Origin of the sequence: Leptospira andrefontaineae (assembly GCF_004770105.1) — a bacterium.
Lineage (GTDB): Bacteria > Spirochaetota > Leptospiria > Leptospirales > Leptospiraceae > Leptospira_B > Leptospira_B andrefontaineae.
Window position 1 is genome coordinate 57,672 of the sequence record NZ_RQEY01000023.1, and the last position, 230,686, is coordinate 288,357.

The following is a 230,686-nucleotide window of genomic DNA, read 5'->3' on the forward strand; positions in this document are numbered from 1 at the left end:
GAGGAAATTCCTTCCTGTTGTATCCTTGGCCTAATAGCGGAAATATTTCTAAGATCCGGATGAGAATGTATTTTAGAAAGGATTTGCCAATCCAAGCTTTGGCCTGGACTACTCGGAGAAATTTTGAGATTAAAATCTCCCTTTAAGTATCCCATAGAAAAATCGATCAGAGATTTTTCTGCCTTGTTCGCGTTACTTGTAGTGGATAAGAATAAACCCACGCCCAAGGAAATTCCTAAAAGTGCGAATATGAATCTGGGGAGATGGGTCTTAAAATATTCGTATAAAAATAAGAAGTATAAATTCATACAAGACCAAAGGCAGGATTTTGTTCCGGTAAGATCAGTCCGTCTTTCATCTTAAGTCTGACTTTTCCTTTTTCTCCGATCTCTCTGTCATGGGTTACAATAAATAAGGAAAACTTTTCCTTCTCTTGCAACTCGAGTAGAAGTTCTAGAATTTTATGAGCATGGTATGTATCTAAATTTCCGGTAGGCTCATCCGCCAAAACGATACTTGGGCGTTTTGCAAGCGCTCTTGCGATTGCCACTCTCTGTTGTTCTCCGCCGGAAAGTTCATCCGGTTTATGTTTGAATCTATGAGTGAGATCGACCTTCTCCAATGCTTCTTTGGCGATATCTCTTGCTTTTGATTTTCCTAAACCTGAAATATAAAGAGGTAAGGCCACATTTTCCAAAGCGCTTAAGTAGGGAAGAAGATGAAAGAACTGGAAGATAATCCCAGTTTCATTCCTGCGATATTCGGTAAGTTCTTGTTCACTAAAATTACTTAGGTTTTTACCACCGATCCAAACTTCTCCTGAGTCTGCTTGGTCGATCCCGGAGAGGATATTCAAAAATGTGGATTTACCGGAACCGGATGGGCCCATCAAAGTTAAGAATGTGTCTGCAACGTCTAAGTTGATCCCTTTTAGGACCGGAACGTTTTGTTTTCCATTTATGTAGGACTTGGTTAAATTTCGGATGAGGATCTTGTTTGTCGGATTCGACATGATCCTATTTTGCATTCTCTAGGAGATCAGGCAAGGAAAAGAAGTGTGTTAGAGGCATAGAGGTAAAAGAGGCGCAGAGGAATTTTCACACAAAGACACAAAGTAACGGAGAGGGGAGTCAGTATTTGTTGGAGAATATAATAGTTATCTAGATTTAAAATAAGTTTGGGAGCAAAGTAGTTTCGGAATTGAACTATGAAATTTTTCTCACGCTAAGCCACAAAGAGCGCTAAGTAAAGAAACTCGGAATGTAGGAGTTCCTACATTCTATAATCTTTTTGCCCTTAGCATCTTTGCGTGAGAAATAAGCTCAGTGTTCTCCGTGATCTCTGTGCGAAAAATTACCTAGTAATTCTCGCGAATTCAATCCCTTGGTAGTAATGGCGGATGATCTCTGCATAGGTAAAATTCTGTTTCGCCATACCGAAACTTCCCCATTGGCTTAAGCCCACTCCGTGACCCGCTCCCATTCCCTTGATCAAAAATCCTTCACTTTCTCTTTTGATACCGAAACGTAGGGACTTCACTGAAGTTCCGAGTAAGTTACGGAATTCTTTACCTTTAATTTTTGAAGTGCCTTGTTTACCGATCACTTCCAAAAGATCCACTCTGCCGGAAGGAGTTCTGGAAAGGACTTGGACGGATTGAATAGAACCAACGCCTAAAGAAGAAAGAATATGGTCCATTTTATCTTGGTCTAAAATTTCTTTCCAAACGAAATTATCACCAGCCTCATCGAATCTGGAAGCGACGGATTCTAAGTAAGGAAGTCTTTTCCCTCCCCAAACTTGGTCTGGAGTTTCTGTTCTTCCTCCACTATTGGAATGAAAGAACATATGGATAGGATCATCTTCGTAAACTGCGAGAACACCTTCCGTATCGCGAACAGCTTGAGTGGTTCTTGGATTTTCTTTTGCCATACCAGAATACGCTTGTGAATTCACTGTGGATTCCACGTCATAAACGGTATCTTTTTTATTCAGTATCTCTCTGATTGCATAAGTTCTGGAACAGATCGCTTGTGCTTTTAAAGCTTCGGTCGGCCAACCTGCAGGAACTTCGGAAGGAACAACAGAATATAAATATTCTTCTAATGGAACTCGATTGATAAGAAGAACGTTACCATTTTTATCAGGTTGGAGTAAAATTTCTCCTCTGAACTTTCTTCCTTTATATTCCAAACCGGGATTATCCGCTACGAAACGGATAGGCGCCTTCAATTTTTTAGCGTCCAAAGAAACCGCATCGTAAGCACGTTTGATCAAAAGATCGTTCACATCATATACGAAAATTACTCCGTCCGCTTTGATCATCAGATCGGATTCAGCCTTTCCTAAAAAGACCCTGATCTTTTCAGAAGTTTTAAGAGCATTCGGAGCATTCCAAGGGCGGATAATGACGGTATTACAACCCCAGACCGCCAAAATTAAGAATGATAGAATGATAATAGAAAGTCGTTTCATGGGCACCTTCGGAATTCGTATACCTTTGGTACTTACTATCGAAGGAAAATCGGATTCCCTTCAGCGATTTTTAGGAGAGAAGATGGATACTGCTTCCAAATGAGGGGTCTGAGGGAATGGATCACAGAGTAGGAACTCCTCCATTTGATAGGATTCTTCCAAAATGCGGGCATCTCTCAGAAGATTTTCAGGATTACAGGAAATATAGATCAGCTGGGAAACAGGGTTCGAATTTAAGAAGGCGCATAATTCGGGGGAAAGTCCACTTCTGGGAGGATCGGCTATCACCACAGAATCCTTCCAAGGGAGATTTGCAGAATTCATTTTCTCCAAACCTTTTTTGTGAAATAAGTCAAATGCCAGAAATTCTATCTTTTTGTCCGGGAAAACTTCCTGTAGGAATTCCTCTCCCGCCGAAACGGAAGAAGATATTATATCAATCCCTAGGATCCTGGAAAATTTTTCTCCGAATAGAATAGAGAAAAATCCGCTCCCGCAGAAAAGGTCCGCAAGATTCTCCGCAGGTTTAATTTTGGATTTAATAAATTCTAAAATTTTAATGAACTCTTTTGGGTTCGGTTGGAAAAATCCATCAAATGGGATTTTGAATTTTTTGCCCCAGATCTCTTCTATCAGATAAACATTTCCTCTGATCGCAATAGCTTCTCCAGAGGCAGAAATTTCTCCTTTTTTGCGGTTAAAACAGAATACTATATTTTTCGCGCTTAGGATCTCTTTTGCTTTTTCGGCTACTTGCTTCATTAGATCTTCATTTTTGAAGTCTTCTGTGAATGTGAGAATACTCATCGAGTCATCGTTAAAAACAGATTTGCGAAGAGTGAGATATTTCAGGTAACCTGTTTCTTTTTTGCGATCATATTCCAATTCAGGAAAACATTCCAAAAGTTTTTGGAATAAAGGTATTTCAGAATTTGCCCAATCTGTTTGGATGGAACAGTTTTCTATTTGTACAATCCTTCTGAAATTTCCTGACATTCTTAAACCAACGACTCGTCCCGGAAATACGGCAAAGTCCATACGGTTTCTGTAAGAGTAGGAAGACTCCGCAGGAGATGTATCTTTGTTTATTGGATTAAAATTTTCTAATCCTCTTAGGATTGGTTCAGATGTTAATTTGAATTGATCAGGATAGGGTAGGTGTTGGCCGGAACATCCTCCACATTCTCCGAAACTTTGGCATTTGGGAGAAGAGACCCTTTGTTCTAAATGTGTAGGATTCCATTTATAGAAAACTTTTCTTTTTCCGAATTTGTATACTTCGTATACGTCTCCGGGTAGAGAATAAGGGATTTCTATTTTTCTTTTTCCTAATGTACCTTCTCCTCTTAAATTGGGTAGAAGGTTCTCAATTTCTAAAACTCCGAAAGGTTCCTGGTCAAACATGGATTAAGGACGAATGTCTATATTCTCCAGTCCTTGGTTCGTAAATATCTCTTCGTATTTACTTATATAAGGAGCTTCTTTTTCGATTCTTTCCTCTATCGCCATAGACGCCACACCTGTCTCTCCATACTCTTGGAGGAAATCTCTTCTGGCCATTCTGTGAATAAGCTCATCCCAGAATAATTCATTATCGTAATCAGAGATGATATCGAATATATCCGTTTGATCTTCGAATTTGCGAGTAGGGAAATACACATTGTCAGCAGCATCGTAATCCACGAATTCCTGCTTCCCAAAATCTTTTGCAAAGGAAAGTATGTATTGCTCGAGTTCGGCGTAGGAATTTAATTCCTCGTCACCTTCATTAAAAGCATTGATCATCCAACTGGAGATCGCGATGGATTTTAGTAAGGTTTCGTACTGCTCGGGTGTGAACTCAATTTTCATGCAAAATCCTCGAATTAAGGTCAATTTTAACCGGAGAGCCCAAGGAGCTACCAGATTTTTTCAAGATGCCGTCTACTTTAGAACCTTCTTATTTTGTATTTGTTTGGTTTCAGGGCTTGGATCCTGCGCAAGTCCCCAGAGATTCGACCAACTTAAAAAAGCTAAAGATGACAAAGCATTGGTGTATGTGCTTAGACCACAAAGAGAGGCTCAGTCTTTATTCGCCTTTAATATAGAATTGTATAAATATTCAGGATCTTTTAAAGAAGGTGGTCGTAGTTTATTCCAAAATTTCGGATTGGATTCGGGAGAATATAAAACTCTGGAGCTTAATCCCGGATTTTACGCTTTGAAATGTAGAGATTATGAAAAAGTATTTTTTGCGAAAGAAGGTAAGATTACTTTCTTATCTATAGAACTTTATAATACTGGGAACTTTTCCTTACCCGAATTATTCATACAAGAATCTAAACCGGAAGATGCGCTTAGATCTTTGTTAGAAGGTAAAAGAATGTATTGGACTTCTTCCGAAAACTAAGGATTCCAATGTGAGATCAGCTCTTCCAGGAATTTCAGGAAATTTTTGGCACCTTTAGATCTTCCCATTTCCATCCAATCTAAATGTCCTCCACCTTTGATCTCCCAGAAAATTTTAGGATCTTTTGCTTTTTGAAAAAGTTCCATTCCATTCGGATAAGAAACGACCTGGTCCTCTGTTCCGTGAACCACTAGTAATTTCACTGGAGAAATTTGATCCGCTACTTCTCCGGGACTTAAATGATCCGAGAAGAAGAACCCGACCAGCTGTCCTATCGGAAAGAAAAAAACTCTCTCTGCTACTGTTTTCGCCACATGAGAATAATACGCGAAAGTCCCGTCGCCAACAACCAAGAGCAGCCCGTCTTTGTTTTGCATTTCTCCTACTGCTCTTATTGCAAGGGCACCCCCCATACTTTGTCCGTAAAGAATCCAAGGGATTCCAAATTCTTTCGCTCTATTTTGTTGGAATTTCAAAATTTCTTTAGAATCTTCTAATATAGGTCCCTTCTCCGCTTCCCCTTCCGAATCTCCATAACCTCTATAATCCCAGATCACTAATTCGTAACCTTTTTCTACAAGCCAGAGAAGGCTGATATAGTGGCTAGACATATTTTCCCCATTTCCGTGGAACTGTAGGATACTTGCCTTAACTTTTATTTTAGAAGGTTTGAAGATCCAAACTTTAATGTTTGTTCCGTCTTTCATTTGAAGGGAAATTTTTTCAGGCTGAAATCCCATTTTTTCAGGAGGGATATACATTTCTTTCGTAGGATAAAATAACATGGAGGAACAGTTCCCCAAGAATAGAAACATAAGAATGGTATATAATAGATATTTAAAATTGATATACGTAGGAGAAGCTGGCTTCATTATAATTCCTTTGGGCTTTTGCCTCTAATCTTAATTCATGGTTGGCGTGGATCGCATAACGAAATCCTAATTGTGCCTTATAATCATCAGGGACCCCATAAATCGAAAACGTATAATAATGCAAAGATAATACCGCTTTGAAAGAATCGAAATTAGCGATCCAATAGGCTGCGATTTGAGGAGCTACAACTGCATTTGTATCATACTTGCCGTTATATCTTACTTTTGCTCCTGCTTGAGCGGAAAATAAAAAACGTTTTGGTCCTTCTGAAAACTGATCCTGGAAGCTATAACCGAAGGTAGTTTCTAAATTTGCATTTGTAACTCTTTCATATTTTTCCGATTTAGAAACTTCATCTAATCTATAGAGTGTATATGACAGATCTTCCGGCCGGAGTAATGCCTGCCATTCTAGATTCTTTTTATCTTCTTTATTTCCTTTTTTTTCATAGACGGAAGAATCCGCTCCGGAGTCTACAAAATACGAAACAGAACGACCTAACGAATTATAAGGAGTTAGAGAAAGCATTCGAATTATATGGAATTCTTCCAAATGTAGTTTTTTGGAATCTTGGTAATATCTCGCTTTGAGAGAAAAATAATCTACGGATGAATTCGGAATATAACCTTGATCCGTATTCAAAAGATCATGGACTGCCGCTCTGTAACCGAACCCTACAAAATTTCCTAAGATAGATGTTCCTACTTCGTTATACAAGGCGGAACTTCCGTGGCCTACATGCGGACTTTGGGTAACCGGAGAATATCCGGAGTCTTCATAGTCATTCGGAAGTTTACTCCTGTATAATAGTAATTGTTTATAGGTTTGGTCCCATTCTTTAGGAGAATCTCCTTCCGCTTTTTTATAACGAAAAGAATCCAGGATAGTGTCTGAAAGAAAAGAAGTCCTGATCTTAGGATCAGGCTCCTTGTTCGTCAAAAGAGAGATATTTCCGTTCTTCATTACATTTTCATAAAGATCTCTTTCGTCCTCGTTCATCTTTCTTAGTTTTTGTATAATTTTGCTATGTAACGAAGGCCTATATTTGATATCCTTTACTAAACCTTCCTGTTCAATATACTTTTTAACGGTATCTCCAGGGATTACAAAGGGAGCCTTATCTCTAAGGTGAAGACTTGGCCTTGCTACTTCTATCAAAGAAAATAGATGATACGAACAATTCTCGTCTAAAAAATAATAATCGAAGGAAGCATTTCCTAATTCCCAGAGATGTCTTGTCATTCTTCCGACTTCTTCCTGTTTCAGGTCCAACTCGTATTCCCAAAGATCTCTACTTTCTATATCATTATATTCAGCAATCTTAACATAGTATGGAAATAAGGAGAAGGTCCCCGGATATCCGCCGAATAAACCTAAAATAGAATACACGATCGCATTTGTAGATTCTGGATCGGCGTTCGCTGCATAGTTCACAGAATATTCTAAAATTTCTTTTCGATGGGGATCTCCCGAATCTATTTTTAAAAGAGTATGACCAAAGATAGAAGCGGGGGCATTCATATAATAAGAAGCGAATATGATCTTTGCACCTTTCGGATTCAGGGTCGCAAACCATTTTTCGAATCTACCACAATCTACTTTTGGGAAGTCTGAATCCGGAATAGAAAGTTTTTCTTGGATCCATCTTTTTCTTTCGGGGAATTTACATGCCGGGTGCATCCAGTTTTCTTCTCCCTGCGGAGCAGATGCGGGAGTCATAAAAGTTTGGATGGAAGAGAGAAGTTCTTGTTGGGGATCTTTTTTCCCTTCTCCGGATAGAAAAAAAGAAGATGAATCGGCCTCGCTTACCCACCCAAACGTAGCTTTAGTATAATGTAATAGAAGGATCCAGTATCTATCTTCCCATAGTTTTTTGGCTTCTGCCGATTTTTGGTATTCCAAGATCTTTTCTGTGCTTGTTGCATGAAGAGAGCTGAAGGTCCCGAAGATGGAGAATAGAATGAATATTATGAAAGGGAAATAGGACTTAACTGGCACTTAAAGTTTTAGATGGAACGAAATATTCCCTTCTCCTTTCGGAGAAGGGAATTAAACCTTACTTAAAAGGTATGATCAGATTTTGCAACTTCCAACTAGAGCGGAGTTGTTTGCTACTTCGAATCTCATTTTTTCCAAAAAGGAATCCGGAGTGTTTTGGTCGAAAAGGCTTCCGAATTTTTCTTTTCCTATTTTTCCAAAAGTTCCCGCATCGGAACAACCCATCAAAGAAGCGAAAGCTTCCATTTTTTCACCAGAACCTTTTGCAAATTCTTGCTCCAAAGATTGGAAGTTCATGTGAACAAAGATTTGTTGTTCGACTTGTTTTTGAGTGAAACCGCTTGTCTCACATCCCAAAGTTCCAGTGGAAATTCCGAAAGTTTGGTTTCCAAGAGTTCCGTTTACTGTAGCTGCGATCACTTGGTGAACTTTTTTGTTCTCGGTGATCACGAGGGCGCCTAAACCACATCCCGCTGCACCATGTTTAGCGGAAGCTACGTAAAGTGGAGAAGCTACTAAAGCGAGAAATAGAGATACTGCTAATATTCTTTTCATGAGTTATCTCCTTAAATTTTGCAGCTCTTAGAGAGGACTGCGTCTTTTCTAATTCCGTCTTTTACCGCGCTGAGTAAAGAAGAAGGAGTGGTTTCTTGGGTATACAGTACGTCGAAATTTGACTTAGTATATTCTCCTAATTGTGCAGTTCCATTTGTGGAACAGCCTAGAAGTCCTGAAAGTGCTTCTAATTTTTCTCCCTTTCCTTGAGCCATTTCAGCTTCCAAAGAATTGAAGTTAAGGGAAACGAATACTTCCTGCACTTTTTCTTTTTGGACTAATCCATCGGTAGCACATCCTAAAGTTCCGGTTGAGATCCCGAAAGTTTGGCTGCCCGAAGTGCCGTTTGTAGTAGCCGCTAAAATTTGGTGACCACCTTTGTTTTCTTTAAAAACCAGAGACCCGAATCCGCAACCGGCTACGCCATAGTCTGCGGCGGAGACTGAAATTCCCGAGGACAAGCAGAGTAAACCGACTAATCCTATCGATAGAAGTTCCTTTTTCATAAATGAACCTCTCCTTCCTTTTTTAATCGGAAAATATAAAATTCCCCGAAATGGGATATGTCAACAAGAATTAAAGAAAACGCAATGTTCGCCTTCGTGATAACGGAAAAGTTTCTCTCTTTGGAAAGAATTTTTTGCTTTGTGGTTTGGTTACTCGCAAAATCGCAGATAATCGGAAAAATTTTCCAAAACTTTTGTCCGTATTTGCAGAGAGTTCGGATAAATCTTTTTATATGATTTTTGTCTCCCATTTGGAATACTTTGTTTGTAGTTTTTTTGTTACTTTTCTTTTTTTAAATCTTGACTCGAATCTTCTTAAAAAGATGATCCTCTCTTGAGTTTTTACCTTCGGGAATTTTACAAAGAAGGTATGACGTTCCTTTCTTATGTTTTTATTTCTTGCCGAAAAATTTTCGGATCCCAAACATCACGCAAAACTAAGCGAAAATAAACAAAAAAGTAATATAGTCACGGAGATTGATTCGATGAGAAAAATCATGTTATTAGCTGCAGCGTTAGTTTTAGTTTCTGTATCCAATTGCCTTCCAATTGTTTACGGATCTCTTTATACCAACGTAACCGACAACGCAACCATCTTCAACAGAGACAACTCTCAAAAAGATGGAATCGGTGAAAAATCAGGAGAAGCTTGTGCATCTTCTGTTTTAGCATTGATCGCTACTGGTGATGCAGGTATCAAAGCTGCTGCTAAAAAAGGCGGAATCAAAGTGGTTAAATCCATTGATTTCAACAGATCCAACGTTCTTGGATCCCTTTACGTTTCCAACTGTACGATAGCTTACGGAGATTAATCATCTCTTAGTTCGTTTATAACGAACAAATCTATCGAATTGTTTCCAGTTTGATCCGTTCGGATCGGATGGGGAAACGGTTTTTAAGGGTCGCGTAAATTTTAATTTTATGCGGCCTTTTTTCTATTTCCTAAATTTTCTCCCTTCGTATTTCCTTCTTAGATGAAATCCCAAGATATGTTCCGTTGGTATTCTAAATTATCCTTATTATTTTCTATTTTTGTTTTTTCTAACTTTTGTAGCGGAAGAGCAGATGGTGATCTAAAAATTTCAGATGCGGGTCCTGAAATGAAAAAAGTTTCCTGCGATACTCCCGCATATCGTGTCAAAAATCTTTGCGAAGATGAAAAAGTTTACTTGGATTGGGCCTCCAAAGCATATCCTGAATTGAATTCATTGGATAAATTGACTGAGGAAAATCTTTTAAAAGTTTCAGAAGAGACTGAGGATATTGATAAAGGCGCTGCGATTTTTTATCATAGGATTATCAATGATCCAAAGAATAAAAAATTTCTAGAGTATTTGGATAAGAAGGAGAAGGAATTTTCCGAAAAACGTCCTGACTTCTCTTCTAAAAAGATCGTGCTCGTAATGGTGCCTGGAATGTTCTATGCGGACAATCCAAGTGTAGGAGCGGACGGCGCGTCTATTCGTAAGATGGTTGCTTCTGTAGGGATTCGCTCCGATCTGATCCCAATCGGGCAGGTTTCAGATGTACGTGAAAATGCAAAGATCATCTGTGAATACTTAGAAGTTTCAAATCCGGAAGAAACCGTAATAATCGCTTCTCCTAGTAAAGGTTCCTCTGATTTTAGGATGGCTATCGAAAGATGCGGGAATGAACCTTATTTTAAGAAAGTCAAGGGTTGGTATAGTATAGGTGGGATCTTAAAAGGTTCTAGAATGATAGAAGGAATATTGAACGATTTTTGGACCAAGCTGGAAGTCAGAAGTTATTTTTTCTTCAAGGGGTATGATTGGGATGGATTTTTATCTATTCGAAAAGGGCAGGATGCTCCTTTGGATAGAGATTGGAAACTTCCCCCCGGAATCAAGATGATCAATTTGGTGGGTGTTCCGTTGTTTAGACATGTTACGGAAAGGGCTCGTCCATATTATAATTTCTTAATGAATTATGGCCCAAATGATGGGATTATCCTATTATCAGATTCTATCCACCCAGGAAGTTTAGTATATCCTTCCTTTCGAAATGATCACTATTTTACAAGGCCAATGCCTTCGGAAAGAATACTTGCTATGATCGAATACCTTTTGGACCCCGAGGCCCCTGAGCTATAGGTTATAGTTTAGAAGAATATAGATCCGATTCGAATTGATCTATTACTGCCTGATACGCTTCCATTTCACTTGGATATATGTAGTTTAACCAAAGAAGCGGTAATGTAAGTATCCAAACGAATGCTTTTCTTGTGAGCTCATACTCGAAGGTTTTTACAACAGTATTATCCTTATATACGGTAAATATAATATTCGCCCCGTCCTTTCCGCTATATGAAGGAATAATTGTGAAAGTGGCATAGGATATATACAAAAAGATCATTGCACCTAGGGAAGGATCTTTTTGAGAAGATTTCATATCGATATAATATCCTTTTTCGGGAGGATAATTTTCTATTTCTTTCCAACCTTTTGCACTGAGTGCCTTTCTTACTTCAGGTTCTTGGCTGCTTAATCCTGGAAATCTACTAATCAAAAAATGGATACGATCTTTATTTTTTTGAGGAAAACGATCTAATTCTAATTCTTTCCATCCTCTTTTTAAGAATTCTTTTCTTCTTTCATTCCAATTTTTCGGATCTTCTACGCTAAAATAGATCTTTGGATTGGAAGTTTTTTCCTTTTTCGGGAAGTCACTGTAACTAATGATACATCCGTAAAAGAAATGAAGAAATAAGAATAGGAAAGGGAATTTTTTCATGCAAGTTATGTGTCTTTTTAGCTACGAAAATGATTGAAAATGGACCGGTTATAGAGGCAAGGATTTTATTAAAGGGACTTATTCTGTTTCTGCAAGAGAATAACCGGTTTCCAAATAGAATTGAAAAGTTTTGTCCAAGCTATAAGGTCCTGCATATCTGGAAAGGTCCTTCTCCAGTTCTCCCGCTTTTAGATTTTTATACATGTCTTTCCATTCTTTAGAAATGATAAGTGCAGATTCTTCCGGCTCCGTTTCCGCGACTGATCTAAGTGCGAATGCTAATACTTCCCAACTGAAAGATGAATGTTTGAGTAGTACGTTCCATTCTTCTATACTTGGGCTTTTTTTGTTGCGAATGATCTCTTCTAACAGTTCGGTTCCTAAAATCCCTGAATCAGATCCGATTTGTATATAATATCTTCTTAAAGGAAGAAGGTAGTCCTTGTCAGGGAAAAGATTTTTTCTGAGAGAAAGTAAGAGTGCTCTTCTCGCTAATGCCGAGGATTCTACAAATCTTCTCTGGTCCAAATATTCCATACTTAAGATATGATGAAAGATAGGTTCGTCCCTAAAGATATTCGCTCTTTCGAGTAATCCTTCTTCATACATGCCGGAATCTTTGGATTTATAAGATAAGATACAAAGTCTATGCAGGTTTTTATTTCTGGGAAAGAAGGGGAGGAATCTTTTACATCTTGCAATGGAGTCTTCTATTTTTCCCGATTTTTGGAAAACTGAGATCTCATCTAATAGAGCTTGTTCTTCCGCTAGGTATGGATTGGAAGATTCTAATTCTTTTAAAGTTGCTTTATAATATTCAATATCTCCGATACGAGATGCCCACAATAATGCCTTGTATCTGAGATTTCTATTTTCCGGATCTCTGGATAATATTACCCGAGCAGTGTTTAGTGCCTTGTCTGGAAATCTGAGTGAATCGTACAGATCCGTCATTTCTTCCAATAATTTGGTTTGGTCCGGATTTAATCTAAGGCTTGTTTCGTAAGATTTGAGGGCTTCTAATTCTTCTCCCTTTCCTTTTTGGGATTTTCCTAAAATCCAATAGTAACGGAAGTCTCTGGGTTCTCCAGTTTCGTCAGCGATCTGTAATTTTTCTAACGCTTGTTGGTATCTTCCCCTTAAAGCCTCTTCTGATGCCTGCTGGATCAGCTCTTCCCAAGAAAAGGTTGAACTCAAGGCCAGGACCGATTTTATAGTGCAAATAACTAAAAAGAACCAAATGGAAAGTGTACGTCTCATCAGTGGCAGCCCTCTGCGGTCTTCTCCTTAACTTTGGCAAACACAGTTCCCATCTTTTTAATCCATCGGAAATTTTAAAAAAAAACAAGAGGTTTCCCTGAATGAATTCGGTAACCATTATTCTGGCTTTTGCCTTCCTGGCTATTTTGACCGCCGTTGTTTACGCATTAAAGGTCACCAGGATCCAAATCGGAACTGAGGGCGGAAAAGACCAAGAATCCAAGAAATTGATCGAAATTTCTTCCGCAATCTCCGAAGGAGCTATGGCTTTTCTCATAAGAGAATACAAGACCATCTCTCTTTTTATCGCCTTTATGGCAGTTCTGATCTTCTTCCTTTTGGACAATCCGGAAACTCCGGATTTTAACGACGGGTTGTTTACTGCGATCGCTTTCGTATCAGGAGCACTGATCTCCTGTCTTTCCGGTTTTATCGGAATGAAGATCGCGACCATCGGAAACGTTCGTACTGCTCAAGCAGCTAAAACTTCCATGACCAAGGCATTCAGAGTCGCTTTTGATTCTGGCGCGGTAATGGGATTCGGGCTGGTTGGTCTTGCTGTTTCCGGTATGATCGGGCTTTTCCAACTTTATACTCATTTATTCCAAAACGTAGGAACTCTTTTCCTAATGGAAGCTTTGGCTGGTTTCGGTCTGGGTGGTTCTGCTGTGGCTCTTTTCGGAAGAGTGGGTGGCGGGATTTACACTAAGGCTGCTGACGTTGGTGCTGACTTAGTTGGTAAAGTAGAGAAGGGAATCCCTGAGGATGATCCTAGAAACCCTGCGACTATCGCTGATAACGTAGGAGATAACGTAGGTGACGTTGCCGGTATGGGTGCTGACCTTTTTGGTTCCTGTGCTGAGGCTACTTGTGCCGCTCTTGTGATCGGTGCGACTGCTACTGCTCTTTCCGGAAATACTGACGCTCTTTTATATCCACTTTTGATCTCTGCTTTCGGGATCCCAGCTTCTCTTTTAACTTCCTTCATTGCTTCTGTAAAAGAAGGAGGAAATGTGGAGAAGGTGTTAAAGATCCAACTTTGGGTTTCTACTCTAATCGTTGGTGCGATCATGTATTTTGTAACTGATAAATACATGGTGGATTCTTTCGAGATCGCAGGCAAAACAATCGGGAAATGGAATGTATACATTTCATTGATCGTGGGTCTGTTCTCCGGTATGTTCATCGGTTTGATCACTGAGTATTATACTTCTCATTCTTATAAACCTGTAAGAGAAGTTGTAGACGCTTCTAAAACTGGAGCTGCTACAAACATCATCTACGGACTTGCATTAGGTTACCAAAGTTCTGTGGTTCCTGTGATCCTACTTGTTATTACAATCGTTACTGCGAATATTTTGGCGGGGATGTACGGGATCGCAATTGCTGCTCTCGGGATGATTTCCACAATCGCTATCGGTTTGACTATCGATGCTTACGGTCCGGTTTCGGATAACGCGGGCGGTATCGCTGAGATGGCGGAACTCGGAAAAGAAGTTCGTAATCGTACAGATACCTTAGATGCAGCCGGTAATACCACTGCTGCTATCGGTAAAGGTTTTGCGATCGGTTCTGCTGCTCTGACTTCCTTGGCATTGTTTGCCGCATTTATCACCAGAACTAAAACTACCGGTCTGGACATCTTAGACGCAGAAGTTTTCGGTGGATTACTTTTCGGAGCAATGCTTCCATTCGTTTTCACTGCAATGACTATGAAATCAGTGGGTAAAGCTGCTGTAGACATGGTAGAAGAAGTTAGAAAACAATTCCGCGAGATCCCAGGGATCATGGAAGGAAAAGCAAAGCCTGATTACAAAAGATGTGTGGATATTTCCACCACTGCGGCTTTAAGAGAAATGATCCTTCCTGGACTTTTAGTTCTTTTAACTCCGATCGTAGTAGGTTACTTGTTCGGAATTAAGTCTTTGTCTGGTGTTTTAGCTGGAGCATTAGTAGCAGGTGTGGTTCTTGCAATCTCTTCTGCAAACTCCGGTGGCGGCTGGGACAATGCTAAAAAATATATCGAAAAAGCTGCCGGTGGAAAAGGTTCAGACCAACACAAGGCTGCAGTTGTGGGAGATACCGTAGGAGATCCTTTAAAAGATACTTCCGGTCCTTCTATCAATATTTTGATTAAATTGATGGCGATTACAAGCTTAGTGTTTGCAGAATTTTTCGTGCAACATGGCGGATTATTGCTTCGTTTGTTCCAATAAGAATTTTCTAAAATTCTAAAATAGAAAAAGGGATCCGAAAGGGTCCCTTTTTTATTTAAAGTGCGGCATGTTGGAATTCCTACATAGATTTGAAGAGTAGGATTTTATTGACAGAAGTCGGATTTTGTGATAAGGAGAACGCGCTCTCCCACGAGCCACTCCCCCCAATCCCTATGCAGGGTGGGGGTTGTCTTTATTTCTACGTTGGAGTTCCAACATCGCTAATATATTCTCCGTGTCTTTGTGCCTCTGTGTGAACTTAACTCTGGGTCTCTCTAAAACTCTGTGCCTATTCCACAGATTTCCTGAATCGTACATAAAAAGGATCGAATCCCATTTTCTTCCAAAATTCTACTGCTCCTTCATTCTCGGAAATCGCTCTTAATTCTATGGCTAAGATCCCTTTTTCTTTCGCGTAACGAAAGGTTTCGTCTACGAGAGGTTTCATATAACCGGACTTTCTTTTACCCTGTTTGGTAATGGCCAGGTCTATGAATAAGTTCTTCTCCTCAATGAGATATGGCTTTTCTTCCACTCTTGCGATCAGAAGTGAAACAAGTTCTTCGTCTATGAATCCGCCGATAAATAGTACTTTGTCCGTTGCTCTGAGTTTTAGATATATATCCACCATTTTGGCAGCGGCTCTAGGACGGATCTTGAAAATTCCATCTAAAGGGAGTTTATTGACCATTCTAAAAAATTGATTTACCAATTCAATGGCAGCCTCCCTATTTTGGGGGAGGATTGGTTTTATCTCCAAAAGTTTCTCAGGCATTAAAATAAAACTTTGCAAATGAGCGAAGTTTGTGGAGTATTTTTTATAAAAGAGAGGAGAAGTTTCTCTTCTTTTCATAAATAAATAAAAAAAGAAACGATTCCGTTTGTTATTAAATACGAAGGCAAAATGATCTTTCGAGCACTTATAATTCTTTCCTTCTTCTCATTTATCAATTGTGAAAACGGTAAATCAGAATTACCACCTGCGGTTTTGGGATATATCGCTTTGGATTATCTGATTCTAACGGATCCGGATCGTTCTTCCGTTTATTTTTCTACGGTCAGGTCGGTAGATCTGGAAGTTGCTTACGAAACAGATGCAGAACCTTTTACTGGGAATTATGCGATCGGCGGTTCCAATATTTGGAGTGTGACTGATAGTAATTTGCAGGATGTTTTTGCTGACAGAGGTTACTCGGTTGCAGTTACCGTGCCTACTGATCTTTCCGAGATGAATGAGATCCCAAATCAGAACAGATCAAGTTGGAGTGTGAACCAACTTTTAGGTCTCGTACCTAAATATAGAAAAAGAACTTCTGATTTTCAATCTACTAGTTTCTTTATTATGTATGTAAGAGGACAGTTGGCAGATGCGCCTGGCGTGATTGCGGTTACAGTTTCCGGAATTTTAGGAATTGGTCCTCCGGTGATTTTCGTATTCAAGGATATGATAGATCAATTTGATTCTATCTCACCGGATAAAGTGGAAAAGGCTGAACAAATAACTGTGACACATGAGCTTGGGCATGCACTTGGGCTTGTGAATGCGGGAATTCCATTATATTCATCTCACCAAGACAAAGAACATGGAAATCATTGCACTAATGAATCCTGTGGAATGTTTTGGGCTTTAAGCGGTACCAAAGTCGAAACTTTCAGCCCGGCAAGTCCTTTGATTTTCGGGCAAGAATGTAGAGACGATATTCGAAACTACAATCCTTGATCAAAGTATCTTATTCGCAAAATAAGACTTCAAAGAATCGATTGCGACTCTTTCTTGGGACATACTGTCTCTTTCTCTTACAGTAACCGATTTGTCCGTTAAAGAATCATAATCTACTGTGATACAATAAGGTGTTCCGATCTCGTCTTGCCTGCGGTATCTTTTTCCAATAGCACCGCCTTCATCATATTCTAAATTCCCTAAAGAAGATAGATTTGTATAAATCGATTTTGCAAGTTCAGGAAGTCCGTCTTTTTTCATAAGAGGAAAAATCCCGATCTTAACTGGAGCTACCTGAGGAGCAAAACGAAGAACTGTTCTTGTTTCTCCGTCTGCAAGTTTTTCTTCTGCGTAAGCATCCGAAACAACTGCTAAGAATAATCTGTTCAAACCGAGTGCAGGTTCTACAACATAAGGTACATACTTTTTGTTTGCAGCTTGGTCTTGGTATTTCAGATCTTCTCCGGAAAATTTTTCATGTTGGGAAAGATCATAATCCGTTCTGGAAGCGATTCCCCAAAGTTCTCCCCATCCGAATCCATATTTGTATTCGATATCGGAAGTGGCCTCGCTATAAAAGGAAAGTTCTTCTTTCTCATGTTCTCTGATCTTTAAGTTTTCTTTTTTTAAACCTACATGATCCGTTAAGAACTTAAGGCAATAATCCACCCAATGAGAGAACCATTCTTTTTGAGTTCCTGGCTCGCAGAAGAATTCCATCTCCATTTGTTCGAATTCTCTGGTACGGAAAACGAACTGCCTTGCCATAATCTCGTTACGGAAAGATTTTCCGATCTGAGCTATCCCAAACGGGATCTTATTTCTAGTAGTTGAAATAACGTTCTTAAAATTGATAAAAATACCTTGGGCAGTTTCCGGGCGAAGGTAAATATCCTGTGAATCTTCTGCGGAAGCTCCATGAGAAGTTTTGAACATTAGGTTGAAGTCTCTGGCTTCAGTGAATGTTCCTCTATTACCACAATTCGGACAGGCAAAGTTTCCTGCCTTGATGACCTCGTTCATTTTTTCCAGGGTCAATCCTGTGGCGGCACCTTCTCCTTTTTGGTCTTCCAAAAATTTGTCCGCTCTGATCCGAGTCTTACAATTTTTACAATCGATGAGTGGGTCGTTAAAATTAGAAACGTGTCCGGATGCTTCCCATACTTTTGGGTTGAGAAGGATAGAAGAATCCAGTCCGACAACGTCTTCTCTTAAGTGGACAAAATGTTTCCACCAGAGTCTTTTTAAGTTATGGAGAAGTTCGGCTCCGTAAGGGCCATAGTCGAAGGTATTGGAAAGTCCTCCGTAAATTTCAGATCCGGGATAAACAAATCCTCTTCTTTTACAAACGGATACAATATCCTTGAGAGAGGAATCTAGGGTTTCTTTTTTCTCCATAGGTCCAAGGATTCTCGAATAGGATTCATGATAAAGTATTAAATTCGTAGGAATTCCTTCAATTCTTGTTTGCTTCCGGAACAAGCTAGGGTCCAATGGACAAGGATATTCGGAATGAAAAAGGAAATTTCGCAGAAGGAAAAACTAGTCTTTTGGGGGATCAATTTTCTCTCTTGGACCTCTCCCATTTCCATGATTGGGTTCGGGATCTTTTTTCCTTTGGGAGTCATCTTCCTATTTCCTAAAGAGGATAGGGTCCTTAGGCCGGCATTCCATTCCGTTTTTCTACAAATCGTTCTGGGACTATTTTTATTCTCTTTAGAACTTCTATTTTTAATTTTTCCAAAAGCGGAAGAGATATTTTCAGTATTCGTTCTACTTAGTTCGGAAGATCCAAGTGCGTTCGGGTTCACAGTCCTCACTCTGATGTTTTTTATGGGCCTCGCGGTATTTTTTCTGCAGGCAAAACATATTCGGGAAAAATTAAAACCGGGAGATGCAAGACCTCTTATCTTAAATCCAGTCCTGGTTTTTCTAACAGTTTTCTGTTTAATTCTATTTACTCATTATTTAACATATTCTGATACCTTTCGGGCGAAGATGGCAACGTTTGCTGTCTTCTCGGAAAGTGTTTGGATCTTCTTTTTTACTGCAATTGGACTGGCAGAACTTCTATCTGGTAAAAGGCCATTTTTCTTATTCCGTAGACCTTGGGCCTGGTTTGTAAGACAGACCAGAGATTCATTTGCAGATGAAGAAGGTGATCTTCCTGCTTCATCTAGGAAACGTAAGAACGCAAAAGTAAGAGATGTGATCTTGGCAGGTTGGGGCCATATTTACACAGGACGGTTGTGGAAAGGATTTCCGATCCTTTTCGTGTATTTGCTCGGACTATTATTATTCGCAACATTCTTTTTTTCCTGGTGGGAGCCCGCTTTGGGGATCCGCTTTTTGGCAAGTTTAGGTTTGAAACCCGGGCTTTCTGATAAAAAGTTTTTTGAAGTAGCTTCTTCTTTCTGGATTTGGTCCGCGATCCTAACTACATTAGTTTTAATTAATGTGTTTTCCGGTTGGTTGCTCAGAAGATCCTTTCAATCCAAAACGCCTCTTTTGGGTTTGAGTCCTGGTTTTGAGAACAATCTTGGACTAAGCGTTTTAGTTCACTTGATAGTGATTTGCCTGATCCTACTTATGCCTACCACGATCGCTTTCCAAAAGGAGAGTAAATCCAGACCTACGGATCATTTTACACCCGAGAATCATGCCGAATTCTATTTTATTGATCCGAACCTTCCCGACGAAGTGAAAGGACTGAATGGTGGGGTAATCACCGGAACGGATACACCAAACAGTAATCAAGGTGAAAAAATCCCCGAGGAAAAACCTTCTGACGAGGGAAGAGTAAAGGGAGAAGTTAAGAAGATTAAGGGTAAGAAACTTCCTCCTACATATTCAAATTATATCTCTGCAAAGATGAGAACTTTTGAATCCTTTATGGATTATTGGAGAAGTGCTCCTCGAAATTATTCCTGCGTTGTAGCTTATACGATCACTCCGGATGGAGACGTTGTGGATGTGGAACTTGTACAAAATTCTCCTTATCCCGAGCAAGACCAAAGAACTTTAGAATTGATAGAGAATTTATCTCCTATGATGCCTCCTCCCGGAACCAAAGGTTATATCAGAGTGACTGAACTTTTCTGGAATGGACCTTTGGATGCTAAGGCGATGCCGACTCCTTTACAACAGGAACTTGTGAATATGTTCGACGGCCGTTATATGGAGGAATTATGAGTTTAGAAATAATTCTCCTTGCGATCGCAAGTATTTTTCCTTGGGGATTTTATCTCATCTATACCCAGCCTAATACTGGTAGAGAAAAACGTTTCTTTTTTATAATATTCTTTGCCTTACTTTTAGGTTGGATCTCTACTGAGCTGGTTCTAAGAGCGAGCGCTTGGATCTGGCCTGAAACTGAGATCAAGGCGAAAGTAGCAAAATCAATTCTTTCTCAAACCGCATTTTTAGCATTCGTAAAGGCGGGAATGATGGAAGAGTTATGTAAATCCATTCTGATTGTTTCTCTGTCTTTAGTCTTAGCTTATGATTGGAAGAAGAAGGAATTTCTTCCGGAAACTTTTTTAGTAGGTGGATTTGTAGCTTTAGGTTTTGCCGGGATAGAGAATTATCATTATATTCTAATCGCGAAAGAAGATGATAGGATCCATACTTTTATCTTAAGAACCTTGAAATCTTCGAATGCACATTTGCTTATTAATCTTTGTTTTGCACTTTGTCTGATCAAAAGTAATAAAAGACAATTCCCGGAAAAGTATTGGTACATTCTTGCGGGATTTTTACTTGCAGTAGTCCAACATGGACTATTCGACTTTTTTGTGATCCCAGTAGGGAGATTTGGACATTGGGCAGCGACTGCACTCTTCGTAGGTATCTGGGTCTGGATCGTGAAAGACAGAAGAGTCTTTATGAAAGAAGAAATTCATAAAATAGAAAAAGAAATAAGTTCCGAAGAAGAAGTTTATAAATTACCTAAAGAAAAACCTCGCAGGGAAAAAGCCTCCCAATCGGTTCCAGAGATAATCCGTTGAAATACAAAGAGATCAGAGTTTCCATTCCGAAAGATTTTGCGGAAGAATTTTCCGCGTACTTGGACGAGTGGCAGGTAGCAGGATATTACGAGATACTATTCGATAGAGAAGAACCCAGAAAACCTGGAGAAGAAATTATATCCGATAATACTCCTATAAGGGTGTATTTGGCAGAAGACGATGTTCAATCCGAAGCCAAAATTTGGATCTATCTGCAGACAGTTGCTCCGGAAGATTCTTTTGCAGAATCCAGATGGATAGAAACGAAAGAATACGAAGAAGCTTATAAAGAATTTTATAAACCATTTTCAGTCGGAGTTTTTTGGGTGGTGCCTACCTGGGAGAAAGAAGATTGGGAAAAAAATAAAAAATTAGAACAAAAAGATTCGCTCCCGGTATATATCAATCCTGGGCTTGCTTTCGGAACAGGACATCATGAAACCACTCGTTTGGTTTTATCTAGGTTAGGCGCCATCGATCTGAAAGGAAAAAAGGTCGCGGATATCGGCGCCGGATCGGGGATTTTATCCGTGGCAGCGGCAAAATTAGACGCTTCTAAAATTATCGCAGTGGATATAGATCCGAATGCCGTGCGTTCTTCATCATTTAATAGAGATGAGAACGGGATTTCTCCGGAAGTTTTAGTGGTGGAAGAGGGTGGATTCGATCATCCGCAAGTTTCTACCGAAAAATTCGATCTATGCGTGGCTAATATCACATTTGCAGTCTTAAAGGCGAATATGGAAAAGATCGCAGGACTTCATACGGATCATTTTTTATTCAGTGGAGTGATCACGGAAAGAAAAGAAGAATTCCTGGAACTTCTATCTTCCCAAGTAGGAGGTAGATCTTTATATGAGACCTCCTGGAACGGTTGGGAACTGATAGAATGGACTCGCAAATAGTATAACGTTTTATTAATATTTAATATCGGAGAAAAAATGAGACATTACGACGTATTCGGAATAGGGAATGCACTTGTGGATATTCTAATCCCTACCGAAGATTCTTTTTTACAAAAAATGGGTTGGAACAAAGGGATTATGACCTTGGTGGATGCGGAAGTGCAGGGTGGGGTTCTTACCGCTTTAGACGGACATAAAAAAGAATTAAGATCAGGTGGAAGCGCAGCAAATACCATGATCGCTCTCGCAAATTCAGGCGGAACTGGAACTTATACCGGAAAAGTAAGCGAGGACACTTACGGAGAATTTTACAAACAAGATATGGAGAAGGCTGGGATCTTATTCGAAGTTCCTCCTTCTAAAGATGGACATACAGGAACCTGCGTAATTCTCACCACTCCTGATGCAGAGAGAACGATGCTTACTCATCTTGGGATTTCTTCCACTTTGACCAAACAAGATTTGGATTTAGACAAACTGAAGGTTTCTTCTTATAGTTATGTAGAAGGATATCTTTGGGACGGACCTTCTACCAAGGAAGCTTGTCTACTTGCTATGGAAGAATCTAAAAAGGCTGGGGTAAAGGTAGCATTTACTTTTAGCGATCCATTCTGCGTGAATCGTTCCAGAGAAGATTTTCTAAAACTTACAAAAGAATATTGTGATTTAGTTTTTTGTAATGCAGAAGAAGCAAAAGCACTCGCTGCTACTGAATCTAAAGAAGATTCATTAAAATTTATCTCTTCCATTTGTAAAAATGTGATGATGACGGACGGTTCTAATGGGGCATTCGTTTCAGTAAATGGGACAATCGGCCATATCGGCGGATTTCCTGCTCAGAATTTATTGGATACTACCGGAGCAGGGGATTGTTTTGCTGCAGGAGTGCTCTACGGATTGACCCACGGATTTTCTCCTGAAAATGCAGCAAGATGGGGAAATTACGTTGCATCCAGGATCGTGCAGGAGATCGGACCTAGACTTTCTGTCAGACTTATGGGAAGACAGGAAGAGATATTAGGAAAAGTTTAAGGACAAGAGTAACTCAAAGGGATCGTGCTCATGTTTCCGTTCTCCGGAACGGAAAATGTGAGCGGAGTTCCTACTATCGTATCTGGAAAACCGTCCACATAGCTAGTGTCCGAAAGACAATATAGTTTATGAGTTCCAGGATTGATATATTTGATCGTTACTGTTCCGTTTCTTGCAGGAGTGGCAGCTAAAGGAAGTTTTGTTAGAATATCCGTTTCACCCGCTCTGAAAACTGCAAAGTAATGAGTTAAATTTCCGGAGCCACCTGTGATCGCCAAAGAAGACGCTCCACTTGGATAAATTGCCCTGGATCTGGTCAAAATTCCTCCACCCATATCGGTTTGACCGCCATGTTTTGTTTTCCAATCACTAATGGAGATTAAGGTCGCGGCAGTACTTCCGTCTGCAGCTTTAATTGAGTGAACCATTAAGTTTTCCTTAAGGTTCATTCTTACTTCAAAAATATAAGGTTCATATCCAGGTTTAAAATCCATATCCGCTTCTCCCGGTTGAACCGAATAAAGAAGAGGAAATATTAATGGATAACCTGATTTGTCGGTAGTTCCTGCCGCATAAGCTATCCTTGGAACTATATTAAATCCATACACACCATAGTTATCAAAGAAGGTTACCTTTGTGAGGTCCACACCTGGAGAATTTCCCCAACCGGTAACTAAAGAACGGATATAAGTTCCTGTATAATAATACTGGCTCGCGGCTCCGGTGCTAGTTCCGGAAGTAGGATCGTTGGAAGGGAATTCGGCTCCTTCTCCATTTAAGAACTGGACCATTTTGAATTCACCATTCAGAGATCGGCAGGTGTTTGCATTCAATGTATAAGGTTGGGTGCAATACACTTCTCTGTTCGGAGCAATATTATCCCAGAAAGCTTTTGCAGCCGCGACAGTTCTGATTTGAGAAAGATTGTTTAGACCATCTTGGTATTTGGAGGAAATACGGATCTCACCTATATCAATATAAATAGGAAGATTTGCCATTTTAGGAAGACCAGATAGATTGAATGCAGGATCTCCTGCAGGATCTTGATACACATTTCCGGTCCCGTTATTGTATTCAGAAAATTCTAAAGGGTTGTCTGTAGCGTAGGTACCTTTCATTAGAAGTAACATTCTATTATTGAATAAGGTGCTGATTACGGGATAGTCAGTTGCGTTTCCTTCCCAATGACCTACTTTACAATCTGAAAAGAAAGCCAGCAAAAAGGAAGAAAGACATAGAAACCGATTCGCTTTGGAAATCATAAGAATACACTCACCATTAAACCGAAATGGAAAAATTCTGTATCCACTTTATTATAGTAATACGGGTTACTTAATCGAGGATCTACACTAGGACCTACGTAAGGATATTTTGTTTCCGCAGGTGAATTTAAATCTGATTCATAAATTTTATTATAATCGAGTCGGATCCCGATCCGTAACTTCTTACCTGCTACGAAACTTGCCTCAAATCCTGCGAATAAAGTATCATTCCAGCGGGAAGTGTTTGCCGGCCTTGCAACCACATAGGTTTCTCCGAATCCGGCCTTTAGCATAAATGTGATCGGAAGTTCGAAAGGAAGTTTATAACAAAGTGCAGAATAAACCGGGATGGTGGTCAGAGCCCTTTCCGACCTGGATAAGTAGTTGGAATAAGAGGCCCCCACTTCTACATAAAAGATCCAAGGCCAAGGAACCCTATAAAAGAATCCACCGCCTAAAGTGGTATCTAAATATTTCTGAGCTTCAGATCCAGGAAATGGGTTAGAAGCTCCAACCCATGCTCCAATTTCAGGTTTTCTATTATCGTAGAATGTAGGAAGTTCTTCTTCTAATTCTTCATCTTCGCTGGTACTGTCTCTTTTTTCAGAACGAGTAAGTCCGGAAGAAGGTAGATTTCCGCCTGCTTGTGCAAGGATCAATTCTCCATTCTTAAAACTATTCCCAATCTTATTAAAATCCATAGGAGGAGAAACAGGGTTTCCTCCCATATATTTTACAGCCTTATTATCCACTTGGTCCGGATAAGAGAATGTCTGTGCCCAAGGAAAAAGTAAAAATGCGATCGGCAGAAGTTTTTTCATCTAGGAACCCCGCCGAATTCTTTTCTGCTTTGGTACATTCGATCTATCTCAGGATAAGAATCGTAGTACGCTTTTAGAAAATACAATCCGTAAGGGGGGAGAGTGATCCCTGCTATGGTTCTATCTTTGGAAGAAAGTATTTTCAATATATTCGTCTCTTTGCGCTTCTCTATCGCTATTTCAAAAAGTGTTCCAGTTAAGATCCGGACCATATTATGGAGGAAACCGTTTGCCTTGATCCGTAAACGAAGAAGTCCGGGCTCTTCTTCACTTTCTAAAAGGCTCGCATCATAAATGACCCGAGTAGTGCTCCTGCGGTTCCGCATCGAAGTGGCTTTTGCCAGACTTCTAAAGTCATGCTCTCCCTTTAGTAGTTCCAGTTCTTCTCTTAAGCGGGAAACGTCAATCCGATGTTGGTACCAAAATGCTCTGTTTTTCCAAACTGGTCTTGGGAACCTTGCGTTCACTAAAAGGTATTCGTATTCTCTTGCAGTACAGGAAAATTGAGAGTTAAAGTTTAGCGGAACTTCCGTAATCTCATGGATAGCCAGACCCCGGTCGGTGAGTGCATTCATTCCGAGTAGGAACTTCGACAGGTTCGGAATAGGGGAATTCGTCTTAAAATTTACGATCATTCCCCTGGCATGGACACCTGTGTCTGTTCTTCCGGCTCCCCAGATCCTGGTTTGTTTTTTCAGAAGGACTTCCAACGCTTTTTCTATTTCTTCCTGAACGGTAGGAGATTGTTTCTGGCTTTGGTATCCGAAAAAACATCCACCATCGAATTCGATCAATAGGGCATAGTTTCTAGGATCTTCTATCATAGTCTGGAACGAGATTGGAAAGGAATACCAACAGGAGGAGAAGGTAGAGACGTCTCTTATTTTTCTCCGCCCATTTCCTCTATGATCTTATTGTATTCGTCATAGAGTTCTTTGGCCATGTCAATGATGACGGAAGGTTTGGACTTGGAAGCCTTACCTGAACCGTACAATCTAGAAAGAGTTCTTTTGGCGCGAATGAGAAGGTTCAGTTTGGAAGCAGCATCCGACGCAAGTTCTTCCTTGAATTTCATTGTGAGATATGCGGAAAGATAAATGACTCCGTCAAATCCCCAGTTTTTGTCCGTATCAGGTCCGAGTAGATAAGAAGCGGCATCTACTGGTTCGGAACCGGACTGCATGATTTCCATTGTGTCCGTGTACCAGCCCGCGGATTTTTGGTAGAGAAGGTCTCGGATCTTGTCGTAGCCCATACCTGGAAACTCTGTGTTCACATCATCGAAGTACCAGGCACCACGGACCGCACAGACTGCTTTTTTAGGTGTAGGAGCTACTGTCACTTTTCTGGACTGGTAACATTCTATCGCTAGTAGGTAAGATGCAGCTCCCAGGATCAGGTTTCTTTCTTGGTAAAAATCAGTAGGTCCCATGATGGACTCTATGTTTTTACGGCGGACCTCTGCGGATTCTCTCAATTTTGCGAGTTCGTCAGCATCCAGACCTGACCAATCTTTAGGAAATGCAGTATAAAGACAGCGAGGGCATACGTTAAGAACGTAATCGTTCGGGGAAACCCTGCCAAATTTCTTGTTTTTTTCGTATAAGCGACGTAATTCCTGGGTGAGTTTGCCTGCAATCAGCCTTCCTCCCCCCTGGAACATACTTTCCCTTTGATGGACCTCGCTACAGATAGGGCAGACCGTATCTTCCTTATTCCTAAACGAGATTTTTTTGCCTTGGGCTAATGCAGTTGCTGTCATACGAAGAATTTCCGGAAAAATCGAGCCGGAAGCGTCAATTCTCACCGTATTCTAACCGATAGACTAAGAAGAAAAGCACGATTTTCGGGTTGAACCCGGTCTTCTCAGGAAGATACTAAGGAAAAGGTCCTCCAATGAAAAAACTTCTCGTTTTCATGATTGCGATGTTAGTCGCCCCAGTTCTATTACACGGCGAAGCCGTTTCTATGAAATCGTATAAGAAGAGGATAGAGCTCTTAACTTATTTGAGGGCGATAGAGCCTGTCGTAAAAAATTATCCGGGAGAGGTAAAATCCTCCGGAACGGGTCAGGCCCAGGCAGATGGGGAGAGACTCGCGAAGTATAAAGAGCTAAAAAGATTGTACCAAGAAGGTCTTCTGTATTTCTTTGAAGGGAATTTTGTAAATTCTTATCGCAGATTTTTGGAATCCCAACTTGGAATGGAACTTCTTCTGGAAGAACTTTCACAAGCGTATGTGGAAAGAACAGAAGAGATCCTAAAAACCGCGATCGAAAAGAAAAATCCAAACAATCCTATGGATAGAGCACTTGTGGATATTTCCGTGGAATACGGAAAAACAAGTTATATCCGTGCGGACATCAAGGAGAACAGAGAAGCTCCTTTTACCCGCAGAATGTACAACCCGAGAGAATTCCATTACGTGGTGAATAAATACACCATCGAAAAAAATATGGAGTTAGGTTATCAATTCTTGGGAGAAGCCAAGGAAGCTAGGAATAACGCACTTAAGATAGAAAAACATCTGGAGAAACACCAAAAACTCCAACCTGAACATAGAAAACATCGTATCGAAATGTATTTGGGTGCGATTAATCTTTGTAGGGATGCAAGATCCAATGCGATGAATATTTTCAAACTTAAGTATCCATACGATAATTATTATCTCCAAAGATCAGACGCAAAATCTGAAGAGACTCGTAACGAGATCGGAGAAGTCACTCCAGGTGAAGTTGTTTCCGTAGATGGAGTTACTTATGACTTCTCTACTAACCCACTGGTTCGTGCAGATAATAAAATGAGTCCTGTATTCGACAAAAGAATTCCGGATGATTATCGTAGAGATGCCGTAGATATTTTAGGTAGAGTTTATGATGACGAGATCGACAATAAACTATATCTTCGTTGGGATGCTGAGACTCGTAAAAAACTTCTGGGAGATAAAATTCCTCCAGGAGCTCAGAAGAGAAAACAAGCAGCAGCTGCAAGCCAACCTAATAAATAAGATCTTTCCATTCTTCTGAAAAAATAAAGAGGCCTGTTTCCGAAAGGGGACGGGTTTTTTTATTTATCACTCTCATTCTTCTTAAAGCGAACATCGTAAGTTATGTCCGAGAAGGATTGTTCTATTCGTGTTCCTCCTTTGACATATGTTAAGAATTTGCTTTCCTTGTTCATGGAGGTACTAAAGCATAGTTCGCATGAATCCACTCAAGTTTATGGAAAGCCGTTTGGGCAGGTTTTCCCCGAAGTATCGTAAACTGGTATTACGCACATATGTCGTAACCTTAAGATTGGTACTTACGGTAGCGTTTCCGAATATGGTCGCTGGGATTTTTTATGCGATCATTGGTAATCGAGAAAAGCAGTACGTCTCTTTCCTAAAGGGTTCTAAAACTTGGGGAACAGCAGTCATCAAAATGACCAAAACGGATCTAGCGATAAAGAATGAAATGCAGATCCCTGAAAAGGGTCATATGATCTTCTTGAATCACGTAAACGAAATAGATTTTCCTTATGATTGCCTAGTGGTTAACAAACCGTATCTGGCAAACCAAGTGATTAAAAAAACTTTAGTGGCCTATTGGTGGATGAAAGCAATGGGTTCTCAGGTTTTTGAAACTTCTAAAGCCGCTACCATTGCGGTCTCTGTTCGTAATTTGATCAAAGGACTTTCCACTACTTCTTATATAGTCTATCCCGAAGGTCATAATTCTTATTCAGAAATTATACAACCTATGCAAAAAGGGATGGTTAAACTCGCTTACGAGAATAAAATCCCTGTAGTGGTAGTCCTAAAATCAGGGATCACCACTTACCAAACGGAACCTATGTTTGCTAAAGTAGGATATAAATTTATAGGAAGATACGAACCTTGGACTCATGAGAGCTGGGAGAGTTTTAGGGATTTCTTATACGAAACTATGAGCAAGGAAAAGATCGCACTCGATTCCGAGATCGGAACAGTGCGGGAACCTGTCTCTTCTAAATCCAAGTGATCAAAAAGCTACTTATCGCAAACAGAGGAGAGATCTCTCTCCGCATCCAAAAAACCTGTAAAAGGTTGGGCATAGAGACCGTAGCCGTATATTCGGATGCGGATAAGGATGCACCATTCGTAAAGGCCGCAGATTTTTCTTTTTATTTAGGACAGTCGGAACCTTCTAAATCTTATTTAGTAATTTCTAATATGCTAAAAGCTATTAAAGAGACCGGAGCTGACGCAGTTCACCCTGGTTATGGTTTTTTATCCGAGAAGGCCGAGTTTGCGAGAGAACTTTCTAAAGCGGGGATTTCCTTTTTAGGACCTAAGGCAGAAACTGTGGACCTTATGGGAGACAAGATCCGTTCTCGTGCAGCCATGGAGAAGGCAGGAGTTCCTGTTGTTCCTGGATACGAAGGGGATTCCCAAGAACCTTCCGTTCTATCGAAAGAGGCTGAAAGGATCGGATTCCCGATCATGATCAAGGCGAGTGCAGGCGGCGGCGGAAAAGGGATGAAACGTGTCTTTTCCAAAGAAGAATTTTTACCCGCATTAGAATCCGCCCAAAGAGAAGCGGGGAATGCTTTTGGGGACGCAAGAGTATTCTTAGAAAAGTATATTATAAATCCTAGACATATAGAAGTTCAAGTTTTCGGAGATTCTTCCGGAAAAGTAATCCATCTATTCGAAAGAGAATGTTCCATCCAAAGAAGACACCAGAAGGTAGTTGAGGAATCACCCGCACCAAATCTGCCTTCTGAACTGAAACAAAAGATCTGCGAAGTAGCAGTTAAGGCCGCTTCTTCCATTGGTTATATCGGTGCAGGAACAGTTGAGTTCATTTTAGGAGAAGATGGCGCCTTCTACTTTTTGGAAATGAATACAAGATTGCAGGTAGAACATCCAGTTACTGAATCTGTAACAGGTTTCGATCTAGTGGAATGGCAGATCCGGATTGCTGAAGGTGTGAGTATCGAAAAACTCACCGGTGGAAAATCTCCATCTCAGAATGGACATGCAATAGAGGTCAGATTATACGCAGAAGATCCGGAGAATGAGTTCCTACCTTCTATCGGAAAGATAGAACTCGCGAAATTCCCGGAAGTCCAAAACCTAAGAGTGGATTCCGGAGTAGTGACCGGTTCCGAAGTTTCTCTTTATTATGATCCAATGCTTGCAAAAGTGATTGGGATCGGAAAAACGAGAGAAGAGGCTCGTAAAAACCTGATCGCCGGACTAGAGGAAATAATCGTATTCGGGCCGATCACAAATTTGAATTATCTAAAGGCAATCCTGGAACATTCTGAATTCGTAAAGGGACATACAGACACCCATTTTTTAGAAAAATATAATATAGTTTGGGAAGAATCCGGAGAAGAAAAAGAAGCACTCATGAGAACCGCTTCTTTTCTCGCGAATCGAACAGTGAAAACTTCCTCCGTATGGGAGGCCGTCGGGCCGAACGGAGTTTGGGGAGAAATATTTTGAACCGTTTGTTCCGACTCCAATGGAAAGAAAAAGAATATGTATTAGATCTGGGAGATTCTTCCTCCAGACTATTTGGTCCGGAAAAAAAATGGGAGTCACTTCTCACTCATTATTCTTGGACTGGGGAAGAAGACGGTTCTTATTCTTTGCCTGATGGAAGTGTAGCATTACTTAGAAGTGGGAAACTTTTCATTCACACCAAAGGAAAAACATTCCAGTTTGCGATCAAAGGAAGAGAAATTTCCGATGCACAAGCAGCTTCTTTAGAGATCAAAAGTCCCATGCCGGGAAAGATCATTAAGGTAGAAGTGAAGTCAGGAGATTCCGTGAAAAAAGGACAGACTCTCGCAGTTGTGGAAGCAATGAAGATGGAGCATGCCCTGAAGGCAGGTGCGGATGCTAAAGTCCAAGAAGTACTCGCTCATCCAGGTGATATAGTTTCCCAAGACCAGTTGCTTGTCAAACTCGCCGAATAATAAATTTCCAATCTCATTTAATACTGAAATGTTTTCTAAAACTGAAACATTTCAGTATTGTTAAAAATTAAATTCTTATTTCGAACAAGCGATATAATAATTTTAGAATACGGTTCGTTTGGAAGCCCATGACCCTGGATCAAAAGAAAAGGTTCCAGGAATAAATTTGACATTGGGTCAGACACTATTATACATTGCGAATTCCATAAAAAATTTCAGGTTACTGCATGAAGCATTTCCTTATTCGCATTGGCATAATTGCTATATTGGCCTTTGTTACGACTCAAAATATATCCGCTGATCCGGGGCTTTTGGATGGTTGTGAAAAACCTCCTGAAAGAACTGATCTACCATTCTATATCAGTCCTAAAAGACAACTTTGTAAAAAGGATCTAGAAAAGAAGAAAGAAGGTTGGTTTCCTACAGGACTACCTCTTTTAAATTCGGATCCGAATACAGGGATCGGTTATGGTATTCGTGTATTCGCATATAATAATGGAAAGAAAGAAGATCCGTTTTTCGAATATACACCTTACAAATTTAGGATTTACGCTCAATACTTCAATACCACAAAACAACGTCAGTATCAGGACGTAGCTTTCGATGCTCCTTACGTGTTCGGAACACAATGGCGTTTGCGAGGTGAAGGTGTTTATGATGCCAATCCGAATACGTTATTCTTCGGTTTAGGAGAATCTTCTCTACAAACTTTAAGTTATACGGATAGAAACCAGGATGGCGGACAGGTTCATACGAACGCAACCTTTGCAGACCAACAAAGGAACCTGGCTTATACTAGACCGGGTGGTCCTGGAGATCCGGTAGATATAAACGGGTCCGTATACAATGGATTTCCGGCTCAGAACGGATTTAGAGTGACAGACACTCAATATAACCGATATAATTTGATCTCTCCTACTGCAATGCTGAGTGGAGAAAGATCTTATGTCGGAGGAACTGTCCGACTTGTAGCAGGACTTCGTATGTCCCAGAATATCGTAAAGACGTTTGACGGAACTCTTGCGAATGGTACCGATCCTTACTTGGATGGATTCGGGATCAATTCCGGTGGAAAGGCGATTAACGGTACTACTAAGGTCACTGAAGATTATAATTCAGGAAAGATCTTAGGTTACCATGGCGGTATGGTGAACACACTTCGTTTAGGTGTGGTATATGATACTAGAGATTTGGAGCCCGATCCAAACCAAGGTGTATTCTTAGAAGCAACTTACGAAAGAGCTGCAAAAACTTTCGGATCTAATTTCGATTATTCTAAATATTTCACACAGGCAAAATTCTTCTGGAGTCCGTTTCCTAGGGTTTTCGATAAATTGGTTCTGGCAGGACGAGGCGGTTTCTCTATTACTGAAGGAGATGCTCCGTTCTTCGAATATAGAAACATGTGGGGAACAGAAGGTGTGATCTCCGGACTAGGTGGACGTACTACATTAAGAGGTTATAAACAAGACCGCTTCGTGGGACGTGCAATGGGTTGGGGTAATATCGAACTTCGTTGGAAGTTTGCTTCCCTTTCAGTTGCAGGACAACACTTTGCATTTAACTTAGTTCCATTCATGGACTTTGGACGGATCTGGGATGATGAACATAAGGTAGGGACCAAGGATTATAAATATTCTCGAGGTATCGGACTCAGGATTGCTTGGAACCAAACGACGATCATCATGTTCGATTACGCGGTTTCCAAAGAAGATAAACAATTATTCGTGAACTTCAACCATGCGTTCTAAGGAAAAAGAAATGAGAAAAGTATATTATATAATAAGATCCTTATTCACCTTATTCGCATTTAGCCTCCTGGCGATGGGTTGTGAAGAGAAATTAGATCGTAGTCCTTACGGGTTTAGAGAAGAAGATGAAAGTGATTTAATCGCGGGAGCCCTTTTCTTCCAGAGTTTCATCAATAATGGAGATGGAACCGTCACGGATGCGACAAGCGGTTTGATGTGGAAGACTTGTAGCCAAGGGCAAGAGTTCAGCGGAGATGCGAGTTCCTTCAATTGTAGGGGAGCTAGTGGAACTCTTGCTAATCCGAGTTCGTTTGGAGCTAAAGAACTCCAATATTGTAGTGTTGATCTGAGTTCTTGTAATACGATAGGTATTCCACAAACACTGACGAATGTATCCCCGATAGGTATAGGTGGCAGTTCGGAAGCATATGATTCTTGTGCTAGTGATAACACAGGAGGTCATACGGACTGGCGGGTAGCGAATTTCTTAGAGTTAAAATATTTAAGCTCTAATAGCCGTAACTTCATGTTATTGAAATTTCCGGATACGATAGAGTCTTTCTATTGGAGTTCGACAGCTAATGAACAAGATGTAGCAGGCAAAACAGCTAGAGCGGTATCTTTCACCAGAGATAGATTTGGAGAAGATGAAACCTTTAGCAAAACCAGTAGATACTTCGTTCGCTGCGTAAGATAATTTACAAATTTATAATGCCCTCGTTTGACTAAACGAGGGTTCACTTATATGTCCCTTATATCTGGGTCGAAAACGTGTTTTAGTAATGTACAACTGCATAATTTTTTCATAACTCTTGTGATGAAAGGGAACTTTTGCGTGATGAATGGGGTCACCAAAACCCTGATTCGAAATTTTCAATTGACATAAGCTCTTGTAACTTCAATAACTAACGAACTTAAAATCTTAAATCCGGAGTATACATGAGGATTAAAGAAATTAAATCGTTGGTGCTAACGATTTGTTTTGTAGCAAGTTTCAATATAGACGCCCAAGATTTTATCCCTGAACCGGGATGCGATAAGCCTCCAGCTCGCAAAAACATGCCGTTTCATATGGATTCTTCGAAACAGCTTTGTGCAAAAGACTTAGCCGTTAAACGGGAAGGCTGGTATCCTACCGGACTCCCTCTAATCAATTCTGATCCACTTGAAGGAGTCGGTTTTGGTGTTCGTGCGTATGCATATAATAACGGTTTAAAATCAGATCCGTTATTCGATTATACTCCTTATAGAGTAAGATTTTTCGCTCAGTATTTTAATACTAGTAAGAACGCGCAGTATCATCAGCTGAGTTTGGATATGCCGTTTATTGCGAATACACAATGGCGCCTTCGCGCGGATGCGTTTCTAACAATAACACCTACCACTCTCTATTTTGGTATAGGTGAAAGTTCCCTAAAAACTTTGAGTTATTTTGATCGAAACCAGCCAGGTGGAGATTACGTTAATAATGCAACGTATGCTGATCAAAGTAAAAACTTTAGCTATTATCGACCGGGAGGTCCTCAGGATCCGGTTTCCTTTGGTGGTAATACTTACTACGGAATTCCAAGCCAGCCAGGCTTCGTTGTTACTAATAAAATGTACAACGGATATATCATAGAAACTCCTATGATCAACCTAAGTACCGAGAGATCATTCTTTGGTGGAACAGTTCGTGTAGTCGCAGGTATCAAAGCTTCTGAAAATATTATCAGGACTTTTGATGGAAGAAAAGCGCCAGGTTACGATCCGGTTCTCGGTATGGATTATGGAGCAAACGTGCCTAACGCTAAAACTCGCCTGACTGAAGACGCACAAGCAGGAAAGATCTTAGGTTATCACGGTGGATATGTAAACGCGGTTCGTCTTGCATTAGTATATGATACTCGTGACTTTGAACCTGATCCGAACAGTGGTGTTTTCTTAGAGGGAACCTTCGAGAAAAACAGCAAATCATTCGGTTCAGATTTCAATTTCCAAAAATACTTTGCCCAAGGAAAATTTTTCTGGAGTCCGTTTCCTAAAGTTTTCGACAAACTTGTTATTGCTTCTCGTTTTGGAGCAGGCTTGTCCGAAGGTGACGTTCCATTCTTCGAATATAGAAATATGTGGGGAACAGAAGGTTTGATCGGTGGACTCGGAGGGATTCGTACCATCCGAGGTTACAAACAAGACCGTTTCGTAGGAAGAATGATGGGCTGGGGTAATATCGAAGTGAGATGGAAATTCGGATCTTTACGTGTAGGTGACGAATACTTCGCATTTAACTTAGTTCCTTTTATGGACTTCGGACGTGTTTGGGATGATGAACATAAGGCAGGACTTAAGGATTATAAATATTCGCATGGTCTCGGACTCAGGATCGCTTGGAACCAGGCTACAATCATTATGATCGACTGGGCAAAATCCAAAGAAGACGAACAATTATTCGTGAACTTCAGCCACGCGTTCTAAGGAAAAAGAAATGAGAAAAGTATATTATATAATAAGATCCTTATTCACCTTATTCGCGTTTAGTCTTCTTGCGATAGGTTGTGAAGAGAAATTAGACCGTAGTCCTTACGGCTTTAGTGAAGAAGATGAAAGTGATTTAATCGCGGGAGCCCTTTTCTTCCAGAGTTTCACGAATAATGGAGATGGAACCGTAACGGATGCGACAAGCGGTTTGATGTGGAAGACTTGTAGCCAAGGGCAAGAGTTCAGCGGAGACGCAAGTTCCTTCAATTGTAGGGGAGCTAGTGGGACGCTGGCTAATCCGAGTTCGTTTGGAGCTAAAGAACTACAATATTGTAGTGTTGATCTGAGTTCTTGTAATACGATAGGGATTCCTCAAACACTGACGAATGTATCACCGATAGGTATAGGTGGTAGTTCGGAAGCATATGATTCTTGTGCTAGTGATAACACAGGAGGTCATACGGACTGGCGAGTAGCGAATTTCTTAGAGTTAAAATATTTAAGCTCTAATAGCCGTAACTTCATGTTATTGAAATTTCCGGATACGATAGAGTCTTTCTATTGGAGTTCGACAGCTAATGAGCAAGATGTAGCAGGCAAAACAGCTAGAGCAGTATCTTTCACCAGAGATAGATTTGGAGAAGATGAAACCTTTAGCAAAACCAGCAGATACTTTGTTCGCTGCGTAAGATAGACTTATAGAGGTGCTTGCAGATCCCCATGGACCAGGTCATTGATCAGAATTGTATCATGTCTGGATGGGGATCTGTTCTCGGGATAATCCGTAGAATAATGTAATCCTCTGCTTTCATGTCTGGCAAGTGCGGAACGGATAATCAATTCAGCCACCAAAACCAAATTACGAAGTTCTAATAGAGGATTTGTGACTATAGTTCTGTTATAATAGTCTCTCACTTCTGCATAAATCAAATCCATTCTTCTTTTTGCTCTTTCTAAACGTAGATTAGAGCGAACAATTCCCACGTAATTAGACATTGTGTTTTTGATCTCTGAAAGATCATGGGAGATTAATACCCATTCTTCCGTATTCACCAAACCCTCTTTGTCCCAGGCGGGGATTTGTTCGTGTTCCGGTAAGAATTCCGGCGGATTTTTACGTATATCTTCTGCAATACGATTGGAGAATACAAGGCATTCTAATAGGCTATTGGATGCCAGACGGTTTCCACCGTGTACTCCTGTGCAGGAAGCTTCTCCCGCTGCGAATAAATTTTCTATTCTTGTTTTTCCCCAAAGGTCAGTTGCGATCCCTCCGCACATAAAATGGGCCGCGGGCACAACCGGGATCGGATCAGTGGTGATATCTATTCCGAGTTCTAAACATTTTGCATAAATGGAAGGGAAGGCTTCTTTGATCTCCGCTGCAGGTTTATGTGATATGTCCAACCAAACATGTGGATCTCCAGACTTCTTCATTTCTGCGTCAATAGCTCTTGCGACTATATCTCTAGTAGCAAGGTCAGCCATTGGATGGTACTTTTTCATGAACGGTTCTCCGTCCATTCCAAGTAATACTGCACCTTTTCCTCTGACCGCTTCCGAGATCAGGAATGAATCTCCTTTTTCATGATAGAGAGAAGTAGGGTGGAACTGATAAAATTCCATATTCCGGATCTCTGCACCTGCACGATACGCACAAGCGACTCCATCACCTGTTGCAATTTTAGGATTTGTAGTATGAGAATATACCTGCCCGGAACCACCGCTTGCGATGATCGTTTTTTTTGCAAGGATAGGGATTACTTCTCCTGTTTGGTTAGAAAGAACATAAGCACCAAAACAGATCAGCCCCTTCTTTTTAAGGTGGTGAGGAGTGATCAGATCTACCACAGTATGGTATTCTAATATTCTAATATTTGGGTTTTGTTTTACGATCTGTAGGAGAGTTTTTTCGATCTCGTGGCCGGTTCTGTCATGCGCATGAACGATCCGATTTGTACCATGTCCGCCTTCTCTGTGAAGATCGAATTCTCCCTCTTGGTTTAGGTTGAATGGAACACCGTATTCTAAAAGTTCTTTGACTAGAGGAGGGCCTTCTTCCACCAAAACCCGTACAGCTTCCGGGTCGCATAGTCCTGCTCCTGATTCCAAGGTGTCAGTTACATGGTCCTCGAATTTGTCTCCTTGGGCAAAAACAGAAGCGATCCCACCTTGTGCATAATTGGTATTAGACTCGTAATCGGATTTTTTGGTCACAATCAAAGTTTGACCAACATTAGAAAGTTTTAAAGCTTGGAAAAGACCGGTAATACCGCTCCCAATGACTAGAAAATCGGTTTTAATTCTTGGCATTTGTACAGGTCCGGCGGCTATCACACCGCCGAGATTATATTACTTACGTTTTGTGCCGGTGTTTAAAAGAGCATCTACGTAATCAATAGAACGGATCAACTGAAAGTCAGGTTTGATCGGATCGTTCTTATGTTCTTGGATAAACTTCTCCGCTTGTCCGTTTGATTTTACCCAGCCTTCTAGTTTTTTCACGTCGAAATGGCTTTTTTCCTCAGCAGAAGAAGGTAATTCAGGAAGGTGGTTCCACATATTCTCTTCGCGGTAATGGAATGGGAAAGTTCCATCTTCTTCGGAAGAAACATCCACATCAGGTTTAACTCCGACTACTTGGATCGTGTTCCCGGAAGGCGCATAATATCTGGACTGAGTAAGTTTGATATAATAAGCCCCGTTTCCTCTTAACTCTTGTAGTTTTTGAACGGTTGCTTTTCCGAAAGATCTCTCTCCCAGGATCAAACCGCGACCATGATGTTTGAGTGCAGAAGCAACAATCTCAGAAGCGGAAGCGGACTTTGCATTGATTAAAACTGCAACTGGAAGATCCGTTAGATCTTTTTTGCCTGCATTAGAATCTTCAGGACTTCTGTTCGGACTTTTTACGGAAACGATGAGTCCGTTAGTCACAAACATATCTGCAAGATCAATTGCAAGATCCAAATAACCTCCCGGGTTATTTCTAAGATCTAAAACCAATGCTTTTAGTTTGGTTCCCTTTGTGGTAGATTGTTTTTCTAATTCTTTGAAATGTTGAACGAATTCTTTATCAACGGAAGGATCCGATTTAACGAAACCAGTCAGCTTGATATATCCAATATAAGGATGATTGTCTATCAACTTGCTTGTGATATTTCGGATCTCGATCGTATCTCGGATCACCTCAATCGCCAGAGTTCCTGCCACTCCTTTTCTACGAATGGTTAGAACTACTTTGGATCCTTTTTTCCCTTTGATCCTTTCGACTACCTTGTCGAGTAACATTCCTTTCGTGGATTTTCCATCCACAGCAAGGATCACATCTCCAGCACGAACACCTGCAGTCACAGCAGGTCTTCCTTCTAATGGGTTTTCTACGATAACTTCTTTGTTACCGCCACCACTTAAGATTGCTCCGATCCCTTCGAAACTTCCGTCTTCGATTTTTGCCATAGATTCTTCCCAAGCAGCTTTTAGGAATACTTGGCTATGCGGATCTAAGGAAGAAAGATAACCGTTAGCCGCGGCTAGATATACATCCTTGATGCTGAACGGTTCTTTTTCTTTAGGGTCTTCTTCTCCAAACGGATCTTTGAGTGGAGGAGTAGTGTAGTTTTGAAGATTTTTTTCGAGATAAGCGAGAATTCTATCGAAGTCTTTTTTGGAAAAATTGGTCTGCTCCCATTTTGCGGTAAGCACTTTTTTACGGACCTTCTCCCTTTCTACTAGCTTAAGGACTTCGTCATTCGAAAGTTTAGGTTTATTAGACTCTTCTTTCAGTTTTCTGTCTCGGATCTTCTCCACTTCTTTATAATCCGGATCGAATAGAACAAATTTGTCTTCCGGAGAAAGTTTGAAAGGTTTACCTGGGAAAATTTCATCCGCTTCTTCGTATTTTTCTCGATCGGTAAAATAACTTTCCGGATACAGATAGAGGCCATGAGGCAAAGATAGAAGTGCAAAAACTGCTGCGTCCTTATAGGCGCGGTTTTTATCTATATTTTTATCTATATAGTTTCCCTCAACAGTCTTGACTACGCTGTCAAAATCTTTGAGAGTGAAATCTGCCGTGGTCTTGGAATTTCCGGAAGAGGGTTGGCAGAAGAAGATGCTCGTACATAAAATGACTGAAAGAAAGGATAAGGAGAGGGATCTCAAGCTTTTCAAATCGGGTCCTCTTTTTGCAAGGTTGATTTTCGATCATTTTCCATCCCGAACAAGCATTGTCAATCTATTCCCCCGAAATCTCTTATTCTATAAGGCTTTCGAAAAGTTCTGTATTCTTAGTTTTTTCTGCTTTGTGGGAACTTTTTACTGCACTTCTGTTTCCGTCCCAGGCGGTGGAAGGTTCGGGTCGGAACTCATACAAGAGCAAGCAATCCTAGATTTTTATGGAACGGAAGAAGAAAGAAAATCTTCTTTAGATTTATTAAAATCTTCCTGCAGATCCCTGAGAAAAGACAGGGGACTCGCTTGTTATAATTTATCCATTTTATACGATTCTCTGGGAGAAAATCAGTCCGCTTGGGAATACGCTGTTAGGGCAAAAAATTCTGATCCGAACGATCCACTTTATAAGGAGCTTGCATTCACTTCTTCTTTAAAATTGGAATCTGAAAAATCGGCTCTTGCAGACGAGGAAGAAGTTTTGTATAAAACTGCAATTTCCGCATGCAAAAAAGGGAATATTGCAGAAGCCTCGGAATCCGTTTCCAAACTGATCGAAATCCAGTCCATTTCCAAGGAATCCGTAACGAAGGGTGTATTTGCGGAATGTGGATTGGACAAGGAATTGATCTCAAAAGCAAAACCGAACACATTCAAACCTTCTTCCGAATATTATAAATTTCTGGAGAAGAACCATCCTTACAGAAAAGTCTGGGATTTGAGCGGAGAATTCGGAAGGACTCCTAAAGATTTAATTTCCGGAAATAAGGCCACACAATCCTGGAAAGAACTCAAAAAAGCAGTCTCCACAAAAGACCAGGTCTCCGCCAAAAAACATCTTTTAAGTTTTAAATCCAATTTGGAGGAACTCGCCAAAACAAACTCTGAGGCATCTTTGCTTTCCGCAAATTTAAAAAAGGCAGCTTTCTTACTGCTCTCAGAAGATTCGAATTACTCCTCTTTCAAAGAACTCGCAAAAGAACTATCGGAAACACCTGCCCAGACGAAATAAAGGTTCGCACGAAGCGCACAGAGATCACAAAGATCGCAGAGTTTATTTCTCACGCAAAGGCGCGAAGAAAAGAAGGTCTTTTATAAATCTCAGAAGAACTCTTTTCCCCTTAGCGGCTTCGCGTAAAAACTCTTTGTGCCCTCCGTGGGAAACAAATCAACTAAGAGCTTTTAAGTATTCCTTCACTGAGGCCCCCAAACCGACTTCGAGTGCGTAAGACATGAGTCTGTGGCCGATGGAGACTTCTTCCAAACCGGGGAGGCGAGAGAATAGAGGAAGATTAAAATGATCCAAATCGTGCCCTGCATTGATGCCGATCTTTTGAGCCTGTAGGAACTCCGCGGCTTTTCTGAAAGATTCGAAAGCTGATTTGCCTTCTTCCGGAGAATGATCGAAAGCGTGTGCAAAAGGACCTGTATAAAATTCTACACGATCCGCACCTGTTTCCTTCACTAATTTAAGATTCTCCAAATCCGTTTCCATAAATATGGAAACCCGGATACCTGCATTTTGGATCTTCCGGATATATGTTTTTAGTTCAGAAGAGTCCTTCTTCAGATCAAAACCGTGATCGGAAGTGATCTCTCCTGGAGTAACTGGAACTAACGTTGCCTGGTCGGGTTTTGCTTCCAGAACAAGATCTAAAAACCGGAGAGAAGGTTCCCCCTCCATATTATATTCTATCTTCTTCTTTTTATCCTGATTGTAGAGCGTGAGGAACTCCCTCAGGTCGAATACGTCCTTCTTCTTTATATGTCTTTCGTCTTCCCTGGGATGAACTGTGATTCCATGAGCGCCGGAATCCAAAATCAGTTTGGATAGATAGATCAGGTCCGGATGATTTCCACCTCTGGAATTTCTCAGAGTTGCAATTTTGTTTACATTTACGCTCAGATGGACCATAAACCTCGTATTCCGAATCCAATTCTTAGAAAATACAAATTAGCGGAAACTAGATTTCTGACTGCTTTTTCTGCTTGAATCGGAATAAGTGTCTTCCAGCATGGTCAATTCCGATGGCAACAGCTAAGAAAACGGCTAAGAAAAAAGCTGCACCGAAGTCCAAACCTCCGGTGAAAAAAAGTGCTCCTAAGAAAAAAACTCCTCCGGCAAAAAAGAAGGAAGTTGCTAGCACAAGCAAGCCTGCGGGGACTAAAAAGTCTTCTGCATCCAAATCTTCCCTCAATCCTCTGGGTAAAAAGTTTACCTGTCATACTTGTGGGACTAAGTTCTACGATCTAAACAAAGAAGTAAAAATCTGCCCTAAATGCGGAGCCGATCAAAGTAAACGTCCTCCTTCCAAATCTAGGACCCGCGCGGCCAGGGTGGAAGAAGAAGAGTTTCCAGAAGAAAACTTAGACTACGATGCCGAAGTAGGTTTCGAAGAAGAAGAAGGTATTGTGGAAGAACCTCTTGAAGAGGAAGAAGACGAGGAAGAGGAGGAGGAATAATTCCCCCTTTTCCTTCCATTCTGATCATCACCGCTCCCACTGGGGCCGGAAAAACGGCCTTGGTGAGAGAATTAGATCCTTCCCGTTTTGAAATTATCTCCTTCGATTCCAGACAGATCTATAAAGAGTTAAGTATCGGGACTGCGGCCCCAAGTTCCGAAGACTGCGAAAAAATCCCCCACCATCTGGTTTCATTTCTATCTCCTTCCGAATCCATAGACGCAGCTAAATTTGTGATAATGGCAGAAGAAGCCTTGGATGATATACATTCCAGAGGCAAAATCCCAGTTTTAACAGCCGGCACAGGGTTCTATTTGAATGCTTTTTTGTACGGAATGTTTCCTGTTCCGAAGATCAGTGATGAAATAAAACTGAAAGTGGAATCCTTAAGTATGGAAGAAAGGATCCAAGAACTCCAGAAGTTGGATCCTAAAGCTCTCCAAAAAATCTTTCCAAACGATAACTACAGATATGGAAGAGCCTTGGAAGTGAATTGGATGGGAACTCTTTGGTCCGAACTAAAAGTGGAAGAGGGGAGCGGCGCCCTAATTTCCAAAAATTTGAATATACTTGGGGCCTTCTTCTTAGATCTGGATCGAAAAGAATTGTATAAGCGGATCGATTCCAGGGCCCAAAAAATGATAGAATCCGGAATGGCTGAAGAAGCAAAAAGGGTCTCAGATAAATACGGCGAAGATTGTCCCGGTCTTCAGTCCTTAGGTTATAATTTCGCGCTTGAAAATATTAAAGGAACGTCCAATCTTGAGACATTCTTTGGGAATTTAAGCCAGTCCCATAGGAATTACGCCAAACGTCAGATTACTTGGTTTCGAAAGCAAAAGATATTGGAACCGATCCATCCGAATGAAGCGTATAAAAAGATAAAAAATATAAACGGATAAAAATCTATGTCTGCTAAAAATAATATACAGGACCAACTGCTCAATACGGCTAGAAAAGAAAAACTAGAATTGACCATCTATCTTCTAAACGGAGTTCCTTTAAAAGGGAAAGTGGTAAGTTTTGATAATTTTACTATAGTCCTTGAGCAGGAGAATAAGCAGAGTTTGGTGTACAAACACGCGATCTCCACGATCATTCCTTCCAAAGTAATTAAACTTTATACAGAAGAAGCAGCAAAAGAAGCTCCTTCCGCCTAAATGTTCCGAAAGATAGGCCGGGCACTTTTCATTCTATTTATATTAGCGGGGATCCTACTGGTATCCTATCCGCTTTTTTTTATAAAAGAAGGAGAAGCCCTGCTTGTCTGGGAACAAGATTCCAAGTTAGTTTCTTTTGTTCGTGGTCCGGGCTTTGCCTATGAACCGGCAGTGATCCAGTTCTGGGAAAAATCCGTTCGCAAGGAATCCTTAAACTCTTTGGCTTTAGAGCTGGAGATCCATCATGATCTTTCTTCCGGATTATTTTCAGAAAAATCGGAAGAAGGTAAGATCAGAGCAAAACTGGATCTATCCTTTCACTTAGAGGAAGAAGGATCCAAAAAGTTTTTTCTCTCCGGAGGAAAGACAGACCAAGGAAGAGCAAAATATCTCTCTAATATTTTCCAGTCCAAACTGAGGGCAGGGATAGAAGATGAGAAAAATATAAACTTAAACAAGGATTCTATCTCCGCTTTTCTAAGGAACGACATTGTGAGAATTCTCTCAAATGAACTTCCTTGGCTTAAGATAGAATCGGTTCGCATTATCAGTCTGGATATTCCGGATCCGATACTCATCGCGAATATTTTCCGTAATCCTAACTATATTTTGGCTAAAAAGTTAGAAAGAATAGAAGCCTTAAAAAAGGCGGAATCTTACTCTATACAAGAAGAAGCAAAACTTGCAATTTCCAAAAAGAAATGGGAACAATATAAGGATTTTCTAAAGAAGAATCCGGATATGAAAGAGTTCCTACTATACGATAATATCGGAGAGAATGTGGATATACTACTTCTTCCTTCCGATACCGTTTTTGGAGATCCTAAATCTTTGAGTAAGAAAAAGTCCGCCCCCAAACCCAAAGAGGTGGAATAAATGACACAAGACAAACCAGTCGTACTTATTATGGCGGGGGGAAAAGGAGAAAGATTCTGGCCAAGATCCAGAGTTTCCACTCCTAAACAACTCCAGAAAGTGTATTCTAAAAATACTCTTTTAAAAGAGACTTTGAATCGTGCTTATACGATTACAAGTCCTGATAGAGTGTTTATAGGAACAAACGCTACTTTAAAAAAAGCGATACTTGCTCAGGAAAGAAGTTTTCCAGAGAATAATTTTATCATCGAGCCTGAAGGAAAAAACACAGCACCAATCATAGCTCTTGCTTCTTTATATTTTAAGGAGAAGTTTGGTGATCCGGTCCAAGTTGTACTTTCTGCGGATGCATGGGTGAATTCAGACAAAGAATTTGCCAAGAGTATCCAAAAAGCTTTGAAAGAAGCTGACGAACATTTAGTTTTATTAGGAATCAAACCGAATCGTCCTGAAGTAGGTTACGGTTATATCGCTTCCGGAAAACCGACTAAACATGGATTCGAAGTAAAATCTTTCTTCGAAAAACCGGACGTAAAAACTGCGATCAAGTATATTAAAAAAGCAAACTTCTACTGGAACCCAGGGATCTTTCTTTGGAAGACAAGTTTGATCTTGGATGAGTTTGAAAAACATTCTCCTAAAATTTTAAAACCTCTTAAAGATAGATTTCCATTCAAGAAGATGGGAGATCTGGGAGAAGCATTCAAACTTCTTCCTTCCGAACCGGTTGATATTGCCATCATGGAAAAGAGTGCTCGTATCAGAATGGTAGAAGCAAGTTTCTCTTGGGACGATGTAGGCTCTTGGCTATCGTTGGAAAGAGTATTACCTGGAGATAACCAAGGCAATCGTCATATCGGTAAAGAAATTCTATTTTATAAATCCGGAAACAACGTCACTCAAACTAGAAAAGAATTCACTGCCTTACTTGGAGTACAGGATATCGTTGTAGTTGAAGAGGAAGATGTTCTTTTCATCGCTTCTAAAGAAGGAATAGGTGATATCAAGAATATGGTAGCCGAGATCCGTAAAAATAAAGGTTTACAAAAGTACACCGAATAATTTCCTGGCAGGTTAGGAACCTAACAGGAGAACCGAATGCCTTCCGGTAAAAAAAGAAAGCGAAGAAAGATCGCGACTCATAAGAGGAAGAAAAAGAGAAGACAGAATCGTCATAAGAAGAAAGGCAAATAAGATATCTTAATCTGAGGTCTTGAAAGACCGGGAATTCCAATCGAGGACCCGGTCTTTTTGCCTCACCTGCCTTGATCGGGAGCTCTCCCGAATCGAATTAGCAACCAGCAAAGCCTAAAGCAAAATCCGAAATTGGCCGATCATGTTGCTGTATGGCCTCCTTCCAGGACTATTCTCTTTTAAGACGTTGGTGGAAACCTGAGTTTCCTCCAGCCAAAGGATATACGAAATCCTACCAAGCTAAAACTCCGGATGGAGATATTCTCCAAGCCGACTTTCATTTTCATGATCGTAAGATCAGGCTTACATTGGAAGTCGCCGGAGAGAACGGCCGCATTTATGTTTCTACTATTCGGGATGGCTCCATCCTAAAAGAGACCGACCTAACCACAGGCAGATCTTATCCTCTTTATTCCAGATTCGCACCTTTTAGAGACTTATTATCTTCTCTTCCAGACAAGGACGCTCTACAGATTTTGGGTGGGGCGTACGGTGTTTCTCCAGAACCATTGGGAGGACCCGAGAGAAGGACTCCTAAACCTTGGGAAATTTCTACCAAGTACGATCATATTTTCGGAATAGATCGAAATCCTAGATCCTGGAAAAGATTTTTCCAAAGGGAGAAAAAAGAGCCCTTATGGACCAGGATCAAAAGAAGGATCTGGGGAGATTTACAGGACTATTCCTTAGGTCTTGTATCCGCTCTTGGGATCTGGTATGCGTACATGGATTTTTATTTGCTCGGATTTTCGCTCGCCGTTTTCGGTTTGCTTTTTGGCGGATTGGACTGGATACTGAGGAAACGCGATCCGCTTTTCTCGAAAGTTGTAATCTTTCTAGGTTCTGGATCGTATTTTTATTACTACGGATTCACCCGTTTCTAAAGGAGGGGGAATGTCCGCCGAAATTGAACACCAGTACATTCTATTCAGCTTGGGAGAGGAAGAATATGCTCTTCCAATCGTTCTTGTGGATGAGATCATCAAGATCCATAACCTAGTCAAGGTTCCCAGATCCAAAAACTACTTCGCAGGTATCATGGATATCCGTGGTAAAGTAGTGAAGATGGTGGACCTAGGTGTGAAGCTGAATATTCCCCATTCTCACGAGCAAGGTTATGACCGTGCGATTGTGGTAAAAATCGGTGGAGAATCTGTCGGTATCATAGTTGATAAGGTAGCTAACGTAGCGCTTTTTCCTCCGGAAACAATCAATCCTCCTCCTCCTTCTATCAAAGGAATTTCCTCCCGTTATATCACGGGTGTCGGTAAAAAGGACGACAGGTTCATCATCCTAATCGATATCGAAAAAATTCTAGGATCGGAAGAATTAGCGGAGTTGGGTGCCGGAGCAAAATGAAACAAACCCGCCTGATACTGGGCGTGATACTCCTAATCGTCTTTGGGTTAGGGGTAAACGTCCGAACCGAGGCGGATGAGCAGGACCAAAGACTAGATCCTGCAGGTATTTATAAACTTCCTCATGAGGTAATTCCTCCAGCGACTCTCCGAACATTAAAGGAGAACCTACTTAATTCTTCCGACACTGCATCCGATCCGATCACATCTATCCGTCAGGTTTTAGATCCGTACTATGCCCAGTTCGTTGATCCCAAAAGAACGGAAGAAGAAAGAAGGCTCGGTCGTATCTTCACAGAAAAAACCGATCGAAATACTCTTCGTTTATTGATCTTAAAGATGTTGGGGAAAATTACCCAAGGACAACAACTCCGTGATTCTCCTATTCTATTCGAACTACATTGGTTACTCAGCCAAGAATATTCTAAGAAGAAGCAGAACTTTAAGGCATTAGAAGAGGCCTTGGCTGCGCTCAGATACAGAGATTTTTCTCACACAGAAGAATCATTCTCTAAAGAAGAAAGACTGAGAGAATTATACGATTCAAACGAGGTTGATCGGGCCAGACAACATGCAAAGGTCAAAAAGGAATTAGAAAAAGCGAATACAGACCTGGAAAATGCTAAGGATAGAGTTCATCTTTTAGAAGCTTCTTCCGCAAGGGAGAAGGATCTGATCTTTGAATCTAATCCTCCTACGAATGCGCGCAAAGTTACTTCAAACGATATCAGTCTTGCAAAACAGAATGTAAAAAATGCGGATGATGCACTTAAAAAAGCAGCAAACACCTATAAAGATTCATTCGAGAATAATTATTATCCATTTTTCAAAAGAAAGTCCAGAGAAGACGCGGACACCGTTTTTACCTTAGCAAAATTCGTAAAAGATTCGGAGAATGAAAACAAGGAAAGGCTGAAAGTAGTGAATAAAACCTCTGTGAGCGGGCAGGGGATTTTCGTTCTATTCGATTATAAAAGAAATACGGACTTCTTCGCTTATGCTGCATTATTAGAGTTAGCATTTCGTTTAGATCCGGAACATTCCCAAGTAGTTTTAGCATTGGCAGAAGAGCTAAAGGCCTCTGGGAAAAAAGCAAAGTCTCTGGACTTCTTCTTAAAATTTTTAGCCCTTGCATTAAAAGAAAACAAAACTCCTGCAGAGATAGCTTATGTATATCGTGCGATTGCTTCTTTGCATACCGAGCTCAAACAATACGTTTTGGCCGCAGAGTTTTATGAAAAATATTATCTCTCCGAACCTGATCCAAAGAAAAAAGGGATTTATGCATTTGAACTTGGGAACTTTTTCGAAAGCAAACTAGGCAATTTAGAATCAGGCAAAAAATACTATGAAGACTGGTTACAAATTAGGGAACAGGAAAAAGCAACAGCAACCGATCTATCTTTTACGGATTCACAAGAAAGGATCAGGATGGAGGTAATTGCTTATTTAGGGATCTCTAAACTATATAGATATGAGAAAAAACCTCCTAAAGAAAAAGAAGAACTGATCAAATCAATCCAAGCTTATGATCGACTTAGAGAAAATTTAAGATTAGAAGAAGAGAAATATTCCCTGGGCAAAAAAGAATTATTGCAGATCAAAAAAGGTCTCTTGGAAAGAACAAACGACCAGGACATGGCCCAATATAGACTCAAAAGTTTGGAGATGGAAGAATCTAAAGAAAAAATGGATATTATTCGGACCAAGTTGGATACTTCTCCTGGGCCAAGAGCAATGCAAAGATTATCCGTATTATATGAATTCGAAAAGGATTATGGACAATCCAAGAAAATGAATGAAGAGATCCTAAAAGTGGGAAACCAGACTGAGATCAATCTTGCTTTGAAAAATATAGAAAGGATCAATAAAATTTTAGAAGATGGAATGCAGAGAGATCCTTATCCAAGGGATCCGCTTTCAGGCGATACTTATTGATTTAGAGTTTTTTTAGCCTTAGTATATTTTTCCACATCGTCCCCGGATTCTTTTTCTTCTTCTCTATCTTCCGGTTCTATTACTCTGAATTCTACTTGATCGATTACTTCTCCCTCATAGGAGACTTTGACTAAATATTTACCTGCGATCAGTTCTTTAAAACTTCCAGTGATACTGGTGCTGGAAAGTTCAGGTCTTTTACGTTTTACTTCTATTTCGTTAAAGCCTACTTGGAATCTACTCAGGCTCACGTAGATCTCCGCTTCCGGGTTCGGTACTCTGGAAAATTTATAGAGATATACGAGTGTTTTGTTTGTGGGGAAGATCAGTTTTTCTCTGGTAAGGGTAAATTCCTGGACGGTAGTGAATTTTTTCTCTAACAAACTTTGTTTGGTCTCATCTACCAAAGCCCAGCCGAATTCTCCGCTCATTCCTAAACAGGAAACAGAAAAGAAGGAGTATAATAAAATTATAAAATAGGAAAATCGGATATTCATTCCTTGATTCATTCTCCCTTTTCTACAACTCTTCCCTTATCGGAAATGTCTTTTTCCCTGGAAGAATATTCTCGATCAGGATATACAACTCTGAAACCGGAACCTTCGTTTCTCTCGGGAAACATGAGTCTTTGTAAAAAACGATACGTTAAATATGCGAATAATATAATTAAAAGGAGTTTCATCTCTTTAGTCTGGTTCGGTTTCGAATGGACCCTTTAAGTCTATACTTACCGGAAAAGTGATTCCGGCAACCCGATTTCCAAAAAAGGGAGTTGCGGGCTTGGGTAATGGTATTACCTTTTAGGAATTAACGGGAATACCCGAATGTGAGCCACTTGCCCCCTGGATATAGTCCAGGCGGGCATTTTTCTAAATGTTGCTTCAAGGTTCGATGATCGGAGAAATCCCGGTCAGAAGGAATAAGTTGGATCAGATAAATCCGGATTCGCTATATATATAATTTTTTAAGTTCTTATTCTCTTCTTCCGTTTTTGCGATTTTGGCTTTTACAGCATCTCCTATGGAGATGATCCCTACCAATCTGTTCCCGTCCAGAATTGGCATGTGCCGGATCCTTTTTTTTAGCATAATAGAAAGAACTTCATCCACTTGGTCATTCGGTTGCATAGTAGTCAATGTGGTGGACATTAGATCTGCCACTGTCTTATCGAATACTGCTTCCCGATCTGTGGAGGCGAAATGAAGTAAATCCCTTTCTGTAAATATACCGGCCAGTTTCCCTTCTTTAAGCACTATCACGGAACCTATATCATACTTGGTCATAAATCGGATCGCTTCCCAAACGGTGGTACTGGGTTCCACCGAGAGGATCTTTCGGTCCTTTTTTTCCAAGATATCTTTTACCAGCATGGCTACCTCTAGGCCCAAAGTGTAGTTTTTAGGGAGCTTCGATTCAAGGACTTTTTTTGGAAAAAAGAGGTCGGAACTATGACATGGTTTTGGTTCTTTTAGTCGAATGAGCGGAAAAATGAGGACTAAAATTGGAAAAAAACATTAAAATAGGACCGTATTTGAGTTATGAAAATTCAGTGATTTATTCCTGGATTCTAAAATGCTAAAATAGATCAAAGGAGAAGTTTTGAAAATTTTGCGGAAACAATTATATTCCTAAAAAAGGATTTCCCAATTCACTCCTAACGTGGGAGCATAACGGAAGAGCCGCAGTTTTTACCACCTCAGGAATATGTTAATATCGAACATGAGTTCTTCTTCAGAACAACCGAATATTCTAATCGTCGAAGACGAATGGCTTCTATCTTTCAACCTCCAAAAGACTCTCCAAAATTTAGGTTATAAGGTTGCAGGAGTCGCTGCAAACGGTCAGGACGCTCAATCTATTTTTAAGGAAACGGATCCTGACTTGGTCCTAATGGATATCTCTATCGAGGGGGATATGGACGGGATCCAAACTGCACAACATATCCAAAGGATCAAAGACGTTCCGATCGTTTTTATGACTGCATATACGGACGACTCCACATTCATGAGAGCGATGGATGCTGCTTCTACTTATGCTTATATAACTAAACCATTTCAGAACCATCAACTTAAGTCTTCGATTGAGATTGCTCTTCGCCAGCAAAAACGTTTGGGAATCGTTAAGGAAAGTGGCAAAGAATTTAAGAATGTGATCCAAAGTATTTCGGAAGGTGCAGTCTCTTTGGACGGCGAAGGAAATATTATATTCCTAAATCATTCTGCAGAAGAGCTTACAGGTTGGAGCCTGGAAGAGGCTCTTGGGAAACCGGGAGATGTAGTCCTTTCTTTTATCCAAACCCAAATCGGTTCAGGGGAACATCCCGATAATCTAGGCCATAATCTAAGATATATTCCCGCAGTACTTGTAAGAAAGGATGATAGAAAGATCAGAGTTGGGTTCAGAGTTTCTCCGATCCGGGACGAGGCAAATCGGATCGTAGGAAGTATCGTAACCTTCTCCGAATTGGACCTTCTATCCGTATCCGAAAAAAGGATCTCAGAAATGGAAAAGGTGATCCAATCCGAAAAAAGATTGGAGTCTATCCAGAAATTGGCAGCAGGTATTGCTCACGAGATAAATAATCCTCTTATGGGTGTGATCAATTATGGGAATATCATCCGTAATAAAAAAGAACTTCCTGCAGACATTCGGAACTATGCAAGAGTGATCATAGAACAAGGCGAAAGGATTTCCGGTATTATCCGAAATTTGATCTTATTCTCCCGTTCTGATAATGAAGAAGCTGCTTGGTGCAAACTGGATGATATTTTGGCCGGAGTGGAAGGGATTATCTCCGAATTATTAAAATCCAAAAACCTGGAAATTGCTAAGAATATTCCTTCCGATCTGCCGGATGTATTCTTAAAGCAGAATCAAATTAAAGAAGTATTATATTATCTTTTGTATTTTTATGCGGATGGAGTTGGTTCCGATCTAAAAGGAAGTACGATCCATTTTAGTGCAGGGTTGGACGATACTAAATCGGATTCTGAAAAGTATCTAGTGATTCGCTTATCAGGAACCTTAAACGGAGAACTGGATCCGGAGAATGCATTCCAACCTTTTGAAAGGATACAATCAGATGACTCCAGGATAGGGATGGGGCTTTCCGTTTGTTATGGGATCATTCAATCCAATCATGGAAAACTGGATGTCCAAAAGTCAAGCTCCGGTACCGATTTCCATATCCGCCTTCCAGTCCAAACAAAATAAAGATCCAGCTTTAAGCCTAGTCCAAAGCTTTGGATTTCTCGCCGAAAATCGATGGAAATTTTGGGCTTCGCCCCAAAACTAGTCACCAGATCGATAAAACCAATAGGTATAACTGGAATGTTAGATAAAATCAAGAGCGCATTAGGTGCGGAAGCGGATTCTCTCTTAAATCATGTCTCTAAAACCATCCCCAAGGAAACCCTGACCATCCCTGGCCCGAATTACGTTGACGAAATTTTTTCTAAGACCGACAGAAACAACTCTGTTCTTAAGAATTTCCAATCCATCTACAATACTGGACGTCTTGCTGGAACTGGATATCTTTCCATTCTTCCTGTTGACCAAGGGATTGAGCATAGCGCGGGTGCTTCTTTCGCTAAAAACCCTGCTTATTTCGATCCTGAAAATATCGTAAAACTCGCTATCGAAGGCGGATGTAACGCAGTTGCTTCCACTCTTGGAGTTTTAGGATTAGTATCTCGTCAGTACGCTCACAAAATTCCTTTTGTAGTTAAGATCAATCATAACGAACTTCTAAGCTATCCGAACAAATTCGACCAGATCCTCTTTGCAAATGTAGAGCAGGCATTCGATATGGGAGCTGCTGCTGTAGGAGCTACAATCTATTTCGGTTCCGACGAAAGTTCCAGACAGATACAAGAGATCTCAGAAGCTTTCCACAGAGCTCATGAACTAGGACTCGTAACTATCCTTTGGGCTTATCTCAGAAACGATAATTTCAAAAACGATAAAGCAGATTATCATATCGCTACCGACCTTACCGGACAAGCAAACCATTTGGCTGCTACTATCCAAGCGGATATCGTAAAACAAAAATTACCTGAAACCAACTTAGGTGGATTCAGAGATCTGAAATTCGGTAAAAAAGATGATAAGATGTATACTGATCTTTCTTCCGAGCATCCGATCGATATGGCGAGATACCAAGTAGCAAACTGTTATATGGGTAAAATTGGTCTGATCAACTCAGGTGGACCTTCCGGTTCTAATGATTTGGGTGACGCAGTAAAAGCTGCAGTTATCAACAAAAGAGCTGGTGGAATGGGACTTATCTCCGGAAGAAAAGCATTCCAAAAGCCTATGAAAGACGGAGTTGCATTGTTAAACGCGATCCAAGACGTATATTTGTCAAAGGACGTAACAATCGCATAAGAGCCTCTGGCTCTTGACGCTCGCGTAAGCGGACTTCAAACATAGATCATTTTTCCGGTACAAAAAAACAAAATCGGAAAAATTCGAGGGGGAAAGCGGATTCACGTAAGTGAACGCTTTCCTTTTTTTATTTGCACATATATTATAATAAAGAGGCTCTTATGGAGATCAAAAAAGGTTTTGCAGATGCGATCGGGAATACTCCTCTCATCCGTTTGAATTATTATTCTAACCTAACAGGTTGTGAAATTTTAGGAAAGGCTGAATTCTTAAATCCTGGAGGTTCCGTTAAGGACAGGGCTGCGTTATTTATCATTGAAGAGGCGGAGAAGAAGGGACTCTTAAAACCGGGTGGCACAGTAGTCGAAGGCACTGCTGGAAATACAGGGATCGGTCTTGTGCATATCTGCAATGCGAAAGGGTATAAATGTTTGATCGTGATCCCTGATACACAATCCAAAGAAAAAATAGATCTTCTTAGAACACTTGGTGCAGAAGTAAGAACAGTTCCTGCAGTTCCTTATAAAGATCCTGGAAACTATGTAAAAGTTTCCGCTCGTATTGCGGAAGAAACTCCAAATTCTATTTGGGCAAATCAATTCGACAATGTGGCAAATCGTTTGGCGCATTATCATACCACAGGACCGGAGATCTGGAGACAAACAGAAGGTAAGGTTGACGCTTGGCTCGCATCTTTAGGAACTGGTGGAACATTCAGCGGGACCGCTATGTTCTTAAAAGAAAAAAATCCTAAGATCAAAACGATTGCTGCAGAACCTTATGGATCAGCAATTTATAATTTCGTAAAGAAAGGAGAACTTAGCGCAGAAGGAAATTCTTTCACGGAAGGAATAGGTAACGGAAGAATTACCGAAAACATGAAAGATGCACCGTTCGACGATGCGATCCGAGTCACAGACGCAGAATGTTTAGAGTATATTTATACACTTCTCCGCAAAGACGGATTGTTTGTAGGTGGATCTAGCGGGATCAATGTGGGAGCTGCCGTAAAACTTGCCAAAGAGTTAGGACCAGGACATACCATAGTCACAATTCTGGCAGACAGTGGGGCAAGATACCAGTCCAGGTTATATGACCAGGACTGGTTGAAATCGAAAGGATATTCTATTCCGGAAGTTTAGAAGGTACTTACATATCTCAGGTCGGTGCGGTATTCCCAAAGATTACTCGCGCCACCTGCAGCGATAGGCATATAATTACTTTTAAAATTGAATCCTTCTTTCACTGCTTCTCCGGAAGGAGTTTGGATAATATTATGAGTGGCCCATTTCTGGCCTAAGAAGTAACTCTGAGCTAACTGAATTAAATATAAACCAACACCCATATAAAGTCCCGTTCTGCTATAGGTCTCGTATTGGCTTTCTTTGCTTTTGAATGAGTTATATTCTGAAATACTGTCCGATTGCTGTTTAGTTACTAAAACAGAAGCACCAGTAATACCTGAACCTTGGATCTGTGCATAAGTAACTGGATCTTCGAATAAAATTTTACTCAGACGATTCTCAGCTTTATTATGCTGCTCCGTTGCAGCTTGGCTTCCTCCGATCGCAACAACGATAGAAAGACCGATAGCTATCTGATAGGCTCTCGCATAATTATCATGTTTCATTGTGGAAAGTCCCCAACCTGGTAGGATTGCGGATTTCCAAACAGGCTCCCAAGGGTTTCTGTTTGCGGAAATATATTCTTCCCAACTAGAATCTTGTTCGTCTATATACTTCTCAATCAATGCTAGACGCTTTTGGACCGCCTTATAGCTGTTCTCCTTGATCATTTGTTCCAGGAGAATAGTGTCCAATTGTTCTTCTTTTTCAGGTTTTTTGCCGTCTTTGTTCAGTTTCTTTTTTTCAGTGTCGAATAATTTTGCAAGTTCCGCCTCATCCTTAATATCTTTGAAGATGATCTTTAAGATTTGGGACTTAGCTAAGGTCTGTCTTTTGGTTTCTTTCAGAATTGTAACAGTGTCTGTAGATTGATCGATTACAGTTCCGTAGGTTTTTTCACCGTTTTTTAAAAGGATCGTTTCTGCCGAAAGCTGGCCGAATGCGATCGTAAGGAGGATAACGGATGCTGATAAGGACTTTGGTCCTGATAGAATTAAGCGGAGATTTTTCATTCGAATTCCTATTCGGTCTTTTGAACTTTTCTCCCTTTGTCACCTTCGTAAGGCCGCCGAGTCAACGTAAAAACTTGACTTCTGTTTTTGAATTCAGGGATTTTTCCTTGCCTTGAAAACTAATTTTGGAGATAAAATAGGTATGATGAAATTTCGAACTCTGATCTTGGTTTTTGCCTTTAGTTATCTCTGTTCGATCGCGACTTCGGTTTTGGGAGTTTCTCCCGAACCTCCTAAGGATACCAAAAGCCAAGAAGGTTTGCCGAAAAAAGAAAAACCTTCTAAGACCCAAGGTTGCTGCCGGATCAAGTACGAGGGGGGAGGGATAGATTATTTCCCTTCTACCGAGGAAGAATGTGTGGCCAAGTCAGGCTTCCAAAGTTTCGAAAAAAATTCGGCTCTATGCTTTCAGTCCCTCTGGGATTAGGATTTTACTTTTTCTCTAAGTCCTCTTCCGATTCGAATTCCTCGGCTTCCTTTTCCGATTTTTTTGAAGAATCTCTCCATTCGGGAATTTCAAAAGAAATAGAAGTGGTAATTGCGTAATCATAAAGACGGATTTCGGGATCTCGTATCAATGGAAGACGGCCTGCAATCGTTAAATAAGTACCTTTCGTAAGAGTATAATTAAAACCTAAACTAGCTTCCTTGAACGCCTTAGGGAATTTTTTTTGGGTTTCTGAATTTTCTTCCAAAAGACTACCGCCACCTATCACGTTCACATAAGGAGTTCTGTATAATAATCCGCCGAAAACGCTAAAGTCTTTGGACCAAAAATAAGTAACGTAGGCAAACCATTGAGTGATCTTTTGGATCTCAGGAGGTTTCTCTGTGTTTTGGGTTGTAGAACTTTGTGCCCAATAGGGAAGTCCCGACTGAGTATCCAAATTTGCATGATCCTTTGAAAGAGGAAAGATCCCGGAACCTCTGACTACAAATAGGAACTGTTTCCAAGTGGCACCTAAGGTAAGATTCGCGATCCCTGAATAATAATCTCCACCCGCAAATTTATCAGTATCTGCACCGGATGGAAAACCAAGTCTACCTTCTAAAATAATGAAGAACGGCCAGCCTGTATCGATCAACGGATTCCATTTTGCTCCTACGAATGCCTTACCGTAACGAGCAGCATCACTCCTATCCTTCTGCTCATAATAAGTCCAAGGAGCACTGAAGTTTGCAGCGAATTTACCACCGGCAAAATTGAACTCACCGAACACAGTAGTCGTATGAAGATTAGAATTATCTATTGTTCCTTTTTGAAAATCTTGGGTGATCAAAAAATAATCGGATGGTTTCTCTCTTTTGCCCGTAAAAGGATCCACGAATCTGGTAGAAGAGATCATATTCTGACCTTCTCCCGCATGATGGGCAAAAATTTCCCCGCCTAAAAAGAGAAAGATTAAAAATGCAAAAAGCCTTATTAAAATCAAAAGAGTTCGTTTTTGGAATATTAGAAACATGAATATAATACCAAGACCTGGCCGCTTGTTTCCAGGTTCTCCCGGATTTCGGAGTAAAGAGTTGTGTTTTGAAAATCGTTGATTGTGATCTCGGAACCTGAGAGTGCAAAGATCCCATCCAGAATAGAAAAAGAAGAGCCTGCTCTTTGTGAGAGTAGTCCGTCCGTTCTAAATCCAATCGAGAATGGAATATTCTTTTTATAAGGGATCTCTAGATCGCAGGAAGCTTCTACTTGGAAGTCTGCTTCTCTTAATTCTACATGGACTGTTTTTGTAGTAGATCCATTAAAGATTTGGAATGTAAGAAGAAGGTCTGAAAATTCCCCATAAATATGTTGCAAGGTTCCATAAGGTACTGCCGGAAAAGGGGATAAACTTTGTCTTTTTACAGGACCGGTTAAGGAAGTAAAATCGGAGATAGAAATATCTCCCGGAGAAAAACTTCCTTTTATCCCGTATTTTTTGGAATAGGAACCTGTTCCTGGTGTAGGAGTTTCCGAACCACCCGAATGGAATACGTGAACCTTGCCATCTGCAGAAGAAGAGGAAACTGAAAAAGAATTTTCAGGTGCCTTAAATAGCATGGAAATGCTTTCAAGAACAACTTCGTTCTCCGTGAGTTCTATCTGATAAGTCGAACTTCCGTTCAATGTAAAAGAACCTATATCAGAATCTCCTTGGTCATCCGAGTAGTATAACCAGGGAGAAATGATCGCTCTTCTTTCATCCATGATACGGAATAATTCCTGAAGTTCAGTGGACCTTTCTTCCGTGGAGTTTCCTAAAGTCCCATGGGCACATGCCTGGAAGGATACTAGGAATAATAAGATATATTCGAATTTTATTTTATTCTTCATCGTAGTTATCTAAAATATCAGAAAGGATCCTGAAACTTGGGATTGGTTGTAAATTCCGTGTCCGTTAGGCTTTTTAAGAATTCCACCAGATCCTGTTTTTCGGATTCACTTAAGGAAAAACTTCTTACAAAAACGTCTCTGTTTGGATTTGTAGTGCCGTTTCCAGTTCCGCCGTTTACATAATGATTAACAACGGATAATAGATCAGGAATGGAGCCGTCATGCATATAAGGCGCAGTGAGTTCTACGTTACGTAAAGAAGGTGCTCTGAACTTACCACGATCCGATTCTTGAAAAGTAAATTCATATAATCCGCCATTCGGACTTACGAAGCTGGAAGAATCCAAACCGTTATTATGAAAGGTGATTTCTTCGAATACTGTTCCTGTGTGCAGAACCGTATCCGTAAAATTGAAACCACCATGGCAATGGAAACATTCCGCTCTTTCTCCAAAGAATAAATTTTTACCTCGGATCGCAGAAGCGCTCAGGGCAGAAAGGTCTCCGGCTTGGTATCTATCATATGCGGAATTCCCGGAGATAAGAGTCCTTTGGAAACTTGCAAGAGCTGATACAATATTCGATAAATTGAATGGATTAGAGTGGCTAGGGTAGGCCTCTTTAAATAGTTCCTGGTATTGAGGATCGTTTTTTAGCCGATCGAATAATACATCCTCTTTATCCTTCATTCCAAGTTCTATCGGGTCTTCGCCGAATAAAGGGACTAAGGCTTGTTGTTCTAAGGTTTTTAAAAGTGGGTTTGCCCAGGTCTGACGTACATTATACGCTACATTCGATAAATGTTGTGCATTTCTGGGATGATTACTTCCTGTAGATCCTATCGAAACCGTTCTGCCGTCCGTGAATGCTGTCGCCGGATTATGGCAACTACTACAGGATTGTGTTTCGTTTTCCGAAAGTCTAGGATCAAAAAACAAAAATCTCCCTAAGTCTACCTTCTCGACCGTGATAGGGTTTTCGGAAGGGATCTTAGGCATGGGAAAACCCGCCGGTAAATCGAATTGATAAGGAGTTCCCTCTACAAAATTTTGAGGTATCGCTAAAAACGCTAAACTTTCTAAAGAAGAGCTTTTTTGTTTTTGATCCAGTATGTTTTCACAGGAAAAAAATCCGAATGAAATAAAAAGGATATAGAATAAGAATTTCATAATACTTTTCCGAGGCCTTCCGCATCTATACGGATTAGGGAGACCTCGATTCCTGTACTTTTTATTTTGCAACTATTGAGAATACGGACTGGGTTCCGGACGGTTGTCCTGTCGCGTAATCTAAGCCGATATTTGCAAAAGGGACCGGGCAATTCGTATCACTGATCGAGTTCCCTTGATTGGAATGGCATTCGATAGTATTATTCGAATTTGCAGCAACACTTTCCGCCGCAGTTCCGATATCCCAACCGGCTACCAATGTTTTAAGATCGAATCTAACTGCATGTATAGAAGGATTAAAACCGCCGGTAGGTAATAACTCGATGAAAGGTCGATTGGAAATATTACATCCATAAGGACTTCCCATATTACAGCCGGAAGAACCGAAATGTACTGCTGCTTTCCAAAAACTAGTCTCAGATTGTGAATTCACGACGGTGGCATTAAATTCAAATCTGCCGAAAATGTAACCAGTGCTCCACATCCAAGCTAGTCCGGAAATATTCAAAGGACTTGGAGCTGTAACCGGATTTAAATGGTTCAGAACTTCCGGAACTCCCAAATAAAATCTAATCCCTTTATATGTTTTATTTTCAATAGATGTTTTGATTATAGTATTAGTTGCAGCGGTTCCGCTACAATCTCCGGTATCGTTTTCGAAATCCAGAAGGGTAACTCCGGAAGCCTGCCAAACTCCATCATCCGGTACATTCACCTCGATAGTATTTGAATCTTGATCAATCAATTCTAGGTTAGATACATAAAATCTAAGATCCTGTAATGTAATGGGCATTGCTCCGGCAACATGCATGATGTTTACATTCGATTGAGAATTCATTTTTCCGAAAGACATTACGGATGCGTGTCCATGTCCGTCGATATTACTTCCACATTTTGCGTCACTATCCCCAACAACTGCTTTGAATTGTATTCCTGGGACTGCAGTTTGGCTCATTAATGCCAAAAGAGCCATATTTGGGCTGGAAGATCCGTCGCACCCTATAAGAATGAACGAAGAGACCGCGATTACGGCGTTATATAATAATTTCATAATATTCTCCTGAGGAAAGTATCACACTTTCCGATTTTTCGTATAATAGTCCGGCTAAAGTAGGCTATTGAAGCCTGGGATGGACTATAAGCGAGAGGACATTATTATCCTCTGCTTCCTCGTTCGAGGTTTGGAAAATGTTTAGGAGAATCGAGGGGGTCTTTCTAGATCGAAAGATACAAGCACACCAAAACCTTCTTGAATGCGGCTTAGAAGTTCTGAGCCAATGGTTTCAGGAGCGATGTTTTCTAATTTGGAATAAGTGAAAAATTGAGTGCAGATGGTCCCGCTTAAGTAGGAAGCCTTGTCTTTTGCTTTTTTACAGGCGCATTTATGTGCTTCTCCCGACTTAGCAGAATGACAGTCGGGTAGGGAAGAAGGTTTTGAATTAGAATGATCTTCTCCCGAATCGGCAAGTTTGGAAGAGAATCTTGAATCTTCAGAGTCCGAATGTTTTTCTTTTTGGCTTCCGTGATTACAATGACAAAGTTTGATCTCTCCCGCGAGCATTCCGCAGAACCATCCGCTTCCGAATACCAAACTTTGGAATAGGAAACATTGGGTCAGAATGATTGAGATCGTTTTCATTGTAGGGAGATTTTCAGCCGATTCAGAACGGTTTTGAGTCCTTCGCTGGTTTTGATTTCCACCGGGACACCTTTGGACTTTAATTCCGCCAAAAGTTTTAAGATACGATTCAGAATGAGAGAAGGGATCGCGACCACGCTCTCTAAATCCAGCTCCACGATGTTTGGCTGGATTTCTTGGATCTTCTGCAGGATTAGGCCGATTTCTTCCGTTTCAACAGAACATACGTTCCGCACAAAAACGACTCTAAACCGTTTTTTTTCCGCGTATACATGTGTCTCTGTAAACTGGATTGCAGAAGAAGTCATGGCTTTGGACCAAATTTTCTACTTTGAAACCCTAAGGGAAACAAAAAAAGGTCCTCCGAATTGATTTGTATCACTGTATCGGTTACATACTTCTTCTATATTGGCCGCCCACTTCGTAAAGAGAATGGGTCATTTGTCCCAAAGAACAAATCTTTCCGGCTTCTACCAAGGCCTCAAATCCGTTCTCCCCGGAGAGGCAAGCTGCTTGTAAATTTTTCAAAGCTTCGGAGGAATCTTCTCGGTTCCTGAATTGGAACGCCTCAAGTTCGGCGATCTGTGCTTTTTTCTCATCCTCTGTGGAGCGGATCACTTCTTCTGGAAGAATTGTAGGAGATCCATCTTTACCTAGGAAGGTGTTCACTCCAATTACCGGGATCTCTCCGGTATGTTTTCTGTGTTCGTATTCCAGAGATTCTTCTTGGATCTTGTTTCTTTGATACATTCTTTCCATTGCACCAAGAACTCCTCCTCTTTCGGAGATACGTCTGAACTCGGATAAGATCGCTTCTTCTACCAGATCGGAAAGATCATCTATAATGAAGGAACCTTGCAGAGGATTTTCATTATTGGCTAGTCCCAATTCCCTATTGATGATGAGCTGGATTGCCATCGCTCTTCTGACGGATTCTTCCGTAGGAGTTGTAATCGCTTCATCATATGCATTCGTATGTAAACTATTACAATTATCATAGATTGCATATAACGCTTGTAAGGTGGTTCTGATATCGTTGAATGCGATTTCTTGTGCATGTAAAGAACGACCGGAAGTCTGGATATGGTATTTCAACATTTGAGAACGTTCAGATCCGCTGTACTTATACTTCATACTTTTTGCCCAGATCTTACGAGCTACTCTTCCAATCACTGCATATTCCGGATCAATCCCATTCGAGAAGAAGAAAGAAAGGTTAGGAGCGAAATCGTCAATCTTCATCCCGCGTGAAAGATAATATTCTACAAATGTAAATCCGTTTGCAAGAGTGAATGCAACCTGAGTAATCGGATTCGCTCCCGCTTCTGCAATATGATATCCTGAAATGGAAACGGAATAAAAATTGCGGACCTTATTCCAGATAAAATATTCCTGGATATCTCCCATCAATTTCAAAGCGAATTCAGTGGAGAAGATACAAGTGTTTTGTGCCTGATCTTCTTTTAGGATATCCGCCTGAACAGTTCCGCGAACGGAAGAAAGAGTTTCCTTTTTTATCTTTTCATAAACTTCTTTAGGAAGGATCTTATCTCCGGTAGTTCCTAAAAGAAGAAGGCCCAGGCCGTCGTTTCCTTGAGGGATCTCACCTTTATAATGTGGAACCGGAACTCCTTTTTTAGAATAGATCTCTGCAAGTTTGGATTTTGCTTCTTCAACTTTTCCTTCTGAACGAATGTATTTTTCGCAGGTTTGGTCAATTGCCGTATTCAAGAAGAAGGATAGAAGCATCGGCGCCGGTCCGTTGATCGTCATGGACACGGAAGTGCTAGGGCTACAAAGATCAAAACCAGAATAGAGTTTTTTAGCATCGTCTAAAGTAGCAATACTCACTCCGGAATTTCCGATCTTACCATAAATATCAGGACGAAGTCCAGGATCTTCTCCATATAGAGTTACAGAATCAAATGCGGTGCTCAAACGATGAGCCGGCATTCCATGACTCACATAGTGGAATCTAGCATTTGTTCTTTCCGGTCCGCCTTCTCCCGCGAACATACGAGTAGGATCTTCTCCCGTCCTTTTAAAAGGAAATACTCCGGCAGCATATGGGAATTCTCCCGGGAAATTCTCGGTATAAGACCATTTTACGATCTCACCCCAGTTGCGGAATTTAGGAACTGAGACTTTCGGAATATTCAGATTACTTAAAGATTTAGTAAAATTCTCTACTTTGATCTCTTTGTCTCTGACTTTATAAGTGAAAAACTCTCCCGAATATTTTTCTAATTTAGAATCCCATTCTTTTAGGATCTTTTTTGTATCCGGATGAAGTCCTTCTTCCCTTTTGGAATATTCTTCCTCCAGGTCGGAGACGTTTTTGCCTCTTTCTTTTAATACGTCTATCGTACCTTTGATCCTATATAAAACTTCTGCGGTTTCGGATTCCTTTTTAACGAAGTTTGCGTATTTCTCACATTCTTCCGCTATTTCAGCTAAGTATCTTTGCCTGTCTGGAGGAATGATATGGATCTTTTGGCTGGTTTCAGAGCTGGAAGAAAAATTGGATTTCCAATCCAGATTGAATTTTTTATTCAAAGAATCGATAAGTGCAACGTATAGATTATTCGTTCCAGGATCATTGAATTGAGATGCAATTGTTCCGAAGACCGGCATCTTTTCCGGACCTTGATCGAATAATTTTCTGGATCTTTGGAATTGTTTTTGGACATCCCTGATCGCATCTAATGCTCCTCTTTTATCACATTTATTAACTGCGATCAGATCGGCATAATCGATCATATCAATTTTTTCTAATTGGGTAGCTGCACCGAACTCAGGAGTCATTACATAAAGAGAAAGATCGGAGACTTCAGTAATTTCAGAATCACTTTGGCCGATCCCTGCCGTCTCTACGATCACCAAGTCGAATTCGGAACTTCTGAGAACGTCCAAACTTTTTTTAACATTTCGGTTTAGTGCGATATTTGCTTCTCTAGTTGCAAAAGATCTCATATACACTCTTGGATGAGAGATAGAGTTCATACGTATCCTATCTCCTAAGAGTGCCCCTCCCGTTTTTCTTTTGGAAGGATCTACCGATATAATTGCGATCGTTTTGTCTTCGAAATCGTGGATAAATCTTCTTACAAGTTCGTCTGTAAGAGAGGATTTTCCGGCTCCTCCAGTTCCAGTGATCCCTAAGATCGGAATTGTTTTTTTAGAAATCGGAAAATCCAATTTTCCAGGATCTATCTTCTTAGGATCATTTTCAGAAGATTCTACTAATGAGATAGATTCCGCGATTGCGATCGGGTTTTTTTTACGGATCTCTGAAAATAGGTTCCCATTAAATCTGTGAGGAGGAATAAAATCAGATTTTTCTAATAGATCGTTGATCATTCCCTGTAAACCCAAGGAACGTCCATCGTCCGGAGAATAAATTTTAGAAACTCCATAAGCTTCTAACTCTTGTATCTCTGAAGGAAGAATTGTTCCTCCGCCTCCGCCGAATACCTTGATATGAGAACTTCCTTTTTCTTTCAAAAGGTCTATCATATATTTGAAATATTCTACGTGACCACCTTGGTAGCTAGTAACCGCAATTCCTTGCACGTCTTCCTGGATGGCACAATCTACGATTTCTTGGACCGATCTATTATGGCCGAGGTGAACTACTTCTGCCCCGGAAGATTGGAGTATTCTTCTCATGATATTGATAGAAGCATCGTGCCCGTCAAAAAGTGAGGCAGCAGTCACAAATTTTAATTTATTATGAGGTGTATAAATTTCAGGTTCCATTATATTCTCCTAATGTTCGGACTTTGGTAAATTTTAACCGAACTTTGTTTGTTTTGTCGTTTGGAGAACGATCGTTCAATAAATTCCATTTATATATCTATCATGCAGTAGGAATAGGAATCTAGCAACTGGATTTTGGCTTACAAAACGAATGTTCTAAAAACAGCCAGGAGCCGAATATTCAGTAAAGAATTCATTTTGCGTTTAAAACCGAAACTTTATATGCTCGTTTTTATGACAGATAGTTTTCTTTGGAAAGAGATCTTATTCTCTAACTCGCCTTTAGAGGCTCTTCATATTTCCTTTTTAAAAACAATGTTGGATCCTTTTACCATTTTGTTCCATTACTTAGGATCTTCTCTATTTTTTATGGCTCTGGTCTCGTTGATCTATCTTTGTGTGGATCGTAAGATAGGGATCAGGATGACTTTGGGATTGTTGATCGCCGGCATTGTAAATGGGGCTTTTAAAGCTCTTCTTACGATGCCTAGACCGATCGGTTTACCGTTTCCGTCTGAGCTTGGACTGATGGAGGGTTCTTACGGATTTCCATCTGGACATGTGCAAACTGCAGTGGTGTTATACGGAACATTATTTTTACATATGCGAATTCGTTGGGTGAGAATACTCACTGCGTTTTTGATCTTATTTATGCCGATCTCAAGAATGTATGCAGGACTTCACTTTTTAGGAGATACATTAGGAGGTTTTACTTTAGGAATACTCATATTATTCGGACTAGAGTTCTTGTTCTCAAAAGATCCTGGAATTTTAGAGCCTGGTTTTATAGGACAGGCGCCGGACCAAAAAAGATTGAAGTCACTCGTACTTTTTATTTTGGCTCTGACTGTGCCTAGCATTCTTCTGCATGATCCAAGCCAACCTGAGTCCACGAATAAATCCTGGGAGCAGGTGATCTCTTCTGCGGGAGCGCTCGCAGGTTTTGGGATCGGGATCTTATACAATAAGAGGGCAGGGCTGGATTGGAAATCAGTCGATTCTTGGATCGTATTTTTGATCCGAGTCGGTGTGATCATTCTTGGGATCTTGATCTTTTATTTGGCTCTCGGAAAAATTCTCTCCTCTCTATTCGGGGAAAATCCGGTTGCCAGATACTTTAAGTATGGGATCGTGTGTTACTATATTGGCCATCTCGCTCCCATTCTTTTGAAAAGAATACGCGGAGGCATTTATCTGACTTAACTTCATGCTTCGCCTTGGATCCTCTTTACAGTTCATTTCCGAAAGTTTCGGAAAATTACGGACCTCTGGATTCATTCGTAGCTTTTTTTCAGTAGGGTTTTCCAAGGTAGTCGCCTCCCTACTGAATTTTATCTTCATGGTTTATTCCGTTCGTATCTTGAGTAAAAACGAGAACGGGATTTTCCAATATTACTCCGGATATCTGCCTGTACTTTTAGCTGTGGCCGAATTCGGATTGCCCACCGCATTAGTTCGATTCCTTTCTCCTATGACCGAAGACAAAAGAAAAATTGGAGTGCTTCTTGCATCTTCTCTTTGGGTCAAATGGGCAGCATTATTCCTATTGGTGCTTGTTACCGGTATTGCTGTTTATTTTTTAAAGGAGAATGCGCTGGCTGCATTTCTTCTAGTGTTCGGAAGTTTCGTTCTTTCTTTTAATTCTTATTTCGAAAGTATATTTGTTTCTTTCGGGCAGTATCACGCTCTTTCTATTTGGTATCCTCTTCCAAACTTGATCCGAATTTTGATTTTATATTTAGCGGATCAATTTTCAGATCATGCCTTAGGTCATTTGGATATTTTAGGGATCTTCTCCGTAGCTCCCGTATTTACAATTGTCCTATTCTTCTTATTATTCCCCAGAGGCAAACTACATTGGGCAGGTGATAAGGAAGAAGTCAGACAACAAACCAGAGAGCTCATCTCATTTAACCGTTATGCGTTTTTGGCCTCTTTATTTGCGATCGTATCCGATAGGATGGAGTTATTCTTTTTAAATAAATACCATTCTAACGAAGCAGTGGCTGCCTATGGAGTGGCATTACAACCTTTCAGTGGATTTGTGATCTTATTTTCTGTTTTGAATTCAATGATCTATCCTAAACTCTCTAGGCTTACGGAAAATAAGGAATTCACTAGTTATTTAGGAAAATCCATCTTAGTAGCGGTAGTATTTGCATTGGCTTTGGGGCCTTGGGTGTTTTTAGGAGACTGGGTTTTCTCTGCGTTATTTTCCGGAAAATATCCCGAATCAGTTCCGGTATTCCAGTTATTATACCCGAATTATCTATTCCAATTAGTGTTTTCTCCACTTGGAATGGCATTATTCGCATTAGGCCAGCCTAGATTACTTGCGATACTTGCTTTAGTGAGATTGATCTTCGGATTAGTTTTGGATAATCTTTTGATCCCTGAATACGGGACCATGGGAGCAGCAGGAGCATTTTTCTTGGGACAAATCCCGTCTTGGTTTTTGCTCAGCGGTTATTTTTTAGCGTATTACAAACCTTCTTCCAAACAATCTTAAGATATATTCTAAAATTAGAATATTCTATCTTACTGTTAGATCGCTAATTTAAGTCTGTTTTACTTCAACTTTTTGGAGTTTTTTCACGAATGTGACTTGGTTTCCCTTATCGTTATAAGATAGAGAATCCACATTCATACGAACTAAGAAGATACCTCTTCCGGAAAGTTGGCTTGCATTCGGATCTTGCACTGGATCAGGAACTCTTGCAGGATCGAAACCGTCTCCTCCATCTTCCAGAATAACTGTCACTCTCGTATCATCATAATCCACTTCTACCTTGATCCATTCTTCTTTGGATTCGCAGATTTTATCTACGTAGGAGAAGTAATCATTCTCCTGGAACATCAACTCTTGTTTTTGATGATAGGTGATACGAGCGCAGCCGTGTTCAATCGCGTTCCCAATCAATTCGTATAATGCAACTTTCAGAGATAGCTGGTCTTCATTATGCAGGTTGGGAAGATGGGCTAAAGATCTCAGGATCAAATGAACATATTGATTTAAATTTCCAAGTCTAGGAAGAAGTGCGAACTTCTGTCTAGATTCTCTGACCTGGAACATTCTTTTGTCCACAAGGTCTTTACCGGCATAAAATAAGTTCTTAAACCTTAAGAGTGAATAACGGATCGCCTCCATTCGAAAAGGTTTTAGGAAAAAATCCACCGCTCCTAATCGAAGAGCATTGATAGAGATCTGGATGTCCTGATTCCCTGTGATGACTATAAAAGGAGTTTCCACTCCTTTTTCCCTCAATTTAGTGATGAACTCTATACCGTTCATCCTTGGAAGACGAATATCGGTGATGATAAGATCGAAAGTTTCCGCTTCTGCTAAAGTTAAACCTTGTTCCGCAGTTCCGGCCAGAACGAGTTCGTATTCGCTGCCGAAAATTTCTTGGAACAGATCTCGGATAACTTCTTCGTCATCAACGAAAAGGATTTTCATAATAAATTCCTAATTCAGAACTTCCGAATATTTAAGGGGGCCATTCGGAAAACAAAAGAAAACCCTGGAAAGGTATTCTAGTCAAGAATTTTGTCAGCGGATATTGTCTAGAGAATCAAGAGAATATAAGGATTTTATCCTTTCATCCAAACTTTTTAACTCCGACTTATCAAAAACCGCCAATTTATTTCCTGAAAACCGGAAGATCAAAAATTCGTCCTTATTTTCTGAAATGGCCGCTTTCAAACCTTCTACAGAATCCACGACCTTATCGTTCACGGATTCTAAGATCAAATCTTGGAATTCCTGATAAGCCCTGTTCTTCTCGTCAGGAAATGCTCTGGAAAGTAATACGATACGACTTCTTTCCGGATGAAGTTTTTTAGAATAACTTTCCGCCAAGTATACTAACTTTCTATCACTGGAAGATTTGTATTTTTCTCCGTACTCTTTCAGATAAGTATGAGTAAGTTCGGTAAAAAGTAATCCGCCTGCGATTATATATTTGGGAGCGATCTTGTCCGAACTTTCAGGGATCAAAAAAGAATCTTCATTATAGGGTCTTAGTTGGTAGCGGATCTCTCTTTTTCTACCGTCACGATATAATGATAGAGTGACCCATTCTCCGGAATTTAGATAAGATCCACCTTTGCTGAGTAGGATATCATACAATACTTGTTTTTGTTTAGAGGCAACCGGAGTCCCATTTACAGAAAGAACTGCATCACCAGGAAACAGATTATGCATAGGGCCGATCCCCGGAAGAACTTCCGAAACTACAGCGCCCACGCTACCTTTCGGAAAATAATAATCTTCTTCTGCAGGAGTTAAGGAGCCTTCCGCAGAAAAACCCGGATGAGGAAAAGGAGAAGCGGAGGAAAATCTACTTTGATAAAATCTACGAAGAAGATCAGCACCTGCATTCCAAGTTCCGTCTGTAAATCCGCAAACTTTCTTTCCTGAATATAGAAAACTTCTGGTCCCGTCTTGGTTTTCTTTTCTGGAAAGTTTAGAAAGAGGTAAAATCGATTTAGAAAATTCTAAACTTCCCCATTCGAAATTTGTAAAGAAGGAAGAGCATGTCCCTTGAGTCCTAACTCCTTCTTCCAAAAGAGCAATAGGGGAGGCTTTTTTAGATCTCCCGAAATTTTCAGGTAGAAGAACGATACCAAGTCCTGTATCTAGATCCACTTTTTGGAAATACGCTTTTCTTCCTGCGGATTCTTCCGGATGGATTTCTGCAAATAAAGGAACTTCTCCCGGTTTTAAAAGTGCGAGTGCCGTTCTTTCATCCAAACGGATTGCAGGTATTCTTTTCTGGTATGGAGTTCCTTTTTGGAAAGGATTATGATGAGAATACTTTCTGAAATGGACCAAAAGTGAAAATTCTGAATCAGCTTTGGCCTCAAGATTTTCTAAAAATCCTAAAAGTGAGAAGATCAGAAGGAATATTAATTTAGAAGATCTCATTTTCCCTCCTTGGATTCGTCTGACTTGATATCGAATCTTTTTCTGACTCTTAAGTCTATTGTTCTAACGGTTTTAGCGTCCAACACCAACGGAAGTCCGACACCTCTGAATTTTAAGACCAGGGTCCCGTTGGAGAATTTTTTCCAATAATCCCTAAACTCGGCGATATTCGCAGGAGTTTTTCCATTAATGGATTCTAATATTTTAAAACGATAATTTAGGTATTTGGAGTTAAGAGGGTCCGGGAATAGTGTAGTTAAGATCAGATCTCTTTCTGTAAATTTGAAAAGGTCGTCCTGTATAAAATAACTATAATGGTATCTAAGGGCAGTTTCCACTCTTTGGCTTTCTTTACCGAATAATGCGCGGTTTACGGGTTGGAATAAAAGTCCGGCACCTAAAAAACTGCGGATCTGACGGTCCCTGTATAATTCTAGGGAATCAGTCTTTTTTAACTCGGCTTGGATCTTATAATTTTTTCCATTTCTATAAAAGTATAAAGTTAGTTTTTGTCCCACGAAACCGGGCTCAATCAAGTCTACGATCGTTCTTCCGGTAAATTCCAAAAGACCACCTTCGTTATTCAGATAAGCCTCATCTACCTTATACAAAAAATCATCCGTTTGCAAAACATCCGAAAAGGAAGAGTTCGGATACACCTTATTCACAAGCACACCTTGCAGATTCTGTGGAACTCCCAAATACTTTTTCACAGACTCGGAATTCCCATTTTGGAAAGTAAATCCTACGAATGGAAATCCGTCGTATTGCCCGTCTTGTATATCTTTTAAGAAATGTTGTACCACTTCAGGAGGAATGAGATAAGCGGTATTTCCTTGGATTTGGCTAACTTCGAAAATAATCCCTGCTACTTTTCCATTTTGGATCGCAGGACCGCCTGAATATCCCGGAAGAATATTTGCACCTACACGAATTACTTTTCTATAATCTAAACCGGTAAAAGAATATCTTAATCTTTCCACACGATTGACGAGCCCATTCTCTAGGGTGAGATTTTCCGCACCTTCCGGATAACCTAACATCAAAAGATTACTTCCTAAAGAAGGGGATTCTTCTGCAATTTCCAAAGGTTCTACAGCCGAGAAGAATTCTTCGTCTTCTACGGAGATTAAAGCCAGATCACAGTCGAAACCTATAAATTCCACTTTTGCATTATAATATTTGCTGCTATTAAAACGTTTTACCTTTAGATACTTGGATTCCGAGATCACATGAGCATTTGTTAATATTCTATTTCCTGCGATTATAAAACCTGAGCCCACATCACGGGAAAGGTCCTGGTCCCCGAATTCCAAGGGGTCGCTTGCATCCGGGTAAATATCGCTTCTGACAATAACAACACCGTTCAGTAAGGTTTTAAGATCGGAGTTCCCATTTGTTTGCGAAAAAACAGGAAAACTAAAGATCAGGATGAATCCAGCGCGAAGTATCCAAAACTTATTCATGAAACAACTCCGCGTCGGACCATACAATTTTATCCTTTTCTACCGATTCTAATTTCAATTTTGCCAGGTAACGTGCTCCTTCTTGGAGTTCTTCAGTGGGTTGGTTATCCACTAAAACATTTCCGCTCAGATCTGCTTTGATCCTGATCCAGGAATAAGGAGAATCCGGCAAACAACTTGCCTGGAAAGAATAATACAAAGACTTGTCCCAATAAAAATCCGCATCCTTACCCAAATAAAGAAGAGGGCAAGAAGAATCAAAAAAGATCTCTTTTCCTTTAGGAGTCGGACGATCAATAGGATGTTTTGCGATGCTTAAGAAATATTGCAGACCAAAATTCACAGTCGAGGCTTTGTCCCCGAGTTTTGTTTCCGGATTGGATTTACCACCGGGAGCAGGTTTGGAACTTGCGGCTTTTAAATTCTCCGCAGAAAATTCCAATTCCCAATAAACAGATTTTCCTAACTTAACAGGACCCTTCACTCTGAAAGAATCTATTTTTTCTGGAGAACGTAATCTTTCTTCTCCTGAATAAAAGAAACCGTTCAGTTTTTTCCCGGGACAATCCAAAGATAGATACTGTATTTCTTCAGATTCAGGAAGAGATCTGAACTTACACTCACCAATATGAACGGTCCCATGTTGTTTAAACCATTCTTTCAAAGGTCTTGCATCTTTCTCTTTGGTGTATTTCCTCCAACCTTCCTGAAATTCTTTCTCAGCAAAGTCTCCAATCCTGGAATTTGCTTTTTGTTGAGGTTGTTCTTCTGCGAAACTTCCAGAATCCGGAATAAAAACGGAAAAAAACAATAAAACTCCCAGGCTCACAAAAGAAAGAAGGAGTCTTTTCGTTCTTAAATGGAAAATATTCTGCATCAGGGAAAACATTCTTAATTATTATCGGTTCGGGAAAAAGCGGATTTTACAGATCTGAAAATAGAAGAGGAATTTCCGTAGAATTCTTGCGATTATGTCTCGAATTTCCAAGAATACCAAAAAAAAGTTAAACTCTTAAACGGGACTCTGGAATATGGTTAAAACTAAGAGTAAAAAATATAACGGTATTCATCTTGTCTCACTGGAGTTTTCTTAAAACCGACCTGAACGAAAAGCAGGACTTATTCATCGATTGTCGCTCCCAAGCGCAATATCAGGAATCCACCTTAAAGGGTGCGTATTATTTTCCATTCGTCAAAAAGGCTTTTGCTTCCGATCCGGACTCTTCCAAAAAATTATTGGGTCCAATCGAAGAGATACTAGCTCTCGCTAAAAAAGAAGAGAAGTCCAGGATCTTGGTTTTTGACGAGGGGATGGGGATGTTCGCATCCAGACTCGTTTTCCTTTTGAGATGCGCAGGTTTTCAAAATGCGTTTTTGATCGGACAACGTTGGCCTGTAGATGGTGCAAAAGAAAAAGGTTCTAAAGAATTAGATATAGGACCTTCTTCCAAAGTCCGCAAATTAGAAGGAGTGATAGATAAGGCTTTCTTAGAAAAGAACCTAACTAGACTCCAAATTTTCGATACTCGCACACCGGAAGAATATGATGGAAAACTTCCTCGTTTGACTGCTCCAGAACCTGGAAGCCTATGCGGAAGATTGCCTGGAGCATTCCTCTGGGATTGGAGAATGTTATATGACGCGAACGGTGAACTCGTAGACAAAACATTCTTCAATAAAAAGTTAAGAGGTTTCCCTTTCATGCCGGAAAGGACCACTGTTATCTATGATTATAACGGAGCAAGATCCTCCTTGCTAGCTATGATGCTCAAAGAAGTTGGATACAACGACGTGAATGTATATGTTGGCTCTTGGTTCGAATGGAGAAAATCCAATCTACCTAAACAAGCAGCGAATATTTACGGACAGACTGGCGCAGGAGCTTCTGCACCAAGAGTCGGTGGAACAGATAGGAAAAGTTAAAAAAAGAAAGACTTCTTACGCATCTTAAAAGAACCTCTCGTTAGTTTCTAAGAGGAATAACGATGAGGTTCTTTTTTATTATCAGCATACTATTTGCATTTTTATTGGATTGTGGATCCAGATTTGAAAAAATCTCTCCGTTTTCCATTCCTCCTCAAGAATTCGACCTTGGCAATGGGATCAAAGCAGTATTCCTGCCTACTGAACTATCGTTCATTACTTCTAAAGGTAGAATATTAGAATTTTCCATACAAGATCCATTTCTTTCTTCTGCAAAAGGAGAACAGATCGTAAATTATAGAAAGGCAACATTCAAGATCAAAGATAAGATCTTACTAGAATGTGGATCTCAATCTATCGAAAGTCTTGGATTAGAATCGGGAGCATTAGTACTAAAGGGAAAACTTACCGGAAAAAATTGTGAAACAGGATATTCAATCCGATTCGTGTCCTCTTCTAATTCAGGATTAGATTGGAAGGTAGAAATTTCTAATCCGGAATTAAACCGCACATTTATAAAATTCAAATCGGATGGATCAGAAAGTATCTATGGACTTGGTGAACAATTCTCTCATCTAAATCTAAAAGGAAAAAAACCGTTTTTATTTTCCGAAGAACAAGGAGTGGGAAGGGGAGACCAACCGATTACCTGGGGAGCGGAATTATTAGAAGGAGCCGGAGGAAATGAATACAGCACCTATACCCCTATCCCATTTTTCCTCACTTCTCGGAACAGAGCGTTCTTCTTTGAAAACAGTTCTTATTCCGTTTTCGATTTTGAAAAAGATTCTGAAATCGCGATAGAATTCAGAGAAAGAGGACTTAACGTCAAATCCTGGAAGGCTACAAGTCCTAAAGAGATCTTAAAATTATATACTTCTCATACAGGAAGATTTCCGAATCTACCTGATTGGGCTTATGGAACATGGCTCGGTATCCAAGGCGGAAAATCGGTCGTATTGGAAAAGATAGAAGAGGCAAAAAAAGCGGGAAATCCGATCAGTGCACTTTGGATCCAAGACTGGGTAGGACAAAGAAAAACGGTATTCGGTTCTCAACTTTGGTGGAAATGGTTTCCGGACGAAAATCGTTATCCTGATTTTAAAAATTTCGTAAAAGAATTAAACCAAAATGGTATTCAGGTTTTAGGATATATCAATCCAATGCTTGCCACCGAAGGTCCTTTATTCGAAGAAGCGGTTAAAAATCATTATTTAGTAAAAGATAAAGAAGGAAAAGATTATATAGTTCAAACTGCAGGATTTCCCGCAGGACTACTCGATCTTACAAATCCTAAAACTCGAATTTGGATCAAAAATATCATCAAACAAAATCTAATAGGCAACGGACTCTCAGGTTGGATGGCGGATTTTGGAGAATGGTTGCCAACGGATGCAGTGTTATTCTCAAAAGAATCCTCGGAGATCTATCATAACCGATATCCCGTAGAATGGGCAAGGTTGAACAGAGAAGCCATCCAAGAGGCAGGAAAAGAAGGGCAGATCGTATTCTTCACTCGTGCGGGTTACAGTTATTCCAATAAATATTCCACTTCCTTTTGGGCGGGAGACCAAATGGTAAGTTGGGGAAGACATGATGGGATCGTATCTTCTCTAATCGGAATATTGAGTGGCGGAATGTCAGGACTTACTTTAAATCATAGCGATATAGGCGGATACACTACGATCCCAAGTCCAATTAAAGATTATTTCAGATCCAAGGAATTGTTTTTACGTTGGGCGGAATTAAACGTATTCTCTCCAGTTTTTAGAACTCACGAAGGGAATCGGCCCGCTAAAAACCACCAACCTTATTCTGATCCGGACACAATTAAAGAATTTGCAAGATACGGACAGATACATCTCGCATTAAAAGAATATTTCAAATTTCTAAATAAAGAAGCGAGTGAATCTGGACTTCCAATACTGCGTCCACTCTATCTTTCCTACCCGGAAGATAATAATACCTTAGATCTACAAAACCAATTCTTACTAGGAGAGGATCTACTCATAATCCCGGTTTTAGAAAAGGGAGAAGATTCAGTAAAAGGGTATCTTCCTAAGGGAGAATGGGAGCATGTTTGGACAGGTAAAACATTCCAGGGAGGAGTTTGGATAGAAACACCCGCTCCGCTTGGATCTCCTGCGATCTTCTTGAAAAAGAAGGGCGCTTGGTACGAAAAATTAAAATCTGCACTTTCTAGTTTCAAAAGGAATTAAATAGAGCAGGGTTTTATTTGGATAATAAAACTTCTATACTGTCTAAATAAGAAAGAAGAAGGTCCCTTTGTCAGAATTTAAAGATCCAATCGTACTATTTGATGGAGTTTGCAATTTATGCAACGGTGCAGTGAATGTACTTTTGGATCTGGACAAACATAAAAGATTAAAATTTGCTAGTCTTCAATCTGAATATGCCAAAAAACTAATTCAATCCAAAACCTTGGAGGAAAAGATCCGAGGCATAGACAGTATTCTTTTCTGGGATGGGAAAGAAATCCATATCAAATCCAATGCAATCATCGAGATCTGCGACAAACTGGGCGGTTTTTGGAAAATCCTAAAACTCAGTTATATCATCCCAAGGCCGATCCGAAATATTCTATATGATCTGATCGCAAAAAACAGATACAGACTCTTCGGAAAAAGAGAATCTTGCAGGATGCCTACTCCGGAGCTGAAAGAAAGGATCCTAGGGTAAGGGCGATAGGCCTCTTTCTTCCATTTTCCCCGAAAACAGCCACAAAATCTGGCCATTAAGTGCCTCACCTTATGTCTATAGCATCCCGGTTTCCGGGTTCAACCTCGACGAAACTTTCCCTAAATTTCTGAAAACTTTTCAGTAAGTTCGCATTTTTTCGGGACTCTATATGTGACACCTTGCAAAAACGCAGAAAATCTATTAAAATATGCTAAAAATTGATAAAATAGAGATTAAAATAATTAATTTCATTAGGATTCGGTCGGATTCGTTTGATATCGTCAATTCCCCTGGATTTGGGTGGAGAAAAATCCTTGTCCCAAGATTATGGACCAGGAGGATAGGTTGAACTTTCGGAAATTTACTGCCGATCTTAAAAGCAAGACCCGTTTTTTAAGAGAATTTTTGGCGGCGCAAAAAGGAAAGAACCAAATGAAAAGAAAAACTATTCTTTCGCTAGTCGGCGCATCTGCACTCATATTCCTTTCCTGGAAATCTTTCGCAAATACATATTTGGAAGAAGTAAAGGTTGATAACCAATTCATCCAAACCTACCAATCTAGAGAAGGGATCTGGATCGTTCCTGGAAAAGTAAAAGAATCCTTAGAGGATCTTTACCATAAATTCGGAACCTCAGAAAGAGAAGTTCGCCTTCTGAACGGCATCCATGACAGCGGAAAGATCCAAAACTCTGAGCCAGTATTCTTCCCTTATAACGCAAATTATACACGCAATCTACTATTAGAGGACAAAGGAAGAGAGATCTTCACCTCTGATGCACGTGAATTGATCTGGCCTTTAAGCTTTAAATATTCCAGAGTTACTTCCAGATTGGGAAGACGTTGGAATGCGTTGCATGCCGGCGTGGACATTGCTTGTCCGAACGGATCCGTAGTGATCGCAGCGGCTGATGGAGTTGTTACAGATTCCAAAAGAGATGGTGGATACGGACTTAGAGTAGTTCTTTCTCATCCTCAAATCAATGGGATCCAGACATTATACGCTCATAATTCTCTTCTTTTCGTAAAACAAGGCGATAAGGTTAAAAAAGGACAGGTGCTTGCCCTTTCCGGTAATACGGGACATACGACCGGGCCTCATGTTCACTTCGAAGTTCGTTACCAAAACGTTGTTCTGAATCCTGAACATTATCTTCCTCCTTTCTTAGCGGATAAAGAATCCCAAGTTGCGATCGCAAAAGAAACCATCCAACAATAATCACATTGTTCTCTAATTCCGACTGGTCTTCCGAAATCTTTTCCTATTTAGAAAAGAACCTGACTGGTCGTAAACTTCAAACAGCTCTATTCGATTTTGATAATACTCTTGTCCGAGGTGATTTCGGAGAAGAAGTCATGTGCGAACTCTTGCAAGCAGGAGTTCCTTGGATCGAGTCACTTTCTCCTTTTTTTCCTGAGCCTAGTCTTTCCGAAAAAATGGAAACTTTGCGTAAGACAGATACAAAAAGTTTTATGGATGAGGTTTGGAAATATTATGAATCCAAGATAGAGAAAGAAGGACTCGGTGTAGCATATAGATGGTCCACATGGATCTTTTCCGGCAGATCTACCAAAGATTTACAGGATACTGCAAGACTCGTTTGGGAAAATCACCAAAAAGATATGAGTTCTAAAGCGGTCCAAGCATTTGCTCCCATGTCTGAGCTTGTTAAAGAACTAGAGAATGCCGGAACTAAAATTTGGATCGTAACCGCTTCTCCTGAACCCGTGATCCAATTAGTTTCTGAGAAATGGGGGATTCCTAAGGAGAATGTTCTTGGTATGAGACTGGTCGAAAAGAACGGGATCTTAAGCCACGAGTTGATTGAACCCTTTACCTACGGGATCGGAAAAGTAGAATTCCTCAATCTTGCTAATGGAAACCGAGGATACGATATTGCATTCGGAGATTCTGAAAATGATTTTCCTATGCTTTCTCACGGAAGATCCAACGGTATATTTTTGGATAGGGGCAAGAAGAAGGTCCCACCGACAGGAACTTTTATCCAAAGTGTTGTGGACTGGAAGACAATTCCAAAACCGCTTATCTGACTTTCAAATACTCAGGCATTTCCGGAAGTTTGTCTTCCGTCCAGATCCAATCTCCGACTAAGGACACAATTGGCGCCTTCTCACCTTCTAAAATTTTTAATAAGGCAATTTTCAAATCTTGGAGTTCCGTGATCCTATATGGAATAGAAGGAAAATTTTTTCCGAAACTTTCATTTTCCTTTTGTTGTATATAATCAATGAAGAAGTCTCCGAACTTTTTGCCTGAGGCCTTTTGCTCTTCCATCAATTTTTGTAAGTCAGGATGAGGAGAAGATTTTGCAAGTCTTTGCAGAATGATCGTGATCCCTCTAACACTTTGGCTGAAAAATGTTCCTGCACGGATGATCTTTCTGGAATCCGGTTTTTGGAGGGCCCATTCTTCCATTTTCTTTTTGATGAATGCTAATGAACCGTAGAAGGTAAGTAAGTGAGGAAGATAATAATAAGCGGAATATCCTACCGTAATTTTAGGATTTAATTTTTTCTCAAGATCCAACATTGGGTCTAAACAGAATTTTGCCGTGGCGATAATATCTTCGTCGGGTGTTTCGGACACCGGGTATCCTAAATTTCCCCTGGCTGGTGTATAGATAAACAAATCTATCTTTGTATTTTCTTTATTTAAGAATTTTTGAATATTCGAAACTGCTTCTTCCGGTTCTTCTAATTTGATAAGTGGAATTGTTTTGTCGGATCCTTCTACCTGAGATTCTCCGGAAGTAGTGGAGTAGATCTTCCAAGTTTGTCCTGTTTTGGAGGAATATTCTCGGATCGCTTCGATGGCACTATGACCTGCTGCTCCCGATCCGCCTATGATCAATGCTATAGACTCACTCATTTTCGCCTCCGAGAAATGAGGACCAGCTTACTTATTCTGGGAATCGTATGCCAGAAAAAAAGCGCATGTAAGGTTGAAAATCCTCAGGGGGATCTGAAACAATTTTTATATCTTCCTCGAATTCATTTTTGAATTTTAGAAGATAAGAATGTAATAAAAAACGTTTTGGTTTAGAAACTAAATTTTTAGCAAAAGGATCACCGTAAGTTTCATCACCTAAGATTGGAGTTCCGATAGAAGATAGATGAAATCGGATTTGGTGCCTTCTTCCCGTAACTAATTTTGCGGCAATCAAGGAGAGATTTTTCTCCTTTGAATAGGAAAGAAGTGTAAAATCGGTGATCGCTTTTTTACCACCGGAACGAACTGAACTTACCTTTCCTTTTCCATCTTTCAAGAAGCATTCGATCCTGAATTCTTTCTCTTTTGGAATTCCAACACAAACAGCCAAATAGGTCTTTTCTGAATCTGCTAAGATCGAATCGGCTTCCTTGTTTTTGGATGGTTCCTTGCAGAATAATAGGATGCCACTTGTATCACGATCTAGTCTGTGAAGTAGTCTTAGATCCGGCTCCTTCTCCTGTTGCCGAACAAGATCTTCCAGGTTCGGACGATTTGGATCGAATGTAGCATGAACTGGGATCCCTGCCGGTTTTTCTACAGCGAGTAGGAACCCCTTCTCATACCATTTATGGATTGGAGTCTTAGGGAGCTGGAATTTGGGCTTTGTTTCGCTCATAGACTCCTTCGCTCGTTCTTCTCTAATTTGATCATCCTCTTTTGAAAGGATTGAAATTGGATTGACACATCTTCCGTTATATTGGACGAATTAGGAATGAAACAGGCCGACGCCGAAGAACTGGATGGGAAGGAACTCATCTCCAGCGAACATATAACAGAAGTCGTTAAAGAAAACCTAAAATTAATTCGCCATACTAAAGGACTCTCATTAGACAAATTGGCATCTCGTTGTGGTGTAAGCCGAGCCATGCTTTCTCAAATAGAGCAAGGTAAAAGTGTTCCTACAATTGCAGTATTATGGAAGATCGCAACCGGTCTTAACGTTCCTTTTAGTGAACTTCTGAAAGAGAAGGGAACAGAGGGAGTTTTTCTCTTAAAAGCAGAAAATACTAAAGTCTTATATTCCAGCTCAAAGGTATATTCTAGTCGTGCCTTGTTTCCGTTTATCGGAGGCAGAAGGGTAGAATTTTACGAACTGATCCTGAAACCGGGTGGAATCGAAGTTGCAGAAGCTCATAAAGCTGGAACAACTGAGAACCTAGTCGTGGTCCAAGGAAAATTGCGCCTCCGTGTGGGGGATAAGGTGGTAGAACTGGATGCAAAGGATTCCGTATATTTTAGAGCGGACGTTCCACACGAATATATCAACCCAACAGATACCGAAACTCTTATGTATCTGGTCATGGAATATACGGACGAAGCTAACTAAACTTTTAGTCCTAAGTTTATTTCTCACTCCGGGCCTTCTGTTTTCGGAAGCGCCCGATCCCACCACAGGTTATTTCGGAATTGATAGATACGAAGAGCAAATCTCTTGCCACGAGGAGGATTGTATTCGTTATACTTTGGATGAATTAAATTCCAAAGGTGGAAAATCAGAAGTCCGAAAACTTTTAGAAGAGAATGCGGGAAAGGTATTAGTAGATCTTTCCGGAAAAAATCTGAAACTGGCAGATGATGAACTGGATGATCTCAGGGACTTTCTATTAGAAATTTCTAAAAGAGATGGAAGAGTCGCCATCGAAAAACTCCATATTGCGATCCGAGGACTGGAAATCGCTGATCCTCCTCTTCTAAAAGACGTAGGTCTCATCGGTTGGGGACTTGTTCGAAGAATTTACAGATATGTATATTTCAAGAGGACAGGAGATTATAACGCAAAAGTCCTATATCATCCAGGAAGTGGAAAGATCAATCTGATCTTCTTCGTTCATAAAAGATACGGTGATATCTGTGAGACTGTATTTTCTTCCTGCAATGAAATTGAATATTTGGATGAAGATACATTCGATCTTCAATTATCCACTGCTCTCAGAGAATCCAAAGAGAAAAATCTTCCGGTCAGAGTGAATTTCAAACAGGTCCAGGCTTCTTTTCCGGAAACTAAACTGGAATGGGAGAATATAAAAAGTATAGGAAGATCCGCTAGAATGTACAAATGGCTCGCACTTCCTAAGGAAACGGAAATGAAACCTTTGAGCAGATCTAGGTTTCTTCCTTTGCAGGCGGCCTTGACTGTGATCGATTATTCTGTTTCAGTATTTGATTATGTGAATCAAATTATAATGTACAAACCTGCAAGAAATACTAAGGCAGAAGTGATGTACACCCAAAAATTAACGGAAGATGGAAGTCCAGGAGCCAAAACGATCCACTCAGTGGTGTTTGTTCCTGTTAAAGAAGAGTAAAACTTCTCCGCCTCGAATGAAGCGGAGAAGGAAGAGGCCTTAGATAAAGAATATCCAGGTTAAAAGTAAGAAGGTAGGAACCAGAAGTAAGAAGGAATACACTACATATCCTCCGAAACTTGGCATTTTGATCTTATTTTCTTCGGCCACTGATTTTACCATGAAGTTTGGAGCGTTACCAATATAGGTTAATGCACCCATAAAGACCGCACCCACGGAAATCGCTTTTAGTAATTCTTCGCCCACTGGATCCGCTAAGATCTGAGACACATTAGAGAATCCTAATAGTCCTTTCGCTAAGGATAAGAATGTCAGGTAAGTAGGAGCATTGTCTAATACTCCTGAGAATCCACCGGTTACCCAGAAGAACTGCCATCTTTCAGTAATTCCTAATTCTTTTCCATGGTGTTCCAGAAGCAATAATGCAGGGATCATAGTTAAGAAGATCCCGATGAACAGGTAAGCTACCTCTTGGATAGGCCCTAAGGTGAACTTGTTTTTTTCTCTCAGTTTAGGATCGGAAGTCACTTTGGAAAGTGCGATGAGTCCGATTAGAACCGCCTCTCTGATGAAACCAAGGAAAGGATATTTTTCGATCGCAGGAATATAGTTTTGGTTCAGGAAAGCTACCGAAAGGATCACTCCTAAAAGCCAGAGTAGGTTTACTTGCCCTTCTAACCCGATAGGTTGTCTGTGAGAATGATCGTAACGGATGTCCTTTTTGGTTTCTTTTCCGTGCATGATCGTGTCCCAAATAAAGTAGATCACGAGTAAAATTCCGGAAGCGAGGATCATTTCAGGGAATAGTTTAAATGTCCAAACGAATGGAACACCTTGCAGATAACCTAGGAATAAAGGAGGATCTCCAAGAGGAGTCAGGGAACCGCCAATATTAGAAACTAAGAATATGAAGAAGATCACTGTGTGGACCACATGTTTTCTTTCCGAGTTTGTTTTGAGTAGAGGTCTGATCAGAAGCATAGAAGCTCCAGTCGTTCCAATAAAAGAAGCAAGGAAAGTTCCCACAACCAAGAAGATTGTGTTATTTACCGGAGTAGCTTCTATATCTCCCTTTAAAACGATCCCACCCGAAATATAGAATAGCGACGCGAGTAGAATGATAAACGGAATATAATCGAACACCATAGTGTGGAAAATTTTTCCACCCCAGCTATGGGCCATTAAGATACCGAAAGAAACTCCTCCAAGAGCGAGGGAAAGAAGGAGTTTGTTATTATTATTCTCCCACCAATGCTCAGTTGTATGAGAGATCAGAGGTAGAAGTGCGATACTGAGTAGGATTAAAACGAAAGGAATGACCGACCAAAGAGGAAGATCGTCTCCTGCCTCACCATGAGCCGATGCAGTCTCTTGGTGCCCGTTTCCAGTTCCATGTTCCCCATGACCAGTATCCGTTTCGGATTGAGCCAATGTATTTGTTTGAGGGGAGGCCCCTGTTTCAGCCCAAACGGAAACGTTTAGGATCAGGGAGAGAAAGAGTAGGGTAGTAAAAAATTTGTTTCTCATCATTCTCTGCTTTTCAAAGATTTTTCGTCAGGTTATAGAGATTCCGATAAGTTTCAAAGGAAAATCCATGATTTCTATCGTTTTTTGGACTCCTTTTTTGGATTGCATAAATCCTTCCTTTTTTGCAAGATCCTTATAGGAATTTATACCTTCTAGACATTTTGCTTTATATTCGGCCCTTTCGGACCGTCAGATATATAGGCCCATAGAGAGAACCGACGACCATGACTGTTTTAGGTAAACACAAACAATACTGCCTGACTCCGGACGAAATAGAGAGTAGATTAAAATCGGTTTCAATACAACCGACTATGCAAAGGATTTCCATTTGCCAATACGTTCTTTGTGAAGCGGATCATCCGACCGCCGAAGAAGTAAAAGAATGGGTAGATAAACGTTCTTTAAAGATGAGTTTGGCAACTGTCTATAATACTTTAAACGTTTTAGTATCTGCAGGTCTATTGAGAGAGTTTAAATTTTCCTGTTTAGGTAAATCGGTATTCGATAGCAATATCGACGACCATTTCCATTTCTTCGATGAAAAGTCGGGCAAATTCCATGACCTGGATGCGGAACTTCTGACAATTGATTCTAAACTCCCTAAAGAGTTTAAAGTGAATAAGATGGATATCCTATTCACCGGATCCCTGGAAGAATCCAGCGCTTCCGTATAAATTCCGTTAGATATTAATCGCTTCGCCTAGAGCCTGTCCTGCTGCTTCCATTACGGATTCTGAAAGTGTAGGATGGGCGTGTATCCTTCCTGCAATTTCTTTTAGGGTCAGTTCGGATCCCATTCCCAAATTGATCTCTCCTAAAATTTCGGTCACGTTCGGTCCGATGAGATGAGCTCCCAGTACTTCTCCGGTTTTGCGATCAGCAACTAATTTTACCATCCCTTCTACTTCGCCTAAAGCCTGGGCTCTGCCGTTCGCTCTGAATGGGAATTTTCCTACGACCACGTCTATGCCTGATTTTTTGGCTTCTTCTTCTTTTAAACCTACCGAGGCAACTTCCGGATGGCAGTATGTGCAGGCAGGGATTTTGAGATAATCCAGAGGTTCAAAAACTAATCCATGAGGATTTTTGTTTTGGATAGAGATCGCTTCCGCAGCTTTGACTCCTTCTGTTGAAGCAACATGTGCTAGTAATGGAGCTCCAATACAATCTCCGATCGCGTAGATATTCGGGACCTTGGTCTTAAATTTAGTATCTACCTTGATAAATCCTTTTTGTAGGAATACCCCAATCTCTTCTAAATGAATACCTTCCGTATTTGGAGTAACACCGATGGCGACTAGGACCTTATCGAATTTTTTTCTTTCTCCTTCTGCTGGTGTTCCTTCTCCTTTAAGAAGAATAGAAACTCCATCCGATTCCAGTTTTGGTTCCGAAACTCCTACACTTGTAAGGATCTGGATGCCTCGTTTTGTGAAGGAACGATTGAGTAAATTTGATATTTCAGGATCTTCTAATGGAAGTATTTTGTCCTGCATCTCTATGATTGTAACTTGGGTTCCCATACTAGAATAGAAGTCTGCGAATTCTATTCCGATAGCTCCTGCACCAATCACCGCCAAGGTTTTAGGAGGAGAATCCTGTATCATTGCATGTTTGCTAGATAGAACCTTTTCCCCATCGAATGGAAGTCCGGGAAATTCTTTTGCTCTGGCGCCGGTTGCTATTATAAAATATTCGGATTGGATCTCTTCTTTAGAAGTGTCGGGAAGCCAGATCGTATTTTTGTCTTTGAAAACTGCACTTCCTTTCTTTACGGAAATTTTATTCTTCTTCATCAAGAATTCAACTCCGTTAGACATTGTGTCTGCAACACCTCTGGAACGTTTGATGATATTCGGAAAATCCGGAGAGGCGTTTTCTACCTTCAGGCCGAAGGTTTCTGATTTGCGAATGGACTCTAATAAATGTGCAGATTCTAAAAGTGCTTTTGTGGGAATACATCCCCAGTTTAAACATACTCCGCCTAGTTTTTCTTTTTCCACTAGACATACGTTCAATCCGAGTTGGGCAGCTCGAATGGCGGCCACATATCCTCCAGGGCCTCCGCCGATCACAGTCAGGTCGTAGTTTTCCGCCATCTCATTCCTCCGGATGGCAATTTTGGATTTTTATTCCGACTCTGGGAAGAAGATTTTCTAAGTTTTTTTAGCACGCAAAGGCGCAAAGATCGCTAAGAATTTTTTTATGTAGAAGGCGCGAAACTTCGCGTTCTTCGTCGCTTCGCGTGAGAATATTAACCGCTCTTCTTCTTTAAAACCAAGATCATTCTGCTCGCGTTACTTTTGAATTTTAATTCGTTGTAGTTGGAGTAGACATGTAGGATCTCCATCCTGTGTTTTGCGAGCATTCTTTGGAGTTCTACCAGGAAGTAGGCTCTCATTAAATGTTTGTCTTTGATCTCTTTTGCATTTAGATTATAGATATAATTTACTTCTACTACTGTGGATTGGTCCGCTCTGACTAGACGAAATCCTCTGTTTCTCTGGATGGTAGTATTTTTGGCTTTTATCTGAGCGACCGGACCGATCGCTTTTCTTTTGATCTTACGAAGAGGTTCCGCATTCCAAACTTCTAAAACTGCAATGCCTGCCGGTTTCAGATTCAGCTCTAGATTTTTAAGAGCCGCTTCTACTTCTTCATTAGATAATAAATAATTAAAGGAACCGAATAAACTGATGATCGCGTCCCATTTTTCCTGGGACTTATAGGATTGCATTGCTCCCACTTCGAATTTGCAATGGGAATATCTTTTTTTGGCGACCTCTATCATTTTGATGGAGGAATCTATCCCTCTGGATTTGTATCCAAGGCTTTGGAAATGGGTGACATGCTCTCCTGTTCCACATCCCAGGTCCAAAATATTTCGGACCCTATGTTTTCGGAAAAGCCTGTCTATAAACTGGGTTTCCATCTCGAATTTTCGAGCGTTCTTTTCAATATCGAAGTAATATTCTGCCAGTTCCGAGTAGAGTTTCATAGAAAAATCGTTTGAGCCGGACCGGGGAAATCCCGTTACATATAGTAACGGAACTGAAGTTTACAAAATGCAATTTTTCCCCGAATTTTTTCCAATTTCAGAAGTTTTTCCAATCGCTTCCGCTTCTCTTTCTACCTGGATAGACGGGGAGGTTTTGGCCTTAGGAGGGATTTCATTCTGCCTTCTGTCCCTTTTCGGTTACGTAGTACATACTACAATGGACAGAAAAGAGGAGAAGGACGCTGAGTCAGAGGTTCCATTCTTTCAATCCTTTTCAAAAGAAGAAGTTCCCGAAGTCCCAAAGGCGGTCGCTTCTGAAAAGGGTCTTTTAGAGGAAGGTGTTCCTACCTTCTCCTCAGAACAACCCACATACATTTTCAAAGAAGAAGTTCCCAAGGAGACAATACAATTCCAGTCCTTCTATTTTCCGGTCCGTGGAAAAACGTATGAGGCAGTGAAATCTTTCTTAGAATCTATCCGAACTGGAGAAGAATATTGGGAAGTTCTACTTCATGATTCCAGAGGGGATCTACAAATTGTAGCGAGTAAGACCGGAAGTATTTCAGTATTTCCATCCGAAAGAAAAAGAGCCTCAGAACCAAAAGAGGGGGCAATCGTTTGGAAATTGGAATGGGATTCTTTTTCCTTGGGGGAAGTCAGACAAACTTCTTCTGCATCTGAATTTTCCCTTGATGAAATTTCTTTTAGATTGGATAAACTCGTAGAAGGACTGGTTCTTGCCGGAGAATCCCAGGACGGAGAGACAGGCTGGAGTTCCTACCCGGTATTTTCCCAACAATTAGAAAGGGAAAAATTCGAGGGAACAGATACCAAAATTTTGGTTTTTATGGAATTCGAGTCGGATGGCGACTTAGTTTCTGATTTTAGAAGTTTAGGTAATTGGTGGAAATCTAGATTTGGGGAAAATTCTCCCATCTATCGTATCCGAAAAAACCGTTTAGCTACTTTCTTTAATGCAGAAGATTGGATGAAGCTCCAAAACTCTCTTTCGGGGCTCATGGAATTTTTAGGCCCGGAAAAAACCAGGCTGAATATTGGTGCTTCCGTTCGGGTCAGAAAAGAAGACTCTGAATGGGAACCTAGAGCCAAAAAAGCATTACATTCTTCTAAAGAAGAGGGACCGAATCGTTTAGTATGTCTTTGAACATAGATCCTTTATTGGATGAAAAATTCATACTTACAATTTCCCAGATCTTTCCGGAGTTTTTGCAAAAAAACCTGGGAGTTCATGCTGTACGTGAGGCATTTGGTCCTTCTAAAAATGAAGGCCTATGTTACGAGAATTGTACAGCGGTGGAATTCCAAGGAGAGGCAGAAGGAAGACTTTTTCTTGCAATGGACGGTTATACTAAACTTAAACTTTTACCGAAAATTGCCAGATCCTTTCATATAGATCCTACGATCCGAAGCCATGCGGCTTCTATCATGCTGGAATTTGCAAACCAGATCTGTGCTGAACTTATCTCCGAAATGAAATTGGGAAGATTCCAAATAGATATTCTTCCCCCTGAAAATCTGAACAATAAATTGGTCCCGATCGATCTGGAAAATTTAAGACAGTATATTCTGATCTATTTCCTGAAAGACGAGGATGCCAAAGAATATCTGGGCAGGATCTATCTCATTCTTCTGATGCAAAAATATTAATATATATAAAAGGCTTCCTTTGCATGATTCGATACTCGTTCCAGGGACTCCCATTCTTACTCAAATACGCAGACATGATAGATTCTCCCGATTCTGAGATCCGGGAGGAAAATTTAAAAGTTTCTAAGAAGTCTTCCTTTCGAACCAAAATATTTCCAGGTTCGAAAAATTCTCCTGTGATCTATTTACAACATGGGATGAGCAATCGAGGCATAGACGATCCTAGGATCCTAACACTCGCAAAACATCTTAAGAATACAGGCGCAACCGTATATCTTCCTGAACTTAAGGAAGTGAAAGGGCTTGAAATTTCAGTCGATACTGTCCCGAATATCAGGTCCTTATTCCAAGAGATTGTAAAGAGAGAAGGTCGTGCGATCTCCTTCTTATCCGCAAGTTTCTCCGCAGGAATGGGAATGGTGGCGTTGTCTGGAAAGGAGGAGCAGAAAAATCTAAAATCCGCTCTACTTGTTGGAACATATTCCGATTTCGCGGATACTCTTCCTTTTATTCTATCCAACTACGAAGTCGATCCTTATGCGGTTCATGTTTTACTATATAATTATATTTCTAAGCTTAGACCCAAACTTTCCAAATTAGAAGAGTTCTATTTTGAAGCCGCCTTGGATAACGGATTGAAAAGATCTGGAGAACAGGAGAAGTCCCCAAAACTTCTAAAAAAATTAAACCAGAAGGAAAGGGACTTCGTATACGGGGTCCAATCAGATCCAGGATTTAGAATGAGCTTAGTAGAGCCTATTCTATCCGTATTACCGCCTAACTTCATTCTACGCAATTCTCCCAAAAACTTCCTCTCTGATTGGAAGGCGCCTATTGCATTATTGCATGGATCAGACGATCCGGTGATCTCTCCGGACGAATCAGAGCAATTATTCGATTCTTTGGGGAACGGTAAGGAGGAATGGAAGGTGATCTTAAGGTCCAAATTGATCACTCATGGGGACCATCTTCCGTTTTATACTCAATTAGGCGAGATCCCAAAGCTCGCTGGACTCTGGGGATTTTTTCTAAAAAATTCTGGTCTCTAATATTGTTTACGTTATATTTTCTGAAAATATTCCGTCCTTAGAGATAGGCCCCTTGCGTCTTTTTTTGGTCTCCGGACCCTTGTATATTCGGAACGAAAGGTTATAGTGGTCTATCTTTAAAAACGCGAAAAGGAATAACCGGCGGGGTTCAAATACGATCTTTTTCGGACTTTTTAGAAGGTTTCGAAAAAGGATTTCTTCCGTGATAAAAAAAGGCGGAGGAAACTTCTTATTGAATTGTTAGCTAGGTAGTATGGTTGTGAGTACAGAGCAAACTTCGGGTGTATCAGATCAAGAGACAAGTTGGGAGAGTGTATTCTCTCTTAAGATCAGTTCGGATAATCTGGGCGCCGATCTAACTATTCGTCCCGGGATGATCAAGGGAAGGGCTCTTTCCACTAGCATAGTTATAGAATATCTTCATAATAAGGATATTTCCCAAGATCGTATCATCGGGGACAATATCTACGGTGCTTTAAAACAATTACAAACATCCACCTCTCGGATGGATTTTTCTCCGATTTCTTTCGTTGTGGCCCAAGGTTTCCCTCCTGTAAAAGGAGAAGACGGCTGGGTAAAATTTTATCATCCCCAAGCTCAGAGGGTCAAGATCGGCGAAGACGGCCATGCTGATTATAGAAATATTGAAAGGTATATTTATGTAAAAGCAGGGGAGAAGCTTGCGACTCTATTCGAAGGGATCCCTGGCAAACCTGGCATGGATGTTTTCGGAAAACCGATCGCTCCTCCTCCGATCAGAAGGCCAAAACTTACTATAGGTAAGAATGTACAAGAGAAGGGGCTGGTCCAAGAGAATAAACCTCTAATAGAATATTTTGCTACCTGCAACGGTGCGATCTTCTCTACAGAATCTTCTATCACTGTTTCCCAAGAATTGCAGATCGATTCTAACGTTGGTCTCGGAACAGGAAATATCAATTACGACGGAAACGTACTCGTAAAAGGAGATGTGGAAGCTGCCACTTCTATCAAGACCCAAGGGAACTTGATGGTAAAAGGAAATGTGGAGACTTCCGATCTAGTCATCGCTCGCGACTTAGAAGTGAGTGGTGGGATCAAAGGTGATGGAAAGAATGTAATCAAGATCGGCGGACATCTTTACGCAAAGTTTATTGAGAACGCAGAGATAGAAGTAGATGGAGATGTTGTTGTCGAAGGTTTTATTCTTAACTCCAAGATCCATTCTTTAGGAAATGTAATCCTGAATGGATCGAGTGGAAACTTGGTGTCTTCCTCCGTTTCTACTTATATGGGTTTAACCTGTGCAACTTTAGGTTCGCAGGCGGAGTTAGATGTAACTGTAGAATTAGGATTTCATTTTAGGAATGAAAAAAGTTTCCAAGATCTTACCAAACGTCTTCAAGTTGCGGAGAAGGAAATAGAGAAGGTCTTACCTAAGGTCCAGCAGATCAAACAGATGGTCCAAAGATCCAGAGGCCAGATCCCTGAGGATAAAAAAGAAGGTTACCGCAAGGTTTTCGAAGAATTCAACAAGCAGAACAAGTTTATAGAACTTGTGAAACAAAAACTAGAAGTGTTAAAGTCTTCCCGATTTAATTCAGGGGAAGTGCAGATTGTAGTTCGTAAAGGTGCTTATAAGGGAAGTATCATCAAATATAGAAGGCAGGTGGAGAAGGTTGAAAAATTCCAGTCTGCGTTTATGATGCGTTTCCAACCAGGGCAAGACAAAGCTGCCATGGTTGCTATCAAACCCCAAAAGTAATCAGCCAAAAACCTCTTTGATCTTATCCGGAGGAATAATCCCTTTCTCCGTGATAAATGCTTTGATGAGACTTGCCGGAGTCACATCAAAAGATGGATTGAGCGCTTTTACTCCTACAGGCGCGATCACACCTTCGGAAAGAATTGCTTCTCCCTTTTCATTTTTCAAAAAGTTTAGACGAGTAACCTCGTCTTGGGTCCTCATTTCAATCGGGATCGCTGAGCCGTCCTTAATTTTGAAATCAAAACTCTTTTCTGTAGCTGCAATATAAAATGGGATACCATGGTATTTTGCTAAAACTGCCAAAGGATAAGTCCCGATCTTATTCGCAGAATCACCGTTAGCAGCAACTCTGTCTACACCCACGATGACTGCGTCTATTTTTTGAGAGGACATGAGCCAGCCGGCCATACTATCCGTCATCAGATAGTTTTCGATGCCTTCTTCCATTAGTTCCCAGGCGGTTAGTCTTGCACCTTGCAGATAAGGACGTGTCTCATCCGCATACACAGTAAGATCATGTCCCGCTTCTTTTAGAGAGCGAATCACACCAAGAGCAGTGCCATGTCCTGCCGTTGCGAGAGCACCCGTATTACAATGAGTAATAATTTTTAGTTTAGAAGGAGAAGAAGGAAAAAGGCTCACGCCATTTTTCGCTAAAGCTAAATTATTCCTGATGTCTTCTTCGAAAACATAAATTGCGAATTCTTCCGATTTCTGTTGGAGTTCCGACAACGAAACCTTATCATATTCTTCTTTTGGAAAAATAGAAGAAAGTTCTTCGAATGCTCTTCTAAGATTTACAGCCGTAGGTCTTGATTCCAGGATTTTAGAAAGTAGAGTTTGGAATTCTTGGTAATCCGGTTTTTTAGAAAATTTTTTTAATTCTAAAACCGCACCGAATAACCCGGTGATGGCGATTGCAGGAGCTCCTCTCACGACCATTTCTTTGATGGCGAAAATTGCGTCCTCGGAGTTTTTAGCAATGAACCATTCTTTCTTGCCTGGGATTTGTCTTTGGTCTAAAAGTCTAAGTCCTTCTTTTTCCCAAAAAATCGGCCTTAAGTTCTCTTTTTTCATTTTTTTATTCTCCGAGGCTAAAGCAGGCCTTTCGTTTTTTCGATGATAAAACTGTGATTGAAATCATCCACCGACTCCCCGGCGGATGAGGACGAACCGGGGCAGATCCCGCCCCGGCTTTGCCTACTTGACTAGGATACCAGTACCTTTAATCCTTACATAATGGCAAAGAGAAATCCGACCTCAGGTCCGAAGCTTTTCGGATTCTCGCTGACTCACCCACTGAATCTGGTCCTATTCTTCAATATTTTCGTCTGGGCACTTCTCATGTTGGAAGGTGGGCGAGGAATTATTACCTATTTTTTCGGATTAAATCCAAGCTTCGTCATCGAGAAGAAAATGTATTGGCAGGTATTCACTTACGGATTCCTGCACGTAGTAGGTGGAGATTTTTTCTCTTCTCTCATCCATATCGGGATGAATATGTTCGGACTATTCACAGTTGGTTTTTGGCTCTGCAGATATATTGGCGGTTGGAAATTTTTAAGTGTTTATCTTTTATCCCAATTAGGCGGGGGACTTTTCGTTTTGTCTTTTTCTTATATAGGTTGGAAGACTGGGCTAGTTCCGGAAAATTCTATATGGGATAGTTATCATACTGCAACCGTTGGTGCAAGTGGTGGAGTTTTTGGAGTACTTGCTGCATTCAGTTTAATGTTCCCTGAAGCAAGATTTGTATTTCCTCCGGTTCGAGCAAAATTCGCTCCTTGGGTCTTGATCGGTTTTGGATTTTCAGTGGATGCTTACTATCTTCTCCAATTCCATGCCAGCGGTGTCATGACCCAAAGTTTTTTTGGAATGATGAGCAACTCCGGTCATTTGGGCGGAGCAGTATTCGGTCTTTTCAGTCTTCTTGGCTTACAGAAATTCGGAGGAAAAACTAGAACTCCAATTTTTGTAAGAAGGTGGGAAAAGCCTAAAGAAAATCAGGAAAGGGTGATCGTTCGCCCTAAAAATTTGGAAGACCCTTTCGAGACACAGGTTCGGAAGAATAGAGAACTCTTAAGTCAACTGTATGGAATTTCCGACGCAAAAGAGAAGGAAAATATTCTTTCGCCCATACAAGCGGAGAATACGAATCTATGTCCTCCCTTTGACTACAATTCGGATGATATGTTTTGCCTTCGTTGTGAATGGCTCCAGAATTGCGAATTGAGAAAATTAAAGAAAGATCACCCGGAACTTTGAAAGAATTTATGAGAAGTTTTTCGTCTATCTTGTTATAACAAGTATAGGGCGGAAATTTCTGGACATAAATCGAATACGTCCATAGAATAGTTTCCGTCCGAAAATTCGGACAATCGGCTTTGAGGACCTCAGTAAAATTGGCGGATAAAAAGAAAACAATTCTCCCCGACGTTCTTATGAGGGAGAAATTACAAAAGATCGCCCTTAACGAAAAAGCAAAAGCAGCCAGGATACTAGGGTCTGACAAAGTCGGATCTGAAGTTGATCCCAGAAAGGAAGATGGGCCAGGCTCTAAAATTTTTAAGGCCATAGACGAATCTCTTTCTGATCTCAGATATTATTTTCTGGAAGGAGAATACGGGGATAAGATCGCTGACTTATTCAATCGCAACGAAAGCCAATTCGACAGATTAGGTATTACTCCCAGAAGATTTTTGGAATTCGCCAGAGAGTCTTTTGATCGTTTCAAACAATTACAGAAAAAAATGCCTTTGGAACCGATGAATAAAAAAGGATGGGAATATCTAGAGAGAAGTTTGTCGGAACTAATTGGCAAACTAAACGAGAAGTTTCATAAATAAGATTTAGGCCCGAAAGATCGGAATCCATAAAAAAAAAGCCGCAGAATTCTGCGGCTTTTTCGTTTTGAAGTATAGTGAAAAGATTAGAAGAATCTTTTTGCTGCTTCTTCAGGAATTGCAATACCAGTAAGTTTTGCTTTTTGAAGAACTTCCCAGAAGTAACGGTAAGTTGCTCTGTCATGAAGATCTCCGTCGTGTTGGATCGGTCCCCATTCTGCATCTTGTGCTTTTATAAGAATAGCAGCAGAGGTTTGGACTTCGCTATAGTCTGGAGCCATCGCATCTAAGATCGCTTGGATCTGAGTTGGATAGATGGACCACATACGAAGGAATCCGAACTCATCATGAGCTCTTTTTGCATCTTTATAAGTTTGGTATTGGTTTTTAAGGTCCAAAGTAACGTTGTGAGCAGGGATTACTCCATGAGCCAATGCAGCAGCTACGCAAGAAGCTTTTGCTCTTCTTAATAATTCGTGATCGAATTGTCCTGGGCTTTTCATACAAGAAGCAGGAATTGCTCCGTGGTGTCCAGAGATGAAGTCCATTAGACCGAAATCAACTACCTGCATCCAAGGAAGAGCAGCGATCTTGTCTACATCAGCAAGTGCACCATGAGTTTCGATTAGAACGTGGATCGGGATTTCTCTAGTGATCCCTGCTTTTTTAGCAGCACCTTGGATATAAGTGATCATTTCTTCCACTTGGGAAGCTTTTGTAGGTTTAGGAATGGTGATGTATGCGATCTTGTTTCCTGCGCCTGGAACGATAATGTCTACGTCTTGTTTCCAGAAAGAATTAGTATAATCGTGGATCCTTACACCGCTCATATTATGTTTATTGAGCTCGGAGTTTTGGATACGGACGATCATTTCCGCGTGTTCTTTTTCTTTTCCGGTTTGAGCACCGTCTTCACAGTCCATGGTGATGTCGAAAAGACCGCCGAGTTTGTTTTGTAACTCTAGAGCTTTAGTGATCAGTTTTTCGGATCCAGCAAAATGTTCGCAGGCCGGGATGATAGGGAAAGGTTTTTCTCCTTCGAATAATGCATCCTTAGGATGTGGTAATTTGGACATAAAAGTACCTTTTAAGTTTTTGCGATTTTAGCCTAGCTCGGCTGTCTTAGAACAGGGTTTTCAGGAAAGGCCTTCCCGGCAACGGATTTTTGGCGGGTAGACCTACGCCTCTAGGAGTTGTAGAATGACCGCTTTCTGTGCATCCAAGCGGTTCTCCGCCTGTTGAAAGATAATGGATCTAGGACTTCTGACTACTTCTCTAGTAATTTCGTATCCTGAGTGGATAGGCATATCATGCATAACCTTTGCCTTGGTCTCTTTGAGTAATGCATCATTGATCTGGAAAGGCATCATTAGGTTCATACGTTCCTTCTTCTTATCCGCAAAAGCGGGATCGTTGAAGAACTCCATGTCTACCCATGTATCAGTATAAATATAATCTGCATTCTTCACGGAACGGATAAGGTCAGTCTCCCATTGGATCGTGCCCTTCTTCTTAGCCCTTTCGACAGTATCCTGATCTATGTTTTCAGTTTCTGCAATCGGGGTAAGAAGAGTAAGCTCCATTCCCAAAGCAGAGGTGATACCTATGAGAGAATTTACTACATTATTATGGACACCGATATAGGTGAGCTTGAGTTCTTTCAAAGGTTTAGGATTATCCATCACGATGGTGAGAATATCCGCAAGAGACTGGCAAGGATGGAATTTATTACAACATCCGTTTATGACCGGAACCTGAGAACCTGACTTTAACAGTAAAAGTTCCTCATGTTTTCTCATCCGAGCCATGATAACGGAAACGTTTCTGGAAAGATATTCAGCCTCTAGATCAATATCAGAAAGAAGGAAGTTAGAGGTCATCCAATCCAAATAGATTGCATGTCCTCCCATTTCGGTCATTGCTACTTCAAAGGAAACCCTGGTACGAGTGCTAGTCTTTTGGAAAAGCATAGCAAGAGTTCTGCCGGTCATATGTCCCAGATAATTGGCCCTATGATTTTTAACATGAACAGCAAATTGTAGAAGGTCCAGGACTTCTGCGTCCGACCAATCCTGCCAGGAGATGAGATGTTTGATTTTAGGGCTTTCCATAGACCGTTAAACTATTACAGTCTAGAAAATCAGCGCTGGTAGATTCGACAATCTCAAAACTAAAGGTAGAAAGTTGGGAAAAAGGGGAGGGATATAAATCTCCCTCCCTAAGTGTTTTCCGGGGAAAAAAGCGTGATCCAATTTCTTTATAAGAAATGACCGGCGGGAAGAATAAGACCTTTTGGTTACGCTTGTTTTACCGAAGGAATACGAATCTGTGAAGAATTAAGTCCTGTTTTCATGCTGACAAGGGCCATCGTTTCAAAAACGTTTCCTATTAGAGAGGCAAACCGTGTCGGAAACCGTTGCAGGCCAGAATATAGTAGAAGAGGAAACCAAACGTAGGAGAACCTTCGCAATCATAGCCCATCCGGATGCGGGTAAGACCACCCTGACCGAAAAACTTCTATTGTACGGAGGCGCTATCCAACTTGCGGGGGCAGTAAAGGCACGTAAAAATCGTAAGGCTGCCACTTCCGACTGGATGGAGATGGAAAAAGAGAAGGGGATCTCAATCACTTCTGCGGCTCTACAATTCGAATATAAAAATCATGTATTAAATTTATTAGATACTCCAGGTCACGAAGACTTCTCCGAAGATACATACCGCACATTGATCGCAGCGGACACCGCAGTGATGGTGTTAGATGCTGGTAGAGGGGTAGAGCCTCAAACAATCAAATTATTTAAAGTATGCAGGGACCGCGGGATACCTATCGTTACATTCGTAAATAAGATGGATCGCCCGACTAAAAAGATGTTCGAGCTCCTGGATGAGATCGAAAAAGTTTTGGGTATCACTGCAATTCCAATGGTATGGCCTATCGGAACCGGAGTGGATTTCAGCGGAGTATACAATCGTGTGGATAAGAAGATCTACACATACGATAAAACTCCCGGTGGGTCCCAAAAATCTGCATTCCAAAGTTCAGGGATAGAAGATACAAATCTGGACTCTATGTTTGAGGACTGGGTCTTAAAACAATTTAGGGAAGAAGTAGAACTTGTTGAAGAAGGGATTGCTCCATTCTCTTTAGATGAATTTTTAGAGTCAAAGATCACTCCTGTTTTTTTCGGATCCGCTGTGAATAATTTCGGGATCCAATTATTCTTGGATCATTTTTTAAAGATCGCTCCTCCTCCTTTGTATTTTCCATTAAAGAATGGAGATCGTTTAGATCCTATTACCACTCCTTTCAGCGGGTTTGTGTTCAAGGTCCAAGCCAATATGAACAAGGCTCATAGGGATAGGATCGCTTTCTTACGAGTATGCTCAGGTAAGTTCGAAAGAGGACTGAATGTGAATCATGGAAGATTAGGAAAAGGCGTAAAACTTTCTTCTTCTTTTGCATTTTTTGGACAAGATCGGAATACTGTAGATGAGGCTTATCCTGGAGATATCATCGGTCTTGTGAACCCGGGCACTTATTCTATCGGAGATATATTAGCGATTGGTAAAGTTCCTGATCTAAAACCTCTTCCAGTATTTGCTCCCGAAATTTTCGCAACTCTTTCCTGCGTGGAAACAGGTGCTCTCAAAAGTTTCAGAAAGGGAATAGAACAATTGGCAGAAGAGGGTATTCTTCATTTATTCACTTCTCAAACTGTGGGTGGTGGATTGCCCGTGATAGGTGCAATGGGCCAGTTACAATTCGAGGTGTTTAGAAGAAGACTCCAGGACGAATATTCTGCTCCTACGAATATCAATATTCTCCCTTACCAAGTCTCTTGTTGGCTACCTGAGGAAGATATCGCTAAGGTTCCTCCAGGTTCTAATCTTGTGACAGATAGTCTTGGCAGGGCGGCTCTTCTATTCGATTCTGAATGGGAGAAGGGTTATTTCCAAAAGAAAAATCCTGAGCTCAGGTTATTGGATTATCCTACACAAGACGTTTCTGAGTTAAATCAGGAATATTGAGATATCCTCCAAGGGCTGTGCAGAACTCCACGGAAGCCTGGTAATCTAATCCTTTCAGCCTAGTTTTTTGGGCTGAAATTTCTTTATAAAGAAAATAAATAATTTCCTGTAGTATGGCGTAAGTTCCCGGCGTCGTATATAATGTATTTGCACCAGATGATTCAGGGCGGGATGGAAACATTCCGCTATTTTTTTGCCTTCTCCCTTCGTTAAAGTTCGATATAGGAACTCCAATAAACTCTCCGTGAACTTTGTGTTCTCCGTGCGAAACCCCTTAAAATAAAAAAGCCCCGACGTTACCGCCGAGGCTTACGTTCAAAGAAGAGTAACTTCTTCTTATTTCAAGTTTTCCGCGACTAACTCCGCGATATCCTTTACTTTTACTTCTTCGATCTTTCCTTCTTGTTTTACCCCGTCTGTGATCATTGTGATACAGAAAGGACAAGCGGTTGCGATCGTAGTTGCTCCAGTATCCAGAAGCTGGTTGGATCTCTTAACGTTGACCCTTTCGCCATGCTCTTCCATCCACATCTGAGCTCCACCTGCACCGCAGCAAAGTCCTTTGGAGTGATGGTCAGAAGCTTCTGCGAGTTTTCCACCGGAAACCTTTTTGACCAGGTCTCTTGGGTTCTCGTAGTTGTCGTTATATCTTCCAATATAGCAGGAATCGTGGTAGGTATACTTTCCAGCGTTTGCATCTTCTGCAACAGCTACATCGATTTTTCCCTCTTTGGAAAGTTCGTTAATAAACTCGGAGTGGTGGATCACTTCGAAGTTTCCGCCGAACTGAGGATATTCATTTTTGATTGTGTTATAGCAGTGAGGACAAGCGGTTACAACCTTCTTCACATTGTATCCGTTCATTGTGTCCACATTAGATTGTGCTAATGTTTGGTAGAGATATTCGTTACCACCTCTACGTGCAGAATCCCCGGAACATCCTTCTTCAGTTCCTAAGATACCGAACTTAACATCTGCTTTTTGCATGATCTTAACGAAGGATTGAGCGATCCTTTTGTTACGATCGTCAAAAGCTCCAGCGCAACCAACCCAATATAGAACATCCACATTGGAATCTTCTGCCATGGTTTTAACGCCAAGACCTTCTGCCCAATCCGCTCTGGAGTGTGCAGCAACTCCCCAAGGGTTGGAGTTGTTTTCCATATTTACGAATGCACCTTGTAATTCAGCAGGGAAGTTAGAATCAACAAGTACCAAGTGTCTTCTCATTTCCATGATCGCGTTCACTTGGTTGTTTCCAACAGGGCAAGCTTCTACACAAGCGTAACAAGTAGTACATCCCCAAAGAGCTTCTTCGGAAAGACCTTCGTATTTTCCGATCACAGAAGTATCTAATGCAGCTACCGCGTCTGCAGCTCCTTCCGGATTTGTTTCTCTGATCTTTACAACTTCCGGCATTTTATCCATAAGCGCGTGTTTTAATTCCACGATGATCGCTTTAGGATTCAGAACTTTACCAGTACGGTTTGCAGGACATTGCACCTGGCAACGACCACACTCAATACAAGAAAGTCCGTCTAAAAGGTTTGGCCAAGGGAAATCCTCGGTTCTTGTAACTCCCCAAACGGCAGTCTCATCTTCTAAATTTAATTTAGAAAGAGCGCCCTTAGGAGTATCTGATTGTAAGAAATAGTTAAATGGCGCAAAGATCAAGTGCGCGTGTTTGGATGTTGGAACATACAACATGAACGCGAACACAGAAAGAATATGGGTCCACCACATAATCTGGAAAACTAAGTCAGCGGAAGAATATTCTACACCGATCGCTTCCCAGAAAGCACCGATCCCTGCAGCGATTGGTGCTGCATCATGGAACGGGTTCGCATAATCTGCTCCAACTGCTCTTGCACCTTCACCTAATAGGGTGGAGATCATGAGTAGGGAGATCATTCCAATTACGATCGCAGAAGCAGGAGAATGAACATCTAAACCTTTTGCTTTTTGGATCCAACGTCTCCATGCAAAGAAACCAAGTCCTATTAATACCAAAATGGAAACCGCTTGGACGGTTGCTTCGTAATAATGACTAGCAAGTTCACCGAATAAACTTCCTACTAAGGTGAATTTGTAAGGATCATCCATTGCATATCCAAATACACCTGAGATGAACTGACTGGTAGTATGCAGTAAGTAAGTGACGAATCCGTAAAATACGAATGCGTGCATGATACCGCGTAGTGGTTCTTTAAAGTTCTTTTTTTGTAAGATTACGTTTAATACGAAACTTTTGATCCGGAATCCCCAGTTTTTATGTTCCAGGAAGTTTTCGGTTCCGTTCGCCTTTCTAGCATTAAATACAAGATTTAATCTGTAGAGAACGGCACGAACGAATACAACATTTGCTACTATAAATAGAGCCGTGAAGATCACGTGGAAGGCGATTTGAGAAATGGCCATAGTTTTTCAGGTTACCCTTTGTATTTGGATGGTCTTTCATAGCAGGCTACTGAGTAGGAGGCGCCCTGTCCAGGAAAAAAGATACTTAGTCTCTTTGTAGGAATTCCTACATATTCAGAAAAGGTTCAGTCCCTTCTTCTTTCAAATCGTGTACATATTTAACTGCGACTCAATCGCAATAAATGAGAATATGATTTAAAAAGGACGTGCATTTTTGAAGAAATAGAAAACTTTGAAGAAGTTAAGGAAGAAAACTTTCCATCCAGATGAGCCGAATATTCCCAAATCATTCCACAGATTCTATATTAGAAAAAGCCCTAGATGGAGAACGTATTTCTCCTGGGGAGGCGTTGGAGTTGTACGAGTCTGGCGACCATCTTAAAATTATGGCAACTGCTAGGACATTAAGAGAGAGAGTTCTCCCTCACACTAGTGCCAGCTACACAATGTTCCGAGTAGTCAACTATACCAACTATTGTAATGTTGAATGTAATTTTTGTTCCTTCATGGACGAGATTGGGAATGGAAAAGGTTACGTACTTTCTAAAGAAGAAATATTAGAAAAAATGGATTATGCCGTTTCGGAAGGAGCGGACCAAATGTTTTTGCAAGGTGGGGTTTATCCCGATCTACCTTTCGATTATTATTTGGATGTAATCTCTACTGTAAAATCCAAATATCCTGAAATGCATATTCGTGCATTTTCTCCTGTGGAAATTATCAATTTAGAAAAGATCACAGGAAAATCTCTATTCGAAGTTTTACAAATTCTTAAATCGGTCGGTTTGGATTCCGTTCCAGGAGCCGGCGCAGAAATTTTAACGGATAGAATGAGAAACATCATCTCTCCCAAAAAAGCAAGTACCGAAGAATGGGTTCGTGCGATGGAAACCTGCCATGAAGCCGGACTACTTGGAAGTGCAAATATTGTTTTCGGTTCGGAAGAAACGAAAGAAGAAGTAATAGAACATCTCACAGTAGTGCGCAATCTTCAGGATAGGACTGGAGGATTTCTTTCCTTTATCCCTTGGACATTCCAACCTCAAACTAAAAGATTTAAAGTAAGAGCAGTTTCTACACAAGAGTATCTGAAAGTTCTTGGTATCTGCAGGATCTTCTTAGATAATATTAAACATATTGAAACTTCTGTGATGGTTCTTGGAAAAGGTGTGGGGCAGTTGGCTCTAACAAGCGGCGCAGATGATATTTCCTCAGTGGTGATCGAGGAGAATGTGTTACGTTCCTTCGGCTTGAAAACCGAAAAAGAAGCTATTAAGTTCCTGAAAGAAGGCGGATTTACTCCTAAAAGAAGAGACCTTCTCTATAATTACGAAAGATATGAGGGAAGAGAACTTTCTGCGGTTTGATCTTTTTCTCTTTCGATTGTAATTTTTTTCCAAAAATCCGGATGACTTAGTCCGTAAACTTTCCTAAATAGATAGATTCGAACGGGGGAAGAATGAAAAAATCTTTGAGCTCTAAAATACTACAGTTATCCGCGATCTGTGGATTTCTATTCTTAGTATCGAATTGTTTGGATTCTCATAGAGAAAGGATCCATATGGATACTGGAGTCAGTGTAAAGACCTTAGGTCCTCATAAATACCAATTCGTAGCGATCGGAAAAGCTTCGGTTCCTTCTGTAGAAGAACAAGATTTTTTCAAAATGAAAAAGACTTCTTGCGAGGCTGCAAAATTGCAAGTCACCCAAAGATTGGATGAGTTGGAAGCAGACCAGAAACATAGACAATTCTTCTTAGAACAAAAAGAACAGAAATACTTTGGCGACGGAGAATACTGCGAACTTACTTATATATACGAACTTCCTCCGGCCAAGAAGCAGAAAGATCAACCTTAGTATTCAGCTTAGTAGCTTCTACTATTGTGACTCTGTTTCGACCGGCGGATTTGGATTTATACAATCCTGAATCTATGGATTGGTATAGATCGTCGAAAGTAAAATCCTCATCATAAGAAAGAATGGCAGCGCCTATGGATACGGTGATATTCACTGGCTTGTCGTTCGCATCTCGGATAGAAAGTGCATGAGATTCCACACCCTTACGCAATGACTCGCATAAAGTTTTTAAACTTTTAGGATCTACTGAATCCAAGAGGACACAGAATTCATCTCCACCTATTCGAGCACAAATATCGGTAGATCTCACCCTGGACTTCATAACTGCAGAAAGAGTTTGGAGAGCGTCATCCCCTGCCATATGTCCGTACTTATCATTGATCTCTTTTAAATGGTCTAGATCCAAGATTACGAGTGCCATTTGGAAACTGTGACGTTTTGCTCTCTTCTTGAAGATATCGAATTGTTCTATTAAGTATCTGCGATTATAAAGATCAGTCAGATCATCCAGATTCGAGATCATTCTGATATGCAGATTTTTTGCCTTTAATCTGAGAACCGCACCGGATAATTTTCTTTTATCACGGTAATCCATGGTTCTCCAGTAATTCATGATCACATTACCGAAAGTCCCTACAAACAAATAAGTTAGAAGGATCGGGAACTCTTGCATTGCTTCTACAGGAGAATCTCCCAGGTAGCATACACCTAAAAACAACAAACAGAATGCTAGGTTTGTGGCAACCGCAGTTGTAGTAGTTAGCCAAAGAAGAAGGTTCATACTGAGTAAGATCGCAGATGCCTGATGAAGATAGACATCATAGTGAACCTTATCCGAATATAAGAAAGGAAAGAATGAGATGAGTAGGGTAGAAGAAGTCCATACCTTGTAGAACTCGAGTTTTTTAGGGACCCAATCCTTTTTACGAGCATGTCTCCATAAAAATACCAGGGAAAGAACGATTAATGTGATTCGGCTAGATTGAAGAAGGATTAGAGACTCGTCTTCGAAGTCTCTCGAATTCGGTAAGAAATAGGTGATTAAACTAATTACGATACAAAGAGAATAGTGGGCCACCAAGGATTGGCGAATTTCGCTCCAATTGGTCTCTAAAAATCCTTGAGGATATCGATTAAAGAAGATCCGCTTTGATAGTAAGCGAATTCTTCGGTCTATGCCTGGGAACCACTTGAACATATGTTTTCATTTCCGCATGGAAGGCTTTTTGGAAAAAACCTCCATAATAAGACCACGGTTCGCGCATAACGTGCCTTGGGGCAAGAAAGAATCGGAGTAAGTCAAAAAAAATCCGGCACAAAGTTTGTGTCGACTTTGTCAGAAGATTGGAAATCTAAATTTATCCGCAAAGGGATAAGTTTAGGAGCAGATCATAATTTTCTTAGAATCGTGCTATCTATATAGAAAGTTCCAAAGGGAAAGGCGGAGGCAAGTGCCACTTTCCAGGTCCTTTCTTTAAAACTCCAAGAATTCTCTATCGAAAAATGGAATGTTTGAAGAAGGAATAAAAGGAATAATCCTCCATGGATTGGACCTACAAGTTTTACTAGCTCGGGGGATCCGAAATAATATTTCAAAGGCATTCCAATAAATATAAGAAGAAGTAGGGATGTTCCTTCTAAAAAACCTAAAAGCCTAAGCCTTCCAAGTTCTGTTGTAAAAAATTTTGTCATTTCTAAAACTCTCTGATATAGGGTCTGTGTGCAAATGGAGAAAAAGGCCAAGGGATCGCGATACAAATTAAGATTATCGAGATTAAGATCCAAATGAATAAACTTTTGAATTTTTCATAGTCTTCTTTTTTACGTTTGGAGATCGCCGATCCAATTGTAAGAAATATTACTGAAAGGATCATGACAGAGATATGGATAATTGCGAAAAATCTTATATCTGAAACTTGCAAGGATCCCGAGGGATCATGGAAAAAAGACTGAACAATCGGACTTTTGAAATATAGGAAAAATCCTATGATCAATTGAAAATGTGAAAATGCAATTAGAAGTATTCTTCCTAAATTATCCCATTTTTCAAAATTCTTTTTGAATACTAAACCTCGGATACATCTTCCCAAGGTAAATAAAAGTAAGAATAAAACGATCCACCTTGTGAATGAATGGAATATTAACAAATATGAATACATAATCCCTTTTTTATTTTTTCCTTTTTCTTGTTGGTTTAGATCTTTCTAACAGATCTTCGAATGATCGATTCGCTCTATAATCCGCTTTCGGGTCTTTTAGGAATCTTAAGGAAGTATGATGTACTAAATAGATCCCGCAAAGTTCCCATACAAATTGATCCAAGTCTAGATCGGATCTTAATTCCCCCAGATCCACGGATTCCTTGGTGAATTTTTTTAAAAGGGATCTCCATTCAGATTCCATAGACAATAATTTTTGTCGAACCGGGCCTTTTGAATCATCCAATTCGAATAATCCTGCTGCAATCGGACATCCTCCTGGAAGACCTGCTTTTTTGGACCAGCCCATCCAATGTTTTACCAAGGAGCGTAGTCTTGGGAGTCCTTCCTTCGATCTTAATGCGGGCTCCAAAACTTTTGATTTAGAGAATTCTACAGTATGATCCAGAATAGAAATTTGGATTTCTTCTTTGGAGCCAAAATGAGCAAATAATCCACTTTTAGACATACCGGAAAGTTCTGCTAAAGGACCAAGACTTAAACCTTCAAGGCCGGATTTGCTTACTACTTCGAGTCCTTTATCTAAAATACGGTTCCTAGTTTCCTGGCTAAGTTTTCCACCCGAGATCATTAAATAAAAAGAACGACCGATCGTGCTATTTTTTCAAGAAAATAAACGAAACTATGGGAGAATTTTTGAATTAAAGAGTAGCGATCTTTCTTGGATTTTTAGTCAGGACTTCGGGAATTGGAAGTCCTACACCGCCTAAAGAGCGGACTTGTTTTCCATTGATAAATAGTCTGATCCCTCTTAGCTCTGAGTTTTCCAGAATGCTATAACAGATCTGATCTACTCTATCTTTCAGAAGTTCAGGGCCGGCACCTGCTTCGAAATCAGGGCCAAGATAAAGTTTTAGTATTCCATTCTCCACGGAGTATTCTTTAGAATATTCCATTCTATTTGGTAGTGCGTTCAGAACACCTTGAGTTTTTTCTTCCGAAGAAGGTCCTTTTGTAAGTTCCTTCAGTATAAAAAGGATCTTATCCCCATGATCGAATTTTCTTTTTAGCTGAACCAGTCTGGAGTGACTTTTGTTTCCTCTTCCATAAAACTTCAAAAAGTACAGTTTGATCTCTCCAGGAGAATGATCTAAACGGATTTTGGGAGAAGGTCCGGATGGTTGTCCAGGCTTAGGCATTTCCACGATAGGGATAAACATTTCTTCCGGATCGTTTGAATCGGAGGAAGTTTCTTCGGAAGAAGAGTTCTCTCCATTCTGCATTAACTCGGTTAAAATTTCGTCTTCTGCCTGATCCATTACCTGTTCATGGGTTTGTTTCCCTTTGTTCTCTGAAGAAGAAGGGGATAATGGATTTGTTTTTCCGATCGTATTAAATTTTGAAAAGAAAGAAGGGGATTCTTGTCCGGGGGAAGATGTACTCTTATTCCCCATAGACTTATCCAATAAAACTAGAACAAATAGAGCCCCTGTCAGGATATAAAGAAGCGATTTAAGTTTATCCGATTCGGGCACAATATAATTTTCGGCCGATCCGGAAACTGCCTTCTCACTTTTTCCGAGGAAAAGAGATTAGAATATGCGGTATAGGTCTTCTAATTGTGCCAGACTCACTTCCCAATCCGGGATTTCTCCGTCTGGGGCGTGGCCATAAGCGCAGAATGCAAAAGGGCACCCATTTTTGCGGGCAGCCTCGTGGTCGGAACTTCTGTCCCCGATCATCAAGATCTCTTCCGGGGAATAAGAATAATCTCGGATATATTTTGCGACGATGTCCGGCTTGGTTTTGATCTTCTCATTGTCCAGGACTACAATCGGGTCAAATAAGGGCAGAATTCCGGAAACTTCCAGGATGGTTTTCACATAGGGCATTCTACCATTAGAAGCGGCCAAGATCTGATACCCTTTATTTTTGAGGGAGGTAACAGTCTCTTTAACCTTAGGGTAGAATTCACCTTCTCCATGTCGGATCTTAGACACTAAAAGTTCGAGGACTGAGTCCGAGATCTGGTCTCTTTCGGACTCTTTGAGCTGTGGAACCAGGTTCAAGAAGATGGTTTTGACCGGTTTTCCGATTTCCAACATGATCCTTTCTCTGTCAGGGACCTCGAGTGGGATCTGGGAATTGACCGAAAATCTGCGGATTGCTTCCGCGTAGGTTTCTAAGATGATTCCTTCAGAAGAAAATAGGGTTCCGTCCACATCGAAGGCAAGTGCGCGGACCCGTTTGGGATTCCAATCCATTAGCAAGACAATAGTTTTGGCTGGTGAATTCGAGGCATTCCTTTTTTCCTTCGCTTGATTTTCCCCGCGTCGGCATAAGGATGGGAAAAGAGTTCCGGATGGAGAGATTGGGGAAAAACCGGGGAATAGCGAATCTAGAGTCGCCTACAGATTCTAGAAAGAGTTTATATTCTTCTTTTGTCTGGACGGATTATAAAGCCCAACTCCAAAAAAGAGTAAGGGCAGAAGACCTTCCTAAATATTTCCATTTAACCGAATCCGAGAAAATCGGGATCCAAGAAACCATTCGACTGAATGTAGGAACTACTCCTTATTATCTTTCTCTTTCCGATCCGGAAGATCCGAATTGTCCTATCCGAAAAATGATCGTCCCAAGAAGAGAAGAGTCCTTCTTCTCTCCGGAAGAAACATTAGATCCTTTACATGAAGAAGATCTTTCTCCAGTGAAAGGACTTACTCATATGTATCCGGATAGAGTATTACTTTTTTCGAATCATGAATGTTCCGTCTATTGCAGACACTGTATGCGAGGAAGAAAGGTTTCAGATTCTTCTGAAAGAATGGAGACCGCGGATCTGGAATTATGTTTTGATTATATTCGAAATCATCCTGAAATTTCGGATGTGGTGATCTCGGGGGGAGATCCTCTCAATCTTTCCGATCCTAAAATAGATTGGATCTTGGAAAATTTAGAAAAAATACCTCATGTAAAAATTTGCAGATTGGGAACGAGAAACCCAGTCACTCTCCCTATGAGGGTTACTTCTGATCTATGTAAGATTATAGAATCCCATAATACGGATCGTTTATCCATTTTTTGTAATACTCAATTCAATCATGAAAAGGAATGTACTTCCGAAGCAAAAGAAGCGATCCTAAAACTTCTGAAAGCCGGTGTAAATGTTGGAAACCAATGTGTGATCCTAAAAGGGATCAATGATGATGGGGAAACGATGCTCAGGCTCCATCGAAAACTTTTGGAACTTAGGATTCGTGCTTATTATATGTACGATCCGGAACTGATCCCTGGTTCTCGCGGTTTCCGAACTCCTCTTGCAAAAGGTATTCAAATAATTGAATATATGCGCGGAAAAGTTGCAGGTATGGGAATTCCTCAGTTTGTGAATGATCTTCCTGGGGGTGGAGGAAAGGTGAGCCTTGGTCCGAATTGGTATCTTGGATTTCATAAACCTTCTCGAAATCATGTATTTAGATCCGCAGTTAGAGGGACTTATCATCTGAGCCCGGAGCCTGTGGATAGTGAATACGAGGAATTTTATCCGGAGATCAGTGAGGAAACTTGGTCGAAGTTACTACAGAATTCCTATTCAGCATTTAAAGGCCTTGGTCCTTTAGGAGGTTCTGGAAAATGAATTCAGATTCTCCATCTGTTTTAATCGTAGCAGATATCCAAAACCCAGATTTGGATCCAAAAGATACTCAAGAATGGGAAGATAGGAATTCTGTCGAAGAGATTAAACGTTGCCTGGAAGAGTTGGGAGAGAAGGTGGAGATCGTTGAATTTCCGTCGAAGTTACTACAAAAACTTTCAGATTATTCTAATTTAGAACCGCAAAACCGACCTGTTCTATTCCATTTGGTAGAAGGTTTCCGCTCCAGGAATAGAGAAGCTCTTCTTCCAGGGCTCGCTGAATATTCGGGATTTCCTCATACTGGCTCCGACGCGTACGCGCAAATCTTGAGTTTGGATAAACATCTTTCTAAATTGTTCTGTGTGTCTGCAGGTGTTCCTACCAGTCCTTGGGGCCTTGTGGAGAAAGATTCTGTCGAAGATACTACATCGGTAGATCAGAATAAAGGGCAGAATTTGGATTCCGCATTCCTCGGTTCGCGACTTCCTTTGGAATCTGAATTCCCAGTTTTCTTTAAACCTAGATTCGAAGGTTCCAGTCTTGGAGTAGGAGAAGAAAATTTGATCTTAGACTCGGCTGCCTTGGATCAATTTATCCAATCCAAATTCCAAGAATACTCCTCCTGGATCTACGAATCCTATTTGCCAGGAGAAGAATGGACGCTGGCAGTAATCGGTTCACCAAAGTATGGATACAAGGCAAGCCAGGTGGCAAGGATCGGTTTGGAAAATTCTACAGAAAAAATATACGGTGAGATTACTAAGACCAAACTAAGTATGCCTGAAAAATTATATTTCGATCTGGACAAAGAAAGGTCGGAATATATCCAAAAGAATTCATTAGAATTATGTAAATTACTTAAAACTTCTGGGGCAGTCCGTTTGGATTGGAAGGCTGACTCGGAAGGAAAGCCAATGTTCCTGGAATGGAATCTGACTCCGGGATTATCTTCTTATTATAGCAGTTTTCCGATCTGTTATTCCGAAAGTTTCGGAACTTATTCGGATTTGATGAAAGAACTATTGGAAATCGCAAGAGAAGAATTTTTAACGGAAAGATTTCACTATTCCAAACAGAAAAAAGAAAAACAAACGAGCGGGATCGAAGGATGAAAACGTTTCGAGAAGAATTGATAGACCAGGTCAAATATCATCCTGTATTGACTGCAAATTTATGGTTGGAAGAAAAAGAAGAAAGAATGGAACATTCCGATCTTCTTCTTTGGTTGAAACAGGAATATTTCGTATCTGTAGAATTTGTGAACTGGTTTTTAAATACTGCGGCTCTCACTAATTCTGTGCCTTCTAAGATCGTGCTCGTGCAAAATATTTGGGAAGAACTGGGAGAAGGTAAAGAAGAAGATTCACATGTTTCTATCCTTCGAAAATTTCTCTCCGAAATGGGGGAGGTGGTGAATCAGGAAGATATACTTCCTGAGACGGGAGCTTATTTGGATTTAATGAAAAGGATTACCACCACTGATTTTTATTCTGCTCTTGGAGCTCTCGGGCCTGCGAATGAGTATCTTCTAAAATTAGAATATTCTAGAATGTATAAATCATATTCTGATCTAAAATCCAGGATTTCCCTTCCGGAAGGTAAATTTTTCCAGGTGAATCTGGAGGCAGATGAATCTCATTCGGAAAAAATGTTTAGATTGATAGAGACGGTCGCGACAGATCCTGAAAAAATGCAAAAAGTAAGAGAAGGGTCCAAACTAGCATTGGATGCACGTTTAGTATTTTATGAAGGTTTAAAAAAGGTAATTTCTCCGATTTCTTTTTAAACCTTAGATCGGATCGATTTTAATAAGCTCATAAAGACCATTCCGAGTAATGGGACCAGAGGCAGATATAAGAGAGGAGAGGCCCATCTCCATCCTTTTAAAGAATGAGAAAGTTTTCGGACTGCGAAAAAACCGGGATATCTCATATTTCCTGAGATATATTGTACATTACCCGCGACTAATTTAGGTTCTAGACTTGGATGTAATTCCTTTAGATCACCGGAAGATAGATCTCTAAAACTTATAAATTTTACATTCTTATCCAAGGATAGTTTTGAAAGTTTGGAAGCAAGACCCGAACAAAAATTACAATCTCCATCATACAAAAAAACATTTTGTTTCATTAGGGATCGATCCGTTATTTAGATTCCAAATCTTCCGGAAGGTTTCTTAAAAAATCACAAACGGATGGAATTTCTTTTTCTTGGACGCCGATCCAAAAATAGATCCAGATACCTTCTTTCTGAAGGCCGCTACATTCTTTTGTATACCATTTGGAGATCGTGTTCTCCGCTCTGGCTCTCCAAAAAAGAACCGGTGCCTTTTTTAACATTTCGTCCCAGATATCTCTTCCTACACCTTCACCTCTTGCTATCTCGTTCACTGCAAATTTAGAAAGAAAGGTGCCCCAAGGAGTGTTTTGTAGAAGTGCACATCCTTTGTATTCGGATTCCAAAACGATCCCGGAGAATTCTTTATTCCAAAAACCTTGTTTTAATCCTCTTCCGAAAGAATCTTCTATCAATCCGTTCAATCTTTTTGGATCTATCTTTTGGAAGTCCGTATGAAATTCTATTTTATTCTTTTTTCTTAATAGAGTTCCGCTACCTTTAATAGTGAATAACTCTTTTAATAACCCTGGCGCAGAAGTGATCGCGATCTGAAGATTCGGATCTCCAGTATATTCAAAAATCATTTTGCATTCTTTGAATAACGACTCGTCTTCTTTTTGAAGAATTTCAGTCGATTCGAAATCCAGGATGGAAATTTTCTTATCTTCCGAATTATAAAGTCCACTTCTGGTTGTGAGAAGAATTAACTTTTTAGTTTTTAACTCTTTACATAAATTAGATAGATAGGGATAAATTTCGGATCCGCCCTGGTCTGTTACAAACACTGGGATCTTCTTCTCTTTTAAAGATGAAAGAACTGATTCCAATGCTTGGCTCGGATTTCTGAACCATTTTGCTGGAAGGTTCCTGGAACCTGGAAGTTCTTGTCCTTCTTCTAATGAGTCCTTGATGGATTCCAAACTGATCTTAGAAGCAGGGGAGCGATAGAATAGATTTGCGTAAGAGACTCCGTCCTTCTCCAGAACGACTACAGGGAATAGCTGTAATTTTTGTAATAATTTTAAATTGTATAAGAACGCTTCAGCGGACTCTGTTAAGGTCTCGGAACTTGCATGGATGACCGCGAATTTTTCGGGCTCCAAGGACTGGAATAGTTTCAGGAACTGAAAACTGTCCTTGGAGTTTTCTGTGACTTCTAGAAGTTTGAGTAGGATCTCCTGGTGATTCATCTCTCCCGGGAGTCTGATTTAGTCGATCTGATAGGCAACTAATTTTCCTTTCAACTTTGCTATGGTGACGGATTGTTCTTTGTCAGACTTCAGTTTTAAGAAACCTAAAAGGGAAGGATCTCCTGCTACTAAAGCCACATAGGATCCGGAGAAATTCTTCTTCAAAGCCTCTCCCCAGCTGGAATAAAGTTCGGAAACGGATTCCTTATCTCCCAATCGAACTCCGTAAGGAGGATTAGTCACAATTTTCCCTTCTTTGAATCCAAGGCTGGAATCCAGTTCTTCTGCGGAAGCAACCTTCCAACGGATCAGGTCGGCGATTCCTGCTTCTTTAGCATTCTTCTTTGCAAGTTCAATAGCTTCTTCGGAAATATCAGAACCGAACAGTAGAGTCTCCTTGGAGTTCCATTCTTCTTTCGCTTTGCAAGGTCCAAAAAGTCGAGTGAAGATAGAAGATCTAGATAAACTTTTGTAATTCACCCAGCCACCATTTCTCATTCTGAGTGCTGCCTCTATCAATAGAGTTCCCGAGCCGCAGAATGGATCGTACAATGCCTCTCCCGGTTTCCAGCCTGAAAAACGGAGAAGCGCTTGAGCCAAAGTTTCTCTGAGTGGAGCTTCTCCACCTTCTCTTCCATGGCCTCTTCTCTGTAAAGGTTGAGCGTGTAATGCCAGATATAATTTAACCTGGTTCATTCTGGAACGAAGGTAGAATAGTACTTCCGGTTCTTCACGATCTGCTTCCGGCAATTCCAGGCCTTGGGCCCTAAATCTGTCGAAGATCGCGTCTTTTAAACGATAAGTCGCATAACGTGAATCTTGCAGGCTATCTTTTGTAGCAGCGTCTATTCTGAACTTGGTGCCTGGAGAAAGTAATTTCTCGAAAGGGAACATTGCCGCGACTTCGTATAGATCGTCCGGTCCTTGTATATCCGACCAAGAAGATAATTCAAAGCTGATCCCGGAAGAAATCCCGGAACTCAAACAGAAGTCCCTGACTTTTTTGGAAGGTCCCTTAAAGAAAACTCCTCCTCTATTGTCGGAAAGAATTTCGAGACCTGCTTCTTTCACTTCTTCTTTTAATAAGAATGCAAGGCCGTCTCCACATGACGCGTGATATGTGAGTGCTTCCGGTCTATCGAATTCGGAAAGAGAAAGTTTCCCGGACTGCCAACCGGGACGAATCCCTTCTCTGAAATTATCTTCTTCGTAAGGACGAGTTGGACGTTCGGAACGAAATCCTTCTTTTCCGCGTGGAGAAAAAGGACGCCTTTCTCCACGATCTGAGTCACGGGAGAATGGTTTACGTTCACCTCTGTCAGAGTCACGAGAAAACGGTTTTCTTTCGCCGCGGTCAGAATCTCGAGAGAAAGGTTTTCTTTCTCCGCGATCTGAATTACGTGAGAATGGTTTCCGTTCGCCGCGGTCAGAATTTTCACCGTAGGAACTTCTACCTTCTCTTCTTGTATTTCCGGAAAAAGGTTTTCGTTCACCTCTATCAGAGTCACGAGAGAAGGGTTTTCTATCTCCGCGGTCGGAGTCACGAGAGTATGGCTTTCTTTCTCCGCGGTCTGAATTGCGGGAGAATGGTTTTCTTTCTTCTCGATCGGAGTTGCGAGCGAATGGTTTACGTTCACCTCTGCCAGAATCTCGAGAAAAAGGTTTTCTTTCTCCACGGTCGGAGTCACGAGAGAATGGTTTTCTTTCTCCACGGTCAGAGTCGCGAGAGAATGGTTTTCTATCTCCGCGGTCGGAGTCACGAGAGTATGGCTTTCTTTCTCCACGATCAGAATTACGGGAGAATGGTTTACGATCTCCTCGATCGGAATCTTTTTCGCGGTAAGGCTTTTTGTCATCGTCTGAAAATTTACGATTTCCGGATCGAGCAGGCGGCTTTCTATCATTGCCGGAACGAAAAGGTTTAGAGTCTCCTCTTTCTCTTTTGAAATCGGAAGATTCTCTATCTTCTCTTCTTTTATAAGGCCTTTCGGATCCTTCTTCTTTTCTCGTTTTGAAGTCAGGCTTTTTGAAGGATCTATCTTTAGGTTTGTCGGAAGAATATCCTGACTTAGAGTTTCCGTCTTTGGAGCGGTAAGGTCTTTCTGAATCGCCTCTTTCTTTAGAGCGATATGGTTTACGATCGGAATCTTTATCTGCGCTCGAGTTTTTGGAGCGAGTCGGTTTTGAAAAAGAAGAACCTGATTTATTAGAAGGCCCCTTCTTGCCATAACCGGAAGAAGGGGATTTTTTAGGGGATGGTTTTTTGGAATTCAATGCTTAGGCGATTTGTTGGGCCAAATAATTTTGGACCCCAATGGTTTTGATGATCTCTAGCTGGGCCTCGAGCCAGTCGATATGCTCCTCCTCGGAGACGAGGATCTTCTCGAGCAATTCACGTGTGCCGTTGTCTTTATTCTTGGTGGTAATTTCTATCCCACGATTCAAACGTTCTACGGCATTATACTCTACGTCTAAATCATTCTTTAGGATACTTTCGATATCCTTGCCTACATTGATCTTCATGTATCTTTGCAGATCAGGAATTCCGTCCAGGAAGAGTATACGCTCGATCACTTGGTCTGCGTGATTCATCTCTTCGATGGATTCCTTCTTCATGTAAGAAGCAAGCTTGTCATAACCCCAGTTCTTGTTCAACTTAGCGTGGATAAAATACTGGTTGATCGCTGTGAGTTCGGCGGAGAGCACTTCCGCTAAGATTTCGAGGACTTCTTGGTTTCCTTTCACGTCGTTTCTCCTACCTCAGATCACTATAAACGAGAGTGCCTATTTTGAAAAGCGAGATTCCAAAAAAGGCAGAGTAGATCTTTAAGTTTTTGACTTTGCTCGAAATCGAGAGCAGTAAAATTTGTAGGAATATGACCTCGGCCTATGTGCTCGACTCACATTTAAGTAAATTTGGCAAGACTGATTCCGATTATCAATCGCTATCTTATGAGACTGCAAATCAGCTACTTAAAAGGAACCCGGATTTCGTTCCTGAATTTCTAATATTCGCATGTATGGCCCCGGAACGTTATACTGGGGAAATTTTTTTACCGGCAAAGATCAAAGAAGATCTGGGACTTTCTTCCTTGTTCGCTATTCGTTCGGAGACTGCATCGTCTAGTGGGGCTTCTGCTCTACATCTGGCCCGTTATCTTCTTCTATCAGGAAAATTTAAAAGAGGAATTGTGATCGGGACAGAAGTCATGAGTAGACTTCCTAGAGAAGAGAATAATCTTCTTTTGGGTTCCGTACTTTCTTCCCAGCAAAGAAATCTGGCTATGTCGATGGCCCAGGGTGGCGCCCTGACAGCAACCAGGTACTTAAGGGATTTCGGATATACTAGAAAGGAACTTTTTAGATTATCTAAGAAACTTCACGATAGCGGTCTTGAGAATAAGATCGCACATATTCAAAAAAACTTAAGCGAAGAGGAATACTTCTCTTCTCCTATGTTCTCCAGTCCATTATGTTTATATGATATTTCTCCTTTGTCGGACGGTTCCTGCGCATTACTATTGGAAACCGATCCGGAAAGACTGAAGAAGGACCGCAAAAAAATCGAAATTACCGGCACGGGACATGGTTTGGGCCAGGTAAATGGAGTTCCAGGAGGACTTAGTTTTCCTGCTTCTAAATCTGCATTCGAACAGGCTTACGCAGAATCTGGCAAAAAACCTTCCGATATTAAAGTAGCCGAACTTCACGACGCATTTACGATCTTTGAGATCATTGCAGCAGAAGATGCCGGTTTATTTCCCCAAGGTAAGGCGCTTGCAAATGTGGCAGAAGGGATCACTGACAAAAGAGGAAGGCTGCCGATCAATCCATCCGGAGGCTTGAAAACAAGAGGTCATCCGGTGGGAGTTTCAGGTCTCGCGCAGATCGCTGAACTTTGTGAATTTATGAATACGAATGATACGGATACTGCACTCGGTTTATCCATCGGAGGATTGGGAGTGAATAATTTTGCAACCATCCTAGAGGCGAAAAGATAAATGTCCGAAAATATTTTAGTCATCCAAACCGCATTCTTAGGCGACCTGATCTTAACTACTCCGTTATTTAGGGAGATCAAGAGAAGGTTTCCTGGATCTAAAATGACAGTGATCGTGAACAAGGGGACCGAATCCGTTTTAGAAGGGAATCCTTGGATAGATCAGATCATCCCTTTGGATAAAAAACAGATCAAATCTTCCTTTTTCGGTTTTTGGGATTTCTGTAAAGAATTAAGAAAACATAATTTTGCAATTTGTATTTCTCCACATTTTTCATTTCGTTCTTCCATAATCTCTTTTTTAAGCGGAGCTAAAAGAAGGATAGGTTATAAGACAGCAGGATTTTCATTTTTATTAAATGAAAAAAAGCCAAGATTATTAAGAGGACCTCATGAGGTGGACAAACTTCTTTCTCTTATTTATTCGGAAGAAGAAAGAAAGACTATTTCGAGGCGGCCCGAACTGTTTTGGAAACCTGAATCAGTTATAGGGATCCAATCCGAAATGAAAAAGAATGGTTTGGAAAAGGGGAATTATATACTCGTTTCTCCTTCTTCTGTTTGGGAAACAAAACGTTTACCGGCGGATAAATTCAAAACGGTTAGTAAACTTCTACATGAAAGAACTGGACTAAAAATCGTTCTGACCGGAGGCAAAGGAGATTCTAAACTTTGCGAAGAAGTAGGAGAAGGTTTCGGGATCAACCTTGCCGGTAAGACATCCCTTCCTGAGATGAGTTATCTGATGAGTGGAGCAGCACTTCTTGTGACCAATGATTCTTCTCCCATTCATTTTGCTTCTGCATTTAATATTCCAACTCTGGCCGCTTTCGGCGCCACCATCCCTGCATTCGGTTATACTCCATTGGCAAGCAAAGTGTTTATATCGGAAATAAACGGCCTAGACTGTCGTCCTTGCGGTATTCATGGGGGAAGGGTCTGCCCTAAAAAACATTTTCGTTGTATGTTGGAACAGGATACGGACAGAATGGTGGAAGAAGGAATTCGTCTAATAAAAGGATAATTATGGACCAAAACATTTTTAGAAAACGGATCCGAGAAGTTCAGAATCTTTTGAAAGAGTCGGAAGTCCTACTTATCTTTGCTGCTCCTCAAAAGATCCGTAATAGAGATGTGGAGTATAAATTTAGACAGGACTCCGATTATTATTATCTGACAGGTATTGAGGAAGAAGATGGTGTTTTGGTTTTACGTAGGGACTTCTCCGCTCATTTTGCACTTCCTAAAGATAAAGAAAAAGAAATTTGGACAGGCATTCGTCTTGGCAGAGAAGAGATCAAAAGAAGGTTAGAGCTGGATCAAAGTTTTGATCTTGGAGAATGGGATTCTAAAATTTCGGATATTCTCACCAATCAATTCACACTATATCATTTTTTTGGAAAGGACTCCAAAAGAGATTCAGAGTTACTCGAACTGATCAGTTCTTTGAACAGAAGACTCCGAGAAGGTAAATTCGGTCCCCAAAGATGGGAAATCCCTAATTTTCTCCATGAGATGAGAATGTTAAAATCCCCGGAAGAGATCGATAAATTAAAAGAGTCTTCCAGGATCACTGCACTCGGCCATGAGAGATTATTCAAAGAAACGAAAGTCGGGATGTACGAATTCGAATTAGAGTCCATTCTGGAATCTGAATATTTGAAACATGGCGCATGGGGTGGAGGGTACGGCCATATAGTCGCCGCAGGAAAAAATGCAACCATTCTACATTATACGACTAACAGAGCAAAGATCGGAGATAACGAACTTATTTTAGTGGATAGCGGAGCGGAGAAGGATTATTATACCGCAGACGTTACCCGCGTTTTCCCTTCGGGAAAAAAATTCACTTCAGAACAAAGAACTATTTATCAACTCGTATTGGATGTGCAGAAACAGGCGATCTTGGATACAAAACAAGGTGTGGAGTTTAATGCAGTTCATGAGAAGACTGTGAAAAATCTGACTTCCGGATTGATTGACATAGGGTTATTGAAGGGAAATATTTCAGAGGTCATAGAAAGGGGAGAATACCGCAGATTTTATATGCATAGGACAGGTCACTATCTCGGAATGGATGTGCATGATGTAGGGCGCTATTTCGAGAATGGAAAAAGTAAACCTATGCAGAATGGGCTTGTTGTAACTGTGGAACCAGGATTATATTTTGATCCTACGGATGAAACAATTCCTGCGGGATTCAGAGGGATCGGAGTTCGAATAGAGGATGATGTTTTGGTGAACGGAGACAGCCCTGTAGTTCTGACTTCTATGATCGCGAAAGAAGTGGATGAGATTGAGGCGATGAGAGCCTGACGAAAATTTTCAATTCAATTTCTATAATGTAGACTGGAATATTCATTCCAAGTAATCTTTCGTATGGAGCGGGGCCGCCGGTTTTATGTTTGACTGCGATTTCGATTTCTTGCTTACGTCTCTAAAATTTTCGTCTTAGTCGCTAATCCCGGTCTAAGACGAACTAAATTCAAAAATTTTAATATTCCTTTCATTTTTCATTTGCTGATATCCACTGCATGCTATGGATTCGATCCCAACATTCGGGAGCGAATATGGAAGAAATATTTAGAAAACAAATATTAGAGAACAAAGGAACGATCCAAGTGGATTGGAGAATTCCTTTGGAAATGGAATCGATCTGGAGAGACGGGGTCTTACGTTTGGGTGAACCGAAGGAAATTCTACAATTCCTGATCTCATCTTTTAGAGAAAGGCGACAAAAGGGCAAAATTCTGAGATTCGATTTTGAAAAAGTAAAAAGTAGCGATTCCAGAAAAAGGATTAGAGTTTATGGGGCCGATTATTGGGAAGCAACAGGTTACGCTAAGGAAAGGAATGTTTCTACTAGTAGTTTTTTGAATTCACTTTTAAGGATGGAGTGGATCTTGACTTCCGGGTTTCAGTCGTTTCGAAATGAAAATTCAAATCTGAAAAATGAAATTTCAAAAAACGAGGATCAGTTTCTGTCCTGGGGAGCTTAGGCTCGGAACATTATGTTGGAATTCCAACATAGATTGTGAATGGAAATTGGGTTGAAGTTTAGAGAGTTTTAGTGTATAGGGGGAAAGGCTTCTCCCACAAGCCCACCTCCTCCACCCGAACTCGGGTGGGGGCCGGTTTTGCAAATTTGCTTTCGATCAAGCTTATCGTATTGATTTAGGGTCCGATTCGTTTGACTTTCGTCAACGACTCAAGCAAAGCTGGTCGTCTTCTCACTCCTATTGTCGTTGCGAAGGGGCGGGGGCGGTCTCCTTTTCCACGTTGGAATTCCAACAAACGGGCAAATCCCATTCGCAGGAACTTCATCTTGGCGAAGTTAGATCTTTCTAATGAGTCTCCAAATAAAGTCGGATCGCTTCCTTCATCACAGATAAACCTATCGGAAGAGAAGATTCGTCTATATCGAACTTAGAACTATGGTGTGGATGAATCAGACCCTTTTCTTCATTCATGGAGCCCACGAAAAAATAACATCCTGGGACTTTCATTAAGAATGCTGAAAAGTCCTCTCCACCCATAGTTTTTGCATGTTCTTCTGTGACTGAGTCGGGACCTAAAATATTCTCCGAAGCTTTTCGGACGATATTCGCCATTTCTGGATGGTTGATTGTCGGAGCATTCGTTCTTTCATAATGGATGATCGCCTTTGCGCCGAAAGCAGAGGCAGTATTTTCTACGACCCTTTTGAATAACTCAGGTGCCTTATCGAACATTTCTTTCGTAAATGTTCGGATTGTACCCTTTAGCTCTGCAGTTTCTGAAATTACATTAAATGCATGTCCTGCATGGAATGCTCCCACTGTTACCACACAAGAGTCGAGGGGATCAGTGTTTCGGGACACGATACTTTGAAGAGCGGCGACTATATGAGAACCTACTAATATAGGATCCACTGTATGTTGAGGCATTGCTCCGTGTCCACTTATCCCTTGCACGGTGATCTGGAATTCATCTACTGCTGCCATCATTGGGCCGTCTACGACTCCCACTTTTCCTACGGGGATATGATTCCACACATGAAGAGCCAATGCCGCTGAAACATCGTATTTTTCTAATATTCCTTCTTCTATCATACGATCTGCGCCTTGTCCACCTTCTTCGGCCGGTTGGAATACCAACAGTACCCTTCCTTTTGGAACGATAGCGCTTGGATTTTCTTTTAGTTCGGAAGCAAGCCCCATTAAAACGGAAGTATGAGCGTCATGGCCGCATGCATGCATGACTCCATTATGAACGGAGGTGTAATCCGTCTTATTCTCTTCAAAGATAGGAAGTGCATCCATATCCGCTCTTACTAAAAGAGTTTTGCCTGGTTTTCCCGAATCAATAAGGCAGGCGATGCCTGTTTTTGCGATTCCGGATTGAAAAGTATAACCTAAGGATTCTAAATGTTTAGAAACGAAATCCGCTGTCCCAACTTCCTCGTATCTGAGTTCGGGATGTTTATGAATGAATCTGCGGTATCGGACCAATTCTTCGGTCCTTGTAGGGGAAACTGTTTTCATGATATATCTAGGATGATTTACCCTGAAATCGGTTTTTAGTCCCTTCTTTTTTTATTTTTTGGGAAAAGAGAAACCAGGCCTTTCTACGTTCCCATTGCTTAATATCTTATCTGGATGAAGTGAAGTTGAAGAAGGGACGACTATTACAGAGTTCTATCGTACTCGTCCAATTCTCTTTTCCAAACCTGGGTTCCACAATAATGATCTCCTTCCGGGCAATATGGTTTGATATCGCCTTGCAGACGGATCCAACAAGGAGCCTTGATCCATTTTGCAATCTCAGGTTGGACCTTTGTCAGATCCACAAGTTCGTTGATAGATGCTTGGAAAATTTCTTCCTGAGCATTATAACAGGTTCTTGCTCTCCATTTATGATGAAGGTTCAGTAGATCCCCGCTTTCATAAAATCGTATAGGGAATGCATTCGGAAGAAGATAAGAAGCATGCTCCGCAGATCCACCTGCGTCGATAAAACGGTTCAGGCTCTTGAAAATTTCATCCATTCTTCTTCTATAAGTTTCTTCTAATTGAGGATATTTTAATACAACTTTAGGAACGATATAATCTGGCATCCCAGTATATTGGCTCATGAGCACTGGACGAGAGCCGGGCACCATTCTATGCCTTTGGTCTTGGCTATCCGCAGAATGAGAGATCCTTTTTTTGAAAGAATAATGTACATTGAACATCGCTCTGGATAGAGGGCTCATTGTAGTCTCATTCAGGGTAGAAGTCAGATGTTTATTTTTAGAAGGGTCCATCACGAGTCGGATCGCTTCTTCGTCACTTAAAGAATTTTTAGATAATCCTAATACTGCTCGAACGGAAGAAGCTAGAACCTCAGGACCGTTGGAGGAATAGGAAACCAATCTGGAATAACGATTGTCCATATCCTCGTCGAATTCTCTTACGAAATTTTTAGCAGCTTCCGGTCTATATTCAGAAGAACCATCTTGGTAGAAGTCTTTGAAAAATTTATATTCTGCAGTTTCTTCGAGAGGGATCGGATCATCCATTTCTTCCACATAAAGAGGATCGATCTCTTTTACTTTTTCGATCATCTCTTCTACAACTAAACGTTGCTCTTCAGGAACGTCGAAAGAATTCATCAAACGATGGTATCTATGAAGAGTGAGTCCATTGACTGAATGATATAAATAAGTATAAGTTCCCAAAGGTAGAAGATAACGTGCTACTTCTAAACACTTCTTCTTGATAGGTTGCTGCCATTTTTCCGGATAATTCGCACGAGCCTTGTATACTAGGAAATATTCGTCCTGGATAAATGGATGTAATAATTCTACAAATTCAAAATACGCGTTAGACGCTGATTCTACAGCTTCCAGATAAAGTTCTTTCTGTTTTCCGGAAAGAGTAGGTGGGATATAATAATTTTCCTTTTTAACTTCTACATATCTTTGGCTCACCTGTTCCGAGTTATAATAAGGATGAGAATGTAGAAAGGACCAAACGAACTGACGAGACACCTTGTCCAGTGTGAATATAAAATGAGGATGTTGTCTTGTGGTGAGGTGGCCCGCTTTTTTAGTGGATTTGGCTACCTTGTCCCTGATCTCCAGGGATTTTTCCGTGCGGATCATGTCTTCTGGAAGAAGGATCCCTTTAGAAGAATAGCAGGTTCTGGCAGAAGCGATGGCTAGGTTGAAAGGTTCTGTGGTCGCATCTAAAAGTTGAACGATTGGTTTCTGGTGTTCCATGGGATCTGCTACTCCGGAAAACTAAAATGGTATTATGTCGGTAAGCGAAAAGCAAGAAATGTAGGAACTTCTACAAAAACCGTTTAGAAAATTGCTTGTATTTAGTTACAAATTATAAAAAATGTAAATTGTAACTAAATGGAGGTTTCGAATGAAACTGAGAAAATTAGGCAAAAATGGCCCAGAGGTTTCCCAAGTTGGCTTGGGCTGTATGGGAATGTCGGACTTCTACGGCACAAAGGAGACCAGAAACAGGCAGGAATCCATCGCGACCATCCACGAAGCCTTGGATTCAGGGATCAATTTTCTGAATACGGGAGACTTTTACGGGATCGGTCATAACGAACTTTTGATCTCGGAAGCGCTTAAGGGGAGAAAGAACAAGCCCATGATCAGCGTTAAATTCGGAGGACTTCGTAAGCCAACCGGAGAATTCATCGGATATGATTTCAGACCGAACTCTGTGAAAAACTTTGCGGCACATTCTCTTACCAGACTTGGGGTTGATGTGATCGATATTTACCAAGCTTCCAGAGTTGATCCGGAAATTCCGATCGAAGAAACTGTGGGTGCGATCGCAGATCTGATCAAGGAAGGTTATGTGCGTTATCTTGGACTTTCGGAAGCTTCTCCTGAAAATTTGAGAAGAGCTCATAAGGTCCATCCTGTCACCGCTTTGGAAATTGAATATTCTTTGGCAACTCGTGTGATTGAGAAGGAACTCCTAGAGACTGCAAGAGAACTTGGAGTTGCGATCGTTCCATATGGAATTGTGGGCAGAGGACTTTTGACCGGAAAGATTGAAAATGCTTTGGGTGTTGCTGATTTTAGATCCATTTCTCCTCGCTTTCAGGGAAAAAACCTTGAAGCGAATTTGGAGCGTGTGAGTCTGCTTCAAGAGCTTGCAAAGAAGAAGGGTTGTTCTACTGCCCAACTCGCTATCGCTTGGGTGCTTCATAAGGGAGAAGATATTTTCCCTTTAATCGGTTCCACAAGAAGAGAAAGCCTTAGGGAAAATTTAGAAGCTCTTTCGGTCCATTTAAGTCCGGAAGAAGTGAAGACCCTGGACGATTCTTTTCCGGAAGGCGCCTTCCAAGGAGATAGATATCCTTCTCATTCGATGCAGCTCGTCGTTAAATGAGAGATGCCTAAAACAGGTTTAAAGCCAGAAGAATTACAAGAAAAAGTGCTCGATGCCGCAGAGATTGAGATCAGAAGAAACGGTGTCGAGCGTTTGAAACTTACAGACGTGGCTAGGAATCTAAACCTAAGTCACGCTGCTCTATATAAACATTTCGCGGATAAAGAGGCATTACTCGATTCCATTTCTAAAAGATGGTTGGATCGTATTGATATCGCTCTTGCAGAAATTTCCGCAAAAAAAAATCCATTAGAAGAAAGAATTCTAGAATGGCTTATGACACTTCATATGATGAAAAGAGAGAAGGTCCAGTCAGATCCAAGAATTTATACCGCATTTAATAATTCCGCAGAGAAAACAAGACCGTTCGTTAAAAAACATATCCAAACAATGTATGAGCAACTGGAAGCAATGGTCCAAGAAGGGATCCAAAAAGGATTATTTTTTTGTAATACTCCCAAAGAGGGAGCAAGAATCATTTTCGAAGGAACCGCTGCCTTCCATCATCCACGCATGGTATTCGATAATATAGAAGAAGACCGGATCGAATTTTTACGATCCGTTGTGAATACACTTCTATCTGGGTTAAAGAGTAAGAAGTAAATTCGGTAGTGTTAGCCCATGTTGGAGTTCCAACAAGGTGCCCATTTCTACTTTCTCTTTTTTACTCCGTTCTTGGAACGTTTTGATTTTGAACTTACAACCTCTTCCTGTTCCTCTTGGAACTCTTCGCTGTCCCAGGAGACTTCTTCTAAAGTTTCAGGAAGCCTTTCTCGGGCTCTGGAAGCTTGGAACTCGGACTCTAATTTTCTTTTACGAGCTTCTTTTCTTCTTTCTTGGTCTTGGTAAATATTCAGTAGGAATTCCATCACGATAGGAAGAAGTACTCGAGATAGAACAGTCGCAACGATTACTCCGAAGATCACCACTGTTGCCAAAGGTCTTTGCACTTCTGCCCCGGCCATAGTGGAGATCGCCATCGGAATAAATCCGACTGCAGCAATGATCTCAGTTGTCATTACCGGACGAAGTGAATGAAGTCCTGCTGATAATACCGCTTTGGAGATAGTAATCCCTTTTTCTAATTCTTCTTTGAGGGTGGAGGCGTATACAACTCCGTTCAATACTGCGATACCGCTTACTGCGATAAATCCGACGCCGGCAGGAATACTGAAAGGAAGACCTCTAAGCACAAGTCCTATGATCCCTCCTGCAACTGCGAGTGGGACTACGATGAATACTCCGGCAGCATAATAAATATTTCCGAATGCAGCGATTAACATCACAAAGATGATTCCGAGTGCGATCGGTACCACCATCAATAATCTGTTTTTTGCTCTTTGGAAGTTCTCGAACTGGCCGCCCCAATCCGTTCTATAACCTTCCGGAAGATTTTTTTCTATATCTGCAGTGACTTTCTGCGCCTCATTTACGAAACCTACTAAGTCTCTTCCTCGTACGTTTGTTTCTACCATGATCCTACGTTTTAAGGATTCTCTATAAATTGCGGCAGGACCTTCGACGAATTCTATTGTTGCTACCTGGCCAAGAGGGACCGTGACACCGGTAGAAGTCATGACTGGAATATTTTCCAATTTGTCCAGATCCGAAACATCCAATTGTAAGCGAACTACTAAGTCGAATCGTTTGAATCCTTCGAATACTTTTCCTGCTTTTCTTCCGATACGTAATGATTCTACAGTGGTGAGAATTTCTTCTGCAGCTACGCCGTAACGCGCCATCTTTTGTCTGTCTGCTTTGATCTGGATTAAAGGAAGACCGAGTACTCTTTGCACCCGTAAGTCTGCTGCTCCAGGGACCTTTTTGATCTTATCCGCAAATTTTGCTGCGGTTTCCTTTAGAGTTTGGAGATCATCCCCATAAATTTTAATTACGACATCCGCTTTAGATCCGGAGAGAAGTGCATTTACCCTGTTCTCGATCGGTTGTGAAAGTGAGATTGTACTGGAAGGAACCGATTTTAAGATCGCGTCCTTCATCTTGTCCATGAGTTCGTCCCTGGAAGAAGCACTTGTCCATTCTTTAGGAGGAAGCAGTTTCACCATGGATTCTCCTTCTTCCGTTCCGATTGGTTCCGCTGCAGATTCACCTCGACCCATCTTGCTCACAACGCTTGTCACTTCGGGAAAAGTCGCGAGGACCCTTTCCATTTCCATATTCGTATCTCTGGAATAGTTTATTGAAGTAGATGGAAGTCGTTTGATATCTATCGCGAATTCTCCCTCATCTATTCTTGGAAGGAATTCTGATCCTAAAGTAGATCCTAATATTAAAGAAACTACAAATACTCCTATACCTGCTCTTAAGAATATCTTTTTGTTCGCCATTCCAAAGTCGAGAAGTCGCATGTAAATTTCTTCCGCTCTGTCCCAGAATTTACTATGATGGAATATAGGAGTTTGGAATAGGATACTCGCCGCTGCCGGGAATGTTGTAAGCGAGAATAGAAGTGCCATAGCAAGTGAGATGGCAACTGTCATCGCCATCGGTTTGAACATTCTGCCTTCCACACCTTCTAAGGTCATGAGAGGCAAATAGACCAGCAAGATAATCCCTACGGAGAATGCTGCGGCTCTTGCCACTCTCACGCAGGAATCGGTGATGATCTGTTCTGCCGCGAGTTTTCTATCTTCTTGTGAATTCTGTTGTTCGTAAAAAGCCTGTTTTAAGATAAAACCGTGAAGAACGGATTCCAACATCACGATGGTTCCGTCCACCAAGAGTCCGAAGTCTAAGGCTCCGAGAGACATTAAGTTACCGACGATACCGAACATTCTCATAAAGATTGTGGCGGCAAGCATCGGGATTGGAATGGATAAACTGACTAAGAGTGCACCTTTTACGGTTCCAAGTGCAAAGATCAAAACGATGATCACAAGTACTGCGGCTTCAGCAAGGTTTGTGAAGATAGTGCCTAAGGTTCTTCCGATAAATTCGGAACGATCATAGAATGTTACGATCTTCATTCCTTCCGGAAGTCTAGCTCTTAATACTTCTACTTTTTCTTTGACCCGTTTTACTACTTCCAAAGAGTTTTGGCCCATGAGCATCATTGCTGTGGCGCCAACAACTTCTCCTTTTGCGTCTTTGGTCATAAGTCCGAAACGAAGTGCGGGGCCTGTTTCTACAGTTGCGATCTGTCCTAAGAGTAGAGGAACTCCGTCTCTTTCCGTTTGGACCGCAACGTTACGGATCTCATCCACGGTTTTGAATTGGCTTTCGCCGCGGATCACGATCTGTTCCGCACTTTTAGAGATATAACCACCACCTGTGTTCTGGTTTGCTGTCTCCAGTTTATCACAAAGTTGAGATAATGTAATATTATGAACTGCTAATCTTTGTGGATCGATCTTGATCTGATACTGTCTTGCTTCTCCGCCGATGATATTTACGTCGATAATCCCTTCGGTGGATTTGATCTCTCTTGCAAGTTCCCATTCCATATAGGTCCTGAGTTCTTCCGGATTATGACGATCACTCGTTAGAACGAATTCGTAAATATCCCCAAGACCTGTTGCAATCGGAGAAAGTTCTGGGCTTCCATATCCTTTAGGGATCACTGCCTCGGCTGCTCTCAATCTTTCGTTGATTAGCTGTCTTGCAAAATAAATATCCGTTCCATCTTTGAAGATAACCGTAACACTACTCACTCCAGTTCTGGAAATAGAACGGATCTCTGTTACGTGAGGAACACCGGTAAGTTCCATCTCAATCGGATATGTGATGAACTGTTCTACCTCTACAGGAGAAAGACCGGGAGACTGAGTGACTACGGAAACCTGAACGTTTGTGATATCCGGGATCGCATCGATAGAAAGTTGATATGCGTTATAAAAACCAATAATGGTCACGCCTGCAGTGAGTATCAGGATGAAAATCCTGTTCTTAATGGAGATACGTATCAGTTTATCTATCATGGAAGGGTTCCGGGCAAGGATACGTACAAATTCCCAATCAGTCCGGACTTGTCGAATGGTTTTTGAGAAAAAGGATCTCTTAAAAGTAACTATAGAAAGGAACTGATCCCAAGAACAAGGGTCTAATCAAAGCTTTTCAAAAAGTAAAAACTTCATCCCGTTTTTATCATCCTTTCTTCTCAGTTCAAAATTTTTCTTTGATATAGTTCTAATTAGATCTTCTACCGGAAGGATCAGTTTGTTATACGAACTGGAAGAAACAGTCCAACCTTTATCTGTTTTTTCATGAAATATATCCGTAATATCTACTTTGTCCTGAGCGAATTGTAATTGGCAGCTGAAAATTTGAGATTCTTCAGAACGGACTACAAAAATACTTTTGTCTCCGGGTGTTCCGTAACTCAGATCTCTATAACCTAAAATTAATTTACTGCCGGAAGAAAGAAAACTAGACCAAAGGCTTACCGTATTTTCCCAATCTTTTTCCGATTCCAAATGAGTGATTGTATCTCCCATACACAAAAGGATTTCGGGAGAAACTCCTTGGTATAAATCCCTGGATCTGATATCAGCTACCTTGGTCCTGATCTTCGTGTCCGGTTTTCTGTTTTTGATCTCTGATAATAATTTTTCACTGAAATCGATTGCTAAAACTTGAAATCCTAAATCTTCCAACGGAATGGATTGTATACCGCTTCCTGCCCCTAGATCCCAAGCGACTCCGTTTCCTTGGGGAGAAATTCCAAAAGATCTGAATAATTCCAGTTGGTCCTTTTCTTTTGCAGAAAGATCTCCCAACATCCAGGAATACTTTTCCTCTAAAAAGTTTTCGTAATGTGATTTGGAAGTTTGCATCAGGTTAATTTGTAGATTAGGACTTCTTTCTCTCTTCCTTTTACTTTTACTGGGGGAAGGGACTCCGCTTCTAAGAAATGTTTCACATGTTCGTAAACAGTATCCGTCGCCAAAATTTCACTTCCGAAGTCTTTATTGAGTTGTTCCACTCTAGATGCGAGATTGACAGTGTCTCCGATGATTGTGTATTCTTTTCTTTGGGAAGAACCTACACTTCCTGTCATTGCTTCTCCGAAATGTAAACCTATTCCGATTTTGGTTTCAGGGATCTTGCCGGAGACATTCATCTCTATTACTTTTTTTTGGATTTCTAAAGCGGCAGAAACCGCATTCTTTGCATCCTTTCCATTATCCGAAAGAGGAGCCCCGAAAACTGCCATAAACCCATCTCCCAAAAACTTGTTTATGATACCGTTATGTTTATTCACTATCTCTATCATATCTTCGAATAAAGTATTCAAATAAGAGATCACTTCGGAAGGGCTTTTGTCTTCCGAGAATTTTGTGAAGTTGCGGATATCCAAGAACATCACGCATACATCCTTGTTTTCGGATGCTGTGTCCGCTTTTTGGCTCATTAGTTTGTCCACTACAGACGGAGAAACATATTGTCCGAACATTCCCAAAATTTCGTTTCTCTCCTCTAAACGTTCTACAGAATTTTTAAGGATCTTTTTTAATCTCAAACCTACAAGTCCCGCCACGATCCCGGAAGCTAAGAATAATCCGGAACGCATGTATGTAGGGATTTTGGAATAGAAGAAGCTATATGCGGATTCCCCACCCAAAGGAGAGTCAGGAACAAAAAATAATCCGGTGATCAAATATTGGACTGCGGCTATGGCCCCAGTAAAAAAAGAAAGTCCAAACTCCATCCTAAGAACAGAGAGTATTATAAAAATCATATATAGGTTGGAGATAGGAGAATTTAAGGGAACCACAGGATGGGAATGTTTTTGGATTAAAATAAATAATATGATCCCTGGTAGGGAAGTTTCTATTAATGCGTTTCCGAATCTGGGTAATAGCGGAAGTTTAAATTCCCTTTTCTTTAGATAGTTCAGTAATTTTAAAAATCCAAATTCATAAATTGTGCCGAATGTAAGTGCCCCAATTAATACTTCGAAAGGAAAATCTATCCCAGTGCTTAGGTTGAATTCTTCCTTTAAGAATAAAAATAGAATGCCCCAGGAAATTCCTGCAAATGCGAATGCTGCCAAGAGGATCTTACTTCGGATTTGTTCACTGGCCAGTATCTCTTTTTCCAAGGTATTTGATAGTGTCTCGAAATGTCTGGATAACATGTATGATTCCTAACTAGGGCTCGAATTTTCGAAGTATATTCGTCTCCTTCTTTCTTTAAGCAAGAGAAAATTTTCAAAGAAGAAGGTCCCAAATACTAAGGAATATTCCAAGACCAGGACCCAGTCCCTATCATAAAATGGAAAAGAAGAATAAGTAGAATAAGATAATATCCAGATACTCGATGCGACCAAGGGCCAAATCGTTTTTGTAAATACGGATGCTGCTAAAATCGGAAGAAAATACCAAGGATGTACGGTGCTAGAAAACAAATAATAAATTCCACATAAATGGATCCATACTGTGAATAGAAAAACCGTTTTGTTGTTTGTTTCGATTTTAGAAACTTTAAAAGAATAAAAACAGATCGTGAAGATACTCAAAATACCTAATACAATTCCTGTAGAATAAGGATACCAAGTATGTCGGATCAGATTTTTTATAAGATAATGCAATCCTCCATGAAATTCAAATAATGTAAAATAGACTCCGATCCCTTTTCTCCAATGTTCTTCTAAAATTTTTTCTCCTGCTTCTGAAAATAAAAACCAAAGGAGTGCAGACCCAAATACCAGAAAACCGGCACCTAAGAATAGAAAAATCTTACGAATAGCGGACCTTCTACACCAATAAAAAAACAAAAAGGGGAGAGCTAATAAAGGAAGTATTTTAGTTAGAATAGAAGTTATATAAAATAAAAAACTTCTCAAAACGTTTCCTTTTTCTAAGGATACTATCCCTAAAAAAAGAAAGAAGAATAAGATCGGCTCCGGATGACCATTTCCGATCCCTTCCCAAAGAACGAGAGGATGGAGCCAGTATTTTAGGAAATTTCCGGACCCTTCTTCTTTTTTTCTTTTTGAAAATATATAAAGAATTCCTAATTCAAATAAAATTAAAATTCCCTTCCAGATCGAGATCGCCCAGAAAATCGAAAGCCCTCTTTTTAGAAAGAATACAGGAACTAAAAACAGGACTTGCAAGACAGGAGGATAAACGGAATAATACTTGGGAGAATTCATTTTGGCGAGTAGTTCCTTCTCCAAACCTTGGTCTAAGCCTAGACTAACGTGTACAGGAAGTTCCGAATAAGGAGACAAACCTTCTGAAAATAAAAGTCCGTCCCATAAAAAACGAAATGTATCTTCCGACAAAAATACAGGTGTAAATATGAACCAAAGCCTGAGTAAGATGCCAGCCCAGATTCCGATCTTCTCTCTACCTTTTGAAAAGAATTTTAAAAATATGAAATAAAGGCCAAGGCTAAAGAAGAATGCTCCGCATAGTTGCCAGATATCGCTTCTTCCGAAAAATAATGGAAACAAGGCGAGTGGAAGTGCCCAGAAGAGTAAAATTGTAGAAGTGCCTACAAAACTCCGCCAATTATTTGCACTCTGTACAATTATATTAACCATTTTATCCAATATAGCGAAAATATTCTTGAATTCTTGAGAGTCAACGTCTAACTAGGCGAAAGGGTATCGGGCAAGAAAGAATGATTCGAATCGGTAATTTTCCAGACACTGTCAATGAATATGCGGCAAGGACCGTTGCGGGCCTGGTTGTCATTTTAAGTTTGGCCGCAATAATTACGCAATCGCTTTGGTTGGTAGGGGCACTTTTCTACGGATTTTCAGCAAGGGTATTGTATGGACCTAAGTTTTCACTATTCGCAAAACTTGCGATACACGGTATCGTGCCTCTACTCGGCCTCGGGTCCAAAACGGTAGCAGGACCTCCTAAAAGATTCGCACAATTCGTAGGAGTGATCTTCAGCGGGACAGCGTTTGCTCTGCTATTTTTGGGACAGATATTTGCTTTCCAAGTAGTGCTTGGAGTTCTTGTGATTTTTGCAAGTTTAGAATCTATATTAGGATTTTGTGCGGGTTGTTTTGTTTTCGGATTTCTGATAAAATGGGGATGGATCCCGGAAGAGGTCTGCGAGAAATGCAATAATCTGCAATTCGTAATTAAAGAATAAATAAAACGATGGAGGCCTTTCGTGGCACAGGAAACAACTTATTACAAACCGGAAGATCTAAAAAAATTCGGGAATATCGGAGAATTTGAGCCGGAGCTGGCAAAAAAGTTTTTCGATTATTACGGAGCAGTTTTTGCAGATGGAGCATTGTCTGCTAAAGAAAAATCATTGATCGCTCTTGCGGTAGCGCATGTAGTGCAATGCGCTTATTGTATAGATGCATACACCACTGACACCTTAGAAAAGGGTGTGACAGAAGAACAAATGTGGGAAGCAATCCACGTAGGTGCGGCGATCCGTAGTGGATCAAGTTTAGTTCATAGTGTACAAGCCCTCAACAAGGTAAAAGAGCTCGGAGTATAAGGAATTTTTAAAGTATGAAATCCCTATTAGCCAGAGGGAGCGAGCTTGCTTCTTCCCAAGAACAATTGAAAATTCTTACGGAAGTTTCCGGAAAACTGGGTTTGCCTAGTTTTTCCGATAAATTAAAAGAAGCGGCACTCTATCCTTTACGCCCAACAGGGGTGGACATACTTCAAGTGAACGTGGGGAAACTCTGTAACCAGACTTGCAGACATTGTCATGTGGATGCCGGCCCGGACCGCAGAGAGAGTATGAGCAAGGAAACTATGCAGGAATGTTTAGTTGCCTTAGCCACTCCTGGTGTGACTACTTTGGATATCACAGGTGGTGCTCCTGAGATGAATCCTAATTTCAGATGGTTCGTAGAAGAAGCTTCCAAATTAGGGAAGAAGATCATGATCCGCTGCAATCTTACCATTCTTCTTGCAGGAGAAAAATATAGAGATCTTCCTGAATTTTTTGCAGAACATAAAGTAGAAGTTGTTTCTAGTCTTCCTTATTTCCAGAAAAGAAGAACGGATGCCCAAAGAGGAGAAGGTGTATTCGATCGTTCTATGGAAGCATTAAGAAAATTGAATGCAATCGGATATGGTGTTCCGGGTTCGGGACTTATATTAAATTTAGTTTATAATCCGGTCGGAGCCTTTCTTGCAGGCGGACAGTCCACATTAGAGAACGATTTCAAAAAGGAATTAAAACAAGTCCATGGCGTAGAGTTTAATTCATTATTCGCACTTACTAATATGCCTATTAGCCGTTTTTTGGAATCTTTGATCGAAAATGATAATATAGATACTTATTTAGAGAGACTCGTAACAGCCTTCAATCCGGTTGCTGCCACAGGCGTTATGTGTCGTAATACGTTAAGTGTAGGTTGGGACGGAAGTCTATACGATTGCGATTTTAATCAGATGTTGGACATGAAGATAGAAGGTAAGGTAAACAAAATCTCCGAATTTAATAAATCCGTATTGGATTCAAGAGAGATCTTATTACACCAACATTGTTACGGATGCACCGCGGGAGCAGGTTCTTCTTGCGGTGGTTCCATTGCCTAAGAAAAAACTGCTATAAACCTGACTTTTTTTCTAAATTGCCAGTCATATTGACAGAATTATATCTCAATTTCAACTTTTTCTTAAATATTGAGATTGAAACTCAGACCCGTTCTTCGAAAAGAGTATAAGGAACGACTGTTCTGTGGAGACAAACTCAAATGAAACAAAAAGCTATTTGGTTATTATTGGTGCTTTTACTTTCGGCTTCTTTCGTTGATTGTAAAAAAGACGAAGGGGAAGACCTAACAAATCTGGCACTCTTGAATGCGCTGGGTGGAGGAGGAGATTGTTTAGTCTCTTTCCCTGGTAAAGCATCTATCGGGGTAAACCGCACTCGTGCAATCGATGGAGCAGGTGCAACTAGCGTAATCTGGGGAAGAATTCCATTTGTAAATCACCCGATTGCAATTGTAGAAGCTTTGGGAATGCAGAATGGTGATCAAATTACCTTTACTGGTATCGATGTGGTTGCAAATCCTGAAACTGGTGGCGACGAACCGGTTGTCTATGAAAGTGCCGATTGTCCTCTAGCGGAATCTACAATCGTAGATGGATTTGTTCCGTTTAATAGTACTAATAGAGGCGGCGCTGGACCATTTGTATGGACGAACGATAACGCTCCTGGTTCTTATTATTTCTTATTGTATATTGTAGGAACTTCTGCTCCAGCTGCAACAATTCAACGTGTAAATCTTTAGTCCGAAAATTAAGTCCCTCCGTTTTTCTGATGGAGGGACAACTTACTTCTTCCCAGAACTTTTAATAATAGAATCCACCATCTCCGGTAAATCATCCAAAGCCGAAACCTTTCCGGTTAATTTCCAGATCTGTAAAACTCCTTCATAACAAGCAAATACTTTACGTGCTAAACTTTGTGTATCTGCAGCTTTCGGGACCTGTCCTTTTTTCTGCATTTGTTTTAGAAAATCGGCGAGATAGCTGATCGTTCTTTCTGAGATCTTTTTTACTTCTTCCGATATGGACGGAGAGTTGGAAGCAATTTGCGCGACAGTATTTGCCATCGGACAACCTGCAAATTCGCTCTTTCTGGTTTGCCTTCGGAGAATTTGTGTCCAAGCAAGAATAAATTCTTTAGCTGTTTCGGATCTGGATCTTAATTTATCTAATAAGATAAGTTGTTCTTTCCCGTAAAATTCTATATATGCCTTTCCTAATAGATCCTTAGAAGGGTAATAATCGTAAAAGCTGGCCTTTGCTGTTTGGGATTCTTGGATGATCTGGTTAATGCCTGTATTCCCATAACCTTGGGTTTGGAAAAGCCTGACTGCAGTTTCCAAAATCCTGTCTTTTACCCCTTTTTCTTTGGTTGACATTTTTTTCTTCCTGGGATTGAATAACAGACAGACTTGTCTGTTCGGTTTATTCTTATTCCAGGAAGACTGAAATATATTAAAATGCAAGTCTAAATCGGAGGTCTATATGTCTTCTTTATCCCCAGAAACCGAATCAATCGATATATCAGGAATTGCTTCCAGTGTAGAAGAGGCTGTTTTTACCCGTCATAGTATCAGGGATTACCTTTCTAAACCCGTAGAGGATTCAGTCTTAAAAGAATTATTCTCCAAGTCTCTGAGAGCCCCTAGTTGGAAAAATAGCCAACCTTGGAAAGTGCATGTAGTAACCGGTGCGAAAAGAGACAGGATGGCGGAATTACTGCAAGAGAGGGCAAAACAATCGGAGACTCCTGTGCCTGATACAATTTGGCCTACCGGTTTTCCATCTGATGCAAAGCGTAGAATGTTCGATCTAGGTATGAAGATCTACGGTGCTGCCGGGATTGAAAGAAAAGATAAGGAAGCAAGAGATAAGTTCATGCTTCGGAATTTTGAGTTTTTTGGAGCTCCTACAGCAGTATTTATAACCACTGAATTCGAACTCAATTTCTATATCGCATTGGACATAGGTTGTTTTTTGAACACAGTTATGCTTCTTGCCAGAAGTTATGGACTAGGGACTGTTCCTCAGGCTGCATTATCCGCCTTCCCGGAAGTAGTCCGAAAAGAATTGGGTCTGGCAGAATCTGAAAAGATAGTCTGCGGTTTAAGTTTGGGATACCCTAAACCGGATTCCGTATTAAATAAATTTCATACACCCAGGGAAGAGGTTTCCGATTTAGTAAAATTCTATACATAAATCTTAACGCAAAATTAACGCGTTTACCGGTTCCTCTCATGCGGGTTGGCATTGACGGATTCCTAAAAACAGGTTAGGTTTTTGGAATAGACGGAATGTTTCTGCCTGGGAGGAATCTTGTCTTATATATTTCTAATCGTTTTAGTCATCGCATTATGTGCTTATCTCTCCTTCTCCATTTTAAAACCGGAAAAATTTTAGGAGATACCAATGAACGGAAACGACTCGATCTTCTTCTTTTTATATTTTGCGGTTTTATTCTTACTTTCTCCTTTTTTAGGTATTTATATATCAGATGTCCTTAAGGGAGAAGTTTCCAAACGATCAACATTTCTTTCCAAATTCGAATCTTTTCTATATAAGATTTCTGGAATAAAAGAAGATCAAAATTCTGATTGGAAAGGATATCTATTCGATATCGGGATCTTTACCATCCTTGGTTTAGGGATCGTCGTATTAGGTCTCCATTTTCAGGATATTCTTCCCGGAAACCCGGAAGGTAAGTCTGGAGTTGCATGGGATCTGGCTTGGAATACTTCCGTCAGCTTTGTAACGAACACGAATTGGCAGGCGTATTCGGGAGAAGTTTCTCTTTCTTATATTAGCCAAATGTTACTTTTAGGAGTACAAAATTTTGTAAGCGCTGGAGTTGGACTTGCAATACTTGCTGCTATGGCCAGGGGAATTACCTCTAAACCTGGTGAGTCTTCCGGGTTCGGGAACTTTTACGTAGACCTAACCAGAAGTATATTATATATTCTTTTACCAATTTCTATCTTGGCTGCATTTGTATTGGTCTCCCAAGGTGTCGTCATGGATTTTTCCAAATATGTGGATTCGATCGGGATAGAAGGTCTTTCTGTCAAGATCCCGCTTGGACCCGCTGCATCTCAAATTGCGATCAAACAATTGGGAACGAACGGTGGTGGATTTTTCGGAGTAAATTCTACTCATCCTTTTGAAAATCCTACGGTATTTTCTAGTTGGATCCAATGTATTTTGATCACTGAGCCCGGGGTAGGTTATTTTCTGAAAACGGAATGAAGATCAAGCCAAGCCACCAAGGAAAGAAAGTTTGTATTACAAATTTATAAATTCCTTCGCGTCCTAGTGTCCTTGCGTGAAAATAATTTTTCTATTCTTTATAACGGACCAAAAATAATCCCGAACCGTCTGAAAGTTCCCAATTTCTAAACTCGGTTTCTTCTTCCCAGGTTTCTAAGTCACAGATCACTAAGTCCGCTTCGGAAAGTACCTGAGGGTTTTCCCCTTTTAGAATGGTGATTTTTTCTTTTTTGAGAAGGTTCCTTTCCTTTTGAGAGAATTGAGGAACTTTTCCTTTTGGATCCCAGATGGAAAGTTTCGCTCCTATCTTCTTCGCCATTGCAAGAGCAAATCCCAGTAGTTTTACGTCTTTATCCGAGTAAACCGCTAAGATAAAACGATCTAATTCTTTTAATTTTTCTGCGACTAAGATCCCTGCGTTTGTTTCCGATTCGGAAAGAAGTGTTCTGATCTTCCCTCCAAGCACATCGTCACTGAATAAGGATCTTGCTCCACCGGTTAGGAATATATTATAATTTCCTGATTGGATTGTTTTAAGTATATCTCTTGTTACATTATCAGAAGGTTTATATAGAGTTTTTAATTTGATCCCTAGTTCTTTAGAAAGTTTGAATAAAGGTTCGAAACTTTTTTTCTCGTATTTTTGAGCGGTTTTGCCCGAGATCCAGGAATCGGGAGTGAGGTGAAGTGCTGTTACTTCTTTTGTTTTATTTCCGTTTTGGAATAGTCCGGAAGCCAATCTTAATAGATCCACACCCCTCGAATGTAACGCGAAAGCGAGTAGTATACCTTCTTCTCTTTTGTCTTTGACAACCGAGAAAACTCTCTCTATTAAATTCAAACTTGGTCCAGTCATATATGTTGTGACCAATGCCATTAACACCATCATCGAGAATATCTCAGCGGATAATACCCCTATATCATAACCGATATTAAGTACGATCAATTCCATGAGTCCTCTGGTGTTCATGAGTGCACCTAAGGATAAAGAATCTTTCCAGTTATTTCCGGATGCTCTCGCAGCAATCGTACTTCCCGCGAATTTTCCTATAATGGCGACTGTAAGCACCATTAGAAAATCCCACCATAGATTGCCTTGGTTTAATAGACCGATTTGGGTCCTGATCCCGGTTAACGCAAAGAATAATGGAAGAAAGATCGCAGTACTTAAGTCTTCTACCTTTTCGGCGAGAAGTGTTCTAAGTTTGGGTTTGTCAGGCATAACAACCCCGGCTAAAAATGCTCCAAACAAAGCGTGAATCCCGATAGATTCAGTGATCCATGCCGATGCGATCGGGAAGAGTAGAAACAGAGCAACCGCCATTTTGGTAAATGCTTCTCTGTTTGTGAAGATCCTTCCTGCTCTATGCATTGCAGGTTGAACGATCTTCCACATTATGATAACATAAATAATTGCTAAGACGATGGTGAATAACGCGGCTAAAAGTCCGCCGGCTTGCACAAGTGCTATTACTACTGCAAGTAAACACCAAGCCGTTAAATCATCTGAAGCAGCGCATGTAAGTGCGAGTCCACCAAGTTTCGTTTTAGTAAGTCCTCTCTCTTGGACAATTCGAGCGAGCACTGGAAAGGCAGTGATACTCATACCTATCCCCATAAATAAGGAGAAGGACAAAAACGTGACCTCAGGAGGAGCCAATGTTTTGTAAATGGAAAGTGCTAAGATGGCTCCAAGTAAAAAAGGAAGAAGAATACTTGCGTGTGAGATAAGTATTGCAGAGTCGGCTTGGTTTCTAAGGAACTTTAGATCCAATTCCATTCCGACAACAAACATGAAAAATACCAGACCGATCTGACTTAATAGTTGTAAGGAACTTAAGGAAACTTTCGGAAATAAGAATTGATACTGTTCCGGGAATAATAACCCGAACAAGGATGGGCCTAATAAAATCCCTGCGAGAATCTCTCCTACTACGAATGGTTGTCTTACAATTACTGCAAGTTTACCCATTAAACGAGTGGCTGCAATTACGACTCCGATTTGTAATAATAGAAGTGGAAGAGGTTCATGGAAACCTTTCCAAAGTTTTGCTCCAGCTTTTTTCCAAGTATCTATCGGATCTTCTGTGGACTCGACCGAGGTAGAGGACTCCGCTTGGACGGTTGCAACCTTACCTATTTCTAATGACTTGCCTTGTTTCGTTATGAAGACAAAGGCCCCGAAAGAAAATACTAATAGGGTGATATAGAAAATCGCGTTTCGTTTCATCCTTAGAATCGGAAACCCTCGGAATGTTGGAGTTCCTCCATACTATAAAAATGGAAAGAATGAGAAAAGAATAATACTTAGTTTGATGAAGAGAAATATTTTTCCCAAAAACCTTTTTCTCTTAGATATTCCATGCCAAACTTTGCAGCCTCTAAGGGAGATAAGGTTTCGGATTCACTTTCTATTCTAGATAAGAATAGATAAGATCTTTTAGGACCTTTCCAGAAGAACCAATACCATGAGACTGATCTTCCTTGAGCGTATCCTGTTGCTGAGTCGGAATAAAAACCGGAGAAGTTCCCGAAGTTACCATCTAATCTATGAGTGCCCGTTGGATTTTTGATCTCTCCTGGATTTCTTTCCAAACCTTCTAATACTGAGTTTAGATTCTTTTTTCGGACCTCTAATTCTCCGTTGAATAGTCTCCATAAGAATAAATAGAATTCTTCTGCAGTCCAAGAATATCCTCCATCCATCCAAAAGGATTTAGAAGGTTCGAAAGGGACCGATGTAGGAAGTCCAACAGAAGACAACCAAGGTTTAAGTTTAATAGTTCCAGTATCGGTCCAGATCTTTTGAAAATACCAGACCGTTGAATTTTCTAAAGAAGACCTAAGATTCTGTTCCTTCTGCCATCTGATATAAGGGAATTTGGTTTTGTCCCAAGGAAAATATCCATGAGGATCTTTTAATGTTCCAAGTTCCAATGCAGCTAAAGCAAGCACCGGTTGGAATACATACATAGAAGGGGAGTTTTTTTTGCAGTTATCTTCTCCTACTTTCAAAAGTGTACCTTCTTCCATTTCGGCAAGGAATAAGCAGACTTTTCTGTCGGAGAGATTGAGTTCTTCCTTCTGTATGGCCAGCGATTCTGTTCCAGTTTTTACGGAACAGGAAAGAAGAAGGACCGCAAAAGAAAAACGGAATATTCGCCTCATTGGAACCAGGCGTAAATCGTAAGGTACGTAACGAATAGTGAAAGTGGGATGTAGAACATCAGGAAAATTTTTCCGATCTTTCTCCAATTCGTAACCGTATATTTTTTTACGAATTCGATCATTTGTTCCTGATTCATGGAGTATAACTCACTCGAGTCATTCCAACCGAAAATATTCCCTGCGAGTCTTCCTATCATCTCGTCTTTATGAGCTTGAATGGAGTCCCAGGCGTCTTCCTTTTCGGAGATATTAGTGGATAGAAGTTGAAGAAAAACTTTAGGCACTAAGAACACTCTTCCAATCATTAAGCTCGAGGCTCTAGTAAATAATCCTAGGAAGAACATAGCTGAGAAGAGCGGGTTTTCTCTTTTGAACCAGAATACGATCCCTAGACTTATCACATAAGCTCCGTATCCTATATATAACCCGGCGAGTTCGAATCTTCGATTCGTTTTTTTCTCTTTTAGGAATTCTTCGTACAGTTGAGAGGATACAGTTTTCATTCTCTTAGCAATCCGAGTCTGGGCTTTCCCGAAATTCCGGATCTGAATGCTACGATTTTTGGATTCGACAGGGAGACAAGTATTTCTGATCTCACTTCCGCCATTCTGTTCTTATGTCTCAGGCAAGATTATAAAAAGCAAAACTGAAAATCGCTCCTTCTTCCGAAAATAAGAAAAAAGAAAAGGCGGAGCGGATGAGCAGTACCGTTCGTAAAAAAGAAAGAAAGATACTCACCGGTGAATTTTGGACATCTAAACAAAGACAGTCTCATCCAATCCATTATGTGGTTAGTTATAGAGCTTCATTCAAACCTGAATTACCGGCCTTCTTCATTGGGAAATATTTAGAAAATCGAAAGGGAATCGTATTCGATCCTTTTGGTGGAAGAGGGACAACAGCTGTCCAGGCAAACTTAGAAGGTTATGCTGCCATCCATAATGATATCAGCCCTATGTCCTTATTCTTGGCGAAGTCCAGACAAACTGTACCTTCTATCGAAAAACTGGAAAGGGCACTTGATTCTCTCAATCTAAGCTCCAAGATCCGGGAAGAAAAAGAAGACGAGGGTCTTTTACATTTTTATCATAAAGATACTTTAAAAGAGATCAAAAACCTGAAAAAGATCCTTTTAGATTCGGATTCTTCTGAACTTAGATATTTAGGTCTGACTGCCTTATCCAGACTTCACGGTCACAGTAACGGATTTTTTTCCGTTTATAGTTTTCCTCAGATTTCCATTCCTCCTTTGGCGCAAAAAAGAAATAATGAGAAAAGGGGAGTCGTTCCTGATTATAGAGAGGTTAAACCTAGAATTCTTCAAAAGATGAGAAGGGACCTGAAAGAATCTCTTACTCCTTTTTATCATGAGTTTTCTTCCAGAAACGAATACACAAATCATTCTTCTTTGGATCTTTTTGGTTTAGAAGATGATTCGGTGGATCTCGTAGTGACCAGCCCTCCATTTTTGGACAAAGTGAATTACGAAGAGGATAATTGGCTTAGATATTGGTTTCTAGATATAGAACTGGAGAAGGACCAGAAGCCGAGTATTTTCGCGACTCTTGCCGGTTGGTGTGAATTTATCCAAGGAACCTTGGCGGAACTTTCCAGAGTGGTAAAACCCGGTGGAACTGTGGTCATGGAAGTGGGAGAAGTTCGAAAAGGGAAAACCGTTTTCAATTTGGACGAATACGTGATCAAATGTGCTGAATCTACTGGTCTTGTTTGGGAAAATACGTATATCAATGACCAGAAGTTCACGAAACTTGCCAATTGTTGGAATGTTTCGAATAATGAGAAGGGTACAAACTCGAATCGCTGCGTGGTTTTTCGTAATCTGAAGTAAGAGTTTATTTCGCACAGAGCTCACGGAGAGCACAGAGCTGTTTTGTAGGAGTTCCTACATCAATAAATTCTCAGTATCCTCTGTGTCTCCTTCTTCCGAAAAACCGGTATTTTGTCTCAAAAATCCTTAAAACCCCTGAGGATTTTTTGGGAATGGCCGATAGGTAAAGGGATCGAGGTATAAACTCAAATGATGCGTTCCCTTTGGACTGCCGCGACCGGAATGATCGCTCAGCAATTTCATATAGATACAATTTCCAACAACTTGGCAAACGTGAATACCACCGGTTTTAAAAAGAACCGCGCGGATTTTGAGGACTTAGTTTACCAACATATGGTTTTGGCAGGAACTCCTGCTACTTCCGTGAGTGAAATTCCTACAGGTGTGAATGTGGGTCACGGGGTGAGGGCGGCTGCTTCTCAGAAATTATTCGAGATCGGTTCCTTCCAGGCTACCGGCAATAAGCTGGATCTTGCGATCACAAGTGAGATGGGATTTTTCAAGATCCAAATGCCTGACGGAAGTTTTGCATTCACTCGTGATGGTTCTTATAAGATCGATTCTAACCAACAAGTGGTAACATCTAACGGTTATTTGTTGGAGCCTCCTCTGATCCTTCCAGAAGGAGCGATCCTAAACACTTTGATGATCTCCGAGCAGGGAGAAGTTACAGTAAAGATTGGAGCGGATATCCGTCCTACCGTGATCGGTCAGGTGGAATTATATCGTTTCGTGAACCCTGCGGGTCTTCAGGCGATCGGTAAAAACTTATTCCAAGAAACTGTTGCTTCCGGTCCTGAAATTCCCGGAACTCCCGGTATGGAAGGTTTCGGGAATGTTCTGCAAGGATTCTTGGAGATGTCTAACGTGAAAATCGTAGAAGAGATGGTGAATATGATCGTTGCTCAAAGAGCGTACGAGTCCAACTCGAAGGCTATCCAAACTTCGGATAACATGTTATCTACCGCGATCGGATTGAAACGTTAATTAATATGAGTCTCCGCTTCTTTTTCTCATCCTGTATCTTAACCGGGCTTTTTGTGTCCGGTTTGGGAAAGATAGAAGGAATGGAAGCGGTATACCTGCGTGGAAAACTTCTAACCCAAAAGAAAGAAGTTTTACTTTCCGAGATCGCAAAACTTCCGGATGGGATGAAAGACAAAGTTGTATTACGGAATCTGAATGCTCCTGTTGTGATCCGTCCTGAAAACTTAAAAGAAGTTCTGGCAGGTATCCCTGTTTCCGGAAAGGAAACATTAGTTTTACCTTTGGATTCTGAATTGGATCCGGAAGACTTAGAAGAAAGTCTTAAAAAGGAAGTTTCTAAACTTCCTCAAGATAGAGAAGGGGATTTTAAAATTTCCTATTTGAGCGGAGAAAGATTTGTTCCAAGCCAAGGTGTGGAACTGAAATGGGCAGGTCTGCCTCAAGTCGTTCATCCGGGACAGATCGTAGCTTCTTTGGATTTTTATTTTGAGAGCAGAAAGGTTCATACCCAAAGGATCAAATTCAAATTAGAAAGAAGAACGAACGCACTTTTCGCCAAAAAAGAGATCCGCAAAGGACAAAAACTACAGGCAGACGATCTGGAAGAAAGAACTGTTTATATGGAAGAATCTTTTACCGACGGGATTTCCGGTAAGGATATTGGTTCCACTGCACTTAAGGACCTACTTCCAGGAGAACTTCTCCGCAAAAAACAATTTAGGTTCTTATTCGACGTACAAAGAGGCGGGGATGTGAACCTTGTTTATACCAAGGGAAATTTGGTTGTAAAATCCAAGACAAAAGCATTAAGTTCCGGTAATATTGGAGAGATCGTGGATGTTTCTTCTCATTCCAAAGAAGGAAAAATTTCCGCAAGAGTCGTGGAGAAGGGCACAGTCCTTTTAGAAAATTGATATGATCCGTAGTTTGAAATTTATACTTCCTAGTTTATTTTTATCCGGAATGATCGCTCTATTCGCTCAGGATTTATCCCAATGGCAGGATAAAAATCCTTACTCCAGAAGCCAAAATCTTAGAGTGGGAACTACTATATTCGTAAAATTGAAAGAAGGTTTTACGGCAGAATTCGAGATTGAATCTACTGCAGATGAAAATATCACTATCAAGGCTGTTCCAGATAAAAAAGTGATCCCGGATAATCCCGCATATAATACGGACCGCACAATAGTTCGTAAGAATAAAGGTAAGATTAAATCATTAGGAAAATTGAAAGGGAATCTCACAGCTGTAGTCACTGCGATAGATACAAACACTGGCCTTTTGACATTACAAGGACAACGTTCTTCTACTTATAATGGTGAACCTTCCCAAATTCTTTTGACCGGAAGACTATCTCCTGAATTCATTGCCAGAGACAATTCTGTGGATGCGGATCGAATTGCCGATTTGCAGATCCAATTTACCGGAAGAATTGAACCTAAAAATCTGCAACCTCCTATCACTTTAAAAACGATCAATAATCCTGATGGAACTGTTACCGTTAAGGCGGAACTTTCAGAAGAAGAAAAACAAAGATATATTCTGGATCAGTTGAATCGTTTGTTAGGAGAATCTAAATGAAAAGAGCAATTTTACTTTTTATAATATTCTCTCTATCTATTTCCGGGGCGGAAGTTCGCCTCAAAGATTTAGCTAAGATAGAAGGTATCAGAGATAATCAGATCACCGGTTACGGGATTGTGGTTGGACTTCCTGGAACGGGAGATTCTAAAACTCCAATGACAACTGAGAGTATGAAAAACTACCTCAAAAATTTGGGTGTGGATGCGAATCTTAAACCGGAACAAACTAAGAACATCGCATCCGTATTAATTACTGCTAATATTCCATCCTATGCTCGAAAAGGGGATAGATTGGATGTGACTGTTTCTTCTATAGGAGACGCAAAATCTTTGGAAGGAGGAGTTCTTCTTCAATCTCCTTTAAAAACTGCGAACGACAAAATTTATGCAGTAGCAAGCGGAGTTATCTCTTTCGGCGGGAAAGAAAACAGTGCAGGAGGCCTCGGTAGAGCTTCCAAAAAAACTGTGGGGATAGTCCATGCAGGTGCAATCGTAGAAACTGAATTAAAAGAAGATTTCTTTTCCAACCAAAGAGTAGTCATTCGTTTGAATAGCCAAGACTTCTCTTTGATGAATAATGTAGTGAATCGTATCAAAGAAACTGTTCCAGAAAAATTCGGATTAAAAGCAGACTCCATCCAAGCTTTAACTCCCTCTGAGATTGTGATAGAAGTAGGCGCAGGCTTCTCTGCGAAATCTCCAGGTTTACTTAATCTTCTCTCCGATCTGGAAAACATCACCGTAGAATCAAATCCAAGAGCTAAAGTTGTGATCAACGAAAGATCCGGTGTCATCGTAATGGGCGGAAACATCTCAATCGATGAAGTAGCAGTTGCCAGATCCGGTTTAAGTCTTTCCGTCGCAGATAAGAACAGAAGACCTACAAGACTGAGTGGGGAAAAACCTCCCACAAAAGAATCTTTCGTGATAGAAGAGGCTACTCAAGTCTCCGATGTAGTGGAAGCATTGAATAAAGTAGGAGCTTCTACAAAAGATATCATAGCAATTTTAGAAGCATTGAAGGCGGCAGGTGCACTTCATGCGGAACTGGAGATACAATAATGATAGATAAAATCCAAGACTATCGTTCTAAATTGGATCTTACAGAAAGGCCGGAAGTCCAAAAACTTTTACGTGAAGAAAAAAATGCAAAACCGGGCCAAAGTTTTCCGGATCAATTAAGAGAAGAGTTTAATAATACTTTATCCGGAAAGGTTTCCTCTTCTGAGGTGAGAATGCCTCATAATATTAAAGAAGAGATCGCTGCAGACCCATATCGTAAGAAGTTATTCGATGCTTCCGGTGAATTTGAATCCATCTTTGTAAAGATGATGTTGAAGGAAATGAAATCCACAGTCCATAAGTCCGGACTTATAGACGGCGGTTACGCAGAAGAAATTTTCGAAGATATGCTTTATGACGAATATTCCAAGAATTTATCTGCGAATTCTTCTTTGGGATTGGCGGAACAGATCTACCAATCTTTGTCTTCTAATCTTCCGCCGATCTCTAAACTGAATTCGAAAGTTTAATAAAGTTTATTCGCTCCTGGTCTCTTTCTTTGGACTTAACGAACTAAACTTTATTGACATTTACCTGGTTCGTTATGTAAACTAATCTTCCGGTTTGTATGATACAAATCAGTGAAATTCTAAATCTAATTTTTGACTCCATAGGTTTGGTTACGATAGTCGCTCTTTATCGGATCGGACTCATACCAAAATATAAATATCTATTTATTGGATTCCTATGTGTCTGGTTTAGCAGCCTGTTTACAGTTTTGGAAGGTTTTTTCTGGCCTGTATTCTTGAATTTCCTCGAACATTTCACTTTCTTATTATCTGGAGCCTTCTTTCTATTCGGGATAAACGTTTATTTTTTAAAAAGGCGGGAAGTCTGAAATGAACGTTATATCGATTATGAGTTTGGCGACTTTTTTCCTATATGCGATTTCTTTAACTCTATTGATCAGAAGTATATTGAAAAATCATGTTATGTTCGGGCCTGGAGTATTTGCGGCCGCGGCTCTTTCTACAGGATTTTTTGTATGTGTTTCTAATTTTTTAGAACATTCGGGCATCAGTGATATTTTAGATGATTATGAAGGGTTTGCTCGAGATCTTTTTGTAATGTTTCTCCTGATCTTTTTATATGTGGATTCGATGCATAGGGAACAGGCAAAAAGAGAGAAGGATCAAAAAAGAATACAAAACGAGCTTAAGGAAAAAGCGTTCTTGCTTACTGAGATCCATCATAGAGTAAATAATAATCTACAGATAGTTTCGAGCCTTCTTTCAATGCAAAGAGCGAATAAGGAAGACGAGAATATTTCGGAGGCTCTTAGGATCGCACAGAATCGGATCCAGTCTATCGCAAAGATCCATCAGATTATCTATGATTCTAATAATCTTTTGCAGATCGGGGCCGAATCAATTTTAGATCCTGTAATTCAAAATCTGGAAAATACTTATAAGAATAAATCCGGGAAAATTTCAGTTAATATTGAAATAGATAAGAATATTAAATTGGATCCGGATACTGCTATGCCTCTCGGCCTGATTTTAAATGAACTCGTTACAAACTCCTTGAAACATGCATTCTGTGAAGGAGAAAGCGGTGAGATTTCCGTTCGATTGGAACAGGATGATAAAAATCTAATATTGTCCGTTTCCGATTCGGGGAAAGGGATCGAAGATTCAACCAACCAGACAGAAGGGATCGGGATGAAACTTGTGGAAAGTTTAGTCCTGCAGATAAGAGGAAGTGTTCTTGTGGATTCTAAAGAGGGAATGTCCGTAAGGATTGTGGTTCCTAAGGAAGGAAAACCGAGTATAGTATTTACTCTTCCTTAGGAAATTTTAAAGGTTAATCGACTTTTGGTTTTTTTACGGAAAGAAATAAAAGGATGATCCATCCTATAACTGTCCATCCTAAAAATAAATTGAGGACAGGGATTAATATTAAATTCTTCTTTTTGACGATTGCCACGATAGAAGGAAGAAAATACATCCCAATAAAAGGCAGAAGGAACACAATTTCAAAAATGCTTAAATTACCTATAAATCCAAATATCATAGTTACCTCTAATATTACTATTCAATCAGGTCCCTAAAACAGACAGAATCCAAATCTTTCTGCAAAGAAGTTTCTGCCTTATCCATTTTCTCTCGAACTTTGTCCGGATACACATGAAAAGAAGGATCTTCTTTTAATAGAGGCTCAGGTATTCTGCGATAAAAATCTCCCAGGGTCAGATCTTCTCCCGATACCACTGGCAACCAGGCACCACCTTCATTTGTTTCTACAAGTAGGCCTGCTTCGGATAATGTTTTAGTAAGCCTTGGGATCTCTTCTGCATGAAGGCCTGATTTGATCGCGAGGTCTCCGCTTCGAGGGGAAATTTTACTTTCTTTTTGGACCAAGTAGACTGCTTTCAAGACTCCGATCAACTTTCTGAACTCATAGCTAAATGCAGTATGATGTTCTTCTATCAATTGAAAAGGTGCGTAGTATCTTTCCGGATATTGAACGCAGGCGGTAACTTCTGCGCCAAATAGAACGATCAATGATAATGAATACACTCCAATCAGGAAAATAGGTATGGAAGCGAGTGCCTTGTACACTATCATTGTAGTTTCGGAGAAGGAGGTGATATACACCTGAAAGCCATACAGGAAGGCCAAAAAGATCACACTCGTAAATCCTGCTCCCCAAGAAGATGCCCTGATTGGGACCTTTGTGTTCGGGATCAAAGTAAATAAAGCCAAAAAGAAAAGCCAGATCCCTATTAATGGAAAGAAGAATTTTAGAATATTATAAGGTGAGAATACTGACTCTCCTCCTTGTAGGATGATCGTTTCGTATTTAACATCCTTATATTCCGAAAGACTGATCTTTCTATATTCTCCTATATTCAATAATCTGAATCTTCCATTTTCACTTCTGTCCAATAGTCCGGAGGCGAAAACTTTTCCTTTAGCCGGGATATAAAAAGTATTCCAATGTTCTCCGCCATCAATGGAGACTAGGATATTCCCGAGAGCATCCAAAAGGAAAATGTCCGCTGATTCTTCGTTTTCTATGGACCAGACTTTAGTAAATGTGTATCTTTTATGGCTGAGATTTTTCCAGGAATAACCGCCATCTTCTGTTTTGAAAACGGAACCTCTTTCTCCCGTTACAAAAAATTCTCCCGGTCTGATCCGATGAATATCTTTTAAGCCGTGGCCCGTGATCTTGGTTGCATTCCAAGTATATCCACCGTCTTCACTTTTCCAAACATTCCCATCTTCATCCACTATGTATCCGAGATAAGGTTCAGGAAAATAGACACGGTTTGCACGTATTTTTAGAACATTTGTGAATACCGGTTTATAACTTCTTCCTTGGGTGAAAAAATGTAGGACTTCCCCGTTGGAGAAGATTAAATAGAAATTGCCTTCGTTGATATATTCAAAATCTTTAAAATTAGAATTATCGAAATAGATTGCATTCCATACGGAACCATCTACCGGTTTGGAAAGGAATAATCCATTTTCGGAAAGTGCATATACTTTTCCATCTTTGATAGAAACTCTAACAAAATTCTCTTTGGAAATGTCCGGCTTTTCGCAGAAGTCTACACGGACACCGAAGGAATCAAGACAGCGAATATTTTTAAGATCTATGTCTTTCTCGTCTAGATAATAGTCCTTTTTGAGACCTGAATCCATTCGGAATAATGTGCCATTCTCACCAGCGATCCAAATATGATTTTCTGAGTCCTTGTCCATACTCAGATAATGAGGCGGGCGAAATACATCCGTTACTTTTTTAGCAAGATTGTCGCCGATCACTAAGAGCAAAGGACCGATAGAAAGAACAAAAAAGTAAAATACGAATTCTTGTAGAACGGATCTTTTTTCTTCTATCCTCCAGATGGAGTTAAAGGAGTTTTCTAAAGATCTTAGTACAGTGGTTGCGGAGAAGACTAAAAGAATAAAACCGATTGCGCCGATCTGTCTAGCAGCATCTATTAGTTCTCCCAGGGTATCCAGGTACGGATTGATATCTAAGTTGATATTACTTACTAAGAAAAATGCATTAATTTTATCGAATATTTCTTCTTTACGATTGTCCAATCCTGAAGTGATCGTTAAAAGGGAAAGTGCTACTACAAGCATCGGGATCAAAGAAACGATTGTGGTATAAGAAATACCAGAGGCCTTGATAAGACATTCGTCTTTGGCAAAACGATAGGCGGAAGCCGCTAAAACACGGACCGTAAAGTTCAGTTTTCTTCCTAAACCTGCGTCGGGAATATAATCAAAAAATCTACTATACTTTGTATTCGGATGAGAATTCATTTCTTAATCGCGTAATGCACCATAGAAGAAGTGAGTGGTATTCCTTTTTGGGAAAGTTTACTTTTGAAATGGTAGAAAAAGATCCTGAACCATTTTAAATAATCCTTCCAGCTTGAAAAACTTCCCCTTGATTTTAAAAGTTTAGCGGAAAGAGGGAAGTCCACTCCGAGGTAGGTAATTTGTCTTTCGAATCCTCTTATGGCAAGAATTTTCCGAAGGATTTTTGCAGAATAATAATACACATGGCCAGGAAGATAATAGTGATAATTTTTACCTGCTTCCATTGCCTGCCAGGCATCGAAATTTGCGGTTTGAATAAGAAGTAATCCGCCTGGTTTTAGGATCCTTGCAAGTTTATTGAATACTTCTTTTGGGTTCTCTAAATGTTCGATCACTTCGATTAGTGTTATCACATCGAAAAAATTTTCGGGGATTTCTGCGTCCAAGAATTGGCCCTGCCAAACTTTGAAACCTCTTGCCTCAGCTTGTTTAGCGGAGAAGGGGGAAATTTCCACACCGTAAGGCGAAAATCCTTTTTCTTTAGCACATTCTAAAAAGCCACCGAAGGAGCAGCCGATATCCAAGAAGTTTCCGGAAGATTTGAATTTGGAAATATTTTTTAAACGAGCAAACCAAACATATCGATCGAATTTTTCCGTCTGTCTTTCGTCTCTATAAGTGAATTCCTGATTACCGGTATAATATTCTTCCGTATATAATGACTCAGGTTCAGGTCTTGGGAATTGTGCTTGGAATCCGCAGGTTTTGCAAATTTGGATAGGAAGATTGAAACCGTTAAATTCGGATCTGTATAAAGGTTCCCAATCACAATCCCCAGTAAGAGGGCATTCTTCTTGGATTATTTTTTGGCGAGAAAGATCCAATGACAAATCCTCTCATCCAATTTTCCTAATGGAGTTCTCTCCGTATAACCGATTTCGAAAGAAGAAAAATTTTGAAGAAGGTTTTGCACGTCTTCTTTGGAATAAAACCAGGTGGCACCACCGGCAAGATCCGTAGTTCCTATCTTACCTTTTTCCGCCTTAAGATGAGTATCACCTTCTGCTCTGACAGAAGCTGCTAGATAACCGCCTTTTTTTAAAATACGAAAGGTATCATCTAACATAGATTTTGCGAGTTCCGGTGAATTATAATGTAGGACTCCCCAACTTACTATAAGATCAAACTCTTCATCCGCAAACGGATAAGGAGGAGAATTTAGAAGAAAAGTTTTGGCCCAAGGATAAGATTCCTTAACCGACTGGATAGAATTTTCACTATAGTCTGCGGCGGATACTTCGTAACCAAAATCTTTTAGAAGAACACAATGTCTTCCGGAACCTGTCCCAAAATCCAAAGCTTTAGGAGAATTGGAAGAAGAAGGAAATTTAGAGATCATACGAACTAAATTCTCATCGGGATAGGAAAGTTTAGCTTTAGGTCTGGTGTAATGAGTTTCCCAGGCCTCTTTGGAAGGATGCTCAGCGGGCTTCATATTCCGCCTTCAAACGATTTTTCACGGAACCATTCCATTCTTCTTCGGAAGAAGAAACCTTTGATCTTAAACAAAGAACTCTGGTCCTTGTTTCATTCCCCAAAGAGGTATCCAGCTTAGAACCAGGCTCTTTTAAGTTTTGATTTAAAAGAATTGTTTCACCATAATTTGTAGGAAAATCTTCCCAGGATTTCAGAACAGAAACTCCTCTGGGTGGAATATCAAAACGAACTTGAGATTTTAGTTTTTTAGGAATTTCTAAACTGGAAGGAGGAGGTGTAATCGGCTCTCCTACCAAAAGTTTTACCAGGTTGGTGAAATAATCATAACCGGAATAACCTGGTACAAGAATATCTGCCAGGTATTCACCGCCAACTTCTGGAGCGGCTTCGATTAAAACAAGATCCCCATTTTCATCCGATCTGAATTCGGCCACAAAAGGACAATTTTTCAGACCAGTTGCCTTAACGATCGCTCTGCATAACATCTTGATCTCGCCTTCCAATTCGGATTTAGGGAAGGGAAGTCTATGAGCCGCTTCTAAAAAAGGAGGAAAAGAAGAAGTCTCCTTTAAGGAAATATTCACCAAATGGAATTCGGAACCTTCTACCAATCCCAAAACAGTATATTCAGGACCTGGAATATACTCTTCTAGAAGCCAGGTTTCAGGATGAGGAGAATTTGCAGTAGTTTTTGATTTGGGTTGTTTTTTGGGAGAAATTATATTCGCAACTGATTTCAGCTCAGAATCGGATTCTACGAGTTGGATCCCCGATTTGCCGCTACCTTGGCTCGGTTTTAAGATCCATGGATAAGGAAAAGATTTAGACTTTGCTTTGATCTCGGAGACAGGGATCTCTCTCGGAACTCTGATACCTTTGGGAGCCAGTGTTTCTTTCAAAATGTGTTTATCAGAAAATTTTAATACAGATTCTGTGCTTGCATACTTGAGTTTTAGTTTTTCTGCAAGGTAGGCTGTGCTATAAGTAGCTTTGCCGAAGGATCTTGTTCCGACTCCTACGATTGGGGTAGGTAAAGGATTTTCGGCAACCGCTCTTAAGATCCTTCTGTATTCGAAGGTGGACTCAATGATCCTCATGCTTGCTAAGGCAAAGCCTGGGGCCTTATCGTTTTTGTCTACTGCGGCTACTTCTAGGCCTAACGCTCTTGCTGCAGAGATTAAGGGTACCTGGTTTTTGCCGGCTCCTAAGGAGAGAAAATACCCTTTTTTCTTCATCCCCTGGATAAATAGCCCTCCGAACAAGAGATGTCAAAGGTTTTTTAGTAATGAGACAAAATCCGCCTTCTTTGTGGGAGTTCAAACAGGATTGTAGAAGGCGGCCCCCACCCTGGTTCGGGTGGAGGAGGAGGGCCCGTGGGAGGTTGCTTCCAGACTCTATATCAGAAAATTTTCAAATTCTCAGCTCCGATTTCCACACTTTCGGGATGGAATGTAGATTCTGGATTCCGTTGCCCTTCTGGCCGGAATGAAATTTTCCGAATCACAGTTCCGCCAGGGATGTGAAGGGCTTGTCCCACCGAAGGTGGGATGAGGCGGGCTCGCCGAAACCGTAGCAGCCCGGTCCCGCCGTCGGGCGGGAGGCGGCCGTCACTCGTCTTGTTTTTGAGATTAGTAGGAACTCCTTCTTATTTTTTCTTTTTATGTCTTCAAAAGCGTAATGGGAATTTTGAAAAACTCCGATCCTTAAAAAGAGCAGGAGAAAGTAGAATGTTAAGAGGAATGTACACCGGATCTAATGGAATGATCGTGCAGCAGACGCGCATGGACGTGATCTCCAACAATCTTGCGAACGTGGACAAAACCGCTTTCAAAAGGGATACAACGTTGTTCAAAACTTTCCCTGAACTTTTGATCCATAGATTCAGCGAAGACGGTGTAGGCAAGGTGCCTATGGGCTCGTTTGATACAGCTCCTGTGGTCGGTAAACTCGGGTTAGGCGCCGAGGTGAATGAAATTTATACAAGATTCGAACAAGGGGCCGTGAAGAAGACAGATAACCCTTTCGATATGATGTTACAAGATCGACCTGGCACAGAACATCCTGCCTTCTTTAGCATTTTAACAAATAGAGGAGAAAGGCTTTCTCGCTCAGGTGCATTTGTTTTAGATACGAATGGTTATTTGGTGACCCCTCAAGGTTTTCCTTTGATGGGAGAGAATGGTCCGATCAAAGTTGCTCGCGGTAATTTTTTAATTAGAGAGAATGGGGAAGTTTGGATCAACGGTGAGATTGGTAACGATCCTCGCAATTCTACCGGCGCGGATAAGAATAAATTTGAAACTCCTGTTCTTTTGGATCGTATCAAGATCCGCACTGTGGAAAATCCTCGTCATTTAGATAAAGAAGGGGATTCTTTTTACAATGATACTCCCGAGTCCGGTGAACCAAGACCTTTTCTTTTGGAAGAAGAACCAAATCTTCTCCAAGGTTATTTAGAAGCTTCTAATGTAAGTGTCGTGACTGAAATGGTAGAAATGATAGAAGTGAACCGCTCTTACGAAGCAAATCAGAAGACTGTCCAAACTCAAGATCAGATGTTAGGTAAACTTCTGAATGATGTGTTAAGATAGAAATCCTTTCCTCTCAATCCGAACCGCCCCTCTTTTCTGGCTCTCGGATTGACAGCAAAAGCATCCCTATCTCTACACCTCATTCCCGCACTGGCATCACTATCACACGACTCAACCAACACATCGAGTCCGAATACATTTGCATTCTTAATGAAGCTAAACTCATTCAGATACAATTGGGAATACTTTGGCTTTATGTATCCGTAAGAAGCAAAGGCAGTCTTCAGGACTCTTTGATTACCTTCTGCTACTTGGTTGTGGACTCCATTCTTACTCCATCTATTTCGAGCAAATCTGAATCTATTATCCTTTGATCTTGCTGAGTGATTAACTGATCTGTGGTTCTTGTATATTCCCCAAAGCCAAGGGTATCCTTGGTCTGTAAAAAGGGGAGTGCAAGTCGGAAGATGTTCTTTGATTAAAGGTCCGAGAGTATCTGCCTTTTGATTAGGGACTGATGAGAAGAATACTGGTCCTTGCTTTATTGCTATAGTCTGGACTAAGGTTCCGACTTGTTTCCCTCCTAGTTTCTCTGAAAGGTAAATCGAAGAAGTTGCACCACTATGTCTGTATCTTTTCCTACCTTGGCTTGCTCTTTCTCCCGCAGAATATAATACAGCAGTGTCTACGCAAACGTAGGGCCGTTTTGCCATGATCTTGGTAATGTCTCTATTCTCATTAGGAGGTAGTAGGAAGTCTTTGAACTGATCGCTTAAGGCTTCGTATGTGAGCTTCTTATACTTTGGGTTTTGGTCTGACGCAAAGAGTTGGAATCTTCTCTTTAGTAAGCTCGCTGCATTATATCCTATTCTTAGCTTCTTACTTAGTTCTGTTGCTGTTACTACCTTTGGGTATTGGACTAGAGATTCGTAGAGTATATATCCGAACATCCATATTGGTAGTTTGAAGTGATGAAGGGGAGTGTAGCTAAGTCTTGAAGTTAAATATCTACATTGAGAGCATCTAATTAAGTCAGGTCTTGTTGAGATCTCTTTGTCTAAGACTCTATTGTTACATTCAGGAGTTGGACAGTGTTTTGGATAGAAGTCATTTAGTATCTTCTTGGTTATTTCTGTGAAGTAGGTTGTATTGAGTGCAGGATTGTAGTGTTTTGTCCATGTTGTCTGAAGGAAATTTCTACTTGCACTTTTTCTAATTTTAGTGTAGGTGAGGGTTTCGGTTCGGATTCGGGGGAAGAGATAGATAGAAATCCCTTCGCACCAATCCTTACAGGAGCCGCTTTCGGCTCTTGAATAGAATTCGACATCAAAGCATCGAGTCCAAAGACTCGCGCATTCTTAATAAAAGAAAACTCATTCAAATAGAGTGTAGAATTTTGCGGCCGAATGTATCCGTAAGATGCGAATGCGGTTTTGAGAAGACGTTGATTTCCTTCCGCGACTTGATTATGAACTCCATTTTTACTCCAACGATTCCTGGCCCAGCGATATCTGCCTTCCACAGATTTTCCATTGTGATTCACACTTCTATGATTCTTGTAAATATTCCAAAGCCACGGATATCCTTGATCTGTGAATAGCGGAGTAGAAGTAGGAAGATGCTCTCTAATAATAGGTCCGAGAGTATTTGCTTTCTGATTGGGAACAGAACTAAAGAAGGCAGTGCCACTTTTAACAGCAATAGTTTGTACAAGAGTTCCAACTTGCTTACCTCCCAGCTTCTCAGAAAGATATATAGATGCAGTAGCACCACCATGACGATACCGTTTACGACCTTTATTCGCGCGCTCACTCGCCGAATACAAAACGGCTGTATCAGCGCATACATAAAGCCGATTCGCCATTTCACCGCTAATATCAATATCAGCATCAGATAACACGAAATCGCGGAACCGCACAGCTAAATCCTTGTACGCCAACTTCTTATAAACAGGAAGCTGCTAAGAACAGAATAGCTGAAATCGCCGCTTAAGCAAAGAAGCGGCCTTACCACTAATACATAGCTTCTTACAAATCTCGGTAGCAGTCAGAACTTTTGGAAACTGAACCATAGATTCATAGAATACAAATCCAAACATCCATAACGGCAATTTGAAATGATGAAGGGGAGTGTAGCTCAAACGAGAAGTCTGGTAATGACAGACTTTGCATCGAATCACATCCGGCCGCGTACTGATCTCTTTATCCATAACATCGCAACAATTCTTGCAGTGTTTGGATAGAAGTCGGACAAAAGCTTTTTGGCAACAGCAGCATAGAAGCTAGTGTTATGTGGAGTCAGATCACGATTTAAATCATGTTGTCGCCAATTAGTATGTCGGAATTTAGCGGATGAAGCGATCGTACCTTCAGTACGATCGTAAGAGTTAGCTTTTATTGTGAGGATCGGTAGGGAGAGATAGATAGTAATTCCTTAAGTAACTTTCGTTCTCGATACGATCCTTGCAAAAAGTGTTGGAAAATACTTATGCATCCAAAGTCCAAATTCTTCCTTAGGTCCTGCAATTACTGCCTCCAATTTTTCCTCACTAATCGCTTTTAAAATTTTACGGGCACATTCGTTTGCTTGGATTGTGGCTTTCGTATGAAGATTCGGTAACCCATGCTTTGCTCCATCTCCTTTCAGCGCGTTTTGGGAGATCTGAGTCTGTATAAAACCCGGATAAACCAAGGTAACTTTAATTCCTAATGCGCGATTTTCGGCTCTGAGTGCTTCGAAAAATCCAGTTAATGCAGCTTTAGTTGCAGAATATCCTGTTCTATAGGGTACTCCGAATTTTCCAGCCACGCTTGAAATAGATGCTATCCAACCTTTTTTTCTATCTTGAAGAAACGGAAGTGTGGCTAGTGTTAGGGCGATATTTCCGTAAAAATTCACATTCATCAATGTTTCATATGTATTTAAATCGGTATCATGAGCCAATGAACGTTGGCTGATTCCTCCGTTATTAATCAGAACATCAATATGTCCGAATTTACTTAATACCTTTTTGGGAAATTGATCCAAACTTTTGTATTTGCTTAAATCCAAGGGAAGAATCAATGAATTGGTATCACTCAAATTATTTTCGAGTTGTACTCGTTTTAATTGTTCTTTCCGGCGCGCGGAAAGAACAATTTTTGCACCTTGCATTGCCAATTCTTGAACTAATGCTTCTCCGATTCCTGAAGAAGCACCGGTAACCCAAACAACTTTATTATTGTAAAATGATTTCATAATATTCTTTTCTTGCCCTAAGATTCCTGAACGACTTCCAAAATCTGATCGCCTAAATCGATTCGACGATCTGCAGAGCGGATGGATGATTTTACAATATCTCCCGGTTTCAAGTATTCCGTTCTTTTACTCTGGCCTTTAATGAATAGTTTCCATTTCTTCTTCTCGGAGAGAAGTCCGCCGATTTTTTGAACCAATTTGCCTGGCGCCCTAAGTGCGCATCCTGATGGAGTCCCGGTAATAAGAATATCTCCTGGAGATACATTACAAAATTGAGATAATTCGGAAATGGTTTCGGCTGGTTTGAAAACGAGATTGGAAGCGGTGTCATGCTGTCGTATCTGATCATTCACAAGTAAGGTTAGTTCTAATGAATTCAATAGATCAAAATCTCCCGGTTCAAGAACAGCTAAGACAGGGCCAGCGGGCAGAAAGGTACGATACGATTTTCCTTTATACCATTGCATCTGAGGCAATTGAATGTCTCTGGCTGAGACATCGTTCGCCATGAAAAAGGCTGCCACATAATCAGAAACATTTTTGGAGTTCACTTCAATTTTAGAATTTATACTTTTCCCGAAAACAATCCCGAGTTCGATTTCATAATCTAAAAGTTTTACATGATTTGGACGGATAATTTTTCCTATAGGGTTTGAGAGTGATGCGTCGGATTTTGTGAAAAACATATTATAACTTTTATCATCCGGATCCAAACCCGATTCGACCAGATGCTGTCTATAATTAGCGCCTTGACATATGATTTGGCAAGGCGCCGTGACCGGTGAAAGAATCGAAGCTTGCTTTACGGAAAAATTCGTTGTATTCGACTTTATAGGATTCTTTTTTAAGAAATCTAATAGTTCTTTCGTGCTCAAGTCACCTACATTTAGTGGATAAACAATTCCGTTCTCTATTTGGCCCCAATCGATGGTTTTTTCCTTGTTGTATCTTATATAATTCTTTGCCATTTTATTCCCTTCGTATTAATATTTAATCCAATCTCTTGGCGGTCTTTCGACCATTGCTTTCATCTCGATTAAAGTACTTAATCGGATTTCCCTTCCAGAAAATAATCCTTTGATAAGTTCCCTTAAGGTATGAAATGACAATTTAGAATCCAGGAAATCCTTTGGCATATCTTCACCCCATTGGTACAAGCTTTTACGGCTGATTTCATGAAAGCCTACAGGGTATGTATCATCGAATTTGTCACCATCGGTATAATGTTCGACAAGCATGCCTGTCGGATCTCTTTCATAATCGAAAACCTGGCTACCTAGTAGATGTCGACCTAGACCCCAGGCCGCTTTCCAGCCTTGGCTCAAAAGCCATTGTCTTCCTTGCGAAATTTCGTCTATATCCTTCAGTTCGAATGCACAATGCTCCAAGTGATCATCAGCACCTGCTCCTATAACAATTGTATGGTGATCGGTAAGAGTTTTTCCGCGATTACATCGTAAAAAAACGAGAACCGGTTCTTTAGATTTAGGTAGTAGTTGAATATCGGAAGGAATCATTCCGAACGTATCACAATACCATTGGGCATTCTTTAAAAATTCCTGTTTTAGAAAAACAGCATGTCCGAGGCGAATCACTTCAGACGGACCAGAATCGGCTGCTTGCGGTCGGTTTACTCTTTTGATCGAGTCATAACGATTCCAATTTCTTTTTATCTGAGCAGAATTAGATACTTCTGGAACTTCAGATAAGATTGCATCCACAGGGAGACCGGAAGGATCAAACAAAGTAACGGATGGCAAGTTTCCAAATCGACCTAAAGGTTGAAAATGAGCACCGTTCAGTTTTCTAAGAGCATCAAATTCTTTTTCAGAAGATATATAAAATCCAAATCCAAGTAAAAAATCCCTGCCGGCCTCTTCAACTGACCAACAGGGAAAATTGGAGCTATTTCCATGAAATAGGATCTGGTTCTTCGTTTTACTTAAGACGCGAAGTCCGAAATCGGTATAATACTGTTCGGCTTCTGACAGATTTCTTCGACCTAACCTAACATAGGCGATGTCCTGAGCACTGCTCACTGGATTGTGCGTTTGAGTGGGAATTTTGGAAGCAGATTTATTCATGGCGAGCTTTTTCCGAAAAACAGTCATTAGTATAAATTTCATAAAAATTATCGACGAAGGTTGCGTTCTGGTTTTCAGATTTATTTAGAGTGCAATTATTTAATGTTTCGAATAAGAGAAGGAATAGGGAATGAAAGTCTGTTTTACGCGAGTCGTCGTCATTACAAATGACAAGTAGGCTTGTTTGAATTTTAAATTTTAAATTCCCAATTTCCAGATCTAATAGAATCGTTTTGCCGACTCCGGAATTATGCGAGAAGGCACTAGGTTTAATAATTGTTACATTATCGAGAAAGGAGATTTTTTTCCTAAGGATAGACTCTATACTATTTCGGGAAATGCTGCAAACAGACTTGGATATATTTTTGAGATCTTTATTTTTGATTTGAGAGTATAAAATGCGTAAGTCTTCAAAGGACTCGGCGATTGTTCTAACCGAATCCTTGTTATTCTCCCTTTTTCTTAACAGTATTTCCTCGAAGATAGTCAAATCGTTCTGATTAAGGAAAATTTGTCTGTCTTCAGTAACTATTCTTTGCTCATCGATAATTAACGTTGGAATTCCCATGTGACTTAAAAGAAAAGAAGCGAAGAGTCCTGTCGGATTAGCTCCGATTGCGATCGCATTGCGTACATGCTGCTTTTCGATGATGGATATAATTGGGAACATTGTATTAAATGAGAGATATATCAAAAATGATAAAAAGTCAACATTAAAATGAACACTTATTCTAAAAATCCAATTTTATAATTTCCTTGATGCCGATTCGACCCCTTTTGAGAGGGTTTGGCAATCGAAAGTAACTAAAAACTAAGTTCGATTTATACCCTAAGTGTAAGAAAATTAGCAATGCCTATAAATATAACGTTGGTTCAAATGGGCATATATTGAAAAAATATCAAAAATAATACTAATAATAAATTTGACATATCTCTCAAAAATGATTAAAATATATTTTATGGAATATATTTCTTTTGGAGGATTTTGTGTCATATTCTGTTGTTCCCGTTCGACCTCTTACTGAGGATGAAATTAGTCGTTATGATAGTGATGGCGTTATAATGGTCAAAGGTGCAATCGACGCGAATTGGTTGCATCTTATTGAGGCAGGACTCGAGAAGGCGCGTTTGGAAATGTCATTGCTCGGAAAGTTTATGTCCAGAAAAACTCAGGGTTATCAAATGGATACTTTCCTTTGGAAGCGCGTAGATGAAATACGTGATGCAATCTATTACGGACCTTTCGCGCATTGGGCTCAGCAATTGATGGGGGCTAAAGAGGTTAGATTTTTTTACGATCAAATGTTTGTAAAAGAGCCAGGAACAGATGCACCAACCCCTTGGCACCAAGATCTTTCATTTTGGCCTATTCGAGGGGAGCAGATCACTTCTTTTTGGATCCCATTGGATCCAGTAACAAGAGAGAGCAGTGGACTAATGTATGTTAAAGGTTCGCATAAATGGACCCAACGCTTTAAAGCAATTTCTCCTGATTATGTTGCTGCTATTATAGATGAAAAGATGGATGATATTCCGGATATCAATGCAAATCCGGAAAAATATGATCTTCTCGATTGGGTGATGAATCCAGGCGATATCCTGATGTTTCACCCTTTGACGTTGCACGGTAGCTACGGGAATAATCATCGTACACGCCGAAGAAGAGCTTTAGCTCTTCGTTGGACAGGAGATGACGTAATATGGGAACCTTCTTCGAAGCGAATGCCCATATTCTATCAACATACTTCTATCGTTGGCAAAGGATTGTCCGGAGCTGCTTTTCCTCGTATTCTACCTGAACCAATTGCCTTGGAGCGAAATATACGACGCTTTACTGAAACACCGAGTAAAATGCAACTCTTGGTTTCAGGGATAAATAATATTACAGCAGCGGTACGCCTAAAGTTTAAACTTCGGCCACCACAGCTTAGGCAGACTTGGAAGTAGCTAAACTATTTTGTATTACTGAGAAATTTTCAATTAGGTGAATAAGTTTTGAATTTTGATAATATATTAAATAACCTAAGGTTCGATAAATTTGAAGTAATAATTGTCGGGGCCGGGCCTGTAGGAGTTTTAGCTGCCAATCTATTGGGTATGAAAGGTATATCGGTCCTTTTGGTAGATAAGAATCCTGAAGTATTGGAAATACCTAGAGCTATCTCACTGGATCAGGATGCATTGAGAATATTGCAAGCGGTAGGCCTTTCGGAAGAAGCAATGAAAAACATGCCTTTGATTTCTTGCGTAGAAATGATCTCTCCGATCGGAGGAGTTCTGGCTAAAATAAATTCGTCTGGATTGGTAAACGGTCATCCGCGATTGGTTTCATTTTACCAACCAGATTTAGAAAGATTGCTAAGGAAGGGAGTCGAAAGATTTGAAAGCGTGTGCTTTTTAACCGATTGTTTATACTTAGAGCATAGCCAGTCTGATTTGGGACTCTCTGTGAAATTGAAATATAATGAAGTAGTAAAAGAATTTTCTGCTTCTTACCTTCTCGCTTGCGATGGAGCACATAGTTCTATTCGAACTAACCAGGGTTGGAGCTTACAGGGTTCTTCTTATAAGGAAGATTGGTTAATTGTAGATATAGATGGTTTTTCTGAATCCATGGAGAAAGTAGAATTTTTCTGCAATCCAAATCGACCAATTGCTCATGTGCCTGGACCGCAGGGATCCCAACGCTGGGAGTTTCTTCTCCGAAATAAAGAAACTAGAAATGAAATGGAGAATCCTGAAAAAATAGCAGAACTTATGAAACCATGGAGCAAAGCTTTAGCGGGAAATTTACAAAGAAAAGCGGTGTATCGATTTCATGCGAAAACGGCCAATTGTATGGGAAAGGGAAGAGTCTATTTACTTGGGGATGCAGCTCATTTAACCCCTCCGTTCGCAGGCCAAGGATTAGTTAGCGGTTTTCGTGATGCCTTTAACATTAGTTGGAAAATAGCAGCGATTTTAAATAAGGAGGCAAGTCCGAAAGTATTAGAAAGTTACGATATAGAAAGACGACCCCATGCAAAAAAGATGATACGCTTAGCAGTTTTTCTTGGATCTATTATTATGACCAGAAGTAAAATCGCAGCTATATTAAGGGATTTGTTATTCAAAATTCTACTTTACTCACCTCTTAAATCATATCTCACCGATATGAGGATAAAACCTTTAAACAATTTCAATAAAGGGCTTTTTTTAAAGAAGGAACGATTTCGAAATACTATTTTATATCCAGGAACCACCTTCCCGCAAGCTTCTATTAAATTAGAGAACGGAACTTGGGATTGGTCAGATTCTCTGCTTGGTAGTTCGTTGGCTATCGTTGGATATGGAAATGACCCTATGCTTGTTTTGAATGAGGAGTCAAAGACAATATGGAAACGTCTGGGAGGAGTCATGATATATCTTTCCGATCAAAGAATTAAATCAGTCGTTGAAGATTGTACTTGTTTCGGAGAAGATGTAACCTTTTTCTTTCAAAATATTTTCGGAAAAAAGAATCGTTTCGTAATAGTACGACCGGATAGAATTATAGGAGCCGCCTTCGAGGCCGAACAGGCTGATGAAGTAATTAAAAAGTTCTCAAACCTTTATGTTTAGGATATCTGTTATGAAATAAAATATATTGCCTTGTCCAATCCGCGTAAGTGAACCTGCTGTAGACGCAGGATATTACTTACGTGCATTTGGGAAGAAAAAATTTGGAATCCAATATTAAATTGCACTAAACTTTACGAACACTTTCTAAATTTTCCTTCAAGGCAGTTTTTAATTCAACGTTCAGTGCCTTAGTTGAGAGATGTATTTCTACTAAAGAAAAGATTAAAGAAATTATCATAAAGAGTAAAGAACTGCCAAAAAAGCACCATGCGAAAAGGCTTAGAATAGGTATAAAAGCGATAGAAAATGTACAAAAAATTAAACTAAGTATTCCAAAAGATTGAGAAAATCTAACAAGCGAAATTCTAAAGCTTAAATTTTCAATTTGTAGAACAAGATTCTCATCTTTTGTTTCTCTGTATTTTTGAATTAAATGCCTAGCAAGAGATGCAAGTCCGAAGAACCGATTCGTAAAAGCCAACATTAATAGGGAAATTGCAGGAAAGAGTAATCCTGGTGTATTATAATTAAGTGATCCCATTGATCCAGAAAATTTCGATTCATACTTGAATACAAATTATAAATGAGATTCCTCTCAAAATTGTAGTTGATTGAGCCGGATTTGCTAACAAAATGTCGAAGGATGGCAAGAATCAAACACCGGAAAGTGTTACTTCCCAAGAGGGAAAGAACAAGGGCTCAAATAATGAGCGCAGCTCTGCGATTATTTGCAGTTAAGGATGCAGGTGAGACTTCAATTGCAGAAGTTTCTGCTGAAGCCGAAGTTGCCAATGGAACTTTTTACAACTATTTTAAAACAAAGGAAGAATTATTAGAAGCATCTGCTCTTGCATTGGCGGAGGCGTTAGTTGAGAAGTCTGCTCAACTAATTCCGGAAATTACCGACGGAGCAGAAAGGATGGCCTACGGAGGGATGACCTTTTTAAAAAAGGCAAGAGAGGACATGAATTGGGGTTGGGCCTTAATTCGAGTTGCAGCTGCAGCACCGAGAATGAGTGAAATTTTGCGCGCGCAACCGTTGAAGGATATGCAAAAAGCTGTGAAAGCAGGAAAATTTATAATCGAGTCGGAAGAGGCGGCTTTAGGTCTTTATATTGGAGCCTTACATTATGGAATTCGAAATATTCTTGAAGGCCGAGCAAAGAAATATTCTCATGATATTGAGTTGATAGCACTGGTATTGAGAGCCTATGGCTTATCCGGTAAAGCTTCAAATAACGTGAGTCAGAAAGCATTCGATCGTGTTTGGGCTGTGAAGTAAATCCGAATTATTAACTAACGGGATGATATTGTTATTTGCTCAAGAAGATCTTGGGTGCATATTATCAAGATCAAAGGATCATTTTTGAATAACATTTATGAGATGAAGAAAGAAAATTTAAGTAGAGTCTTAGCGTTTTTTAAGTGACTTTTCTTTATCACGTATTTGGCGTATTCCATCGATTAGTAAGTCCAATCCAAATTTAAATTCTTTCTCAATTGGCACAGGCAAAAATTCAGCTACTTTTACTGTAGCCGGAAAATTAGCGGAATTCAATTTTCGAAATGTGTTCGAATCATTTTTATTCTTTTTTTGATCTGACCCTTTCAATTGAACAGCAAAGCCTAAAATATAGCGTGATAGAGATGCATATGATAGAGCAGCAAGATGCGGCGAAAATTCATTCGATAAAAATAAAGAAATAACACTCTCGCGTATAATCATAGCGTTTGGCCCGAGTGGTAAGTTTTCTACTAATAACGGAGCCGCATTTGGATATCGACTAAGTGTTTCGAAAGCATTGAGAGCGAAGGCCCGACACATTTCTTCCCAGTTCAGTCCAGTAAGTTTTTCTGGTTTCCATTTTAATTCTCCGAATATGCAATCAACAACTTGAGCAATCAAGTTCGCACGATTACTGAAATGTCGATAGAGAGTTGCAGTGCCTGACTCTAATCGATCAGCGAGCGAGCGCATAGATAATGCTTCTGCACCTTCCTCGTTCACAATTTGTAAAGCAGTAGAAACGATACGGTCTACAGGAAAAGGAGGCCGCCCCGGTGCAGGTTTGGATTTCTGCCTATTAGTCATAAAGCAAACTTCAAGGACTGCTCTAAATGTGCAAGCAGTTGAGGATCAGGTTGAACGACTAATTTTATATCATTTTGCGAAGAAAAAGTATTTGAAAAGCTTGACTTTGAATTAAAATGGATACACTGTATCCAAAATAAATAAGTTAGGAATTTGAACGATAGACTCGGATAGGCAGCAATGGCTCTTCTCAAAAATGAGATTATAAATCGCCCAAATCGTTATGTCGAAGCGGTTGGTGTAGATATTTATGCTCAGATTGAAGATTCTTTTGTTAAAGGGAGAAAGGTATGAAAAAAGATAAAATCAAAGTTAGAAATATAATATTTCTTTTTTTTACTCTTATTGCAATTATCACAATTTCCATTTACTCTCTCAATAATTCCATTTCCGAAAATATTGCAGAATTGTATAAGCCTTCTGCTGATTCACGTTTTTCAATTGTAGATGGAATAAAAATCCATTATAAACGAAAAGGGGAGGGACCGATCATTCTCCTTTTACATGGAAATGGGGCATCATTACAGTCTTTTGAGCAAGTTGGGTCAGCTCTTAATGCAAATTCATTTGCTACCGTCATACTAGACTTGCCCGGATTTGGTCTAACTGGTTCCCGAGAAGATCGAGACTACCGGATTCAAACCTATACATCTACAATTGCTCGCTTTATGGAAAGCTTGGAAGTTCAGCGATATTCAGTAGTTGGCAACTCGCTCGGTGGAAATATAGCATGGAACCTTGCGTTAGAATATCCAAACCGAGTAGACAATCTTGTTTTAATTAATGCCACAGGTTACCCAGAAAAATCGATTCCATTGGGAATACGTATGGCACAGAACCCAGTTTTAAAATTGCTCTTAAAGCTATGGACACCGCGTTGGGCCGTTGAGAGAAGTTTGCGATCTGCAGTTGGTTCTAATTCTAATATTGTGAATGAATCTATGGTTGACCGAATACATTTTTTTGCAAATCAATCGGGCAATCGTATAGCTTTCATTGATTTAGCAAATACAGATCAAATCGATAGAAGTTCTTATATAAAAAATATCACTGTGCCTACTCTTGTGCTTCGGAGTTCCAAAATTGACGGACAGCATTTTGCACGAGATATTGAGAATTGCCGCGAATTGGTTAATACCGAAGGGGGACATTTGCTTCCAGAGGAAGACCCGAATTGGGTAGCTAGTGCCATTTCTGAATTTATGAAATCTTCGGGAAAAAGATCTCAAATTCGGAGTTCAGTTCATTTGTGAAAAATTGCTTACTTCAATCTAATTACCGGGAAGTTAAATTGGATTATCCTAATATTAAAAATTTTATGCATTCAAGATTGGAACGATAAGATGAAACGTGTATTCATTATTTCTATAGTTTTTCTGGTCTCTTTAAATCTCATTGCTATCACACGAGCTTGGTTATTTACTACTAATGAGAGAAAATTAGATGATGAAGCCCGTAAAAATTTTGTAGGTAGTTTTGTCCGAACCAAAATTGGAACGATCCGATATATTTTAGATGGTAAGGAAAATTTCCCTTTAGTCCTTTTCGTTGGTGGATTGACTACGGAAGGAACTGATTACTTCGAGAGGCCTGCAGAGGAGTTTAAGAAAGCCGGTTATAGGACATTACGGTATGATTTAGTAGGGCGAGGCGGTTCAGAACGTTCGAAAGAATTTGAATACAATTCTGCTACGTATTTACTTCAAATCGACGAGTTGCTTAAATCACTCAACATCGACGGACCAATTTATCTTGTTGGACAGTCGTTAGGTGGTGGAATCGTCGCTGACTGGGCTGGGGTGCATCCTGATCGCGTACTTGCAATCTCTATTCACGGTAGTGCTGGTTATGCCCCAGATTCAGAATTAGTTGTTTCCATATTAAGAATTCCTTTGGTAGGGGAATATTTATTTTGGCTATTTCGAAAGGAATTAACGCTTGGCCGGGTCCGTGCACATTTCGCCTCAGATCAACCAGATGAAGTTATTCGCTTTGAACAGAGCATTCGTCGTAGTGCTGCCTTCGAAGGATATTACAACGCTATTTTTCAGACTATTAAGAATTTTGGTGCGACTAATTTAGAAAATGTTTTTCTCCAGCTCCGCAAGACTGATTTCCCAATACAGATTATATGGGGCGAAGATGATCGGATTCTTCCTGTTGAGGGAGCTCATGTAATTAATGATTGGCTTGGCGGTAAAGCCGAAGTTGTATCGGTGCCAAATGTCGGACATATGGTTATGATCGAAGGTGGTAATAGAACTATTTCGATCGTGATTGAATTTTTTAATAAAGTACGCCTGAAAGCTTCAAGCAACAAAGGGTAGTTAGCTAATTGGACTCTATTATCCTACATCTTTGTATAATATAAATTTAAATGAGATGTTTACATTGATGCTTGAAAGGATAGAAAAGTTATTTAAGAGGAATGTTATGTATACTATTTTTGTTTATTGGATTTCTACATTATTACTTGTGTTGTGTCTTGCAATTGGAGCCGTTCTAGATCTTGGACAAGCTTCTTCTGTTTTGGAATCTTTATCGCATCTTGGATATCCAAAATTTCTTGCTCCGATATTAGGTGTATGGAAGGTTTTGGGTTCAATTGCGATTCTTATTCCCGGATTCCAACGATTGAAAGAATGGGCTTATGCTGGTGTTTTTTTTGATTTAAGTGGAGCTTTTCTCTCTCATGTTATAGTTGGCGATGAATTTCGTGAACTCGTTCCTATAATAGCAATCCTAGGATTTGCTTTAATTTCTTGGGCAACGAGACCGATTACGCGGCGCTTACAATAATAAAAGGGAAATAACGAGAAATTTCCGTTGAATGTAAAGATTATCTTTAATTTGAATAACTCCACAAAATTCGAAAGGCCATCTCTTTTTAATATGAATTGAGCCATGAAAAAGGAATCTCTTTGGGGGTATCTTTCGAATCGGCATCATTAAATTTCCCAACCCCCTTCATTGCATCTTTCTTCTTTCAGATAAATTTTCAAAATTTTAGACCCTCGTATAAAAAAGGATTGATATTCTTCATTAATGGATACAGTGTTGCCGATATTATGACGGTGAAGACAATGAGAAAAAATTTCATTAAGAAAATGAATATAGTCACGATGATGCGAATAATTTTCGCGATTATGTTTTTGTTGGGCTCGTCTACTCTATCTGCAAAATCTTACGTTTTCGGAAGTTTAGGCGCGCAATTTAATTTAGGTAACTTGGGAGACGTTATCACGAAGGATGGATTGGATGCTTCAAGTAATTATGATGCTGTTTCCTCTACCGGACAAACAGGAGTATTACCACGCAGAGTACTATATCCAGACAATCGTCTCCTTTCTTTGCAGCACAGTACAATGGGACTAATCCACGCTAATACTGGAGGACCATTAACAGGTGGAGTTATATCGCTTGGTTATGAACAAGATTTTGGTAAAAACTTTTTCTGGAGAGTGTCAGCAAATTATACAAAGAAAATTATGGGTGGGGAATCTGACGCAAAATTTCTACAGTATAAATTTTATGATATAACATGGGACTATAGTGCTATTCAGATACCTGTGAATGTGGGAATCAAAATTTCACCTACGGAAGATACTGCGATTTATATAGGTGCCGGAGTGCATTATTTTAAAGGTGGATGGGGATTAGCCGGTAGTAATCGTGCGGAAGATGTACATCAGTTTCTTGCGCAGACCCTTGGGCCTACTAATACAATCACAAATTTGTTAGAGGATGGAACTGATCCGAACGCGAACTGGGAAAATACTCGATTCAATGTATCCGGTGTTGCTCCTAATTGGTTGTTTGGAGTTCAGGCGCGAGTTTCGGACAAAGGATATGCTTTTATGGAAGCCGAGACATTCTTTTCTTTCAAATACGGAATCGCACATCCAAGTTCACAGGGTGGGGCTGAAGGTTTAGCTCCAAGCGTTGGCTATCCTATCGTACTTGGCGGAACACAATATCGTATAGGTTATAAATACGAGATTTAGTTCACCTCTATCTGCTTCTTAAACTATTCTCTTGTGGGCAAGAAGATTCACTTCTTGCTTTTTTTTTGTCGATTGTGTATAGTTTGAGATTCTATTAATCATAAAACGTAAGCTTTTACGATATCTAACACCTTTAAAAAATTTATGGACCATAAAGGCTAAATCCGTTGCTTAAGAGAGGGAAAGCGAACAGCGAGAATGCTTATTGTTGCACAATTAAGCTCCAAGTAAACGGGGATAACAAAAATATTTAAAGAACTTTCTGATAATACCAGGCAAAAGCTTGACATTCAATAAATTTGGATACAGTGTATCCATAATGAGAGAATGGAATAAACCCGATCATGATTCTTTATTTTCGACCGTTGATGGGATCAAGTTACATTATAAAAGAATTGGGAAAGGGCCTATAGCGTTACTTTTGCATGGAAGTGGTTCTTCACTCCATTGTTTTGATTCGGTGGCGAATACGCTGAGTGAAAATTATCTTGAAACTATTCGTATAGATTTGCCCGGCTTCGGTCTGACTGGCGCTCGGCCAGATCGAGACTATTATATTGAAGCATATTCCTCAACGATTGCTCGCTTCATGGAAACCTTAAATATACCACGGTATGCCGTTGTCGGAAATTCACTTGGGGGGAATATTGCATGGAACCTAGCATTGGATTATCCTCAACATATAGAGGCGATAGTTCTAATCAACGCTACCGGTTATCCGGAGAAGTCTTTACCTAAAGGATTACGAATGGCTCGAAATCCTTTTTTACGGCCAATATTGCGTCGTTGGACACCTCGTAGTGCAGTTGAGCGTAACCTACGTTCTATTGTAGGAGCTGAATCTAATATTGTAACGGATGAAATGATAGAAAGGGTTTTTCAATTAATGAGTCTCCCTGGAAATCGTTCAGCTTTCATTGATTTTGCTAATACCGATCAAACAGATAGAAGCTCTCAAATAGCAAATATATCTATTCCTACTCTTGTACTTCGAAGTGCCAAAATAGACGGACAACATTTTGCAAGAGATATACGGAATTGCCAAGAATTGGTGCATATTGGTGGTGGACACTTGCTTCCAGAAGAAGATCCGAGTTGGGTATCTAAAGCGATCGAAAGGTTCCTTCATACTGTTAAAAAGAAGAGTAAGGAATAATTTAAATGAAATACTTTATTTCAAATTATGAAAATCAAAAATTAGATTCCTCCTCTCGAAAAAAAATGCGGGGAAGTTTTATTCAACTATCAGACGGTATAACGCATTACGAACTAAAAGGGCCAAACGGGGGAGAACTTGTTTTTCTCTTCGGTGGTTTAACGATTCCATTGTTCTATTGGGACGCAATAACTACTGAACTTCATGATAAAGGTTTTCGTACTCTTACCTACAGCGGATACGGTAGAGGCTATTCGGACCGAATTAATGAAAAATATGATTTAACATTATTTGTGCGTCAAGCTTCGGACTTAATTCAGTGTCTGGGTTTGGACGAGGTATATCATGTCGTTGGGGCCTCTATGGGAGCTCTTATTGCGATGGAATTTTCCAAGCAACATGCGTCATTCATTAAGACGCTAACGTTTGTTGGTCCTGCGGGTTTGGCGCGACCTATCTTGTCACCAGATCGAATACTACGATATGATCTACTCGCGAACTTCCTTGCGAAGCATTTTGGGACTCGTTTGCTTGAGCAACATTTGGGACACAATATTCGTGATCCCAAGGACGCTTTGATCTTGGCAAAAATGACTCGAGATGCTTATCGAATAGAGGGATCTATGTTTGCTCTATTTTCTACATTGCAGAATTTTCGCCTTTCCAATCGCAGTGATTTGTATCGTGGCGTAAAAAATTTAGGAATACCTATTCAATTAATTTGGGGTAAGGATGATTTGGTAACCCCGATCCACCTTATGCAAGAAGCTCTTCATCTCTTGCAACCTCAGAGTTTTCAAATTATTGACTGTGGTCACATGGTTCCATTTGAACGTCCAGGTCAATTAGCGGAACATTTCAATTCATTCATACTATCATCGCAGAAAGGAATATCTCATGGAAAGTAATAAGATTATCGATGTTCTGATCGTTGGCGCTGGGCCAACAGGAACTTCTTTAGCTATTGACCTCGTTCGTCGGGGTCTTGATGTAAGGATCATTGATAAGGCACCACATGCTTTTCAGGGATCACGCGCAAAAGGCATTCAGCCTCGTACCTTAGAAGTATTCGATGATTTTGAAGTAATTACAGATATTCTTTCACAAGGCAGTCTCTATCCATTATTGGGAATTCATCTTGGTCCGATTACGATTCCGTGGCCGATGTTTAAAAATAAACGAGCTACAGCATCTACTCCTTATCCAAATACTTGGTTAATTCCGCAATATACTACGGATAGCGCCCTGCACAACCAGCTTAAGAAACTTGGTCGTAATGTAGACTTCGGACGAAAACTCATAGGGTTTACGCAGGGGCTTGAGGCCGTTGTTTCTCGTGTTTCCTTCTCAAATGGTGAAGAGGAGATTATATCCCGTTACCTAGTTGGAGCTGACGGTGGCTCGAGTGAAGTGCGACAGCAATTAGGAGTGAATTTTATTGGATCAACGGATGAACAAGATCGAATATTAATCGTAGATGCTATCACGACAGGGTTATCAAGAAATAGATGGCATGTTTGGCCAGGAAGAAACGGAAAGTTTGTTGGCGCTTGTCCTTTGCCCAACAGTCAGTTATTCCAATGGATGATTCGGCTTGCGCCAGAAGAGGAGCCTCCGGAGAGCCTAATAGACATTAATCGAAGGATCCAGTCTCACACACGTAATCTGAGAATTGTGCTCAAAGAAATGAAATGGAGATCAGTGTTTCGTCCGAACATTCGTCTCGCGGAAGTCTATCGTAGTAAGCGTGTCTTTATTTCTGGTGACGCTGCTCATGTTCATACACCGGCCGGTGCCCAGGGATTAAATACCGGGATTCAAGATGCATATAACTTAGGGTGGAAACTCGCACAAGTGTTAGCTGGTGCAAGCGACGATCTTCTGGATACTTATGAAATGGAACGACGCCCAATCGCCGCCTCGGTACTCGGGCTATCAACGAAAAAGTATAATGGAATTTCGAACCTGGATCCTTCTAGTATACGTCGTGGAAAAGATGAGCAACAGCTGACACTAACATATCATGGTGGACCTCTGGCATCTAGTGCTAGTGATCGAACAAACACTCTTGAGAGCGGAGACAGAGCACCGGATGCTTTCTTATTTGATTCGAAAGGTAAAGGAGTCCGGTTATTCGATCTTTTTCGAGGATCTCATTTTACTCTCATCGCATATGGTAACCGAGCGGCCAGAGATCTTGCTCGTATTAATTGGCCTGTGAATGGTGCGCAATTAAAACGAATCGTAGTGAATTCATCATGGATACTTCAAGCTGATTATGTTTTGAATGATTTGAAACACACTTTTGAAAGTGTCTATAGTCCACCGGATGATACATTGATTCTTATACGTCCAGATGGGTATATAGCTCACATTTCATCAAGTGAAGACTTAAACTCTCTGTATAATTCAATACACAAAATGACACCCAACGCTGAATTCTCCGGCGAACGAGCGGGTGAAAGCAATATAACTAATAAACCTTTTTCACATGAGCGTGGATATCGTGCCAACTAATCAAACGAATACAGACTTTGGATATGAGTCAGTAAAATTGGAATTTAAAAATGGGCCGCCGCGTTGGGTAGCACCACGCGATTTATCATTTTTGTTTGTTGCGTTTGCCTTCATCGTAGTAATGCTCGGAACAACTTTACCTACCCCTCTATACGTCTTCTATCAGAGAAAGTTAGGCTTCTCTACATTTATGAGTACTATGATATTTTCAGCTTACTCGTTTGGCGTACTCGTTGCACTTATACTATTTGGGCGAGCATCGGATACGGTAGGTCGCAGGCCTATCTTGCTCTTGGGACTTGTTTGTTCATTTCTTAGCTCTTCCGTCTTTTTAGGAGCCAATGAACTTACTGCGCTATTTGTTGGTCGTGTCTTCTCTGGATTATCGGCAGGCATTTTCACAGGAACTGCTACTGCCACTCTTGTTGATCTTACTGAACAAGGTGGTTCAGAGCACGCGTCGCTTGTTGCCACATTAGCTAATATGGGAGGGCTCGGTCTTGGTCCATTAATGGCTGGTTTACTCGCTGAATATTATCCATCACCATTGCTGTTGCCGTTCAAATTTCATTTGGGCTTATTATTATTCGCAACTATTGGATTATGGGTAATACCTGAACCTATTTTAACAAAAAATAGGTTAAAGTTTAGCATAGTGAGATTGGCTATTCCTTTATCAATGCGATCGATTTTCATAAAAGCTGCAACTGCTGGATTTGCGGGGTTCGCAGTGTTAGGATTGTTTACGGCAGTTGTCCCTTTATTTCTATCTAAATTGCTTATGCAAACTTCACCTGCACTTTCTGGCTATATGGCTTGTTCGATCTTTGTCGCATCTGCGATAGGACAAATAACGCTTGGGAGGTCTCTGGGTAATTTGGCAATTCCCGTTGGCTGCGCCTTGCTTATGATCGGGATGGTATTCTTTTCGACTTCTCTTATTACTGGATCCATAGTCTTTTTATCCTCCACTGCTATTGTTGCTGGGCTTGGGCAGGGAGTCATATTGCGCGCAAGTATCGCAGCGATAAATGAGAAGGCTCCACAAGAAAAGCGTGCGAGTATAGCCTCCTCTTTCTTTCTCATTCTATACTTAGCAATCTCATTACCAGTAATTGGCGTCGGTTTTGGCGCCGATATTGTCGGATTCAGGTTTGCTGGAATCTTCTTTAGTTGTGTTGTGATTTTTTTATCTGTAATTGCTCTTATTGCAATACTTCATACTAAAAGAATTCAATAAGTAACGGAAATTAAAAGTAAGCGAATGGTTTTTGTATTAAATAAAATCGGATACGGTGTATCCAATTTTTATGAGGTAAATTAATGAAACGGATCCTGTTGCGAGGTGCTGTAGTAGTGACAATGTCACCAAATCGTCCAGATTCAGAACACCTTGATATTCTTATAGAAGATGGACTTATTTCTAAAATGGATCCTCATTTAGAAGTATACGCGGATGAGATTGTGGACTTTAAAGATCGCATTCTTATTCCTGGACTCATTAATGCTCATATTCATAGTTGGCAAGCTGCTCTGCGATGTGCTGGAGCGGATTGGACTCTCTTAGAGTATCTTGCCAACGCCCATGCTGGACTTTCTTCAAAGTATAATCCGAAGGATATGTACATCGCTGCATTATTTTGTGCTCTAAATCAAATCAATTGTGGTACGACGACTATCGGTGATTGGTGCCATAACGCTCGTACGCCAACATATGCTGATCAGACGATTCAAGGGCTTGATGATTCAGGTATTCGTGCCGTGTATTTTAATGGAACGCCACATAGAATTAGGGAAGCGATTCACCCAATCCAAGAAATTGATCGATTGATGAGAATATTGAAAAATCATAAATTAATTTCTGTTGGAATGGCGATACCTGGACCGCAATATTCCAAGTTACACGTTGCCAAAACGGATTTGATTAATGCTAAAGACCGTGATATTATTGTTTCAATGCACCAGAGTGGAGGACTGCCTGGGGCAGCTTGGAAAGCTGTATTGGACGCAAATCTAATTGGGCCGCACGTTAACATTGTGCACGGCTGCGATTTGCCGGATGAATGGATCAGATTGTTTGTTCAGGCAGGAGCTACCTTTACCTCAACACCAGAGAATGAATTAAGTCAAGGACATGGCCTTCCTCTTACCGGTAGATTATTACGTTATGGCACAGCTCCTTCGATAGGAACAGATACTGATACTGTAGTTTCGGGAGAAGTCTTGGTAGCGGCACGGATTGCTCTTGCTCATCAACGTGGACAAGATCACCAACAAAGTCTCCAGGAAACGGGCCTTTTCTCTGCATCACCTACAATCACAAGCAAAGATGCTCTTTCATGGTTAACTGTAGAAGGCGCTCGAGCTCTTGGACTAGCGGACAGTGTTGGTCGTCTGGAGCCTGGTATGCAAGCGGATATCGTTGCTATCGATACCCGTAATTTGAATCTATGGCCAGCACACGATCCTGTTGCTACTGCACTTCAAGCAAACATGGCGAATATAGAAGCAGTAATGATTGCAGGTAGGTGGCGAAAACGTGAACATACTCTTATCGATGTAGATACAAGTAGCTTACGATCAAAACTTTTCGACTCCGGCCAGAGGCTTCTAGGGACGCTGCAATCACCTGGTATTGTAACGCGTCTTCGCCAGAAAGTAGTCAGAGAAGTATTAATGAAAAAGCTCAGAAAGAAAATTGAATCCTTGTAACATTACGCAGGTTAAGTTCTTATTGTATAAATTCGAACGAGAATTACCTCTTGGGGAATATCTTTCTTATAGTATTGAATGGCGGGTTAAGATAGAAATCCTTTCCTCTCAATCCTAATATTTTGCGTACAAAAAATACATTTTCGAAGTAAATTTTGTCCGAATTTTTTCTGAAATCGATAGAAAGTAACAAAGCTTCTTTAATCGATTAAAGAAAATTGGGAGAGATTATTCTGAAAATGGTAAAATCGTTTTTACTAATTATCGCGTTATTCGTTATGAATTGCGCATCTGATACGGTATTGATCCAAAAAATCAAGACTGGAAACACAGCCTATGCAAACCAGGCTATCGATTCAAATTCACCCGAATGGAATGAAGGAGGGGAGTTCTCCTTAACTCCGTTACATTATGCTGCTGAATACGGTCATTTAGAGCTCGTAAAAAAATTACTGGATAAAGGTGCTGATATAAATGCTAAAGGAGGGATTTACTTTGCTACCGGAGGTAGAGAAGGAAACGAAACACCTCTACTACTCGCAATTAAATACGGCCATACGGAAGTTGCAAAATATTTAGTTTCGAAAGGCGCGAATGTGAACGACAGAACATATCGAAAAAGGTCGGTCACATATATGGCATGGAAATATGCATTAATGCATTCCGTACAAGAGAAGGATAAGAAACAAAGTTTAGAACTTCTAAATTATGTAAATTCCTTGAATACCACGTTAGATTCTTCAAGGGAATCTTTGGCAACTGAGATTGTGCGCGGATATGTAACTTTTTATTCGAATACAGATGTCTTTAAATCATATCTTAGCCGGAATTTAAATTTAAATTGCTGTGATAGGGAATCAGCACCTCTTTTGTTTTTGAGTTCTAGTTTTAAGGAAACAGACGTAAAGAAACGGAAATTAGCATTAGAGTTGCTGGACTTGATACTAAAAACGGATATTGATCTCTATCTTCGTCACTTTACTAGCGACCAGTCTAACCGTTCAGGCCTTTTGGAGATTTTTGAGATCAAAAATGAAGAAGCTCAAAAAGCAAAAGCACTGATTATGGCAAAATTTCCGAACGTAGAACAGCCTGAGCCGGAATGGAAAACGATTCCTAGAAACATTGTAGAAGGATTTGGAGATCTACTTTTCTTTTGGCTTTGATTTTTAAAGAAAATTGATATAGAATGAAAAGCATTGCTCAGAGGTCTCGATGCAATGCTTTTTAGTTAATTTTTTCAAGCCAGACTCCTTTTATGCAATAATCAAAATATTATATAAATCACATATATACTTCTGATTAGGATCGATTTGTTCTTCCAAAAAAGAGTAGACAGAGCCTATCTTTTGGAAGATAACCTGCGAAATGTATCCTTCTTTCGTAAATCTTGAAATACTTAATAACTTATTTGATAAATTCTTCATTAGAATAAAGGGATATTTCGAGAAAAATTCTTTCTCGAGAATAGCTAAAGATATTCGGGTAGTATTTGGAAGGGTTTTTTTTATTCTAATTTCTGCACTTATTCTTTTTTATTCAGTAAGAGGAGTCCTTAGTGACACTTACTACATTGAGTCGATTAGTCTGCCTGAATCTATCATTAAAAATGGATTAAGCGAAAATGAAGTTTCCGGTAGAATCATTTTGAAGCTCAGGTTAATCCAATCTGAGGTTACTGCTATCGATTCGTCCGACTCCGAAGATATTCATAAGCCTATTTTTCGATTTAATGATGCCGTGGCTTCGGAAGATATTAAGGTATTTGGGGTTTCTTTAAGTTCTTTAAAGAAAGTTATAAGGCTTCTGCTGAATGTTCAGGATAAAGTCATTTCCGGATCCATTGTCAGAAGAGGAAATGAGCTGGAAGCAAAGATCCATTTTCCATTTTCTACTGAAACCATTGACGTAAAAGAAAAGATTATTAATGACGATGAGATCGGTTGTATCGACGTTCTAATCGAGAAATTGTCTGAAAAAATATTACTAAAAGAACAGCCGGCGACTATCGGCTGGTATTTTTTGATTCGAAAAGATTACTTAAAGGCAAATAAAGTATATGAAGGTTATAAAAACGATTATGATATGATCGTTTTGAAGGGTTATATTGCTTTAGCTAAAGGTCATTACTCGGAAAGTCTTGATTATTTTTCTTCGGCGGAGCAGATTGATGATAGGGAGGACTATAATCTTTATTTCGGTAAGGCTACCGCTTATATGAATTCAGAAGATTATAAAAATGCTATTATCTATTTTGAGAAGGCAAGACAAATCAATGATTCGGATCCTAGGCTTTTCGTTAATATGGGGTTATGTTCAAAGTTAATTGGCCATTTCGATCTGGCAAAAGATTATTTTACCCAGGCTACTATGTTAAAAAGCAATTATGCTTCAGCCTATTATAATTTAGGCCTCTTATTCAAATCGAATAATAAAGAAGAAGCCAAAAGATATTTTAATTTGGCTATTAAATCTAAACCAAATCATGTTGAGGCTATAAAAGAATTGAATACAATGTTAGATGGGCATACTCGGTAGCAGATAGTCGGATCGATAGGAAGGTATATCAAGATAATTTTAAAAGATGTATGACCTCAAGCCTTAAGACCATCAATTGTTAAAAACCAAAAAGTATAGGGGGGACAATTCTGTCATAAACCCTAACTTCGTCTATAGTTACTACCTGAGATCCTCCGCCTAATGTACCGTATCCTAAAGTAATTGGAAAGCCTGAAGTCCAAGGGACCCTATTCGGATTGTATACTCTAGAGTCTACAAGATCGTTTCCGATATAAAGGTTGGCTCTACTATTTGGAAGATCCCATGTGAGAGTTACGTTATACCATACATCATCCTGATAGCCCCTGCAAGGGCTGAGATTGCTGACAACGCCGGTGCCTCCGTTCGTACTATATGCTCTGATTTGTAAGCATGATGAGTTATCAGCTAGCTGGAATCCTAAGCCATCTCCTGCGCCCATAATGATTCCCGGTGAGGGTTTAAATTTTCCTTTTACCCAGGCGCTAAGAGTAAATGATGAAATTCCTGATAGAATAGGCTCTCCTCCCAGACCGGAATCATGCCATGAATCTATGCCGTCATAAAAGTATGCGCCGTTTGGCAAATTGTTATGGTCGAAAGTAAGAACAGGTCCTACCGTTCCGAATGCCGTTAGATGTAATGTCCCGACTCTATCGTTTGCATCCCCATCTAAGGGCCAATAGTGGATGAGGCCGACATTCATAGCGCCTACGATTGATTCAGCGAGGCTTTCCAGGCCGTTATTTTCATTCGATGGAAGAAGTATATTGGCAAGTAGATACGTTCCGCAATTTTGAGAACTTAAAGTTACGAGTAACAGTAAGAGAAACGGGTAAGAGCGAATATTAGGCATGTGCGTTCTCAATTTTGACCAATGGTTATATTAGTGAAAATGATACGCAATAAATTATCCCAAAAAAGAGCGTTAAATGAAGATTACATTTTTGGTTATAGCAGTATAGAAGTAGGGCTGTATGGAATCAAAACGCGATTTTTCCTTCTTTCATGATATAAGGGATCAGTGTTTTTCCAGGATGCGTTAGGAAGAGATAGGAGAAGTTAAGGGAGACTATTTTTTTTTCCCGCAGAGCGATAAGGTGTATTAAATTCATAGAATTTTTATTTCGAAGCTCAGCTAGATTTTTTACATTAGATCTTATTGATATGATTTATAGCTAAATCAGAATATAGTTAAACGGAAATTATTTTTTGGTCGTGGGAGAATAAAAGGATTTTTCTGGTTTTTATCTTTTTAGGGATATTGGGTAATATATTAAATATTCCGAATTAAAATAGACGTTGAAAAAAATCAGTATAGAGTTATAATTCCACTTTAAAAAAAGATTTATTGAGTCCGACTTGGGACTGGACAGGGATATAGAAAAGAAAGGGCCTTGCAATGAAGCATAACTCTCTTTTAGGAAAGAGAAAGGGGCCTATATCCAATTTATGATACGTATATTTTCGTTGCTATCTATGATTCTGCTATTTTTTGCTTTGGTCGACTGCGAACAAAGTTCATCCGATGGATCCCAAGAACTTTTGGCATTAGCTGTATCGAATTCTGGAATTGTTGGGACTACGGATCCGGGAGAACTTCCTCCTCCGGAGGATCCTTCCCGAATTCTTTTTATCACGAGTAGTATCTATAATGGAAATTTAGGCGGAGTAAGCGGAGCCGATTTTCGTTGTGCTTCCGTCGCAGGAGCAGGTGGTTTATCAGGAACTTTCCAAGCGGTTATTTCTACTTCGGCTATGCACGCCCGAGGCAGGATGCCAAATGCAAAATATGTGACCACCACTGGAGAAACTATCGCTCTTTCCGTCTCAGACCTTTTCGATGGTACGATCTCGACACAGATTCGCAATGAGCAAGGGAACTACGCTCCTTCTTCTGGCACTTATCGTTCAGTATGGACCGGAACTAGATGGGACGGATATTATGTAAACGGAACTAATACATCCTGCAAAGATTGGACCTCTAGTTCTAATCCGGATTGGGGGGAGGCGGGTTTTGTTCCTAGACTGGACTCTTTCTGGGTTTGGGTGAACGATTCAGGTTGGGCCCCTTGCGATTTCCAGAGAGCATTGTATTGTTTCCAAGCTTCTCTCTGAAGAGAATTCGTTTTAAAGATTCAGATTTTATATCTCCTACAACCTTCCTCCCTGGTCCCATAGGATCAGGGAAGCTACAACTAACGTAAAATATCCAAAACCGCTTTTTAGATATCTTTCATTCATTCTGGATGAAAGATTCTGTCCTAAAAACATTCCTGCAATTCCTAAAGCACAGATAGTTAGAAGTAACGGACAATTTTCAGTTTGCACTGATCTGAAGCTGATTGCGAATCCGAAAAGAGAATTTGCTGCAATGATTGAAAGTGAGGTGCCTACTGCCTTTCTGATCGGAAGTTTGAGTAGAATTACGAGAGCAGGAATGATCAGAAATCCTCCGCCAGCTCCTACAAAGCCGGTGATTATCCCGACTAAAAATCCTTTGAGTCCAATCGATGGGATATTCGGAGATATTGTGGTGAGCTTAGTGTCTTCTCTCGGAGATGAATTATTAGAGCGGATCATAACCCAAGAACTAAAAGCCATTATGATGGAGAAAATGATCATTACCAATAAAGGTTTTGTAAGTGTGATCCCAAAATCAGAAATTAAGATGTTAGGAATGAAAGGGAGAAGTAAGTATCTCGCAATATAAATCCCGACAAAGCTTGGTATAGCGAAATATATTCCAACTTTTATATTTGTATCTCCCTTTTTTGCCTGGATGATTGCTCCGACTAAAGCCGCTATTCCGACAACAAAGAGTGAGTTTGTTGTGGCAAAAGTCGCATCCTGACCAAAAAAATAGAAAAGAATGGGAACCATCAAGATCGAACCTCCTGCACCAATTAGTCCGAGTGAGGCTCCCATAAAGAAAGAAGCTACATATCCTAAGATCAGCATTAGTTTATTCTAATCTACTTTTCAAATTCATTTTTTTATCCAGGAACCAGAATAATAACATTCCGAAGATGATACTCACGAAAACGATTATCGGTCTTGTCTCAAAGCTTGCGAGAGTAGTGACCGAAACTGTGGGGCAATAACCTCCAAGTCCCCAGCCAATTCCAAAAATTAAACTTCCTATAACCAAAGCAGGAGTGATTTCTTGGCGAGTTGGAATAAACCATTCCTTTGAGAACATTGGAGTTTTTCTTTTTCTTATCAATCTGTAAGTGATAAAATGAACTCCAACTGCACCTGCCATTGTGAAAAGTAGGGTAGGATTCCATTTTCCGAATATATCTAGAAACCCTATTATGTTTGCAGGTTGTAAAATTCCGGATAGTCCCAAGCCGATTGCGAATAGTAAGCCTACGATTAAGGCTCCAATATTATATTTCATATATATAGACCTGTCTTTCTTAGTAATACTACTGCTGCCATTCCAGCTGCCATGAACACGATTGTCGCTACAATGGATCTTGGAGAAACTCTACTGACTCCACAAACTCCATGCCCACTTGTGCAACCTCCTCCTAACATTGCACCGAATCCGACGAGTATCCCTGCTAAAGAGCCGATCCATGCTTTTGTTTGAAGTTCCGCAGCTAAAAGTTCCGGTGCTGTAAATTTTAAAGAAAGACCACCCAGCAGTAATCCGACTATAAAATACCATCTCCAGGATATATCACCTTTGATAGGCACCAATACACCGTATACAATGCTACTGACTCCGGTTACTCTTCCGTTCCATAAAAGCATTAAAGAAACTGCAATACCAATCACCACTCCGCCTGCAAGACCCATTACCCATTCTGTTTCCATTTTTCTTACTCCTTAGGCAGGTATTTCTCATTCCAATTCACCATCCCTCCTGCCAAATTGGATGTGAATTTATAACCTAAACGAATACTTTCTTCTGTCGCTTGTCTGGAACGTTTTCCGCTACGACATACAAAGATAATCTCTTCGAAACGATCGCCTGTTTCTAAAAATTTAGTTAAATCAGATCCTAACGTTACGAGTTGAGAAGTTCGAATATGGCCTAACTCTCCGTGGAATTCTTCCGGAGAACGAACATCTATAATTTTCACATTTCCGATTTTCTTAAATACGTCCTCATTCAAAACAGTAGGAATTCCTGATATACTTTGAGGATTCATTGTTCTAACGATTTCCAAACTCCCACATCCTGTGTTTGCAGGAAGAGCCAAGTGCATCTTTTTGGGCGTTGTAAGTTGTAGTTCTTCCATGATCTTTTGGAATTCTTCTTTGGAACGATTTCCTCCGATCCTCGGATTTAATTTCTTTTCCAATCCAACTGTAGTGCTGGTTAAACCTTTATAATCATGTGCCGGATAAACTTTGGTTTCATCAGGAAGAGAGAATATTTTTTTGGTGATACTATCATATAGTTTCGAAGATGATCCTTCCTGAAAGTCTGTTCTCCCTGTACCTCGGATCAGAAGTGAATCCCCAGTGAATACCATTCCTTCAAATAGAAAACTCATGCAGGCATTTGTATGTCCAGGAGTGGCAATCGCTTTTATTTCTTTGCTTCCAAGCGATAGAATTCTCCCATCTTGGAGTAGAATATCCGCACAATCAACTTCTGCTAATGCGCTTACAGCAGTTTGAGCCATGGTATTTTTACGAATTTCTGCAGCTCCCGTGATATGATCCGCATGGATATGCGTTTCTAAAATATACATCAGATACAAGCCAAGCTCTCTGATCAGCTTTAGATCTCTCTCCGCTGTTTCCCAAACCGGATCTATAATTGCGGCTTCCTTAGTTTCCTGATCTGCGATCAGATAGGTGTAAGTAGAGGATTGTGGTTCGATAAGTTGGTAAAAAAGAATGTCTTTCATTTTTTGTTTTTACCTTTTGTAACGTGCATATACATCAATATACGACACCCGAAACTTTGATCCTTGTATAATCCTGCAGCTCGTTGTAAAAAATTTATAGAGACGGTTCTTTTTTTGGGATTTTTGCAGAATTATACAAATAGAAGATCTTTTTAGATCAGTCGATTAAGGAAATGAGTGTTAGCAACTATGAGAACAAAAGAACGAGATAAACTTCACAAAGATGGGCTCATCAATTTTTCGATGGCGTTTACTGCCGCGGGATTTTTATGGAGCTTTTTATATTTTATATTAGGTTTTCCGCAATCGGCTATAATTCCTGGAGGTTATGCAATCTTGAGTTTATTAAGCCTGTTTTTTGTTTTTGTTACAGGTAAGTATTTAGCTTTTAGATTTCTCCAATTTCTTTTTATCTTAATACTTCCTGTACTTTTACAATTAAGCTTAGGGGGTTTCGAGAACTCAGGAGCGGTGATTATTTGGGCAATTCTTTGTCCACTTGGAGCTCTTTCATTCGCACCAATTCGTCAAGGTTTGGTCTGGTTCGGATTATTTTTGGTCGTTTTGGTTTTAACAGGACTTGCTGAATTTTATTTGCAACTGCCTATACCAAAAGTAGAGCGTAATATGCAAATTTTGTTTTTTGTGATCAATATTATAGGGGCAGGAACATTAACTTTCTTTAGCTTATACTATTTTATTTCTAAAAACAAGCAAGAGCATGATAGAGCTGAAAATCTACTTCTGAATATTCTACCCGAACCTATTGCAGAAAGATTAAAACGAAATCCATCTACAATTGCCGACGGATACAAAATGGTTTCTATATTATTTGCAGATATAGAGAATTTCACAGTAATTTCGCAAAAGGTCTCTCCTGAAACTTTGGTACATTTTCTGAATGATGTGTTTTCTCACTTCGATCTTCTCGCTGAAAAATACGGAATGGAAAAAATTAAAACTATAGGAGATGCGTATATGGCTGTTTCTGGAATTCCGATTTGGCATGAAGGCCATGCTAAATCTGCAATGGAGATGGCCATTGAAATGCAGAAGTTTGTAAAAACATTGTATGATCCTTCCGGAAAACCTTTAAGAATGAGGATTGGTATACATTCGGGACCTGTTGTTGCGGGTGTGATTGGTAAGAAAAAATTCGCATATGATCTTTGGGGTGATGCAGTGAATACCGCTAGTCGTTTGGAGTCTCATGGTGTGCCTGGTCGTATTCAGATCTCTGAAACTACTTATGATCTTCTTGAAGATACTTCTCAAATTGAAATTCGTAGATTAATAGATGTAAAAGGTAAGGGAGAAATGAAGACCTATCTCAGTTATGAATAGGAAAAGATCATAGAAAGTGCGGAGGCCATTAAGCTTCCGCATAACTTGCCGGTACTTCTATAAATGATTTCAGGAGTCTCGTGCTTCTGAATATTTCGGAAGGAGGTAATCCGAATGTGGCACGAAAGGTCCTGGTAAAATGAGCTGAATCGAAAAATCCAGCACGATGTGCGGAATCGGTATGATTCATTCCATGTAAAAGAGAATACACAGTTAATTTAAGCCTGAACCAAGTGCGAAATGAATGAAATGGAATACCAATCTCTTTCTTAAATTGGTGCTCCAAATTAGAAACAGACATACCGGCAAATTCAGCCAGATCTTTCGCAGAATGATCTTCATGAGGCATTGTAGTGATCAACTCTACGATCTTCTGGATACGTTGGTCTATTATTCTTGAATCGTTCTCTACAATCGGGGGGACCTGATTTAATAATTTTAATAGTATTTCTTCCGAATCAGAATCATCGGAAAGGATTTGATTGATCTTATTAAATAGTTCCTCTTCTTCCCTCAATGAAATAAAAATACCGTCCGTTTCACTTTCTAAATTCGATGCTCTTAAGGATTCATAATTAGGACTGCTTAAATCCATAAAGAGCAATATACAGAACTTTCCTGAAAATCGGATGGAATGATCTACCATTGGTGGGATCAGTGCAGAACGAAAAGAGATCCAATCGGAATCATTTAAAGAAATTTGGAATTCTCCATCTAAGCTGATACAAACTGTGGCAGCTGCTCTTCGACGTAAGGTTAGATCAGGGAGATAGCCTGCAAACAGGCAGCGACTTCCCCAAATACAAATCCTTTCTTGTCGATCGAGTGGGTGAGAATTAATTTCCATAGATTGCAGAATTATACAAGGAGCTTTCATCATCTGCAAATATAATCATCCTGTCACTTAGAAATTATTTTGCCCTTCATTCTGGGCAGAAGGTTGGAAAGAACAATACTACTCTATAATAGGATTTACACTTATATGTTAAAGCAAGCTTTGGAATCTAAAACTGAAAATCCAAACAAAACATTATGGGAGAAGGGTGATTTCACTGAGATCGCTTCCTTAATGCGCAAATCAGGAGAAGAGCTCGTAACTCATCTCGGAATAATATCTCCATTGAAAATTTTGGATTTAGGATCCGGAGATGGAACGACTGCGATCCCACTTGCAAGGACCGGATCGGAAGTGTTAGGGATCGATATTGCAAAAAACTTAGTAGAGGCTGGGAATAGAAGGGCGAAAGCAGAAGGTCTTTCCAATTTGAAATTCCAAGAAGGAGACGCATGCAATTTACAGGAAGTTCTCGATCGTTCTTTTGATCTAACTATTTCCGTATTTGGGGCAATGTTTGCTCCGAAACCATTTGATGTTGCAAGCGAAATGGTTCGGGTTACAAAACCCGGTGGTCGTATCGTAATGGGGAATTGGATCCCAAATGATCCTACGTCGTTTGTTTCCCAGTTGTTAAAGATAAGCTCTTCCTTTTCACCTCCACCTCCGGAAGGTTTTGTAAGTCCAATGACTTGGGGAATGAAATCTTATATTATGGATTATTTTGCAAAGGCAGGAGTGAAAGCCGAGAAAATTTCCCTACTCAAAGATACATACAGTTTTATCTCTCCAGATAAAACACCTGAGGATTTGATAGAGTTACTCAGAAAATTTTACGGTCCAACGATGAATGCATTTGATTCTGCTGAGAAAAATGGAAAGGCAGAAGAGCTGCGTAGGCAACTTATCCAACTTGCAAATGAACAAAACCAAAGTGGAGATGTTGGAATTTCAATACCTGCTACTTTTTTAAGAGTCACTATTGATCTATAAGTAAAAACTTTATATAGAAGCTCTTAATAAAACAAAAAGGCCGACTCTTTTAAGTCGGCCTTTTATATTCTCCACTAGGCGAACCTCGCCTAATAGTCGATATTATCTATTTTGAATAGTCACATTCTCAGTCTTCACATAAGAAGTATCAAACCACCATGCGCGAACTTCCATAGGACGATCCGCTTTGTCTGGTGCTATATTAAAATCTAATGAGAAGTTTGTATATTGGCCCGGACCAACAAACTCATGTCTATAAACGTCTCTTCTTGCCAATACTTCTTGGCCATCGTAAACGTCTATGGTCACAACTTTATCGTTATTCGCGTTAGTTACATCTACTAACATGCGGAATACGGCACGTTTGTTTCCTGTTCCCCAACGACCTCTGTCATAAGGTCCATAGATAATATGATCCGCCCAATGATCACCTGTGGTAACAACCCAAGCATCACCTTCTGCGAATCCGGTGCGGTGAGAAAGATTTTTAGCCTTATATACTAAAGGTAATTCTCCACTCAATGGAGAAGAGCAACAAAGTAGTGCAGCTCCTCCTCCGTCCCTTTGAGCAACCCCAGCTACGTATTCGGTATCAGCACATTGGCCCTTGTAAGAACCTGGAGCCCAATCTCCTCCACGCTGAGATGAACGGCTATCTCCTCTGTCGAACCAAATAGTGCGGCATGAGTTAGCAAGAGGAACTTTACTGTGAGCACAAAGGATTCCACTAGTTCCCCAAGAGTGTTTAGTTGCCCCTGCAACATAGTAGTCATTAGGACATTCGTATTTAGTAAATCCGCCGGCCCAATCTCCTGTTCCATGGTAACGAGTGGTAGTTTCATAAACCGCTTGCACGTTAATCGCACGGTCAGCATGCCAAAGTTTTCCGTATTTTGTATCACTACAAAGTGCTCTTTGGTCACGGCTTAAGCCTAATAGACGTTCTCCATCAGGACAGGTTCCTTTGTTTGCACCTGATAACCAATCGTTATCAATTGTACTTACGTTATCATCTACACCGTTAAAGCCGATCTTGGTCAAATGGTCTACGTAAGCAACGGGTCCAGTCTTACCATTGAAAGCAAGAAGGCGATCCATATGTTCATCTCGCCAGTTGCCTCGTTTCATTTGAGACCAATCAGAAGTTACAAGTCCCCATTCGTCTTCGCCGTTTAGAGGCCAGAATGCGAAATCAATATCCTTCTCGATTAAATAATCCACAAGCCTTTTGAGCCACTCTCTATCTGCAGGATTTGTTTCTCCTGGAGAAGCTCCGAATTCACTTACCCAAACAGGAGCTGTAGTAACTGCATCTGGATCAGTTACATATCCCCATTCGTCTGTGATAGTGTTTCGGAATGTATTTAGATCCATATCCTTGTATTTGATATTTCCGCCGGAAGTTCCATCGTCACCGTTATGTTTAGGTCCGATAAATCCATAGTTATGAGCGGCATAAACCAGTTTATTTACATTACGAATATGAACTTGAAGATCTCTAACAGGTTTTAGGTGAGGACGTTCCCCGGAACCTAAGATCGGGATCGCTCCCCACCAATTGATACCTTCGACAACTATGACCAAATCTGGGTTAGCGCGTAAGATATCATTTCCAGCTTCCTGAGCAGCCTTACGCCAATCGTCTATATTATTCCAACCCCAGTTAGGGCTATTCGGTAAATGAGTATCGTTAAAACGTTGTGTGCGAACTTCGTTTCTAAGATCCGCAGCAGCGACTAACTTATTATTCTTATAACGATTTACCAAGAACACCCAATCCGCTTTCCACATTTCAGGAGTTTGGTTATAGGCAAAGGAAGATCCTGTGTGATACCATTGGCCATTATAGTCGAATCCACAGCACCATTCTGAGAAAGTAGTATGGTTATTTAAGACCACTACGATCCCTGCGGCAGTCAAAGCTGCTACGGTTTCATCATAGATCTGTAAGGCTGTCTTTCCGAAAAATTGTGGGTTAGCAGCCACATGTTCGTTCGGAACGATATTCGCGTCATGAAGCATTATATTAGAAAAAGGCAATCTAACTGAGTTGAAGCCCCATTCTTGGATCAGGGAAATAATATGAGAGATAGGCTGTTTATCCAAGCCTCCCACTACCTGACGAGTATCGCTTGCTCCATACCAGTTCACCGCTTTCAATTTGAAACGGTTATTATTCGAATCTACGATATATCTTCCGTTCGTACTCAGAGGAACGATCGGAGGATTGGTCGCCACTACAAAAGCTCGTACAGAGTTGTAAGTGGATTTCGCCGATTTAGAAAGTGAGAACGGTAAATACGCTTGGTCTGTTTCAGGGGAACAACTTGCTAATATAGCAAAGACCACCGATACAGAACAAAAAATTTTCATTTTCCTTCTGTTAAACATTTTGAATTCTCTCCATTGAATTCCCAATCAATCACGGATAGTTTTTTATATGTGTGGGGATTATTTAACAGAGCGTACTTATAAATCGTTTATTTTTTCCCAAGATTCCATTCTATATCTTACGTTTTTTCTTTTTAAAGCGTTTGTTATAATAAAAATATTGAACGAACAGTCCATATATTTAAAATTACTACATTACAAAATGCGATAAATATTATGAATACTTAATATGACTTATTCACAAAGGATCTGGATCTTCCCATCCGTCATATTCTGGCTATAAAATGCATATGCCTCTGCGGCTTCTTCCAACTTGAATTGGCGTTGTATCTTGGGTCTGAACAGACCGTTCACATTCTCGATCACTTCTCGCGATAGTAAATATCTCGACGGAAGAGAGAGTGCGTTGATATAGTATTCGATCTCGAAAAATTGGACTTTCCAACCGTTGAATAATTTCTGAGGTTGGAATTGCATAGGGCCGGTATTAAAATAACCATACATACAAAGGGTGGATCCTTGAGGCATAGATCGGACAAGTGTTAAAGGCATTTCTCCTCCGATACAATCGAAACCGTATGTGCAATTGACTTCTTTACAGAGTTCTGTAAGTCGTTTTTCGAAATCCGGATCGGATTGGTTTAATACGTACGATGCGCCTTCTTCTTTGCAGATCGAGATCTGCTCCTCCCTGCGAACGATAGCTATACTTTTTAAACCGTATGTATGTGCGACACGCATCGTCATTCTGGCAACTGCTCCTGCCGCAGCGGTAATAAAAAAATATTTGGATTCAGATGCTTTCGCGCATCTTGCCATAGCAATCCCGGTAATAGGATTTGCAACTGAGGAGGCTGCCTCCTGGAATTGAACGTCATTAGGAAGAACGATCAATTTTAAAGCCTCTGCCAAAGCATATTCCGCAAATACTCCGCTCTTGCTATAAAAGGCGACTCTTTTACCAAGTCTCATTTTTCCGACAATCCCTCCTCCGTTAGCTACTACTGTTCCTGCTGCTTCAAAGCCGACCCCTCTAGGATAAGGATAATCAAAAGTAGAACTGTATACTCCTCGGATATGGTAAAGATCGTTCGGGTTCATAGAGCCTCGATCCACCTTTATGAGAACCTGTCCAGGGCCAGGTTTAGGCAAATCGATAGAAGTAAGTTGTAGGATTTTTTTGATCTCATTCGGATCTGAGAGTGCCTCGTTAGGTAGTGGGCCTAATTGTCTGACGGCCTTCATTTTTTTAGGGAGATTGTTTTTCATGGATTTATGTTTCCGAATTTTGCTTATTTCTGGGAGATCACAAAAAGATTCCCTTCAGGATCCTTAAGTATTACTGAAGTATCATATTCTTCTAATATGATTCCGCCTTCTGGGAGGATTTTGTTGACTGCCGCTTTTAAATCCAAAACCCGGAATCCTACTGCAATTCTTCCCGTATCAGATTTATTTAATGGACCTCCTTTACTGAAATTATTGTAAGTGAATATTTCGAATGTGGGACCACCTTCTTCGTATCCGGGGAGGGGAAGGTGACGACCTTTTACTTCTATCCCGGTGAGTCCCGTTAGATTTTCTATAAAGTCTCCCTTATAATCCCTTTCGAAGCCTGTTGCATTTGTTTCTAAAATTTTGCCGTAAAAAGAGAGTGCCTTGGTCCAATCCCTGGAATTGATATTTACATGAAGGAATCGGATCTTATCGATTCCGGAAGGATTTAGTTTAAATCGGGTCCTTACTAACGAATTTAAGCTACGAAAGATAGTGCTTGGGCTAAGAGGAGTTGGAAATGGAATATGGATCTCGAATATATTTCCATCCGGATCTCTTCCATAAATTGCGGGAACTTTTTGTAAATCCTCGAAACTGCTGTCTATCTTTCCTCCATTCTTTTGGATTGTTTGGATGAGACCAGGAACATTATCCGTTTCGAAACAGATATGAGCATAGCCCAGATCGTTTGCAGAGCTTGTTCCTTGGTTCGATTTCTCTGCTTTTAATATTGTAAATATTGGCCCTTCGTTTTGATAATCGGGAGTTCTGAGAGTAATAACGGAAGAGAGCGGATCTCCTAGGGTCCAGTTTGAATCCGTTTTTGTTTCCTTAGCCCTGAATACGTTCTGGTAAAAATCAGAAAGGCGTTTTGGATCCGAACTCCTGAAAATTACCGTTTCGAAGGAAAAATCCGAATTTAGAATCCTTTTATATTCATGGGGAGAAGGAGTTAAAACCCACCAGATGGTAATTAAGAAAAGTATGGAGAACAGAACGATCAGAAACTTTTTCATATATAGCTAAGGATAGCATATACATTCTCTTCTGCGCTTGAACGAATCCGGTATAAGTGAAAATATTGTCTCCTCGGAACAAGTGTAGGTTATGGACTCTACAAATGGTAAGGCGATCTTCTTTCCTTAGTTTTGCTTCAGTCCTTCCCTAACATAGTTACGAATATGAGAACCAACACTTTTCATATGATCCTTAATTGTAGAATTCAAGTCTCCTAATGACTTTTGGTTGATCTCAGGCAAAAGTTTATCTTCTGAAAAACCTTTCAATAGATTCGATTCATCAATTAGGGTATCAATTTTATCCGAAATATCGTAGCTCTGTTTAGAGACTACATTAACAAGATAAGAATTATCATATTTACCGTAAGTATTATCCAAATCAGTCTGTTTTACACTTACGATAAAAGGATGATCTAACTCCTTATTTTTATAAGCATTTCTTAATGTACTAAAATGGTATTTTTCGATAGTCGTATGTCGACTGGCAATCCTATCAATCGCTTCATTTTTAGCGTTTTCGAATCCAAGAATTGCCTTTAGATTGATCCAAAGCATACTAATTGTTCCAAAATTCGGAAGAACTCTAGAGTGATATGGTTGGGTCAGATCCGCAACATAATGCATTCCCCAGCCTAAGAAACGATATCCCCAATATGTATGTCCTGTTTGGAAAGCATAACGAGAAAGTGTCATGAACTGATAGACTCTATATCGAGGGTAGGTGCGGGTTAGAAATCCTGCTGCAGCAAATATGATCGGGGATTCATGATAATAACCTATATGAAATGGGACTTGGGTGGCATAATAGATCTTAGAATCTCCAAAAGATTGTATTCCAAAACCATAATCTTTTCCGAAACTTTCTCCATTATCCTCGAATAAATTCAGATCCAATCCGAAATCCGGCTCATCACCGGCAGTTGCGAGCACTTCAATCGGGCTGACAAGTTCTCCTATTCGAATATCATAAAATTCATAATCTTGTTTTAGATCCTTCTCTCCATAAATACTTACTGTTTTTGGATCCGATTTTTTTCCAGGAAGAGGATTCCCTGGAAGATTCTGTAAAAAATAACCTAACGGTGTTCCGGTATTCAACCTAAGCGCTCTTAAGAAATGATTTCGGATTGTTTTTCTATCTCCTCCTTTGAATGAGAGTACATCTGGAAGAGGAGCATTTTTATCGTAGTCTAAATTCGCTTCCTTCTCCATATCCCTCATAAGAGGGATAAGTTTGTCTTGTTCTTTAAGTAAAAAATCTTCAAGAGATTCTACTTTTACCTTAGGTGCTGATACCAATTCAGGCATAACTTCGAGTGCAGGTCGGTTGAATAGAAAATGATTCCACCAGGCTTCTGCAGGTGTAGCAAACAAACTAAGTGAGGCGATGAAGATTAGACTAGAGTAATATTTGAGCACACCAAAGAATTCTATATTACCAAGAGAAGTCAACACAAACTGTCAAAGGGAAAACTACACCGTAAAGTTGTTGAGTAGATGAAAAGGTTTATGATGATCTGTAAAATCTCTCACTCAAACAGGAAAAGATGGAAAATATCCTAGTTGAATACGTTTATTTGATTTTGATCATCCTTGGATTGGTTGTGATCGCAAATCGACTCGGACTTGCTTATCCGATTGTCCTTTTGATCGGAGGACTCGTTGTAAGTACAATTCCATTCTTCCAAAATATTACCATCACACCGGAGCTTGTTTTTTTAATTTTTCTTCCTCCTTTATTATATGAGGCCGCTTGGCAAATTTCTTGGAAAGAATTTTGGAAATGGAGAAGGATCATTGCAGGTTTTGCATTTCCGATAGTCATCATCACTTCTTGTGTAATCGCTTTGATCTCTAGTTCGTTGATCCCTGGATTTACATTAGCGATTGGATTCTTATTAGGAGGTATCATTTCTCCTCCTGATTCTATTTCTTCCGTTACGATCATGAAGCAAACAAAAGCCCCCAAGTCTGCAATAAGTGTCGCAGAAGGAGAAAGTTTGCTGAATGATGCTTCTTCTTTGATAGTATTTCGATTTGCTTTGGCAGCGGTGATTACCGGACAGTTTAATCTCCAAGAGGCAACTTTTAGTTTTGTTTGGGTGGTTATTGCAGGTTCATTCATCGGTTTGGCAGTTGGTCTTGTATTTTATGGGATACATAGTTGGCTTCCGCTTACTCCAAGTATTGAGATCGTTTTAACTTTTGTGACTCCATATTGTATGTATTATTTGGCGGAACATTTTCATGTTTCAGGAGTTCTTGCCGTGGTGTGTGGAGGACTTCTTCTTTCCAGCAAACGCCAAAGTTTGTTGAGTTATGCGAGTCGTATCCAAGGAGTGAATGTTTGGAATAGTATCGTATTTATTTTGAACGGATTGATCTTCTTATTGATCGGTTTGCAGTTGCCTTCTATCATAAATCAATTAGGAGATATTAGTTTAAAGAGCGCAATTCTATATGGAATATTGATCTCATTGGCTTTAATCGTTACAAGGATCATCATTACACTTTTTACTTCCGGTTTTACTAGGATCATGAGCAATTTTATAGAAGTCTCGGAAGTGAATCCTGGATGGAAGATCCCTCTTGTTTTAGGTTGGGCAGGGATTAGGGGAGTTGTATCCCTTGCTGCAGCACTTTCTATTCCATTATATACAATTGGAGAAACCCCATTTCCCTATCGAAATTTGATCTTGTTTATCACTTTCATCGTGATCTTAACTACTATGATCTTTAATGGACTAACTCTTCCCTGGTTGATCCGAAAATTGAACGTAATGGATTTCCAAACTCCTATTCCTGTTCATAGACAAGAAGTGATGATACAAAAAAAGTTAGCAACAGAATCACTTCATTATTTAGAGGAGAAAAATAAAACAGGCGCTCGCAAAAATAAACATCTCAAAAATCTAATTTCTCGTTTGAAAACAGAATTAGGATATTTTGAAGAAGAACTGAAGGGAATGTCAGGAACCCATAGGGGAGAAAGAAAAGAATATGGAGATGTATATTTAGAACTTCTTCAATTCCAAAGAGATGTTTTGAACGATCTAAATCATGATTCGGGATTCGACGAAGAAGTGATCCGCAAATACCATGCGCTTATAGATATAGAAGAATTTAAAACCAGAGAAAGTGACTGATCTCTTTCTCTGGTCTTCTCGGGATTACTTGTTTAGAATAGGCGCAGTTAAATTCTTATTTTGGGAATTATCCTCTTCTGCATTTACGTCAATTCCTCCTGCTGGATCAGGTTTTTTAGAATTAGAAAAATCGAATATATTGAAAGGTTGGATCTCATCGTCTCCAGGCAATTGTGCGTTTTTCCAGCCACCGCCCAATGCTCTGATCAATCTTACAGATGCTCTGTTTAATTCAGTCTTAACTAGGATTGCATCTATACGAGCGTCCAGAGTATTTACTTGAGCATAGATCAATTCCAAACTATTACTTAGGCCCCCTTTATACAAGGCCATTGTCATATTTTGCACTTGTGATGCTGCTTCTACTGCTTGCTCCTGCCTTTGCGATTGTTCCGACATGTATGTAGTTTCCGTAAGTCCATTCTCCACTTCTCTAAAAGCGTTTAAAACTGTGGAACGATAGACATCTTCGGTTTCTCTATAGGCAGACCAGGCTTGTTGTAATTGAGCTCTACGATATCCACCTTGAAAAATGGGAAGAGAAACTGTGGAGCCGTAAGACCAAAAACTATTTGCAAGTTGGACTAGGTTGACTCCTCCTTCGAATCCTCCACCGGCGCTAAACGAAATACTTGGAAAATATGCAGCACGAGCTATACCTATATTACGATTTGCTATTGCCATTTTACGTTCCATAGAAGCGATATCAGGTCTACGCTCTAGTAAGGTAGAAGGAAGAGTAGCTGGAACCTTGAACGCAACAACTTGGACCTCTTCTACCGGAGGGATGTTAAATCCCGTAGGAGCTCTATTGAGTAAGATCGCAATCGCATTCTCCGTTACTCTCATCTTAGATTGTATGTCTAAACGTTTTGCTTGGGTGCTGGACAGAAGATACTGTGCTCTCTGCACATCCAGTTCAGGCGCGATACCACCTTTATATCTTTCATTTACAAGATTTAAGGACTGCTCATAAAATTCAATGGATTGGCGGTATGTTGTATCCTGAGCATTTAAACCTCTAAAAGTAAAATAATCAGCAGCAAGTTCCGCTTGCAAACTCAATCGAGCTAAAGCAAAATCAGCAGCAACTGACTGTGCATTATAAATTTGTGCTCTTGTAGAATTTCTGATAGAAGACCAAAAGTCAGGTTCCCAAGAAGCAATTCCTCCTAAAGATGCAGTTCCTTCTTGGTTTGCTTCTCCCGCTCCTCTAAAAAGACGATTGTCTGATTGCCTATTATTGGATCCGCTAAGCCCAACTCCTAAATGAGGGATTAATTGGGATCGAACTTTGAGCATTGCATCTCTTGCTTGCACAAATCTTTCTGCGGCAGCTTGCAAATCTGGATTCGCGGCGATTGCTTGTTCTTCTAATTTGTTTAATACAGGATCATTAAAAAGTTTCCACCAATCTGCTTGTATTGCTTCTCCTTCGGAAGGATTTGCTTTTACAAAAGGACCTGATCCGCTCCAAGAATCCGGGACCACATAGTCCGGACTTAGATACTTAGGAGCAAGATCAAATGCTGGACCATTCAAACAAGAAACCAATAAGACTGCCAATGATAAGAGAGAGATCCATCGTCCTAAGACGATGTCTCGCTCTTTCGTTTTATATATTTTTCGAGATCGGTTCATTTGGATGCTACTGGTTCAAGTTTTGAACCTTCTTTTTTAGAAGTATTCATATCCGAATATCCGTTTCTTGGCTCTACCACTCTTACTTGATCTCCTTCCAACAAAGAAGCAGAAGGGTTATTCACGATCCGATCGTTCGTGCTAACTCCATCTCTTACTTCTATTATAGAATCTATGATCTTATTTACAGTGATCGGTTTGAAATGTACCTTATTGTCCTGTGTGATCGTTGCGACTTGAGTGCCATTTTCATCAAATACCAAGGAACTGGAAGGTATTGTTAAAAGATCTTTCTTAACGGGAGCAGTGAGGGTCACTTGTGCGTAAGAACCCGGCCATAAGGATCTGTCCTTATTATCTATGGTAAATTCTGCAATTACAGTTCTCATATTCAAATCGAACCCCTTAGAGATAGTAAGGAAATTCGCTATGAATTTTCGATTCGGGAATTGTTGCACGGTGAGTTCTGCGGATAATCCAGGTTTTAACAAGTAGGCGAATGTTCCCGGCACAGAAACGAATAAACGCATTTTATGGATATCCGCCACGGTAAATAAGTTAGAAGGTGTTTTGCTATCGTCAATATTTCCTTCTTGGGTTACGTAATCTCCTACGTTTATATTTCTTTGGATCACAACTCCATTAAAAGGAGCAACTATCGTTTTAAAATTGATCCTGGCCTTATACTTATCCACATTTTTCTCTGCGGATTTCAGTTTAGCTTCTTCCGAATTTTTATCGGCTACCGCCACGGAAATGGACTGTTCCGAAACTGCATGAGAACTTCTTAATGCTAGATATCTATCGGCAGTAACTGCTGCCAGTTTGTATTTTGCCTTTTGAGAATCGAAGTCTGCTTCTGCCTGTGCATATTCCGCATCCAATGCAGGGACCTTAATACGAGCTAGTACGTCTCCTTCTTTTACTTCTGCTCCGTAATCTTTATACCACATCTTCACGTAACCTGGAACCTGAGCATAAATGACTGCTTCGTACCATGCTCGAACTGTTCCTGGAAGAGTGATCGTTTCCAAAGGGTTAGGTGGTGTCGGACTTACTACGGAAACATTTGGAATGGATGCTTCCAAGGCTTCCTTTCTGAATTCTTCCGCGCTATGTATCTGTTGATAGAATATATAGCTCAGGAATATAACTCCGACTGAGATTGAAGATAGTGTTACAAGTTTCTTTTTAGGTACTGTTGGAATCATTTGGAACTTTCCTTTTGGATTTTTGCACGGTTATTATAGATGATCGCATAGATACAAGGTACGAAGAATAGTGTAGCGAATGTAGCAACTGCCAATCCTCCGATCACTGCTCTACCTAATGGAGCATTTTGAGAATTACTTATGGACATTGGCACCATTCCTATGATCATCGCGGAGGCAGTCATAAGCACAGGTCTGATCCTGGAATATCCCGCTTCAATAGCGGCTCTTACTGCGTCTCCATGAACTTCTAAACGATCCCTTGCATAAGAAACTACTAATATAGAGTTTGCAGTCGCTGTTCCCATACACATGATCGCCCCTGTTAGTGCAGGCACTGATATATATGTGCGAGTTAGGAATAAGGACCAAGCAATCCCAGCTAATGCACCCGGCAACGCGGTGATGATGATAAACGGATCAGTCCAAGACTGGAAGTTTACCACGATCAAAAGATAAACCAGAAGAATTGCTACAAAAAGTCCTCCGATCAACTCTATGTAGGCACTTCTCATAGTCTCTGCCTGACCTAAGATCTCAATTGCAGCTCCTCTTGGGAGTTCGCTCTTCATAGAGTCCATGATCTTTTGAGCATCGCTCAAAACTCCACCTAGGTCTCTACCTTCCGCGGAAACATACACGTCGATTAGAGGTAAAAGGTTTTGGTGAGTTACTAAACCGGGAGTTCCTGTCGGGGTGACATTTGCTACGTTACCTAATAACTGTATTCCATTTTCTGAATTATCTTGTAAGTCTCCTCGATTGACTGGAACAGTAAGCAGATCTTCTGTTCTTCTCATCTGAGGTTGAGGCACATAGATATTGATCTGGTAAGATAGACCGGTTTTACGATCCATCCAATACTCTTGGTCTATTTGTTGGCTTCCCGAAGTTGCGAGTAACATATTTTCTGCAACTGATTTCATAGGAAGATCGAGGTTGATCCCTAAACTTCTATTTCCATCTACAAGAAGAGTAGGTGTGCTCATCGTTTGTTGGATCACAACATCTGCCGCACCAGGGATCGTTTTCAATTTACCCTGAAGTTTTTGAGCAAATTCAAAATTCTTTTCCAGATCCATTCCATTGATCTGAATATCGATTGGAGAAGGTGAGCCGAAGTTTAAGATCTTTGCAGTCAAGTCCGCAGGTTGGAATGTGAACACTGTTCCCGGATAAAGTTCGCTTAATCCTTTTCTTAGAGTTTGTCTGTAATCCCAAACAGGAGACTCTTCATCTATTAAAGAAATCGTTAAGTCACAATCTTGAGAACCGATTGTAGGAGTAGGGATGAATGCGAGGTTATGAGGTCCTACAGGAAGACCACAATTACTCAAAACACTCTCCACCTTACCCGGAAGTAATTTTTTAATATCTTCCGAAACTAAAGTGGCAATCCTTCCGGAAACTTCTATCCTAGTTCCTAAAGGTGCACGCATATGCATCTGTAAGGTTCCTGCTTTGATCTCAGGGAAGAAGTCTCTACCATTCAAATAGAATAGAAGAAGAGAACCGGTCGCTATCGCTAAGAATATCTTCACAAATCTTTTACGATCTGCTATTACTTTCTGTAGAAGAATATAATAACGTTCTCTGAATTCAGTGAAGTTACGCTCGAATCCCTTTTGAAAGCGGATTAAGAAATCAATCCATTCTCCAAGGAAAGCGAAACGAGAGTTTGTTTTCTTGGTAGAAGTCGGGATTATATGATGTTTTGCCGCTGCTTTGGAATGTGATCCATGTTTATTATTCTCTGGAGAATGATGAGCAGTTAGCAAATATTTTGCCATTGTAGGAACAAGAGTCCTGGAAAGAATGAAGGAAGCGATCATTGCGAGTGCCACCGCTTCTGCCATTGGCTTGAACAACCAACCAGAAACCCCGCTTAATTGAAAGAGAGGGAACCAAACGATTACGATCGCAAAAGTGGCTACGAATGTAGGGATAACGATCTCGTTTGCAGCATCTATGATCGCTTTCTCTAATGGTTTACCCATCTCGATATGAGTATCTATATTCTCTATCATTACAGTGGCATCATCCACAAGGATACCTACTGCTAAGGCCAAACCTCCCAATGTCATTACATTGATAGATTCTCCAATCAAATGGAGACCGATGATGGAACTTAAAAGAGAAAGAGGAATTGAAGTAGCGATAATTGTAGTCGCTCTCCAGGAACCTAAAAAGAGTAAGACTACAAGTCCGGTTAGACCTGCAGCTAATATCATTTCATGGACAACGTTCTCTATAGAATCCTTAACAAAGATAGAAGCATCGTTTAATAGTTTGATTTCTACATCATCTGGAGAAATTTCTTTGATCCTTGGCATGGTTTTACGAATTCCGTCTACCACGTCCAGAGTGGATGCATCCCCACTTTTCATCACAACGATCAATACTGATTGTTTTCCATCTACAAGAACTGAGTTCAATTGTGGAGGGCCGCCAAGTGCAACATTTGCAACATCCCTCATAAAGAATGTGCTATTCCCGACTCTCTTGATTGGAATATTATTAAAATCTTCTACTTGGATCGGGATTGCATTGGTCATCACCATCCAGTCGGTTTTGCCGATTTTCTGGTCTCCTGCAGGTAACACAGCGCTTTGCTCATTAAACGCTTTGAATACATCCATAGGGGACAGGTTCCTAGACAAAAGTTTTTGCTTATCAAGTGAGACAAGCAATTGCATAGGAGTTCCTCCATAAGGCTGAGGAATGATTGCGCCAGGAATGGTAACTAATAGGGAACGTATCCTCATGAATGCGAGGTTATAAAGTTCTGCAGGAGTCATCTTCTCCGATGTAACTTGTAACATCGCGACCGGAACAGAAGAGGCCTCCAACCTCATGATCATAGGAGGAGAAATATCCGGAGGCAAGGACGTGACTACTGTCTGCGAAATCGCAGCCACCTCCGCTTCTGCACCTGCAAGATCAGTATGAGGTTGTAATTCAATATTTATAATACTACTTCCGTAATAGGATCTGCTATTAATACTCTTGATCCCTTCTACGGTACTGGTTAATGCCCTTTCGAAAAAGTAAGTAATCCTTCCGGCGACATCTTCAGGAAGCATACCTTGGTATCCCCATACTACAGAGATCACAGGTATCTTGATGTTTGGAAAAACATCCGTAGGTGCCTTGAAAATAGATTGTATCCCGAAGAATAGGATTAGAATAGCGAGGACCACGAAGGTGTAGGGTCTTTTTAGAGCAATGAGAACGATTTCATTCATTTTGTTTCCTCATATATTAGTAGCATTTAAGGTGGAGAAAATCGTCCCGGTTTATAAGTTTGGACAGGAATCTTGAATGATCAATATGTCTAGAAATAAAGTATTTCTGATTTGGATCCTGATTTTAGGAATTTCTACCCAGATCTATTCCCAAGGGGATGAGAAGAAGGTGGGGCATCTTCGTATCCTGGGCTCAGACCAAACTCATTGGAAGCAGATTGATGATTTTTCAGTGCTTGTAGATTGGGGATTTTATCCGGACCCAATTGATCTACGCTTTAGGATTGGTAATTTGCCTGAGGAATCCAAGACAGAATTCCTGATCTTTCCTTGGAGTCTTCTGGATTCAGTCCAGGTCTGTGATCTAAAAGGAGACTGTTTGCAGGCCGGATTTATTCATCCGGTCAATGAATGGCTGATCCCTGGGATATTCCCTGTTTTTCCTCTCAGAAAATTCCTGGAGGAAAGCCAAGAGATCGATATTAGGATACAGTCTAGGAATTATATACTTTCAGAAGTTCGTTTAGTAAGCGCAGAAGAGTTATATTCTATCTCTACAGTCTACTCTGGGATTGTATTTTCACTTCTTGCGCTTGTGATCGTTCAGATCGCTTATTTAATCAATTCTTATATTCGTCTTCGTTCCAAATGGATCTTATATCAGATCTTGTTTTCTTTTGGTATAGGTCTTACATTTTTATTCGTATCCGGGATCGCTTCCAGATATCTTTTTCCGGGATTTGGTTTTCCTCTTTCTTTAGGGAAGAAGATCATGATAGGTTATCTGATCATTTCAGGAACTCTTTGGGTTTCTCATTTTCTAAAGATCAGGCAGAATTTCAAACCGGTTTGGTACTTCTATAATTCGGTAAATATTCTGACCGCGATCATGATTGCCTTAAGTTTTACTAAATTCCCGAGGCAGTTCATTTCTCGCTCTTTTACTATTTTCTATTTGGCTGTGACTGGGACGGCGATCGTTCTCAGTTTAGTTGCAACAAAAAGAAAGACCATCCAGACTCGCTGGTTTGTGTTTGGAATGTTCTCTTTACTTGCGATAGAATTACTAAATATTATTTCATATAAGGCATTCTTTTCCTTCGATGGAAAAAGTTTCTTATTTTTTATAACATTCTTCGTTCCGATAAACATATTCCTGACAAGTCGTTCCGTTCGTACAAGGATCCGAGAATTAGAACATGAAATTTTATTAAGGAGAGAAGAACTCAGGAATTTCCATGTGGATAAAACATCCTCGGACATATCCGGAAAGAAAAAATCTACAATCCTGGGTATCAATGTAGAAGATACTCTGGCCCGATTGAATAAACTTTTGGATGAGGACAAGATCTATTTAGAGGAAGAATTGAGGATCAGTGATCTTGCTGCAGTCTTAGGATTATCCGTACATCAGGTTTCAGAACTTCTCAACCAAGTTTTGAATATTTCTTTTCCCGATCTGCTTAAAAAATACAGAATAGAAGAAGCTAAGCGGATTATTCTAAATGATCCTTCTGCAAATATATTGGATCTGGCATTCTCTGTGGGTTTCCAATCCAAGTCTTCCTTCTATGATACTTTTAAGAAGCATACTGGACAAACCCCTCAAGAATTTAAAAAATCGGCTTCGCCTGACTCTTCTGAAGAATAATTGGGAAGGTTAAAATAAGAAGTTTCGAAAAAGAAAAACATTCTCTTTTTCGAAACTATTGATTAATAGATCAATACCAATTGATCAATTCAACATTCGGATAAAATTACTTAATAGCAAGAAGAAGATTGAGGAGTGCTTGCTACTACAGTATTGTAATGAAGAGAATAATTTCCAGTAATTGACTGGGTTCCTTCTTTACCTGCATTTTCTCCTATGATCCAAGTATCCGATTTCGGAATACCACCTGCCGCATAAGCTCCAATATCCGTAGTTGCATTTCCATAAGCACGGATAATATCCAAGCCGACAGTATTACGCAAATAGTTGATATAATCGGTTTTGTAAGCCTGAACATTTGCACCTAAATAATCGGAACTAGGATGATAATGCCAAGACTTCATTCCTTTAGAAGGGAACCAATCACGAGTATCCTTAGTATTCCAATAAGGACGACCGGTCAAATAAACGATCTGGTATCCTTTGTTACGATATGCATTCACAGTTTCCGAAGCGTAATAATAAGCGTCGGCAATTTTGATACCCGCATAATCTGCAAGAGCTTCAAAATCGTTTGTGGTCAAGGTTCCATCCACATCAAACAGAACGGTTTGGCGGCCAGGATCAGCTACAGTTAAATAACCATCCGCACTAGAAAGATCGCCTTCTACTACCATACGAACTATATAGTCACCGGTTGCACGTACACCTAAGTTCGCAGTGATCTTACCATCACCATTCGTGGTATAACGACCCACATAGGTCCAGCCGCTCATCGCAGTTCCATAGATATAAACGTGAATGTATTCACCTTCCAGATCTTTATGAAATACAGCATCATAATCGAATTTACCAACTATAGTTGCATTCGATCCTGATTTTACGATTGTATCGTAAACCATATGATAAGGTACATATAAACCTGCTAAAATCGTATTTCCGAAATTTCGAAAACTTCTTTTGGTCGGTTTTGAAAAGGTAGGTGGGTTAGAAGGAGTGGTGTAGTCCGGACAATCCGCCCAAAGACCACCTGAGAACGCAGTTAAGCACAAGGCTAACAAAAAGAATCGCATAGAGATCTCCAAATATTTTTTTCATCTGAAAGTTCTTTTGAAAAATTTTTGTAAACTGATTACAGAAATTTTCCAAACAGCGGCGAATATATTGGAGCTACATTAGTAGAGCAAGAAGAAACTAAAAATGACTATGACAATATATAGAAATATAAAATACAAAAGATCGATTGAATGAGATGCAACTGTTATAAATAACTTATATATAATTGATATATAAGAAATATCTAAAGAATGAAGGTTGTAACTCGGCTTCAGTTAGAAATCAAACTATTTTGCGTTCTATTTTTATTTGAATTCGTATCTATAACTTCCGCCAAAATAAGCTCTTGCTCCGTGATATGCAGAACAGGAAACTTCCTCCACTTCTATTCTATTTGGAAAATATTCGAATTCCAATAAGCAGCAATCCGGATCATCCGACTTACAACCTTCTGTGGATGCCCAAGTCCATTTGCCTTCTTTACTTGGAGTCCAATTTCCGTTTACTTCGCCCAGATGAGCTGTAGGACCTCTGACAACTTCGAAAGAAAATTGGATATTCTTAGTCGATTTATCTCTGAAAAGTTTTAAATTACCTCCGAAACCATCTGTATAAGAACCCAGTCCTTCTTTGGATGCGGCACCAAATTTCCAAACATGATTTAGGTATTTAGTCCTTTCTTCTGTCGTCCCTGTCTTACAAATGATCGTCTCTATCCCGGTTTCATCGGAAGCATACATAGGTCCTTCGCATACCCCATCCCTGTATCCGATCCAAAGGACTTGCAGTTTTTTTAAATCTTCCTTTTGTGATTCAGATAAACCTTCTCTTATTTTTTTATAAGTTACATTCAGTTCTTTGTCAGCGACTTGATATTCCTTAGAATAACATTTTTTCTGATCATTCTTATTTTTGATCTTGGAGCAGGCATCGACTGGATCGGATGTTTTGGAAAAGATAGAAAATGCAAATATAGAAATTAATAGGGATATGATTAGGCGGAAATGCATTGGGAAATTTTAATTTTTATGGGGAGAAGGCAATAATTTTATCCTTCGGTCTGTAAAATTTTTTTATAAAAACATTCAACCAAACGGTTGACTCCTTTTCTTCTTTGTGATATGCGTTTAACCATATGGTTGAATCCAGAAAATACGACCTCAATCTGATCTTTCAGGCATTGTCTGACCCGACCAGAAGGGCCATGCTCAGAAGCCTTTCTAAAAAAGAGAGGGTGATCACGGAGATTGCAAAACCGTTTGAAATGTCATTAGCTGCCGCTTCCAAACATATTAAGGTTTTGGAAAAGGCGAAATTAGTGAATCGAAGAAAAGAAGGTTCATTCTCCTATCTAAGTCTGAACGGAAAGGCCATGATGAGTGCGGATAGATGGATTCAATATTATAAGAAATTCTGGGAGGATCAGTTGGATTCTCTCAAGGAATTGTTGGAGGAAATTGAATGAAAACAGCAGAATACAAGCTGGAAGTATCGAAGTTTATAAAGGCCAAAAGAGAGAAGGTTTTCGAAGCTTGGGTTAAACCTGAAATTATGAAAAAATGGGGTTGTCCCAAGGAATTGAAGATCGGAGAGATCCAAATGGATTTCAGGGTAGGTGGGAAATATAGAACTACTATGCTTGGGAATGACGATGTTTATATCGCTACAGGGGTATATCAAGAAATTATATTAAATGAAAAACTTGTTTTCACCCATGGTTGGGAAGGACCTGAGCAAGGTAACACTCTTGTTACAGTGGTATTTAAGGATAAGGGAGAAGGAACCGAAGTGTTGCTAACTCATGAAAAGCTTTCATCTGAAAGTTCGATGGAAGGACATAAAGAGGGTTGGATCAGTACGCTGGAGAATTTAGAGCTCCAATTTTCCTAAAAGTTCGGCAGAAGGAGATGTATATTTGGCAATTAGCAGAAATGCTTCTTGCCAATTCGCTTATCATTTTATGAAATAAGAAATTCGATGCCTAAAACGAATTTCGACATTCTTTGGATTATCCTTTCTTCCGGATTGGTTTTTTTTATGCAGGCGGGGTTCTTATGTTTAGAATCCGGCCTAACGCGCACCAAGAATTCGATTAACGTAGCAATTAAGAATATTACAGATTTCGGGATTGCTACTCTCGTATTCTATTCACTAGGATTCGGGCTTATGTTTGGAGCGACCTATAATGGTTGGATCGGAAAGGACATGTTCTTTCCTGATTTTTCAAAAACAAGCCCGGAAACTTCCGTTTTCTTTTTATTCCAACTCATGTTCTGCGGGACCGCCGCGACTATCGTTTCAGGTGCTGTTGCAGAAAGAATGAAGTTCGGTGCATATATCATCGTCACTACAATTATTTCTTCTTTGATCTATCCGATTTTCGGCCATTGGGTTTGGGGAAGGGATTTGCAAGATTGGAATCAATTTACCGGCTGGCTTTCTCATCTTGGCTTTATGGATTTTGCAGGTTCAACTGCAGTGCATAGTGTAGGTGGATGGGTCGGGCTATCTGCAATGATGCTGATCGGAAACAGGACCGGAAAATACGGTAAGGATGGTTCTGTTAGAAAGATCACTGGGCATAATCTTCCACTTGCTATGCTTGGAACATTGATCCTTTGGTTTGGTTGGATAGGATTTAATGGGGGAAGTACTCTTGCTTTCAATTCCGAAGTTCCAAAGATCATCGTAAATACAATGTTTGCAGCTTCCGGAGGGATGGCTTCCAGTTTGATCTATGGCTGGATCCGCTTAAAATATGCGGAAGCTACTCTTCCTTTAAACGGAACCTTGGCAGGCCTAGTTGCAATCACTGCTCCATGTAATGCGGTTAATTCCATTGAATCACTTTTGATTGGATTAGTTGCAGGAATTCTAATGTTCGAAGCGGGCGTTATTTTAGATAAATTGAAACTGGATGATGCAGTAGGTGCTATTCCTGTGCATCTAGTCTCCGGGATCTGGGGAACATTAGCAGTAGGTATTTTCGGAGATCTTTCTATTTTAGGTACTGGATTAGATAGAAACACTCAAATACTTATGCAGTTATTAGGTGTTGTTTCTTGTGCTATTCTTTCTTTTGGTATAAGTTATCCCCTTCTTTTTATTATCCATCGTTTTTATAGTTTAAGAGTTTCACCCCAAAATGAATACCAAGGACTGAATTATACGGAACATAGAGCCACTACTGAGTTGATTGATCTGTTTTTAGAAATGGAATACCAAAAGCAGACTGGGGATCTGAGTCAGGATCTTTCCATCGAGCCGTTCACGGAAGTGGGACAGATCGCAGAAAGGTATAATTTGGTATTGGATAAGATCAGGACCAATATTAAAGAAAAGGAAACTTTGGCAATTGAGCTAGAGCATAATTTAAGTTTGCTCCAAAGCGATCTATCCACTGCTCGAAAGATCCAATCCGGGATCATTTCTCAAGAGGATAAACTTACAGGGGATTTGGAGATTACAGTTAGATATCTTCCTCTTACAGAAGTGGGAGGGGATTTTTTCGATATCATGGAACTTCGCCCCGGATTGACGCGGGTGTTTCTTGCCGATGCAACTGGGCATGGAGTTCAAGCAGCTCTCTTGACTATGGCGATCAAAGCAATTTATGAATCCTTAAAGCGTGGGATTTATAGCGTTACCGAAATTTTATATCATTTAAATAATGAATTCTTACATACATTCAAAAATTTGAATCAATTCTTTACATGCATAGTAGTCGATATCGACACAAATTTAAATTTGATCAGATATTCTTCTGCAGGACATGTGCCTCAATATTTGATCCAAGGTGAGGAAGTCCATTCATTGGAAAAAACCGGAAGGATTATGGGTGTGATCCCTAACACAAAATACACATCCAATGAGATCGGATTTACCCAGGATTCAAAATTAATACTTTTTACAGACGGTCTATTTGAACAATGGAACTCTAATAAAGAGGAATTCGGAGAAGAAAGAGTAGAGGCGATCGTAGGAAATCTAAAAGGAATTCCAATTGGCGAAGGGATCGATCAAATATTAAAGAAGTTGGATGAATTCTTAAACGGATCTCCCAAGCAAGATGATATTTCAGTTTTAGGGATTAGTAGGAAGGTCAAAAAATAGAAATTTATATCTCATTTATTCACTTGTGAAAAATCCTTCTGTTGTTAGTTTGATGTTTCCAGATTTATGTTATATCTAATTCTTAAATACACAGTGACTTCTGCATTAGTGGTTCTAATTTCAGAAATTGCGAGAAGGAATGATCGGCTAGGAGCATTGATCGCTTCTCTTCCTTTGGTTACGATTCTAACATTATTATGGCTGCAGTTTGAAAAAACTGATTCTGAAAAGATATCAAATCATGCATATTATACATTTTGGTTTGTGATCCCCACCTTACCTATGTTTTTGATATTTCCTAAGCTATATTCAACATTCGGTTTTTGGTCTGCCCTTGGATCTTGTGTTATACTGACCGTTTTACTTTTCATTTCTTTCAATTACGTTCTTGAAAAATTCGGCATCAAACTTATTTAAGTTTCCTCAAATTACTTCTTGCTCGTGCATGTACGAGTATAGAATCAGTTTTGCTTAATAAATAGAGAAGAGAATCATGCCCGCCAAAAAAACAAATCGACCAAGTCCTGGAAAGTCACTCGCAATAGGTAGGTCCGCCGAAATTTCGGAATATGGACCAAGTAAGATCCTAAAATTATTTTTTAAAGAATTTCCTTCCTCGGAGGTCGATACAGAATATTCTAATTCCGTAATCGCCTTTTCTTCGGGTGCTAGTTCCATGAAATGTTATGAGAAGGTCAAGATCGGAGATAGACACGGTTTGATCTTTGATAGATTGGATGGAATTTCCCTCACCAAACTTCCTGACAAAAAACCTCTGACTTTTTTCAGTCTTTCTAAAATACTCGCGGACCTACATCTGGATTTGCATAATAAACAATCCAAAAAGATGAAGGATATCAGATCGGAAGCCGTTAAAGTCCTTTCTAAAGAGCCGCTTTCCTTTTTGAGTAAAGAAGAGAAGAAGATCGCAAAACAATTTATAGAAAATTTACCCGAAGGATCTTCCGTTTTACATTTGGATTTCCATCCTGAAAATGTGATCGTTACAAAGGATTCTTATGTGATCATAGATTGGATGACTGCTTTAAAAGGAGATCCTGCAGCTGACGTTGCTTCCACTGTTTTTCTGTTTCAGGATGCTGAACTTTGGCCGGGAACTCCGTTCTTAAAAATTTTATTTTACACTGTAGTTCGAAAGTTCATATTAAAAGGTTATCTAAAAAGGTATCTTTCCGTTTCAGGAATGGATTGGAAAGATATAGAAAGATGGAGACTTCCTATATTAGTTTTTCGTTTAGGGCTGTGGAATATTGAAAGTGAGAGAGCTGCTTTGCAAAAGGAGATCAAAGAGATCATTTTTTCTTCTAAGGCAGGTAAATGAATCCTCGAAAATTAGAACGATTTATCGAAACTATAGGCGATCAATCATACTTTGACGTATTGATTATAGGAGGTGGTATTACCGGATCTGCCTTAGCTTATGAAGCGGCGAGTAGGGGGCTTTCTGTTGCCTTGGTGGAAAAAGAAGATTTTGGCGGAGCAACATCATCTGCCACAGGTAAATTGATCCATGGTGGACTCAGATACTTAAAACGTTTTGATCTGTCTTTAGTGAGAGAGGCGCTCAAAGAAAGAAGGATCTTATCTAATATTGCTCCGAATCTTGTCTATCCTTATCCTATGATACTTCCGAATCCTGGCCTTTTGGAAAGAGTCGGTTTGTTTGTATATGATCTACTTTCTTTTGATAGAAATCGGACCTGGGACAAATCCAAAAAAATCCCTGCACATAAAAACCTTTCTAAAAAAGAGATCCAAAACCTAGGCTTGGCTATGGATTCTGCGATCTATTTTTATGATTGCATTATGCCAAGTCCTGAAAGATTGACTTTGGCCTTTCTGAAATCAGCAGTCCAGGAAGGTGCATCCGTTTCCAATTATACAAGAGTAGAAGAGCTGCTCTTTGAAGGGAGCCAAGTTATCGGAGCGCTTGTCAATGACACTATTCATAATAAAAAAGTAAAATTAAAAGCTTCAGTAGTTGTAAATGCTTCGGGGCCTTGGAGTCAGGACCTTCTGAACGGAACTAAAAAGATAAAGGTTCCTGTTCCAAAAACAAGATCCGAAGGTATTTATCTGATCACAAAAAAATATTTTGATACAATGGTGCTTCATGTAGGCAAAAAAGGACATTTCAGTTTTGCTCCTTGGAGAGGAAAAAATATGATAGGGCCTACTGAAAAAGCATATTACGGTCCTGTGGAAGATTGGAAACTTTCTAAAGAAAGTATTTTAGAATTTTTGGAATATATCAATTCTTCCGGTTTACTTTCCGAAAAATTAGAATTAAAGGATATCGAGTTTGCTTATGGTGGGCTTAGGCCTCTTGCTGAATCTGGGGGAGAGGATAAAGAAACTTATTCTGCTTCCAGAAAATCGGAATTACAAGATCATTCTAAAGATGGAATAGAAGGACTCATTAGCGCTGGCGGTGGTAAATATACTACTAGTCGTCATTTCGCAAAAAAGATATTTCAACTCATTCAAAAAAAATTATCTAAAAAAGCCGGACCGAGTATTTCTGAGAAGAAGTTCTTAAATGGATGTGAGATCCCAAACATAGAATCTTATTTAGAAAATGCTAAATCTTCTCATTCTAATTTCCCTCAAAAGACGATAGAGTATCTGGTCCGTCATTATGGAACTGAATACGGATCTATTCTAGAATTAGCAAATTCATCTAAACAATTATCGGAAGTATTGGATGAAGATGGAGAATTGGCAGCTCAAGTTTTATATGCGATCCGTTTCGAGATGGCAATGACACTTTCCGATATTTTTTTAAGAAGGACTGGACTTGGAACTATTGGACTTCCATCCGATGAGGTGCTATCTAAAGCGGCTGAGATTGCAGGCAAAGAATGGAATTGGTCTGCCGAAAAAAAATCCGAAGAGATCGAGAAGCTAAAACGAAGGTTAAAACTTCCAGTTTCTTTCTAATTTAGATTTCTACCGATCGAAAAATTGCTGGATCAAATCATAAGAAGCTCGATCCGAATCGGACAAGACTACTCGTTCGAGGGATTTGGATTTCCTTCGATCAGTAAATAAATTGCTTTGCAACGAAGAACGTTTCGTCTAAATTACTTATCGAATGCCTGGAATTGTCCCCTTGTCACAATATATTAAGAATTTATTATATTTTATATGTTTTTCATTGATGATCAGTTGTGGGGCGATTTCAACAGAAAACCCGTGCGATCCCTCAAGTAATACTTTTTTAAATACTCAGCTCTTAAAATTCCTTTTAAACGATACAAGCTCCACCTGCGAAGTTAAAGTAGCGGGAAATTCTTGCGGTATTTTTAAAAACGGAGAGGCGGCAACCATAGTACTGGGCCAATCGGATTTTACGGACAACAGTTCTTTTGGGACAGCCCCCAACCAATTCCGATCGGTTTCCGGAGCAGTAATGGACATTCAAGGGGGGCTTTGGGTAACGGATTCTTATGGCGGTCCGAGCGATGCAAGGATCATGCATTTTCCTGCGCCTTTATATACGAATGCAAACGCAGACATTATACTTACTGTTAACCCAATGGAAGCGAGACAAATCGCCATGGATACAAGTGGTGGGATTTGGGTGGTTGCTGGAACTACTTCAATCGGGAACAAGGTTCTGCATTTTGCTGCCGGAATGAGTTCAGGGGACACTTCCGATATCATGCTTGGAACAGGGGCATCTTCCACGACTATAAATACTCTGAATAATCCCTACGGGGTTGCGGTAGGTCCAGATAACAAAGTCTGGGTTGCAGACTACTTTAATAATCGGGTTGTACGTTTCTCGCCACCGTTTACTTCAAGTATGGATGCAGACTTGGTAATCGGTTCGAATGACTTTACCACCCCTGGAGGAGGGGCTGCTTCGGATACTAGGATAACCTCTCCTACCGGTCTTGCAGTGGACAGCGCGGGAAATCTTTGGGTTTCAGATTTTGGAAATAATCGGGTCCTTCGATTTAGCCCTCCTTTTTCAAACGGAATGCAAGCAAATATGGTTCTCGGACAACCTAATTTTACTAGCTCTTCGGGAGCAACAAACCAGTTTGCCTTAACCGGTCCGAATGGAATCAGCATCCAGGCAAATGGGGCGGTTTGGGTAGCGGATACTAATAACGGAAGAGCCGTCCGTTTTTCCCCTCCGTTTACCATTGGAAAAGGAGCTGATAGTGTACTAGGTAAACCAGATTTTACTTCGGGCTTTAACGGCACTGCTACTGCAGAAAATATTGGAAGTGTTGTATCTGTGGTAGCTGCTCCTTGCGGCCTTTGGGTAACGGATTCTTTCAATAGGCGAGCTCTCTTTTTCCCATAAAGTTTTAGGGGCGAACCCACTTCGCAGTATTTCCGCTGCTATCCTTTTCGTGTTCTAAAATATACTCATTTCTTAAAATTATAATTTTCTAATACGATTGCGATCCCTTGTCCGCCTCCAATACAAAGAGAAGCCACACCATATCTCAGATTCCTGCGTTTCAATTCATATGCTAAAGCCAAAGTGACTCTGGTTCCACTTGCTCCAAGAGGGTGACCGATCGCGATTGCTCCTCCATTCACATTTGTTTTTTCCGGATCCAATCCGAGTTCCCGGATCACTGCCAAAGTTTGAGAAGCATAAGCCTCGTTGATCTCAAATAGATCTATATCTTCGAACTTTAGTCCCGCATTTTGAAGAGCTTTGGGGATTGCAAATACAGGACCTAAACCCATCATTTTAGGATCACAACCTATATTCGCATAACCTAATATGGACACTAAAGGGTTTGTTCCACTCTCTTTTGCCCAATCTTCGGAGGCTAGTAGAACGGAAGCTGCTCCGTCATTAATTCCAGAAGCGTTTCCTGCTGTGACTGTCCCTTCTTTCAAAAATGAAGTGGGTAGATTTTTTAATTGAGGTAAACATTCTTCTCCTCTAATTTGTTCGTCTTTGTCTAATAAGAAAGATTTTTTTCCTCCTGTTTGGACAGGTATCATTTCGGAAGAAAATGTCCCGGTCTTTGTGGCCTTCTCCGCTCTTACTTGAGAAATTCCAGCCCATTCATCTTGTTCCGATCTAGGAATATTAAAATGTTGGGAGATATTCTCCGCAGTCATTCCCATTGTCAGATCTACAAAACAATCTGTGAGACTTTGAGCGAGTCTATCTTCCACAATTGTATCCCCGTATTTATTTCCCCATCTAGCGCCCTTTAATACAAAAGGTGCGTTACTCATGGATTCAGTTCCACCTGCAAGTATTAGATTGTTTTCCTTGGATAGGATTTTACGAGCTCCTATCAGGATACTTTCGAGTCCCGAACCACAAAGTCTGTTTACAGTAAGTGCGCTGGATTGTTCCGAAAGTCCGGATCTGAGAGCTATATGTCTAGCAAGATAAGCGGAATCTTTATTGTCTTGTATTACATTTCCGTAGATAGATTCTTCTATTTTAACCGGATCTACTCCAGTCTTACGAATGGTTTCTTTTGCGGTGATTACCGCCAAATCGGAGGAACTATAGTCTTTTAATCCTCCGCCGAATTTTCCAAAAGGGGTTCTTGCCCCATCTACCATGACTACCATATCATCTCCTAATATGTTGTATATACACTATTTATTGCTGAAGGATTAACCGCTTCCGATATATTTTTAGACTTGGTTTTGGGTTTCCAGAACAGGAATTTTTCTGACTTCCGAGAGTACCCTTAAGGTTTCTTGGAACTTAGATTTTCCTAATGATTTAGTAAGTTCGCTTTGTGCATCTTTCCAGAGTAAAATTGCCTCGGCTAATTTGGATTCTCCCTTTTTGGTGAGGGATAGGTTTCGGATATTCCCTGCTTCTTTTTTTTCGATCCGGATCAGGTTATCTCTTTTTAGGATCTCTAAACTTCTTTGTAGGGTAGTTCTATCTATGTCTGTGAGCCTGGAAAGATCTGTGATACTACATTCTTCTTCATGTCCTATTCCAACTAATATGCTGAATTGTGTGATCCTAAGCCCGGATGGTTTGAGTATAGAGTCGTAATAAGAAGTAACTAATCTGGCGGTTCTTCTTAAACTTACGTTCAAACAGGACAATCCGATTTTTTTAAGTTCCGAAGCCGAAGGTTTATTTTTCATATCTTCTATCTAAATGGTGTGTATGCACTATTCCTTGGTCAAGCTCAAAAATATGGAAGAAACGAAGCCTATTGCCTTAAAGCAGGATATTCATGAACCTGTTTAGGGTGGTTTTCTTTGAGTATTTTATAAGAAGAATCCTTTTCTTCCAGGATACATTCATCCAAAAGAGATCTAAATGCTCTACTTACTGATTCCGGAGTAGTTCCTATCAATGATGCTAGTTGGTTTTTGTTGATAGGAAGAGTTATAGGTTTCTGAGAAGCTCCGCATTCTTTTAGAAAATTCAAGATCCTGTCTTTTACGGAGAGATGTAAATTTTCTACTAATTTTTTCCTGAAATAATTGAGATGTTGTATCGTTACCGCTGAAAATAAGTATAGAGCTTTTGTATTTTCGAATAAGAAGGAGGTGAATTCTCTTTTAGGATAATACATCAATTCTCCTTCTTTTAACGCTTCGCAGAATGCAGGATAAAAACAAGGTTCATTAGGCTGGAAGATTGGATGAGAAGCGATCAATTCTCCCGGGTAAAATACTTTTAGAATGGCTTCTTTTCCGTCTTGGGATAAAGAATACACTTTAAAGATCCCGGATAGTATTTCAAAAAAACCATCGTATGGGTCTCTTTCCCCGAAAACTACTTCGCCTTTTATAATTTTTTTCCGAATGCCGATCGACGAGAGTTCGTTCGGAAATTCTTTGTGGATTTCAACCCAATGTTCGCTTGTTTGAACGCCGAACGTCTTAGTCATAACAATTGTTTTATGTTAGTTTTAAAAAATAATTCAAGCCAAAAGAGTTCCAAAATTTTCTAAACCTACTTGATCTATATCAAGGAAATTTTTTGCAACATAACTGAGAATACTCCCGATTTCTAAATCACTGTTTCCCGCGAGCTCGCGGTTTTTTTTAAAGATAAGGAAGAGGGTATGCTTACAAAATTTCAGGCGAAATTATTTTTCCTGGTTGGGACCTTTTTATTCTCCGCAGTTTTCCTGCTTCTTACCTATGATTCTTTGAAATACGTTTATTCTTCTCCATCTTCCAAAACTTTAAGTGAGGAAGTGATCCGAGGCAAAGAGCTTTGGGAAAAGAATAATTGTATGGGATGTCATACGATTTTGGGAGAAGGAGCGTATTACGCGCCTGAATTGACCAAGGTTTACGAAAGAAGAGGTCCGGAATGGATCCGTGTTTTCTTAAAGGATCCACAAGCAATGTATCCTGGAGAAAGAAAAATGGTGAAATACGATTTTTCGGAATCTCAGATCTCGGATATCATCGCATTCTTAAAATGGAATGGAGAGTTGGATCTAAAGGGATTTCCTCCTAAACCTGAATTAAAGTCTTCTACCCAGTTGGTAGATTCCGCATCGGCTGCTATTGTTCCGCCCGAAAAGTTTAAACAGATTTGTACTGCTTGCCATTCCGTTGGAGGTGCTGGGGGCAATGTTGGACCTGCATTGGATTCTGTAGGCAAAAAATACGATCTCGCGTATCTACAAAATTGGTTAAGAGACCCGCAAAAGATCAAGCCTGGAACTGCGATGCCTAAACTTCCCTTAAGTGATAGCGAGATCAAGGATCTATCCTCATATCTCTCCCAGTTGAAATAAACAAATAGGATTAGAATATAACGGTTTCTTTATGAAATATAAATCTCAGAAAATTGCATATTGGTTTTTTGCTACATGTATGCTCTTATTGTCCCTGCAAATAGTTTACGGATTCGTGATGGGATTTGCCAGAATGGGATTCGATGTTCTGCATGACTGGGTCCCATTCAATGCTGCAAGGGCAACACATACGAATTTGTTGGTGGTTTGGTTACTTACAGGTTTTATGGGTGCCGCGCATTATATCATTCCCGATGAATCAGACAGAGAGATCTATTCGGTAAAACTTGCTTATATCCAACTCATCTCCCTCATTATAGTGGGAGTGGTCTCTATCATCGGATTTCATCTGAATTTTTGGGAAGGAAGAAAGTTTTTAGAGATTCCTCGTCCTTTGGATTATCTGGTAGTAGTTAACGTTCTATTATTCCTTTTTAATATAGGAATGACTGTTTGGAAGGCGAAAAGATACACCACAACTTCTCTTGTTTTGTATTTTGGTCTTTTCTCCGCTGCTCTTTTGTATCTTCCTGGAATGATCCAATTCAATAGCCAAACAGTGGATTCCTATTTCCGCTGGTGGGTAGTTCATCTTTGGGTAGAAGGAGTTTGGGAATTGATCATGGGGGGTATCCTTTCTTTCCTTCTGATCAAACTTACGGGTGTGGACAGAGAAGTTATAGAAAAATGGCTGTATGTGATTGTGGGCTTAACTTTCCTTTCCGGGATCTTGGGAACAGGACACCATTATTATTATATCGGAGTTCCTGAATATTGGAAATGGGTAGGCGGGTTTTTCTCTATGTTAGAGCCTCTTGCATTCCTTGCAATGGCAATGTTTGCAATTTCAATGTATAGAAAAAGTGGAAGAAACCACCCAAATACGATCGCTCTATTCTGGACAATCGGAAGCGCGGTCATGTCTTTCGTGGGAGCAGGATTTTTAGGATTCGCTCATACACTTCCTCAGGTAAACTTATACACTCACGGAACATTGATCACTGCTATGCACGGACACCTTGCTTTCTGGGGAGCTTATGCAATGATCGTGTTTGCGATCTTAACATACGCGATGCCTTTACTTACCGGCAGAAAACTTTGGAATAATCCGACTGGGCTTTTTGCTTTCTGGGCTTCTAATATCGGAATGTTAGGAATGACCGGAGCATTTGCAGTAGCCGGTATCGCACAAGTTTACTTGGAAAGAAAGTTAGGATTAGACTTTTTGACCGTTCAGAAGGAGATCCAAGTCCACTTCTTAGGTTTGATACTTGCTGCAATTGTGTTCACTTCCGGGATTATTGCGTTCATAATCAACTTCGCACGTTTTGGAGTTCCTACAGATGAGGCCTTAGGAGCGGAGCAGGCTTCGGGAGATATTTCTCTTGCCCGTAGATCCTAAAACAGATCATAAAAATGGAATGTTGACGCAAGGAGAAACTCCTTATTATAGACCGATTGGGCAAGAGATAGAAATATTCGAACACGCTTACAAGAATAAACTTCCTATCTTGCTCAAAGGTCCTACCGGTTGTGGTAAAACTCGATTTGTAGAATTTATGGCGTCTAAATTAGGTCTTCCAATGACAAGTGTATCTTGTCATGAAGAGACTTCTGCGGTCGATCTGCTTGGAAGATTTTTGATCCAAGGTTCTGAAACAGTCTGGCAGGATGGGCCTTTGACCAGAAGTGTTCGATCCGGCGGAATATTATATATAGATGAAATTGCAGAAGCAAGGCCGGATACAATTGTTTCTATTCATCCTTTGACGGATCACAGAAGAGAAATTTTTATAGATAGAAAGAATGAAAATTTAAAGGCCCCAGATTCTTTCATACTTGTTGCTTCTTATAATCCAGGTTACCAAAGAGGTTGGAAGGAATTAAAACCTTCTACAAGACAAAGATTTATATCCATACAATTTGATTATCCGAATAAGGAAACGGAAGCGGAAATATTGAGTCAGGAAACCGGAATTTCTTCTTCTGTTTCTTCTAAACTCGTAAAACTTGCCGAAAAAATCAGAAATCTTACAGAGTTAGGATTATTGGAATCTTGTTCTACGAGACTGCTGGTGGACGCGGCAAAATTAATCTCCTCAGGTTTACCTTCTCGTTTGTCTTGTGAAGTTGCAATAGTACAACCATTAAGTGATGATCCGGATACGATCCGTTCTTTAAAAGATCTGGTCTCTTTGATGATCTGATATGGGTTGGGAAGAATTCATATTCAAAAAGACTTATAATACTGTCAGAGAAATTTTTTCTTCCGAAAAAGATCCTTCCTTAAAAGACAAAATTGTAAAACTTTCGGAACTTAAGCCAAGGCTTTCCGTTCTGGCAAAGTCTTTGACTGGAGAAAATATAGAAATATTAACGGCCGAAAAAGAAGGGGGGTTCCAAGACCAAATCTACTTTTTGCCGGAGTGCTATTCTCACGGACCGGACACATTCTCTAATATTCAATTTTATATATTCAGGATACTTTATATATCCGAACAAAAAAAATTAGGTTTTTATTGGAAGAAAGGGGAAAACAAGACTAGGAGTGAGTCCTTAAAGGCGGCAGAAGAAACATATCCTCAAATAATCGCTAGTTTACGGAAAAATTTTCCGGATGCAAAATCTCTTCTTGGATCTGTGGAGAAAACAGAGAGAGAATTTCAGAGATCTATAATAAAGAATTCTAATGTTCCTGAAAATCTCTCCTTACTTTATGGGATTTGGATGTCTTCTTTTCCATCAAAATTAGAGAACCGGATCTTATCTCAGGATCTGCTTTCTCAAAAAAAAGAAAACGATAAGATCGAGACTGAATTAGAAGGCATCCCGAGAGAAAGAATCGAAACAATCCAAGCGGATCTGAAATCGCAAGAAGATTATACTCTAATGCACCAATTCGAAAAGGTGGAAACCGCAGAAGAATTCCAAGGAAATTGGCGGGACTTTGATGGATCCGATACTTTATCAGAACAAGAAGAAGCAATCCGAGAATTAGATCTTAGGCATACAGTTCGTTCCAACGAGCCTACACATTCCGTTTTTAGAACCGATTTTTTTTCGGGATTATTTGCAGGAGAAGTGGAAAATGATCGTTCTAACGAAAATCCAATCTCTTACGATGAATGGGACTTTAAAAAAAGGAAATATAGAAAGGATCATTGTAAAGTATTTCCTAAAAAATTCCCGGATAATAATCACGGGTTCGCGCAAAAAATTTTCCAAGAAAATTACAGCGTATTAAATTCACTTCGATCCAGAATGAATCGATTCTTTAATCTTAAAACTTCTCTAAAAAGACAAGCTTATGGGGAAGATCTGGATCTGGACGCTGCTCTTCATTATTTTTCTGATCTTCATTGCGGACAAACTCCAGCAGAAAATGTGTATTTGTCGGATAGAAAAAGACTTAGAGAGGTTTCTATACTTCTACTCGCTGATATGAGTTTATCCACCGATTCTTATGTGGATAACCAGAGGATATTGGATGTGGAAAAAGCTTCCCTGGTATTATTCGGACAGATCTGTTCTGAATTTGGGGATCGTTTTAGGATAGATTCGTTTTATTCCAATACCAGAAATCATTGCGATTATTCTAATATAAAAAGTTTTGATGAACCTTGGGAAAGATCCAGAGATAAGATCGGACTAATGGAAGCAAAAGGATATACAAGAATAGGGCCTGCTATCCGACATTCTCTTTCTCTGATCCAGAAAGAAAAAAGCCAGAAACGTTGGATCCTACTTTTGACGGACGGTAAGCCGAATGATTATGATCGTTATGAAGGGAAATACGGAATAGAAGATGTTAAAAAAGCGATCCAAGAATGTGAAAGATCGAATGTCGGAGTTTTTGCACTTGCGATAGACAAAAGTGCAAAACAATATCTTCCTGCAATGCTCGGGAAAGAATCCTATCGGATCTTGCCGAATCCGAAAGAATTACCGGAAGCATTGACTGATTTTTTTATCAAACTGGTCCGTTAAATCTATAAGCGCGTAACATACTATAAAAAATTACTATTTTTAGAATGGAGTAAATTGTGAAAAAAATTCCTTTAGGATTGATCTCTTTAGTATTATGGGCAATCTCTGCTTCTGTTTTTTTGTATTTTTTCATTTCCGGAAACGTATCCGAATCGATAGACGGAAGGGTTGCAATCCATTTGAATCCTCAGGAGAGAAATTTAGTTCTAACAGAGATGAGAGGATTACTTGCATCCGTCAACGGGATTGTTTCCGCATTAGCGGAAGATGATTATAAAAGGGCGGAATTGGCCGCTTCTGCAAGTGGAATGGAGATGGTAAAAAAACTGGAAGATGAGGAAAAAACGATCCTTCTAAAATTACCGATTGAATTCAAACAACTAGGGTTCGGCACTCACGACCAATTCGATAAGATCGCAGACGATCTAAGAAACAAGAAAGAACCTAAAATGATATTGCGTGAGCTAGATAAACTTACTCAGAATTGTGTTAGATGCCACGCTACGTATAAAATCGCTTTTTAGAATAGGAGAAAGACCAACTAAAACCGGAAGATACATTTTCCGATTTTAGATGATCGTTCGCTGAAATCTTAACGAACTGCTTTCATTAGATCTACTAGTTGGTCTAGAGCTGCGTTCCAACCTTCGTGGAAACCCATCTCTTCATGTTTTTTTCTGCTCTCTTCATCTTTATGACGAGCAAGAACATGATACTTGGTTCCATTACCATGTTTTTCTAATGTAAGTATCGCGGTGAAAAATCCACCACTTGGAGTAGGTTTAAAACCAGGTTCGAAAATATCTGTGAATACAAGTTTTTCATTTTCTACAATATCCAAAAAACATCCGCTATTCGGGAACTCTTGTCCTTCTGGAGACAACATCGTTGTGCGGAAGATCCCGCCTGGTTTAAGATCAATCTCGCAATCGATGGTTTTCCAAGGGGCAGGGGTAAACCATTTCAGGATATGTTCCGGAGTGGTCCATGCTTTCCAAACTAGTTCTGTAGGAACATCTACGATCCTCTCAAGAACTAGATCTGTTTTCGGGTCCGGTTGGTAATAGTTAGTTTTTGCCATTTTCTTTCTCCTTCATTTCAAGTAAGTAACTGTCCAGTTGATCGAGCCTTCTGTCCCAGTGGGTGCGTTGTCTAACGAACCAGTCTTCTCCCGCTTTCATCGTGTCTTGGGTAAGTTTATAAGTTCTTACACGACCTACTTTTTCGGAACGAACCAGAGAAGACTCTTCCAACACACCTAGATGCTGCATGAGAGATGGAAGGGCCATTTTGAAAGGCTCCGCCAATTCTCCTACAGTTGCCGGCCCCATGCTCAAGCGCTCCAAAATGGACCTTCTTGTTGGGTCCCCCAGAGCATGAAACATATTATCCAGACTGTTACTATACTTAGGCACTTACCTAACTATATCATGAGAATAAACTTAGGTAAATACCTAAGTTTTAAAAAAGTGAGAATTTTGGGAAAAAAGTTTGGGGCATGTCGAAGTTACTACATTGAGAATCTTCGCGCCTTAGCGGCTTTGCGTGAGGTTTATGCAGCTTGCGCCAGGAATCGTAGCGGAAATCCGGCGGTGCGCCGTTTATGGCGAACCGATGATTGGAGCAGAGAGTCCGGTGCCGCGAAGCGGCAGGCGCCCCGGCTCTCAAAAGTTTAAATTTATGATTTAAAAGGAAAGTCTCCCAGATAATCCTTCTTACCCAGTTCGACTCCGTTATGTCTGAGGATATCGTAAGCAGTTACGATATGAAAGAAGAAGTTCGGGATCATATGATGGAGGGCGTATTCCTTTCCGGTCAGCGATTTACCTTCCCAACGAGGCAGAGAAATTTTAATATCGGAAGCTTCTTTGTAATCTTCCGGTTTTAGACCTTTCAGAATCCCAACGACTGAATCAATTCTTCCTATTATTTCAGAAAGAGTTTTTTCCTGATCATCATGTGTTTGGAATTGTTTTCCAGTTAAGCGGGCAGCTCCTAATTTTGCCGTATCACAAGCCAGCTGGATCTGTCGGATAAAATTATATTGGTCCGGAGCGAGTCTCGAATTTAATAAAACATCCATATCGACCTTTTTGGATTCGGCGAAACTTTTGCCCTTATCTATAAATCGTTTTAGATGTTCTAGGTTTTTGATTACTTGTATTACTGTGATTTCGTAAATCGAAATGTCTGACATACTTCCATAGAAAGGTCTGAATAGGATCTATCAAGTCTTAAATCCATGTGGATTGTTTCAAATTTTATTGGCCTTTGGTATAAGAGTTTAGAAACAATTTGTATCTGATTCTATTGCACCGATCGAGATGGAACCGGCACCCGGCGGAGTAAATGGACTAGATGAATTTGTTCTTGGAGTTCCATAAAAATCAGTTTGTAAAAATGGGATCGCAGTGATTGGAAGTGTGATCGTGTTTAGATCCACTCCACCATAAAGGGAAGAGCAAGGAGAGTTTGCAGATGATGGGATCCCGAAAGGAAGATTAAAATTCCAGATCTTTTCTATCTCGGTAGTATCTACAAACTTGGGATCTGCACCGTAACTATTGGAATAATCCCCTACGAATTGTCCGGAAATCGGATGAGCACAATCTTCTTGGTTTAATGTGCTTCCACAAAAGATATATTGATCAGGGCCGATGACTACAGGCACACTTACGAAATAATTATTTCCTCGTATTACAGAAGGTGACTCAGGAGGACTTCCGAAAATAATCCCGGCACTATTTGCGGATATATTTCTGGAGAAAATTTGGTTATTTAGAATTTTATGAATCCCGAATCCTGCCTGAGTAAATATTCCCGTAGATTTTCCTAGAGAGGAATTTTGAGAATTTCCTATATAAATATCATTATTTATAATATTACTAGAATCTACTGCATCCGTAAAAATGATCCCATAGGAATTTTCTGAAACCAAACTTGGATTCAAATATTGATACGCATTGATCTTATTTTCAGAAATGATCGTTCCTTCAAAATTCCCTGTTTCTATCCAAACCCCCGCACTGAATCCAGCAGGTTCTATACTAACCAGTCCATCTAAAATATTTCTGGAAAGTATGATAGGCTGAGCAATTGAACCGGCTCCTTCTAACATTGCTCCTATGGAATGAGATCTTCCTGAGCCTCCTCTCAACCAATTTTCCATCACTATCACGTGATCAGATTGATTGATAAGTAAACCTGCACGTATCCCAAATCCGGTGGAATTTGTTTCATTTCCAAAAACCATATTTTTAGAAATAATGATCTGTCCTAAATTGGTCCTTGAATTTAAAACTTGGATCCCGGTAGAATAATCACCTGTTAGATTCATCTGTATTTGAAATCCACTCACTGAAAGGTTTGTAGTGGGTGAACTTAAAGAAGTAGTGGAGATCAAAATTGTATTACAGAAATTTGTGAAAGAAGTCCCACAACTGGAAAGTGTATCATCTACAATTCTCGTAGGATGAATACTCGGATCGGAATCCAAATCTGGGAAACCGGAAGCAAAACCGCCGAATAGGGAAGTAGTCCCGCCTAAGAAAATTTGGGATATAGGAGTATAACTTCCTTCTGATACAAAAACCGAACAGATGGATCCGCTTGAGTCGCATTCTTGGACTCCTTTTTCTATACTTTTACAAAAAGCGCTCGGTCCAAAACCGGTTCCACATCCAGGATCATCTATTCCATTACTTTCATCCACTAAACGAATATTCGAGGATGTTATAAAATCATAATGGATAGGGTTTCCGTTCTGGATCGGCAAACTTTTGGCAGTACATCCAACCAATTCAAAGAAAGAATTTCCGGGAGGTCCCCATTTGTCGGGAGAATTTGGAGTGATCACAATTGTATGATCATCCGGTGCGGAGGGATAAGTGATACTCGGAGGGTTTCCCAGAGAAGCCACATTATTTTTTCCAGCAATAGTGATCGGATCGAAACTACAACTTCCTGGATCCACTCCATGAAAGGAAAGTTTAATGGAAACTTTTCCATTCGGAGTGAGCACCTTTGATTTAGGAAAAATTTCCAAAATGGATATACAATCCAATAGTAAGGTTAATGGAGCTCCAGACATGGCTCCTGTCTCTGAACCGTTGGGAATGAAATTGCAAGTATGACCCGTCGGGATAGAAATAAAACTAACAGAATAATTTGCAGAATCTCCAATCTTATTCGCGAACGTTTTTGTTCCATCTGCAGTAAAAGTAATTTTGTCAGATTGATTCTGTAGAACTAAAGGAGAGGCCCCTGCGATTGAGGAGTCTAAACCGATCACTTTTACGGATAGATCATAGAATATTTTCCCACAACTGATGAATATTATGGTTTTAGGATATATGATTGGTCCATCAGGATTGCTGATCTTACATTGTTGCTGGGAAGAAGCTCCTGATATTCCTATGATAGAAACGGAATATTGGTTTCCAATTTTTCCCGGGGAAGGGAACGTTTGGGTCCCATTAGAAGTGAAATCCAGATTTTCTCCCAAAAGGTTAGAAACAGTAAGAGTTCCTGAACTTAAGCCTGATACTTGTACAAAAACCTTGATCGGAGTATTGAATGCATCCAGATCCGTTTTTAAACTGAAAAGATCTAAAAGTGTGGATGCTTGCGGCGGTTTATAGCAATAAATATTTGATAAAAAGAAAAGAAGAAAAAATAGGACCCTGTAAGAATAATATTTCATTTTTCTTAACAAGGATCCGGTTGAAGTTTACTGGATGGAAGTCTGGGTTGGAAAATCCACAGAATTCCCAGGAGAAGAGATTTTGATCGGGTAGAAGGTATTAGTGCTTCCGTCAAAATTAGGATCGAAAATATAAACTCCGTCTCCTAATGCACCTGCACTGGTATAACATTTGGAAGTTCTGCAAGTAGTTGAACTTCCCATAGTGATGTTTGTTCCAAGTGTGCTTCCTGAATAATTTATAATAGTTCCTAAGGCACCGCTAACGGAATTTAAAGGCCCGTGGTATACATCAAAAAATAAAGAACCACTTTGGGTACATCTTAGATCGTAACCTAATAAAACTCTTGAACCTATATTTCCTGGAGAAGGAACATAGGTTTGGAATCCAGTACCATTCGGATTACAACCATTCGGTACCGTGTCCCTTCTTATCTGTGCGGGAACTCCAGATAAATTTCTCCATTCCATTAAACTGGAATCGATTGTATTGTCTGTGAGGCCCATATTGGATCTATTATAAAAAAGCCATAGATCGGAAGAGGTTCTCACAAATTTTGGATAGGCAGCACCCGCAGAAGTTACTGGAAAGATTGCTCCAGTGGAGCCTGATCCGGAAGCTAAGAACAATTGATTTACCTGGGTGGCGGCACTGTTCGTAAAACTATATACGGCTAGGTAATTATTAGGTGCATCATCCGTATCATTATCATGAAATTCAAATGCGGTTGCATATTTACTCCCGTTCCAAATTACATCCAAATATCCGAAAGTAGATCCTATTGTTCCAAGAACAGATTTGATAGTTGTTGGGGGACCAATTAAGGTACCATCTGACTGGATACGGATATATCTTACTAAATTTGAGAAAGAAGTACTCCCGCCAAATTCTACAAAAACGACGACGAATTCATCTAAGTCTGCATTATAAGCAGAAGCTAATGTACTGATCTTAGCTCCTGGGGCAGTGGAAATTGTCCCTGACACTGTAATATCAGAACCTATAGCAGTTTGTTCAATATCCAGAAATCTAGCTTTGATTGTACTTCCAGTTGGAGTCCAAACTGCGAGGTATTTGCTTCCGGACCAGACTAGATCCAGCATAGGTAATCCTGCACTGGTCCCGAAAAACATAGGAGTTCCTACTACACTGGAAGTTTTTTGATTCACCTGATAAAGATTCATGACCGGAACACTTCCTGAAAACCAGGTCCCAAAAACTGCCAAGTTCCTTTCACAATCGATTTTGGAAGCAGCGACTAAACCTGCCTTTCCTGAATCTCCAGTGAGAGTACAATTTTGTCCTCCTGTATAAGTTCCAAGATCAACGGTAAAATTTGTACCCGCTTCCAGAGCATCCGGAAAGGAGAAGGTTCCGTTATCCGAAATCTGAAGTGTTTGGGTTTCAGAAGTATCCGTATTTGTCAGAGTTAGATTCATCTCTTTTCCTGACTTATTCAAGTATCCGATAACGTTAACTTTGATAAGAGATGGCCCGGAGGTTTTGCTTCCGAAAACTCCGATGTTTCCGTCGAATGCAATAGCACCTATTGCAGAGGAGCTTGCGTCTATACTGACTGCTTTTGCGTTATTACAGCCTGTAAAAACAAGTACGATTATGAGTAAAACGGTTACGAATAGGGCAGCTTTTAGAAGAATATCTTGGACTTCCTCGTCTTTCAGAAATTTTTGCATGTCTTAATTCCCTCGTATAACTCTCGTTTGTTTTAGGGCCGGTTTCTAAAAAAACAGACAAGTCGTTTCGTTTAATTTGAGGGGAAAAGCAGATTTCGAGGCTAACTTGGAATGAACACTACTGATTCCGGAATGGAAGTGTTCTCAAGAAATCGTTCCGATTTTGTTTCTAAAAATATCCGTTCAATTCTATCAAAAATGCATGAGGATTGAAATTGCTTCCTCTATGATTCGGGATCTGGTAGCCGAGTGAGATTGAATATTCTTTATGTTGAACGAAGAATTGGATTTTAGGAAAGAGTGGGAGGTGGTCTTGCGAATAAATAAGGTTCTAATTCAAAAGAACGAAGATCTGCTTCTGAAAATAAAATAGAACAGATTAAAAAAGATCTTTTAAGATCTCCTAAAGAAGAAGGATCAAAATGAAAATTAGAAATTATGAAAATATCCCTCGAATGAGGGAGGGCATTTATTTCTAAAATTCTAATTTGTTTCTCAAATTTTTATAATTGGGTTGTAACAGCGTCTACTATCGAATGTAAATATATTTGCATGCGAAAATTTCTGAAAAAAGGAATTCCTTACGGGATAGCAGTCCTTCTTCTTTTCTTTTTGGAATCCTGCTCATTCAAATCTATGGATCTTGCATTCGAAGCGATGCTTGAGGCACAAATGGCATGCTTAGTTGCAGGAGATACTTGCGTAGATGCGAGCACAACTCCTCCTACCGGCGATGTTACAGCTCCTACAGTGACGATCACAAATCTTCCCGCTTCCGGAAGACCAACTGTGGAGACAGGATTTCTTTTTGGAACTTCTTCCGATGATACCTTGGTTTCAGTAGTGCAGATTAGTATCGATGGGGGAACTTATACTGCTGCAACCGGAACAACCAGTTGGAGTTTTGCATTGCCTACAGGTTCCTCTACATGGAGGCATGGGTCTTTTCATTCTATTAATATCAGGAGTGTGGACTCCAGCACAAATATTTCCACAGTATTAAGTCTGAATATTAGAAAAGGATATAATAGAGATCTAAACGGAGACGGTTACGCGGATGTAGTCGTCATGGCTCCTGGAGATGCTTCGGGAATGGGAGTGGCTTATATTTTTAACGGGGGAGCTTCCGGAATTTCGGCAACAACTTCGAGTGCCGCCGGCCATTCTATCACAGGACAAGGAAGAATGGGATATGCTTCCGCGATGGGGGATGTGAACGGGGATGGTTTCGGAGATCTTGCGATTGGAGCTTCCGATTATTCAGGATTACAAGGGATCACTTATGTATTCCACGGAAGCACTTCAGGTATTACTACGAATACAGCTTCCAGCGCAGATAGGATCTTAACTTATACAGGATCAAACGAATTCGGATATGCGATTGCATTAGGAGATGTTAATGGAGATGGATACGATGATCTAGCCAATGGCGCGTATCATATTCCCCTTGCATTTATTTATTATAGCACAGGCCCCGGAGGTATTTCTTCGACTTCAGGAACTTCTATTTCAGGTCCTGGAGGAAGTAATTTTGCCTGTGGGATAGGTTTAGGCGATATTAACGGGGACGGATTTTCAGATCTGATTGTGGGCGGAAATGCATTCGGCGGTGGTGGTAATACGGGAGGAGTTTGGATCTTCCATAGCAGCGGTTCTGCGGGAGTTACTGTAAATTCTTATACATTAGCTAATACAACTATAACCGGAGAGACTGCAGGTAATTTTGGGATCCGTATTTCTACCGGAGATGTAAACGGAGATGGGTATGCGGATCTGGCTGTAGGAGCTCCTCAATACAATTCATATTATGGAAGAAGTTATGTATTCAATAGTACTGGGACTACAAGTGGGATCACTGTTTCTGCTGCTGCAAGTGCAAATACTATAATCAACGCATTCTCTGTTAGTGCTGTGGGACTCGCTGTTGCGCTAGGAGATGTAAACGGAGATGGATATGATGATTTTGCTACAGGCGCTCCTAGTTATTCCACTTCTCAAGGGAGAGTGTATATAAATTTAAGTGATGGTTCTCAGGTTTCCGCAGGTTCCATAAATCTAATTTCGGGGCAATCTGCTAACCAGGCTTTCGGAAATGCTGTCATGATCTCTGATATAAATGGGGACGGGTTGGGAGACTTAGTGGCAGGAGCATATGTTTATCCGGATGGAATTGCATTGTCCGGAAGAGTTTATATTTTTCACAGCTTCGGATCTGGGTATTCAGCGACAGCTGCAAGTTCTGCAAATACGATTATTTCAGGAGGAACCGGAAGTGAATTTGGAAGTAATCTAGTAGATGCAAATGTTCCGAAGGACTTGTATCCTAAATTTTTAGGAGTTTGGGCCTTCGGAAGTTTAGAAACTTATAGGATCCAAATTTAAGAAAATCGAATATTTAGGTGAGTTTCGGTCTTCTCTTTTCTTTTAAAGCGCTCATCGCTTCTAATAAATTTGCTACTACTTTAGGATCTTCGAAACTACTTTTAGTAAATTCCAATTGGGATTCAAATTTATCATTGATCTCTTTGTTGATCGCAGCCTTGGTCCTTCTGTAAGCACTTGGAGCAATTGCCATTACTTCGTCCAATTTTTTCAAAACAAGTTTCCGTAGATCTTCCTTATTCTCCGCGGTTTCATTGATCAAAGAAATTTCCTTTGCTTCTCCTGCCTTATAAGCTGTTCCTAAAAGACAAACCTCGTTTAAGTATTCTGATTTAACAGTGATCTTCAGTTTATCGATAAAGCTAATTGGAAGAGGAAGTCCAACAAGTACTTCTGTAAATGCAATCCTTGCCTTACCTTCCAACATAAATTTGAAATCACAGGCAAGAGTCATAACTGCGCCACCGCCCATAGCGTAACCGGTCACTTCTGCAAGAAGGGGTTTTCCAAAACTCAAAAGTTTACCGAATAGGATCACAATTTGGCCCATCTCAGCAGTGAGCTTTTCTCTTGGTGTATTTAGGATATTCTCAGCATCGATCCCATTGGAGAAAAATTTAGGATTGTCGGAACTTAAAAGGACGGCACGAATACTATCGTCCTTATCGATCTCAGCCAGAAGATTTTCCAGCTCTATCATATTCTCCCTGGTTAGGGAATTTTGATCGTTAGTTTGTATTTTGATACATTCGGCTCTGCCGTTCTTTAATTGGATTGCTTCCCGTAAATAGTTCATAGTGCATGATTAGGAACTCCAACATAAGTGATCCACTCGAATTTTATTGTTTAAATCACAAACTAATCATGTAAGGGAAGGGTGGGGCGCCTCCCGCCATTGGCGGGACCGGGCTTTCCGCTTCGGTCCATGGACTTTTACTATTATACTATATCAAAAAAAATGAATATATAAAGAAAAGTCCAAGGCCCCCGCTTCAATCCCTGGCGCGCTTTTAATTTAGGATTTTATCTATAACCACCGGATGCACTGATCTTTTCTCCGGTAAGCCAATAGGAATCTTCAGAGGCTAAAAACAGCGCAACCTTAGCGATGTCTTCCGGTTGTCCTAATCTTCCCAGAGGAGTTTTAGAAACGATCATTTTTTCCATATCACTTCCTATCATTCCAAGTCTATGTGCTCCTTCTGTTTCCACACCACCGGGTGCAATCGTATTGACTCTGATCTTTTTGGAACTAAGTTCGAGTGCTAATACTTGGGACACAGTATCCAATGCACCTTTGGTAGAGGCATATACAACCGAATTTGGAACAGGGATATCGCTCACAATCGAACTGATATTGATTACTGATCCACCTTCTGGAGCAAAATAGTTGAGTGATTCCTGAGTGGCTAGAATAGGACCAAGAACATTCGTATTCATCTGCCTATGAAACTCATCTTCTGTCACAGCTTCCAAAGGTGCGAACTCAAATATGCCTGCGTTATTCACTAAAATATTCACGGAACCGAAAGCCTTTTTCGTTTCTGAGAATAAACGTTTAACGTCAGAAGATTTAGACATATCACCTTGGACTGCGATTGCTTTTCCTCCATTTTTTTCGATCTCTGCTACAACCTTATCTGCACCTTCTTTACTGGAAGAATAGTTTACTACTACCGAAGCCCCTGCCGAACCTAATGTTTTAGCGATACTTGCACCAATTCCTTTAGAAGCTCCGGTTACCACTGCAACTTTACCTTTTAACTGACTCATAAGACTACTCCTGATGACGGATCTAAATAATTTTATAGTTAGACAAGTATCGAAGTGTTTGTTGAGAAAATATTTAGATAATTCGATAATTATCAAATTAACGAAACTAGAATGAGCGTCGGTCTGTTCGATCTAGATCTGGGAAAGTTTATCCAGATAGGCCTTAAATACATCCCTTCTAAGAATGATATTTACAAATTTGCCATCTTTAGAGGTTTCTATCAGGCCTGCATTTTCTAATTCTTTAATATGATGGGAAAGGGTAGCAGGGCTTATATCTTGTGATTTATTCAAGGAGCTGCAAGCAGTAGGTTCTTTCGTAGAGCCGATACATTGTAAAAGTTGAAATCTCCTAGGCTCAGCAAGGGCCCTAGAAATTTTAGTAAATTCCTTTTCCGTTAGTTTTACGGGTTTGGGGTTCGGCACTCTCTCCATGTTTGAATGTTTAGACTGCATTGTCTAAACATTCTCTAAAAAATCAGGGTAGGAACTCCTAATCATTCGTATTTTGGCGTTTCTTTATATTTTAATTGATACTGAGACTTAATATCTTAAAATGGATGGATCAACGATTAGCGGGACCAAGCGTAAGTGAGCAGAAAAAGACTCTACCAATTACATTCTACACTAGGAATTTTCAGTTCTGTTTTTCTGATCATAGTAGGATTGTCTGGATCCTTTTTGATTTTTGGAAGGGAAATAGATCAGCTTTTAGATCCCGAAGAATTTGTAATCCAATCAGTCGGAACAAGAAAATCTATAGATTCACTCAGAGAGGAACTAAGGAAAAAATTGCCTCCTCATATTTTAGCCGGTTGGTTGATCCCTGAACATTCTTACCAACCGGATCAGGTTTGGGTCCATTTTTTAGATTCGGAAACGAAAGAAGAATCGGTTATTCTATTGGATCCTTATAATGGATCCCTAAAAGGAAAATTAAAAGAAGATCGTTCCGATTCATTTTATGGTTGGATGCTTTTTCTTCATTATACCTTATTTTTAGGAAATACAGGTTATGTACTCATTGGCCTTTTAGGAATGATCTTTGTTTTCCAAGGGATTAGCGGCATCATTCTATATAGAAATATTTGGGAAAATCTTTTCAGGCTTAGGACCCTGGAATCGATCCGAACATTCTTCTCTGACCTTCATAAATTAGCAGGAGTATTCACTTTAGCGTTTAATCTTGTATTAGGTTTTACCGGTGCTTGGTGGAATATAAGCACTACTATAAATACAATAATAAACGGATTTCCTGCTCAAGAATTAGGAAAATTTTTAGAAGATTCAATTTCAATAGATTCGATGATCCAAGGATCAACATCTCAGATCCAAGATTTCAAATTGGGATTTATTTCCTTTCCTCACCATAAAAATGGAGATCCCGTAGTATTGTATGGAACGGAAAATGAAAACCATCCTTTCAGAAGTAGATTCGGTTCTTATATAGTTTTTGATTCTAAAACTTCTAAATTACAGGATGTTTGGAATTTGAAAGAACAGAATTTTGTGTATTCTATCTTAGATTCCTTTAGGCCTTTACATTTCGGGACTTTCGGTGGGATTTTTACAAAAATACTTTGGGTGATCTTGGGACTCGCTCCGGGAGTTCTATCTATCAGCGGGCTTGCGATATTGATCTCTAAACAAAGTGCAAGATCTTCACGTAAAAAAGAAAAGGCATTTAAATAAATAGTTTGGTTTTTGGGGTCTGCTGTACAAAAGAACACCGGAACTTCAAAGCTCCGGTGTAATATTTAATATGTTATGGAAATATAATTTAATTTTATTCCCAGCACTGTCCTTTTACATAACATTTATATAAGGAGCCGATCCCTGAGGAAGTCGCAGCTTCTTGGCAAGCTCCTTTTGCAGTAGTAGAAGTGAATCCATAGTATTGCATTGCAGGAACCAAGTATTCATGTTCACCAATATAAGAATATGCATAAGGGATCGGATCATTTATCCCATCTACCCCTTCGTAGATGCATGCGCTTACTTTATTAGGCACAACACAAGGGCCGTCGATCTTTTCAATCTTAAGATCCAGGTCTATTCCCGTTTTCATTTCTGCAATAAAATCATCTAGACCTTCTTCCCATTCTGCTTTTTTTTCCAAATAGGCAGTGGAATATTCTCTACAGAAAAAGATCTCCCCGTTTGGTCTTGTGAATTTATGACTATATGCGATTGTTAGCCCTAGGCTTTCACCTTCGCTTCCTGAATTCTTTTTAAGGAGCAGGACCTGTAATATTCCGTTCGTGTCTAGTTTCTCTTCACCTTCTAGATCTTTACAATTTTGTAATGTGCCGATCATAAATGCGATCAGCCAAGCTAGGGTTATCCTTTTCATTTTTTTTCTCCTGATTATTATTCATATTTTATAATTTATAATGAATCCGTAAGTTCTGGGAGCTCCCGGAACTGCTTGAAAGGTTCCGTCTATATAGGAAGTGAAATAGTATTTATCGTATGCGTTATTGCAGTAGATATAGGCGGAGATCGTATCTCCTTCATATCCTGCTTTTAGATTTGTGACCGTGTAAGGACTGCTATAGATCGTATTGTCTGCAGCAAAGAACATCTTTCCTACTGCCTGGAACTCCCATCTGAAAAAAAGACCCCAATTAGAACGGAACTGCAGATAACTTACAATATCGTATTTGGGAATGAAATGGACTCTTTTGCCGTCGAAGTCTTTGTCTAAGACTCTATCATAAAATTTATTGAATATACCTTCCGTATAGCCGGCGGAAAAACCTAATCTAATAGGTTTCCATGGTTTAGCATATGCCTCTATTTCCGCGCCTCGAACTGTAACTCTTTCCGCATTCAAATTCACCGACTGCGCAATTGAAATTGCCCGAACAACTTGAAAGTCTTTCGTTTCGGTATAAAAATAAGTGAGATTCAGTCCGAGGGTTCGTTTTAAATATTCTGATTTGATCCCCGCTTCTATAGTATCATTGATCTCCGGTTTAAAATCTGCTTGAGAAACCTGATTTACAACTGTGCTATAACCAGCGTTCTTATATCCTCTGCTCAATCCTGCAAAGATCATAAAAGAATCGTTTGGTTTAAAATCGAAGATCAGCCTGGAAACATTGTATTGGTAAAGATCATCTCTTGTATAATGAGGAGATAGTATATGCACATCTCCGTACGGATTATTGGGAAGAAAACCTGTGGCGTCTTGGCTATGACCTAGATTTATCTTTTGGGTTTCTATTCTGGATCCTAAGGTGATCGTGAACTTCTCCCAAAAAGTGTAGCTATTGTGAGTGAAAATACTAAAACTTCTTTCTTCTATCCTAGCATGATGGGTTTGTCTTGTGGGAGCATAAAGGCCGGAGAAAGTTCTGTAAGTGTAAGTATTCTTCAGATATTCTCTGGTATTGCTGCTATCGGAGATCCGATGGTATAAAAATGTTCCTATCTTGAATTGAAGGGGATCTTTTTTATCAGTAGATTCTATTTTGGCTTCGTGAGTTTGGGTTGTTGTATGTTCTACGTATTCTCCCTTGCTTTGGTTATTCTTTGTGAAGTCTGAATCCACTGTTAATGGATCGATTGCCATTCTTCTCAAACTAGAAACAACACTTGCAGTCGCTGAAGGAAGTTTATAACTTACATTGCTAGAATAAGTATTTCCGGTTACATTAGATGTTCCTTCATAGTCCCAATAAACTTTTCGAACACCATTACTTCTATTAATGAATATCCGGATGTTCTCATCACAATTTTCAGGACTGACCGCACAGCCTTTATAAACACTCTTTAGTCTTTCCGATTTAGAACCTAGATAATTTACTATATTTAAGGAACCGTCATTAAAACTTTCTGCTCCGGCTTGGATGTCTACTTCCAAGTTTTCGTTTGGGGTCCAGTAAATTCTGATCCTTCCCGCCTTACCATTCCTGCCATCCGGATGGGTTGCGTAAAATTCTATGGGAATATCGGAAAGACGATTATTAGGATAATTAAATCCTGTAATATTGTTTAGGTACCCGTCTCTTTCCGTGGATTTTCCCGATACGCCTACATAAAGTTTGTCTTTAATGATAGGAGTATTATAGAAGAAAGAGAATTCTCTTTTATTATAATTTCCTAAATCAGTTGTGAATCTTCCTTGAGGTAGGTTATTCGGCTTTTTGGTTTTGATCTCTACGACACCTCCTTGGAAATTTTTTCCAAAAACGGTAGCCTGGGAACCTCTATGTACTTCTATACTGTCTAAGCCGAAAAGTTCCGTGTTTAAAGCAACGTTATCTGCTAAAGGAACTCCATCCACGATCATACCGACCGCAGGCTCGCTAAACGCGATACTTCTCATTCCTCTAATATTAAAATAAGTGAAATTCCTAGATCCTGAATCTATGATCGCAAAGTTCGGAACCTGCTTATCTATATCGTTTGTTCTTGCGATCCCGGTGTCTTGGATGTCTTGGTCATTAAATCTAGAAATACTTCCTGGAGTTTTGAAGATCTCTCTATCTCTTTGGTCCCTTTTTCCTTGGACAACTATTCCTCCTTCCGAGGTGACGGGTCTTTTGACCAAAGGTTCTTCTTTAGAATTTTTAGGGTCTGTGACTTTCGGTTCTTGAGCAAATAAGATGGTTCCGGTAAAGAATAAGATCCTTATAAAAAATCTGAAAAGAAAGGGGAGAAGGTTCCGGACCCCTTTCTTTTCCTGATACTTGGACCTTTGTCTATTCATGTGAGCCAATAGACTGAAGTGGGTAAAAGGAGTAAATAATTAAATTGATTCTAGGTCTCAAAATCAATTTGTATTAATATCTAAATTTGTCAATTAAAGAAGAAAATTAATAAAAAGAAGAGAAAACTCTCGAATTATAATAAATTTACTAAGAGGAAAGCGGGGAAGTTGGTCCCAATTTTGTAGAAGATACTACAAAACTAGGACCTCAAACGGTAAAATGGAGCCGTGAAACTAGAGCAGTTTCTTCTTACTGCTGGACGCAGATGAACTTTTTGAAAACAGAACAGCTATCGTTTCCAGAGCTGATCGACCCTGAACCCAATGCATTTCCGATCCCGTACTGTCCTGTAATTAAAGTTGCATCACTACTTGTTAAAAGACTGAAGGATAAGACAGCTACTTTTGGTTCCATCCACTCTATTATCATTCTTACCGGTGAATGTAGAATCGAATTTTTCCATGAAGGGAATTCTGCTAGTGTTTCCGTTCCTGCTTATGGCGGGAAGGTTTCAGATAAGGGAACTATTTTTATATTCGAGTCCTCATTCAGATATTGTAGGTTTAGTCTGGATATCGGAATGATCCGCCAAGATATTACCAGATCATATTCTATATATGTTGGGGATACGACTGGAACGGTCTCCTCCAACGAGTATCTATTACGTTTCCCGAATATAGATTTGGGGCAAATGAGTCATCATTCCAAGCAGATCTTGACCGAGGTATATATTATGCCAGGCGCCTCTTTCTTCTACGATTCAGACGGGATCTACTGATTCGTTTCTATAAAATCACATAATTTGTGTTATTTTGACCCAAA

Annotated in this window: 209 protein-coding genes and 3 pseudogenes (1 of these 212 running past the window's edge); 107 read left to right on the forward strand and 105 right to left on the reverse strand. The window is 40.1% G+C overall.

Annotation, left to right across the window (positions count from 1 at the left end; all coding sequences use genetic code 11):
* The 5 genes from EHO65_RS17070 to EHO65_RS17090 all read right to left on the reverse strand — a co-directional run.
* Positions 1-308, reverse strand: the beginning of a protein-coding gene (locus EHO65_RS17070) for an FtsX-like permease family protein (RefSeq protein ID WP_135775759.1). The gene continues 2,200 nt to the left of window position 1, outside the view; 308 of the gene's 2,508 nt are visible here — the first part of the coding sequence; its start codon is at positions 306-308; the stop codon falls past the left edge of the window.
* Positions 305-1,012 (reverse strand): ABC transporter ATP-binding protein, encoded by a 708-nt coding sequence (locus EHO65_RS17075; protein ID WP_135775760.1) that lies wholly within the window; start codon positions 1,010-1,012, stop codon positions 305-307. The genes EHO65_RS17070 and EHO65_RS17075 overlap by 4 nt, the downstream gene beginning before the upstream one ends.
* A 341-nt stretch (positions 1,013-1,353) precedes the next feature.
* The gene (locus tag EHO65_RS17080) at positions 1,354-2,475 is read right to left on the reverse strand and encodes a SpoIID/LytB domain-containing protein (RefSeq protein WP_135775761.1); all 1,122 of its coding nucleotides are present in this window, start codon (positions 2,473-2,475) and stop codon (positions 1,354-1,356) included.
* A 60-nt stretch (positions 2,476-2,535) separates the two neighbouring features.
* Positions 2,536-3,879, reverse strand: coding sequence for a class I SAM-dependent RNA methyltransferase (locus EHO65_RS17085; protein ID WP_135775762.1), 1,344 nt, complete (start codon positions 3,877-3,879; stop codon positions 2,536-2,538).
* Positions 3,880-3,882: 3 nt separating this feature from the next.
* Positions 3,883-4,326: a hypothetical protein gene (locus EHO65_RS17090; RefSeq protein ID WP_100707761.1), complete on the reverse strand. Its 444-nt coding sequence runs from the start codon at positions 4,324-4,326 to the stop codon at positions 3,883-3,885.
* Here EHO65_RS17090 and EHO65_RS17095 point away from each other — a divergent pair.
* Positions 4,325-4,864 carry a hypothetical protein gene (locus EHO65_RS17095; RefSeq protein ID WP_135775763.1) on the forward strand — a complete coding sequence of 180 codons (540 nt, stop codon included), beginning with the start codon at positions 4,325-4,327 and terminating at the stop codon, positions 4,862-4,864. The genes EHO65_RS17090 and EHO65_RS17095 overlap by 2 nt on opposite strands.
* Here EHO65_RS17095 and EHO65_RS17100 read toward each other — a convergent pair.
* The 4 genes from EHO65_RS17100 to EHO65_RS17115 all read right to left on the reverse strand — a co-directional run bounded on the left by EHO65_RS17100 (position 4,861) and on the right by EHO65_RS17115 (position 8,796).
* Positions 4,861-5,736 (reverse strand): alpha/beta hydrolase, encoded by an 876-nt coding sequence (locus EHO65_RS17100; protein WP_135775764.1) that lies wholly within the window; start codon positions 5,734-5,736, stop codon positions 4,861-4,863. The two genes, EHO65_RS17095 and EHO65_RS17100, sit on opposite strands and share 4 nt — an antisense overlap.
* Positions 5,702-7,735 (reverse strand): Lnb N-terminal periplasmic domain-containing protein, encoded by a 2,034-nt coding sequence (locus EHO65_RS17105; RefSeq protein WP_135775765.1) that lies wholly within the window; start codon positions 7,733-7,735, stop codon positions 5,702-5,704. The genes EHO65_RS17100 and EHO65_RS17105 overlap by 35 nt, the downstream gene beginning before the upstream one ends.
* Positions 7,736-7,810: 75 nt before the next feature.
* Positions 7,811-8,290 (reverse strand): DUF3015 family protein, encoded by a 480-nt coding sequence (locus EHO65_RS17110; RefSeq protein ID WP_135775766.1) that lies wholly within the window; start codon positions 8,288-8,290, stop codon positions 7,811-7,813.
* An 11-nt stretch (positions 8,291-8,301) separates the two neighbouring features.
* On the reverse strand, positions 8,302-8,796 hold the full coding sequence (locus EHO65_RS17115) for a DUF3015 family protein (protein ID WP_135775767.1): 495 nt from the start codon (positions 8,794-8,796) through the stop codon (positions 8,302-8,304).
* Between the two features lie 485 nt (positions 8,797-9,281).
* Here EHO65_RS17115 and EHO65_RS17125 point away from each other — a divergent pair, with 485 nt between their 5' ends.
* Together EHO65_RS17125 and EHO65_RS17130 are read left to right on the forward strand one after the other, a co-directional pair.
* Positions 9,282-9,608: a TRL domain-containing protein gene (locus EHO65_RS17125; RefSeq protein ID WP_135775769.1), complete on the forward strand. Its 327-nt coding sequence runs from the start codon at positions 9,282-9,284 to the stop codon at positions 9,606-9,608.
* A 162-nt stretch (positions 9,609-9,770) separates the two neighbouring features.
* Positions 9,771-10,907 (forward strand): hypothetical protein, encoded by a 1,137-nt coding sequence (locus tag EHO65_RS17130; RefSeq protein WP_208744149.1) that lies wholly within the window; start codon positions 9,771-9,773, stop codon positions 10,905-10,907.
* Position 10,908: 1 nt separating this feature from the next.
* On the opposite strand, the gene EHO65_RS17135 is transcribed toward EHO65_RS17130, so the two are convergent.
* Positions 10,909-11,547, reverse strand: a complete 639-nt coding sequence (locus tag EHO65_RS17135; RefSeq protein WP_135775770.1) for a hypothetical protein — start codon at positions 11,545-11,547, stop codon at positions 10,909-10,911.
* A 78-nt stretch (positions 11,548-11,625) separates the two neighbouring features.
* Positions 11,626-12,807: a hypothetical protein gene (locus EHO65_RS17140; RefSeq protein WP_135775771.1), complete on the reverse strand. Its 1,182-nt coding sequence runs from the start codon at positions 12,805-12,807 to the stop codon at positions 11,626-11,628.
* Between the two features lie 101 nt (positions 12,808-12,908).
* Here EHO65_RS17140 and EHO65_RS17145 point away from each other — a divergent pair, with 101 nt between their 5' ends.
* Positions 12,909-15,023, forward strand: a complete 2,115-nt coding sequence (locus tag EHO65_RS17145; protein ID WP_135775772.1) for a sodium-translocating pyrophosphatase — start codon at positions 12,909-12,911, stop codon at positions 15,021-15,023.
* Positions 15,024-15,312: 289 nt separating this feature from the next.
* On the opposite strand, the gene EHO65_RS17150 is transcribed toward EHO65_RS17145, so the two are convergent.
* On the reverse strand, positions 15,313-15,798 hold the full coding sequence (locus tag EHO65_RS17150) for a GNAT family N-acetyltransferase (protein ID WP_167482057.1): 486 nt from the start codon (positions 15,796-15,798) through the stop codon (positions 15,313-15,315).
* 129 nt (positions 15,799-15,927) lie between these two features.
* On the opposite strand from EHO65_RS17150, the gene EHO65_RS17155 reads away from it, so the two are divergent.
* The gene (locus tag EHO65_RS17155) at positions 15,928-16,743 is read left to right on the forward strand and encodes a hypothetical protein (RefSeq protein WP_135775773.1); all 816 of its coding nucleotides are present in this window, start codon (positions 15,928-15,930) and stop codon (positions 16,741-16,743) included.
* Here EHO65_RS17155 and EHO65_RS17160 read toward each other — a convergent pair whose 3' ends face one another.
* Positions 16,744-18,141, reverse strand: a complete 1,398-nt coding sequence (locus EHO65_RS17160; protein ID WP_135775774.1) for a glycine--tRNA ligase — start codon at positions 18,139-18,141, stop codon at positions 16,744-16,746. It lies immediately after the preceding gene.
* Positions 18,142-18,255: 114 nt separating this feature from the next.
* On the opposite strand from EHO65_RS17160, the gene EHO65_RS17165 reads away from it, so the two are divergent.
* Genes EHO65_RS17165 through EHO65_RS17180 form a run of 4 tightly spaced genes read left to right on the forward strand, consistent with a single transcriptional unit; the run spans position 18,256 to position 22,687 of the window.
* Positions 18,256-19,935, forward strand: coding sequence for a TonB C-terminal domain-containing protein (locus EHO65_RS17165; protein ID WP_135775775.1), 1,680 nt, complete (start codon positions 18,256-18,258; stop codon positions 19,933-19,935).
* Positions 19,932-20,750, forward strand: coding sequence for a PrsW family glutamic-type intramembrane protease (locus tag EHO65_RS17170; protein WP_135775776.1), 819 nt, complete (start codon positions 19,932-19,934; stop codon positions 20,748-20,750). The genes EHO65_RS17165 and EHO65_RS17170 overlap by 4 nt, the downstream gene beginning before the upstream one ends.
* A complete protein-coding gene (locus tag EHO65_RS17175; RefSeq protein WP_135775777.1) occupies positions 20,747-21,655 on the forward strand; it encodes a 50S ribosomal protein L11 methyltransferase in 909 nt (302 codons plus the stop codon). Before EHO65_RS17170 ends, EHO65_RS17175 begins: the two co-directional genes overlap by 4 nt.
* A gap of 36 nt (positions 21,656-21,691) precedes the next feature.
* Positions 21,692-22,687, forward strand: a complete 996-nt coding sequence (locus EHO65_RS17180; protein WP_135775778.1) for an adenosine kinase — start codon at positions 21,692-21,694, stop codon at positions 22,685-22,687.
* Here EHO65_RS17180 and EHO65_RS17185 read toward each other — a convergent pair.
* Genes EHO65_RS17185 through EHO65_RS17200 form a run of 4 tightly spaced genes read right to left on the reverse strand, consistent with a single transcriptional unit; the run spans position 22,684 to position 26,532 of the window.
* Complete coding sequence (locus EHO65_RS17185; RefSeq protein WP_135775779.1) at positions 22,684-23,949, reverse strand: LIC11270 family surface protein; 1,266 nt, start codon at positions 23,947-23,949, stop codon at positions 22,684-22,686. The genes EHO65_RS17180 and EHO65_RS17185 overlap by 4 nt on opposite strands.
* Positions 23,946-24,770: a hypothetical protein gene (locus EHO65_RS17190; RefSeq protein ID WP_135775780.1), complete on the reverse strand. Its 825-nt coding sequence runs from the start codon at positions 24,768-24,770 to the stop codon at positions 23,946-23,948. Before EHO65_RS17190 ends, EHO65_RS17185 begins: the two co-directional genes overlap by 4 nt.
* On the reverse strand, positions 24,767-25,594 hold the full coding sequence (truA, locus tag EHO65_RS17195; RefSeq protein WP_135775781.1) for a tRNA pseudouridine(38-40) synthase TruA: 828 nt from the start codon (positions 25,592-25,594) through the stop codon (positions 24,767-24,769). Before truA ends, EHO65_RS17190 begins: the two co-directional genes overlap by 4 nt.
* A gap of 56 nt (positions 25,595-25,650) precedes the next feature.
* Positions 25,651-26,532 (reverse strand): DUF2225 domain-containing protein, encoded by an 882-nt coding sequence (locus EHO65_RS17200; RefSeq protein WP_135755201.1) that lies wholly within the window; start codon positions 26,530-26,532, stop codon positions 25,651-25,653.
* 134 nt (positions 26,533-26,666) lie between these two features.
* Between EHO65_RS17200 and EHO65_RS17205 the strand changes: the two genes are divergently transcribed.
* The 8 genes from EHO65_RS17205 to lsa25 (EHO65_RS17240) all read left to right on the forward strand — a co-directional run bounded on the left by EHO65_RS17205 (position 26,667) and on the right by lsa25 (EHO65_RS17240) (position 35,620).
* Positions 26,667-27,776 carry an LIC11274 family protein gene (locus EHO65_RS17205; RefSeq protein WP_135775782.1) on the forward strand — a complete coding sequence of 370 codons (1,110 nt, stop codon included), beginning with the start codon at positions 26,667-26,669 and terminating at the stop codon, positions 27,774-27,776.
* A 196-nt stretch (positions 27,777-27,972) separates the two neighbouring features.
* Entirely contained in the window at positions 27,973-28,770 is a 798-nt protein-coding gene (locus EHO65_RS17210; RefSeq protein ID WP_135775783.1) for a lysophospholipid acyltransferase family protein, read from the forward strand.
* The gene (locus EHO65_RS17215; RefSeq protein ID WP_135775784.1) at positions 28,767-30,242 is read left to right on the forward strand and encodes an acetyl-CoA carboxylase biotin carboxylase subunit; all 1,476 of its coding nucleotides are present in this window, start codon (positions 28,767-28,769) and stop codon (positions 30,240-30,242) included. Before EHO65_RS17210 ends, EHO65_RS17215 begins: the two co-directional genes overlap by 4 nt.
* Positions 30,239-30,718 carry an acyl-CoA carboxylase biotin carboxyl carrier protein subunit gene (locus EHO65_RS17220; RefSeq protein ID WP_135775785.1) on the forward strand — a complete coding sequence of 160 codons (480 nt, stop codon included), beginning with the start codon at positions 30,239-30,241 and terminating at the stop codon, positions 30,716-30,718. Before EHO65_RS17215 ends, EHO65_RS17220 begins: the two co-directional genes overlap by 4 nt.
* A 227-nt stretch (positions 30,719-30,945) precedes the next feature.
* A complete protein-coding gene (omp85, locus tag EHO65_RS17225; protein WP_135775786.1) occupies positions 30,946-32,469 on the forward strand; it encodes an Omp85 family outer membrane protein in 1,524 nt (507 codons plus the stop codon).
* 10 nt (positions 32,470-32,479) lie between these two features.
* A complete protein-coding gene (lsa25, locus tag EHO65_RS17230; protein ID WP_135775787.1) occupies positions 32,480-33,166 on the forward strand; it encodes a surface adhesin Lsa25 in 687 nt (228 codons plus the stop codon).
* 242 nt (positions 33,167-33,408) lie between these two features.
* Positions 33,409-34,923 carry an Omp85 family outer membrane protein gene (gene omp85, locus EHO65_RS17235; RefSeq protein ID WP_135775788.1) on the forward strand — a complete coding sequence of 505 codons (1,515 nt, stop codon included), beginning with the start codon at positions 33,409-33,411 and terminating at the stop codon, positions 34,921-34,923.
* A gap of 10 nt (positions 34,924-34,933) precedes the next feature.
* Complete coding sequence (lsa25, locus tag EHO65_RS17240) at positions 34,934-35,620, forward strand: surface adhesin Lsa25 (protein WP_135775789.1); 687 nt, start codon at positions 34,934-34,936, stop codon at positions 35,618-35,620.
* A 2-nt stretch (positions 35,621-35,622) separates the two neighbouring features.
* Here lsa25 (EHO65_RS17240) and nadB read toward each other — a convergent pair whose 3' ends face one another.
* Positions 35,623-37,239 (reverse strand): L-aspartate oxidase, encoded by a 1,617-nt coding sequence (nadB, locus tag EHO65_RS17245; protein WP_135775790.1) that lies wholly within the window; start codon positions 37,237-37,239, stop codon positions 35,623-35,625.
* 39 nt (positions 37,240-37,278) lie between these two features.
* A complete protein-coding gene (locus EHO65_RS17250) occupies positions 37,279-39,099 on the reverse strand; it encodes a S41 family peptidase (protein ID WP_135775791.1) in 1,821 nt (606 codons plus the stop codon).
* Positions 39,100-39,232: 133 nt separating this feature from the next.
* Between EHO65_RS17250 and EHO65_RS17255 the strand changes: the two genes are divergently transcribed.
* On the forward strand, positions 39,233-40,111 hold the full coding sequence (locus EHO65_RS17255) for a hypothetical protein (RefSeq protein WP_135775792.1): 879 nt from the start codon (positions 39,233-39,235) through the stop codon (positions 40,109-40,111).
* Between the two features lie 156 nt (positions 40,112-40,267).
* Here the strand turns inward: EHO65_RS17255 and EHO65_RS17260 are convergent, their stop codons facing one another.
* Complete coding sequence (locus EHO65_RS17260; RefSeq protein WP_135775793.1) at positions 40,268-41,014, reverse strand: pyridoxine 5'-phosphate synthase; 747 nt, start codon at positions 41,012-41,014, stop codon at positions 40,268-40,270.
* Between the two features lie 113 nt (positions 41,015-41,127).
* Between EHO65_RS17260 and EHO65_RS17265 the strand changes: the two genes are divergently transcribed.
* The 8 genes from EHO65_RS17265 (at position 41,128) to EHO65_RS17300 (ending at position 48,088) form a co-directional block, all read left to right on the forward strand.
* Positions 41,128-41,562, forward strand: coding sequence for a TIGR02300 family protein (locus EHO65_RS17265; RefSeq protein ID WP_135775794.1), 435 nt, complete (start codon positions 41,128-41,130; stop codon positions 41,560-41,562).
* Positions 41,563-41,582: 20 nt separating this feature from the next.
* Complete coding sequence (gene miaA, locus EHO65_RS17270; RefSeq protein ID WP_167482058.1) at positions 41,583-42,464, forward strand: tRNA (adenosine(37)-N6)-dimethylallyltransferase MiaA; 882 nt, start codon at positions 41,583-41,585, stop codon at positions 42,462-42,464.
* 6 nt (positions 42,465-42,470) lie between these two features.
* Positions 42,471-42,722 (forward strand): RNA chaperone Hfq, encoded by a 252-nt coding sequence (hfq, locus tag EHO65_RS17275; protein ID WP_008592014.1) that lies wholly within the window; start codon positions 42,471-42,473, stop codon positions 42,720-42,722.
* Positions 42,723-43,598 carry a hypothetical protein gene (locus EHO65_RS17280; RefSeq protein ID WP_135775796.1) on the forward strand — a complete coding sequence of 292 codons (876 nt, stop codon included), beginning with the start codon at positions 42,723-42,725 and terminating at the stop codon, positions 43,596-43,598.
* A complete protein-coding gene (locus EHO65_RS17285) occupies positions 43,599-44,660 on the forward strand; it encodes a mannose-1-phosphate guanylyltransferase (protein WP_100707728.1) in 1,062 nt (353 codons plus the stop codon). It abuts the gene before it with no gap.
* Between the two features lie 284 nt (positions 44,661-44,944).
* Positions 44,945-45,676 (forward strand): hypothetical protein, encoded by a 732-nt coding sequence (locus tag EHO65_RS17290; RefSeq protein ID WP_135775797.1) that lies wholly within the window; start codon positions 44,945-44,947, stop codon positions 45,674-45,676.
* A gap of 10 nt (positions 45,677-45,686) precedes the next feature.
* The gene (locus tag EHO65_RS17295; RefSeq protein WP_008591961.1) at positions 45,687-46,151 is read left to right on the forward strand and encodes a chemotaxis protein CheW; all 465 of its coding nucleotides are present in this window, start codon (positions 45,687-45,689) and stop codon (positions 46,149-46,151) included.
* Positions 46,148-48,088, forward strand: coding sequence for a hypothetical protein (locus EHO65_RS17300; protein WP_135775798.1), 1,941 nt, complete (start codon positions 46,148-46,150; stop codon positions 48,086-48,088). The genes EHO65_RS17295 and EHO65_RS17300 overlap by 4 nt, the downstream gene beginning before the upstream one ends.
* Here the strand turns inward: EHO65_RS17300 and EHO65_RS17305 are convergent.
* The 3 genes from EHO65_RS17305 to EHO65_RS17310 form a co-directional block, all read right to left on the reverse strand.
* The gene (locus EHO65_RS17305; RefSeq protein WP_135775799.1) at positions 48,082-48,597 is read right to left on the reverse strand and encodes an LIC_12238 family plasminogen-binding lipoprotein; all 516 of its coding nucleotides are present in this window, start codon (positions 48,595-48,597) and stop codon (positions 48,082-48,084) included. The genes EHO65_RS17300 and EHO65_RS17305 overlap by 7 nt on opposite strands.
* The gene (locus tag EHO65_RS19960; protein WP_167482054.1) at positions 48,594-48,770 is read right to left on the reverse strand and encodes a hypothetical protein; all 177 of its coding nucleotides are present in this window, start codon (positions 48,768-48,770) and stop codon (positions 48,594-48,596) included. The genes EHO65_RS17305 and EHO65_RS19960 overlap by 4 nt, the downstream gene beginning before the upstream one ends.
* Before the next feature lie 247 nt (positions 48,771-49,017).
* Positions 49,018-49,458 carry a CBS domain-containing protein gene (locus tag EHO65_RS17310; RefSeq protein WP_100724550.1) on the reverse strand — a complete coding sequence of 147 codons (441 nt, stop codon included), beginning with the start codon at positions 49,456-49,458 and terminating at the stop codon, positions 49,018-49,020.
* A gap of 349 nt (positions 49,459-49,807) precedes the next feature.
* On the opposite strand from EHO65_RS17310, the gene EHO65_RS17315 reads away from it, so the two are divergent.
* From EHO65_RS17315 to EHO65_RS17325, 3 genes are all read left to right on the forward strand, one after another.
* Positions 49,808-51,301, forward strand: coding sequence for an ATP-binding response regulator (locus tag EHO65_RS17315; RefSeq protein WP_135775952.1), 1,494 nt, complete (start codon positions 49,808-49,810; stop codon positions 51,299-51,301).
* A gap of 117 nt (positions 51,302-51,418) precedes the next feature.
* Complete coding sequence (locus EHO65_RS17320; RefSeq protein WP_135775800.1) at positions 51,419-52,474, forward strand: class I fructose-bisphosphate aldolase; 1,056 nt, start codon at positions 51,419-51,421, stop codon at positions 52,472-52,474.
* A gap of 161 nt (positions 52,475-52,635) precedes the next feature.
* The gene (locus EHO65_RS17325; protein ID WP_135775801.1) at positions 52,636-53,616 is read left to right on the forward strand and encodes a cysteine synthase A; all 981 of its coding nucleotides are present in this window, start codon (positions 52,636-52,638) and stop codon (positions 53,614-53,616) included.
* Here the strand turns inward: EHO65_RS17325 and EHO65_RS17330 are convergent.
* Positions 53,613-54,611, reverse strand: coding sequence for an LA_0442/LA_0875 N-terminal domain-containing protein (locus tag EHO65_RS17330; RefSeq protein WP_135775802.1), 999 nt, complete (start codon positions 54,609-54,611; stop codon positions 53,613-53,615). The genes EHO65_RS17325 and EHO65_RS17330 overlap by 4 nt on opposite strands.
* Before the next feature lie 142 nt (positions 54,612-54,753).
* On the opposite strand from EHO65_RS17330, the gene EHO65_RS17335 reads away from it, so the two are divergent.
* The gene (locus EHO65_RS17335; RefSeq protein ID WP_135775803.1) at positions 54,754-55,038 is read left to right on the forward strand and encodes an LIC_11321 family protein; all 285 of its coding nucleotides are present in this window, start codon (positions 54,754-54,756) and stop codon (positions 55,036-55,038) included.
* Positions 55,039-55,042: 4 nt separating this feature from the next.
* Here EHO65_RS17335 and EHO65_RS17340 read toward each other — a convergent pair whose 3' ends face one another.
* The 7 genes from EHO65_RS17340 to EHO65_RS17370 all read right to left on the reverse strand — a co-directional run bounded on the left by EHO65_RS17340 (position 55,043) and on the right by EHO65_RS17370 (position 63,498).
* Positions 55,043-56,074: an LIC11086 family outer membrane transporter gene (locus EHO65_RS17340; RefSeq protein WP_135775804.1), complete on the reverse strand. Its 1,032-nt coding sequence runs from the start codon at positions 56,072-56,074 to the stop codon at positions 55,043-55,045.
* Positions 56,065-56,931, reverse strand: coding sequence for a hypothetical protein (locus tag EHO65_RS17345; RefSeq protein WP_135775805.1), 867 nt, complete (start codon positions 56,929-56,931; stop codon positions 56,065-56,067). The genes EHO65_RS17340 and EHO65_RS17345 overlap by 10 nt, the downstream gene beginning before the upstream one ends.
* A gap of 17 nt (positions 56,932-56,948) precedes the next feature.
* Complete coding sequence (locus EHO65_RS17350; protein WP_135775806.1) at positions 56,949-58,100, reverse strand: methanobactin export MATE transporter MbnM; 1,152 nt, start codon at positions 58,098-58,100, stop codon at positions 56,949-56,951.
* Positions 58,101-58,161: 61 nt separating this feature from the next.
* Positions 58,162-59,151 (reverse strand): MbnP family copper-binding protein, encoded by a 990-nt coding sequence (locus EHO65_RS17355; protein ID WP_135775807.1) that lies wholly within the window; start codon positions 59,149-59,151, stop codon positions 58,162-58,164.
* A 141-nt stretch (positions 59,152-59,292) separates the two neighbouring features.
* Positions 59,293-59,739, reverse strand: coding sequence for an LIC_11090 family protein (locus EHO65_RS17360; RefSeq protein WP_135775808.1), 447 nt, complete (start codon positions 59,737-59,739; stop codon positions 59,293-59,295).
* Positions 59,736-60,047 carry a hypothetical protein gene (locus EHO65_RS17365; protein ID WP_135775809.1) on the reverse strand — a complete coding sequence of 104 codons (312 nt, stop codon included), beginning with the start codon at positions 60,045-60,047 and terminating at the stop codon, positions 59,736-59,738. The genes EHO65_RS17360 and EHO65_RS17365 overlap by 4 nt, the downstream gene beginning before the upstream one ends.
* Positions 60,048-60,129: 82 nt before the next feature.
* A complete protein-coding gene (locus EHO65_RS17370) occupies positions 60,130-63,498 on the reverse strand; it encodes a methylmalonyl-CoA mutase family protein (RefSeq protein WP_135775810.1) in 3,369 nt (1,122 codons plus the stop codon).
* Positions 63,499-63,696: 198 nt separating this feature from the next.
* Between EHO65_RS17370 and EHO65_RS17375 the strand changes: the two genes are divergently transcribed.
* Complete coding sequence (locus EHO65_RS17375; protein ID WP_135775811.1) at positions 63,697-64,701, forward strand: phosphatase PAP2 family protein; 1,005 nt, start codon at positions 63,697-63,699, stop codon at positions 64,699-64,701.
* A 4-nt stretch (positions 64,702-64,705) separates the two neighbouring features.
* Positions 64,706-66,007, forward strand: a complete 1,302-nt coding sequence (locus EHO65_RS17380; RefSeq protein WP_135775812.1) for an oligosaccharide flippase family protein — start codon at positions 64,706-64,708, stop codon at positions 66,005-66,007.
* 48 nt (positions 66,008-66,055) lie between these two features.
* Here EHO65_RS17380 and EHO65_RS17385 read toward each other — a convergent pair whose 3' ends face one another.
* From EHO65_RS17385 to EHO65_RS17400, 4 genes are all read right to left on the reverse strand, one after another.
* On the reverse strand, positions 66,056-66,955 hold the full coding sequence (locus tag EHO65_RS17385; protein ID WP_135775813.1) for an ATP-binding response regulator: 900 nt from the start codon (positions 66,953-66,955) through the stop codon (positions 66,056-66,058).
* 93 nt (positions 66,956-67,048) lie between these two features.
* Positions 67,049-68,425, reverse strand: a complete 1,377-nt coding sequence (locus EHO65_RS17390; protein WP_135775814.1) for a PDZ domain-containing protein — start codon at positions 68,423-68,425, stop codon at positions 67,049-67,051.
* Positions 68,422-69,891 carry a S1C family serine protease gene (locus EHO65_RS17395; protein WP_135775815.1) on the reverse strand — a complete coding sequence of 490 codons (1,470 nt, stop codon included), beginning with the start codon at positions 69,889-69,891 and terminating at the stop codon, positions 68,422-68,424. Before EHO65_RS17395 ends, EHO65_RS17390 begins: the two co-directional genes overlap by 4 nt.
* A complete protein-coding gene (locus EHO65_RS17400) occupies positions 69,884-70,768 on the reverse strand; it encodes an LIC11113 family protein (RefSeq protein WP_135775816.1) in 885 nt (294 codons plus the stop codon). Before EHO65_RS17400 ends, EHO65_RS17395 begins: the two co-directional genes overlap by 8 nt.
* 194 nt (positions 70,769-70,962) lie before the next feature.
* Between EHO65_RS17400 and EHO65_RS17405 the strand changes: the two genes are divergently transcribed.
* The 5 genes from EHO65_RS17405 to EHO65_RS17425 all read left to right on the forward strand — a co-directional run bounded on the left by EHO65_RS17405 (position 70,963) and on the right by EHO65_RS17425 (position 76,565).
* Entirely contained in the window at positions 70,963-71,814 is an 852-nt protein-coding gene (locus EHO65_RS17405; protein WP_135775817.1) for a sulfurtransferase, read from the forward strand.
* 62 nt (positions 71,815-71,876) lie between these two features.
* Positions 71,877-74,033: an alpha-glucosidase gene (locus EHO65_RS17410; RefSeq protein WP_135775818.1), complete on the forward strand. Its 2,157-nt coding sequence runs from the start codon at positions 71,877-71,879 to the stop codon at positions 74,031-74,033.
* Positions 74,034-74,100: 67 nt separating this feature from the next.
* Positions 74,101-74,514: a thiol-disulfide oxidoreductase DCC family protein gene (locus tag EHO65_RS17415; protein WP_135775819.1), complete on the forward strand. Its 414-nt coding sequence runs from the start codon at positions 74,101-74,103 to the stop codon at positions 74,512-74,514.
* Positions 74,515-74,946: 432 nt separating this feature from the next.
* A complete protein-coding gene (locus EHO65_RS17420; protein WP_423789939.1) occupies positions 74,947-75,732 on the forward strand; it encodes a M23 family metallopeptidase in 786 nt (261 codons plus the stop codon).
* A gap of 5 nt (positions 75,733-75,737) precedes the next feature.
* Positions 75,738-76,565, forward strand: coding sequence for an HAD family hydrolase (locus EHO65_RS17425; RefSeq protein WP_135775821.1), 828 nt, complete (start codon positions 75,738-75,740; stop codon positions 76,563-76,565).
* Here the strand turns inward: EHO65_RS17425 and EHO65_RS17430 are convergent.
* Positions 76,558-77,403 (reverse strand): SDR family NAD(P)-dependent oxidoreductase, encoded by an 846-nt coding sequence (locus tag EHO65_RS17430; protein ID WP_135775822.1) that lies wholly within the window; start codon positions 77,401-77,403, stop codon positions 76,558-76,560. The two genes, EHO65_RS17425 and EHO65_RS17430, sit on opposite strands and share 8 nt — an antisense overlap.
* 31 nt (positions 77,404-77,434) lie before the next feature.
* Complete coding sequence (locus EHO65_RS17435; protein ID WP_135775823.1) at positions 77,435-78,142, reverse strand: RluA family pseudouridine synthase; 708 nt, start codon at positions 78,140-78,142, stop codon at positions 77,435-77,437.
* 96 nt (positions 78,143-78,238) lie between these two features.
* Between EHO65_RS17435 and EHO65_RS17440 the strand changes: the two genes are divergently transcribed.
* Together EHO65_RS17440 and EHO65_RS17445 are read left to right on the forward strand one after the other, a co-directional pair.
* Complete coding sequence (locus EHO65_RS17440) at positions 78,239-78,853, forward strand: helix-turn-helix domain-containing protein (protein WP_100707703.1); 615 nt, start codon at positions 78,239-78,241, stop codon at positions 78,851-78,853.
* Entirely contained in the window at positions 78,834-79,832 is a 999-nt protein-coding gene (locus EHO65_RS17445; protein ID WP_425269364.1) for a hypothetical protein, read from the forward strand. The genes EHO65_RS17440 and EHO65_RS17445 overlap by 20 nt, the downstream gene beginning before the upstream one ends.
* Positions 79,833-79,871: 39 nt before the next feature.
* Here the strand turns inward: EHO65_RS17445 and EHO65_RS17450 are convergent.
* Positions 79,872-81,206, reverse strand: a pseudogene (locus tag EHO65_RS17450) (sodium:proton antiporter); the annotation flags it as partial.
* A 377-nt stretch (positions 81,207-81,583) separates the two neighbouring features.
* On the opposite strand from EHO65_RS17450, the gene perRB reads away from it, so the two are divergent.
* Positions 81,584-82,033 (forward strand): peroxide-responsive transcriptional repressor PerRB, encoded by a 450-nt coding sequence (gene perRB / locus EHO65_RS17455; RefSeq protein WP_135627324.1) that lies wholly within the window; start codon positions 81,584-81,586, stop codon positions 82,031-82,033.
* Between the two features lie 6 nt (positions 82,034-82,039).
* Here the strand turns inward: perRB and lpdA are convergent, their stop codons facing one another.
* Together lpdA and EHO65_RS17465 are read right to left on the reverse strand one after the other, a co-directional pair.
* Positions 82,040-83,458: a dihydrolipoyl dehydrogenase gene (gene lpdA, locus EHO65_RS17460; protein ID WP_135775825.1), complete on the reverse strand. Its 1,419-nt coding sequence runs from the start codon at positions 83,456-83,458 to the stop codon at positions 82,040-82,042.
* A 155-nt stretch (positions 83,459-83,613) separates the two neighbouring features.
* Positions 83,614-84,357 carry a class I SAM-dependent DNA methyltransferase gene (locus EHO65_RS17465; protein ID WP_135775826.1) on the reverse strand — a complete coding sequence of 248 codons (744 nt, stop codon included), beginning with the start codon at positions 84,355-84,357 and terminating at the stop codon, positions 83,614-83,616.
* 67 nt (positions 84,358-84,424) lie between these two features.
* Between EHO65_RS17465 and EHO65_RS17470 the strand changes: the two genes are divergently transcribed.
* The 4 genes from EHO65_RS17470 (at position 84,425) to EHO65_RS17485 (ending at position 88,818) form a co-directional block, all read left to right on the forward strand.
* The gene (locus EHO65_RS17470) at positions 84,425-85,522 is read left to right on the forward strand and encodes a hypothetical protein (protein ID WP_135775827.1); all 1,098 of its coding nucleotides are present in this window, start codon (positions 84,425-84,427) and stop codon (positions 85,520-85,522) included.
* The gene (locus EHO65_RS17475; RefSeq protein WP_135775828.1) at positions 85,513-86,025 is read left to right on the forward strand and encodes a chemotaxis protein CheX; all 513 of its coding nucleotides are present in this window, start codon (positions 85,513-85,515) and stop codon (positions 86,023-86,025) included. The genes EHO65_RS17470 and EHO65_RS17475 overlap by 10 nt, the downstream gene beginning before the upstream one ends.
* Before the next feature lie 23 nt (positions 86,026-86,048).
* Entirely contained in the window at positions 86,049-87,074 is a 1,026-nt protein-coding gene (locus tag EHO65_RS17480; RefSeq protein WP_135775829.1) for an alpha/beta hydrolase family protein, read from the forward strand.
* A gap of 253 nt (positions 87,075-87,327) precedes the next feature.
* Entirely contained in the window at positions 87,328-88,818 is a 1,491-nt protein-coding gene (locus tag EHO65_RS17485; protein WP_135775830.1) for a DUF342 domain-containing protein, read from the forward strand.
* Here EHO65_RS17485 and mtnA read toward each other — a convergent pair whose 3' ends face one another.
* Entirely contained in the window at positions 88,819-89,898 is a 1,080-nt protein-coding gene (mtnA, locus tag EHO65_RS17490) for an S-methyl-5-thioribose-1-phosphate isomerase (RefSeq protein WP_135775831.1), read from the reverse strand.
* 162 nt (positions 89,899-90,060) lie between these two features.
* Here mtnA and EHO65_RS17495 point away from each other — a divergent pair, with 162 nt between their 5' ends.
* Both EHO65_RS17495 and EHO65_RS17500 read left to right on the forward strand, forming a co-directional pair.
* Entirely contained in the window at positions 90,061-91,086 is a 1,026-nt protein-coding gene (locus EHO65_RS17495) for a rhomboid family intramembrane serine protease (protein ID WP_135775832.1), read from the forward strand.
* 137 nt (positions 91,087-91,223) lie between these two features.
* A complete protein-coding gene (locus EHO65_RS17500; protein ID WP_135775954.1) occupies positions 91,224-91,667 on the forward strand; it encodes an LIC11177 family protein in 444 nt (147 codons plus the stop codon).
* An 83-nt stretch (positions 91,668-91,750) separates the two neighbouring features.
* Here EHO65_RS17500 and EHO65_RS17505 read toward each other — a convergent pair whose 3' ends face one another.
* Positions 91,751-92,740 (reverse strand): HpcH/HpaI aldolase/citrate lyase family protein, encoded by a 990-nt coding sequence (locus tag EHO65_RS17505; protein WP_135775833.1) that lies wholly within the window; start codon positions 92,738-92,740, stop codon positions 91,751-91,753.
* A 102-nt stretch (positions 92,741-92,842) separates the two neighbouring features.
* Entirely contained in the window at positions 92,843-93,775 is a 933-nt protein-coding gene (locus EHO65_RS17510; RefSeq protein ID WP_135775834.1) for an ornithine carbamoyltransferase, read from the reverse strand.
* A gap of 292 nt (positions 93,776-94,067) precedes the next feature.
* Between EHO65_RS17510 and EHO65_RS17515 the strand changes: the two genes are divergently transcribed.
* Positions 94,068-95,693, forward strand: coding sequence for a peptide chain release factor 3 (locus EHO65_RS17515; protein WP_135775835.1), 1,626 nt, complete (start codon positions 94,068-94,070; stop codon positions 95,691-95,693).
* Between the two features lie 336 nt (positions 95,694-96,029).
* Here EHO65_RS17515 and EHO65_RS17520 read toward each other — a convergent pair whose 3' ends face one another.
* Complete coding sequence (locus EHO65_RS17520) at positions 96,030-98,111, reverse strand: heterodisulfide reductase-related iron-sulfur binding cluster (RefSeq protein WP_135775836.1); 2,082 nt, start codon at positions 98,109-98,111, stop codon at positions 96,030-96,032.
* A gap of 266 nt (positions 98,112-98,377) precedes the next feature.
* Here EHO65_RS17520 and mqnC point away from each other — a divergent pair, with 266 nt between their 5' ends.
* Complete coding sequence (gene mqnC, locus EHO65_RS17525; RefSeq protein WP_135775837.1) at positions 98,378-99,478, forward strand: cyclic dehypoxanthinyl futalosine synthase; 1,101 nt, start codon at positions 98,378-98,380, stop codon at positions 99,476-99,478.
* Between the two features lie 92 nt (positions 99,479-99,570).
* Complete coding sequence (locus tag EHO65_RS17530) at positions 99,571-99,969, forward strand: LIC11299 family lipoprotein (RefSeq protein ID WP_135775838.1); 399 nt, start codon at positions 99,571-99,573, stop codon at positions 99,967-99,969.
* Here EHO65_RS17530 and EHO65_RS17535 read toward each other — a convergent pair.
* From EHO65_RS17535 to EHO65_RS17560, 6 genes are all read right to left on the reverse strand, one after another.
* On the reverse strand, positions 99,917-101,167 hold the full coding sequence (locus EHO65_RS17535) for a GGDEF domain-containing protein (protein ID WP_135775839.1): 1,251 nt from the start codon (positions 101,165-101,167) through the stop codon (positions 99,917-99,919). The two genes, EHO65_RS17530 and EHO65_RS17535, sit on opposite strands and share 53 nt — an antisense overlap.
* A 191-nt stretch (positions 101,168-101,358) precedes the next feature.
* On the reverse strand, positions 101,359-101,661 hold the full coding sequence (locus EHO65_RS17540) for a DUF3817 domain-containing protein (protein ID WP_135775840.1): 303 nt from the start codon (positions 101,659-101,661) through the stop codon (positions 101,359-101,361).
* A gap of 2 nt (positions 101,662-101,663) precedes the next feature.
* A complete protein-coding gene (locus tag EHO65_RS17545; protein WP_135775841.1) occupies positions 101,664-102,128 on the reverse strand; it encodes a hypothetical protein in 465 nt (154 codons plus the stop codon).
* Positions 102,129-102,138: 10 nt separating this feature from the next.
* Positions 102,139-102,759 (reverse strand): TetR/AcrR family transcriptional regulator, encoded by a 621-nt coding sequence (locus tag EHO65_RS17550; protein ID WP_135775842.1) that lies wholly within the window; start codon positions 102,757-102,759, stop codon positions 102,139-102,141.
* 70 nt (positions 102,760-102,829) lie between these two features.
* On the reverse strand, positions 102,830-103,663 hold the full coding sequence (locus EHO65_RS17555; RefSeq protein ID WP_135775843.1) for a GerMN domain-containing protein: 834 nt from the start codon (positions 103,661-103,663) through the stop codon (positions 102,830-102,832).
* Positions 103,664-103,720: 57 nt separating this feature from the next.
* Positions 103,721-104,392: an HAD family hydrolase gene (locus tag EHO65_RS17560; protein ID WP_135775844.1), complete on the reverse strand. Its 672-nt coding sequence runs from the start codon at positions 104,390-104,392 to the stop codon at positions 103,721-103,723.
* A 98-nt stretch (positions 104,393-104,490) separates the two neighbouring features.
* Between EHO65_RS17560 and EHO65_RS17565 the strand changes: the two genes are divergently transcribed.
* Genes EHO65_RS17565 through EHO65_RS17575 form a run of 3 tightly spaced genes read left to right on the forward strand, consistent with a single transcriptional unit; the run spans position 104,491 to position 107,551 of the window.
* Complete coding sequence (locus tag EHO65_RS17565; protein WP_135775845.1) at positions 104,491-105,765, forward strand: KamA family radical SAM protein; 1,275 nt, start codon at positions 104,491-104,493, stop codon at positions 105,763-105,765.
* A complete protein-coding gene (locus EHO65_RS17570; RefSeq protein ID WP_135775846.1) occupies positions 105,762-106,877 on the forward strand; it encodes a D-alanine--D-alanine ligase family protein in 1,116 nt (371 codons plus the stop codon). The genes EHO65_RS17565 and EHO65_RS17570 overlap by 4 nt, the downstream gene beginning before the upstream one ends.
* Entirely contained in the window at positions 106,874-107,551 is a 678-nt protein-coding gene (locus tag EHO65_RS17575) for an iron-containing redox enzyme family protein (protein WP_135775847.1), read from the forward strand. The genes EHO65_RS17570 and EHO65_RS17575 overlap by 4 nt, the downstream gene beginning before the upstream one ends.
* Here the strand turns inward: EHO65_RS17575 and EHO65_RS17580 are convergent.
* The 4 genes from EHO65_RS17580 to bfr form a co-directional block, all read right to left on the reverse strand.
* On the reverse strand, positions 107,548-107,895 hold the full coding sequence (locus EHO65_RS17580) for a DCC1-like thiol-disulfide oxidoreductase family protein (protein WP_135775848.1): 348 nt from the start codon (positions 107,893-107,895) through the stop codon (positions 107,548-107,550). The genes EHO65_RS17575 and EHO65_RS17580 overlap by 4 nt on opposite strands.
* 14 nt (positions 107,896-107,909) lie before the next feature.
* Positions 107,910-109,073 (reverse strand): acetylglutamate kinase, encoded by a 1,164-nt coding sequence (locus EHO65_RS17585; RefSeq protein WP_135775849.1) that lies wholly within the window; start codon positions 109,071-109,073, stop codon positions 107,910-107,912.
* An 18-nt stretch (positions 109,074-109,091) separates the two neighbouring features.
* Positions 109,092-110,258 carry a THUMP domain-containing class I SAM-dependent RNA methyltransferase gene (locus EHO65_RS20170; RefSeq protein WP_135775955.1) on the reverse strand — a complete coding sequence of 389 codons (1,167 nt, stop codon included), beginning with the start codon at positions 110,256-110,258 and terminating at the stop codon, positions 109,092-109,094.
* 1,092 nt (positions 110,259-111,350) lie between these two features.
* On the reverse strand, positions 111,351-111,818 hold the full coding sequence (bfr, locus tag EHO65_RS17595; RefSeq protein WP_100711546.1) for a bacterioferritin: 468 nt from the start codon (positions 111,816-111,818) through the stop codon (positions 111,351-111,353).
* A gap of 131 nt (positions 111,819-111,949) precedes the next feature.
* Between bfr and EHO65_RS17600 the strand changes: the two genes are divergently transcribed.
* The 4 genes from EHO65_RS17600 (at position 111,950) to EHO65_RS17615 (ending at position 116,072) form a co-directional block, all read left to right on the forward strand.
* Entirely contained in the window at positions 111,950-113,074 is a 1,125-nt protein-coding gene (locus EHO65_RS17600) for a thiolase family protein (RefSeq protein ID WP_135775850.1), read from the forward strand.
* Complete coding sequence (locus tag EHO65_RS17605; protein ID WP_135775851.1) at positions 113,075-114,097, forward strand: glycosyltransferase family 9 protein; 1,023 nt, start codon at positions 113,075-113,077, stop codon at positions 114,095-114,097.
* Positions 114,098-114,099: 2 nt separating this feature from the next.
* Entirely contained in the window at positions 114,100-115,389 is a 1,290-nt protein-coding gene (locus EHO65_RS17610) for an aminopeptidase P N-terminal domain-containing protein (RefSeq protein WP_135775852.1), read from the forward strand.
* Between the two features lie 254 nt (positions 115,390-115,643).
* Positions 115,644-116,072, forward strand: coding sequence for a hypothetical protein (locus tag EHO65_RS17615; RefSeq protein WP_135775853.1), 429 nt, complete (start codon positions 115,644-115,646; stop codon positions 116,070-116,072).
* A gap of 345 nt (positions 116,073-116,417) precedes the next feature.
* Here EHO65_RS17615 and EHO65_RS17620 read toward each other — a convergent pair whose 3' ends face one another.
* Both EHO65_RS17620 and EHO65_RS17625 read right to left on the reverse strand, forming a co-directional pair.
* Positions 116,418-117,596, reverse strand: coding sequence for a M20 metallopeptidase family protein (locus tag EHO65_RS17620; protein WP_135775854.1), 1,179 nt, complete (start codon positions 117,594-117,596; stop codon positions 116,418-116,420).
* A 143-nt stretch (positions 117,597-117,739) separates the two neighbouring features.
* On the reverse strand, positions 117,740-119,314 hold the full coding sequence (locus EHO65_RS17625; RefSeq protein ID WP_135775855.1) for an FAD-dependent thymidylate synthase: 1,575 nt from the start codon (positions 119,312-119,314) through the stop codon (positions 117,740-117,742).
* 151 nt (positions 119,315-119,465) lie between these two features.
* Between EHO65_RS17625 and EHO65_RS17630 the strand changes: the two genes are divergently transcribed.
* Both EHO65_RS17630 and EHO65_RS17635 read left to right on the forward strand, forming a co-directional pair.
* Positions 119,466-120,455, forward strand: a complete 990-nt coding sequence (locus EHO65_RS17630; protein WP_135775856.1) for an aldo/keto reductase — start codon at positions 119,466-119,468, stop codon at positions 120,453-120,455.
* A 3-nt stretch (positions 120,456-120,458) separates the two neighbouring features.
* Positions 120,459-121,058: a TetR/AcrR family transcriptional regulator gene (locus tag EHO65_RS17635; protein ID WP_135775857.1), complete on the forward strand. Its 600-nt coding sequence runs from the start codon at positions 120,459-120,461 to the stop codon at positions 121,056-121,058.
* Positions 121,059-121,105: 47 nt separating this feature from the next.
* Here EHO65_RS17635 and EHO65_RS17640 read toward each other — a convergent pair whose 3' ends face one another.
* From EHO65_RS17640 to EHO65_RS17655, 4 genes are all read right to left on the reverse strand, one after another.
* Positions 121,106-124,393 carry an efflux RND transporter permease subunit gene (locus EHO65_RS17640; protein WP_135775858.1) on the reverse strand — a complete coding sequence of 1,096 codons (3,288 nt, stop codon included), beginning with the start codon at positions 124,391-124,393 and terminating at the stop codon, positions 121,106-121,108.
* A gap of 126 nt (positions 124,394-124,519) precedes the next feature.
* A complete protein-coding gene (locus EHO65_RS17645; RefSeq protein ID WP_135775859.1) occupies positions 124,520-125,248 on the reverse strand; it encodes a class I SAM-dependent methyltransferase in 729 nt (242 codons plus the stop codon).
* Positions 125,248-126,552 (reverse strand): adenylate/guanylate cyclase domain-containing protein, encoded by a 1,305-nt coding sequence (locus EHO65_RS17650; protein ID WP_135775860.1) that lies wholly within the window; start codon positions 126,550-126,552, stop codon positions 125,248-125,250. The genes EHO65_RS17645 and EHO65_RS17650 overlap by 1 nt, the downstream gene beginning before the upstream one ends.
* Before the next feature lie 9 nt (positions 126,553-126,561).
* The gene (locus tag EHO65_RS17655; RefSeq protein ID WP_135775861.1) at positions 126,562-127,965 is read right to left on the reverse strand and encodes an MptA/MptB family glycosyltransferase; all 1,404 of its coding nucleotides are present in this window, start codon (positions 127,963-127,965) and stop codon (positions 126,562-126,564) included.
* Positions 127,966-128,045: 80 nt separating this feature from the next.
* Here EHO65_RS17655 and EHO65_RS17660 point away from each other — a divergent pair, with 80 nt between their 5' ends.
* The 4 genes from EHO65_RS17660 to EHO65_RS17675 all read left to right on the forward strand — a co-directional run bounded on the left by EHO65_RS17660 (position 128,046) and on the right by EHO65_RS17675 (position 130,650).
* Positions 128,046-128,531, forward strand: coding sequence for a DUF4395 domain-containing protein (locus EHO65_RS17660; protein WP_135775862.1), 486 nt, complete (start codon positions 128,046-128,048; stop codon positions 128,529-128,531).
* Between the two features lie 21 nt (positions 128,532-128,552).
* The gene (locus EHO65_RS17665; protein ID WP_135775863.1) at positions 128,553-128,894 is read left to right on the forward strand and encodes an arsenosugar biosynthesis-associated peroxidase-like protein; all 342 of its coding nucleotides are present in this window, start codon (positions 128,553-128,555) and stop codon (positions 128,892-128,894) included.
* A 14-nt stretch (positions 128,895-128,908) separates the two neighbouring features.
* Complete coding sequence (arsS, locus tag EHO65_RS17670; protein ID WP_135775864.1) at positions 128,909-129,952, forward strand: arsenosugar biosynthesis radical SAM (seleno)protein ArsS; 1,044 nt, start codon at positions 128,909-128,911, stop codon at positions 129,950-129,952.
* A gap of 158 nt (positions 129,953-130,110) precedes the next feature.
* Positions 130,111-130,650, forward strand: coding sequence for an LIC20153 family lipoprotein (locus EHO65_RS17675; protein ID WP_135775865.1), 540 nt, complete (start codon positions 130,111-130,113; stop codon positions 130,648-130,650).
* 42 nt (positions 130,651-130,692) lie between these two features.
* Here EHO65_RS17675 and EHO65_RS17680 read toward each other — a convergent pair whose 3' ends face one another.
* Positions 130,693-131,286 carry a TetR/AcrR family transcriptional regulator gene (locus tag EHO65_RS17680; RefSeq protein WP_135775866.1) on the reverse strand — a complete coding sequence of 198 codons (594 nt, stop codon included), beginning with the start codon at positions 131,284-131,286 and terminating at the stop codon, positions 130,693-130,695.
* A 106-nt stretch (positions 131,287-131,392) separates the two neighbouring features.
* Here EHO65_RS17680 and EHO65_RS17685 point away from each other — a divergent pair, with 106 nt between their 5' ends.
* The 3 genes and pseudogenes from EHO65_RS17685 to EHO65_RS17695 all read left to right on the forward strand — a co-directional run.
* Positions 131,393-132,106: a nitroreductase gene (locus tag EHO65_RS17685; RefSeq protein ID WP_135775867.1), complete on the forward strand. Its 714-nt coding sequence runs from the start codon at positions 131,393-131,395 to the stop codon at positions 132,104-132,106.
* 117 nt (positions 132,107-132,223) lie between these two features.
* The gene (kdpF, locus tag EHO65_RS17690; protein WP_135775956.1) at positions 132,224-132,307 is read left to right on the forward strand and encodes a K(+)-transporting ATPase subunit F; all 84 of its coding nucleotides are present in this window, start codon (positions 132,224-132,226) and stop codon (positions 132,305-132,307) included.
* A 9-nt stretch (positions 132,308-132,316) separates the two neighbouring features.
* Positions 132,317-133,111: pseudogene (locus tag EHO65_RS17695) on the forward strand (potassium-transporting ATPase subunit KdpA); the annotation flags it as partial.
* Positions 133,112-133,241: 130 nt separating this feature from the next.
* On the opposite strand, the gene EHO65_RS17700 reads toward EHO65_RS17695, so the two are convergent.
* From EHO65_RS17700 to EHO65_RS17710, 3 genes are all read right to left on the reverse strand, one after another.
* Positions 133,242-135,401 (reverse strand): cation:proton antiporter domain-containing protein, encoded by a 2,160-nt coding sequence (locus EHO65_RS17700; RefSeq protein ID WP_135775868.1) that lies wholly within the window; start codon positions 135,399-135,401, stop codon positions 133,242-133,244.
* 77 nt (positions 135,402-135,478) lie between these two features.
* Positions 135,479-136,339 carry a penicillin-binding transpeptidase domain-containing protein gene (locus EHO65_RS17705; protein ID WP_135775869.1) on the reverse strand — a complete coding sequence of 287 codons (861 nt, stop codon included), beginning with the start codon at positions 136,337-136,339 and terminating at the stop codon, positions 135,479-135,481.
* Entirely contained in the window at positions 136,336-136,842 is a 507-nt protein-coding gene (locus tag EHO65_RS17710) for a hypothetical protein (RefSeq protein WP_135775870.1), read from the reverse strand. Before EHO65_RS17710 ends, EHO65_RS17705 begins: the two co-directional genes overlap by 4 nt.
* A 194-nt stretch (positions 136,843-137,036) precedes the next feature.
* Here EHO65_RS17710 and EHO65_RS17715 point away from each other — a divergent pair, with 194 nt between their 5' ends.
* The 7 genes from EHO65_RS17715 (at position 137,037) to EHO65_RS17750 (ending at position 143,610) form a co-directional block, all read left to right on the forward strand.
* A complete protein-coding gene (locus tag EHO65_RS17715; protein WP_208744153.1) occupies positions 137,037-138,188 on the forward strand; it encodes a DNA methyltransferase in 1,152 nt (383 codons plus the stop codon).
* 189 nt (positions 138,189-138,377) lie between these two features.
* Positions 138,378-139,175: a flagellar basal-body rod protein FlgG gene (gene flgG / locus EHO65_RS17720; RefSeq protein ID WP_008590869.1), complete on the forward strand. Its 798-nt coding sequence runs from the start codon at positions 138,378-138,380 to the stop codon at positions 139,173-139,175.
* A 5-nt stretch (positions 139,176-139,180) separates the two neighbouring features.
* Positions 139,181-140,089, forward strand: a complete 909-nt coding sequence (gene flgA, locus EHO65_RS17725) for a flagellar basal body P-ring formation chaperone FlgA (RefSeq protein WP_208744155.1) — start codon at positions 139,181-139,183, stop codon at positions 140,087-140,089.
* Between the two features lies 1 nt (position 140,090).
* Positions 140,091-140,756 carry a flagellar basal body L-ring protein FlgH gene (locus EHO65_RS17730; protein WP_135775872.1) on the forward strand — a complete coding sequence of 222 codons (666 nt, stop codon included), beginning with the start codon at positions 140,091-140,093 and terminating at the stop codon, positions 140,754-140,756.
* Positions 140,753-141,820: a flagellar basal body P-ring protein FlgI gene (locus EHO65_RS17735; protein ID WP_135775873.1), complete on the forward strand. Its 1,068-nt coding sequence runs from the start codon at positions 140,753-140,755 to the stop codon at positions 141,818-141,820. The genes EHO65_RS17730 and EHO65_RS17735 overlap by 4 nt, the downstream gene beginning before the upstream one ends.
* A complete protein-coding gene (locus tag EHO65_RS17740) occupies positions 141,820-142,290 on the forward strand; it encodes a rod-binding protein (protein ID WP_135775874.1) in 471 nt (156 codons plus the stop codon). Before EHO65_RS17735 ends, EHO65_RS17740 begins: the two co-directional genes overlap by 1 nt.
* A 369-nt stretch (positions 142,291-142,659) precedes the next feature.
* Positions 142,660-143,610, forward strand: coding sequence for a sensor histidine kinase (locus EHO65_RS17750; protein ID WP_135775876.1), 951 nt, complete (start codon positions 142,660-142,662; stop codon positions 143,608-143,610).
* A gap of 13 nt (positions 143,611-143,623) precedes the next feature.
* Here the strand turns inward: EHO65_RS17750 and EHO65_RS17755 are convergent, their stop codons facing one another.
* Genes EHO65_RS17755 through EHO65_RS17775 form a run of 5 tightly spaced genes read right to left on the reverse strand, consistent with a single transcriptional unit; the run spans position 143,624 to position 148,835 of the window.
* Positions 143,624-143,833 carry a superinfection immunity protein gene (locus tag EHO65_RS17755; protein WP_341867384.1) on the reverse strand — a complete coding sequence of 70 codons (210 nt, stop codon included), beginning with the start codon at positions 143,831-143,833 and terminating at the stop codon, positions 143,624-143,626.
* Between the two features lie 17 nt (positions 143,834-143,850).
* A complete protein-coding gene (locus tag EHO65_RS17760) occupies positions 143,851-146,103 on the reverse strand; it encodes a YhjD/YihY/BrkB family envelope integrity protein (RefSeq protein ID WP_135775877.1) in 2,253 nt (750 codons plus the stop codon).
* Complete coding sequence (locus EHO65_RS17765) at positions 146,100-146,987, reverse strand: class I SAM-dependent methyltransferase (protein WP_167482055.1); 888 nt, start codon at positions 146,985-146,987, stop codon at positions 146,100-146,102. Before EHO65_RS17765 ends, EHO65_RS17760 begins: the two co-directional genes overlap by 4 nt.
* The gene (locus tag EHO65_RS17770; protein WP_135775879.1) at positions 146,963-147,598 is read right to left on the reverse strand and encodes a class I SAM-dependent methyltransferase; all 636 of its coding nucleotides are present in this window, start codon (positions 147,596-147,598) and stop codon (positions 146,963-146,965) included. Before EHO65_RS17770 ends, EHO65_RS17765 begins: the two co-directional genes overlap by 25 nt.
* Complete coding sequence (locus EHO65_RS17775) at positions 147,585-148,835, reverse strand: ATP-grasp domain-containing protein (protein ID WP_135775880.1); 1,251 nt, start codon at positions 148,833-148,835, stop codon at positions 147,585-147,587. Before EHO65_RS17775 ends, EHO65_RS17770 begins: the two co-directional genes overlap by 14 nt.
* Before the next feature lie 492 nt (positions 148,836-149,327).
* Between EHO65_RS17775 and EHO65_RS17780 the strand changes: the two genes are divergently transcribed.
* Complete coding sequence (locus tag EHO65_RS17780; protein WP_135775881.1) at positions 149,328-150,191, forward strand: flagellar hook-basal body protein; 864 nt, start codon at positions 149,328-149,330, stop codon at positions 150,189-150,191.
* Here EHO65_RS17780 and EHO65_RS17785 read toward each other — a convergent pair.
* The 6 genes and pseudogenes from EHO65_RS17785 to EHO65_RS20175 all read right to left on the reverse strand — a co-directional run bounded on the left by EHO65_RS17785 (position 150,152) and on the right by EHO65_RS20175 (position 156,122).
* Positions 150,152-151,348, reverse strand: coding sequence for a transposase (locus EHO65_RS17785; RefSeq protein WP_244243578.1), 1,197 nt, complete (start codon positions 151,346-151,348; stop codon positions 150,152-150,154). The two genes, EHO65_RS17780 and EHO65_RS17785, sit on opposite strands and share 40 nt — an antisense overlap.
* Positions 151,258-152,432 (reverse strand): annotated as a pseudogene (locus tag EHO65_RS20075) (transposase). The gene EHO65_RS17785 and the pseudogene EHO65_RS20075 overlap by 91 nt, the downstream one beginning before the upstream one ends.
* Before the next feature lie 132 nt (positions 152,433-152,564).
* The gene (locus EHO65_RS17795) at positions 152,565-153,368 is read right to left on the reverse strand and encodes an SDR family oxidoreductase (protein WP_135775882.1); all 804 of its coding nucleotides are present in this window, start codon (positions 153,366-153,368) and stop codon (positions 152,565-152,567) included.
* Positions 153,369-153,385: 17 nt separating this feature from the next.
* Positions 153,386-154,336, reverse strand: a complete 951-nt coding sequence (locus tag EHO65_RS17800; protein WP_135775883.1) for a fumarylacetoacetate hydrolase family protein — start codon at positions 154,334-154,336, stop codon at positions 153,386-153,388.
* A 15-nt stretch (positions 154,337-154,351) separates the two neighbouring features.
* Positions 154,352-155,452 carry a VOC family protein gene (locus tag EHO65_RS17805; protein ID WP_135775884.1) on the reverse strand — a complete coding sequence of 367 codons (1,101 nt, stop codon included), beginning with the start codon at positions 155,450-155,452 and terminating at the stop codon, positions 154,352-154,354.
* The gene (locus EHO65_RS20175) at positions 155,445-156,122 is read right to left on the reverse strand and encodes an FAD-dependent monooxygenase (protein WP_425269363.1); all 678 of its coding nucleotides are present in this window, start codon (positions 156,120-156,122) and stop codon (positions 155,445-155,447) included. Before EHO65_RS20175 ends, EHO65_RS17805 begins: the two co-directional genes overlap by 8 nt.
* Positions 156,123-156,439: 317 nt before the next feature.
* Here EHO65_RS20175 and EHO65_RS17810 point away from each other — a divergent pair, with 317 nt between their 5' ends.
* Complete coding sequence (locus EHO65_RS17810; RefSeq protein WP_135775885.1) at positions 156,440-157,399, forward strand: phytanoyl-CoA dioxygenase family protein; 960 nt, start codon at positions 156,440-156,442, stop codon at positions 157,397-157,399.
* A 48-nt stretch (positions 157,400-157,447) separates the two neighbouring features.
* Complete coding sequence (locus tag EHO65_RS17815; RefSeq protein ID WP_244243570.1) at positions 157,448-159,052, forward strand: FAD-dependent monooxygenase; 1,605 nt, start codon at positions 157,448-157,450, stop codon at positions 159,050-159,052.
* Between the two features lie 124 nt (positions 159,053-159,176).
* Here EHO65_RS17815 and EHO65_RS17820 read toward each other — a convergent pair whose 3' ends face one another.
* Entirely contained in the window at positions 159,177-159,593 is a 417-nt protein-coding gene (locus EHO65_RS17820) for a DUF2721 domain-containing protein (protein ID WP_135775886.1), read from the reverse strand.
* Positions 159,594-159,695: 102 nt separating this feature from the next.
* Here EHO65_RS17820 and EHO65_RS17825 point away from each other — a divergent pair, with 102 nt between their 5' ends.
* Positions 159,696-160,334, forward strand: a complete 639-nt coding sequence (locus EHO65_RS17825) for a TetR/AcrR family transcriptional regulator (RefSeq protein ID WP_135775887.1) — start codon at positions 159,696-159,698, stop codon at positions 160,332-160,334.
* 129 nt (positions 160,335-160,463) lie between these two features.
* On the opposite strand, the gene EHO65_RS17830 is transcribed toward EHO65_RS17825, so the two are convergent.
* On the reverse strand, positions 160,464-161,144 hold the full coding sequence (locus tag EHO65_RS17830) for a TetR/AcrR family transcriptional regulator (protein ID WP_135775888.1): 681 nt from the start codon (positions 161,142-161,144) through the stop codon (positions 160,464-160,466).
* Between the two features lie 290 nt (positions 161,145-161,434).
* On the opposite strand from EHO65_RS17830, the gene EHO65_RS17835 reads away from it, so the two are divergent.
* The 11 genes from EHO65_RS17835 to EHO65_RS17885 all read left to right on the forward strand — a co-directional run bounded on the left by EHO65_RS17835 (position 161,435) and on the right by EHO65_RS17885 (position 174,071).
* Complete coding sequence (locus tag EHO65_RS17835) at positions 161,435-162,397, forward strand: alpha/beta fold hydrolase (protein ID WP_135775889.1); 963 nt, start codon at positions 161,435-161,437, stop codon at positions 162,395-162,397.
* Positions 162,398-162,487: 90 nt separating this feature from the next.
* Positions 162,488-163,471 (forward strand): alpha/beta fold hydrolase, encoded by a 984-nt coding sequence (locus EHO65_RS17840; protein WP_135775890.1) that lies wholly within the window; start codon positions 162,488-162,490, stop codon positions 163,469-163,471.
* Positions 163,472-163,577: 106 nt separating this feature from the next.
* On the forward strand, positions 163,578-163,943 hold the full coding sequence (locus tag EHO65_RS17845) for a DoxX family protein (RefSeq protein ID WP_208744157.1): 366 nt from the start codon (positions 163,578-163,580) through the stop codon (positions 163,941-163,943).
* Between the two features lie 323 nt (positions 163,944-164,266).
* On the forward strand, positions 164,267-165,148 hold the full coding sequence (locus EHO65_RS17850) for a porin OmpL1 (protein WP_244243571.1): 882 nt from the start codon (positions 164,267-164,269) through the stop codon (positions 165,146-165,148).
* Between the two features lie 319 nt (positions 165,149-165,467).
* Positions 165,468-166,304 carry an alpha/beta fold hydrolase gene (locus tag EHO65_RS17855; RefSeq protein ID WP_135775892.1) on the forward strand — a complete coding sequence of 279 codons (837 nt, stop codon included), beginning with the start codon at positions 165,468-165,470 and terminating at the stop codon, positions 166,302-166,304.
* A 5-nt stretch (positions 166,305-166,309) separates the two neighbouring features.
* Positions 166,310-167,212 (forward strand): alpha/beta fold hydrolase, encoded by a 903-nt coding sequence (locus tag EHO65_RS17860; protein ID WP_135775893.1) that lies wholly within the window; start codon positions 166,310-166,312, stop codon positions 167,210-167,212.
* Positions 167,202-168,821: an FAD-dependent oxidoreductase gene (locus EHO65_RS17865; RefSeq protein WP_135775894.1), complete on the forward strand. Its 1,620-nt coding sequence runs from the start codon at positions 167,202-167,204 to the stop codon at positions 168,819-168,821. The genes EHO65_RS17860 and EHO65_RS17865 overlap by 11 nt, the downstream gene beginning before the upstream one ends.
* Complete coding sequence (locus tag EHO65_RS17870; RefSeq protein WP_135775895.1) at positions 168,796-170,061, forward strand: MFS transporter; 1,266 nt, start codon at positions 168,796-168,798, stop codon at positions 170,059-170,061. Before EHO65_RS17865 ends, EHO65_RS17870 begins: the two co-directional genes overlap by 26 nt.
* Positions 170,062-170,144: 83 nt before the next feature.
* A complete protein-coding gene (locus EHO65_RS17875; RefSeq protein ID WP_135775896.1) occupies positions 170,145-171,533 on the forward strand; it encodes an amidohydrolase family protein in 1,389 nt (462 codons plus the stop codon).
* Positions 171,534-171,772: 239 nt separating this feature from the next.
* On the forward strand, positions 171,773-172,699 hold the full coding sequence (locus EHO65_RS17880) for an ankyrin repeat domain-containing protein (RefSeq protein WP_135775897.1): 927 nt from the start codon (positions 171,773-171,775) through the stop codon (positions 172,697-172,699).
* A 202-nt stretch (positions 172,700-172,901) separates the two neighbouring features.
* Positions 172,902-174,071 carry a tetratricopeptide repeat protein gene (locus EHO65_RS17885; RefSeq protein ID WP_135775898.1) on the forward strand — a complete coding sequence of 390 codons (1,170 nt, stop codon included), beginning with the start codon at positions 172,902-172,904 and terminating at the stop codon, positions 174,069-174,071.
* A 79-nt stretch (positions 174,072-174,150) separates the two neighbouring features.
* Here the strand turns inward: EHO65_RS17885 and EHO65_RS17890 are convergent, their stop codons facing one another.
* Positions 174,151-174,927 (reverse strand): LamG-like jellyroll fold domain-containing protein, encoded by a 777-nt coding sequence (locus tag EHO65_RS17890; protein ID WP_135775899.1) that lies wholly within the window; start codon positions 174,925-174,927, stop codon positions 174,151-174,153.
* Positions 174,928-175,550: 623 nt separating this feature from the next.
* Between EHO65_RS17890 and EHO65_RS17895 the strand changes: the two genes are divergently transcribed.
* Entirely contained in the window at positions 175,551-176,189 is a 639-nt protein-coding gene (locus EHO65_RS17895) for a hypothetical protein (protein WP_135775900.1), read from the forward strand.
* A gap of 36 nt (positions 176,190-176,225) precedes the next feature.
* Here EHO65_RS17895 and EHO65_RS17900 read toward each other — a convergent pair whose 3' ends face one another.
* Genes EHO65_RS17900 through EHO65_RS17915 form a run of 4 tightly spaced genes read right to left on the reverse strand, consistent with a single transcriptional unit; the run spans position 176,226 to position 178,942 of the window.
* The gene (locus EHO65_RS17900) at positions 176,226-177,032 is read right to left on the reverse strand and encodes a sulfite exporter TauE/SafE family protein (RefSeq protein ID WP_135775901.1); all 807 of its coding nucleotides are present in this window, start codon (positions 177,030-177,032) and stop codon (positions 176,226-176,228) included.
* A 4-nt stretch (positions 177,033-177,036) separates the two neighbouring features.
* On the reverse strand, positions 177,037-177,474 hold the full coding sequence (locus tag EHO65_RS17905; protein WP_135775902.1) for a DUF6691 family protein: 438 nt from the start codon (positions 177,472-177,474) through the stop codon (positions 177,037-177,039).
* Positions 177,471-177,896 (reverse strand): YeeE/YedE family protein, encoded by a 426-nt coding sequence (locus tag EHO65_RS17910; RefSeq protein WP_135775903.1) that lies wholly within the window; start codon positions 177,894-177,896, stop codon positions 177,471-177,473. The genes EHO65_RS17905 and EHO65_RS17910 overlap by 4 nt, the downstream gene beginning before the upstream one ends.
* A 5-nt stretch (positions 177,897-177,901) precedes the next feature.
* The gene (locus EHO65_RS17915; RefSeq protein WP_135775904.1) at positions 177,902-178,942 is read right to left on the reverse strand and encodes an MBL fold metallo-hydrolase; all 1,041 of its coding nucleotides are present in this window, start codon (positions 178,940-178,942) and stop codon (positions 177,902-177,904) included.
* 189 nt (positions 178,943-179,131) lie between these two features.
* On the opposite strand from EHO65_RS17915, the gene EHO65_RS17920 reads away from it, so the two are divergent.
* The gene (locus EHO65_RS17920) at positions 179,132-180,286 is read left to right on the forward strand and encodes an adenylate/guanylate cyclase domain-containing protein (RefSeq protein ID WP_135775905.1); all 1,155 of its coding nucleotides are present in this window, start codon (positions 179,132-179,134) and stop codon (positions 180,284-180,286) included.
* Positions 180,287-180,314: 28 nt separating this feature from the next.
* On the opposite strand, the gene EHO65_RS17925 is transcribed toward EHO65_RS17920, so the two are convergent.
* The gene (locus tag EHO65_RS17925) at positions 180,315-181,166 is read right to left on the reverse strand and encodes a helix-turn-helix transcriptional regulator (RefSeq protein ID WP_135775906.1); all 852 of its coding nucleotides are present in this window, start codon (positions 181,164-181,166) and stop codon (positions 180,315-180,317) included.
* Between the two features lie 102 nt (positions 181,167-181,268).
* On the opposite strand from EHO65_RS17925, the gene EHO65_RS17930 reads away from it, so the two are divergent.
* Entirely contained in the window at positions 181,269-182,114 is an 846-nt protein-coding gene (locus EHO65_RS17930) for a class I SAM-dependent methyltransferase (RefSeq protein WP_135775907.1), read from the forward strand.
* A 102-nt stretch (positions 182,115-182,216) separates the two neighbouring features.
* Here the strand turns inward: EHO65_RS17930 and EHO65_RS17935 are convergent, their stop codons facing one another.
* The 4 genes from EHO65_RS17935 to EHO65_RS17950 form a co-directional block, all read right to left on the reverse strand.
* Entirely contained in the window at positions 182,217-184,505 is a 2,289-nt protein-coding gene (locus EHO65_RS17935; protein ID WP_135775908.1) for a glycoside hydrolase family 5 protein, read from the reverse strand.
* 234 nt (positions 184,506-184,739) lie between these two features.
* The gene (locus tag EHO65_RS17940) at positions 184,740-185,774 is read right to left on the reverse strand and encodes a zinc-binding dehydrogenase (protein ID WP_135775909.1); all 1,035 of its coding nucleotides are present in this window, start codon (positions 185,772-185,774) and stop codon (positions 184,740-184,742) included.
* 23 nt (positions 185,775-185,797) lie between these two features.
* Entirely contained in the window at positions 185,798-186,799 is a 1,002-nt protein-coding gene (locus EHO65_RS17945; protein WP_135775910.1) for a VOC family protein, read from the reverse strand.
* Positions 186,800-186,925: 126 nt separating this feature from the next.
* Complete coding sequence (locus tag EHO65_RS17950; RefSeq protein WP_244243572.1) at positions 186,926-188,221, reverse strand: phospholipase C/P1 nuclease family protein; 1,296 nt, start codon at positions 188,219-188,221, stop codon at positions 186,926-186,928.
* A gap of 128 nt (positions 188,222-188,349) precedes the next feature.
* Between EHO65_RS17950 and EHO65_RS17955 the strand changes: the two genes are divergently transcribed.
* Complete coding sequence (locus EHO65_RS17955; protein WP_135775911.1) at positions 188,350-189,948, forward strand: Na+/H+ antiporter; 1,599 nt, start codon at positions 188,350-188,352, stop codon at positions 189,946-189,948.
* A gap of 24 nt (positions 189,949-189,972) precedes the next feature.
* On the opposite strand, the gene EHO65_RS17960 is transcribed toward EHO65_RS17955, so the two are convergent.
* Genes EHO65_RS17960 through EHO65_RS17970 form a run of 3 tightly spaced genes read right to left on the reverse strand, consistent with a single transcriptional unit; the run spans position 189,973 to position 196,045 of the window.
* The gene (locus EHO65_RS17960; protein ID WP_135775912.1) at positions 189,973-191,589 is read right to left on the reverse strand and encodes an efflux transporter outer membrane subunit; all 1,617 of its coding nucleotides are present in this window, start codon (positions 191,587-191,589) and stop codon (positions 189,973-189,975) included.
* Positions 191,586-192,800, reverse strand: a complete 1,215-nt coding sequence (locus tag EHO65_RS17965) for an efflux RND transporter periplasmic adaptor subunit (RefSeq protein ID WP_135775913.1) — start codon at positions 192,798-192,800, stop codon at positions 191,586-191,588. Before EHO65_RS17965 ends, EHO65_RS17960 begins: the two co-directional genes overlap by 4 nt.
* Entirely contained in the window at positions 192,797-196,045 is a 3,249-nt protein-coding gene (locus tag EHO65_RS17970; protein ID WP_135775914.1) for an efflux RND transporter permease subunit, read from the reverse strand. The genes EHO65_RS17965 and EHO65_RS17970 overlap by 4 nt, the downstream gene beginning before the upstream one ends.
* A gap of 85 nt (positions 196,046-196,130) precedes the next feature.
* Here EHO65_RS17970 and EHO65_RS17975 point away from each other — a divergent pair, with 85 nt between their 5' ends.
* Positions 196,131-197,696, forward strand: a complete 1,566-nt coding sequence (locus EHO65_RS17975; protein ID WP_135775915.1) for a helix-turn-helix domain-containing protein — start codon at positions 196,131-196,133, stop codon at positions 197,694-197,696.
* A 110-nt stretch (positions 197,697-197,806) separates the two neighbouring features.
* Here the strand turns inward: EHO65_RS17975 and EHO65_RS17980 are convergent, their stop codons facing one another.
* The gene (locus EHO65_RS17980; protein ID WP_135775916.1) at positions 197,807-198,769 is read right to left on the reverse strand and encodes a lipin/Ned1/Smp2 family protein; all 963 of its coding nucleotides are present in this window, start codon (positions 198,767-198,769) and stop codon (positions 197,807-197,809) included.
* Between the two features lie 288 nt (positions 198,770-199,057).
* On the reverse strand, positions 199,058-199,762 hold the full coding sequence (locus tag EHO65_RS17985) for a lysozyme inhibitor LprI family protein (RefSeq protein WP_135775917.1): 705 nt from the start codon (positions 199,760-199,762) through the stop codon (positions 199,058-199,060).
* A gap of 125 nt (positions 199,763-199,887) precedes the next feature.
* On the opposite strand from EHO65_RS17985, the gene EHO65_RS17990 reads away from it, so the two are divergent.
* From EHO65_RS17990 to EHO65_RS18020, 7 genes are all read left to right on the forward strand, one after another.
* Positions 199,888-200,217, forward strand: coding sequence for an ArsR/SmtB family transcription factor (locus tag EHO65_RS17990; RefSeq protein WP_135775918.1), 330 nt, complete (start codon positions 199,888-199,890; stop codon positions 200,215-200,217).
* Entirely contained in the window at positions 200,214-200,642 is a 429-nt protein-coding gene (locus EHO65_RS17995) for an SRPBCC family protein (protein ID WP_135775919.1), read from the forward strand. The genes EHO65_RS17990 and EHO65_RS17995 overlap by 4 nt, the downstream gene beginning before the upstream one ends.
* Before the next feature lie 87 nt (positions 200,643-200,729).
* Positions 200,730-202,865, forward strand: a complete 2,136-nt coding sequence (amt, locus tag EHO65_RS18000) for an ammonium transporter (RefSeq protein WP_135775920.1) — start codon at positions 200,730-200,732, stop codon at positions 202,863-202,865.
* 66 nt (positions 202,866-202,931) lie between these two features.
* A complete protein-coding gene (locus EHO65_RS18005; RefSeq protein WP_135775921.1) occupies positions 202,932-203,282 on the forward strand; it encodes a DUF3147 family protein in 351 nt (116 codons plus the stop codon).
* A 76-nt stretch (positions 203,283-203,358) separates the two neighbouring features.
* A complete protein-coding gene (locus EHO65_RS18010; protein ID WP_135775922.1) occupies positions 203,359-204,207 on the forward strand; it encodes a phosphotransferase family protein in 849 nt (282 codons plus the stop codon).
* Positions 204,204-205,826: a glycerol-3-phosphate dehydrogenase/oxidase gene (locus EHO65_RS18015; protein ID WP_135775923.1), complete on the forward strand. Its 1,623-nt coding sequence runs from the start codon at positions 204,204-204,206 to the stop codon at positions 205,824-205,826. The genes EHO65_RS18010 and EHO65_RS18015 overlap by 4 nt, the downstream gene beginning before the upstream one ends.
* Positions 205,827-206,298: 472 nt before the next feature.
* On the forward strand, positions 206,299-207,204 hold the full coding sequence (locus EHO65_RS18020) for an NHL repeat-containing protein (protein ID WP_244243573.1): 906 nt from the start codon (positions 206,299-206,301) through the stop codon (positions 207,202-207,204).
* A gap of 65 nt (positions 207,205-207,269) precedes the next feature.
* Here EHO65_RS18020 and EHO65_RS18025 read toward each other — a convergent pair whose 3' ends face one another.
* From EHO65_RS18025 to EHO65_RS18035, 3 genes are all read right to left on the reverse strand, one after another.
* On the reverse strand, positions 207,270-208,451 hold the full coding sequence (locus EHO65_RS18025; RefSeq protein ID WP_135775925.1) for a thiolase family protein: 1,182 nt from the start codon (positions 208,449-208,451) through the stop codon (positions 207,270-207,272).
* A 66-nt stretch (positions 208,452-208,517) separates the two neighbouring features.
* Positions 208,518-208,988, reverse strand: a complete 471-nt coding sequence (locus tag EHO65_RS18030; protein WP_135775926.1) for a MarR family winged helix-turn-helix transcriptional regulator — start codon at positions 208,986-208,988, stop codon at positions 208,518-208,520.
* A gap of 68 nt (positions 208,989-209,056) precedes the next feature.
* A complete protein-coding gene (locus EHO65_RS18035; protein ID WP_135775927.1) occupies positions 209,057-209,743 on the reverse strand; it encodes a Crp/Fnr family transcriptional regulator in 687 nt (228 codons plus the stop codon).
* 177 nt (positions 209,744-209,920) lie between these two features.
* Here EHO65_RS18035 and EHO65_RS18040 point away from each other — a divergent pair, with 177 nt between their 5' ends.
* Genes EHO65_RS18040 through EHO65_RS18060 form a run of 5 tightly spaced genes read left to right on the forward strand, consistent with a single transcriptional unit; the run spans position 209,921 to position 215,118 of the window.
* Positions 209,921-210,607 carry a c-type cytochrome gene (locus EHO65_RS18040; RefSeq protein ID WP_135775928.1) on the forward strand — a complete coding sequence of 229 codons (687 nt, stop codon included), beginning with the start codon at positions 209,921-209,923 and terminating at the stop codon, positions 210,605-210,607.
* Positions 210,608-210,638: 31 nt separating this feature from the next.
* Positions 210,639-212,009, forward strand: coding sequence for a cbb3-type cytochrome c oxidase subunit I (locus EHO65_RS18045; RefSeq protein WP_135775929.1), 1,371 nt, complete (start codon positions 210,639-210,641; stop codon positions 212,007-212,009).
* 19 nt (positions 212,010-212,028) lie between these two features.
* Positions 212,029-212,814: a CbbQ/NirQ/NorQ/GpvN family protein gene (locus tag EHO65_RS18050; protein ID WP_167482059.1), complete on the forward strand. Its 786-nt coding sequence runs from the start codon at positions 212,029-212,031 to the stop codon at positions 212,812-212,814.
* 1 nt (position 212,815) lies between these two features.
* Positions 212,816-214,594 (forward strand): nitric oxide reductase activation protein NorD, encoded by a 1,779-nt coding sequence (locus tag EHO65_RS18055; protein ID WP_135775931.1) that lies wholly within the window; start codon positions 212,816-212,818, stop codon positions 214,592-214,594.
* 56 nt (positions 214,595-214,650) lie between these two features.
* The gene (locus tag EHO65_RS18060; RefSeq protein WP_135775932.1) at positions 214,651-215,118 is read left to right on the forward strand and encodes a hypothetical protein; all 468 of its coding nucleotides are present in this window, start codon (positions 214,651-214,653) and stop codon (positions 215,116-215,118) included.
* 68 nt (positions 215,119-215,186) lie between these two features.
* Here EHO65_RS18060 and EHO65_RS18065 read toward each other — a convergent pair whose 3' ends face one another.
* The 5 genes from EHO65_RS18065 to EHO65_RS18085 all read right to left on the reverse strand — a co-directional run bounded on the left by EHO65_RS18065 (position 215,187) and on the right by EHO65_RS18085 (position 220,991).
* Positions 215,187-215,675: an SRPBCC family protein gene (locus tag EHO65_RS18065; RefSeq protein WP_135775933.1), complete on the reverse strand. Its 489-nt coding sequence runs from the start codon at positions 215,673-215,675 to the stop codon at positions 215,187-215,189.
* Positions 215,662-215,925: an ArsR/SmtB family transcription factor gene (locus EHO65_RS18070; RefSeq protein WP_244243574.1), complete on the reverse strand. Its 264-nt coding sequence runs from the start codon at positions 215,923-215,925 to the stop codon at positions 215,662-215,664. The genes EHO65_RS18065 and EHO65_RS18070 overlap by 14 nt, the downstream gene beginning before the upstream one ends.
* A 347-nt stretch (positions 215,926-216,272) precedes the next feature.
* Positions 216,273-216,791, reverse strand: coding sequence for a DUF1993 domain-containing protein (locus EHO65_RS18075; RefSeq protein WP_135775935.1), 519 nt, complete (start codon positions 216,789-216,791; stop codon positions 216,273-216,275).
* 87 nt (positions 216,792-216,878) lie between these two features.
* Positions 216,879-219,296: a hypothetical protein gene (locus EHO65_RS18080; RefSeq protein ID WP_135775936.1), complete on the reverse strand. Its 2,418-nt coding sequence runs from the start codon at positions 219,294-219,296 to the stop codon at positions 216,879-216,881.
* 27 nt (positions 219,297-219,323) lie between these two features.
* Positions 219,324-220,991 (reverse strand): hypothetical protein, encoded by a 1,668-nt coding sequence (locus EHO65_RS18085; RefSeq protein WP_135775937.1) that lies wholly within the window; start codon positions 220,989-220,991, stop codon positions 219,324-219,326.
* A 552-nt stretch (positions 220,992-221,543) separates the two neighbouring features.
* On the opposite strand from EHO65_RS18085, the gene EHO65_RS18090 reads away from it, so the two are divergent.
* Positions 221,544-223,373, forward strand: coding sequence for an FG-GAP-like repeat-containing protein (locus tag EHO65_RS18090; RefSeq protein WP_135775938.1), 1,830 nt, complete (start codon positions 221,544-221,546; stop codon positions 223,371-223,373).
* 13 nt (positions 223,374-223,386) lie between these two features.
* On the opposite strand, the gene EHO65_RS18095 is transcribed toward EHO65_RS18090, so the two are convergent.
* From EHO65_RS18095 to EHO65_RS18105, 3 genes are all read right to left on the reverse strand, one after another.
* The gene (locus EHO65_RS18095; protein ID WP_135775939.1) at positions 223,387-224,169 is read right to left on the reverse strand and encodes an enoyl-CoA hydratase/isomerase family protein; all 783 of its coding nucleotides are present in this window, start codon (positions 224,167-224,169) and stop codon (positions 223,387-223,389) included.
* Positions 224,170-224,396: 227 nt separating this feature from the next.
* Positions 224,397-225,146 carry an SDR family NAD(P)-dependent oxidoreductase gene (locus tag EHO65_RS18100; RefSeq protein WP_135775940.1) on the reverse strand — a complete coding sequence of 250 codons (750 nt, stop codon included), beginning with the start codon at positions 225,144-225,146 and terminating at the stop codon, positions 224,397-224,399.
* Between the two features lie 132 nt (positions 225,147-225,278).
* Entirely contained in the window at positions 225,279-225,581 is a 303-nt protein-coding gene (locus tag EHO65_RS18105; protein ID WP_135775961.1) for an ArsR/SmtB family transcription factor, read from the reverse strand.
* A gap of 156 nt (positions 225,582-225,737) precedes the next feature.
* Here EHO65_RS18105 and EHO65_RS18110 point away from each other — a divergent pair, with 156 nt between their 5' ends.
* Positions 225,738-226,838: a PepSY-associated TM helix domain-containing protein gene (locus EHO65_RS18110; RefSeq protein WP_135775941.1), complete on the forward strand. Its 1,101-nt coding sequence runs from the start codon at positions 225,738-225,740 to the stop codon at positions 226,836-226,838.
* A 94-nt stretch (positions 226,839-226,932) separates the two neighbouring features.
* On the opposite strand, the gene EHO65_RS18115 is transcribed toward EHO65_RS18110, so the two are convergent.
* Positions 226,933-227,499: an LIC_11695 family lipoprotein gene (locus EHO65_RS18115; RefSeq protein WP_135775942.1), complete on the reverse strand. Its 567-nt coding sequence runs from the start codon at positions 227,497-227,499 to the stop codon at positions 226,933-226,935.
* Between the two features lie 21 nt (positions 227,500-227,520).
* Positions 227,521-229,863 (reverse strand): TonB-dependent receptor, encoded by a 2,343-nt coding sequence (locus EHO65_RS18120; RefSeq protein ID WP_135775943.1) that lies wholly within the window; start codon positions 229,861-229,863, stop codon positions 227,521-227,523.
* 275 nt (positions 229,864-230,138) lie between these two features.
* On the opposite strand from EHO65_RS18120, the gene EHO65_RS18125 reads away from it, so the two are divergent.
* Complete coding sequence (locus EHO65_RS18125) at positions 230,139-230,642, forward strand: hypothetical protein (RefSeq protein WP_135775944.1); 504 nt, start codon at positions 230,139-230,141, stop codon at positions 230,640-230,642.
* Positions 230,643-230,686 lie beyond the last annotated feature (44 nt).

Excerpts from the sequence above, each read along its gene's own strand:
- EHO65_RS17835 (WP_135775889.1), top strand. The coding sequence starts at position 161,435 with ATGAAAAAAGATAAAATCAAAGTTAGAAATATAATATTTCTTTTTTTT.
- EHO65_RS17795 (WP_135775882.1), bottom strand. The coding sequence starts at position 153,368 with ATGAAATCATTTTACAATAATAAAGTTGTTTGGGTTACCGGTGCTTCT.
- EHO65_RS17605 (WP_135775851.1), top strand. The coding sequence starts at position 113,075 with ATGTCCGAAAATATTTTAGTCATCCAAACCGCATTCTTAGGCGACCTG.
- EHO65_RS17975 (WP_135775915.1), top strand. The coding sequence starts at position 196,131 with ATGTCTAGAAATAAAGTATTTCTGATTTGGATCCTGATTTTAGGAATT.
- EHO65_RS17115 (WP_135775767.1), bottom strand. The coding sequence starts at position 8,796 with ATGAAAAAGGAACTTCTATCGATAGGATTAGTCGGTTTACTCTGCTTG.
- EHO65_RS17915 (WP_135775904.1), bottom strand. The coding sequence starts at position 178,942 with ATGAAAGACATTCTTTTTTACCAACTTATCGAACCACAATCCTCTACT.
- EHO65_RS17730 (WP_135775872.1), top strand. The coding sequence starts at position 140,091 with ATGATCCGTAGTTTGAAATTTATACTTCCTAGTTTATTTTTATCCGGA.
- EHO65_RS18075 (WP_135775935.1), bottom strand. The coding sequence starts at position 216,791 with ATGTCAGACATTTCGATTTACGAAATCACAGTAATACAAGTAATCAAA.
- EHO65_RS17660 (WP_135775862.1), top strand. The coding sequence starts at position 128,046 with ATGATTCGAATCGGTAATTTTCCAGACACTGTCAATGAATATGCGGCA.
- EHO65_RS17335 (WP_135775803.1), top strand. The coding sequence starts at position 54,754 with ATGATGAAATTTCGAACTCTGATCTTGGTTTTTGCCTTTAGTTATCTC.
- EHO65_RS17655 (WP_135775861.1), bottom strand. The coding sequence starts at position 127,965 with ATGGTTAATATAATTGTACAGAGTGCAAATAATTGGCGGAGTTTTGTA.
- EHO65_RS17800 (WP_135775883.1), bottom strand. The coding sequence starts at position 154,336 with ATGGCAAAGAATTATATAAGATACAACAAGGAAAAAACCATCGATTGG.
- EHO65_RS17995 (WP_135775919.1), top strand. The coding sequence starts at position 200,214 with ATGAAAACAGCAGAATACAAGCTGGAAGTATCGAAGTTTATAAAGGCC.
- EHO65_RS17145 (WP_135775772.1), top strand. The coding sequence starts at position 12,909 with ATGAATTCGGTAACCATTATTCTGGCTTTTGCCTTCCTGGCTATTTTG.
- EHO65_RS17560 (WP_135775844.1), bottom strand. The coding sequence starts at position 104,392 with ATGGATTGGAATCCCAAACGGGTCCGCGCACTTGCCTTCGATGTGGAC.
- EHO65_RS18055 (WP_135775931.1), top strand. The coding sequence starts at position 212,816 with ATGGGTTGGGAAGAATTCATATTCAAAAAGACTTATAATACTGTCAGA.
- EHO65_RS17465 (WP_135775826.1), bottom strand. The coding sequence starts at position 84,357 with ATGAAACTCTACTCGGAACTGGCAGAATATTACTTCGATATTGAAAAG.
- EHO65_RS17610 (WP_135775852.1), top strand. The coding sequence starts at position 114,100 with ATGGACCAAAACATTTTTAGAAAACGGATCCGAGAAGTTCAGAATCTT.
- EHO65_RS17700 (WP_135775868.1), bottom strand. The coding sequence starts at position 135,401 with ATGAAACGAAACGCGATTTTCTATATCACCCTATTAGTATTTTCTTTC.
- arsS (WP_135775864.1), top strand. The coding sequence starts at position 128,909 with ATGAAATCCCTATTAGCCAGAGGGAGCGAGCTTGCTTCTTCCCAAGAA.
- EHO65_RS17125 (WP_135775769.1), top strand. The coding sequence starts at position 9,282 with ATGAGAAAAATCATGTTATTAGCTGCAGCGTTAGTTTTAGTTTCTGTA.
- EHO65_RS17265 (WP_135775794.1), top strand. The coding sequence starts at position 41,128 with ATGGCAACAGCTAAGAAAACGGCTAAGAAAAAAGCTGCACCGAAGTCC.
- EHO65_RS17135 (WP_135775770.1), bottom strand. The coding sequence starts at position 11,547 with ATGAAAAAATTCCCTTTCCTATTCTTATTTCTTCATTTCTTTTACGGA.
- EHO65_RS17150 (WP_167482057.1), bottom strand. The coding sequence starts at position 15,798 with ATGCCTGAGAAACTTTTGGAGATAAAACCAATCCTCCCCCAAAATAGG.
- EHO65_RS17830 (WP_135775888.1), bottom strand. The coding sequence starts at position 161,144 with ATGACTAATAGGCAGAAATCCAAACCTGCACCGGGGCGGCCTCCTTTT.
- EHO65_RS17630 (WP_135775856.1), top strand. The coding sequence starts at position 119,466 with ATGAAACTGAGAAAATTAGGCAAAAATGGCCCAGAGGTTTCCCAAGTT.
- EHO65_RS17100 (WP_135775764.1), bottom strand. The coding sequence starts at position 5,736 with ATGAAGCCAGCTTCTCCTACGTATATCAATTTTAAATATCTATTATAT.
- EHO65_RS17825 (WP_135775887.1), top strand. The coding sequence starts at position 159,696 with ATGGCAAGAATCAAACACCGGAAAGTGTTACTTCCCAAGAGGGAAAGA.
- EHO65_RS17650 (WP_135775860.1), bottom strand. The coding sequence starts at position 126,552 with ATGTTATCCAGACATTTCGAGACACTATCAAATACCTTGGAAAAAGAG.
- EHO65_RS17160 (WP_135775774.1), bottom strand. The coding sequence starts at position 18,141 with ATGGAGAAAAAAGAAACCCTAGATTCCTCTCTCAAGGATATTGTATCC.
- EHO65_RS18030 (WP_135775926.1), bottom strand. The coding sequence starts at position 208,988 with ATGAAAAATAAACCTTCGGCTTCGGAACTTAAAAAAATCGGATTGTCC.
- EHO65_RS17075 (WP_135775760.1), bottom strand. The coding sequence starts at position 1,012 with ATGTCGAATCCGACAAACAAGATCCTCATCCGAAATTTAACCAAGTCC.
- nadB (WP_135775790.1), bottom strand. The coding sequence starts at position 37,239 with ATGCCAAGAATTAAAACCGATTTTCTAGTCATTGGGAGCGGTATTACC.
- EHO65_RS17200 (WP_135755201.1), bottom strand. The coding sequence starts at position 26,532 with ATGACAGCAACTGCATTAGCCCAAGGCAAAAAAATCTCGTTTAGGAAT.
- EHO65_RS17840 (WP_135775890.1), top strand. The coding sequence starts at position 162,488 with ATGAAACGTGTATTCATTATTTCTATAGTTTTTCTGGTCTCTTTAAAT.
- EHO65_RS17385 (WP_135775813.1), bottom strand. The coding sequence starts at position 66,955 with ATGAAAATCCTTTTCGTTGATGACGAAGAAGTTATCCGAGATCTGTTC.
- EHO65_RS17680 (WP_135775866.1), bottom strand. The coding sequence starts at position 131,286 with ATGTCAACCAAAGAAAAAGGGGTAAAAGACAGGATTTTGGAAACTGCA.
- mtnA (WP_135775831.1), bottom strand. The coding sequence starts at position 89,898 with ATGAAAAAAGAGAACTTAAGGCCGATTTTTTGGGAAAAAGAAGGACTT.
- EHO65_RS18025 (WP_135775925.1), bottom strand. The coding sequence starts at position 208,451 with ATGGTAGTCATGGTAGATGGGGCAAGAACCCCTTTTGGAAAATTCGGC.
- EHO65_RS17750 (WP_135775876.1), top strand. The coding sequence starts at position 142,660 with ATGAACGTTATATCGATTATGAGTTTGGCGACTTTTTTCCTATATGCG.
- EHO65_RS17190 (WP_135775780.1), bottom strand. The coding sequence starts at position 24,770 with ATGAAAAAACTTCTGCCGATCGCATTTTTACTTTTTCCTTGGGCACAG.
- EHO65_RS17615 (WP_135775853.1), top strand. The coding sequence starts at position 115,644 with ATGGAAGAAATATTTAGAAAACAAATATTAGAGAACAAAGGAACGATC.
- EHO65_RS17760 (WP_135775877.1), bottom strand. The coding sequence starts at position 146,103 with ATGAATTCTCATCCGAATACAAAGTATAGTAGATTTTTTGATTATATT.
- EHO65_RS17880 (WP_135775897.1), top strand. The coding sequence starts at position 171,773 with ATGGTAAAATCGTTTTTACTAATTATCGCGTTATTCGTTATGAATTGC.
- EHO65_RS17545 (WP_135775841.1), bottom strand. The coding sequence starts at position 102,128 with ATGTATTCATATTTGTTAATATTCCATTCATTCACAAGGTGGATCGTT.
- EHO65_RS17295 (WP_008591961.1), top strand. The coding sequence starts at position 45,687 with ATGTCCGCCGAAATTGAACACCAGTACATTCTATTCAGCTTGGGAGAG.
- EHO65_RS17905 (WP_135775902.1), bottom strand. The coding sequence starts at position 177,474 with ATGAAATATAATATTGGAGCCTTAATCGTAGGCTTACTATTCGCAATC.
- EHO65_RS17110 (WP_135775766.1), bottom strand. The coding sequence starts at position 8,290 with ATGAAAAGAATATTAGCAGTATCTCTATTTCTCGCTTTAGTAGCTTCT.
- EHO65_RS17805 (WP_135775884.1), bottom strand. The coding sequence starts at position 155,452 with ATGAATAAATCTGCTTCCAAAATTCCCACTCAAACGCACAATCCAGTG.
- EHO65_RS17755 (WP_341867384.1), bottom strand. The coding sequence starts at position 143,833 with ATGATATTTGGATTTATAGGTAATTTAAGCATTTTTGAAATTGTGTTC.
- EHO65_RS17435 (WP_135775823.1), bottom strand. The coding sequence starts at position 78,142 with ATGAGCGAAACAAAGCCCAAATTCCAGCTCCCTAAGACTCCAATCCAT.
- EHO65_RS17420 (WP_423789939.1), top strand. The coding sequence starts at position 74,947 with ATGAAAAGAAAAACTATTCTTTCGCTAGTCGGCGCATCTGCACTCATA.
- omp85 (WP_135775788.1), top strand. The coding sequence starts at position 33,409 with ATGAGGATTAAAGAAATTAAATCGTTGGTGCTAACGATTTGTTTTGTA.
- EHO65_RS17710 (WP_135775870.1), bottom strand. The coding sequence starts at position 136,842 with ATGAAAACTGTATCCTCTCAACTGTACGAAGAATTCCTAAAAGAGAAA.
- omp85 (WP_135775786.1), top strand. The coding sequence starts at position 30,946 with ATGAAGCATTTCCTTATTCGCATTGGCATAATTGCTATATTGGCCTTT.
- amt (WP_135775920.1), top strand. The coding sequence starts at position 200,730 with ATGCCTAAAACGAATTTCGACATTCTTTGGATTATCCTTTCTTCCGGA.
- EHO65_RS17130 (WP_208744149.1), top strand. The coding sequence starts at position 9,771 with ATGAAATCCCAAGATATGTTCCGTTGGTATTCTAAATTATCCTTATTA.
- EHO65_RS17870 (WP_135775895.1), top strand. The coding sequence starts at position 168,796 with ATGAGCGTGGATATCGTGCCAACTAATCAAACGAATACAGACTTTGGA.
- EHO65_RS17960 (WP_135775912.1), bottom strand. The coding sequence starts at position 191,589 with ATGAACCGATCTCGAAAAATATATAAAACGAAAGAGCGAGACATCGTC.
- lpdA (WP_135775825.1), bottom strand. The coding sequence starts at position 83,458 with ATGGCGGAAAACTACGACCTGACTGTGATCGGCGGAGGCCCTGGAGGA.
- EHO65_RS17990 (WP_135775918.1), top strand. The coding sequence starts at position 199,888 with ATGGTTGAATCCAGAAAATACGACCTCAATCTGATCTTTCAGGCATTG.
- EHO65_RS17155 (WP_135775773.1), top strand. The coding sequence starts at position 15,928 with ATGATCTTTCGAGCACTTATAATTCTTTCCTTCTTCTCATTTATCAAT.
- EHO65_RS17550 (WP_135775842.1), bottom strand. The coding sequence starts at position 102,759 with ATGATCTCGGGTGGAAAACTTAGCCAGGAAACTAGGAACCGTATTTTA.
- EHO65_RS17480 (WP_135775829.1), top strand. The coding sequence starts at position 86,049 with ATGATTCGATACTCGTTCCAGGGACTCCCATTCTTACTCAAATACGCA.
- EHO65_RS18120 (WP_135775943.1), bottom strand. The coding sequence starts at position 229,863 with ATGAATAGACAAAGGTCCAAGTATCAGGAAAAGAAAGGGGTCCGGAAC.
- EHO65_RS17300 (WP_135775798.1), top strand. The coding sequence starts at position 46,148 with ATGAAACAAACCCGCCTGATACTGGGCGTGATACTCCTAATCGTCTTT.
- EHO65_RS17625 (WP_135775855.1), bottom strand. The coding sequence starts at position 119,314 with ATGGAACACCAGAAACCAATCGTTCAACTTTTAGATGCGACCACAGAA.
- EHO65_RS17705 (WP_135775869.1), bottom strand. The coding sequence starts at position 136,339 with ATGAGGCGAATATTCCGTTTTTCTTTTGCGGTCCTTCTTCTTTCCTGT.
- EHO65_RS17770 (WP_135775879.1), bottom strand. The coding sequence starts at position 147,598 with ATGAAGCCCGCTGAGCATCCTTCCAAAGAGGCCTGGGAAACTCATTAC.
- EHO65_RS17970 (WP_135775914.1), bottom strand. The coding sequence starts at position 196,045 with ATGAATGAAATCGTTCTCATTGCTCTAAAAAGACCCTACACCTTCGTG.
- EHO65_RS17395 (WP_135775815.1), bottom strand. The coding sequence starts at position 69,891 with ATGAATAAGTTTTGGATACTTCGCGCTGGATTCATCCTGATCTTTAGT.
- EHO65_RS17360 (WP_135775808.1), bottom strand. The coding sequence starts at position 59,739 with ATGAAAACGATCTCAATCATTCTGACCCAATGTTTCCTATTCCAAAGT.
- EHO65_RS17495 (WP_135775832.1), top strand. The coding sequence starts at position 90,061 with ATGGCAAAGAGAAATCCGACCTCAGGTCCGAAGCTTTTCGGATTCTCG.
- EHO65_RS17900 (WP_135775901.1), bottom strand. The coding sequence starts at position 177,032 with ATGCTGATCTTAGGATATGTAGCTTCTTTCTTTATGGGAGCCTCACTC.
- EHO65_RS17775 (WP_135775880.1), bottom strand. The coding sequence starts at position 148,835 with ATGAAGAAAAAAGGGTATTTTCTCTCCTTAGGAGCCGGCAAAAACCAG.
- EHO65_RS17350 (WP_135775806.1), bottom strand. The coding sequence starts at position 58,100 with ATGAAATTCTTATTCTATATCCTTTTTATTTCATTCGGATTTTTTTCC.
- EHO65_RS17400 (WP_135775816.1), bottom strand. The coding sequence starts at position 70,768 with ATGCAGAATATTTTCCATTTAAGAACGAAAAGACTCCTTCTTTCTTTT.
- EHO65_RS17895 (WP_135775900.1), top strand. The coding sequence starts at position 175,551 with ATGATTCTGCTATTTTTTGCTTTGGTCGACTGCGAACAAAGTTCATCC.
- EHO65_RS17875 (WP_135775896.1), top strand. The coding sequence starts at position 170,145 with ATGAAACGGATCCTGTTGCGAGGTGCTGTAGTAGTGACAATGTCACCA.
- EHO65_RS17565 (WP_135775845.1), top strand. The coding sequence starts at position 104,491 with ATGGAGAGATTGGGGAAAAACCGGGGAATAGCGAATCTAGAGTCGCCT.
- EHO65_RS17355 (WP_135775807.1), bottom strand. The coding sequence starts at position 59,151 with ATGAAATTATTATATAACGCCGTAATCGCGGTCTCTTCGTTCATTCTT.
- EHO65_RS17085 (WP_135775762.1), bottom strand. The coding sequence starts at position 3,879 with ATGTTTGACCAGGAACCTTTCGGAGTTTTAGAAATTGAGAACCTTCTA.
- flgA (WP_208744155.1), top strand. The coding sequence starts at position 139,181 with ATGAGTCTCCGCTTCTTTTTCTCATCCTGTATCTTAACCGGGCTTTTT.
- EHO65_RS17205 (WP_135775782.1), top strand. The coding sequence starts at position 26,667 with ATGAAAAAACTTCTCGTTTTCATGATTGCGATGTTAGTCGCCCCAGTT.
- EHO65_RS17090 (WP_100707761.1), bottom strand. The coding sequence starts at position 4,326 with ATGAAAATTGAGTTCACACCCGAGCAGTACGAAACCTTACTAAAATCC.
- EHO65_RS17390 (WP_135775814.1), bottom strand. The coding sequence starts at position 68,425 with ATGAGATCTTCTAAATTAATATTCCTTCTGATCTTCTCACTTTTAGGA.
- EHO65_RS17640 (WP_135775858.1), bottom strand. The coding sequence starts at position 124,393 with ATGATAGATAAACTGATACGTATCTCCATTAAGAACAGGATTTTCATC.
- EHO65_RS18050 (WP_167482059.1), top strand. The coding sequence starts at position 212,029 with ATGTTGACGCAAGGAGAAACTCCTTATTATAGACCGATTGGGCAAGAG.
- EHO65_RS20175 (WP_425269363.1), bottom strand. The coding sequence starts at position 156,122 with ATGTTCCCAATTATATCCATCATCGAAAAGCAGCATGTACGCAATGCG.
- EHO65_RS17280 (WP_135775796.1), top strand. The coding sequence starts at position 42,723 with ATGTTCCGAAAGATAGGCCGGGCACTTTTCATTCTATTTATATTAGCG.
- EHO65_RS18080 (WP_135775936.1), bottom strand. The coding sequence starts at position 219,296 with ATGAAATATTATTCTTACAGGGTCCTATTTTTTCTTCTTTTCTTTTTA.
- EHO65_RS18090 (WP_135775938.1), top strand. The coding sequence starts at position 221,544 with ATGCGAAAATTTCTGAAAAAAGGAATTCCTTACGGGATAGCAGTCCTT.
- EHO65_RS17600 (WP_135775850.1), top strand. The coding sequence starts at position 111,950 with ATGACCTCGGCCTATGTGCTCGACTCACATTTAAGTAAATTTGGCAAG.
- EHO65_RS18040 (WP_135775928.1), top strand. The coding sequence starts at position 209,921 with ATGCTTACAAAATTTCAGGCGAAATTATTTTTCCTGGTTGGGACCTTT.
- EHO65_RS17170 (WP_135775776.1), top strand. The coding sequence starts at position 19,932 with ATGAGTTTAGAAATAATTCTCCTTGCGATCGCAAGTATTTTTCCTTGG.
- EHO65_RS18105 (WP_135775961.1), bottom strand. The coding sequence starts at position 225,581 with ATGGAGAGAGTGCCGAACCCCAAACCCGTAAAACTAACGGAAAAGGAA.
- EHO65_RS17935 (WP_135775908.1), bottom strand. The coding sequence starts at position 184,505 with ATGTTTAACAGAAGGAAAATGAAAATTTTTTGTTCTGTATCGGTGGTC.
- EHO65_RS17940 (WP_135775909.1), bottom strand. The coding sequence starts at position 185,774 with ATGAAAAACAATCTCCCTAAAAAAATGAAGGCCGTCAGACAATTAGGC.
- EHO65_RS17365 (WP_135775809.1), bottom strand. The coding sequence starts at position 60,047 with ATGACTTCTTCTGCAATCCAGTTTACAGAGACACATGTATACGCGGAA.
- EHO65_RS17340 (WP_135775804.1), bottom strand. The coding sequence starts at position 56,074 with ATGTTTCTAATATTCCAAAAACGAACTCTTTTGATTTTAATAAGGCTT.
- EHO65_RS17920 (WP_135775905.1), top strand. The coding sequence starts at position 179,132 with ATGAGAACAAAAGAACGAGATAAACTTCACAAAGATGGGCTCATCAAT.
- EHO65_RS17165 (WP_135775775.1), top strand. The coding sequence starts at position 18,256 with ATGAAAAAGGAAATTTCGCAGAAGGAAAAACTAGTCTTTTGGGGGATC.
- EHO65_RS17685 (WP_135775867.1), top strand. The coding sequence starts at position 131,393 with ATGTCTTCTTTATCCCCAGAAACCGAATCAATCGATATATCAGGAATT.
- EHO65_RS18085 (WP_135775937.1), bottom strand. The coding sequence starts at position 220,991 with ATGCAAAAATTTCTGAAAGACGAGGAAGTCCAAGATATTCTTCTAAAA.
- EHO65_RS18065 (WP_135775933.1), bottom strand. The coding sequence starts at position 215,675 with ATGGCAAAAACTAACTATTACCAACCGGACCCGAAAACAGATCTAGTT.
- EHO65_RS17645 (WP_135775859.1), bottom strand. The coding sequence starts at position 125,248 with ATGCAAACTTCCAAATCACATTACGAAAACTTTTTAGAGGAAAAGTAT.
- EHO65_RS17910 (WP_135775903.1), bottom strand. The coding sequence starts at position 177,896 with ATGGAAACAGAATGGGTAATGGGTCTTGCAGGCGGAGTGGTGATTGGT.
- EHO65_RS18020 (WP_244243573.1), top strand. The coding sequence starts at position 206,299 with ATGGACATTCAAGGGGGGCTTTGGGTAACGGATTCTTATGGCGGTCCG.
- EHO65_RS17370 (WP_135775810.1), bottom strand. The coding sequence starts at position 63,498 with ATGGAACCTGAAATTTATACACCTCATAATAAATTAAAATTTGTGACT.
- EHO65_RS17580 (WP_135775848.1), bottom strand. The coding sequence starts at position 107,895 with ATGAAACAAAATGTTTTTTTGTATGATGGAGATTGTAATTTTTGTTCG.
- lsa25 (WP_135775787.1), top strand. The coding sequence starts at position 32,480 with ATGAGAAAAGTATATTATATAATAAGATCCTTATTCACCTTATTCGCA.
- EHO65_RS17180 (WP_135775778.1), top strand. The coding sequence starts at position 21,692 with ATGAGACATTACGACGTATTCGGAATAGGGAATGCACTTGTGGATATT.
- EHO65_RS17740 (WP_135775874.1), top strand. The coding sequence starts at position 141,820 with ATGATAGATAAAATCCAAGACTATCGTTCTAAATTGGATCTTACAGAA.
- truA (WP_135775781.1), bottom strand. The coding sequence starts at position 25,594 with ATGATAGAAGATCCTAGAAACTATGCCCTATTGATCGAATTCGATGGT.
- hfq (WP_008592014.1), top strand. The coding sequence starts at position 42,471 with ATGTCTGCTAAAAATAATATACAGGACCAACTGCTCAATACGGCTAGA.
- EHO65_RS18010 (WP_135775922.1), top strand. The coding sequence starts at position 203,359 with ATGCCCGCCAAAAAAACAAATCGACCAAGTCCTGGAAAGTCACTCGCA.
- EHO65_RS17675 (WP_135775865.1), top strand. The coding sequence starts at position 130,111 with ATGAAACAAAAAGCTATTTGGTTATTATTGGTGCTTTTACTTTCGGCT.
- EHO65_RS18100 (WP_135775940.1), bottom strand. The coding sequence starts at position 225,146 with ATGAGTCAGTTAAAAGGTAAAGTTGCAGTGGTAACCGGAGCTTCTAAA.
- EHO65_RS18045 (WP_135775929.1), top strand. The coding sequence starts at position 210,639 with ATGAAATATAAATCTCAGAAAATTGCATATTGGTTTTTTGCTACATGT.
- EHO65_RS17945 (WP_135775910.1), bottom strand. The coding sequence starts at position 186,799 with ATGAAAAAGTTTCTGATCGTTCTGTTCTCCATACTTTTCTTAATTACC.
- EHO65_RS17505 (WP_135775833.1), bottom strand. The coding sequence starts at position 92,740 with ATGTCCAAATTACCACATCCTAAGGATGCATTATTCGAAGGAGAAAAA.
- EHO65_RS17860 (WP_135775893.1), top strand. The coding sequence starts at position 166,310 with ATGAAATACTTTATTTCAAATTATGAAAATCAAAAATTAGATTCCTCC.
- EHO65_RS17980 (WP_135775916.1), bottom strand. The coding sequence starts at position 198,769 with ATGCGATTCTTTTTGTTAGCCTTGTGCTTAACTGCGTTCTCAGGTGGT.
- mqnC (WP_135775837.1), top strand. The coding sequence starts at position 98,378 with ATGAGCCGAATATTCCCAAATCATTCCACAGATTCTATATTAGAAAAA.
- EHO65_RS17485 (WP_135775830.1), top strand. The coding sequence starts at position 87,328 with ATGGTTGTGAGTACAGAGCAAACTTCGGGTGTATCAGATCAAGAGACA.
- EHO65_RS17320 (WP_135775800.1), top strand. The coding sequence starts at position 51,419 with ATGTTAGATAAAATCAAGAGCGCATTAGGTGCGGAAGCGGATTCTCTC.
- EHO65_RS17620 (WP_135775854.1), bottom strand. The coding sequence starts at position 117,596 with ATGAAAACAGTTTCCCCTACAAGGACCGAAGAATTGGTCCGATACCGC.
- EHO65_RS17965 (WP_135775913.1), bottom strand. The coding sequence starts at position 192,800 with ATGATTCCAACAGTACCTAAAAAGAAACTTGTAACACTATCTTCAATC.
- EHO65_RS18070 (WP_244243574.1), bottom strand. The coding sequence starts at position 215,925 with ATGGGGCCGGCAACTGTAGGAGAATTGGCGGAGCCTTTCAAAATGGCC.
- EHO65_RS18095 (WP_135775939.1), bottom strand. The coding sequence starts at position 224,169 with ATGAACTATTTACGGGAAGCAATCCAATTAAAGAACGGCAGAGCCGAA.
- EHO65_RS17585 (WP_135775849.1), bottom strand. The coding sequence starts at position 109,073 with ATGAATCACCAGGAGATCCTACTCAAACTTCTAGAAGTCACAGAAAAC.
- EHO65_RS17345 (WP_135775805.1), bottom strand. The coding sequence starts at position 56,931 with ATGAAGAATAAAATAAAATTCGAATATATCTTATTATTCCTAGTATCC.
- EHO65_RS17735 (WP_135775873.1), top strand. The coding sequence starts at position 140,753 with ATGAAAAGAGCAATTTTACTTTTTATAATATTCTCTCTATCTATTTCC.
- EHO65_RS17570 (WP_135775846.1), top strand. The coding sequence starts at position 105,762 with ATGAATTCAGATTCTCCATCTGTTTTAATCGTAGCAGATATCCAAAAC.
- EHO65_RS17535 (WP_135775839.1), bottom strand. The coding sequence starts at position 101,167 with ATGTTCAAGTGGTTCCCAGGCATAGACCGAAGAATTCGCTTACTATCA.
- EHO65_RS17325 (WP_135775801.1), top strand. The coding sequence starts at position 52,636 with ATGGAGATCAAAAAAGGTTTTGCAGATGCGATCGGGAATACTCCTCTC.
- EHO65_RS17510 (WP_135775834.1), bottom strand. The coding sequence starts at position 93,775 with ATGGAAAGCCCTAAAATCAAACATCTCATCTCCTGGCAGGATTGGTCG.
- EHO65_RS17185 (WP_135775779.1), bottom strand. The coding sequence starts at position 23,949 with ATGATTTCCAAAGCGAATCGGTTTCTATGTCTTTCTTCCTTTTTGCTG.
- EHO65_RS17575 (WP_135775847.1), top strand. The coding sequence starts at position 106,874 with ATGAAAACGTTTCGAGAAGAATTGATAGACCAGGTCAAATATCATCCT.
- perRB (WP_135627324.1), top strand. The coding sequence starts at position 81,584 with ATGACTGTTTTAGGTAAACACAAACAATACTGCCTGACTCCGGACGAA.
- EHO65_RS17315 (WP_135775952.1), top strand. The coding sequence starts at position 49,808 with ATGAGTTCTTCTTCAGAACAACCGAATATTCTAATCGTCGAAGACGAA.
- EHO65_RS17310 (WP_100724550.1), bottom strand. The coding sequence starts at position 49,458 with ATGCTGGTAAAAGATATCTTGGAAAAAAAGGACCGAAAGATCCTCTCG.
- EHO65_RS17540 (WP_135775840.1), bottom strand. The coding sequence starts at position 101,661 with ATGACAAAATTTTTTACAACAGAACTTGGAAGGCTTAGGCTTTTAGGT.
- EHO65_RS17955 (WP_135775911.1), top strand. The coding sequence starts at position 188,350 with ATGGAAAATATCCTAGTTGAATACGTTTATTTGATTTTGATCATCCTT.
- EHO65_RS17140 (WP_135775771.1), bottom strand. The coding sequence starts at position 12,807 with ATGAGACGTACACTTTCCATTTGGTTCTTTTTAGTTATTTGCACTATA.
- EHO65_RS17715 (WP_208744153.1), top strand. The coding sequence starts at position 137,037 with ATGAGCAGTACCGTTCGTAAAAAAGAAAGAAAGATACTCACCGGTGAA.
- EHO65_RS17475 (WP_135775828.1), top strand. The coding sequence starts at position 85,513 with ATGTCTTTGAACATAGATCCTTTATTGGATGAAAAATTCATACTTACA.
- lsa25 (WP_135775789.1), top strand. The coding sequence starts at position 34,934 with ATGAGAAAAGTATATTATATAATAAGATCCTTATTCACCTTATTCGCG.
- EHO65_RS18035 (WP_135775927.1), bottom strand. The coding sequence starts at position 209,743 with ATGACTAAGACGTTCGGCGTTCAAACAAGCGAACATTGGGTTGAAATC.
- EHO65_RS17095 (WP_135775763.1), top strand. The coding sequence starts at position 4,325 with ATGCAAAATCCTCGAATTAAGGTCAATTTTAACCGGAGAGCCCAAGGA.
- EHO65_RS17210 (WP_135775783.1), top strand. The coding sequence starts at position 27,973 with ATGAATCCACTCAAGTTTATGGAAAGCCGTTTGGGCAGGTTTTCCCCG.
- EHO65_RS17260 (WP_135775793.1), bottom strand. The coding sequence starts at position 41,014 with ATGGTCCATCTGAGCGTAAATGTAAACAAAATTGCAACTCTGAGAAAT.
- EHO65_RS17470 (WP_135775827.1), top strand. The coding sequence starts at position 84,425 with ATGCAATTTTTCCCCGAATTTTTTCCAATTTCAGAAGTTTTTCCAATC.
- EHO65_RS17530 (WP_135775838.1), top strand. The coding sequence starts at position 99,571 with ATGAAAAAATCTTTGAGCTCTAAAATACTACAGTTATCCGCGATCTGT.
- EHO65_RS18005 (WP_135775921.1), top strand. The coding sequence starts at position 202,932 with ATGTTATATCTAATTCTTAAATACACAGTGACTTCTGCATTAGTGGTT.
- EHO65_RS17430 (WP_135775822.1), bottom strand. The coding sequence starts at position 77,403 with ATGAGTGAGTCTATAGCATTGATCATAGGCGGATCGGGAGCAGCAGGT.
- EHO65_RS17380 (WP_135775812.1), top strand. The coding sequence starts at position 64,706 with ATGCTTCGCCTTGGATCCTCTTTACAGTTCATTTCCGAAAGTTTCGGA.
- EHO65_RS17440 (WP_100707703.1), top strand. The coding sequence starts at position 78,239 with ATGAAACAGGCCGACGCCGAAGAACTGGATGGGAAGGAACTCATCTCC.
- EHO65_RS19960 (WP_167482054.1), bottom strand. The coding sequence starts at position 48,770 with ATGAAACTCCTTTTAATTATATTATTCGCATATTTAACGTATCGTTTT.
- EHO65_RS17985 (WP_135775917.1), bottom strand. The coding sequence starts at position 199,762 with ATGCATTTCCGCCTAATCATATCCCTATTAATTTCTATATTTGCATTT.
- EHO65_RS17845 (WP_208744157.1), top strand. The coding sequence starts at position 163,578 with ATGTATACTATTTTTGTTTATTGGATTTCTACATTATTACTTGTGTTG.
- EHO65_RS17890 (WP_135775899.1), bottom strand. The coding sequence starts at position 174,927 with ATGCCTAATATTCGCTCTTACCCGTTTCTCTTACTGTTACTCGTAACT.
- EHO65_RS17410 (WP_135775818.1), top strand. The coding sequence starts at position 71,877 with ATGAGGTTCTTTTTTATTATCAGCATACTATTTGCATTTTTATTGGAT.
- EHO65_RS17850 (WP_244243571.1), top strand. The coding sequence starts at position 164,267 with ATGATGCGAATAATTTTCGCGATTATGTTTTTGTTGGGCTCGTCTACT.
- EHO65_RS17635 (WP_135775857.1), top strand. The coding sequence starts at position 120,459 with ATGCCTAAAACAGGTTTAAAGCCAGAAGAATTACAAGAAAAAGTGCTC.
- EHO65_RS18115 (WP_135775942.1), bottom strand. The coding sequence starts at position 227,499 with ATGAAAAGGATAACCCTAGCTTGGCTGATCGCATTTATGATCGGCACA.
- EHO65_RS17855 (WP_135775892.1), top strand. The coding sequence starts at position 165,468 with ATGAGAGAATGGAATAAACCCGATCATGATTCTTTATTTTCGACCGTT.
- flgG (WP_008590869.1), top strand. The coding sequence starts at position 138,378 with ATGATGCGTTCCCTTTGGACTGCCGCGACCGGAATGATCGCTCAGCAA.
- EHO65_RS17520 (WP_135775836.1), bottom strand. The coding sequence starts at position 98,111 with ATGGCCATTTCTCAAATCGCCTTCCACGTGATCTTCACGGCTCTATTT.
- EHO65_RS17865 (WP_135775894.1), top strand. The coding sequence starts at position 167,202 with ATGGAAAGTAATAAGATTATCGATGTTCTGATCGTTGGCGCTGGGCCA.
- EHO65_RS17925 (WP_135775906.1), bottom strand. The coding sequence starts at position 181,166 with ATGATGAAAGCTCCTTGTATAATTCTGCAATCTATGGAAATTAATTCT.
- EHO65_RS17305 (WP_135775799.1), bottom strand. The coding sequence starts at position 48,597 with ATGAATCAAGGAATGAATATCCGATTTTCCTATTTTATAATTTTATTA.
- EHO65_RS17930 (WP_135775907.1), top strand. The coding sequence starts at position 181,269 with ATGTTAAAGCAAGCTTTGGAATCTAAAACTGAAAATCCAAACAAAACA.
- EHO65_RS18015 (WP_135775923.1), top strand. The coding sequence starts at position 204,204 with ATGAATCCTCGAAAATTAGAACGATTTATCGAAACTATAGGCGATCAA.
- EHO65_RS17885 (WP_135775898.1), top strand. The coding sequence starts at position 172,902 with ATGTATCCTTCTTTCGTAAATCTTGAAATACTTAATAACTTATTTGAT.
- EHO65_RS17285 (WP_100707728.1), top strand. The coding sequence starts at position 43,599 with ATGACACAAGACAAACCAGTCGTACTTATTATGGCGGGGGGAAAAGGA.
- EHO65_RS17330 (WP_135775802.1), bottom strand. The coding sequence starts at position 54,611 with ATGAAAAATCTCCGCTTAATTCTATCAGGACCAAAGTCCTTATCAGCA.
- EHO65_RS17290 (WP_135775797.1), top strand. The coding sequence starts at position 44,945 with ATGGCCTCCTTCCAGGACTATTCTCTTTTAAGACGTTGGTGGAAACCT.
- EHO65_RS17820 (WP_135775886.1), bottom strand. The coding sequence starts at position 159,593 with ATGGGATCACTTAATTATAATACACCAGGATTACTCTTTCCTGCAATT.
- EHO65_RS17080 (WP_135775761.1), bottom strand. The coding sequence starts at position 2,475 with ATGAAACGACTTTCTATTATCATTCTATCATTCTTAATTTTGGCGGTC.
- EHO65_RS17780 (WP_135775881.1), top strand. The coding sequence starts at position 149,328 with ATGTTAAGAGGAATGTACACCGGATCTAATGGAATGATCGTGCAGCAG.